Genomic DNA, 224,979 nt, shown 5'->3' on the forward strand with positions numbered 1-224,979 from the left:
CCGGTTCGCCTGCACCGCCGACCTCATCCCCGCCGTCCTCGGCGGACCCAGCCAACCACTCGACGTCGGCCGGCGAGAACGCCTCGCCACCAAAGCCATTAGGGCCGCGGTGATCCTGCGCGACGGCGGCTGCACCTTCCCAGGCTGCGACCGACCACCAGGATTCTGCGAAGTCCACCACGTCACACCCTGGTGGGCCGGCGGCGACACCTCCCTCGCCGATTCCGCGTTGCTGTGCGGCCGCCACCATCAGACCGTGCACCGGCAGGGCTACACCGCCCAAGTTCTCCCCGGCCGGGTCGAATGGGACCTGACACCGGGCCGCATGCCTGGCCACCACAACACCGCAGCCTGACACGATCCACGGGACCTCGAGACGGGCTTCCCCCGCTTCGCTCCTCCGCCCTCCTCGGCCACCTCTGAAACGCCTGCGCGGCTGCGCCCTTCCGGCTCCTCGGCCACCGCGGCCTTGCCAACGAACACGAACACCCGACGCCCAACGGGCGTCGGGTGCCTCGTCGGGCCGGGCCTATGCAGAGAGCGAAGCGCCAGCGCGCGAGGCGACGACCTTGACTGACGAGACGACCGAGCGAGCTTGCGAGCCGGTCGAATCGACCCTCAGGCGAGGAGCCGAGTCAACGACACAGCGAACGAAGTGAGACCGGCACGGCGGCGCAGCCGACGCCACCAAGGCGAGCACACGAAACGGGACCTCGAGACGCGGGACCTCAAGACGCGCCCCCCGCCGCGCTCCTTCGGGGCCTCGGCCACCTCTGAAGCGTCTGCGCGACTCCTCAACCCGCGAAACCCGCGCGACATACCGCCGCCTGGTTTCGAGACGTGGCTCGAGACGTGGCTCGTCCCTCACCACTCCTCAACCAGCGAAGCGGTCAGGAGTACTCGCGCTCGGGCGCCGCAGGATAGACGCCGAGAATCTTCACGTCGGTGGTGAAGAAGCGCAGCTCGTCCAGGGCCAGCTTCAGGCCCGGGTCCTCGGGGTGCCCGTCGACCTCGCTGAGGAACTGCGTGGCGGCGAATTTGCCGCCCACCATGTAGGACTCGAGCTTGGTCATGTTGATGCCATTGGTCGCGAACCCGCCGAGCGCCTTGTAGAGCGCCGCGGGAATGTTGCGCACATTGAAGATGAAACTGGTCACCATCGGCCCGCTATCCACCGGCGGCACAACGAAATCGCGGGAGAGCACGACGAAGCGGGTGGTGTTGTGGTCCTCGTCCTCGATGTCCTCGCGCAGCACCTCCAGCCCATAGATGCCGGCCGCCAGCGGCGGGCTGATCGCACCCATCGTCGGGTCGGCCGCCTCGGCGACCTCGCGCGCCGCGCCGGCCGTGTCACCGGAGATCACCGGCTCCAGGCCCAGCTCCCGTATGACGTTGCGGCACTGCCCGAGCGCGTGCACGTGACTGTGCACGGTGCGCAACTGCTCGATCGAGGTTCCCGGCACGCCCATCAGCGAGAAGCGGATCCGGTGGAAGTGCTCCGCGACGATGTGCAGCCGGCTGCGCGGCAGGAAGTGATGTATGTCGGCGACCCGGCCCGCCAGCGAATTGTCGATCGGGATCATCGCCAGGTCGGCAGTCGGGGCGGAACCATTACCGGGCTCCACCGCGGCGAAGACGTCCTCGAACGACGCACACGGCACGCCCTCCAGATCGGGGTACTCGCGTTCGCACACCGAGTGTGAGTTGGAGCCGAGTTCGCCCTGGTAGGCGATGCGTCGAGGTGGGATCACGTGCGAAGTTTACGAGCGATACATCCCACGGGTGTTGCCGCATCGTCATACGGACGTCGGGCGCGATACACCATGGGACTCAGGGGTTTGCTGGTTTCGTCCCGTACGATTTGCCCGGTGTTGCGACGGTGGCTTGTGTGCGTGGTGTGCATTGCCATCGTCGCAGTGGGCGGCTCGTACCTCATCTCCTATCTGACCCGCTGGCCCGCGTCCGAGAAGATCACCCAGCCCGGGCCGCTGATCGTGGTCAGTCAGCCCGCTCTCTCCTGGGACGACGTGAGCGCGACGAAGACGCCGAACCTCTGGAAACTGGCGCACGAGGGTGCGGTCGGATCGATGACCACCCGCGCGCTCAGCTCGCACAGCTGCGAGACCCAGTCGTGGCTGACGTTCGGCGCGGGCAAGCGCACGTCATACGGGACGCTGGTGCCGATGACGCCACCGGGCCAGAAGCCCGACCCGCCCTGCTACGTGTTCCCGGCGCCACATCGCCTGAGCAACTCGCCGCCGACCGGTGCCGGCGCGCCCGTGAAGTTCGACAACTGGGACAAGGTCCGAGCCAGGACGCTCAACCGGCCCGTCCCGGCCAACCCGTCGCACATCATGGATCTGATGACCCGGGCCGGCCAGTGCATCACCGCGGGCGGTCGCCTCGCCGCGATCGCGGCCGCCTCCGTCAACGGCGAGGTCGAGCACTACGTCTCCGACCCCGCCAAGGCCGACCTCACGTCGTGCCCGATCACCTTCCTGCGCTTCGCGCACCAGAACGACCGGCTGCTCGGCACCATCCTGGCGAAGGCACCCGCCAACGCCACCATCGTGGTCGCCGGCTTCTCCGACGACACCGGCCCGGAGATCCTGCACCCCGCCGTGGTCAAAGGCCCGGGCGTGCCGCACGGGCTGCTCACCTCCAACTCCAGCCGTCAGCGGGGCGTGATCCAGCTGACCGACCTGTCGGCGCTGGTCTTCTCCCGGCTCGGCAAGGCCGCGCCGCACCTGCCGGAGGGCCGGCGCCCGGTGGTCCAGCCGCGCCCCACCGGCACCAGCGCCATCACCGACGCCGGCATGATCGCCATGCAACTGCGCGTCGAACACGCCCTGTCGGCCGACTTCCTGACCCGCTTCTCGGTGGCGATGATCGTGCTGCTCGGCATCGGGTGCGGCTGGTGGTGGCGACGCCACAGCCGCGCCCGCCGTTCCAGCGAGCCGGCGCCGCCCAGTCCGGCTCTTCGCTGGTGGCTGAGCGGCTGTGCCGCGGTGACCGGATCGATGCCGGTCAGCACATGGCTGATCGGGCTGGTTCCGTGGTGGGATGCACCCGACCCGCGCTTGGCATTGGGTTGGGGCGTGGTCGGTTTCGCCATACTCATCGCCGCGCTCGCCCTGCTCGGACCATGGCGGAAGTACCCGATCGGGCCACCCCTGTTCATCGCCGTCATCACGTTGTCCACCCTGCTGTTGGACGTCATACATGGCACGCAGTTGCAGTTCGTGTCGATGATGGGCCTGCAGCCGGTGTATGGCGGCCGGTTCTACGGCATGGGGAACGTCGGCGACGCCCTGATCGCCACCGCGTCACTGTTCATCTGCGCGCTGCTCGCCGGCCAGCTGGTGCGTCGCGGCCAGCACCAGCTCGCGGCCGCGACCGTCATCCTCATCGGCCTGGTGACCCTGCTGATCGACGGCGCTCCGAACTGGGGCGCCGACGGCGCCGGACCGCTGGCGATGTTCCCCGCGTTCGCCTACCTCGCCCTCAACGCGGGCGGGCTGGCGCTGACCTGGCGGCGGGCCGCGCTGATCATCGGGTCCGCGGTCGCGATCGTCGGCACCATCGGCGTGCTGGACTACCTGCGGGCGCCGCAGGACCGCACGCACCTGGGTGATTTCGTCTCGCAGGTGCGCAACCACGGCGACTTCTCCGGCATCCAGCGGATCTTCCGCGCCAACTGGGTGATGCTGAGCAGCAACTGGCTCACCGCGCTGGTGCCGCTGATCCTGATCCTGGCGATCTGGGCGCTGCTCACCCCGTCGCGCTGGCCGGGCCGGCTGTTGATGCCGCTGGTCGACCGCGTCCCGATGCTCGGCGAGGGACTCGCCGCGATCGTCGTCTGCTGGATCCTGGGTTTCATCTCCAACGACTCCGGCGTGTCCATCCCGCCGACCGGGATGCTGCTGCTGGCGCCGTTCCTCATGCTGCTCGCCGCAGGACCCGCGGTGGACCCGTCGACCGATCGTGTGCGGGGCACACTGGCGCACCCCAAACGGGTCAATTCAGCACCGGTCAGCGAGTCCCCGGTCAGCGAATCGTGATCTGACGCGACACCAGCCCGGCACGAGCGCGTCGCTCCTCGTCGGTGAGCGCGTCACCACTGCGCGCCGACTCCAGCGCTTCGGTGAAGCGGCTGCTCAACTCCCCCATGCTGCCGTCGTATGACGCAGGCTCCGCCGCCGCATCGACCTCCCAGACGGGCACCAGGAGGCCGCAGGTGCGGAAGGCACCGAGCAACCGGCCATCCCCCAGTGCGTCGTTGCCGGCAGCGTGCAGCCGGGCCAGCGCGGCAGTCGCCTCGTCCTCGTTGTGCGGCAAAACCCAACGTACGTAAGTGCGTTCGCCGATCCGGCACCAGTAGGCCGACTGCGCGGCGGGCAACGGAACGGTCGGCGTGACCGCGGAGTTGGCCTGCTCCAACGACGCGGCGGCCGCCTCGTCCAGCTCGTCCTGCTCGATCCAGAAGTCGAAGCCGTCGTGCAGTTCGAGTTCGGGTGCGTCGCCGGTCAGCAGGTCCTGCAGCCGCGGTGTCTCGGCGGTCACCGCCGGCGTCTTCACGACCGGCTGTCCGGGCTCGGTGTCGACCGTGGCGATCAGTGCGGCCGCCAGGTCGCGGCTGAGGTCGCCCGACCCCGCACCGGACTGGGTGGCGATGAACCGCTCGCCGTCGGTGCGGTGCAGACCGGCCCAGGCCAGCGGCAGCACGGTCGCGACCGTGGCGGTGTGCTCGCTGCCGTCATACGAGAAGGTCAGCCGGGCAGTGGCGGCCGGCAGGATCTCGCGCATCGCGACCCAGCCGGTCTCGCCCGGAAGGCCCTCGAACGGCCTGGCCGCGAACGGAACTCGCGCCGCGCGTGCGGCCTTCTTGTCGGCGCCCTTGCGGCGCGATGCCTTACCCATGGCGCATCAGACTAGACGGCCCCGACCGAACGGATCGCATCGGTGACGGCGGCGAGCGCGAGCAGTCGTACGACGTCGACGTGCGCGTCGACCTGACCGGTCGCCGCAGCGACGAGCGCGTCGCCGTCGAAACGGGTGTGCGGCGGGTTGATCGCGCGGGCCAGGCCATCGTGTGCGCCTTGCGCCACGATGCGGCAACCCACCTTGTCCAGCGTGGCGTTGGTGACGACCGCGCCGATCGTCGTGTGCGTGCGGTCGAACTCGAAGGGTTGCTGCAATGCCTCGACCGGTGCCGTGTCGACCGTCGCCGAACCCGGGTCGATGTCGCCGAAAGCGTTGACCACCACCAGTGCCCACACCACGACGTGCTCGACTCGGCGCGTCGCGGTCACCACCCCACCGGGCAGCGCGCCCGCCGGACCGCGCCAGTGGCTCACCAGCGCACCGGTGCCCGCACCCACCTGACCGGTCGCCGGGTCGTCGGCGGTGGCGGCTGCCGCTGCGGCATACCCCTGCTCGGGGCCGGGCCGGACGGACGCGTCACCGACCGCGAGATCGAAGAGTGCCAGCGCTGGCACGATCGGCACGGCGCCGCCGGGAGTCGGCACACCGCGGCCGACCTCCTCCATGCGCCGCATCACGCCATCGGCCGCCGCGAGCCCGAAGGCCGAGCCACCGGTCAGCAGCAGGGCGTCGATGCTGGTGACCGACTTGTCCGGCTCCAGCAGCATCAGTTCACGGGAGGCGGGCGCACCGCCCCTGCATTCGTATGACGCAACCGTGCCGACCGGGAATTCGATTGCGGTGCAACCAGTTCGGGCCTCGGTGTTGGTCCAGTGCCCGACCTTCACCCCGTCGACCGGGATCACGATGCCTCAGATCCTTCGCCGCGACGCCCCGCCGAGCGCCGCCCAGACCATCGTGTGACCGTCGTCGTCGCTGACACCCCACTCGAAGGCCAGCGAGCGCACGATCCGCAGGCCGCGTCCGCTCGGCGCCCAGTCCGCCTGCGGCTTGGGCTTGGGCTGCTTGTCGGAGCCGCCGTCGGTGACCTCGATCTCGACCCGCGGCGGACGGGCCCGCCAGCGGACCCGCACCGTCCCGTCGGGCAGCGGCCGGCCGTGCAGGATCGCGTTGGCGACCAGCTCGGCGACGACCGTCTCGGCCTCCTCGACCACCTTGCCCGGCAACTTGCCGGCGCCCAGGTCGCCCACGATCTCCTCGCGCACCCGTGGCACGGAGTCGATGGTCCACGGCAGCCGCACCGTCCGCACCCAGGGCTCGGACTTGCGCTTCTCACTCACGTGGTGCCACCTCTCCTCGTCATCACCGGCCATGCCGGAGCCATCATGCCGGATCGGTGGCTCACCGTCCCGGGTAGGCCGCGTCGACCATCTCTCGCACGAGGCCCGGCCGGTTGGAGATGATCGCGTCCACGCCGATCCGCAGGCACAGCTCGATGTCCGGCTCCTTGTCGACGGTCCAGACATGGACTTGATGGCCGTAATGATGTTGCCGCGCAACGAATTCGGGGTTTCGTCGGATCATCCCCATCCGCGGACCGGCGATCGCGACGTTCGACGGCAAACCGTCGCGGAAGAACGGCGACGTGCCGACCTCGATCAGCTGCACACGTTGCAGGTGCGGCGCGAGCTTGGCCATGCGCTGAATCGCCAATGAAGAGAACGACATCACGCGCACCACCGGTTTGTCGGGCGCCGGCCGCAGCAGGTCGAACTCGCCGAGCAGACTCGCCAGACGGCGCTCGACCTCCCCGGCATACCGGGTCGGATGCTTGGTCTCGATGACCAGGTCCGGCTTGCGGTCGCTCGCGAGGACCGACCGGATCAGCTGTCGCAGGGTGAGGATCTTGGCGTGGTGCCGGTCGGGCATCTCGTCCTCACCGGCGTGCGCGTTCTTCCAGCTGCCCCAGTCCATGCCCTCCAGTTGCGCCAGTTCCAGGGCCGAGACGGTGCCGTGCCCGTCGGAGGTCCGGTTGACGCGGCGGTCGTGGACGCAGACCAGGTGCCGGTCGGCGGTGAGCCGCACGTCGCACTCGAGGCCGTCGGCCCCTTGGCTGATCGCGCGCTCGTAGGCGCCGAGAGTGTGTTCGGGGTTGTCATGGCTGGCTCCGCGGTGAGCAATCACCTTGGGCGGGCCGCCACCGAGCGGTGAGCCAACTGTGCGCACGGACCCATCGTTGCAAAGCCCGCGCCCGTCGTGTGACCGACCCACGGAACAGCGGGCTTCGGCGAACCCGACAGCCCCGCCGGTTGAGTCAGCGGGAGGAGAGCAGCTCCGTGACGACGGTCGTGTCGTGGAAGGGGACGTCGCCGGTGGCGAGGTGCTGCACCCGCTCGTGACCCTTGCCCGCGACGACGACCACGTCACCGGGGCGTGCTTCCCGCAGCGCCGCGTCGATCGCGGCCCGCCGGTCGATCACGATGGTGGTGTTGGCGGGGTCGGCGCCGGCCATCACCTCGTCGGCGATCTCCTGCGGGTCCTCGTGGTAGGCGTCGTCGGTGGTGATGATCGCGACGTCGGCCAGCTCGGAAGCGACGGCACCCATCTTCGGCCGCTTGTCGCGGTCGCGCGCACCGGCAGCGCCATACACACACAGCAGGCGGCCGTCGCCGGCGACCTCGCGCGCCACCTCGAGCACGGCACGCAGCCCGATGTCGGTGTGTGCGTAGTCGACGACGACCTCGAAGCCGCGGTCGACCGCAGCCGGCACGCGCTCGAATCGTCCTGGCACCTGGCCCATTTCGCTGACCGCCCGGGTGAGGATCTCCGGCGACATACCCATCTCGAGGGCGATGCCGGCGGCCCCGGCGACGTTGTGCACGTTGTAGTCGCCGAGCAGCGGAATGCTCAGCTCGAGCCTCCCGTGACGTGGCGTCACGAGCTCGAAGGCGGTGCGCACACCGTCGCGACGCTCGTCCTCGATGCGGTAGTCGGCGGTCAACGCGGACCCGAAGGTGAGCGTGCCGTCGATCTCGTGCGCCAGTCGCGCGCCCCACTCGTCGTCGGCGTTGGCCAGCTTGGGCCCCTCGGTCCACTCGAAGAGCTTGCGCTTGGTGAGGTAGTAGGCCTCCATCGTCCCGTGCAGGTCGAGGTGGTCTCGCGTGAGGTTGGTGAAGAGCGCTGCGGCATACCGGGTTCCGTCGACCCGATGCAGATGTATGCCGTGCGAGCTGGTCTCCAGGACCACGTGCTGCAGACCGGCATCGCGCATCCGGGCGAGGTTGGCCTGGACGTCGGTGGCTTCGCCGGTGGTGCGCACGGCCATCTCGTGGTGGGTGCCGACGATGATCTCGGCGGTGGTCATCAGGCCGGTGGTGGCTTCGCCATACGCACCGGTGAGGATCGCGTGCAGCACGTAGGAGCTGGTCGTCTTGCCGTTGGTGCCGGTGACGCCATACACCGTCAGATCGTGGGAAGGATGGCCGGCGAGCTCGGTCGCGAGCGCCGCGAGCGCGACCCGGTCGTCGGGCACCACGGCCGTCGGGATGCCGTCGATCGGCTCCTGCGCGACGACCAGCGCCGCACCGCGCTCCATCGCCTGCGGGGCGAAGTCCGCGCCACGGGTGGTGAACCCGTTGATCGCGACGAACGCGCCACCGGGCACGACCGCACGCGAGTCATGGGTCACCGCGACGATCGGCCCCGCGAGCGGGGGCACGTCGACTCCGAGTACGCGCGCAACGCTCTTCTGGTCCAACGACACCGTGGGAGCGTACCTGCCTGCGCGCGCCCGCACCGCCTGGGGAGGCCTCCACGGCCGGCCGGTCCCCTATCGGTTTCTAGCGATATCTACGATTTGTTTGAGACTGTGCTACACAGTCACATCGAGTCGCTGTCGCGGCCCAGGGTCGACTCCGGCCAAAGGTCACGAACAGATTTCGACGGCGGCGCGCTGTCGGAGGGCGGTGAAAGCCGTGCCAGACTCGTTCCGAAAGCGACCGCGAGCAGTCCGGAAGGTTGTCCCAACCCGCCGGTAATCTCCGGTCCGTTGCACAGCTTCCCCGCACACGAGTCGAAAGCGCCATGACTGAGCACGAACACGACGTTCCGCCGCGCCCGGCGTTCGTCCTGCGAGTGCGCAACGACGCGAACGGCGCACCGACGGCCTGGCTCGACGACCAGCAGATCACCGTGCCACCGGGCGTCGGCATCCACCGCGCACTGATCCGCGAGGCCCGCCGGCGCGCCGACCGCACACAGCCGGGCCGCACCATCCGTGTCGCCGGTATGACGCCGGACGGCGCCACCTTCCATCTGGGCATCGGACCCGATGGCGACGCGTGGGAGGTGCCGGCGCCCGACTCCGCCGACGCCGGAGCAACCGCTGCACCTGCGTCTGCACCTGCACCGGAGCAGGCCGCCGGCGCCGTCCCGGACGACGTCTCGCACGTCATCGAGCTGCAGGACCGCGACGAGCGGCTCATCGGCCTCGTCGACGACGAGGAGATTCCGCTGGTCGCGGGCGGTGACCCCTACGACCAGTTGCTGCGCGAAGCGCGGCGCCGCGCGGACGAGCACGCACCCGGGGAGACCGTGCGCGTGCTCGGCCGGACGCCGGGCGCGCGGGTCTGGCACATCGCGCTGACTCCGGACGGCACGCCGCAGGTCATCGCACCGGTGCAGGGCCGCCCGGAGGCCCCGACCGGTCGTGCGCAGCAGAACGGTCGGGCGCAACCGGCCGATGGTGCGGGGCCGGCCGACCGGGCGCAGCCCGCGGCACCGGTGAACGCCTTCCGCCCGGCCGCTGCGCCGACGAGGGCGGAGGAGCCGAGACCGCAACCGGCATACGCCCCGGAGGACGAGGCGACCGAGAGCCCGGCCCCGCCGACCGCGGCCCTCACGGACGATCACGGCCGGCCCATCCCGACCACCACGGCCCCGGCCTCGACGCCCCAAGGATTCAGCAGCGGATTCGGCAGCAGCACGCCGCCGTCCGATGACCCGGACGATGAGCTGGAGGCCGACCACTACGAGCCGGCGCCGGAGACGAGGAAGGACGGACCGTCCCGACGGGCCCTCTTCCTCGGCGGTGCGGGCGCGGTCGCCCTGGTCGCAGCGGGAACAGCCGGCTTCTTCGCGTTCCGCTCGGGCGACGACAGCACGAACCAGCCGACGCCCACGACCTCCGGCACACCGTTGCCGGACAGCATCACCCCGCCGGCGGGCCTGCCGGCCAGCTACCTGTGGTCGGTGGTGAAGCTCTCCGATGTCGCCCCGCGACTGGTGATGACCGACAAGCAACTCGTCGTCACCGTCGACAACGACACCACCGGTGGCACCGAGCTGGTCTCGCTCGACCCGGACAGCGGCAAGTCCCAGTGGAAGACCGACCTGCCCGTCGACGCGGTCGTTGCGGACGGCCCGGCCCTCGTCCCGATCGACGGGTCCGACGCGATCGTGCTGACCACGCAGACACAGATCATCGCCTACCCGCTCAGCGGCGGCGACCCCAAGACCTGGCCGCTGGAACCCAAGTGGAGCGTCGCACTCACCGACAGCGGCGTGATCGTCAGCAAGCCCGACGACACGGGACACGCCTTCGTCCTGCACGGCGACAAGCTCAGCAGTCGTGCCCTGCCCAAGGGCGCGAACCCGGTGGCGGTCCTCGCCGACGGCACGCTGGTGGCGACCGACGCCCATGGCAAGGTGTGGCTCAGCGCCGACGCCACCACGGCCCCGAAACCGAAGCAGCTCAAGGCTCCTCGGGGCACGACGCCCGGCACCTTCGTCGCCGCCACCCGCGACCAGATCATCACGGCTTTCGTGCCGAAGGACGACCCGCAGGCGTCGCGGCTGCGCGCCTTCTCGTTGCCGACGCTGAAGCCGCGGATGACGACCGCGCCGGTGAAACCCGCCGTCTTCCCGACGACCTTCATGCTCGCGCCCGACGAGAGCTGGGCGGTCGCCGGCAACGCCTGGGTCGATATGACGACCGGGGACAGTCATGTCATCACGGCACGGTGGTCGCCGATCGCGATCTCCCAGCACAACTCGTGGAGCAAGTCCGGCGACAACGTGCTGACGGCGACCAGTCGGGGCAAGTCACTCGGGGCCGCCAAGGGGTCCAACGGGCAGGTCGCCGTTCCCAAGGGCGGCACCGCCAAGGTCGTCTACTGCGTCGCCTCGATCGGCAGCGACACAACCCTGTATGCCGTGCCGCTCAAGGGCTGACAGCGCACACCGCTTCCCGGTTGGGACAATGACGCGGTGCTCACGACCGGACTGTTCGTGGTCGCGGTCCTGCTCACCTGGCCGGTCCCGCGACTGCTCCCCCGCCTGACCGCGCTCGAGCGGGTCCCAGGTCCGGGATTGCTGCTGTGGCAGGCGATTTCACTGTCCGCGATCTTTGCGTCCGTCTGCCTCGCACCGCTGGCGATCCTGCAGGTGGTGCGCGAGGGCCGGCAGATCCCGGCCCCCGCTGCGAACATCCCGTTGCTGCTCGTCGGACTGGTCATCTCCGGCCTGATCCTCGCCCGGCTGCTGCTGCAGGGCCACCGGATCGGCCGCAACCTGCGCGCGGCACGACGCGAGCACTCCGAGCTCGTCGACCTGTTGGGTGATCCGCCGGCGGCGGCGTCATACGACTCCATCACGGTGCTGGCCCATCCGACACCGACGGCCTACTGCATCCCCGGCAAGCGGCGTCGAGTCGTGTTGACCGACAGCACGATTCACGCCCTGCCGGCCGAGGAGCTGGCGGGCGTGCTGGCACACGAGCGTGCGCACCTGCGGTTGCGGCACGACCTGGTGCTGGAGTTCTTCACCGTGCTGCACACGGCGGTGCCCCGCGCCATACGCAGTGATCGCGGCATGCAGGAGGTGCGGTTGCTGATCGAGCTGCTCGCCGACCGTGCCGCGTGTCGCTCGGTCGGGCCGGTGGCGGTGGCGCGGGCACTGGTTCAGCTGTCCGGTGGGGCGCATCCGGACGCGACGCTCGGCGTGAGCGGTGCGCCGGCGGTGCGCCGGATGGAGTTGCTCGCCGACGACCGCACCCACCGGCTGCTGTCCACCGTGGTGCTCCTGACCGCCCTGCTGGTCGTGCTCGGCACCGGTGTCATCGCCTGGGGTGCGCTGCTCGGGGTCGGTTGAGCCGTCGCGTCAGCGCCGGTGCTTACGCTCTACCTCGGCGAGTCCGGCGCGCAGCACGTCGAGGTCGTCGGCGGAGGCGTTGTCGAGGAAGCTCAGCAGCGCCGCCTTGCGATCGTCCGGCGCCAGCGGCTCCAGGCTCGACTGCAGCACCTCTGCGGTGAGCTGGTCGCGGGTGGAGGCGGCGCGGTAGCGCCAGGCGCGCCCGGCGCGCTCGCGAGCGACCAGGTCCTTCTTGGCCAGCCGATCCAGCACGGTCATCACCGTGGTGTAGGCCAGCTCGCGGTCGATGAGCCGCTCGTGCACCTCGCGGACCGACAACCAGCCGTCCTCGGGAAGCGCCCACAGTTGCTCCATGACCGCGCTCTCCAGGTCACCGAGCCCGGACCGTCCCTGCTTCACCACGACGACACGGTAACCCTCGGCTGCTGCGCCCTCGGCACCCGTATGGCGAACTCCCGGTCCGGCGCGAGGTCCTCGATGCCCTGGTGCGACACCGCGACGACGGATGCACCGGCAGTCGCGGTGCGCAGGTCGTGCATGACGACGCGCGCGGTCGGCGAGTCCAGATGGGCCACGGGTTCGTCCAGCAGCAGGACGGGTCGCGCGGAGAGCAGGGCGCGCGCGATCGCCAGCCGGGTGCGCTCACCCCCGCTGAGGTCCCGCCCGTCACCGAGCTCGGTGTCCAGACCCTGCGGGAGCGCGGCGAGCCACCGGCCGAGGCCGGCATCGACGAGTGCCCGGGCGATCGCCGTGTCGCCGGCGTCCGGGCGGGCCAACAGCAGGTTGGCACGCACTGTGCCGGCGAAGACGTGGGGTTCGTCATCGACGATCGCGAGTCGTTCGCGCACGTCGGCGATCCTGTTGTCCCGGGTATCCGTGCCGGCGAATGTGTAGTCGCCGGAAGCGATCTCGAGGTGTCGGGCAAGCACGGCAAGCAGGGTCGACTTACCCGCGCCGTTGGGCCCGGTGATGTTGATCCGCTCGCCGGCTCCGACCCGGAAGTCGTCGACGGCCAGGTCGGTGGTGTCGCCGGTCCAGGAGGCGCGGACGTCGCGCAAGCACAGCTCCGGTGGTCCGGTGGGGATGTCGGCTGCGTGCTCCGGATCCCGCACCGCGGGCGGCTGCCCGGTGAGTCGGCCCAGCCGGTCGTGCGCCCGGCGCCCGCGGGCGGCCGCGCCGACCGCGTCGGGCAGCGTCGCGAGCACGTCGGTCAGCGCCAGTGGGCCGAGCACGACGAGGGCGGCGACCGGGGCGCTGAGCCGCCCGGCCGCCAGTCCGTTCTGCGCGACGATGGCGGTCAGGACGGTCGCGAGGCCGGCCAGCGCGGTGGTCATGGCGATGCCCGCAGCGCGGCCGCCGGCCTGTCGCACCGCGGCACGGGTGCCTTCGCGGGCGGCGTCGTCGAGTTTCTCGACCAACGGCGTTCCGGCTGTGATCGCCTGCACCGCAGGGAGATTGGTGGTGAGGAGTTGCGCGGCGTCATTGACGGCGGCGCGCGCTCGAAGGGTATGCCGCTGGCCGACGCTCTCCAGCCGGTAGTCCCACCAGGCGACCGCGGCGGCCGCACCGAGGACCGCCGCGAGGACGAGACCGCTCGCCGGGTGCAGTGCGGTGACGACCCCGAGGGTGAGCACGGCGGTCACGGCGCAGCCGAGGAGCGGCACCAGGGCCCGGACCTGCACATCGACCTCGTCGTCGAGATCGCTCACCGCGCCGGTCAGTACATCTGCGCGACGCCGGCGACCGAGTCGGGCCGGGGTGAGCGGGATCAATCCACTGAAGAGCGATGCGCGTCGCTCGACCAGGTCGCCGAGGGCGGCGTCGTGGGAGCGGAGTCGTTCGACATACCGCAGCACCGGCCGGCCGATGCCGAAGGCCCGCACGCAGACGATCGCCACGAGTAGGGTCAGCACCGGCGGCTGGGTGCTGGCCTGCACGATCAGCCATCCCGACGTTGCGGTCAGCGCCACGCCGCACGTCGAGGCCAGCGCGCCGATGATGGCGGCGCGCAGCACGCCAGGCGCCGGCCGCCACATCGAACCGCCGTCGCCGCGCAGCGGCGGTGCCGAGGTGGCCGGCGTCTTGAGGTCCCGCGTCCCCGCGGTCGCCGAGCGCGTCGAAGGGGAGCGCGGAGCGGGAGTCTCGCCGTCCCGTGCGGTCGGTTCGAGCCGAATCACCTTGTCCGCCAAGGACATCAGGCTCTCGCTGTGCGTGGCAACGACGACTGCGCGCGTCCGGGCGAGGTCGCGGATCATCGCTTCCGCCTGGCGGCGCATGGCCGGGTCCAGATGCGCCGTCGGCTCGTCGAGCAGCACGACCGACGCACCGGACAGCTTCGCCCGAGTGAGCGCGAGGAGCGCACGTTGCCCCGCGGACAGGCCGAAGCCGTCGTCACCGACGACCGTGTCGAGCCCGTCCGGCAGCGAACGCAGCGGGTCCGGAAGCCAGTCCGTTCCCGGCGGCAACTCCCCTGCCATTGCGAGGTTCTCGGCGAGGTTTCCCGGCACCAGGAACGGCCGCTGGGTCACGTAGTGCACGCCGCGAGGGCGGTCCACGGACCCGACGGTCGGAGTGCGCAGGCCGGCGAGCAGGTCCAGCACAGTGGTCTTACCGCAGCCCGACGGTCCGGTCAGCGCGGTCAGGCCGGGACGGCAGTCCAGGTCGAGGCCGCGGACGGTGAACTGCTGGGCACCCCGGTGGCGGTAGCCCAGGTCCCGCGCACGCAACGTTGCGCCGGATGCCGGCGTCCGCCGCTCCGCGTCACCGGCCAGCAGCTCGTCGATCGCCTGCGCACCGTCGGCGGCCGCGTGAAACTCCTGACCAACCCTACGGATCGGCCAATACGCCTCCGGCGCAAGGAGTATGGCTACCAGACCCACCTCGAGGCTCATCCCGCCGCTAACCAGCCGCAGCCCCACCGCGACGGCGACGATCGCCACGGAAATCGTCGCGAGCAGCTCCAGCGCGGCCGAACTGAGGAACGCCGTGCGCAGCGTCCGGACCGTCGCGACCCGCCACCGCTGACCGACGGCACGCACCAGACCGACCTGATGCTCCGCCCGCTGATAGTTGACCAGAGTCGGCAGCCCACGCATGACATCGAGGAAATGCCCTGTCAAACGGTCGGTTTCACGCCAGCGAGCAGCCGTCTCGTCGCGCGTGTGCATGCCGATGAGGGCGGCGAAGAGCGGCAGCAGCGGGAGTGTGAGCACCACGATGAGCGCGCTGATCCAGTCGGTGCACGCCAGCGCGACCAGCGCGAAGACGGGCACGACCGCCGCGCTGATCAGGGCAGGCAGGTAGCGGGCGACATACGGCTCGATCGCCTCGGCGCCCTTGGTGGCACGCGTCAGCATGATGGTTTCGCTCGGCCGGGTGTCGATCGTGCTGCCCAGCCAGCCGTCGACGGCGCGACGGCGGAGGAGGTTACCGACATACGAACCCGCCCAGGCCGCAACACGTTCCGCGGCTCCGCCGGCGATGGCTCGCAGGCCGAAGACGGTCAGCACGAGGGTCGCGGGAACGACCGGTGAGCGTTCCCGGACGACCGCGACGACCAGGGCGGCGACCACCACCGCCTGGGCGATCGCGAGCGCTCCCTGCACGACGCCGATCGCCCCGAGGGCAGCCAGCGGCCGGCGTACTCGGGGTTCGGCACGTAGTAGACGCGCGTCGAAGGGTCGCATCAGTGCGCCCCGGCTTCGACCTTGGCGAGCGGATCGGTCTGCGGCGCAATGTGATCGGTGGTGATCCGCTTGCGGAAGACCCAGTAGTTCCAGGCCGTGTAGAGCAGCATGATCGGGGTGAAGACGACCGCGGCGCCGGTCATGATCTGCAGCGTCAGGTGCGAGCTGGCAGCGTTGTGCACGGTCAGGCTGTATGCCGCGGAGATCGTGCTCGGCATGACGTCCGGGTAGGCCGCCAGGAAGTATGCCGCGACGGCCGCACCGATCGTGAGGAACGTGCCGCCGAAGGCCACGCCGTCCCGACCACGCCGGTCCGCGATCAGTGCGCCGACGAAGCAGAGCAGACCGACCACCGAGACCGCCCAGGACCAGACGGTGCCGGTGTGCACGTTGATCCAGACCAGCAGCGCGGCAGCCAGCAGCGCGGCAACAGGTGCGACCTGGCGGGCGACCCGGCGGGCGTCCTCACGGACCTCCCCGCCCGTCTTCAGCGCCAGGAAGAACGCCCCGTGCACCAGCGACAGCGCGACGAGCGTGACACCGCCGAGCAGGCTCATCGGGTTGAGCAGAGTGAAGAACGTGCCGGTGAAGTTGCCGCTCCGGTCGACCGGCACACCGTGGATCAGATTCGTGAGTGCGACACCGACGAGCAGCGGAGGCAGCACCGACCCACCGATGATCACCGCATCCCAGCCGGCGCGCCACCGGTCGCTGTCCCGCTTGTAGCGGTACTCGAAGCCCATGTTGCGCAGGATCAGCGCGACCAGGAGCAGCAGCATGGCGAGGTAGAACCCGCTGAACATCGTTGCGTACCAAGCGGGGAAGGCCGCGAACATCGCGCCGCCGGCGGTGATCAGCCACACCTCGTTGCCGTCCCAGAAGGGACCGATCGTGGTGAGCATCAGGCGCCGCTTGTCGTTCGTCTCGGCCTTCGTGCTGCCCCGGCCGATGACCGCGAGCAGCATCCCGACGCCGAAGTCGAAGCCCTCCAGGATCAGGTAGCCCGCCCAGAGCACACCGATGAGGATGAACCAGAACACTTCCAGAGACATCGCGATTCCTCAGTAGGAGAACGCCAGCGGCTCGTCGTCCGCGGACTGCTTCGTGGGTTTGTACGGATCGGCGCCGCGGCGGGTGTAGTCGAGCATCAGCTTGACCTCGACGACCGCGAGCCCGGCATACAGGAGGGTGAAGACCGTCATCGAGGTGATCACCGAGGCGACGCTGACGCTGGGCGAGACCCCCGAGGACGTGGTCATGACGCCATACACGAGCCATGGCTGGCGGCCGGTCTCGGTGAAGATCCAGCCGAAACTGTTGCCCAGCAAGGGAAGCAGCGGCGAGACGATCCCGGCGAGCACCAGCCAGCGCGGCACCGCCGACCGCCCCTTGCGGGTCAGCCAGAGCACGGCTACCGAGATGGCCGTGGCCGCCATACCGATGCCGATCATCAGGCGGAAGGACCAGTAGGCCAGCGGGATGTTCGGGGTGAAGACCGCGTCGGCCGGCTGGACGTAGCGCGCCGGCTCACCCCGCTGCTTCGCTGCCTTCGAAATCTGTTGCGGCAGCTCGCGTTTCAGATCGTTGACGCCTTGGACCCTGCCGTCGAACGACCCGGTGCCCAGGAAGCTGAGGACGCACGGGACGGTGATCGCGTATCTCTCGTGCTCACCGTCCAGGGACCCGATGGTGAAGATCGAGAATTCGGCGCAACTGTCGCGTGTCTCGTAAAGCGCTTCTGCCGCAGCCATTTTCATCGGCTGCACCTCGGTCATGACCTTGCCCTGCGTGTCACCGGTGATGGAGACACCGATGCCGGCGATCAGTGTGATGACGGCACCGACGCGCGCTGCCTTGCGATACATGTGCTTGTCGTGGTCGTGGCGGCGCATCGACCAGAGACCGACGCCCATCACCATCGCGCCACCGCAGAGGTATGCCGCGGCGAGCACGTGCGGGAAGGTCACCAGCTGCACCTTGTTGGTGAGCACGGCGATGAAGTCGGTCAGCTCCGCCCGGCCGGTGTCCGGATTGAACCGGTAGCCGACCGGGTGCTGCATGAAGGAGTTCGCGGCGAGGATGAAGTATGCCGACAGGACCGTGCCGATGTGCACGACCCACATGCAGCCGACGTGGATCTTCTCCGGGATGCGGCCCCAGCCGAAGATCCACAGGCCCAGGAAGGTCGACTCCATGAAGAACGCGAGCAGCGCCTCGAAGGCGAGCGGCGCCCCGAAGATGTCACCGACGAACTTGCTGTAGTCCGACCAGTTCATCCCGAACTGGAACTCCTGGACGATGCCGGTGACGAGCCCGAGCGCGAAGTTGATCGTGAAGAGCTTGCCGAAAAACTTTGCCAGCCGGAGCAGTTGGGGATCCCTGCGCCGTAGGTACCAGGTGTGGAAGCCCGCCACGATCGCCGACAGTCCGATCGTGATCGGCACGAACAGGAAGTGGTAGACCGTCGTGATGGCGAACTGCCACCGCGCCAGATCGAGGGCGTCCACGCCGTCTCCTCATCGACTACTACGTTTTGTCGTAGTCAACGTTACTACTACGCGTAGTAGTTCGCGAACGCGAGGCCGCCATACCCATGCCGCCCCCATGCCGAGAGGACACCCGTTCGCCGAGAGGACACGCGATTTCGGCGATTTCAGCCGGAATTGCGTGTCCTCTCGATGCGTTGGGTGTCCTCTCGGCAAGGAGGGCCGGGGTCAGAGCACGTCGTGACCGGGGTGCGGCTCGGCGGGGATGGTGCCCAGCCGGCCGGCCTGGAAGTCCTCGAACGCCGTGATCAGTTCTTCGCGGGTGTTCATGACGAACGGCCCGTATGCCGCGACGGGCTCGCGGATCGGCTGCCCACCCATGATGTAGAGCTCCAGGCTGGGGCTGCGCGACTCCTGGCTGTCGTCGGCCGCGACCTCGATGACGTCGCCGGGCCCGAAGACCGCGAGCTGGCCCATCTCGATCGGACGGCGTTCTGCACCAACGGATCCGCGACCGGCAAGCACGTAGACCAGGGCATTGAAGTCCTTGCGCCACGGCAGTTGCACGCGCGCACCAGGAGCAACCGTCGCATGGAGCACGGAGATCGGTGTGTGGGTGATGCCGGGACCTTCGTGACCGTCGAGCTCGCCGGCAATCACGCGCAGCAGCGCGCCGCCGTCGGGACTGGAGAGCAGGGACACCTCCTTGCCGCGGATGTCCTGGTAGCGCGGGTCGGTCATCTTCATCGTGCTCGGCAGGTTGACCCACAACTGCAGGCCGTGGAAGAGCCCGCCGGACACCACGAGCGACTCCGGCGGCTTCTCGATGTGCAGCAGGCCCGACCCGGCGGTCATCCACTGGGTGTCACCGTCGGTGATCCGGCCACCGCCACCGGCGCTGTCCTGGTGCTCGAAGATCCCGTCGATGATGTAGGTGACGGTCTCGAAGCCGCGGTGCGGGTGCCACGGCGTGCCCTTCGGCTCACCGGGTGCGTATTCGACCTCGCCCATCTGATCCATGTGGATGAACGGATCGAGATCCGCCATCGAGACCCCGGCGAACGCGCGGCGCACCGGGAAACCTTCACCCTCGAACCCCTGCGGGGCCGTGGTGACCGACCGGACCGGCCGCGGTTGTGCGCCCGGTTCGGGCACGGAGACTCGCGGGAGGGTCAGGATGTTCGACACTGTGACTGCAGGCATGTGCGGTCCAACTTACTTCAGATTTGAATTATTCCGGGGTGGCCTCGCGCAGGCGCGACTTCAATCGGGTGAAGACCGCATCAAGGGTGGCGACCTCGTCGGCGCTGAGGTCGTCCAGGAAGAGCTCGCGCACCGCCATCAGATGCGAACGGCTGGAGTTGTCGAACGCCTCGCGGCCGGCATCGGTGAGGCACGCATGTATGACGCGCGCGTCCCGCGCGTCCCGCTCACGGCATACGAGGCCACGACGCTCGAGCACACCGATCTGATAGCTCAGGCGGCTGCTGGAGAACACCATCGCGTGGGCGAGATCGCCCATCCGCAGCCGACCGTCCGGCGCCTCGCCGAGCAGCAGTAGGAGGTTGTACTCGGCCAGGGTCAGGTCCGAGGCCGCACGGAACCGGTCGTCGAGGGCCTGCTGGAGCAGCACGCTCGACTCGAAGTAGGAGCGCCACATGCCCACGCGCGAAGTCGTCGCCATCGAGACCACCCTAGTCTCAAATTTGAGCGATTTTCCGAGCGGTTATCGTGGGGCGGATGATGACCTTGCAGCGCTTGGAGCCTCGCGAAGTGCCGCTCGGCGGCCTGCGGGCCATGCTGGTCCGGCGCACCATCCCGCACCGCGACCGCACGCTCGTGGGCGCGTGGTGCTTCGCCGACCACTTCGGGCCGTCGACCACGCCGATGGATGTCGCGCCGCACCCGCACTGCGGGCTTCAGACGGTGACCTGGCTGTTCGACGGCGAGGTCGAGCACCGTGACAGCGCGGGCAATACCCAGCTGGTCCGCCCCGGCGAGGTCAATCTGATGACGGCGGGCAACGGCATCAGTCACTCCGAGGTGTCCCGCTCGGCGAACCTGCGCGGCGTGCAGCTGTGGGTCGCCCAGCCTGACGCAGATCGCAACGGCACCAACGGTTTCGACCACTTCGCCACGGCGGTGACGCAACTCCCGGTGATGTCCGGCGAGGCCACCGCCCGCGTCTTCGTGGGCGAGCTGGCGGGCGCCGCGTCGCCGGTCCGGACCTACAGCCCGCTGGTGGCCGCGCAGATCGAGCTCGCGCCGGGCACCGCCCTCGACATCGCGGTCGACCCGACGTTCGAGCACGCCGTCCTCCTCGACGACGGCGACCTGACGATCGCTCCCGGTGATGCCATGGAGGAGGAGGCGCTCGTGCTCCAGCACGCCGAACTGGGCCTGATCGACCTGGGTCGCGAGCATCTGCGCTTCACCTCGGGCGACGCACCCGCGCGCGCCATACTCATCGGCGGGGTGCCGCTCGCCGAGGACATCGTCATGTGGTGGAACTTCGTCGCCCGCACCCACGAGGAGATCGTCGCCGCACGCGACGAATGGCAAGCGGACTCAGGCAGATTCGGTCACGTCGAGGGGTATGTCGGTGCGATCGACCGCATTCCCGCTCCCGAGATGCCGCCCCTGCGCCTCAAGCCGAGGAAGCCCCGCCCCTGAGGTGGCCGAGGAGCGAGGAACGAGCGTCTCGAGGTCCCTCACGTCGGAGGGACCTCGAGACGAGCTCGGCTAGCGCCTCGCTCTCCTCGGCCACCTCTAGCGCCTCGGCCAGCTCTTACGCCACGCGGTGCTCCGGCGACCTGGTGAGTGACGGGTCACGCTGCGCCAGGCTTCCCAGCGCATCGTCGATCCGGCTCAGCACGTCGGCGTCCAGCTTCACACCGGAAGCCTTGACGTTCTCGGTGACCTGCTCGGGTCGCGAGGCACCGATGAGCGCGCTGGCGACGTTGTCGTTCTGCAGCACCCACGCGACGGCGAGCTGTGCCATGGTCAGCCCGAGGTCGGCAGCGATCGGCGCGAGTTTCTGCACGCCCGTGAGGGTTTCGTCATTCAGGAAGCGCGAGATCATGTCCGCGCCGCCCTTCTCGTCGGTGGCCCGGCTGCCGGCCGGCGGCTGCTCACCCGGCTTGTACTTCCCGGTCAGGATGCCTTGGGCCACGGGAGACCAGACGATCTGCGAGATGCCCAGCTCTGCGGACGTGGGCACCACCTTCTCCTCGATGACCCGCCACAGCATCGAATACTGCGGTTGGTTCGAAATCAGCTGGAAACCAAGCTCTTTCGCCAGAGCATGCCCGGAGCGCAACTGCTCTGCAGTCCACTCGCTGACCCCGATGTAGAGCGCCTTGCCCTGGCGCACGAGATCCGCGAACGCCTGCATGGTCTCCTCCAGCGGCGTCTCGTAGTCGTAGCGGTGCGCCTGATAGAGGTCGATGTGGTCGGTGCCGAGCCGCTGCAACGAGCCGTTGATCGACTCGGTGATGTGCTTGCGCGACAGACCGGTGTCGTTGTGCCCCTTGGGTCCGGTCGGGAAGTAGACCTTGGTGAAGATCTCCAGGCTCTCCCGACGCTGTCCCTTCAGGGCCTCGCCGAGGACCGTCTCCGCCGCGGTGTTTGCATAGACGTCAGCGGTGTCGAAGGTGGTGATGCCGGCATCGAGCGCGGCGCGAACACACGCGATCGCGGCGTCGTTCTCGACCTGCGACCCATGGGTCAGCCAGTTGCCGTAGGTGATCTCCGAGATCTTCAGGCCTGAATTGCCGAGGTAGCGAAACTCCATGTCCCCCACCGTACGACCGCTTCCCAGCGCCGCGTAGCGGGCCGTGGTCTGATGGTTCGATGACCCGCTTCGCGTATGCCGTGACAGACGTCGAGCTCGACGGCTTCTCGCCCGGGGCGAACTCGATGCGCTCGTTCGCATCGGTCGCCATCGACGCCACGGGCTCCGAACTCGGCCGATTCGAAGCGGTGCTCGAGCCGTTGCCCGGGTCAGTCCCCAACCCGGACACGCTGGCGTGGTTCCGCACCCAGCCGCCGGAGGTATGGCGCGCCGCGACCGAGAACCCACAACCACCGGCAAATGTCATGAGCGACTTCGCTGATTGGATCCGATCTCTCGCAATGCCAGTGCATTTCGCCGCTGCACCCGCGGCGTTCGACGGCGGCTGGATCGACTTCTACCTGCGACGCTTCACGCCATACGGGCTGGTCATGGGGCCCGACGCCAAGGATCCGCTCTTCACCGGAACCCTCTGCCTGCACTCCTTCGCCTGCGGAGTGACCGGCGCGGACCCGGCGACGTTCACCGTGCACGACCTTCCCAAGAGCTGGTTCGGCGACGTCACGCACACGCACCGTGCGATCGATGATGCGCTCGGTTACGCCAACCTGCTGGCGACGCTGTTCACGAAGCTGCGCTGACACCCGCCTCCTGCAACGCTCGCTGCAGCACGCCGCGAGCGGCCGCGAGACCCTCGGGGCGTATGCCGGTGTCGATGCCCTCGCCTTCGAGCAATCCGACCAGGTCAGCAGTGTCCAGATTGCCGTGCGCTCCCGGCGCGAAGGGACAGCCGCCGAGCCCACCGAGAGCGCTGTCGAACTGGTCGACTCCCGCGTCGACCGCCGCCGTGACCGTCGTCAGTGCCTGCCCCTCGCCATCGTGCAGGTGCAGTCCCAGCGGTAGGTCCGGAAACGCATTCCGGACCGCCGTGACAGTTTCCATCACCTGCGCTGTTGATGCCGTGCCGAGCGTGTCGGCCAGGGAAACCCTCGTTGCGCCGAGATCCACCAGTGCGGAGACGACCCCGACTGCCTGCGCCGCGCTGACAGGTCCGTCGAACGGGCAGTTGAACGCCACGGACACAGCGCCGGTCACGTCGAACGAGACTGGGGCAGAACGAAGTTCATCGGCATACTGCCCAAGCAACTGCTGCGGCGAACGGCCGGCATTGGCCTGGCTGTGGCCATTCGCCGCGGACACTACCAGGCGCAGTTCATCGAGGTGAGACTCACGCGCCCTCTGTATGCCGCGCCCGTTCAGCGCGATCGCGCAGATCCGGATGGAAGCCAGGTCCGCCAACCCCTCGAGCACTGCAGTGGCATCACCCATCTGGGGCACCCACTTCGGCGATACGAACGCCGCCACCTCCAGTTCGGCAACGCCTGCGGCGACGAGGGCGCGTGCCAGCGCCACTTTCGTACCCGTGGAGACCACGCCGTCGAGGTCCTGGAGCCCGTCTCGCAGAACCACATCGGTCAGCCGGACAACCATTCAGATCACTCCGTTCGCGTGCAATGCAGTCAGCTCTTCCGCGGTGACGCCGGCGAATTCACGCAATACCGCGTCAGTGTCTTCCCCGACCTCGGGGCCGACCCAGCGCGGTGCAGCCGGCACTCCTGCGATCTTGGGCACGACACCGGGAAAACGCACCTGTTCCACCGCGTCACCGATCTGCACCGCCATGGGCTGCAACATCCCCCTCGCCGCGTAGTGCGGATCCGCAGAGATCTGAGCGGCATTCATGACGCTCCCGGCCGGCACCCCGGCCCGCTGCAACAGCTCCAACGCGTCGGGCATGTCCGTCGCTGCCGCCCACTCGGTGATGATCTTGTCGAGTTCCTCCGCGCGCGCCGCACGCCCGGGCCCGTCCTGCAACGTGGGACACAGCGCCAGATCCGACCTGCCGATGGCGTGCATCATCCGAGTGAAGACACCGTTCGCGTTGCCACCGATGACGATCGATGACCCGTCCTTGCACTCATAGGCCCCCGACGGCACAACACCAGGCAGCTTGCCACCGCTCCGCTCGCGGACGACGCCGTAGGCGTCGTAGTCGGGCACCAACGAGTCGAGCACGCTGAAGACCGACTCGTAGAGCGCGACGTCGACCACGTCGAGATCCCGCGGTTCGTCGGGTTGCGACGCCGTGCGCGCTCGCCGCAGCAGCATCATGAGCGCACCCATGACGCCATACATGCCGGCGAGCACGTCGCCGAGGCTGGCGGCGGCACGACAGGACTCCTCGTCAGGGCGTCCCGTGATGTACCGAAGTCCGCCGAAAGCCTCTGCCACGCCACCGAATCCGGCAAGTTCGCGGTAGGGACCGGTCTGCCCGTATCCCGAGATGCGCACCATGATCAGCTCAGGATTGACGGCCTTCAGGTCCTCCGGTCCGAGATTCCACCGCTCCAGGGTGCCGGGGCGGAAGTTCTCCAGCACCACGTCACACTCGGCGGCCAGCCGGGTTGCGAGTGACTGCCCCTCCGCCGTACGCAGGTCGAGCGTCACCGACCGCTTGTTCCGTCCGATGGTGCGGAACATCATCGAGGTGCCCTCGCGCAGGGCGCGCCAGCCACGAAGCTCATCGCCGTCACCGGGCCGCTCCACCTTGATGACCTCCGCACCGAATTCGGCGAAGATCTTGCCGGCGAACGGAGCGGCGATGAAGCTGCCCAACTCGAGGATGCGCACGCCGGCGAGCGGGCCTTGTCCGTCGGGACGAATCGGTGCGGGTCCGGCCGCCATCAGCCGATCGCCTCCTTCGCGACCGACCCGGGTGCGACAGTGCGATCGCCCTGCACCAGATTGACGTCGGTGAGCGTGCGTCCGGTGGCCCGCGGCCCGAAGACGAGCACGTTGACGGCGACAACGACCATCGCTGCAGCAACTACCGTGAACAGCAATCCGGACCCATGGTGCTCCAGGAGTGGCAGCAGGATGAACGGCATCAGACCGCTCGACAGGCGAGACAGCGAATAGGTCCCACTGGCAGCGGTGGCGCGCAGGCGGGTGGGAAAGATCTCGGCCTGATAGACGTGATAGGCGTTGGAGAAGACGTTCGAGGCGGCGGTGTAGCAGAAGCCGAGGACCAGAATGGCGGCCTCCGATCCGGAGAGTCCGAACGCGATGCCGAACACCGCCATCGCGATTGCCCCTCCGCACACGAGTTGCTTCCGCTCGATGCGTTCGATGATCGGCAGCGAGATCAGCGAGCCGGCCGGGTATCCGATGAAGATCACCGACAGGAAGCCGAGACTGGTGACGATGTCGAAGCCCCGCGCGGCCAGCACCGAAGGCACCAGCGTGCCGAATCCGTAGTAACCCCAGGTCTGCAGGAACTGGAAGACGACCATCATCCAAGTCCTCCGCGCGTATGGCGCCTTGAACAGCTCCGACGCATCCGAGCCACCCGTGGTCGCGGGGGTCTCGGGTGAGGGCGGCGACAGCTCCAGCCCGCGCTCCTGCGCCGCGCGCTCGAACCGTTCCACGATGGCCTCGGCCTCCGCGTCACGCCCGGCGGACGCGAGCCAGCGAGGCGATTCCGGCAGCCCGGTCCGCAGCACGAAGATGATGAGCGCACCGAGCGCGCCGAACAGGAAGAGCCACCGCCAACCCTCGACCCCGAGCGGTTGCAACGGCACCAGCCAGTGCCCGAGGAACCCGACGACCGGCACACCGACGAAGGACACGGTGTAGGCGATGCTGGTGAAGAATCCACGCTTCTTCGGCGGCAGCAGATCGCCCAGATAGGCGTCCGACACCGGAGGCTCGGCACCGATGCCGAAGCCGGCGATGAACCGGCAGATGACCAGGAACGCCACATTGGGACTCAAGGCCGCCAGCACGGTGAATACCGAGTAGATCCCCAAGGACAGCAGGAAGGCACGGCGGCGTCCGAGGCGGTCGGCGATACGGCCGATCGTGACCGCCCCGAGGAACATTCCGAGGAATGACGAGGCCAGCAGCCAGGTGAGTCCCGTGCCGCCGAGGCCGAACTTCCCCTTGAGCACTGTGCTGAGCGTGCCCGACAGGAAGATCTCGTAAATGTCGAAGAACAGGCCGAGGCCGATGACGATCGTCGCCTTCACGTGCAACGGCGTGATCGGCAGACGGTCCATCCTCGCGGCGACCGATGGGACGGACGCTGCGCGTGGTGTAGCTTGATCCTGCTTCATGATGCCCTCCACACTCGAGTAACCATGCGGCAGAACGGTATTCATCACTAACCGGTCGAGATAGAGCTCACACCGAAGATCATCCGAAGGTGGAGCCTCCACCACCGATTCCGGGAGACGGCCTCCACCAAAGTGGAGGTGAGCGGCCGCAGGCCGGTAGGCCCCTTGTGCAATCCCTGCATCAGCGCAACACTCTGGGCGGTCTGTGGACGACGGAGGTCGGATGGTGCTGCGCAGCCGACCGGCTGAAAGAGATCGAGGTATGACGGCGCACGTCATACTCCTCGACGACGACCCGCTCTCCCGGCAGATGCTGCTCCACACCCTCAACCACCGCAGCGATCTGCGCGTGGAGGTGCCGACGGGCGCCGCCCTACCCGAACCCGGAGCGGGCCGGATCGTGCTGCTGGCCCACACACCCGAGCGGCCGGTGCGGGTCGACCAGATCCAAGCGCTCGTGGCGCGTGGCCACCGGGTGCTCGTCATCGGGGCGCGCTGGTCGGCCGATGTCATCCAGCGGACGTTGGAGGCGGGCTCCTCGGGCTGCATTCTCCGGAGCCCGGACGTCAACGGGCTGGCCATCGCGATCCATGCGGCGGCCGCCGGACATGTGATCGTCTCCCCCGAGCTGATCCCCACGTATCTGCACGCGTCCGAGGGCCCGCACACGGCGGAGGCGGTTCAGCCCACGGACCGTGCGCTGGAGCTACTGGACGCGCTCACCGCCCGGGAACTGCAGATCCTCGGCCTTCTCGGGGACGGCCTCGCCACGAGCGAGATCGCCGACCAGCTCTATGTCAGTGCGGCCACCGTGAAGAGCCACGTGTCGCACGCGTTGGCCAAGCTCGGCGTCAGGAACCGCGTGCAAGCCGTCCTACTGATCAAAGGAGCTGGGGCTCTTGGAGTTGTCCCGCACCAGTCCTCGGGGAACAGGGGTCCCCACCCACGACGGAGGCGATCGGCCATGACCCGGATGCAACACACCAACCCACGTGACGACGCCACCACCCTGGCGTTCGTTCCCATCTCCGCCCGCTTGGACCGGCTCCCCATCGTCCCGGCCCACGTGTGGGCCTGCCTCGCGATCGGCGTCGGTCTCTTCTTCGACTTCTACGACCTCTTCATCACCACGGTGCTGGTCACCGACCTCCCCCATCCGCGACACGGGAGCACCCTGGCCATGTCCGCGACCTTCGGCGGAATGTTCGTGGGCACAATGATTTTCAGCTCTGTCGCGGACCTCATCGGCCGGCGGCGGGCGTTCCTGGCGTCCATCGCCGTCTACTCGGTGGCCTCGCTCGCCTGTGCGATCAGCCCCAATCTCTGGGTGCTGCTCGCTGCGCGGGTGGTCGCCGGCATCGGTATCGGCGCGGAGCTGCCGGTGGCCGACACCTACCTCAGCGACCTGCTGCCCTCCCGCTACCGCGGTCGGCTCACGGCGCTCGCCTACACGGTCGGCTTCGTCGGCGTCCCGGTGGCCGGACTCATGGCACGGGTGTTGCTTCCCCAAGCGCCTGCCGGCATCTCCGGATGGCGCTGGATGTTCGTGATCGGCTCGCTCGGCGCGGTCGTCGCGCTGTTCCTGCGCAAGAGCCTGCCCGAATCGCCGCGGTGGCTCGAGGTCGTCGGACGGTCCGATGAGGCTGCCGCGATCGTCTCCCGGATGGAGCGTTCGGCGGCACAGCGTGGGCCGATCCCGCTTCCCCGTCTCCCCGAACGCTCAACGCCGCCAGTGTCTTTCGCAACCTCATGGACGCGGCCGGTGCCCAGGCGGCGGTGGTTGATGATGCTGATCTTCCAGCCGTTGCAGGGCGTCGGATACTACGGGTTCGGGACCCTGGCACTGCTCGTCTTCACGGACCGCGGTTACTCGATCGTGACGTCGCTGACCTTCGTGGCATTGACCTACATCGGTTACCCACTGGGCTCCCTGCTCTCGATGACCATCATCGATCGCATCGACCGGCGCTGGCTCACCGTCTGGTCAGGACTGGCGATGGCGATCTGCGGCGTACTGTTCGCGTTCAGCCATGCGCCGGGCGCCATCGTCGCCTTCGGGTTCTGCTACACGGCTGTCTCGAACGTATTCTCCAACTCGTTCCACGTCTATCAGGTGGAGCTCTTCCCCACCGAGGTCCGCGCTCGAGGCGGTGGGGTCCCGTATGCCGTCAGCCGTCTCACGATCGGGCTCATGCCCTTCCTGCTCGTCCCAGTGCTCGAACACCTCGGGAGCGCAGTCGCCTTCGGTGCGACCGGCGCGGCGATGATCGTCGCCGTCGGCGCGATCGCGCTCCTCGGGTCACCATCCACGGGACTTTCACTGGAGGAGATCAACGACCCCCGAGTGCGATGAGCGACGCCGCTCAGGACGCGGCGGGCACCGCCTCAACGGACTGAGTTCGGTCCGCCGGGGTGAGCCGGGCCGGGAGATTCTCCCAGCCGCGCAGGATGCGCGTGGGTCGGCGAGAGGCGCCAGGTAGGAGCTCGACCGAACCGAACCGGTCATAGAACGCCCGGAGTGCCACCTCACCCTCCATCCGCGCGAGCGCCGACCCGAGGCAGTAGTGCCGCCCGGCCGAGAACGACAGGTGATCACGCGCGTTCGTCCGCCGTACGTCGAAGCGGTTCGGGTCGGTGAAGACCTTGGGGTCGCGGTTCGCGCCCGCGAGCACGGTGATGACCAGCTCCGCCTCCTTGAGCTGCTGACCGACGATCTCGGTGTCCCTGCTGACCTGCCGCCCGGTGAGCAGGACCGGCGGGTCGAAGCGCAGGATCTCCTCGACCGCGTTGGGCCAGCCGGCCGGGTCGTCGCGGAGCTGTTGCAGCTGGTCCGGGTGCTCGTCGAGCAGCCGAATCCCGTTGCCCAGCAGGTTGACCGTTGTCTCGAAGCCGGCCGCGAGCACCAGACCCGCAGTCGCCTTCAGCTCACGTTCGGTCAGCTGCGCGCCGTCGTCACTGGCCCGGACGAGTTGGCTGAACAGGTCATCGCCCGGATGCTTGCGCAAGTGACCGAGGTGCTCACCGAGCCAGGTGTCGAACTCGTCGAGCGAGTCCTCGACCCGGCGGAAGTCGTGCCAGCTGAGTCCCATGTCGAGACTCGGCGCCGCGCCGCCGCCGAGTTCGAGCACCAGGCCGCGATCCTTCTCGGGCACACCGAGGATCTCGGAGATGACCTCGACCGGGAGCTTCGCGCAATAGGCCTCGACCAGATCAACCGGACGGTCCGCCGGTATGCCGGCCAGCAGCTCCGCGGCAATCTCCTCGGTGCGCAGGCGCAGCTTCGCCACGGCGCGTGCGGTGAACACGCGGGTCACCAGCTTCCGATAGCGGGTGTGATCCGGCGGCTCGACCGCCAGCAGGGACGGTGCCTCGACTGGGTTCAGACCGTCGCGTTTGGCCCAGCGCCCCAATCGCCCAAGGACGGTCCCGTCCTCGAAGACGAATCCGGCATGAACATCGTTGCTGCTCAACGTCTCTCGCACGGCTTCGTGGTCAACCGTGATGTGCCCGAGACGCCACTTCGCCATAGTCCCCGCACCGCGGATCTCCTCGATGAGGGGCAACAGTTCCTGCGTGCTGAGGCGCTCGGCCTCGGTCGACATACGGCCCTGGAAGTCGCCCTTCCGTGCCGCCATACGCATCAGGTTGCCGGGCAGCCCGTGGCCGAGGCTCCAGCGCACGCCGCGCTTCAGGTGGTCTGCTGGGTTCATCGCGCCTCCGCGTTTACGACAGGTGTAGTGACTCACTTCACACTAGGCTCGAATCCGCTACGGCGCCACCCATTGGCTCCGAAAATGCCCTCTTCAGCCGGTGACCGCCGCACGACGGAGCGCGTATTTTGCGAGCGCCTCATCGAGGTCGTGCTCGTCGAACGCGGGCCACATCTTGTCGCTGAATACGATCTCGGCGCGCTGGCTCTGCCAGGGGAAGAACCCGGAGATGCGCCGCTCCCCGCTGGTGCGGATCACCAGATCGATGTCCTTGACCGGGCCGCCGCGGCCTTCGCCCAGCGCCGGTTGCCGTCCATGATCACGCCGAGGTGCGTGGGCAGCCCGCCAGAGGTCACTGCTGCAGTCCTCATGCCGCGATTCTGGCAGCGCAACCTGATCGAGCGGCATACACGTGCATCGAGCGGCAGGGATGATCGGCCCGATTTCGTACGCCGGTCAATCCCTGTGTGTGCCGGTCGATCTACGGTGGCTTCATGTCCATCGATCGCGTTCGCTCCCGCGACCTCGGGGTCGCACCCGGCAATGGCACGCCTGGTCCGACGAACACGATCGTCGACGTTCCCGGCGTCCGCGTCGGGCAGGTGACGATCCTCGAAGGCACTCGCCTGCACACCGGCGTGACCGCGATCGTCCCCGACGCGGTGGACGTCCCCGGTGGTCGTATGCCGGCAGGGCTCTTCGTCGGCAACGGTTACGGAAAGCTTGTCGGTGCAACGCAATTGGTGGAGTTGGGCGAGATCGAGACGCCGATCCTGCTGACCGGGACATTGTCGGCCTTCCGGGCCGCGGACGCCCTGGTCAGCTACGTACTGAGCAACCCCGGCAACGAGTCCGTCGAGTCACTGAACCCGGTCGTCGGGGAGACCAACGACGGGTTCCTGTCCGACATACGCAGCCGGCCGATCACCGAGGCGCACGTCCTGGAGGCACTGCGCACCGCGAGCACCGACCCGGTCGAGCAGGGCTGTGTCGGAGCCGGCACCGGCACGGCCGCTCTCGGTTTCAAAGGCGGTATCGGCAGCGCCTCGCGCGTCGTCGATCTCGGCGAGCACGGCAGCTGCACTCTCGGGGTCCTCGCACAGACGAACTTCTCCGGCACGCTGACCGTGCACGGCGTGCCGATCACGCCGCAGGAGGGGCTGAGCACTCCACTAGCGAATGACGCAGTGCCCCAGGGCAACTCGTGCATGTTGATCGTCGCGATCGACGCTGGACTGGACGCCCGGCAGCTGACCAGGGTGGCCACCCGCGCGGTCTTCGGTATGGCGCAGGTCGGCTCCGACTTCGCCCAGGGCAGCGGCGACTACGCCATCGCCTTCGACACCGGGCCAACCGTGCCGGTCCCGGACGCGCAGCTCAATCCGGTGTTCGCGGCCGTGCAGGAAGCCGTCGCTGAAGCGGTGCTCGACTCGCTCTTCCTGGCGACGACCACCACAGGTTTCCACGGACACACGAAGCACGCCGTCCCGCTGGACTTCGTGCTCGAGAAGTGTGCAGCAGCAGGCGTACTCAATCGATAGGGACCTGGCACACGGCCCCGCCGATCAGCGGCGTGCCGAGAATTTCAGTCGGAGGTCGTTCCCGAGGTGGCGGTAGCCGAGCGCCCGGTAGATCTTGTTGGAGGTCGGGTTCGCGAGCTCGGTGTAGAGCATGCACGTGTGACCCTGCTCCTGTTGTTGCCGGCTGGCCGAATGCACAACCGCGCTGGCGTAGCCGTGGCCGCGCTCGGCCCGTGGTGTGTAGACGCCGGACACTCGCACGACACCGCCGAAAGCTGCACTGGCCCAACACATCGCGACGGGTCGATCGTGCACCGTCCACAGGCTCACGTTGCCGGCGGCGATCTGCCGGCGGGCCGTCGCCTCGGCATCGATCGCGCTGTCACCGATCTCCTCCATGAATGCCGAGACCCAGCCCGACACCAGCGGCAGGTGCGACGCGTCCGCCATACGGTGTTCGCCGCTGACCGGCCAAGGCAATTCAACCGGCACCGGCAAGTCATAAACGCCCATACCTTCGCGTCCGGAGATCTGCTTGCTGACGGCGGGCAGATACCCGTCGGCGAACTCCAGGGCGGCTTCCTGCGGTCCGTTGACACCATCCAGGTCGGCACCGGCGGCGAGGAGGTGTTCGGCGAGCGCGGTCACGGCCCCAGGCACTGACTCCGGCAGGTGCAACGGGTGCGGCGCCGTCTGCATCGAGACCAGTGCGGGCAGACCGTCACCGTCCGAGACGACGAACCACAGCGGGTCGGCATACCTGCCCGGTTCGCGGATCAGTGAGTCGGTGACGGTCGAAAAGACGGAGTAGGCAACGGGATTCGCCGCGACGAGAGCGTGCGCGGATTCCCGTGCCTCGGCCGGGTCGGTAACCGTCCGCACTCGCCACTGCCCGCCGTCCGCCATGTCATCGATGGTCGCAGACCGGCACCTTCGGTGGCCACCGACTTCTCGGGCGGTGGCGGGGAACGACGGGGAAGGGGCGCACACTGTCCGGCAGGGGGACAGTGTGCGCCGTTCGCTTGAGAAGACCGGCCGCGGGCGATCCGCCGGGCACCTCCGCGACGCTCGCCATCCCACACTGCAAGACTGGGTGGACCATGGAGGAAGGCGAGAGCGCAGTGTCGATCGAAGACGGCGAACGACGGATCGAAGAGGGCGTGCGCACCGACTTCCGGTCGCGGATGGACTACGGCGGCTACCTCGACCTCGACAAGCTGCTCGACTCGCAGCATCCGGTCAGCGCGCCGGTCCACCCCGACGAGTTGCTCTTCATCATCCAGCACCAGACGACCGAGTTGTGGTTCAAGCTCGTGCTGCACGAGCTCACGTCGGTGCGCACCTATCTGCAGGCCGACGACGTGAGCCGGGCCCGCAAGGCGCTCGCCCGGGTCAAGCACATCTTCCGCACCCTTGCCGAGCAATGGTCGGTGCTGGCGACGCTCACGCCGAGCGAATACGCAGAGTTTCGAGGCTTTCTCGGCTCCGCCTCCGGCTTCCAGTCCTACCAGTACCGCGCGGTGGAATTCATCCTCGGCAACAAGAACGCCGGCATGCTTCCCGTGTTCGCGGCCAAGCCCGAGCAGCAGGAGCGCCTGCGCGAGCTGCTCGACTCCCCCACTGTGTATGACGCCTTCCTCCGTTTCCTCGTCGCGCACGGCCACGATGTCCCGCAACAGATCCTGGACCGCGATGTCGCCCAGGCGTGGACCGAACAGCCCGAACTGATCCCGGTCTTCCAGCGCATCTACGACGATCCGAGCGCGCACTGGGCCGAGTACGCCATGTGCGAGGACCTGGTCGACCTCGAGGATGCCTTCCAGTTCTGGCGGTTCCGGCACCTGCGCACCGTGCAGCGCACCATCGGCTACAAGAAAGGCACCGGCGGCAGCTCCGGCGTCGGCTTCCTGAAGCGGGCTCTCGACCTCACCTTCTTCCCGGAGCTCTACTCCGTGCGCACCGAGATCGGCGGTTGATCATGGCAATCGACATACTCACGCACCTGCCGGATCACGTTGTCGCAGAGGCGAAGTCGCTGGATGCGGCAGATCCGCTCGCGGCATACCGCGAGCTGTTCGTGCTGCCGGACGACGTCGTCGCCTACCTGGACGGGAACTCGCTCGGCAGGCCGCTTCGGACGACCAGGCGCCGGCTCGCGGAGTTCGTCGACGACGAGTGGGGCGAGCGACTGATCCGTGCCTGGGACGAGTCGTGGATGGAGCTGCCGCTGCGACTGGGTGACCGCATCGGCCGGGTGGCCCTCGGCGCCGCCGCCGGGCAGACGACGGTCGCCGACTCGACGACGGTGTTGCTCTACAAGCTGACCCGTGCCGCCGTCGCCGCAAGGCCCGGCCGGACCCGGATCGTCGCCGACACGGAGAACTTCCCGACCGACCGCTATGTCGTGCAGGGCATCGCCGCCGAGCTGGGTATGACGATCGATTGGATCGAACCGTCCCCGGCGACCGGGGTCACGCCGGACGAAGTACGCGAAAAGGTCTCCGACGACACGGCTTTGGTGCTGCTCAGCCACATCGCCTACAAGTCGGCCTTCATCGCCGACCTGCCGGCCATCACCCGGGTCGCGCACGATGCCGGGGCGTTAGTGCTGTGGGACCTGTGCCACTCGGTGGGTCTCGTGCCGATCGAGCTCGATGCCGCCGGTGCCGACCTGGCGGTCGGCTGCACCTACAAGTACCTCAACGGTGGCCCCGGTGCGCCGGCGTTCGGGTATGTCGCAAAGGCGTTGCAGGACAGCCTTGTTCAACCGATCAGCGGCTGGATGGGCCATGCGGAGCCATTCACGATGGGTCCGTCATACACGCCGGCGAGCGGCATGCGGCGCTTCATCAGCGGCACCCCGCCGATCCTCGGGATGCTACCGATGCAGGACATGCTGGACATCGTCGCGCAGGCCGGCATCGAGGCGATCCGGGAGAAGTCGATCCGGTTGACGGAGTTCGTCGCCGACGTCGCCGACGAGGTCTTCGCGCCGCTCGGTGTCACCGTGGCGTCACCGCGTGACCCGGCGATGCGCGGCGGGCACGTCACCCTCGAACACGAGGCGATGGAGTCCGCAATCGCTCAGCTGTGGCAGCGTGGCGTCATACCGGACTTCCGGCGACCCCGCGGCCTGCGAGCCGGAATGTCCCCACTGTCAACGAGTTTCGTGGAAGTCGCCACCGCGCTGGCGCACCTGCACGAGATCCTGACCGACCCAAGCTAGTTGCTCGGCCTCAGTGACCGAATGCCTCCGACAGCCACCACGACGGCTCGTCGGCGACGACCTTGGCGTCGATCAGCAGCGGCTTGGACCGCGTGGCCACCCAATCAGCCACCGGCGCGAGGTCGTCACGGTTGCGCACCGTGATCGCGTCGTAGCCGTATCCCCTTCCGATTGCTGCGAAGTCGGTGTCGGGGAAAGTCACGCTGTCGAGTGGGCGGCCGCGGAAGTGGTGCACTTCCGCGCCATACGCCTGGTCGTTGAAGACCACCACGACCATGGGTATGCCGAGCCGCACGACCGTCTCGAGCTCGGCGGCGGACATCAGCGCACCGCCGTCGCCGAGGGCGGCGACCGGGAGTCGGTCCGGGCGAGCGAGAGCTGCCCCGATGGTGGTCGCCAGCCCCAGTCCGATCGACTGGAACGCCTGGGTGAAGCAGAAGCCGAACTCGTCCGGCACGCGCAGGAACATGCTCGGATACCCCATGAAATTGCCGGAATCCACGCCGACGACCCGCTCGGTGGGCAGCAACTCGTCGAGTGCAAGGCACAGCGTGCGGGGATCGATGCGCTCGTCGGTGCCGGCATCGTCATACGGCACGTCGCGCCAGAGGACATTGGCCGCGATGTCGTCGCGCAGTCGATCGGTCCGATAGCCGGGCAACCCATCGCCGCCGATTCGGCCCGACACCGCCTCGGCGGTCTGCCGGACGTCACCGACCACTCCGAAGGCGATGTCGCGGTGGGCGCCGAGCGCGTCGGCGTCGAGGTCGACCTGCACCACCGTGGCATCGTCGGCGATGAGCCGGCCGTGCCGCATCGTCCACATGTTGAGGGCGCAACCCCAGCCCACTATGAGGTCGGCTCCCTTGATCAGCTCGGCGGTCAGCGGAGACGCGAATCCGCCTGAGACGTCAAGGGACCAGGGGTTGCCGTTGAACAGGCCTTTGGCCACGGCGGAGGTCGCGAGCAGGGCACCGCACTGCTCGGCGAGCGCCTCGAGCGCTTCTCGGCACCCAGGACCGCGACTGCCTCGTCCCGCGACGAAGACCGGTCGCTGCGCTGTCTGCAGGACGTCCGCGAGTCGTCGCACGTCGGTCTCAGCCGGAGCGGATGAATCCCGCACTGTGGCAACGGATGCGGGCGTCTCGACCTGCTCGGGCGCGTCGCTCTCCTGCACCTCCAGCGGCAGGTTGAGCAGCACGACCCGGCGGTCCGCGAGCGCGTTATGCACCGCGATCCGAGCCGTATGACGCGCAGCCGCCGAGTCGTCCAACCGGATCGACACGGCGCCGACCGCTTCGGCCAACGCAGCTTGGTCCACGTAGAAGTTCGACAGTGGCTGGGTGGCTTCCGCGGCCAGCACGACCATCGGGGTGCGGCTCTTGGCAGCCTCGGTGATCCCGGTCATGGCGTTCGTGAGGCCGCAGCCCTGGTGCACCGTCAGCGCGGCGATGCCGCCCGACATACGGGCATAGGCGTCGGCCATGGTGGCAGCACCGCCCTCGTGCCGCGCCGCGACATACGTGGCTCCGGCACGGACCATCGCATCGGTGACGTCGAAGTTGCCGGACCCGACCACACCGAAGACATGGTCGATCCCGGCCTCGACGAGCGCTTGCCCGACCAGCTCTGCCGTCTTCATGAACTCATTGATGCATTCTCGATGAGCGCGAGGACCCGCGCGGGGCTGCCGGTGCCTCCGACGATCGGCAGCGGGGCGACCACGATCATCGCTCCGGTCGGCGGCAGCAGCGCGAGATTCTGCAGCGAGGTCAGGCCGTATTTGTCGTTGCCGAGCAAGTGATAGTGGGCGGCGAACGGCGGGTCCAGCTCGGCGCCGCGTCCGGCATCGATGCCGACGGTCTCGACGCCGAAGCCGGAGATCGGTCGCTGGGTGGCGAGCCACTGCGCTGCTTCCGCGGTGATGCCCGGGGTGTGCGAGCCGGTCTCGTCGGCGTTGAGGCAGGCCTCCTTGTCATCGGCGAACTTGTCCCATCCGGTGCGCATCAGCAGCCATCCGTTGTCCGGCAGCGTGCCGTGCTCGGCCTCCCACGCCTCGAGGTGCGAGACGTCCAGCAGGAAGTCGGGGTCCTTGGCGACCTCAGCACAGACGTCGATGACGACTGCCGGTCCGACCAGCCGAGCGGGTGGGATGGTCGAGACGTCGTGCCCGTCCTTGCCGCTGATCCAGTGCACCGGCGCATCGAGGTGGGTGCCGATGTGCTCTCCGGTGTGGATGTTGTGGTGCTTCCAGAACGGTCCGGGTTCGTTGTACGCGCTCACCTCCTCCAGGCTGAAGTCGATGAGGTTGGCGAAGGGCTCCGGGAGTCGCAGCGTCGGCGTGTCAGCGGAGAGCCGATTGGTGAGGTCGACCACGCGGACCGATCCGTTGGCGAGCGCTGCGGCGAATCCGGTGAGGACTGACATGGTGTGCTGCCTTTCGAAGGGCGGATTGGTCACGCGACCGGGGTGTTCTGCGTGGGGCTTCCCGCAGGAGTGAAGACTCCGAGCTCGACAAGAAGCTCTTCTCCCGAATTCTGCACGAGATGTGGTGTGCCGGCCGGCAAGTAGTAGCAACAGCCCGGCCCGACCTGGGTCTCCTGACCATCGATCTCGACGAGTCCGCTCCCGCGCACGATGCACAGCATCTCGGAGTACGGGTGGGTATGCCGCGGCGTGCGCACGGTCGGGACGTATCCCACGAACTGCGTCATGCCGGTGCATCCGGTCTCGGGGTGGAAGAGCAGCTGGAACTCGCGTTCACTGACCGCTGGGTGCCTCGACTGGTCCGCCAGGTCGAGACACACCGGACCCGGCGTCGCCGCCTCCGGGCCGGCCCGCCCGGAGACCAGAGCGATCTCGCAGGGACCCTCACCCCTACCGCGCAGGACGTATGCCGTGCCCCCCGGGACGCGCGCGGCACCGTCCTGGTCGAGGATGTAGGTCGCATCGTCGATCTGCAGCTCGGCGGTACCGGTCAGGACGTAGAGCACCTCGCCGCGACCGTTGGCAACCTCACGGGGTGCCTCGGAAGCCCCGGGCTCGAGTACCAGCACCCTCAGCTCGAGCCCCGAGCCATCAAGGTCCGAATGCGGCACAAACTCCTTCCTGCCGTCCGCTCCGACCGACGGGACGTCGCGGAAGTGAACCGGCTGGCGGCTCATCACACGATCTCCAGAGTCGCCGTGAGCCGGACGTCGGCGTTGAACAGCCGCGACACGGGGCAGCCGTCGTGGGCCTTCCGGGCGACGTCCTGGAAGTCCGATTCCGTGATGCCGGAGACCTGCGCCGTGACCGCTAGGTCGACTGTGGGAATTGAGAATCCGCTGTCTCCACCGACCAGATGCACCGTCGCAGTGGAGGTGATCAGCTCGGCACGGGTGCCGTGCGAGTCGAGTTCGCCCGCCAGAGACATCGAGTAGCAGCCGGCAAGTGCCGAGCCGAGGAGCTCCTCGGGATTGGTCGACGGGTCGGCGCCGATCCGGGTCTTGAGGCTGAAGGGAAGGACGACCTCAGACCGCCCTACGTTGATGCACCCGGAGCCCGACTCGATCCCACCGCTCCACGTTGCCGACGAAGTCCGCGTGATGGTGGTCATTCTTCCTCCAGTTCGAGGGCCTTGAGGGCCACGGGTGGTGAATCGATCTCAGCGCTGTCCGGGTTGTAGTCGGCGAGCGTGCTCGCCATCAGGTGGTCGCAGTGACCGGTTCTCTTCATGACGACGTAAATAACGATGAGGATGACAAAGAAGGGCAGGCCGAACTTCCACGCCGGGTCCAGTCCTTCGACCCAGGCTGTGGAGACCAGCACAGACGCCAGAAACAGAGCAACGATCCCCGAGGTGACCGGTGCCCCCCACAGCCGGACCGGCGAGTCGGGCAAGCCCCTCTGGCGACGCTTGACACGGAATGCCGTGTGGGTGGCGAGGATGAGGATCCAGACCACGAGGGCAGCGAAGACGGACACGCCGAAGAGCATCAGGTAGGCGTTCGAGTTCGAGTTCTTGGAAAAGATCGCCGCGAGCACCAGGCCGAGACCGGAAAGCACCAGTGCGTTGCGTGGCACGCCGGACGAGCTGAGGCGTCCGACCCAGCCGGGCGCCAGCCGGTGCGCCGACAACGAGTGCAGCATGCGAGTGGTCAGGTAGAGATTGGTGTTGGCACTCGACAGGGCCGCGGTCAACACGACGAAGTTCATGACGGTGGCCGCAGCGGGGATACCGGCCGAGGCGAAGACCTTCACGAAGGGGCTGGCCTCGATCGCGCCGCCCTGTGCCGTGACCGTCCATGGCACGATGATCACGACGATCAGGATCGCCGCGACATAGAAGAGCGCCAAGCGCAGGATCATCGCGCGGGCGGCCCGAGGGATGTCGCGCACCGGATCCTCGGACTCCGCGGCGGTGACGGACACGACCTCGGTGCCGATGTAGCTGAAGAGCACGAAAACCATCGCGAGCATCAGGCCTCGCAGTCCGTGCGGCAAGAACCCGCCATGCGAGGTCAACAGGTGGGTGCCGGTTGCCGGATGGTCCGGGAGCCCGAAGACGATCATGACGACTCCGAGCAGCACGAAAATCACGATGGCGGTGACCTTGATCATGGCGAACCAGTACTCGAACTCGCCGAAGAAGCTCACCGCCGCGGCGTTGACGATGAGGACGAAGGCCGCGAACACGGTGACCGGAATCCACAACGTGATCTGCGGCCACCAGTACTGCACGTAGACGCCGGCCGCGATGACCTCTCCGCCGATGGCGATGACCTGCATGGCCCAGTAGGTCCACCGCAGCACGAACCCGGTGCCCGCACCGAGATAGTGGTGCGCGATGGTGCCGAAGGCACCCGCGGTCGGGTGCACGACCACCATCTCGGCGAGCGCCCAGGCGATGACCAGGGCGACGAGCCCGCAGAGGATGTATGCGAGAACGACCGCCGGACCCGCCTGGGAGATGGCAAGACTCGACCCGAGGAACAGGCCCGTGCCGATGGCGCCGCCGATGCCGATCATGGTCAGCTGGCGCGATGTGAGGCGCCGCTGCAGCCCATCGGGGGATGCGGTCGAGGTGGTCATCCGAAGCTCCTCATGCCATGGCCCGGTAGGCGGCCATCGCACGCACAACTGCGGTGACGTCGGACTCGTCGTTGTAGTAGTGGAAGGACATACGGATGACATCCCCTCTGGGGCTCGCGAAGATCCGCTGCGCCTTGAGGTAGGCGTTGAGGTTGTCCGGGTCGGTGCACCGCAATGCCACCTGGGGGCCGCGCATCGAGTCGTCGGCGGGTGACCACAGCGTCTCCCCCGCCTCGGCCAGTTGACCGTGGAGACTTCGAGTCAGCTGCCTGATGTGATCTCGAATGACGTGGGGGTCGACCAGTTCGAGCATCTCCAGCCCGGCGACCGCGCCGTATGCGGAGGGGATCGATGGTGTACCCGTCTCGAACCGCCGGGCGTGGTCGGGATAGTCGATCGTGCGAGGGTCGAACGCGAACGGGTTGGACCGGCCGAACCAGCCCGTCATGGACGGTGCGATGTCGTCGCGCGTGCCGGCGCGCACATACAGGAAGGCAATGCCCGGGATCCCGAGCAGATACTTCAGGGAGCCGCAGGCGAGGTAATCGCAGCCGAGCTGATCGACGTCGACCGGCTCGACGCCCAGCCCCTGGTAGGCATCGACGAAGACCTTCGCCCCCTGGGCGTGCGCGTGGGCGGCGATCTCCTGAACCGGCAGCCGCAGACCGTTGCGATAGGAGATCAACGGGATGGACACCAGGCCGCTGCGCCCGTCGATCTCGGCGATGTAGTCATCGCTGTCGACGACGCCGTCATGATCGGCGACATACCCGACCTCGGCGCCACGGCTGCGCTGCGCGAGCCAGACGTGGGCAACGGAGGGGAACTCCATGTCCGTGGTCACGATCCGCGGACTTCGGGACCAGTCCTGCGTGGACGCGACCTGGTAGGCCGCCTCCGATGCCGACGAGACGACGGCGACCTCGTCCACGTCGGCGCCGATCAGCCGGGCGAATGCTGCGCGCGCCTGTGCGACCTTCGCCATCCAGACGTCCCAGGGGGCGCCGTGCTGCAGGATGCTGTGCTGGAAGTCCAGCATGGCCGACGCAAGCCGGTCGGACAGCGCTCCCTGGCTGCAGCTGGCGAGGTGCACCGTGTCGCGCAGTCCGGGGAACCTTGCGCGGAACTCGGCGGGGGTCGGTTGGTCTGTCATCGGGATCCTTCCGGCAGGTGTCGGTCAGTAGCTGGGCGGGGTGATCGCGAGCACGAAGCGAACCGGTTCGTCGGTGTCGTTGACGTATCGGTGCGGGTAACGCGAGTTGAAGTAGCAGGAGTCACCGGTCGCCAGGTACTGCGCGACACCGTCAACCTCGACCGTGAGCGATCCGGCCGTCACGACGACGCACTCCTCGGACGGGTGACTCCACGCGTCCTCGGAGGAGGCGCTGTGCGGTTCCAGCCGCCCCTCGAGCATCTCGAGGCTCCCCGATCCGGGTGAGATCCGCTCATACGTGAGGTCGCCGTGGGGTGACCTCAACGACATGCGGCGGTCGGCGCGCACGACGGCGAGTTCCGACCGATCCGGGTCCTGGAAGAAGTCGAACAGGGGCGTCTGCAGCGCCTTCGCGATTGCCCTGGCCGTCTGCAGGCTCGGGTCGTTGATCCCTCGCTCGACCTGGCTGATGAGTCCGGTGGAGACACCGGCGAGTGCTGCGAGTTCCCGGATCGACAGGTCGCGGGACTGGCGGATGGCTCGGATCCGGTCACCGATACCGGGCGTGACTTCCTCGCCGTCGGCGGCGGGGCGACCGGGTTCCCCGTCCGAGTGCTGATCTGCCACAAGCGAACACCTCGCGTGAACATGCGTTCAGTGGAACTGATGGCGGTCAGCGTACGGCGCCCTATGACGCAGTGTCAACGATCGTCAGAAACTGGCAATATCAGTCGGCGCGGACGAGGCGTTCGTCGGGCACCACTGCCACCCCGACGATCTCGATCATCGCCTCAGGCTGCCAGAGCGCGGTCGTGCCGATGCCGGCCATCGCGGGATAGACCGGACCGGCGAGCTCGCGCCATACCTTCCCGATCTCCCGGCCGTGGGCCTGGTAGTCGGGGATGTCGGTCAGATAGATGGTGATGCCGACGAGGTCCTCGGGGACACCGCCGACCGCGCGCAGCGTGGCGAGCACGTTGCCGAAGGCCTGCCGGAACTGCTCGACGATCCCGCCGGGGACGATCTGCATGTCGGCATCCAGGGCGGTCTGCCCGCCCAGGTACACCGTGTTCCCACTCAACGTCCCGTGCGAGTAACCGCTGGGTGTCGGTAGCTCCGGCGGGTTCACCGGTAGGGGCGTCAGGTCGATCGACATCGGGTCTCCTTCGTGGTTGTCCCTGCTGGTTCCAGGCTAACCATCTATTGACATTCCTGCAACGATCATGCAAATAATGAAATACGAAGCAGGACAGGAGAGGACGACCCGAAGATGCTGCCTGTGCCCACCCCGCAAAAGGTCATCTGCTGCGGCCTCAACTTCAGCGACCACATCCAGGAGATGGGCCGCGAATTGCCCCAGCACCCAACGCTTTTCGCGAAGTACCCGGACACCCTGATCGGCCCGTATGACGACATCGTCCTGCCGAGTGGCCATGACGTCGACTGGGAGGCCGAGCTGGCGGTCGTGGTCGGCAAGGAGTTGCGCGGCGCCACCCCGGACGAAGCACGGGATGCCATCGCGGGCTACACGGTGGCGAACGACATCTCGGTCCGCGACTGGCAGCGCCGCACCCTGCAGTGGTTCCAGGGCAAGGCGTGGGACGCGAGCACCCCGGTCGGGCCGACGGTCGTCACTCCGGACGAACTGGATCCCGTTGCCGGAGTGGACGTCGTATGCCGGGTGAACGGCGTCGAACGCCAGCGCGGCAACACCAGCCGGCTTGTCTTCGACTGCGCGACACTCCTCGCCTACGCCTCGACCTTCACCGTGCTGCGGCCCGGTGACCTGATCCTCACCGGCACGCCCGGAGGGGTCGGCCAGGGCATGACTCCCCCGACCTTCCTCGCCGACGGCGACGTCGTCGAAACCGAGATCACCGGCATCGGTTGCCTGCACAACGTCATTCGATTCCACGATTGAAAGGACCTGGCATGGATCCCAATGCCGACAACTACGAGCGACTCGACATGTCGATGTATCAGAACGAGGCGGGCCTGATCGTGCCCTTCGTGACCCGCGGCGGCCAGGAGCCGGATGCCGGACTCACCGGCCAATCCGAAGGCGCGACAAGGGTTTCCGGGGTCAGCCCGCAAAACACTCCGGCGACGCGAATCTGGTTCGGCAAGGTGCACAACCTCGCCGGCTACCGGTCGGTGCCGCATCACCACGGCGATGCCGAGACCGGTGGTTATGTGTTGTCCGGCCGGGCACGGATCTATTTCGGGCAGAAGTTCGAGGACTACATCGACATGTCCGAGGGCGACTGGGTCTTCGTCCCGCCGCACATGCCGCACGTCGAGTGCAACCTCGACCGCAACAACCCGCTGACCTGGATGACCACCCGCACCCCCGACAACATTGTCGTCAACCTGCCGCAGGTCGCGGATGACGAACTGCGCGATTGGACGAACCGCCCATGAGCCTTACCCCACGAAGTTCTCCTCCGCTTCGCTCCCCCGATACTTCGCGGGGACCCCGATCCTCGAACCGGTACGAGAACTCTTCGATCTTCACCGACGCGGTCACCCTCACCGAGACCGAGCCGGTGCACTTCGACCGCGCGTTCACGGCGGTCACCCAGCCGTGCCCGTGGCCCAAGGCGTATGGCGGGGACCTCGTGGCCCAAGCGGTCGTCGCGGCCATGCGCACGGTCGAGGGCAAGCACCTGCATTCGACGCACTCCTACTTCATGCGTCCGGCCGAGATCGGCGCCGAGGTTCGCTACGAGGTGGAGCTCCTGCGTGACGGCCGGGGTTACAGCACTCGTCAGGTACGCGGTTACCAGGGCGGCAAGCCGATCTTCGTCTGTATGGCGAACTTCGCGGCAGGCGGACCCGGCGGTGAGCTGCAGTCGGACATGCCTGTGAACATTGCCGATCCGGAGAGCCTGCCCAGCTCGGCCGACTACCTCGCCGGGCGCTCCGGCGGCACGATGACCGACACCTCGCAGGACTATTGGGCGCACGGCCGCAGCTTCGACATGCGCCATGTTCCCGGCCCCGTCTACCTCACCGTCGAGGGCGAGCAGGTCCCGCACCAGGCCGTCTGGGTCCGACCGTTCGACAGCCTCCGTGACGTCCCGGGGCTGGACGACTGGCAGCGGGACACTGCGGCGCTGAGCTACGTGTGCGACTACACGATCCTGGAGCCGACGCTGCGCGCGCTCGGCCTCGCCTGGGCGGACGAGGGCCTCGTCACCGCCAGTCTGGACCACTCGATGTGGTTCCACCGCAGCGCACCGATCGACGGCTGGCTGCTCTACGCCCAGGAAGCGGTCTCCGCCGGCGACGGCCGCGGTCTCAACCTCGGGCGCTTCTTCACCACTGACGGAACCCACCTGGCGACGGTCGTCCAGGAGGGCATGATCCGCACCACCTCTGGAGCCGCACGATGACATCCCTTGAACGCTCGGGCTATCAGGACACCTTTGCCCGCGACCACCTCCCACCCGAGGACCAGTGGCCGACTCTGGAGTTCACCACCGACCTCCTGCATTACCCAGCGCGGCTCAACGCCGCGGTCGAACTTCTCGACATACCAACGGAAAAATTCGGAGCGGATCGCCCGGCGATCAAGACTCCGGACGGTGCCGTGTGGACGTATGGCGAATTGCAGCAGCGCGTCAATCAGATCGCCCGCTACCTGACCGACGAGCTCGGGCTGGTCACCGGAAACCGGGTGCTGTTGCGCTCGCCCAACAATCCCTGGACGTTCGCAGCCTGGCTGGCCGTCCTGAAGGCCGGCGGCATCGTGGTCACCACCATGTCCGCGCTGCGTGCCCGCGAGGTCGCGCCGATCGTCGAAAAGACCTGTCCCGCCATCGCATTGGTCGATCATCGCTTCGCCGATGCCATCCACGAGGTGCGCGACACCGTCGCCCCCGACCTCAAGGTCGTCCTGTATGGCGGGGACGCGGCCGACGATCTCACGCGCGTCATCGCCGACCAGCCGACCGACTTCACCGCCGTCGACACCGCAGCCGACGACGTCGCGCTCTTCGGGCCGACCTCCGGCAGCACCGGCGTCCCGAAGATCACCACGCACTTCCACCGCGACATCCTGTCCATCGACAACACCTTCGGCCGGACCACGCTGCGGCTCGAGCCGGACGATCTGGTTGCGTGCACCGCGCCGTTCGCGTTCACCTTCGGCCTCGGGATGCTCGTCGTCTTCCCGCTGCGAGCCGGTGCCTGCGCGTTCCTCACCGAGAGCGCGACGCCCGCCCAACTCGCGGAAATGGTTGAGACATATGGGATCACGGCACTGGCGACGGCGCCCACGGCATACAAGCAGATCCTGAAGTCCGGCAATGCCACGAAGCTGAAGACTCTGCGCAAGGCGGTCAGCGCCGGTGAGCACATCCAGCTCGAGACCTGGCACGAGATGCATGAACAGCTCGGGCTGAAGATCATCGACGGCATCGGCGCGACCGAGATGCTGCACATCTTCATCACCGCCGCGGGCGACGACATCCGCGAGGGCTCCACGGGCAAACCGGTGCCCGGCTACCGGGCCACCATCCTGGATGCGGACGGCAACGAGGTGGGTCCCGGCGTCGCCGGACGACTCGCAGTCATCGGCCCGGTGGGGTGCCGCTACCTCGCCGATGATCGGCAGCGCAGCTACGTCGTCAACGGCTGGAACCTCACGGGTGACACCTTCAGTCGTGACGAAGACGGCTACTTCTGGTACGAAGCGCGCACCGACAACATGATCGTGTCCTCGGGCTACAACATCGGCGGGCCGGAGGTCGAGGCCGCACTCGAGGAGCACCCAGACGTCGTCGAGTCCGCGGTCGTCGCCAAGCCGGACACCGAGCGCGGCTCGATCGTCTGCGCGTTCGTGGTGCTGCGCGAGGGCACACCCTCGAATGCGGCCAAGGTCAAGGAGATCCAGGACTTCGTCAAGGGCCATATCGCGCCCTACAAGTACCCGCGCGAAGTGCGGTTCGTCGACTCCCTGCCGCGCAACGCCAGCGGCAAGCTGCAGCACTTCCGGCTGCGCGACATCGTCAATCAGGAGGCAGTCCGATGAAGATCGCCATCGTCGGTGGGGGCCCGGGTGGCCTCTACCTCGCCACCTTGATGAAGGACCTCGACGCCGGTCACGAGATCACGGTCTGGGAGCGCAATGCGCCCGACGACACGTTCGGTTTCGGTGTGGTCTTCTCCGACGAGACACTCGGCAGCATCGAAGGTGCCGACCCGGTCGTGCACGACGCGATGGAGGAGCGTTTCGCTCGCTGGACCGACATCGACGTGACCTTCGACGGGTACGAATTCACCGAAGTTCATTCAAAACAACCGCAGGAAGCTTGGGATGCGTTGGCGTTGCAGGGAGCTCGCGACCGCAACCGCCGACGCAGAGCAAGCTTCACTGTCGGTGGCCAGGGATTCGCGGCGATGTCGCGCAAGGAGCTGCTGCAGATCCTGCAGCGGCGGGTCGCCGACCTCGGGGTCACGGTGCACTACTGCACGCCGGCTCCCGACGTCGACGCGTTGCGCCGTGACCACGACCTGGTGGTCGCGGCGGACGGGCTCAACTCCGCCATCCGCACCAAGTACGCCGACGTGTTCAAGCCGAATCTGGACCGTCGGCACAACAAGTACATCTGGTTCGGCACCGACCTGGTCTTCGAAGCGTTCCAGTTCTTCGTCAAGCAGACCGAGTGGGGCACCATGCAGATCCATGGCTACCCGTTCTCCGACGGCGGGTCGACCTTCATCGTCGAGATGCACGAGGAAGTATGGCGCCGTGCGGGTTTCGACCGCACCGAGCACGACGACCTTCCGCCGGGTGTCTCCGACGACTACGCCGTGTCCCGCATCGGCGAGATCTTCGCCGACGAGTTGCAGGGTCACCGGATCCTGACCAACAACTCCAAATGGCTGAATTTCACCACCGTTCGCAACGATTCGTGGCACGACGGCAATGTGGTGCTCCTCGGTGATGCCGCGCACACGGCGCACTTCTCGATCGGTTCCGGCACCAAGCTGGCGATGGAGGATGCGCTAGCGCTCACCGCGTGCCTGCACGAGCACGCCGGCATCGAGGAAGCGCTGGCGGCATACCAGGAGGAGCGCAAGCCGGTGGTCGAGTCGACGCAGCGCGCCGCGCAGGCGTCGCTGGAGTGGTTCGAGAACATCGGCATGTATGCCGATCAAGAGCCGGCGCAGTTCGTCTTCAACCTGCTGACCCGGTCCCGCCGCATCACCTTCGACAACCTCAAGGAGCGCGACCACGACTTCGCCGACCGGATGGAGGCCGAATTCGCGCGCCACGCAGGCAATTCCGACGTCACACCCGCGATGTTCCAGCCAGTGGCGATCGGTGACCTGCAACTGCGCAACCGCGTCATCGTCTCCTCGATGGACATGTACTCAGCGACCGACGGGCTTGCGAACGACTTCCACCTGGTGCACCTGGGCTCGAAGGCGCTCGGCGGCGCCGGGCTGGTGATGACCGAGATGATCTGCACGTCTCCCGAGGGCCGAATCACGCCCGGCTGCACCGGGCTGTGGACCGACGAGCAGCGCGACGCGTGGCGGCACGTCACCGACTTCGTGCACGAGAGGTCGACCGCGAAGATCGGTGCGCAGATCGGGCACTCCGGACGCAAGGGCTCGACCAAGCTCATGTGGGAGGGCATCGACGAGCCACTGGACGAGGGCAACTGGGACGTCGTCGGACCGTCGGCACTGCCGTATGGCGCCGACTGCCACGTCCCACGTGAGGCGACGCGAGCCGAACTCGACCGGATACGAGACGAATTCGTCGCCGCTGCGAGACGTGCGGTCGATGCCGGCTTCGACCTGGTCGAGGTGCACGCGGCGCACGGCTACCTGCTCAGCTCTTTCTTGTCACCGATTTCCAATCAGCGCACCGACGAACTCGGCGGGTCGATGACGAACCGGCTGCGGTATCCGCTGGAGGTCTTCGACGCCGTCCGGGCGGCGGTGCCTGCCGCCATACCCGTGACCGTGCGCATCTCGGCCACGGACTGGCTGCCGGACGGCAACACCGAGGACGACGCGGTCGAGATCGCCCGGGCCTTCGTGGCGCACGGAGCCGCAGCCATCGACGTGTCGTCCGGACAGATCAGCAGGGACGAGAAGCCTGCGTTCGGCCGGTCCTACCAGACGCCATTCGCGGACAAGATCCGTCACGAGGTGGCTGCCGGCACGGACGTGAAAGTCATTGCGGTCGGCGCCATTTCGAGCTACGACGACGTCAACTCGATCCTGCTGGCAGGGCGCGCGGACCTGTGCGCCCTGGGCCGGCCGCACCTCTACGACCCGCAGTGGACCCTGCACGCCGCGGCGGAGCAGGAGTATGCCGGGCCGGCCGCACCCTGGCCGGACCAGTTCGCCGCCGGCAGCCGCCGGCCGCCGACCTCGCGCACCGACAAGATCCCGCCACGCCTGCAGTTGCTGCGCGACGGCGAGACCGAGGACGTGCACCTGCGGTGGAGGCCGGCAGCGGTGACGGTATGACCTCGAGCGGGATCCGGGCCGAGCACCAGACGCGGATCCAGTGGATCGATACCGATGCGGCGGGGATCTACCACAACAGCAACGTGATTCGCTTCGTGGAAGCCGCGGAGGCCGAGCTCGTCGCGGCGCACGGATTGTCCGGTTACTTCCCGTCCGTGCCGCGGGTCCGCTATGAGGTCGATTATGAGGCACCACTGTTCTTCGGGCAGGACGTGACGGCGATCGTCGAGATCTCCCGGATCGGCACGTCGTCGATGACGTTCCAGTTCGAGCTCTGGGGTGCACCGTTCGACGGGCGCGGGCGGGTCCGTGCCGCCCGCGGTCGCTACACCACCGTGCATGTCGCCGGCGCTCACGCCGGAGGCGCCGCCCGAGCCACACCGTGGCCCGCCGAGTGGCTGCGTGCGTTGGGCGCGGATTCGAACGCATCGGGGACTGTGGAGAATGTTCGCGATGACTGCTGACCGCCCCACTGCCACACAACGCACTCGCCGTACCCGCACCCTGATTGTTTCGTTCCTGGGTTCCGTGGTCCGGCAGCAGGGCGGGTGGTTGCCGATCGCCGGAACCATCGACCTGATGGGTCAACTCGGCGTCGATGCGCCGAGCGTTCGAACCGCTGTCTTCCGGCTCAAGCAGCGCGGCTGGCTGGAGGCGCAGACCCGTGACGGGGCACGCGGTTACTCATTGACCGATCAGGCCGTCGCGGTCCTCGCGCAGGGCGACGAGGTGATCTGGCACGCGCGGCGCCCCGCCGATCTCGCCGACGGCTGGTGCATCGTCAATTTCAGTGTGCCCGAGTCGGATCGGAGCAAGCGCTACAAGCTGCGCACGCACCTGAGTCATCTCGGGTTCGGCAACGTCGGCACCGCGACGTGGCTCGCGCCGGCCCGGATGCAGGCAGCTGCTGCCGAAGCGATCGCGGAGCTGGGACTCGACAAGTACGCAGCCGTCTTCGTCGGCAGCTATGTGGGAACGCAGGACCTGACCGCGCTGCTCTACGAGAGCTGGGACCTGGCCGGGATCGACCAGAGCTACCGCACCTTCATCCAGCAGTACGAGAAGGTGGCGACCGAGCTGGAGTCGCGCGCCACGGTCGATCCGCAGGAGGCCTTCACCACCTACCTCGGCGTGATCGACGCCTGGCGCCAACTGCCCTTCCGCGATCCGGGCCTGCCCCGCGAACTGCTCGCCGCCGACTGGAGCGCACCGGAAGCGGTCGCGCTCTTCGAGCAGCTGGTGCAACTGCTGGAGGAACGTGCGCTGGCACACGCCGCTACCTTCTGGGTCGGCCACGACTGAGGACGGGGCCGCCTTGCGGCATACCGCTGTTCACCTTGCGCATGGCCCGGATCGGATGGGACCTAGACCACGCGCAGATCCTGCGTACGGAGCCGAGCAGGATGAAGACAGCACAGGCGGACGAGAACCACCACATGGGGTCGTGCAGAGGGGTCACTGTCAGACCTCCGGCTCAGGCGCGACTACCGCGCTCTCCGGCTCCGGTGCCGCCTGCAACGCCCCGTGCAGCCTCGCGGCAGTGCGGTCGGGGTCGAGGAGCAACACTCCGGCCAATCCGGTGACGACGAGGTAGATCCCGATCATCCAGAAGGCACTGTTCATGCCGTGGCTGATGTGTGCGGCCATTCCCGCGACCGGTGCGCCCGGCCGGTACCCGGAGTTCTGCATGAGCCTGCCGACCATGTACGGCGCCACGACAGCGCCGATCGATGCCAGTCCTGTGACGGCGGCCATCAGCGCGCCTCGCTGTCGGTGGTTCGCGGCATACGCAACGGCCGACGGCGCCATGGGAAAGATCATCGCCAGTCCGTTCCCGAAGGCCAGGACGGCCACGACGGTGTAGCCACTGACGTGGGGAAGGACCAGGAAGCAGATGCCCGAGCAGAGCAACGCCGTCGAGTACGTCGCGCCGATGGCCCAGCGGACGGTGACGCCGGACCGCATGAGCCGCCTCGACACGTAGCCCAGGCCGAGGAGGGTGAGGGCACCGACGATCCAGGGCAGGGTGAAGATGACGCCGACCATCTCGGGCGACGTGTGCACGACGGTTTGGAGATACTTGGGTGCCCAGGTCGTCAGGAAGGCCATGGCCCAGAAGCAGCCGGCACCTGTCAGCACCGCAACGACGAACATCGGTGAGCAGAACAGACGTCCGATCGACACCTTTGCCAGCTGGTCGGACCGGCCGGCAACGCTGGACCCGGCCGACCGGACTGACGCCGATCCCGATGTGGCCGGCGGCTCGGTGCGACCAACCTCCGCGGACGCTGCCTCGCTCGCGCGATCGCCATTGTCCTGCGCGTGGCCGAACGGACCGTCCTTGCCGATGAATCTCCAGGCGACACCCCACAGGAGCGCGACGATCCCCAGCAGACCGAAGGCCCAACGCCACCCCAGAGCGGGCTCGGCAATCACCCACGCAAGCACCGGGGCCGCGACCACCGGGCCGAGGGTCGAACCGATCGCCACCAGGTTGCTCGGAAGTCCCCGCTCCCGGGGCGCGAACCAACCGTGCGCGTGCTGCAAGGAGATGGGCGTGGCCGGCCCTTCGGCCGCACCCAGCATGATGCGCGACGCCAACAATGTCGCCGCACCCGCCCCCAGCAGGATGGGAAACATCACCACGCCCCAGATCACCGCGAGAGTCAACAGGATTCGCTGCGTGGACACCCTGCCGGCGACGAAGCCGATCACGATCGAGGACACCGAGAACAGGAAGAAGAACGAGCTGCCGATGAAGCCGAACTGACTGGCGGAGAGGTGCAGCTCTTGCATGGCGGGGCCGGCAACCATCCCGATGACGGCCTTGTCCGCGAAGTTGATGATCTGAAATACGACAAGCATCCCGACCACGAACCACGCCCGATGCGACGTCCGTCCGCCGGTCATGGTGGTGCGCAGCGCGGTTGCTGAGCGCGGCCGGGATCTCTGCGAGAAGACCGTCATGCCGACGCCTCCTCGACCGCGGAGCCGACCACGAATGTCGCGTTGTCCTCCGCAATGGCTACCGGCCCACCGAAATCTCGCTGTGCCCGGCGGGTCATCTTGGCGAGGTCCGCCGCGCCGGGGGTGTTGGGAACGATGTGGTGCAGAACCAGCCGGCCGACCTCGGCCGCCCTGGCCAACAGCCCGACGTGTTCGTATGACGTGTGCGACTCTCGCAGGTGCGTCGCGATGCCCTCCCGGGTGGGTCCTTCCGGGAACGTCGCCAGGATGGCGTCGATGTCGATGACCTCGTGCAGCAGGAGATCCGCTCCGCGCGCGAGCCGGCGGCAGTTGTCCGAATAGGCGGTGTCCCCCGAGATGACCACTGAGCCGTACCGGGTCTCGAAGCGAAATCCGAAAGCCGGGGAGCAAAGTCGGTGATCGACGAGAATAGCTGAGACCGTTACGTTCTCGTCGCTGAAGACCTCGAACGGTGTCATGTCCGGCGGCCATGCCACATCGTGATCGTCACCACCGACCGCCGGTATGGCGATGTTTCGCGCCCGGATGTGGTGCCGTGGTTCCGAGCGGCCCTCGTCGGCCATCCGGATGGAGATGTCAGAGGCGTAGACCTGGTCCAACAACGCATCGACGATTTCCACCGTCGACGTCGTCCCTCGTTCCGACCGCGCTTCGGCCGATACCTCGCTGACTGCTCCAGGGTCGTCTGATCGCCCGGGCCCGACTACCGCGACGGGCCCCGAGAATGACTCTCCGGGCACCTGCCACCCGGTGACCAGGAACGCACCCAGGTCGTAGATGTGATCGGAGTGATGGTGAGTGAGGAAGATCGCTCGCAGGTCCTCCCACCGTGACGCCCCTCGGAAGTTGCGGACGCTTCCCATTCCGCAGTCGACCACGTAGGAGGCACCGTCGACGCGGATCAGGGTGCTGATGCCCGCCCGCGAACTCGAGACGATGGGACCGCCCCCGGTGCCGATGGTGTGCACGGACAGGCCGCGCCGTGCGAGGTGACGCTCAGAGCCGTTCATGGTGTGCCCCCTTGGGATGGGTCCGGACGAAGGTGCGCTCGGCGGGGCGGATCACCCCGGGTCGACGTCTTCCACGGCTGTGATGTGACTCACATGAGAGTTGGAATATATGTCGCTTTTTTGACGATCGCAAGATCTATTGCATATCGAGTTCGCGACTGCCATGCTGTGGCGATCGTCAGACACGAGAGGATCTGCCATGCAGGAACTGACATCGGAAGAGATCGTCGTCGGCGCTCTTCCCAAGGGAATCACCTTGGCCAACAAGGCTTTTGGCAACAAGACGTGGAACGTACTGGGCCACACGTACTTGTCGAAGGTGGAAAGTCCGACGAGTTTCGCCTGGCTCTCCCTGGACCCGACGGGCACCGGCGTACCCCCGCACATCCACCCCCGACAGGACGAGCACATCTTCGTGATGGAGGGCAGGTACACGCTCTATCTCGATGGTGAGTGGACGACTGCCGGACCGGGCGACACGGTGCGTATGCCGATGAATCTGCCGCACGCGTACTACATCCGCGACGAGTCACCCGGCAAGGCACTGTTCTGGGTGAGCCCGGCCGGAGAGCTAGCGAAGTTGTTCGACCAGTTGCACGACCTGACGGATCCCGCGGAGGTCGTGCGCCGGTCCGCTCTGCACGGCGTCGACTTCCTGCCGGAGGGGAGTGTGCCGGGCGCGTGAGCATCACGCTCTGGTACGGCCGGCACCCGGACCAGCACGCACGCTGCTTCGACCCGCCCACGGTTGGGTCGAAGGGCGTCGCGGTGCTCATCCATGGCGGCTACTGGCGGCCGCAGTTCGGCGCCGACCTGATGAATCCGCTGGCGAACTCGCTGATCGACCGGGGCTGGGCAGTGGCGAATGTCGAGTATCGACGCGTCGGTGGCGGCGGTGGCTGGCCGACCACGATCGACGACGCCCGAGCAGCGCTGGAGCGAGTCGCCACCTCGTCCTGGCGCCGCAGGCATGACGGCCCGCTGGTGGCCATCGGGCATTCCGTGGGAGGTCAACTTGCGCTGCTTGGCGGCACCGTCGCGGACCACATCGTGGCGCTTGCGCCGGTGACCGATTGCGTTCGCACGGACCGCGAAGGCTTGGGCGAGGATGCGGCATTCAGCTTCTTTGGCATGCACGCCGACCGGGCGCCGGCCGAATACGCGGCGGCTTCCCCGATCCGACAGCTTCCCGTGGGCGTGCCGACGCTGCTCGTTCACGGCACCGAAGACACGCGGGTGCCGCTCGATCACACTCGGACGTACGCCGACGCAGCACGGCGGGCCGGAGACCGCGTGGAGCTCCGGGTCCTGCCCGGCGTGGATCACTTTCAGCTGATCGATCCACGATCCGAGGCGTGGACCACGGTCTACCGATCGGTCGACGACAGTGCGGACGCCGGCTCGGAGCGCCGGTTCCCGACGAGCAGTTCGCGAACGAAAGCCTCGGACAGCTGAGCGAGCGACTCGTGCAGCGTGAGGAACACCTTCTTCGCCGCGGGCGCCTTCCAATCGTCGGGGAGATATTCCAGCGGAAGATTGGGATCCCGATAGGGGAACTCACGCCACCGGGTCAGCATCTGGATGTAGCTTCCGAATGCCTCTTCGGGCCCCATCTTCAGTGATCCGCGACGACAACTCGTCGCCAGCCCGGAGTAGTCCGCGAGAAATTCCGAGTATTGACGCTCGAGCAGTTCGAGATCCCACCACTCGGCGACCCGTGCTCTGATGTCGCCGGCTTTCAGATACTGCCCGGAGAAGTATTCGACGTAGTGGCCCAGGGACCGTTGCTCCAGCCGGGCGATCGCTTGGGGCAACACCGTGCTGGGTGCGATCGCGACGCCGGCCGCAACGAATCCGAAACCAAGACTGATCAGTTCGGTGCGGAGCTCGTACCGACGTGCCCGCTCCGCCTCTGGGACGGAGAAGATCACCACAGCCCATGGGTCATCGGGAGTCGAACGTTCCGGGGCGAAGATGCGCTTGTCGTCCGCCCGAAAGATGCCCAACGCGTCTTCCGACAACATGTAGCGCGTCGACCCGCTCGACGTGTCGCTGAGGAGCACCGATTTGGACTTCAGCCGGGAGATGGTCGATCGGGCTGCTGGCCCCTCGACGCCCAGTCGCCCCAGCATCGACACGAGCGTCGAGACGGGTAACGAGCCTCCCCAGAACTCGCCGTACAACCCGTAGAGCGTCACGATCAACTGCTGACGCTGCACCTTGGTCCGTTGCACGACACCGCCTCTCGATATCCCACAGCGTCTGGCCGAGTGGGACGGCCGGGCTCGAGCCGTCTCCCCGAGCTCGCCGCCGCCCACGATAGCGACCGAATCGCCGAGCACCTCCGATGCCCGGAGCGTGCACTGGCACACGCTGGGTTCAGACGACGAACGGCAGGGCCATGAGCGTCACGACGCCGGGTACGACGAAAGTGGTCGCGATCGAGTGCCACAGCAACGTCTTGAAAATCGTTGCCTCGTGGGACGGGCCGTCGCCGGCGAGGATCAGCGCCGCCGAGGTGGGCCGGGTTGAGCGCCGGGGCAGCCGCGCACACGGCAGCCACGACCAGCGAGGCCACCAAGCGACGCACTGCAGTGATCGTCAGCAACGATCGTGCGAATGCCGTTGCGACTCGGCTCGGCCGCGGGGTGCTCACCATCGTGCCGATCACCAGCAATACCGAGCGGATATTTCCGTTCCAAGCCTTGCTGCCCGCGTCGGAAACGGGCTTGCGCCAGGACTCCAAAGCTCGGGCTGAGCAGGTCCGCTCGATCGCCATCGAGCGAGTCGGCGCCGCCCTCGGCCGAGTGCCGGCCGACGTCATGACGAAACTGGACGACGCACTCCGGATTCACCTTCAGTTATAGGACCCCGCGGCCGCCGGCCAACTGCTGTTGCCCCTCGGACAAGTAACGAACAGGTATGCCGTGCTCGGCGGCATACGCGATCTCCGACGTCGTCGATTCACCGACATACCCATCGACATCGAGCACGTAGACGTAATCGGCCAGGTCGATCTTGCGCTTGTGCAACTCGTCAAGGACGACCTTCTCGACCGAGTCAGGTGCGACGCCCTCGCCATACCCGTGCCGGGCCGCGGCGTGCGGATAGAAACCGATGGAGAGCACGATCTCACCGGCCATCGTCAGCTCGTAGTTGGCCTGCTGGAACGCGTCGTAGAACCGGCTCGAACCGCACAGGCAGACGATGGTCGGCCGGGACTCCGCATCGAAGATTCGACGCAGTTCGGTCCTCATGGTGTCTCCCTCTCCTGGCGCACTTCGACTCGTCCTTCGGGCCTCACGATCAACCAATTCTCCGCGGTATAGCGTCAGGTCAAAGCAGCAACGTTAAGAGGAGGACACATGCAGCAGGTGAAGGCCGTTGTCGCGAAGGCGAAGGGTGAGCCGGTCAGCATCGAGACGATCAACATTCCCGATCCGGGCCCGGGCGAGGCAGTGGTCAAGATCCAGGCGTGCGGGGTGTGCCACACCGACCTGCACTACCGCGAGGGCGGCATCAACGACGACTTCCCGTTCCTGCTCGGCCACGAGGCCTCCGGCATCGTCGAGGCGGTAGGCGACGGCGTGACCGACGTGGCGCCCGGCGACTTCGTCATCCTCAACTGGCGCGCTGTCTGCGGTGAGTGCCGGGCCTGCAAGCGCGGCGAGCCGAAGTACTGCTTCGCCACTCACAACGCGAAGCAGAAGATGACGCTGGAGGACGGCACCGAGCTGTCGCCGGCGCTGGGCATCGGTGCGTTCGCGGAGAAGACACTCGTGGCCGCCGGCCAATGCACCAAGGTCGACCCGAAGGCGCGCCCCGCCGCGGCGGGCTTGCTCGGCTGCGGCGTGATGGCCGGGCTCGGCGCCGCGATCAACACCGGCGGCGCGACGCGCGGCCGGTCCGTCGCCGTCATCGGCTGCGGTGGTGTCGGTGTCGCGGCAGTCGCCGGCGCCGTACTCGCCGGCGCCTCACCGGTGATCGCGGTCGACATCGACCCGCGCAAGCTGGACGCTGCCAAGAAGGCCGGCGCCACCCACACCATCGACTCCTCGCAGGGCGACCCGGTCGAGCAGATCAAGGCCATCTGCGAGCAGGTCTACCCCGGTGCCGAGGGCGCCGACATCGTGGTCGAGGCGGTCGGCCGCCCGGAGACCTGGAAGCAGGGCTTCTACGCCCGCGACCTGGCCGGCACCCTGGTGCTCGTCGGCGTCCCCACCCCCGATCTGAAGCTGCCCGACCTGCCGCTCATCGACGTCTTCGGGCGCGGCGGGTCCCTCAAGTCCAGTTGGTATGGCGACTGCCTGCCCAGCCGCGACTTCCCGATGCTGATCGACCTCTACCAGCAGGGCCGGCTCGACCTCGACGCGTTCGTCAGCGAGGAGATCAACCTCGACGAGGTGGAGCAGGCCTTCACCAAGATGCACGACGGCAACGTGCTGCGGTCGGTGGTCGTGTTCTGATCGCCGGTTGCGGTCGCACCGATAGCGTTGCGACTGCAACCGTTCGCTCGGCAGGTAGGAGGACCACCGGATGCAGCAAGGTGGCCTGTCGGAGCTGTTCCGCATCCTCGACCTGACCGGAGTGTTCGCCAACGCGATCCTCGGCGGTCTCGTCGCGCGCCAGGAACGCCTGGACCCGATCGGGTTCCTGACCTTCGCGGTGCTGTCGGGGCTCGGTGGCGGCATCATCCGGGACGTGCTGCTGCAGCAGGGCCCGCCGGTCGCGCTGCGTGACTACGCCTACCTGCTCACCGCATTCGCCGGCGCCGCGATCACCTACCTGGCCAATGTGAGCGGTCCCGTGTGGGATCGCGTGTGGCCCGTGATCGATGCCATCGCACTCGGGACGTGGGCGGCGGCGGGTGCCCAGAAGAGCCTGTCGGTCGGCATCGGCTGGCTGCCGGCGATCCTGCTCGGCACCATCACCGCGGTCGGTGGCGGCGCCATACGCGACATCGTGACTCGGCGCGTCCCGACGGTGCTCGGTGGCAACACCCTCTACGCGTCATGTGCGATCGTGGCGAGCGGAGTGCTGGTCGTGTTCAGCGAGAACGCCCATCCCACAATGGGATTGGTCGCCTCCACGATCACCGGCGGTGGCCTGTGCCTGGTCGCGCGGTGGCGTGGCTGGATGCTGCCGGACGCCGACGCGTGGACGGTCACACCGCGTCGGGTCGCGGCCAAGGCGGGCCTGGACCGCGCTCGCCGGGAGAAGATCGCGCGCGCCGTGCGGGCCAGGAGACGTTCAGCCGGCCGTCGCACCGTTGACCAGGAATCACCCGGACATGAGGAGGAACCATGAGCACCGACGCCGCGCACACCGTTCTCGCCGGACTCGACGACGCTCGCGACGACCTCGAGAGCTTCTACCGCGACCTGCACGAGCATCCCGAGCTCTCTCACCAGGAAACCGAGACAGCCGGCAAGGTCGCCGACCGCCTCCGCTCGGCCGGGTATGACGTCACGACCGGCATCGGCGGGACAGGTGTCGTCGGGATCATCGAGAACGGCGACGGTCCACGGGTCCTGCTGCGCGCGGACATGGATGCTCTTCCGGTGCACGAGGCGACCGGACTCGACTACGCCAGCACGGTGACCACGAAGGACGCGGACGGCCAGCCCGTGCCGGTGATGCACGCATGCGGACACGACGTGCACGTCGCCTGCCTCGCAACCGCAGCAGCACTGTTGGCGGCGAAGAAGGACCAGTGGTCCGGCACGCTCATCGCCCTCTTCCAGCCGGCCGAGGAGGTCGGCGACGGCGCTCGCGGCATGCTCGACGACGATGTGCGCGACATCGTCGGCGCGGTCGACGTCGCCTTCGGCCAGCATGTGCTGCCGATGCCGGCCGGCGTCGTCGGCACCCGCGTCGGACCGGTGCTGTCGGCGGCGAACAGCATGCGGGTCATCGTCCACGGGCGGGGCGCGCACGGGTCCATGCCGCAGGCCGCGATCGACCCGGTCGTGCTGGCGGCGATGATCGTCATCCGGCTGCAGACGATCGTCGCCCGCGAGGTCGCCCCGACCGAACCCGCGGTGCTGACCGTCGGCAGCATCCACTCCGGCTCAAAGAGCAACGTGATCGGCGACAGTGCGGTGATCGAGCTCAATGTCCGCACCTACAACGACGAGACACGCAAGCACGTGCTCGACGCGATCCGCCGGATCGTTCGCGCGGAGTGCGCAGCCTCCGCGTCCCCCAAGGAGCCGGATTTCGAGCTGTATGACGAGTTCCCGCTCACCGTCAACGACGAGACCGTGACGCAGCGCGTGACCGCCGCATTCGCGGACTTCTTCGGCGACAAGGCGGGAGAGTTGCCGCTACAGAGCGCGAGTGAGGACTTCAGCGACATCCCATCAGCCCTGCGAACGCCTTACTCCTACTGGGGAATCGGCGGCATCGACCCCGACACGTATGCCGCCGCCGAGCAGGCGGGCAGGGTGTCCTCGGACATCCCGGTCAACCACTCGCCATACTTCGCGCCGGTCGTCCAGCCGACGCTCGATGTCGGCACCCAGGCCCTCGTCGTGGCGGCGCTTGCCTACTTGTCCTCCGACGCAGACGCCAGCGCATCGAGGTCGCGCACGGCGTAGCGGTGGTGCTCCCACTCCTCGTCGAGGATCGTGTGCAGGCACGACAGCACCGTCTCGTCATACTGCGGCGCGTGCGGGTTGCTGCGCTGCTCGGCGAGCACCTCGGGCGTGACCGTCGCCAGGAAGTCGCCCACCATCGCGACCCGGCTCGCCCGCGCCCCCAACACCTCGTCGTATGACGGCGACGTCGCCGAGAAGACCGAGGTGTCCTCGTATGCCGCGGTGCCACCGCCGTCATCGTCATTGGGCAGGCCCGCCGGGTGGTAGGGCTGCTCCTTGCGTTGTATGGCGCGCCCCAGCCACACGTCGGTCGCCATGACCAGGTGCCGCAGCGTTTGCGCGAACGACCACTCCCCGCCGACCGACTCGTCAACGGCGCCGGCGGGCAGCGCCGCCACCCGATCGAGGGTTGCCGCCCAGGTGCGCTGCAACACCTCCCAGGCGGCGCGCAGGCCCTCCGGTGTCTCGGCACCGCGCTGCTCCCGCCCTGGGAAGCGACGGTTCAGCTCGGCGTCGACGAAGGGCCGCACGTCGACGCCGTTGACCCGCAGGAAGTGATCACCGTCGAACAGCCACGGGCCGTCGATCTCGACGTCCGCCACGGCGACACCCCGCAACACCGCCCCGGACAGGTCGACTCCCGCGAAGCGTGCGTCGCGCAGGTCGACCTCTGTGAAGGTCGCACCGCGCAGGTCGTCAGAACTGGTGAACTCAGCCATGGAGCGACGCTACTCGCGCGCCCCGACATTCCAGGTCGAAAGAACGCCGCTCAGGCGTCCGACCGTCGTCCCAGCGTCATCAGCACCAGGCCGACGAGCAGCGCGGCCAGGGCGAGCGCAACGGGTATGTCGCCGACGCCCAGACCGTGCCCGAAGGACGGCGGCTTGGCGACGCCGTCCGCGATCGACGCGCCGAGCGGCCGGGTCAGCACGTAGGCACACCAGAACAACCCGACCTCGTGCCGTCCGGTGACCTTCCAGGCGATCGCAGGTATGGCGATCAGGATCGCGAAAAGCACGACGGATGGGCCAAATCCGAGACCCATCGTCGCCGCGGTCAGGTCGCCGACAGCCGTGCCCAGTGCGAACGTGCACATCACCGCAGCCCAGTAGAAGCGCTCGCGCCGCGGGTTGTTGATGTCGTGGATCGAGATGGTCCCCTCCGACCGGCGCCAGACGATGAAGACTGCCGCGGTGGCGGCGGCATACAGCACGCTGGTGACGGGGTAGGGCAACCCGAGCGCCACGTGTATGCCGTCGGCCAGCATCGTCCCGAAGACCGCGACGGCCGCGACCATCGACCAGTAACGCTCGGAGACGAACCCGTGCGTGCGCGTCTGCCAGCGGTATGCCGCGACCAGCCCGACCATCCCCACGAGCACCGCGAGCACCGGGCTGATGCCCGCCAGCCCGTCGGAGGCGGCCTCGCCGAAGGCGGTGGTCGTCAGCTTGAGGATCCAGAAGAGTGTCCCGACGGGCGCGACCCACGAGGTGGCTGTCGCCGCGCGGTCGGTGCGGGAGGAAACTGTCGTCACGAGCGCAGCCTGCCAACGCCCCGCTGAGGAGACGCTGAGTCGGGCGTCTCGCGTTGCCGCACCCGGGTGGCGCAGTATGGCGGGGTGACCCCGCTCAGGACCCGCGCCAACGGGCTGCGACCCCGCATGGCCGTCTTCACGGCCCTTGCCGTGATCGTGCCGGTCCTCGCCGGCATCTTCGTGCTCGCGACGCTGCAGCAGCGTTCCCTCACCGGGAGCCTGAGTTCGCGGGTGAAACAGCAGGCGGACATCGTCGCGAACACCGTGCGCGAGGACGGCCCGCACTCGATCCGCCTCGCCGACACGGACCATCCGTTCAAGGCCGTCGTGCTCGACACCCACGGCAGGGTGCTGGCCGCACAGCCGCCCAGCATCACCCACCCGCTCAGCGCGGATCGCCCGAAGACCAGCCACAAGGAGGTGCAGAACGCGCACTACTGGTGGCGGCCGGGCGATGTACGCACGCCTCTGGTGGTCAGTCGCGGTGTCACGACGTCCTCGGGGCGGTACATCGTGCAGGTCTCCTCACCACAGCAGCCCGAACACGAGGCGGTCAGCACCGTGGTCAAGCTGCTGTTGCTCGGCACACCGCTGCTGGCGCTGCTGGCCGCCGGCCTCGCCTGGCTGATCGCCGGGCGGACGCTCGCGCCGGTGGACCGCATGCGCTCCGACGTCGACGCGATCGAGAGCGGCCACCTCGACGCACGCGTCGTCGTGCCGGCACAGGACGACGAGATCGCCGCATTGGCAGTCACTTTGAACAGAATGCTGGACAGGCTGGAGTCCTCACACACTCGACAGCAACGATTCGTCGCGGACGCCAGCCACGAGCTGCGATCGCCGCTCACGACATTGCAGGCGGCGACCGACCTGGCGGCCGCGGACCCCGCCGAGGAGTGGCCGATCGTCGCGCCGACGGTGCGCATCGAGCTGGAGCGGATGGGTGCGCTCATCGACGACCTGCTGTTGCTCGCCCGTCTCGACGAGCAGCGCAGCGACGCACCGGACGACGCCGTCGACCTGGACGACGTCGCGCAGGCCGAGGTCGGCCGCTGGCGCAGCGACAACCGGGTGTCGGTGCGGTATGCCGGGACACCGACACGAGCGCAGGCTCCGGAGTCGACGGTCCAGCGTGTCGTCCGGAATCTCGTGGACAACGCCATACGCCATGCCGAACGGGACGTGCTCGTGGCGACATCGACCGACTCGTCGGGTGCCGCCCTGCTGACCGTCGACGATGACGGGTCCGGCATCGAGAAGGACGAGCGGGAGCGGGTCTTCGACCGCTTCGTGCGCCTCGACGAGGGCCGCAGCCGCGGTGAGGGCGGCTTCGGCCTCGGACTGGCGATCGTGCGCGAGCTCGCGCGCAGCGCCGGTGGCGATGTCGTCGTCGACGACTCCCCGCTCGGCGGCGCACGGTTCGCGGTGACCTTGCCGAAATCCGTGGATTCTCAGGAGCTTTCGAGTCGGTAGCCGACACCCCGCACCGTGGTGATGGTGTCGGTGCCGAACGGCCGATCGATCTTGCGGCGCAGGTAGCCGACGTAGACCTCGACCACGTTGTCATCGCCGTCGAACGCCGGATCCCAGACGTGTTGCAGGATCTCCGACTTGCTGATCGTCGTATCAGGACGGCGCATCAGGAAGTGCAGCAGGTTGAATTCCCTTGGCGTCAGGTCGATCTCGGTCTCGCCGCGCTGGACACGGGCCGCGGCCGGGTCCAGCTGCAGGCCACCGGCCTGGATCGTGACGGGCCGGGACACCGGCGTACGACGGGTCAGTGCGCGCAGGCGGGCGACGAGCACGGGGAAGCTGAAGGGTTTGGTCAGGTAGTCGTCGGCGCCGAGGTCGAGCGCGTCGACCTGGTCGAACTCGCCGTCCTTGGCGGTCAGCATCAGCACCGGTGCCCACACCTCACGCTCGCGCAGCTGTCGCAGCACGTCATACCCGTGCATGCCGGGCAGCATGATGTCGAGCACGATCACGTCGAAGGGTTCTTCCGAGGCGAGCCACAGGCCGTCGACCCCGTTGTGCACGGCCTCGACGACGTAGCCCTCCTTGCGCAACCCCCGCTGGAGGAGCTGCGCCAGGGGCACTTCGTCCTCGACCACCAAAACCCTCATGGACCAGGCATATCACCGCATGCGCTGCGGCGCGGTCACCGAGCGGCGCGGCGGGTGACGAGTCGGTGCCACCACTGCGGCAGGAATGTCGCACTGTCACGCTCCCCGAAGCCGAGAGCGACCGCGATCGCGATGGTGCCCCAGGCCAGCAACGGCGCGGCGACGACGTCCGCCAGGTAGTGGGCGCCGACGACCAGCCGGCTGCCCGCCACGACGACCACCAGCGGCAGGCCGACCAGCAGGGTGACCTTCCGCAGCGTCCGATGGCCGATCAGCGCAAGGAAGAGTCCGGCCACGAGTGAGGCGGTGAAAGCCGTGTGTCCGCTGGGGAAGCTGTCCGGCTGGGTCTCGACCACGAGCGCATGCACGACCGAGGTCGGCGGTCGATGCCGGTGGAAGAGCATCTTGAAGACCTCGATGGACAGCCACCCGCCGAGGGTCAACGCGCCGGCGCGCAACGCGACGACCCGGCCCAGGGTGCGCCAGAGCACAAGACACAGGACGAGGAGCAACAACGGACCGACGGCCGGCCCGAGAACGACGTTGATGATCCGGCCGAGATCGGCCAGCGGCGTGTCGCGATGCGCGGCGATCGTGCGGTCCAGCCGAAGTTCGCCGGTATGGCGAGCGCCGAGCGAGGTCGCGATGACGCCGACACCGATCCCGAGCGCGTAGAGCAGCACAGTCGCGCCGAGGGCGAGTGGGTGCGGCACCGGTCCGACACGCGGCGCTCGGCGCGGTGTGCGATCGGTGGTCGTCGGATCGCTCTGCAGCATGGGGCCTCTCAAAGGGTCTGGTGAGTCACGATCCAGAGTGCCACCGACCCCCTGAGACAACGCTGAGAAAGCGGGGTGGTCAGGAGTGGGCCTGTCCGCGGTAGACGACATGACCACCTGCCTGGGCGATGACACCGTCCTGCGCGAGTTCGGAGCGCACCTGGGGCAGGTATCGCCGGCCCTTCGGCTGCCACAGGATCGCCGCATCACCGGAGCGCAGGTACTGGGCCAGCACCCCCTCCCAGGTCCGGTGCTCGGCCTGCAGTGCACGCGGGTTGTCCGGGCCCATCAGCCTGCCCGACGAGTCGATCCAGTTCGGACAGCCGTCGGCGAGCCCGCGGCTGAGCGCGTCGACCCTGATCAGGACGGTCGGGCTGTTGGACATCACGCACCGTTCGCCACGCACCGCGCGGGTCAGGGTCCCCGCCCCGCCATACGGAAGGATCGCACGCAGACCGGTGACCGTCACCACGCCGGTCACCGCGAGTAGGGCGGCGGTGAACGCCACCGCGGGAGTGCGCACCATGTGCTCGCGCCGTACGGCGACCGCGGCGGCCCCGACCGTGACGGCCAGGCCGACCGCCAGGTAGTCGCAGTAGTACAGGAACCACGACGGTGCAGCCAGCAGCACGCCGAGCTGGACCATGGTGACCACGACCAGGAAACGTGCGCGGCGGGTGCCCTTCCATGCGAACGCGACTGTCGCACAGACGAATACGACGAAAAAGATCGCCGACATCTGCTGCTGGCGCGCAGTCACGTGTTTCAGCATCTCGGGCACCGTGCTCAACTCGGCGAGCCGGTCGACGATCGACACCTTGCGTTCGCGTCCGAGCTGTCCCGTGATCACCGACTGCCACATCCCGGAGGGGTCGGCGAGGAAGAACGGCAGGCAGACGGCGGTCACACCGGCAGCGGCGCCGAGAAGGGCTTGGCCCGCGGCGCGCACGCTGCGGCGGCACACGCCGTGCCAGGCGACGATCAGCAACACCGGCACGGCCCACCAGATCTTCACTGCCATCGGCAGCCCGACGACGGCACCCGCCAACACCGTCGACCACCGGGTCGCGCGCCGCTGGTCACGCAGCAGCGCGAGCAGCCCGCAGAGCAGAAGGAGATTGCCCAACGGCTCGAGCTTCACCTGGAACTCGGCCGAGATCGAGCCGAACCAGGCCGCGTAGCAGAGCCCGGCGAGGGCTGCGCCGCGCAACGCGATGCCGAGGCGACGACACACGAGCATGACCAGCACCGCGTTGACGGCGCCCATGAAACAGAACGCGAGCGTGGCGACCACAAAGGCATGCCAGTCGCTCATGACGTGGGTGAGGGCGGCGAAGGGCGTCAACGCGAGGGTGATGCCGGGCGGGTGCACCATCGTGAAGTCGCGATAGGGCAGCCTGCCGTGCAGCAGGGCATCGGCGCCGGCGAAGTAGACACCGCAGTCATATCCGAGGATGCCGTGGATGCCGCCCTTGCGCAGGATCACGCCGAGTCGCACCACCAGGGCGACCGCGAAGACGAGCGCGCCGGCGACCCGCAGTCGACGCCGCTGCCTGCCGGCGCGACGTGCGGACTCCGGGATGACGACATCGACGGCAGCCGGCTCGACGACCAAACCTGGTGGTTGCATGGGATCACGGTGCGTCCTCGGTCATGAAGGAACGATGTACGGCGGCGGGCCCGCCGTCGCGTCCAGATCTCTCTCAGCAGCCCCTCAGCGGCGGGATGGAAGATCTAGGAACCATGCATGTGTTGATCGTGGAGGACGAGGAGCGCCTTGCCGCCCTGTTGCAACGCGGCCTGACGGCGCAGAACTACGCGGTCACGGTGGCGTACAACGGGATCGACGGCCTGTGGCACGCGCAGGAAACGGCGTTCGACGCTGTGGTGCTCGACGTGATGCTGCCCGGGATGAACGGTCTCGAGGTGTGCCGGCGGATGCGCAAGGAGTCGATCTGGAGTCCGGTCCTGCTGCTGACGGCGCGCGGCAGCGTCGAGGATCGGGTCGACGGGCTGGACGCGGGAGCCGACGACTACCTGATGAAGCCCTTCGCGTTCGACGAGCTGACGGCTCGGCTGCGCGCGTTGCTGCGTCGCGGAGCGAGTGAACGACCCACCTCGCTGAGCGTTGGAAATCTCGTCGTCGACCCCGCATCGCGTGAAGTGACAACGCCTTTCGGCCGTGCCGACCTCACTGCGCGCGAGTTCGCGCTGATCGAGTTGTTCGCCCGGCGATCGGGCGAGGTCCTGCGCCGCGACCAGGTGTTCGAGCATGCCTGGGACTTCGCCAGCCTGCCCGCGAGCAACGTCATCGACCAGCACGTGGCCAGCCTGCGGCGCAAGCTCGACGACGTGGGGTCGACCGCCGAGATCGTGACGGTGCGCGGTGTCGGCTACCGGATGGTCGCCGCGAACTGACGCACTCGCCGGATGACGCTCTCCCGGCATACATCGGTGCTACACACACCCTGACGCACAGTGTTCGGATGATGCCGTTGTCCTGTCTTGCGAACCACCGGGTGATCGTCGTCGTCCCGACATACAACGAGCGCGATTCCCTGCCACAGCTCGTCACCAATCTGCTTGCCCTGCCGACCGATCGGCTGAGCGTGCTTGTCGTGGACGACAATTCTCCGGACGGCACGGGCGCGCTCGCCGACGAGTTGTCCCACAGCACGGCCGGGCGCGTGCAGGTGTTGCACCGGCAGGGCAAGGAGGGCCTCGGCCGCGCCTATGCAGCCGGTATGGCGGAGGCGCTCGCGGCCGGCGCCGAAGTGGTCGTGCAGATGGATGCCGACGGCTCGCACCCGGTCAGCGCGATCGATCCGATGGTGACCGCTCTCGCGATGAATTCCGCTGCTGTCGCTGTGGGTTCGCGGTATGTCGAGGGCGGCAGCATCGACGAGTTGTGGCCCTGGCACCGGCGCGTACTCTCCGCGGGCGCGAACGCCTATGTACGCCGTGTGCTCGACCTTCCGGTCCACGATGCGACCGCCGGTTTCAAGGCGTGGAAGGCCGAGGCGTTGCGGGTGATCGATCCCGGCTCGGTGATGAGCGGCGGTTACAGCTTCCAGGTCGAGATGGCGCACCGGGTGACCGTTGCGGGCCTGATCAGCGTGGAGGTGCCGATCCATTTCGTGGAGCGCACCGAGGGCACCTCGAAGATGTCGCTCGGCGTGCAGGCCGAGTCGCTGCTGATGCCGTGGCGGCTGCGCAGGTCGAAGTGGCGACCGCACTTCGCGCGCGAGCAGCTGCCCGCGCGCGGCTGAGCCCACCCCAGCCGGCTCAACCCGGCCCGCTCAACCCGGCCGGCTCATCCCTTGCTGTGTGCGCCGGTCATGAGTGCCGCCAGGTCCTCCGGATGGAGGAACGAGGGCGGCGGCTGCGGCCCCCAGTTGAACAGGCCCGCGGCGCCCTCGAGCACCTCCGGCTCCCAGATCTCGTCCTCCGGGATGACGTCCATGTCGGAGAAGTACTCGGAGAAGTTGCCGGCCGGATCCTTCAGGTACCAGAAGAAGTTCGAGCCGGCGTGGTGCCGGCCGAGGCCCCATACGTGGCGTTCCGGGCGTCCTTCCAGCATCGCGAACGCACCACGCCCGACATCGTCGATGTCATCGACCTGCCAGCTCGTGTGGTGCAGGTAGTTCACCGGGGACTGCAACGCCAGGAAGTTGTGGTGGTCCTCGGAGCAGCGCATGAACGCGCCCTTGTCGCCGATGTAATCGGAGACTTTGAACCCGAGCCCGTCGACGAAGAAGCGGATCGTCGTCTGCAGGTCCACCGTGCCGGCGACCGCGTGGCCGAGTCGCCGCGGCCGCACCGGCTCGGTGCGCAGGACACCGGGTGCACGCCCCGTGCGGTCCACCCGTCCGGGCCCGTTGTATGGCGTGGGCTCCTTCCGGTCCTGGTGCAACCGCGGCAGCACCGAGACCCGCACCCGGAACTCGGCCACCGGCTCGGTCGCGATCAGCGCATCGCCGTCGAGGTCGGACGCGATGCCGAGCTTGCCGAGATTGGTCGCGATCCGGGCCAGGTCGTCGGGACTGTCGGCGGCCAGCCCGAGTTCGACCAACTTCCTGCGCGGCGTCTCGACCACCCCGAGCTGGCGCCCCGCATCGCGAGTGCTGAAGACGCCGTCGTCACCCTTGGACAGGCCGAAATCGCTGTAGTAGGACTGGGTTTCGTCCACATTGGGCACGCCCATGACGACGTGGCTGAGTCGATGCAGCGACATGACTACCTACCTTCCCGAGGCTGCGACGAAGGTCTGCCGCAACTCGCCGACGCCCTCGATGGTGCTGACCAGAGTCTCCCCGGCCCGGATGAACCGCTGGGGCTTGCGGCCCAGGCCGACACCCTCCGGGGTGCCGGTGAAGAGGAGGTCACCCGGGTAGAGGGTCACCACCTTGGTCAGCTCCGCGATGAGGCGGGCGACCGGGACGATCAGGTTGCGGGTGCGGCCGTCCTGGACGGTGTCGCCGTCGAGCACCGCCGTCAGTCGCAGGTCGTCCTTGTCCGGCAGCTCATCGGGGGTGACGAGCCATGGCCCGGTCGGGGCGAAGCCCGGGTAGGACTTGCCGAGGCCGAATTGCGGTGCCGGCCCTGACAACTGGATCACCCGCTCCGAGATGTCCTGCCCGGCGGTGACACCTGCGAGGTAGCCCCAGGCTTCCTCCTCGCTGACGTGCGATGCCTCTCGCCCGATGACCGCGACGAGTTCGACCTCCCAGTCGGTGTTGCCGCCCTCGGGGAGCACGACCTCGGTCACCGGGCCGCTCAGGCTGGACAGGAACTTCGGGAAGACGGGCGGCAACGCGCTCGGCGCCTCGAAGCCGGATTCGGCTGCGTGTTCCCGGTAGTTCAGTCCGATGGCCAGGATCTGCCGCGGCGTCGGCGACGGTGCACCGAGATCCTCGGGGCTGAACGGCACCGCCGCATCGGTCGGCGCGTTCTGCGCCCAGTCGCGGAAGGCGGCCCAATCGTCATACACGGAGCCGAGATCCGGGCCGAAGCGGCCGTCGCTCGCCTTGTGGACGTCGACCGCGGTGCCGGCGGCCACGACCAGCGCAGCCCGCCCGTCGATGTTTGCGAGTTTCATGCTGTCTCCTCAGGGTTGGTCTTCGGTGCGAGGTCGAGCACGTGCCGCAGCGCACGCTCGAGAGTGTCTTTCGCGTCGGTCGCAGCGTGCTCGCTGCGCCAGGCGATGTGGTGGTCCGGGCGCACGAGCAGAGCGCCCCCGTCGGCGACCTCCCGTCGCGCCCGCCAGTCACCGAGCACGTCCTGGTGCTCGCGCCCCGGGCCGATCTCGTATGCCGCCAGCGGCAGGTCCAACTCCGCGGCGAGCTTCCCGGCTGCCTCGACCCACGCGTCGCCGCCGATGCCGGTGAGCAACATCAGCCCGTCGTGCCCGGCCAGGTCGAGCGTGGACACCGAGTCCTTCCCGTGCGTCAGCCAGGCGTGCGGGAGTCGGGCGCCGGGATGCGTCGTCGGATGGTGGTAGAGCTCCGGATCCCGTTGTGTGGCAGGCCAGTCCGACCAGTCGTCGACGACTGCATCCGAGGTGTAGTGCTGGTCGAGCTCCACACCGTGCGCGTTGAACTGGTAGTTCTGCAGCTGCACGGCATCGGCGAGTTCCTGGCGCCGCCGTTCGCCCAAGGCCGTGTCGGCCTTCAGCTCGTCGAGTGCCCGCTGACCCTCCTCTGCTGTCTGCCCCGGTTTGAATCCGAGCGCAGTGGAGATCGGAAGCATGTCGGCGACGCTCTTCATCGCCCGGTCGACCACCTGCACACCAACAGGCTGCCGCTCGTCGTGGTAACTGTCGAGCAACTGCGCACCGGCCCTGCCCTGCAGCACGTAGGCCAGCTTCCAGGCCAGGTTGAACGAGTCCTGGATGGAGGTGTTGGTGCCCAGCCCGTTGGCCGGCGGGTGCCGGTGCGCCGCGTCACCGACGAGGAAGGCTCGACCGCGTCGGTAGTCGTCGGCCACCAGGTGGTTGATCTGCCAGAGGCTCGTCGACTTGATCGTGATGTCGACGTTCGGGTCGCCGATCGTCGCGTGCGCACGAGCGATCACGGCCTCTTCGGACAGATCCGGGTCGCCCTCGGCCGGGTCGTACATGAACAGCAGGACCCACTCGGTCCACGGTTTCACGCAGATCCAGGTGCCGGACCCGACCCAGTAGTCGTTGCCCGGCTGGCACATCCAGTAGAGCGTCCCCGGCCGGTGCGCGGTGTATGCCGTGAGGTCTGCCTCGAGCCAGACGTTCGCGGCCGCGCCGAGACCGGACTCGCCGCGGAAGGTGAAGCCGAGTTGCGCTGCCACCGTGGAGTTTCCGCCGTCCGCGCCCACGACGTACCGGGCGCGGATCGTCTGCTCCTCGCCGTCCGGGCGGCTGCGGACGGTGGCGGTCACGCCGTCGTCGTCCTGCGTGATGTTGACCAGCTCGGTGTTGAAGCGGATGTCGGCGCCCTGGTCGAGCGCGCTCTGCAACAGGACCGGCTCCAGCACGTGCTGCGGGATGTTGCACATCGCGCTCGGGCTGGCCGACTCGTAATCGCCATGCCGGTCCGGGCCGCTGCCCCACGTGAGTAGCCGGGCGATCTCCTCGTCGGCGAAGCTGGTCGCCCAGACGTTGTTGCCCATCAGTTCGTTCGGGGTGGCGACCTGTCGGACGGCGTCCTCGATGCCGAGGTCGCGGAAGACCTCGACCGTGCGCTGGTTCGTGATGTGCGCACGCGGCGAGTGCGCGGTGCCCGGGTACTTCGTGACGGTGATCGCGTCGACCCCCTGGCGGGCGAGCAGGGCGGCCATCGTCAGCCCGGCCGGCCCGGCACCGACCACGAAGACATCGGTATCGAAACCGCTGCTGCCGGTCATGCGCTCAGCCATTCGTAGCGCGAGGTGTCGGACCCCGCATAGTCCGGGTCGAGGTAGACGAACAAGCGGTGGATCTTGCCGGCACGGATCTCGAAGACGTCGCACCAGCGACCTCCATGGGTGACGCCCGCGCGGAACTCGGTCCCGTCCGCGGCCCGCCCCGCCGACGTGCCTTCGACGACGACCGTGTCACCGGAGACGAGGTAGTTGAAGTAGGCGTAGTCGTGTTTGATGCCGGCCAGCAATGAGCCGATCTTGGCGAAGGCGTCCTTCAACGCGTCGATGCCGTCGGTGAGACCGACCTTCGGGAAGAAGAACTGCACGTGCTCGTCGAAGAGCTCGAAGAAGTCGTCCCCGCGGTCCAGCCGCTTGAGGTATTCCAGAGCAACGGCCTTGCGCTGCTCGGTCGTCATGTCGGCAGCGATTACGTCCATCGTCATCGCGCGGTTCCTTTCAGAAGGGGCGCTGAGGAGCACCAGTGGCTCGAGGGAGACATCGGGGGAAACATCCGGCCCACTCCTTCCCACGTGCGTTGTGAGCTGTCCCACAGTTCTACTCCGACAGATACGAAGAAACAAGCGATATTCGAATATTTCTCTTTATGCGCACGAGTCGGCGGAGCGCGCGCCGCCACCAAAGCCACGGCCCCGCCCGGCAAGCGGTCCTGACGACCCCTTCCGCGCCGGGTGACGGCGCGGGACCCTGGAGACATGGCCACCGGACTGGATGCTGTCGAGCACATCGTCGTGCTGATGCTGGAGAACCGGTCGTTCGACCACATGCTCGGCTGGCTGTATGCCGACGCAGGCAACGTCTCGCCGGCGGGCCAGCCGTTCGAGGGACTCACCGGACGGGAGTCCTGTCCGGGCAGCGACGGGACGCCGGTGGCGGCGTACCGACTCACGCCGGACACCGCGAACCTCTACTTCATGCCGGGCGCCGACCCCGGCGAGGGTTACGCGGCGACGAACGACCAGCTCTGGGGCACTACCTCCGCACCCGCCGAGGGGTCGACGGCGCCCATGCAGGGGTTCGTGACCGACTACGCGCAGGCGATCAAGGACAACAACCGCAAGGGCTGGTATGTCGTCCCGGGCACCACCGAGTCGATGATCATGGGCTGCCATACCCCCGCGACTCTGCCGGTGATTTCAGCATTGGCAACGGGATTCGCGGTCTGCGATCACTGGTTCGGCGCAGCGCCGACAATGACGATGCCGAACCGCGCGTTTGCCTGCGCCGGCACCAGCCAGGGACGGCTGGACGACCGGGTGAAGAAGTTCACCGTGCCGAGCATCTTCGGCGCGCTCGGCGACAAGGTCGTGCCGTGGAGGATCTACGGCGACACCAGGGCACCGTTGACGAAGCTGGACTTTCCTGACACCAGTGCTGCCCCGGCCGCGAATTTCGGTTTGCTCACGGACTTTCGGGCGGACGCGGCCGGCGGGAAGCTGCCGGCATACGCGTTTCTGGAGCCGTCGTGGGGTTCGACCGGCAACAGCGAGCATCCCAACTACGACGTGGCCCTCGGCGAGCAGCTCATCCTCGACGTCTACCGTGCGCTTCGCGACGGACCCGACTGGGCGTCAACGCTTTTCATCCTCACGTATGACGAGCACGGCGGCTGTTACGACCATGTCCCACCGCCGTGGGGTGTTGTTGCTCCGGACAGCTCGACGGGGCAGTTCGGCTTCGACTTCACCCGCCTCGGGCCACGCGTGCCGACGGTGCTGGTCAGCCCGCTCATCCCGGCCGGGACCGTCTTCCGGGTGCCGGCCGGCGACACACCGTTGGACCACACCAGCCTGCTTGCGACGGTCGAGAAGCGTTGGGGCATCACGCCATTGACCAAACGAGACATGGCCGCGCCGGACGTCGGCGCTGCGTTGTCGCTGGCCACGCCCCGGACCGATGACCCACTCGCGGGTGTGTCGGCACCGACGCCGCCGCCGACTCCGGCAACCCTTGCGGCACAGCCGTCGCACCTGCAGCAGGTGACCGCCGGGCTACTCGCGGACGAACAGCAGCGCCCCGCGGACGAATTGGCCGGGCTCACGACGGCCGAGGACTACGCGCGCTGGATCGAGGAGCACGCGTGACCGTGCGCCCGGCACTGATCCTCGCGTTGGTGGCGGGGACCTTGCTGGCCTTCGCGGCTCCGGCCCTGCGCCCGGTCTCCGTGCCGGCCGACGGAGTCCCCGAGCTGCAGACGGCCGTCAGCTCGGTGGGCAGGCCCACCGTAGGCCCGCTGTTCCACGGCACGTCGGTGCACGGCGTGCACAGCTGCACGGCCAGCGTGATCGACAGCCCCCGCCACGACCTGATCCTGACGGCCGCGCATTGTGTGCGTGGCACCGGCACGGACATCGTCTTCGCGCCGGGTTTCCGCGACGGACGCACCCCGTATGGCGTCTGGCGGGTCACCGAGTCGTACGCCGATCCGTCCTGGCTGAGCGACCAGGATCCGCACGACGACTACGCGGTCCTGCGGGTGAGCGCCGATGGGGCCGGCACGCCGCGGGCGCCCATCCAGTCGGTCACCGGTGGCACCCCGATCGGCCGCCACCCCGACACCCTCCCGCCGCCCGCGCCGAGCGGCTGCTGACCGGCGCCGGGAGGGGTTCGCGCAGTCCGCCACCGCGCTACGGCAGGTGCTTGCCGAGTCGACGCAGCATGCCGCCGACGAACTTGTTCCGATGCAGCCCCCGGCGCATCACCTCGGAGCGCAGGCCGCGGAGCCGGTCTCGCGCGAACGTGGCCGGCCCGTGCTTGTCGCCGTCCTCGATCCGCCACGCCTGCTGGTGCACGAAATGGGCGCAGCGCACGCAGAGATGCACCTCCGGGTGGTTGCCGAGTCGCACCATTCGGTCCGGCCGGTCGGTGCTGCCGCAACACCAGCATCGCTCGATGTCTTCGCCAACTTCGGTGCTCGGATCCGCGCTCATGGGTCCAGTGTGCGCCGCCCGGCTGGATACGCAGTCACAGCGTGCGGGCGATGAGTTCCTTCATGATCTCGTTGGTGCCGCCGTAGATCTTCTGCACGCGCGCCGCGGCATACGCCCGGGCGATCGGGTACTCGAGCATGTAGCCGTAGCCGCCGAAGATCTGTAGGCAGCGGTCGATGATCTCGCACTGCTTCTGCGTCGAATACCACTTGGCCATCGACGCGGTCGCGGCGTCGAGCTCACCGAGCAGGTGCTGTTGGATGCAGTGGTCGACGAGCGTGCGCACGGCGCGTGCCTCCGTCGCACACTCGGCGAGGACGAAGCGGGTGTTCTGGAATTTCAACAGTTCTCGGCCGAACGCCTGCCGCTCCTTGGCGTACGCCACGGTCTGGTCGATCGCGACCTCCATACCCTTCGCGGCAGCGACCGCGATGATCAGCCGCTCCTGCGGAAGCTGCTCCATCAGCTGCAGGAACCCCTGCCCCTCCTCGCCGCCCAGCAGGTTCTCGCGCGGGACCCGCATGTCGGAGAAGAAGAGCTCTCGGGTGTCCTGACCGGGCATGCCGATCTTCTCCAGCACCCGACCGCGCTCGAAGCCTGCCAACCCGTCGGTCTCGGCGACGATCAGCGACAAGCCCTTGCCGCCGTCCCCGCCCGTGCGCGCGACGATGATGATCAGATCGGCGTGAGAACCATTGGTGATGAACGTTTTCGAGCCGTTGATGACGTAGTGGTCGCCGTCCAACCGCGCGGTGGTCCGCAGGCTCTGCAGGTCCGAGCCGGCGCCGGGCTCGGTCATCGCTATCGCGCCGACGTGCTCGCCGCTGGCGAGCTTGGGCAGCCAGCGCCGCTTCTGTTCCTCGGTCCCGTAGTTGTTCACGTATGGCGCCACGATGGTGCTGTGCACGCTGTAGCCGAACGCGTCGTCCCCTGCAGCGGACTGCTCCTCCATCACGACTGCTTCGTGCGCGAAGGTGCCACCGCCCCCGCCATACTCCTCGGGCAGTCCGATGCAGAGCAGTCCGGCGGCTCCGGCAGCTGTCCAATAGCTGCGGTCGACCTGGTGCTGCTGCGCCCAGCGCTCCTGGTTGGGGATCGACTCCTTGGCGAAGAACGTCTTCGCCAGGGCGCGCAGGTCGTCGAGTTCCTCTGTCAGCCAAGGGGATCGGTAGGTGCTGGTGAGTTGCATGATCAGCTCCTCAGAGCGCCTCGCCGGACTCGGCCTTGGCCGCGAGCCAGTCGCTCGGCTGGAAGCGCGGACCGTAGGCAGCTGCCAATTCCCCTGCACGCGCGACGAATCCGGCAAGACCACCGTCATACCCCTGCATGAACTGAGCGGTGCCCCCGGTCAGTGGTGGGAAGCCGATGCCGAAGATCGAGCCGATGTTCGCCGCGGCGGATGAGTCCAGCACACCTTCCTCGAAGCACTTCGCAGTCTCCAGTGCCATGACGAAGAGATACCGATCCTGGATGTCGCGCAGCGGCACGTCGGTGTCCGGCGAGCTGAAGTGCTCCCGTATGCCGGGCCACAATTTCTTGCTCGAATCCGCCTGGTAGTCATAGAAACCCGCACCGGCGGCACGACCCTTGCGGTCGAACTCGCCGACCATCCGGTCGATAACGGCGGATCCCGGCGAGGCAGGCAGCTCAATGCCTTTCGCGGCGGCGTCCTTCTCGGCCTCTGCCCGGATGTGCTGCGTGAGCGTCAGCGACACCTCGTCGAGCATGGCCAGCGGAGGAGCCGGGAAGCCGGCCATAGTCGCAGCACGTTCGATCGTCGCCGGATCGACGCCCTCCTCGACCAGGGCGACCGCTTCGAGGATCAGCGTGCCGAAGACCCGGCTGGTGTAGAAGCCGCGACTGTCGTTCACGACGATCGGCAGCTTGCCGATCTGTTGCACCACGTCGATGGCGCGGGCCAGTGCCTCGTCGGACGTCTGCTCGCCCTTGATGATCTCGACGAGCTTCATCTTGTCGACCGGCGAGAAGAAGTGCAGCCCAATGAAGTCCGCTGGGCGGGTGACGTGCTCGGCGAGCGAGGTGATCGGCAGCGTGGAGGTGTTGGAGCACAGCAAAGTGTCTGTGTCGACGACGGATTCGGCCTCGGCGAACACCTTCGCCTTGAGTCCGCCGTCCTCGAAGACCGCCTCGATGACGGCGTCGACGCCCTTGAGATCAGCGGCGTCGGCAGTGGCCGTGATGCGGTCCAGGATCTCCTGGCGCGCCTCGGGCGTCATACGGCCCTTGTCGACCTTCTTGGTGAGCAGCGCCTCGGTGTGCGCCTTGCCCTTGGCTGCGTTGTCGACGGACACGTCCTTCAGGATGACGTCGATGCCACGGCTGGCACACGCGTACGCGATGCCGGCACCCATCATTCCGGCGCCGATAACACCGACGCGCGACACCTTGTGCTGCTCAATTCCCTTCGGGCGCAGCGCTCCCGAGGTGATCTGCTGCATGTCGAAGAAGAACGCCTGGATCATGTTCGTGGAAACCGGCCCCGTGGCCAGCCCCGTCATGTACCGCGACTCGATGCGGCTCGCAGTGTCGAAGTCGACCTGCGCGCCCTCGATTGCAGCCGACAGGATCGCGCGCGGCGCCGGATAGGCCGCACCCTTGAGCTGCTTGCGCAGGTTGGCCGGGAAGGCGGGCAGGAACTGCGCCAGCTTCGGGCTGCTCGGCGTGCCGCCCGGCATCCGGTAGCCGGCGCGGTCCCATGGCTGGGTCGCCACTTCCTCGTCATCTCGGTGCGAGAGGACCCACGCACGTGCTGCCGGGATCAGCTCGTCCTGGCTCGGGACCACGTCGTCGATGAGACCCTTTTCGTGCGTCGCAGTCGCTCCACGCTGCTGGCCCTGCAGCAGCCAATCCATCAGTGCCGCCTGGATTCCCAGCATGCGCACCGTGCGGGTCACGCCGCCACCGCCGGGCAGCAGGCCGAGGGTGACCTCCGGGAAGCCGAACTTCGCTTTCGGGTTGTCCACCGCGATGCGGTGGTGTGCGGCGAGCGCGATCTCGAAGCCGCCGCCGAGGGCGGCGCCGTTCAGCGCAGCGACGACCGGCTTGCCGATCAGCTCCAGCCGACGCAGCTGTGCCTTGACGGTCTCGACCTCGTCGAAGAAGCGGCCGGCGTCATCGGGCTTCGCGGCCTGCAGCATCTTCAGGTCGCCACCGGCGAAGAAGGTCTTCTTCGCGCTGGCGATGACGACGCCGGCAACCTCGCCCGTGGCGACATCGGCCTCGAGGCGGTCGATCGCGGCCGCCATACCCGCTGTGTAGCGGTCGTTCATCGTGTTGGCACTCGACTTGGGGTCGTCGAGGGTCAGGGTGACGATGCCGTCGGCATCCTTGTCGTAGCGCACGGCTGAGGACACTGCGGTCTCGGTGTTGGTCATCGGATTCCCTTGGATTCGTTCGTGTTTCAGACGAGCTCGACGATGGTGGCGATGCCCATGCCGCCGCCGACACACAGCGTGGCGAGGCCGCGTCGCAGGCCACGTCGCTCGAGCTCATCGACCAGCGTGCCGAGGATCATCGCCCCCGTCGCACCGAGCGGGTGGCCCATCGCGATCGCTCCGCCGTTGACATTGACCTTGTCGTGCGACAGCCCCAGGTCCTTCATGAAGCGCAGCGGTACCGCGGCGAACGCCTCGTTGATCTCGACGAGGTCGAGGTCCGAGGGTGTGAGCCCGGCGCGTTTCAGCGCCTTCAGGGCCGCAGGCGTGGGGCCGGTCAGCATGATCGTCGGGTCCGCGCCACTGACCGCCACGGAGGTGATGCGGGCGCGCGGGCGGAGTCCAAGCTCCCGGCCCACCGCATCCGTGCCGATCAGGACAAGTGCCGAACCATCAACGATTCCAGACGAATTGCCGGCATGATGCACGTGATCGATCTCGTCGATCCAGTGGTACTTCTCCAGCGCCACCGCGTCGAAACCGCCCAGGTCGCCGATGTCCTTGAACGACGGCTTCAGGCCGCCGAGCGACTCGACGGAGGTGCCGGGCCGGATGGTCTCGTCGTGGTCCAGCACCGTCAGGCCGTTGCGGTCGACGACGGGTATGACGGAGTCCTTGAACCAGCCCGCCTGTTGCGCGGCGTCGGCGCGGGCGTGTGACTCCGCGGCATACGCATCGACCTCGGCGCGGGAGAAGCCCTCGATGGTCGCGATCAGGTCGGCGCCGATCCCCTGCGGGACGAAGTCGGTGGCGAGCGCGGTCGCCGGATCCATCGCCCAGGCACCGCCGTCGGAGGCCATCGGCACGCGGGACATCGACTCGACACCACCGGCGACGATGAGGTCCTCGAAGCCGGATCGGACCCGGCTCGCCGCCTGGTTGACGGCCTCGAGCCCGGACGCGCAGAACCGGTTGAGCTGCACGCCGGCGACCGTCTCCGGCAGGCCGGCAGCGAGCGCGGCCGTCTTGGCGATGTCGGCGCCCTGGTCGCCGATCGGCGTGACGACACCGAGGACGAGGTCGTCGATGCGGGCCGGGTCGAGCTCCGGGTTGCGCTTGCGCAGCTCGTCGATGAGCCCGACCACGAGGTCGATCGGCTTCACCTCGTGCAGTGATCCGGTCTTCTTGCCGCGACCGCGCGGCGTGCGGATGGCGTCGTAGACGATCGCCTGCGGGGCATCAGCCATGGGGGAACTCCTGTGCGGCATACGAACGAGTCGATTCAACACTAACAGTGACACTGTCACTGTCGCAGACTGTCGGCGCTGTGCCAGGATGCTGCCCATGCCTGAGGGACCGCCGCGCGAGCTGACGCTCGACGAACTCGTCGCGCGGTCGGGCCTGGCGGTCCGCACGATCCGCTTCTACACCGGCCGCGGGATCCTGCCGGCTCCGGTACGGCGGGGGCGATCAGCCGTCTACACCAACGACCACCTGGCCCGACTGGAGCTGGTGCGCGAGTTGCAGGCTCACGGCTTCACCCTCGCCGCGATCGAGAGCTACATGGCTCGTCTTCCGAAGGACGCCACGCCCGAGACGATCGCTTTGCATCGGACGCTGCTCGCGCCATGGATGCCCGACCTGCCGGAGACATTGACGCGAGCGGAGCTCGAGGCGCGCGCCGGACGGCCGCTGAGCAACGACGACCTGGTGACGTTGGGGGCGTTGGGGACAGTGCAGCCCGATGGCAAGGACCGTTATCGCGTTGCGGTTGCTCACCTTTCGGTCAGCGTGTCGATCCTGGACCTCGGCCTGCCGTCTTCCGCCGCTGTCGCCGCCCAGTCGATCTTCACCGCTCACGGCAGGGCCATCGCGGAGGAGCTGACGGACGTGTTCCGTGAAATGGTCTGGCCGGCATACAAGGAGTCGGGGCTGCCCGCCGATCAGCTGCGCGAGACGGTCGAGCGCTTCAAGCCGCTGACGATCGCGGCACTCGTGGCGTCATACGAGAGCGCCGTGAACGAGACCAAGCGGGAAGCCGTGACGCGACGCACCTCGCGCGATCAGGATCGCTGACCTCTCCCCCGTCAGAGTGAGGTGATTCCTCCGTGCGAGGGTGCTGACGGCAGCCGCCGCGCGACATCGTCGAGGTATGACGGATTCCATTGCTGTTGTTGCGAACCGGGGGCGCGTGCGGATGGCGTGGGGCCGTGTCCACGAGCCGGGTGGCGGGCGTGCCCGGCTGGGCACGGAAGGCCGCGTTGGTGGTGCCGCTCGTCGTGCTCCCGTCGAGTCTCTGGCGGATCGCCGCGTTCACGCTGCACCTGCCGATCATCAAGGAGCGCACGGCGGACGACAGCGGGAACCTGCCCTGGTGGATGCCGCTCGAGCTGTATGTCGTGCTGCTGTCGGTGGTCTCGGAACTGTTGGCGTTCACCGCAATCGGGCTCGTGTCGACGTGGGGCGAGGTGTTCCCGCGGTGGGTGCCGTTCCTGCGCGGGCGGCGTGTGCCGACGCTTGCCGCCGTCATACCCGGCGCCCTCGGCGCAGCGGTCCTCACCACCCTGTGGACCTATTCGATCGGGATGCTCGCGCTCGGGCGCACCATGACCGGCGCCGATCTCCAGCCCGGTGGCGCACTCGACGTGCACACCTGGCAGGGCGTGCTCGCGGTGACGATGTACGCGCCGCTCGTCCTCTGGGGTCCGTTGCTGGCTGCCGTGACGATCGCCTACTACCGGCGGCGACGATGAACGAGGCGCACGGCGTGCGGGCCGCGCAGTAAAATCAGCCTCAATGGTCTCGGTCTGGATGGAGAGTGTCGGCCGCTGCCTCGATGAGTCCTTGGAGCTGTTGGCCGCCGCAGTGCGCGACTGCCCGGACGAACTGTGGCGGGCGCCGATGTGGCGTGTGCAGACCTCGGAGATTGCCGGCGAGGTCTACGACGTCGACGGCCGAACGGTCACTGATCCTGCCCAGCGCGAGCGCCTGGCCCAGCGGTGGTCGACGCCGTGGAGCGTGGCCTGGCATGCCCTGGAAGTTGCCGACTATGACCTCGCCGGCGAGTTGGGTGCGTGGGCGCCGCCGCCACCGTTTGCCGGCAAGCCGCACTGGCAGACGTTCACCAGCCTGCCCGTCCCGTGGTCCCAGTCGGAGATCGTCGGCTACGTCGACTACTGCCGACAACGGGTCCGAGACACGCTGGCGGGCATGACCGAGGACGAGGCCGCGACCCCACTGCCGCCGGCGCACCGTTACGAGGGCAGCCCGTACGCCTTGATCGTGACACGTCTGATCGGGCACACCACCGCGCACGCCATTCAGATCCGACAGTTCGTCACGCCCGCCTTCGACTCGCCAAACGCCTTCTGACTCAATGCCATTCGCGTCGCCGGCGCCGTCGTGTTCCGCATCGTGGGCTGGATCGTTCTGAGTGTCCGGCTGAGACGGCTGCGACTCTGACGACTCGTTGTCGTCACACCGGTCGAGGTGGCTCGTCGCCGCGCAGGGTCTGCTGACTACGTACGGCAGCATCGCGCAGCGCATCCAGCGTTGTCGCGATCTCCGGGTGGTGTGCGCTTCCGCGGCGGACGCTGGTGAGGATGTGCCGGGACGGGCTGGGATCACCGTGCAGTTGCACACGCGCCACGGCATACCCCGCAGGTAGCCGGGCGAGCCGAGGGATCATCGCGATGCCGAGTCCGGCGGCGACCAGGGCGGCGGCGGTCTCCCACTCGGTCGCCTGATGGGCGATCGCGGGCGCGAAGCCGGCGTCGGTGCAGGCCGCCAGGACGAGCTGGTGGTAGGGCCGCCCCGGCCGGTCGAGGATCCAGGGTTCGGCGGCGGTCTGGCTCAGTCGCACCGAGCTCCTGGTGGCGAGCGGATGATCCGTGGGTAGCAGCACGTCGAGCGGATCGTCGAGCAACGGCTCCTGATCGAAGCGGGGATCAACGGTCGGCGGAAGGGACGCAGTGGCGACCACGACCGCCACGTCGGCCTGATCGGCCAGCAGCAGGTCGTAGCACTCCTCCGGGTCGGCCTCGATGATCTGCACGACGGTGGCCGGATGGACCGTGCGCAGGTGCTTGGCGACCTGCGGAAGAAGGGTGGCTGCCGCGGTCGAGAACCCGCACAGCCGCAGGGTGCCCAGACCTCGGCCGCCCGTCGCGGCGAGGTCGGCGCGCATTTCCTCCCAGCGCGCATACAACTCGTCGGCGTGCGCGAGCAGCGTCCGGGCAGCCGGGGTCAGCCGGACCCCGCGTCCCTCCTGCACGAGCAGGGTCACCTCGAGCTCGCGGGCGAGGGAACGAAGCTGATGGGAGACCGCCGACGGCGTGTAGTTCAGCGCACGTGCGGCGGCGGTGACCGTGCCGTGCGAGGCGACCATGCGGAGCACATGGAGCCGATGATCGATCATGCAATCAGTTTGCACATTATCTTGCAGAATCGCTTGCTTTTCTTCACCAGTGCACCGCCCCACACTGGCCGTGTGCGAACCCTCGATCCGCTCCTCGAGCCATTCCGGCTACGGCAGCTGACTCTGCGCAACCGGGTGGTCAGCACCTCGCACGAGCCAGCGTATGGCGAGGGCGGTATGCCGACCGATCGCTACCGCGCCTACCACGTCGAAAAGGCCCGTGGCGGAGTCGGATTGACGATGATCGGCGGCTCTGCCGTCGTCGCGCCGGACAGTCCGCCGTCGTTCGGGAACCTGCTGCTCTACCGCGACGAGATCGTTCCCTGGATGCGGCGCCTGGCCGACGAGGTGCACGCCGAGGGTGCCGCGGTGATGTGCCAGGTCACCCACCTCGGCCGCCGGACGAGCAACTACAGCGGCGACTGGCTGCCGGTCGTCTACCCCTCCCGCAGCCGCGAGGCGCAGCATCGCGCCTTCCCGAAGGTCGCCGAGCCATGGGACCTGACCCGGATCATCAGGGCGTATGCCGCAGCGGCCGAGCGATGCCAGCAGGCGGGCCTGGACGGCATCGAGATCGAGTCCTACTCGCACCTGTTCGACTCGTTCCTGTCCCCGGCGACGAACGATCGCGACGACGAGTTCGGCGGTGACCCCGAACGCCGACTCGCCTTCCCCCGCAAGGTGATTCAGGCGATCCGCGACACCGTCGGACCCGACTTCGTCATCGGCCTGCGGATGGCGATGGACGAGGACCGGCCGGACGGGCTGCACGCCGCCGAATCGGTCGCGGCACTGCGCACCCTCGTCGCGGACGGCGTCGACTTCCTCAGCGTCATCAAGGGCACCCTCGACAGCGACGCCGCGCTGGCGAAGACGATTCCGTCGATGGGCACACCGTCGGCGCCCTTCCTGGAGTTCGCCGGAGAGATCCGGCAGGCGATCGACATACCCGTCATGCACGCGGCGCGGATCTCCGATGTCGCGACCGCGCGGCACGCCATACGGGAGGGACTGCTGGACCTGGTCGGTATGACCCGCGCGCAGCTCGCCGACCCGTACCTCGTCGCGAAGGTGCGTTCGGGCGACGAGGACCGCATCCGGCCCTGCGTCGGCGCGAGCTACTGCCTCGACTCGCTCTACGCGTCCGGCGATGCCAAGTGCATCCACAACCCGGCCACCGGCCGCGAGCTGACCCTCACCCATGTGATCGAGCCCAGCCCGAGGCAGCGCACCGCGGTCGTCGTCGGCGCGGGTCCGGCCGGCCTGGAAGCCGCCCGGGTGCTCGGCGAGCGCGGTCATCGGGTCGTCGTATTCGAGGCAGCGGACCGGCCCGGCGGCCAGATCCTGCTCGCCGCCGGCTCGCCGCGCCGCCGCGACCTCACCGGCATCGTCGACTGGCGGGTCGCCGAGGCGAAGCACTCCGGCGTCGAATTCCGGTATGGCGTCTACGCCCAGGCGGAGCAGGTGCTCGCCGAAGAACCCGATCTGGTGGTCGTCGCCACCGGCGGCATGCCGGACCGGTCCTTCCTGACCGAGGGACAGGACCTGGTGCTGGACACCTGGGACGTGATGAGCGGCACCGACCGGCCCACCGGCGATGTCCTCGTGTATGACGACAACGGCGCCGAGCCGGCCATGGACGCCGCCGAACTGCTGACCGCCCACGGTGCGAAGGTCGAGATCGCCACACCGGAGCGGACCCTGGCCATCGAGGTCGGCAGCATGAACTCCCCGGCATACCTGTCCGCGTTCGCGGCACACGACGTGCGCACCACACTCGGCTACCGGCTGCAATCCGTGCGTCGTGCCCCCGATGGCAGGCGAATCGCGTTGCTGCACAGCGACTATGCCGAGATCGACGTCGAGCGCACCGTCGACGCCGTGGTCGTCGAGCACGGCACCTTCCCCAACGACGAGCTCTACTTCGCCCTCGTCCCGGGCTCCACGAACCTGGGCGAGGTCGACCAGCAGGCGTTGCTGGACGTGCGGCCCCAGGCCGTGACGACCAACCCCGACGGCCGCTACCAGCTCTTCCGGATCGGCGACGCCGTCGCCAGCCGCAACATCCACGCCGCGATCTACGACGCGATCCGCCTCTGCCTGCCCACTTGACCCCGCCAGCCACCGATTCACCCCGAGGGAGCCACATGACCACGATCGCCGAAAGGCCCACTGCCCCAGCGGATCTCGGTGGACTCATCGCACAGCACCGGGACGGCTGTGCGCTCGAAGCACCGTTCTACGTCAGCCACGAGGTCTTCGATGCCGACATCCGCGGCGTCTTCGCCCGCTGCTGGATCTTCGTCGCGACCGAAGCGGAGATCCGCGAGCCGGGCGACTACGTCACCCTCGACATCGGCCCGTATTCGGTCATCGTGACGCGCAACCGCGAAGGGCAGGTCCGCGCGCTGCACAACGTGTGCCGCCACCGTGGCTCGCGCGTGCTGACCGATCCGAGCGGGTCGGTCGGCAACATCGTGTGCGGCTACCACCAGTGGACCTACGACGCCGACGGCAAACTGCTGCACGCAGGTACCCAGGCCCCCGGGTTCAACCCGAACTGCTTCGGCCTCAAGCAGATTCACGCCCGGTCCGTCGCCGGCCTGGTGTTCATCTGCCTGGCCGAGGAGCCTCCGGCCGACTTCGATGACATGGCGGAGCGGGTGGCGCCATACATCGAACCGCATGGGCTGGAACACACCAAGGTGGCCGCCCAGGAGGACCTGATCGAGACCGGCAACTGGAAGCTGGTGATGGAGAACAACCGGGAGTGCTACCACTGCGAGAACGGCCACCCGGAGCTGATCTGCACGTTCTTCCCGACCTACGGCTACACGCTCGAGGAGATCCCCGAGCGGCTCCTGCCGGCGCACGCCCGCTACCTGCGAGCCGACGCCGAACTGCAGCGCGCCTGCCAGGAGCGCGAGATGCCCTTCGCCGAGATCGAGGAGCTCAGCGGCCGCGTCTCCGGGTTCCGCATCCAGCGCGAGCCGCTGGACGGTGCCGGGGAGTCCTACACCCGGGACGGTACGTCGGCCTGCCGCAAGCTGCTCGCCGACTTCGACACTCCCCGGCTGGGCCGAATGTCCCTGCACCACCAACCGAATTCGTGGTTCCACCTGCTCGCCGACCATGCGGTCACCTTCACCGTGCTGCCGCTCGCGCCGGACCGGACGCTGGTGCGGACCACGTGGCTGGTGCACGAGGACGCCGTCGAAGGGGTCGACTACGACGTGGCGACGCTGACCGACGTGTGGCACCAGACCAATGCACAGGACGGGACGTTCGTGGGCCGAGCCCAGGCGGGAGTGTCCAGCCCGGCATACGAACCAGGCCCGTATGCACCCAACGAATACCAGGTGGCGGCGTTCGTCACCTGGTACCTCGAGCGTATGACGGAGGCGTTGCCACAATGACTCAGATCCTGACCCGACCGGAGGTCGCTCCGACCCGGACCGACGGCCTTGAGGAGGCACTGACCTGCGTCGACGTGCTGCCGGTCACCCATGACGTGAAGACGTTTCTGCTTGCGCGGCAACATGATTCGGCTCTGGTCTTCGACGCGGGGCAATACCTCACCCTGACCCTCGAGATCGATGGCGAGCGCGTCCAGCGGTGCTACACGATCAGCTCCGCACCCACCCGCCCCGGAACGCTGGCAATCACCGTGAAGCGGGTCCCGGGCGGACCGGTCTCGAACTGGCTGCACGACCACCTCGTGCCCGGAGGTGAAGTCTGGGCTACCGGACCCCACGGCGACTTCTGCCACGTCCGGCACCCCGCGGGCAAGTACCTCTTCCTGACGGCCGGCAGCGGCATCACGCCGGCGATGTCGATGCTGCGCACCCTGCAGGACGGTGGGCTCGCGGATGTCGTCTTCGTGCACAGCGCCCGCACCCCGGAGGACATCATCTTCCGTGACGAACTGGACGCGATCGCTGCCGTCGGGGGCGCCCTCGTCACCGTGATCTGCGAGGCCGACTCGCCCACGGAGAGCTGGCGGGGGCCGACCGGCCGGCTCGGGCTACGCAACCTGCTCGGTGTGCCCGACCTGCACGATCGAGAGGTGTTCACCTGCGGCCCCACGGGATACATGGCCGCGACCCGGCAGATCCTCGAGCAGGCCGGCGTCGACCCGGCGCGTTGTCACGAGGAGCTCTACGACCTCGCTGCGCGCGGCGCCGCACCATCGACCGGGGACGACGCGGAGCTGTCGGGCACCCGGTATGACGTGGAACTGCGACGCACCGGACGGCGAATCGACTGTGCCGACAACGAAACTCTGCTGCACGCCGCACACCGGGCGGGCCTCAACCCGCCGAGCATGTGTAGCGAGGGCATGTGCGGCACGTGCCGGCTGACCTTGCTCGCCGGTGCGGTCGACATGCAGCACCAGGGCGGCATCCGGCAGCGTGACATCGACCAGGGCGAGATCCTGATCTGCTGCTCCACGCCGACCGGCGATGTCGTGCTCGACGTGTGACGGGACTGGACTTGCGCGCGACCGTCAGCTGATGTCGATGCCGCCACCGACGACGATGTGCTGGCCGGTGACGTAGGAGGACTCGTCGGAGACGAGGTGGGCCACGGTGTGCGCCACATCCTCGGGGTCGCCGAGCCGGCCGAGCGGGACGCGCTCCACCATCGAGTCCAGCACCTGCTCGACCTGCTCCGCCGGCAAACCGGACTTGGTCCAGATCGGCGTCCGGATGACGCCCGGGCTGACGGCGTTGACGCGAATTCGCCTGGGCGCCAACTCGACTGCGAGGGACGGCACCATCGCGAGGAGTGCGCCCCGGCTGGCGCTCATCACGCTTCCGCCGGGCACTCCGCGCTTGACGCCGACACCGACGGTGAACACGATCGACGCGCCGTCTACGAGCAACGGCAGAGCGCTCTGCAGGGTGAAGAACTGGCCCTTGGCATTGGTGTCGAACGCTCGGTCCCAGTCGGCTTCGGTCACGGTGCCGAGGGGCGTCGATCCACTGATGCCGGCATTGAGGAACACCGCGTGCAGACTGCCGAACCGGTCGCGCACCTCATCGATGACTCGCTCGGTGTCGTCCCGGGATGCGGAGTCCGCGCGCAGCACCAGCGCCCGGTCGCCGAGTTCACGCTGAGCGTCGGCCACGCCATCTGCGCTGTGTCCCGTCACGACCACGGAATAGTCCCGGCTCGCAAGGACCTCGGCCGTTGCGCGGCCGATGCCGCTGGTTCCACCGGTGATGAGCACAGTCTTCTGCGTCGTCATACGTCCACCTTTCGTCGATCGGCGCATCGACGGAGGATCCGCCTGATGAGACCTTTGTCCCATCACAGTAACACGTGATGGGACAAAGGTCTCGTCATGAGTCCGGGTGGCCGTGCGTGCCGGGCTCGGAGGGCGTCAGCGATACCTGACCAACAGCGGCTTCCCGGTCGACTGCTTCGGTGCGTGCACCGTGACGGAGCGAGTGCTCGCGTCCCATGCCCACGCGCTGCGTCCGAGTGGTCGCCCGTTGATCGAAACGGCCTGTGGTTCGGTCGCATTCAGGAACTTCACGGTCCAGGTGCGTTCTTTGACCTGCTCCGTGAAGCCGCCGCGCGCCGGGTCGATGGTCACGATGTGGTTGGCTCCGGAGCGCCGGTAGTGGACCGCCGTCGTCGTGCGCTGCGAGGTGTCCGTCGTGGTGCCGTTGTCCTCGTAGAGCGACGTCGAGCCTGCCGCTCCCTCCGCGACGGTCACGGTCGCCTTCGTGAGCGGGTTCTGGTCGTCGTTCGTCACGTCGGACGTGCGGGTCGTGACCAGACCGCCGGACCGGATGAAGACCGGCATCGTGTCGAGCCCGGTGGTGATCTTCGCGGTCGTGCCACCGTCATACGTCTTGCCGGTGAAGTAGTCCGTCCAGCTGCTGCCGGCCGGGAACCACACGTTCGTCGTGGTCGTCGTGCCCGGGTCGGTGGCGGGTGCGACGAGAACGTCCGGCCCGTAGAGGTATTCGCCATCCGCGTTGGCGTAGGACTCCTGCTGCTCCGGGTAGGCCAGGTAGAGCGGCCGGACCATCGGCAGACCGGTGCGGTGTGCCGCCTCGGCCAGCGAGTAGGTGTAGGGCATGAGGTTCTCCCGCAGGTTGAGGAACTTCTCGGCCGACGCCTTCGCGGCCGGCCCGTACTGCCAGGGCAACCGGTCGCTGTGGTTGGAGTGCAGGCGATCGATCGGCTGGAAGGTGCCCAGCTGGACCCAGCGGGCGTAGAGGTCGTCGGGCAGCTTGGTGCTGCCCGGCTCGGTGCCCGGCTCCTGCAGGCCGCCGGTGTGGCCACCGATGTCGTGGCTCACGGCCGCAAGGCCCGTGGCGGCGGATTCGCCTCCGGTGTAACCGACTTCGAACTTCAGCGTCTCCCAGTTGGACGTCGTGTCGCCGGTGAAGTGCAGCGTCGTCCGCTTGTCCGCCCAGGGTCCGGTCGGGACCGCCACCGGGTTGCCGTATCCGCCAGCCTGCAGGGAGCCGTAGGCACGCGAGAACGCGAACCCGCGACCGACCCGCGGCGCGGTGTCGTCGGCGTACTGCTGGTTGATCCAGGCATCAGCGGTGACGCCGGCCAGGCTGGAGTTGGACGCGTCGCAGCACCAGTCGAGCCACCAGAAGTCGACGCCCTGCTGCTCCATCGTGCGATGCAGCCCGAGGTAGGCCTTGAGCTGGTCCGAGTCGCCGAAATCGAAGACGTAGCAATCCTTTCCACCGCCCGAGCAGCTGCCGGGCTGCAGCTTGCCCTTCGCGGTCTCCTGCGCCTTCGCGAACTGCGGGTCCGACGCCAGGATGCTCGGGTGGATGTTCAGGGAGCTGTGCAGCCCTTCCTTGTGCGCCCAGTCGAAGAACGCCTCCGGGTCGGGGAACTTGGACTTGTCGATCTCCCAGCCGTTCCACTGGTTGGGCACCTTGAAGTCGGTGTCCGTGACGAGGACGTCCAGCGGGACTCCCTCGCTGCGGAACTTCGGGATGATCGTCTGCTGGAAGTCGGCCGCGGTGCGGTCGTAGTACTCGGCATACCAGACGCCATACGTCCAGCGCGGCAGCAGTGCCGTCGGCCCGGTCAGCGTTGCGAGGTCGCGCAGCGCGCCGGGGTAGTCGTGGCCGTAGGCGAACACATAGCCGTCCTGGTATGCCGCATCACCGTGCGAGGGCCGCTGCGTCACCTTGTGCGTCGTCTCGTCGTAGATGGCCGAGGCCGTGTCGTCGAGCAGCGACCAACCGTCCTGATAGAGCAGCCCGGGCGCCGTGATCGCGCCACCGTTCACGCCGTCCAAGCCGCGCCGGTAGCCACCGAGGGCGGCGTGCGGCGCCAGCAGCTCGGCGTCGTGCCGAGTCACCGCGATCGTGTCGAGGTTGACGTTGCAACTCGACGCGTCCGGGCAGCCGAGGGTGAGAGTGCTGGTTCCGGCGGGCAGGCTGACCTCGGCGCTGACCGTCCGCCAGGTGTCCCAACTGCTGGTCGGCGCGAGCGAAACCGTCGACGGCGCAGCGTCATTCACCTGCACACTCATCGTGCGGGACTGCACGGCCTGGGCGCCCGCCTTCGCGTTGGCGTAGCGCAGCTGCACGTCATAGGTGCCCGCCTTCGGCACGTCGGTGACGGTGGCTGCGACCGAGGCGCTGGTCTTCTCCAGGCCGCCGACGAAGCCGGCGCCGGAGTAGCCGTTGTGGTCGCTCGCGAGCTTCGCACCGCCGGCGAGCGCGCTGGTCTCCGCCTCGCAGACCACGCCATACGCACAGGGCAACGGCTTCGGGGCGGTGGGCGCCGGGTATGCCGAGCCGGGCTTCACCAGTGCGAGGCTGTCGACGTTGACGTTGCCGGAGTCCGACGCGGTGCGCGCCAGGGTGATGGTGTGCTTGCCGGCCGGCAGCGACACCGACGCGGTAGCGACCTTCCAGGTGTCCCAGCTGCCGGTGGAGGGCAGGGTCAGCGTCTCGGCACTGCCCTGGTCGACGGTGACGCTGAGCGTGCGGGTGGTGTTCTGCCCGTCGCCACCCGTCGCGTTCGCGTAGCGGGCGTCGAAATCGTAGGTGCCCGCGTCGGCGACGGTGACGTCGAAGCTGAGCGAGTCACCGGAGTGCTCGAAGCCGGCGGCGAATCCACGGCCGGTGTAGCCGGAGTGGTCCGATGCCTGCGTCGGGCCGGCGAGGTGGGTCGTCTCGGCCTCGCAGAGGACGCCGATCTCACAGGTCGGGTTGGCTGTCGCGCTCCATGGCCGCGCGGTGACGTCCTGTTTCCCGGCGCGCAGGTCGACCTGCAGGTTGTCGGTGCTGAACCGCCCGGAGCCGACCTTGTAGCGCAACGTCACGGCACTCGTGGTGATCGTCAGCCAGCCGTCGACGGTCGAGGTCTCAAAGGGTGTCTTGGCGAACCCATCCCTGCCGATCGCGTTGAAAGTCGCTGCGTCGACGAAGGATTCGTCGCCGGCATACTCCGTGCGGATGAGGGTCGGGGACAGCACCTCGAAGCGCGCCTTGCCCGAGACGACCGCCGACTTCGTGGCCGGTGTTGCTGCGGTCACGGCCGACGGCGTGGCACCTGCGGGCGAGGGCAGCCCGGACAGCAGGGCGAGTGCCATCAACGCGGAGAGGACGAGTCCTCCGATCGTGAAGCGGTGCGCCGTATGGCGGTCGGGATGTTGCCGCGGTCTCATGTCGGACTTCCTTGCTCGGTGACGGGGGTGGACGGGGTGACGGGAAACAGCTCGGTGGGCCCGGGTGCGGGCGCGGCTCTCGGCTGATGCGGGGCGGGCCGGGCATCCGCCGGGCGGGCATCTGCCGGGCGAGGGGTGTTCCAGGACAGGTCGACGAAGCGGCCTGGCTCGGACAGGACGAGCACGAGGGCGCCCACGAGCGAGACCCGGGCGCCCAGGGTCGCGCTCGAGACCTCGACCGGCGCGGCGAACGGCAGTTTCGTGAGCTGTGCGCGCAGCGGATCGCCCAGTAGGTCGCCGAGAGCGGCCAGCTCACCACCGAGCACGATCGCGGACGGATTGAGCACCAGCGCGAGGTTGGCCAGGGTCCGGCCGAGCGCCTCGGCACCCTCGGTGACAACCTCCCGCACGTGGGCGTCGCCCGCCTCCGCGTGCTCGATGAGGTGCGGAATCGTCGTGATCTCAGGACGATTCAGCCGGTGGATCATGCCGTCACCGCCGGCGACGAGCTCGAGGCAGCCGCGGCGCCCGCACCAGCACTGCGGACCGGCAGGATCGATCGTCACGTGCCCGAGCTCCCCGGCATACCCCTCGCCGCCGCGATAGAGGTGGGCGCCGAGCGCGATGCCGAGCCCGACGCGGCTGGCGACCTTGACGTAGAGCAGTGCGCCGTGTGCTGCTCCGCCACGCGAGACGGACTCGGCGAGCGCGCCGAGGTTGGCGTCGTTCTCGACCACGACGGGGATGTCCCAGTGCTCGCCGAGGCGCTGCGCGAGCTCCGGTCCGTTCCAGCCGGGCAGCACGCCCGGCACGAGCAGCCGGCCGCTGCCGGGCGAGACCGGCGCGGCGATGCTGACCGCCGCGCCGACCACCTGCTCCAGGGTGACTTCCGCTTCGCGCAGCGCCTCATCGACGCTCGCGATCACCAGGGCCGTTCCCTCGTGGGCGCTGTGTCCGCGCGGCAACGTGGTCCACCGCTCGGTGAGCAGGCTGCGTGACAGGTCGCCGACGGCGACGGCGATGTGGCGCACGCCGATGTCGACCGCGATCGCGAGGCCGGCAGCACGGTTGAGCGAGACCTCGGCCGGTGGCCTACCGAACGTGTTGGGTGACGGATTCCGTTGCTCTGCAAGGAGTCCGCGGCCCTCGAGCTCGCCGATGACACTGGAAACCGTTGCCCGGGACAGGCCGGTCCGTGCGGTCAGCTCGGCTCGGGTGGCCGAGCCCGAGCGCCGCAGGACGTCGACGACGCGAGCGCGGTTGGCAGCACGGATCGCTCCTGCCGTCGGCTGCACTGCTCTGGTCACACGCCGTCCAATCGTCGAGATTGCTCGGCTCAGAGTTTTCTATGAAGCATCTTCTGTCAATACTTCGACAGAAGTCGCCACTTCCGTCCGCGGCGGAATGGCAGCCGTGAATCTCCGGCGATGCCAGCAGTGTTCGGGCGTCAGGGCTGGATGTTCTCCAGGTCGTCCAGCAGGCTCGGGTGCGTCGGCTCCCAGCCCAGCTCCTCGCGGGTGAGCGCGCTGGAGGCCGGCTGGTCCATCGCGAAGACGGAGCCCAGTGGGCCGTACGTCTCCGGCGCCACCGACTCGACCGGCAGGTTCAGCCGACGGCCGATGACGGTCGCGATGTCGCGCACGGCGTCGCCCTCATCCGCAACCGCGTGCCAGGCCGTCCCGGCGGGCGCGTGCTCCAGCACCAGGCGGAAGAGCACCGCCGCATCGAGCGCATGGACCGCGGGCCAGCGCTGGGTGCCGTCACCCGCGAAACCGGACACCCCGCTCTGCCGGGCGATGTTGGTGAGCAGCCCGGCGAAGCCGCCGGAGCCGTTGTTGTGGACGGTGCGCGGCAGGCGAACGCTCGCGCTGCGGACGTCCTGCGAGGAGAGGTCGAGGATCGCCGCAACCGACCGGCTGCGACCGGCGACCGGACCGTCGGTCGGCAGCGGGTCGGCCTCGGTCGAGGCGCGACCCGGCACGGCCGGGGTGCCGGAGACGGTCACGAGGGGACGGCCGGACCCGACGAGGGCTTCGCCGAGCGTTGCGAGGGCGGCGCCCTCCTCGGCGATGTTCGCTGCGAGCGCTTCCGGGCTGCTGAAGTCGTTGCCGAACGCGAGATGTATGACGCCGTCCGCCTGCGCTGCGCCGGCGCGCAGCGTGTCCAGATCGGTGAGGCCGCCGCGCAGCACTTCGGCACCAGCGCGGTCGAGAAGCGCTGCGGATGCTTCGGATCGGGCCAGGCCCAGGACGGTGTGCCCGCCCGCGAGCAATTCGGCGACGACCGTGCTGCCGATCAGGCCGGTGCCTCCGGTGATGAAAACGTGCATGATGCTCCCTCGAAGTGACGAGACTCTTGTCCCATCACTCTAGCGCGTGATGGGACTGTCGTCTCATCACCTAGTATGGCGGGATGCCACGTTGGGAACCGGGAGCGCGCGAGCGGCTGATACTGGCTGCCCTCGACCTCTTCACCGAGCAGGGGTATGACGCCACGACCGTCGCCCAGATCGCCGAACGCGCCGGGGTCGCCAAAAGCACGTTCTTCCGGCACTTCCCCGACAAGCGCGAGCTACTGGTCGCGGGTCAGGCGGCACTCAGCGAGCTCCTCACCGAGGGCATCACGCAGGCTCCGGCCGACGCGACACCGCTCGAAGCCGTGGGCGCGGGCCTGCAGCGCGCCGCATCGATGATGGGTCCGGTGAACCGCGAGATCGCTCCGCGCCTCAAGGCTGCGGTTGCGGCCAATGCCGAGCTCCAGGAACGCGATTCGCTCAAGAGCGTCGGTCTTGCCGCGGCGATGACCGATGCGCTGGCCGCACGGGGCGTCCCGGACCTGCAGGCCCATCTCGTCGCCGAGTTGGGGGTGCTTGCGTTCAAGCGGGGCTTCGACGAGTGGCTGACCGCCAAGGGGGAGCCACCGCTGGCGCCATACCTCTCGGATGCCCTGGAGGCGTTCCGCGCGGCGAGCGCCGCCCTCGGCTGATGCCCGCCCGGGCGACCTCGTTGCTCAAGCCCTTCCGGCCCGACGCTGCAGGATCGCGCGCTCGCTGTCGTTCTTGCTGAGTGCGGCCGCTTCGGTGAACGCCGCTCGTGCCTCTGTATGGCGCCCGGCCCGCTCGAGCAGGTCGCCGCGCACGCTCGGTACGAGTGGTGAGTCGCGCAGCGCTCCCGCAGGCAGCGCGTCCAGCACAGCCAGTCCGGCCTCCGGCCCGAGAGCGCGCCCGTGGGCGACCGCGCGGTTCACCTCGACGACCGGCCCGGGCGACACATTCGCCAGCACGTCATACAGCGCAGCGATGCGCCGCCAGTCGGTGTCCTCGGCTCGTGGGGCACGCGCGTGTTGCGCGGCGATCGACGCCTGGACCACGTAGCGGCCGATCGGCCGGCCCTGCGCGGCAAGCTGCTCCGCCTCGTGCAAGGCCGCCATACCCCGCCGAATCAGCAACTGGTCCCAGCGTTTTCGGTCCTGCGCCTCCAACAGGACCGGATTGCCGTCGTCATCGAGTCGCGCCGGCATCCGCGAACCCTGCAGCTCCAGCAGCGCCTGCAGCCCGAGCACCTCGGGCTCGGCGGGTGCGAGATCGGACAGCATGCGCGCGAGCCGCATCGCCTCGTTCGCCAGGTCGGGCCGCATCCAGTCCTGGCCGGCGGTGGCGGCATACCCCTCGTTGAAGATCAGGTAGATGACGGCCATGACGTCGTCGAGGCGGTCGGTCCGGTCCTGCCCGGTCGGCAGCTCGAACTCGGCATGCGTCTGCGCCAAGGTCTTCTTGGCTCGCGAAATCCGTTGTCCCATGGTGGATTCGGAGACGAGGAAGCCGCGGGCGATCTCGGCCGTGGTGAGCCCGCCGACCAGCCGCAGCGTGAGCGCGGCGCGCGACTCGGGCGTGAGCGACGGGTGCGCGGACAGGAAGATGAGGCGCAGCACGTCGTCCTCGATGTGGTCGAGCTGAGCGTCGAAGTCGGGCATCTGCGCCTCCTCTCCCCCACCGGCCTGCTCGAGCTCGGCCACCTTGCGACGGTGCACGTCAGCACGCCGAAAGTGGTCGATGGCGCGCCTTTTCGCGGTTGTCATCAACCACGCGCCGGGGGTGTCCGGTATGCCGGCGGTGGGCCACTGCTCGAGCGCAGCGACCAGCGCATCCTGTGCGAGATCCTCGGCGAGGGCGACGTCTCGCGTCATACGGGTGAGGGCGCCGACGAGGCGGGCCGATTCGGCCCGCCACGCGGCGACGATTGCGTCGTGCGGATCACCCGTCTGCGTCTCTGCCGGCACGAGTGCCAGCGTAGTGACGCAGTCCTTACTCGGCAGGAGCCTCCGGGCCGTCCGAGATCTGCCGCATGGTCGAGATGACGGTGACCTCGGGCCAGTGCTTGGCGTGCAGCTCGGCGAACTCCTGCTGGTCGGCGATGGCGGCCTCCAGGCTGTCGTACTGCATGATCGCCCACCCGCCGACGACTTCCTTGGCTTCGGCATACGGTCCGTCGACCCGGCTGACCTCACCCTTGTGCGAGATGAAGTTCACCGCGTCCTCGGTGCCGAACAGCCCTCCGCCATCAAGGAACACGCCCTTCTCGCTCTGCTTGGCGATGTAGCCGTCCATCGCCTCGAAGAGCTCCTTCGGCGGCATGCCGATGTTCTCTTCCATCCGCACGAATCCCATGAAACGCGGCATCTTGATCACTCCTACTGGTTGCTTCGGTCCTGCTTGTCACACGTACGTCGAACGGATCCTGGCTCCTTCGACATCGGCCGGCAAAGTTTTTCGAACTCGTATGCCGACCTCTGTGCTCAGCATGGTCGAGCCGGCAGGAGTCTGCCCGGGCTATCGTCGAGACGTGCAGGAACACACGCGATTCGACGACGAAGCAGCAACCTGGGATGCCGACGCCGGCCACGAGACGCGGCAGGTCGCGGTGGCCCGGGCCATCCAGGCGGCCGTGGACCTCGACCCGCGGATGCGCGCTCTCGACATCGGCAGCGGCACGGGTCGGCTGAGCATCCTGCTCGCCGACCGGGTGGGCTCGGTCGTCGTGACTGACCCCTCCGCCGGAATGGTGCAGGTCGCCCAGGAACGCATCGCGGCAGCCGGCCTCGACGACCGGCTGCGCGCCGTCCGCGCGGACCTGGTGACGGATCCGATCGAAGGAACGTATGACGTGGCGTGGAGCTCCATGGCCCTGCACCACGTGCGGGACGTGGATGCCCTGCTGCGGTCGATCGCCGGACTCCTGGTCGACGGCGGCCGGCTGGCCATCGCCGATCTCGATGCGGACCCGGACGGTGCCTTCCACGCCGACAAGCCCGACTTCCACGGGCACGACGGATTCGACAGGCAGGAGCTCACCGAGCGACTGACCCGCGCCGGTTTCACCGACGTCGCCTTCGTGGACGCCACGACCATCCCCAAGGGCGATCGCGAGTTCGGCCTGTTCCTCTGCACGGCGACCAGGTCGTAGCGAGCGATCAGAGCTCAGTCGTGAACAGCGGGCCCTCCCGGCGGTCCGTCGAGCAGGGCGTGCACGCTCGCCAGGTAGCGCCGGGGCGGCAGATCGCGCACGTTCAGCCGCATCAGCATGTAGCCGGGGACCATCGAGTGCAGCACCCAGCCGACGTCCGCGGGGCGCGCCGCCGGGTCGATGAGCCCGGCAGCTTGCCGACGCCGGACCACCTCGGTCCAGCCGTCGAGCAGCTTGCCGACGCGCTCGGCCACCAGGTCCCGCATGGGACCACCGAAGATCGCCTCGCCCCACGCCTGGACGATGACCACCGTCAGATCGCCGTCCGCGCCCGTCGCTCGCTTGCGCACGTGGTCGGTGAGCCTGCCCAGGATGTCCACCGGATCGGGCACCGCGCCGTCGGCCAGCGCGTCGGCCATCACCTCATCGAGGACTCCCAGCTGCGAATCAGCCACTGCTGCAAGGAGTTCCGCCTTGCTGGCGAAATAGCCATAGACGGCGCCGGCTGACAACCCGGACTCCTCGATGATGTCGGCCATGGTCGCGCCCTGATAGCCGGAGCGGACCACACAGCGCACGGCGGCCCGCAGGATCTCGTCACGGCGCGCCTGTCGTCGGGCTTCGGTGATGCGTGGCATGCACCCACCGTAGAAGAAGGCTCCTTCGGTTTGACAACGAATGCGGCACAGGAGCAAGCTCGTCGCGTAAAAAGAACGAGCGCTCGTTTTGAAGGAGACATTCGATGTCGGGTCCCACTGCGTATGTCGCCCGCCCGGAGACCAAGCGAGTCGTGGCCCTCGTGGTCGCACTGACCGGGCTGATCTGCACGATGCTGGTCCTCTTCGCGTGGCCGGCCGCGAACAGCGCGCCCCGCGACCTGCCGATCGTCATCGCCGGCCCGCGCGCCTCGACCGGTCCGCTGACCGAGCGGCTCGTCATACAACAGCCGAGTGCGTATGCCATCCACCTTGCGCCGACGCGCGCCGACGCGGTTCGCTCCATCACCGACCATGACGCGTATGGCGCACTGGTCACCTCACCCCACGGCGTCGAGGTGCTGACCGCGAGCGCCCGATCCAGCAGCGTCGCGCAGCTGCTCGACCAGGTCGGAGCTCGGGCCGCGGCCACCGCCCACCAGCCGCTGCGTATGACGGACGTGGTCCCCGCACCGGCCGATGACCCGCACGGCACCGGCATCACCTCGGCCGTGCTGCCCTCGGTTCTGGCCGGCCTCGCCTGCGCGTCACTGAGCACGGTGCTGATCCGCCGGCGCGGCGACCGCACACTCGTCGCCGCCGGCTTCTCGATCGTCGGCGGTCTCGCGATGGCCGCCGTCCTGCAGGGTTGGATCGGGACGCTGGAAGGCCCGTTCGTGGCCAACGCCGCAGTCCTCGCGCTCACCCTCGGCGCCATCTCGATGATTGTGCTCGGCCTGGAAAGCCTTTTCGGGACACGGGGACTGGGCGTCGGCGCGGTGCTGACGATGCTTGTCGGCAACGCCCTGTCAGCGGCAGCCTCCGCACCCGAGATGTTGCCGATCGGCTGGGGCGCGCTCGGCCAACTGCTACCCGCGGGCGCCGCCAACACGGCCCTCCGGTCGGTCGCCTTCTTCGGTGGCAACGGCTCCGCCCGGCCGCTCGCCGTACTCACCTGCTGGCTGGTCGTCGGCCTCGGGTTGCAAGTCGGCGCCGCGCAACGTCGTCGCCGGCCGGCCGAGAGCACGTCCTCCGAGCGTGACACCGAAGTGACCGAGCTGCAGCACGCGCACGCGGCGGTCTGAGGCGTCGCGCCGCACCGGGCAGGCACGCGACCGCGCGCAGCTCATCGTCATCGCCTACCGGTCGCAAAGGCGCCGTCTCGCGGATAGAGATACATGAATGCGGAGCATTTTCGTGATCCTCGGACGACCTTCTTCCGGAAATCTCGTGGAACGTCGCCGACAAGGATCCGATCGCCGGATAAATGACGTTCAGGTAAGTCCCGACGACACGACCCGGTGCCCTCAGAATCCGGCTCCATTCTGCGCAAACAGCCCTCGACCGACTGCACACCGGCTCATGGATAAGCCAGTCGTGAGTTGCCCGGAAACGGATACATTCTTGGCCATACGTCCATGTTCAATGGCGAGTTGGAATCAGCCTACACAGAACTCATGAGTACGAGTATTTGCCAAAGACTTACGGTAAATAGTTGAAGCAAATAATCTCGGCGCCCTAACGTTTGCGCCGTCCTCGGCGAAATGCCTGAGGGCCCGGTCTGCAGGGGACCGGCATCACGTAAAGATGGAGGAAGACGACTTATGTCTCATGCTAAAAAGGCTGGAGCCTTGGTGGCGGCAGCAGCGGCTGCGGTGTCAATTGCGGGAACCGCAGTTGTCATTGCACCGGCGGCCCATGCGCAGGTCCCCAACCCCGAGATCACCGTGTCGGCGCAGACCGGCGCGGGAGACCGGGCGTTCGTCGTGCGCAACGATGGGAACACGCCGATCCCCGCCGGGACACAGTTCACGTTCAACCAGAACATGCTCGCCGGCGTCGGCCTCGGTGGTGACGCATCGATCAACCAGGACTGGAGCATCGGCGCCCTGGGATCCGGCTTCACGAAGAACGCGCATCTGAAGGAAGCCGTTCTGCCCGGCCAGGAAGTCAAGTTCTACCTCGCCAGGGTCGACCTCGCGGCGTTCTACCGGGCCGAGTTCACACTCACCGATCCGAACACGGCGGCGATCGACACGAACTACCAGAACAACACGGCCGGCATCAACTGCTCCGCGAGCATTTTCGGCCTCGGTGCCTGCTCCACCAGCTGAGACACTGATGCGGTGAACCAATGCGCTAACTACAGCTGAACCGGTGGACACGCTGACGTTCGTGCCGAAGAAGACAAGTTCCTCTTCGCCACGAACGTCAGCTTTCTGCATGTGCGGAGTTTTGGGCGGCCCTCGCGAGGAGTGCTATCCGGGTACGCCAAATATCTCGACTTCATCGGGACCTGGCCATAATAACTGTGCCATGAAATGACAAGTGCTCTTGGAAAGATGACGATGCGACGTCGTTATCGTGAACACCCGGAATAGCGTTGCCCCCGAGCCAGCGGTCGCGCTCGCGTTGGGTCGTTCGTTCGTTTCCCACCTGCGACACAGCGCCATCAGCCAGACTCATGCTCCCAGCGCAAGCGACGAGAGTGGGTGCAGTGGACGAGCCGGTGAGGATGGTCCGGATGCGGGCGGCATCCCGCTGCGCCTGCGGAGAGGTTCTTCGTCCGGGCGATCGCGCCGGCCGCATCAGCGCAACCGGCGAGTTGCTGTGCCTGCGCTGCCTGGCCGACGTGCGGGCCGGTCGGCCACGCCGGCGGACGCGACGCAGCAGCCGACCAGCACCGGCGCGGACCCGGAAGCCTCGCCGGTGGACCGGCCTGATCGTGGCGGCCGTGGTGGTGCTGCTGGCCATGGGCGCGGTGTATGTCCGGTCGGCGGTCGTCAACGGATCCGGATCGTCCGCTGTGTCGGGAGGCAGCTCTCGCGACATACACACGGTGTGGCCGCCGGTGCCGACGGATGCACGGGCGAACCCGCTCGGCGCGCCCCCGCCCAAGGAGTCGTCGTCGACCGAGTACTCCTTCATCCGGACCGTGGACGGCCCGGACGGCGTACGCCCGGTCGCCTGGGATCCGTGCCGGCCCATCCACCTGGTGGTCAACGACGCCAAGGCGCCCACCGGCAGCGACAAGCTGCTGCAGGAGGCGACCGCGCAGATCACCGCGGCCACCGGGCTGCGGTTCATCGTCGACGGACCGACGACCGAGACGCCATCCGCGGACCGCGCGCCGGAGAACAAGGACCTGTATGGCGACACGTGGTCGCCGGTCCTGGTGTCCTGGACGGACCCGGCCACGGTCCCGCAGCTGAAGGGCACGGTCGCGGGCCTCGCCGGGCCGGACGGCGCGCCGTACTACGAACCCGACCAGGAGCACTGGGTCAGCGGCTCGGTCAACCTCGACGGCCCGCAACTGGCCACCGAGCTCCGAAGCCCCGGCGGCTGGGCGGCCGCCCGGGCGATCGTCATGCACGAGTTCGGCCACCTCGTCGGCCTGAAGCACGTTCCCGAGAGGACCGAGCTGATGTATGGCGAAACCACCGGCCGCACCACGTTCGGCCCCGGCGACCTGGAAGGCCTTCGGCAGCTCGGGCTCGGCCCGTGCTTCAGCAGTTGAGGCCTGGCCGTCCGGCGCTCAGATCGCTGGCGGCCGATAGTCAGTCAAGGTCGGGGCAATGCCGGCTGGTACGTCGTGCTCGTCCGGGCGCTTCCTGCAATTTCATCCCCTGATGCTGCGGCATCCGCCAGACTCTTGCTCCGGCGTGGCGAGAAGGGGTGGGGGATGCACGGACCGGTGGAAATCGTTCACGTACAACGCACGACGCGATGCGCCTGCGGCGAGGGTCTCGGCCCGGGCGACCGCGCCGGCCGAGTCGGCGGACGCGGCAGGTTGCTCTGTCTGTGGTGCCTGGCCGACCTGCGTGCGGGGCGGGCACGACCTCGGCGGCGTCCCGGGGCCAGCGAGTGGCCGGCGACGGCCACACCACACCGGTCCGAACGGAAGCGGCGGAACTCTCGGCCAACGGGCGCCGCGCGACGTCGCCCATGGACCGCCCTGATCGTGGCCTGCACGCTGGCGGTAGCCGTGGGCGCGCTCTACCTGCGGTCGGCAGTCCTGGACGACACCGGAACCTCGATGGCAGGCGGAGTCCACGTGCCGGGCACCGACGTCGTTGTCGGCGCCGGTTCCGCGTCGTTGTCGAAGGGCAACACCGGCGATACCCATGCCATCTGGCCCCCAGTCCCGCCGGACGCCGGCGAACGGCCGCTGGGTGCGCCGCCTGCCCAGAACTCCTCATCCGGCGGGTTCGCCTTCCTCAGGACAGTCGGCGACAGCGGTGGCAGCCGCCCCGTCGCCTGGGATCCGTGCCGGCCGATCCACCTCGTGGTCAACGGTGCGGCGGCACCGCGCGGCAGCGACCAGTTGCTGCGAGAGGCGACCGCACAGGTCAGCTCGGCGACGGGACTTCAGTTCGTCTTCGACGGACCGACGACGGAAGCACCGTCGCGGGACCGGGCGCCACAGGACAACGACCGGTACGGGAACAGATGGTCACCGGTGCTCGTGGCCTGGACTGACCCCGCCGTGGTCCCGGATCTTGCAGGCTCGGTCGCCGGGCTGGCCGGTCCGGAAGAAGCACCGTATTACGTTGCGTCACAAGAGCATTGGGTAAGTGGAAGGGTGAACCTGGACGGTCCCGATCTCGCAGAGGTCCTGAAGCGGCCGGGCGGTTGGGGAAGGGCCCGTGCGGTCGTCATGCACGAGCTCGGGCACCTCGTCGGCATGGCGCACGTTCACGAACCCACCGAGCTGATGTATCCAGAAGCCACCGCCCAGACCGCCTTCGGCCCCGGCGACCAGGAAGGCCTGCGGCAGCTCGGCCTCGGCCCTTGCTTCACCGACTAGGGCTTCAAATCGCAAGCACCTTCACGTCCGTGTCGCCGAGGAGCAGCTCGAGGTCGGCCACGTCCGAGGTGAGGACGACGACGGGTTCGACGAGCTCGAGCGCGGTGGCTGCAACGATCGCATCGATCGTCAAGTCGCGCGCCTTCTTACGCCGGGTCGTGGCGCCCGCGCGCAGCGCACCGGCGCGATATCCGATGGCGGCGTCGACCTCCACCAGCCGAACTACCTTGGCAGCCTGTCGAATTCGCGCATCCCTCGGTGTCCCGTCGGTGACTTCCGCGAGAGTGGCGGCAGAAGCATGGAAGATCGAGTCGGTGCGGCGAGCGACCTCGGCCCACGCCTGCATCCGGCGCTCGCTGAGAGCCAGCGCGGACAGCGCTTCCGCGTCGAGCAGGATCGACTGCGGACGGTGGATCACGCAGTCAGCCGGTCCATGATCGCGGCCACCTCGGCCTCGTCCACGGGACCGTGCTGCGCGGTCATCTCGGCCAGCAGGTCATCCAGTGCATCCCGCTCCAGCTGCCGAGCCACGGCCTCCGCGACGTATGCAGAGAAACCCCGAGCTCCCACCCGGGACCGCACCGCTTGGGACGTCTCGGCGGGCATGGTCACGGAGTGCTTCTCGGCTCCGGGTTGAGCGGACATGGCAATATCCTACTTGAAGTAGGATTCAGAGAACAGCCTTCAGATCGACCGAGATTCCGGAACCACAGGCCACCGCGCACGGGCTCCTATACGGTCAGCGCATGATCGACTTCAAGAACGCATCCGTCATGAAACTCGGCGAGATCGACCCCGGCGAAATCCTCGGTGACGTCAGTCCTATCCTCATCGAGTCGGAGCGAATTCTCCACGCGTTCAAGACTGTTCGTGACTATGTCGTGTTCACTGATCGTCGCTTGATCACCGTCAACGTCCAGGGAATTACGGGCAAGAAGCGGGATTACTCGTCGTTGCCATGGGCGCGGGTCCAGGCGTGGTCCGTCGAAACGGCTGGAAAGCTCGACCTGGACTCCGAGCTGGAGCTTTGGTTCAGCGGACTGGGGAAAGTGCGGCTGGAATTCAAGGGCAAGGTGGACATCCGGGCCATCGGGCAGCTGATCGGCGCGTTCGCGCTTCGCTGACTGAACGTCGGATACCGATAACGAGATTTCGCCAAGGAGAAGTAAGGGTGGGGCACTTGAGAGGAGCTCGACGGGTGATCGTCCGCCGACGAATCCAGGCATTGACTCTGTCAGCCATTGCCGCACTGGGCGTCGCCACCTTGCCCGGATGCGGCAGTGCTTCCGGAACTTCGTCGTCGACCGGCACCGCGTCGGCCTCGACCGCTCCCGCCACCAACGCGACCACGACATCTCACACGGCACCCGCATCATCGAAGAAGGCCCTGGCTCGCCAGCTCACCAAGGCCAATCTGATGTCCGCACTTCTCACCATTGACGACCTTCCACCCGGGTTCAGCCAGGACCCACCATCTACATTCACCGAAAAGACGTACTGCGATTACAAACAGGTTGCCCAGCCGAACACTGTCGTATATCGCGACTTCACGCAGGGTGCCGGCGTCTCTGCGCAACTGCTCAGCGCCACCCTCCGGCAGTACGCGTCGCCTCAGATGGCGTCCAAGATCCTTGCCCAGACCAAGAAGGTCCTCCAGACCTGCCACGGCGAGGAATACCAGGGGTCGCACGTCTCATACAGCCTGATGTCGGCTCCCAAGATCGGCGATGGCTCACTGGGAGTGAAGCTCGATGTCGGCGGGACGAGCCTCATGCAGAATTACGTCGTCGCTGGACCAGTGTTGATCTCCGTCAACGGCGGCGGGCTCACGTCCACCGATGCCAGCTCGCTGACCGCACTCACGAAGAAGCAGTTCCAGCGTTACCGCGCGGTCGCCGAGAAGTAGTCATCACACCAGGCGGACTTGGGACCACTCGTAAAGGACCGCAAGACGAGGTCGACGGGCATGAACTCGAAGCCGCGCCTCAGTGCCGAGCCCGTCTTATCCCTTGGCAGCCAGCACTGCGGCAAGCCCCTCCTGCACATCACGCACGAAGAACTCCGCCACCTCCAGCGACGGGAAGTGCCCGCCGCGCTCGGGTTCGGACCATCGGACGATCTGCCGGAAACGCTCCTGCGCCCAGGGACGCGGATACTTCTCAATGTCCTTGGGATACATGGTGATTGCCGCCGGAACGTCGACGCGAAGTTCCGGATCGAGCGAGTTGTGGCTCTCGTAGTAGATGCGCGCCGCCGAGGCACCGCTGCGCGTCAGCCAATAGAGCGTGACGTCGTCCAGGATGCGATCTCGGGAGATCGTCTCGAACGGGCTGTCCTCGGTGTCCGACCACTCGGCGAACTTGTCGAGGATCCAGGCGAGCAACCCGACCGGTGAGTCGACGAGCGAGTAGCCGATCGTCTGCGGCCGCGTCGCCTGCTGCTTCGCGTATGCCGCGCGGTGGTGCCAGAACTCGTGGGTCTCGTCGGCCCACCTGCGCTCGGTCGCAGTCAGACCGTCCGTCGTCAGATCGGGCAGACCCTCCGCGAACGTGGTGTGTATGCCGAGCACGTGGTCCGGGAACCTCCCGGCGAGCACCGTGGTGATGTTGCCGCCCCAATCACCGCCCTGCGCAAGGAAATTGGTGTAGCCGAGCGGTCCCATCAGCTCGACCCAGGAGGCGGCGATCTTCTCCGTGGCCCAGCCGGTGGTGACCGGCTTGTCGCTGTAGCCGAAGCCCGGTAGCGACGGGGCAACGACGTGGAAGGCCGGCGCGTGTGCGTCTTGCGGATCGGCCAATTCGTTGATCACGTCGACGAATTCGGCGATGCTGCCTGGCCAGCCGTGCGTCATGATCAGTGGAGTGGCGTCCGCCCGCGGGGACCGGCGGTGCAGGAAGTGGATGCCCAGGCCGTCGATGGTCGTGCGGTACTGGCCGATCTCGTTCAGTCGCCCCTCGAACGACCGCCAGTCGTAGTCGGTCCGCCAGTAGTTCACGACATCGACGAGGTCGGCGAGCGGAACGCCCTGGTCCCACCGCCCAGGTCCGGGCGGCGCGCCATACACCGTCTCGGCCTCGGGCAGCCGCGCCGCGGCCAATCGGGCTCGTAACTCGTCAAGTTCGGCGTCGGGAGCATGGGCTTCGAACTCTTCGATCTCTCCGGTAGGACGAGTCATGAGACCTCCTCATTTGCCTGCGGGTTGAGTGGCGGATTCAAGCGGGTTGAGTAGGTCGGGGGAGCGAAGCGGAGGAGACCGTATCGAAACCCAGACCCAAAGGAACCATCTAAGACGGTTCTACTCTGCTTCGCCGATACGCGCAACCGGCTAAGCTGGTTCCATGCCTTCAGAGTTCCCCGACTTCCGCCTCGGCACCGTGCTGGCCACGAGCTTCACGGCGACGCTGACCGAGCGTCAGGGTGAACCGCTGGAGCGCATCCCTACTCCCCAGCGACTCATCGACTGGCTGGCAGTGGAAGGGCTGGCCGTCGACTCCTGCAGCGCTGCGGAGCTCAAGCTCGCGCGCAAACTCCGCGAGGCGATCCACGTCGCCGCGACGGCGGCCGCGACCGGGGACTCACCCCCGGCATCCGCCATACGAATCATCAATGACCGCAGTGCTGCCGGCCGGGCGGCGGCCACGCTGACCCCGAATCTCGAGCGGGTATGGCGGCTCAACGACTCGTGCGTGGAAGACGCACTGAGCGTGATCGCCGCCGACGCAGTCAGCATCATCGCCGGCGAACGCGACGGAAGACTCGCGCTCTGCGCTTCACCCACCTGCCGGGCCGCGTTCTTCGACACCAGCCAGAGCCGCACTCGCAAGTGGTGCGACATGGGCACCTGTGGGAACCGTCAGAAGAAGGCGCGGTTCATGGCCAACCAGCACAAGAAGCCCGACGTCCACTGACGGGGACTTCCCGACTCCACCGGCGTATGGCGCCTACTGTCGACGACATGGACATTCCTCAGGTCACCCTCGGAGCAATCAACATCGAGGCCGATGACCCGCACACCCTGGCCGCCTTCTGGACAACGGTCACCGGCGGCACGCCCGCGCCCTCCGGCGACTTCGTCTACCTGCCGCCGGCGGGGCCCGGTGGATTCGCGATGTTCTTCCGGCCATTGTCCGGACCGCGCCCGGACCGTCAGGCGATCCACCTCGACCTGACGGTGCTGTGGGGAAGCCGCAGCCAAGAGGTCGACCGATTGTTGTCGGCAGGTGCGAAGTGGCAATGGGATGTCCTGGACGAGCACCCTCACGTGCAATGGACGACGCTGGCCGACCCCGAGGGCAACCTCTTCTGTGTGGCCGAGCACCCGCCGCAGGCCTGAGCGCCAGGCGGCGCTGTTCTCACCTCATCCGCTGGTCAGTCGGCGCGCTCCCACACCGGCGCGGCGCCGGGCTCGAGCACCCGGTAGTCCGGTGCGCCCTGCAGTGCCGCCTCGGCACCGCCCGGGCTGTAGATGGCGATCAGCCGCAGCTGCCGCCATCCGGTGTTGAAGGTGGAGTGCTCGGTGCCGCGCGGGATGTAAACGCTGTCGCCGGCCTTGACCGCGAATTGGCCTGATTCTCCTACGGTTTGCACGCCTTCACCCTCGATGACGTGCAGCACTTCGTCCGACTCCGGGTGCGTGTGTATGTCGTGGCCCTTGGTCGGGTTGATCACGACCTCGCCGACGGTGATCGGCGCACCGGGGAAACGGTCGGCCGTCACGCCCCATTTGATCGAGCCCCAGGAGAACGTCTCGGTGCTCAGGTCCTGCTGGCTGCTGTGCGTTATCGTCATACGCCTGCTCCTACTTCTCGCCGAAGGTGACGGCCTTGAACTTCTCGGTCTGTGCTCGTATGGCGATCTCGGTGGGCAGCCGTTCGATCGAACTGGCGCCGAAGAAGCCGACGACCCCCTCGGTGCGCTCGAGCACGTATTGCGCGTCCTCGGGTTCGGCGATCGGCCCGCCGTGGCAGAGCACCATCACATCCGGGTTCACCTCGACGGCCGCATCGCGCATGGCCTGCACGCGGTCGACGCACTCGTCCAGGGTCAGTGCCGTGCTGGCGCCGATGGAGCCCTTGGTGGTCAGTCCCATGTGCGGCACGAGCACGTCGGCGCCGGCCTCGGTCATCGCACGCGCCTGATCGACGTCGAAAACGTATGGCGTCGTGAGCAATTCGCGTTCGTGGGCGGCCCGGATCATGTCGACCTCGAGGTCGTAGCCCATGCCGGTCTCCTCGAGGTTCGAGCGGAAGACTCCGTCGATGAGGCCGACGGTCGGGAAGTTCTGCACGCCGGCGAATCCGGCAGCCTTGACGTCGTCGAGGAAGCGGCCCATCACCCGGAAGGGGTCGGTGCCGTTGACGCCGGCGAGCACGGGTGTGTCCTGCACAACCGGTAGCACCTCGTTGGCCATCTCCATCACGATGGCGTTCGCGTCGCCATACGCCAAAAGGCCTGCGAGAGAACCGCGTCCGGCCATCCGGTAGCGGCCGGAGTTGTAGATGATGATCAGGTCGATCCCGCCGGCCTCGGCGGATTTCGCCGAGATGCCGGTGCCGGCTCCCCCGCCGATGATCGGCCGGCCGGATGCTGCGGTTTCGCGCAGTCGGGTCAGCGCCGTGCTGCGGTCCATGTTCTGCTCCTTCTCACTGCGAGATGCGTGGTCAGTGCGCGTCGGTGATGAGGGCGTGCAGGCGGCGGGCCGCGTCGCGCCCGAAGCCTTCGTCATTGAGGTGCTGGTCGATCTCGACCACCTCGACATCGCCAGCCGCGGCACGGACAGCGTCGAAAAGCGCTGTGTCCGCTGCAGAATCGCGGAACGGACCGCCCTCGACATCGATCCCGCTCAACCCGCGCAGCGGAAGCAACAGCGTGGTCGGCCCGGTCGCGGCGGCGAGCTTTGCGCCGATCCGGCGGCCCAGCTCGGTGTTCTCCTCCGGCGTGGTGCGCATCAGCGTCACCGTCGGGTTGTGCACCACGAAGGTGCGGTCGTCGAAGCGCTCGGGGACGTGCTCGCGCGGTCCGAAGTTGACCATGTCGAGTGCGCCAAGGGAGACGACCTGCGGTATGCCGGCCGCACCCGCCGCCTCCAGGCGGTGCGGTCCGGCACTGAGCACGCCGCCGACCAGGTCGTCCGCGAGTTCCGTTGTGGTCAGGTCGAGTACGCCGGCCAACCGGCCGTCGGTGGCGAGTTTCTCCATCGCGCGCCCGCCGGCGCCGGTGGCATGGAAGACCAGCGGCTCGTAGCCGAGCTCCACCAACTCGGCGCGGGCCTCGTCGACTGCGGGCGTCGTCAGACCGAACATCGACAGCCCGATCAGCGGCTTGTGTTCGCCGTCGTCGGGTGCGTGCCGCCGCTTCTCCTCGGCTGTGGCCATCGCCGCGATGGCCGCGGCTGCATTGCCGAAGACCTGGGCGGAGACCGAGTTGATCCCGGCGACGTCGACCACCGAATACATCATGGTGACGTCGGATTCGCCCACGTATGGCGCAACGTCGCCCGCCGCCATGGTGGACACGAGCAGCTTCGGAACGCCGACCGGCAGCGCGCGCATCGCGCGGGAAGCGACTGAGGATCCGCCAGATCCGCCCAGCGCGAGCACGCCGTCGACCTTGCCCTCGTCGAAGAGTCGCAGCAGCACATTCGCCGCACCGTCGGCCATCGCGTCCATGGCCGCACCGCGGTCGCCGCTGTCGCGCAGCTGTTGGAGATCGTGTCCGGCAGCCGTTGCCACCTCAGCAGGCGGTATGTCGGACTCCGCCTCGGAGAAGGTGCCGACGTCCAGAAGCAGCGCCTTCGCGCCATACCCGCGAACCTGCTCGGCCAGCCACGCGTATTCAGCCCCTTTGGTGTCCATCGTGCCGATCAGGATGACGGTTGCCATGCCGGGCCCTCCTCGGAGTCAGTCACGTTCGTCACGCCAGTCTCGCAGTTGGCTCGTCATACGGCATCGGCCTCTGCATGATCAGCACCGCCGGCGTCGACGTCGTCAAGGAAGTCCAGGACGGCGCACGCGAGTTGCTCGGGAGCCTCCATCGCGACGTAGTGGCCGACGCCGGCGAGCTGGATGGAGCTGATCTCGGACGACGTGGCGTTGGCCATGGTGTTCGGCGTGAAGGAGCCGCCGGCGGCCCCGACCGCGAGCACTGGCACCGCCAGCCCGGGATGCGCCGCAAGCGCCTTGAGCTCTGCCCCCTCGCGGAGCATCGATCGGTAGAGGCCGATCGCGCCGCTCCAGCCGCCCTGCCGCGAATAGGTCCGAACGAAGTCGTCGAGATCGGCGTCGCTGACCGCACCGGCGACGGCCGTCATGGACGGAAACGCGTACTGCGCGATGAACTCACGCTCGCGACCGACCAACAGCATCTCGGGTATGCCGGGAGCGACGAGAACACCGAGGTGCCAGGCTCCGCCGCTGGTCACGTCGGCCAGACGCTCGACGCCGAAGCCGGCCAGACCGGTCTCGATGGCGCTGAGGCTGAGCACATCCTGCGGGTGAGTGACGGCCAGCCGGAAGACGGTGCCTCCGCTGACGTCCTGGCCGGTCACGTGCACCGGTCCCACGTCGAGATGCGCGATCAGCTGGTGCAGGTCCTCGGCCGCGATCTCGCTGTTGTGATCGGAGCCCGCGGCTTCGGAGTCGCCGAACCCGCGCAGGTCCACAGCGAACACCCGGTGGTTGGCGGCGAGCAGCGGGATGACCTTCCGGAATGCCCGCCAGGTCTCGGGGAAACCGTGCACCAACAGGATCGGGGATCCGGTATCTCCGGCGGCGACGTAATGCAGGTTCGTTCCATTGACGTGCGCGCGGTGGTGGGTGATCTCAGGGGCGGCAAGGCCCGCAGTGGTGGTTGTCATGGCTCTCCTGGATCGACAGTCTGGCTGTCCAATATTAGACAGCCAGGTTGTCGATTGTCGAGGAGTTAGCCTTCTCGTATGTCTCGCTCTGGCGCTGATCTTGCGCTGCTGCTGCTCGGGGGCTTCCGCTCACTGGTGGATGCCGCAGGCACCGAGTTGGCCGATCGCGGTTATGACGATGTGCGGCCGGTTCATGACTTCGCCATACGAGCCATCGCCGACGGCGCCGACAGTGCCTCCGAACTTGCCCGCCGGCTGTCGATCACCAAGCAGTCGGCAGCGAAAACCATTGGGGTGCTTCAGGAGCGCGGGTATGTCGCCCGCGACCCGGACCCGCATGACGCCCGCCGCAAGCGCCTGCAGGTGACCGAGCGCGGTTTCGAGCTGCTGCGCCAGGGCGAGGCGATCTTCGAGACGCTGCGCGATCAATGGGCCCAGCGCATCGGCGCTGACGAGCTGCAGGGGATCGAGGATCACCTCAGGACGCTCGTCGGCCCGCAGCCGGTGCGCTTCGACACACCGGCCTGGATCGCCCGCGACGTCGGTGACCCCGCCTGACCTTTGCCGTCGGCGGCGGCGCTTGCTCTAGCCGTGACTGCGAACCTGCTCGGCCGGCCACGCGCACTCTGCGCCTTTGGTGTCGCTCGACCCTGACGGGCTGCATCGGTATGGCGGCCACGAAATTGCTTGGCAACGTTCGCTTCTCAACCGAGTTGCGCGCTTTGGAGCCATGGTCCTAACGCTGCTTTGTTTCCTCTGTCCATCCGGATCCGTCCCAGCGTCTCCAGAGGGCTTGGTCGTCCGGCGATACGTACCACGCAGCCTTGGCTTCGGGATCACCGTCTGGTGGCGGTCCATCGAATCGGCTGGCGACTGCTGCCTTGACCGGTTCGGCAGTCGGAGTCCCGTTCAGTTCGGCTGCCATGACGGGAACGGGCTGATCAGACCTTGGTGGTGTGGCTCGCTGGACGCTGCCGGAGCCGTGCCATTCCAGTGCGTCCGGGACCTCTTTGTATTCGAGCAAGAAGGAGCCGGCGTACTTCTCGAGCAAGGTACGGACCTCGCTCGGCTTGGCGTAGAAGAACTCGCGCCTCGTGTTGATCTGGTTGACCTTGCGATGCTCAAGCGCCTGGTGCAAATGCGTTTCCAGCGCAACAGCGTCCTGATGGAAGACCAGTGCGTGGACGTCGAATCGGAATGGCACACTGGCGTCACCCAGCTCGATCACCCGGTCCATGGGCTCGAGGCGTCTCGTCATACCGATCTTGACCATGTCCGGCCCGAACGCTCCGATATTGGAGATCACGTACACATGGCCGGCTCGGGTGTTGGCAGCACGAGCTTCCACGCCTTCGATCGATTGCCCGATCTCGGCGAGCTTCTCACGTGCCACCGCAAGACCGTCCTCGTCGGACGGATCGAGGCGTTGCATCAGCTGTTGATAGTGCTGCTGTTCCTTACGGAGCTTCACCAGCGCAGCTTCCATCTCTGCGCGCGCCTTCGCTTCGTCACGCAGCTGCGCCCGCTGGTCTCGTTCGGCTTCCTTCTCCTGCTGCTTCTTGACCAAATAGTCTGCGGTCAGCTCGAGTTCGCGGAACCGTAGCCGGTGGTAGGCCGGCGAAATGCGGATACTCATCGACTTGCCCAACCGCTCGATCGCCGTGGCAGCCTTGTCGAGACGGCCTTTAGCGGAGTCCAGAGTGTGGGGCCGCAACGCTCGCACCAATGCGTCGGCCTCGCTGTTGTAGGCCCGCAAGAGCAGTTTGGAGAAGTCCCGCACCATCGCCGCGCCCTTGGACGATGAACCGTTGACCTGCCAATTGGTCGTTGCTTCGACGGCCCTCTTCGCCTTGATCAACTGCTTCATCTGAGTCTGGGTCTGCGTGAGCGCATCCTTGTAGGCGACAGCGTCTTGCAGTGGATGGTTGAACGTGTAGAAGCCGGCCTCTTGAACCTCGGCAGCCTCGAGGTCTTCGACCAGTTGCGCACGGGCCGCGCGCTCTTCGGCCTGTGCGGCATTAGCCGCCTGTTTCGCCGCAGCGGCCTCCGCCTGGAGAACCGCCAGGTCCTGCCGCATCTGCGCGATCTGCGACGCCAACGTCACCGCATCCATGCCCTGCAGCTGCGCAACCCACTGCCGAAGATTTGCCACCTCAGCCTCAAGCTGACCGACACGCTTACCGTCGCCCCACGCCATTGCCGCCCCTCCCCATCACAGGTCCTTCAGACGGAAGGTAGCCGCGAAAGCCGTTGACTGTCAGCCGTTTCCCAGATCCGCTCGAGCGATCGAGTTGCACGGGCCACTAGGTCAACGCGCGCATCCTGTTCACCTGCGGATCTGAGGACAACGCAAGACCACTCCGTAGCCTCAGCAGGATGGTTGACGAGCGGAGGCGTCCGTCAAACCGGCTCCCCTCTGTTGTCAACCGGCGCTTTTCAGATCCCGTTGGTGTTGAGGGTCCCTGCTTGAGCTGTGGCGGCGTAGCGTCGGGCCACCAGGTCCGGGAAGTGGCTGATCCGAAGTGTCGATGAGCGGGTGAGAGTCGGCCGCGCTGGATTCGGTTGTCGCCCCGCAGTGCCCTCCCGGACCCGCGGTATCGTCTGACCGCTGATTAGCTTGGGCGGTCCGCGCCGCGTCCGCGACGAGTTGCTTGTAGATCGCGTCAGAGATCCGGCGCTTCAAACAGCGCAGTGCCTCCTTGGGCTTCTTCCCATTCGCTCGCTTACGGCGATAGTAGGTGCGGCCGTCGGTCTCAAGCCACAGTTGAGTGATCGCAGCGATGTGGATGGCGTAGTTCATCCGCCGGTTTCCCGCGCGTGAAAGACGGTGACGGTTCTGCTCACCCGAGGAAGCATCGAGCGGAGCGGTGCCGGTCCACGATGCAAAGCGGTCGCGGTCAGCGCCCTGGCCACGTCTCCCACGTCGGCCAGGATTCGTGCCGCTACGACCGGGCCGATGCCGTGGATGTCCATCAGCCGCGATTCGCGCGCCAGCACCATCGTCTTCAACTCGGCGGTCGCGCGCTTCATCTTTGCCTCGACGGCGACGAGTTCGGCCAACTCCTCGGCCGCGATCCGGCGGCGGGTCTTGCCAGCGATTTCGCGGGGTCGCACGCTGGCCAGCATCTTCTTGGCCTGCATCGTGGTGATGTCACGCTTGACCTGGCCCGGTAACAAGTCCGCGAGCAGTGCTTGAAGTCGGCATACGGTCTGGACTCGTCGATGAGACAGCGCCTCGCGCCGGTCGGTCAGCATCCGCATGGCTTCGAGTTCCCCGTCGACCGCCAGCACCCGCAAGCCGGGAGTGCGAACCCCGACAGCTTCGACCGAGCGGGCGTCCAGGGCATCAGTCTTGCGGTTGTGGCCGGTATTGAACAACCGCACTCGCGCGGAGAGCTTGGCCGGCACGTCGACGACATGCTCACCGGACTCCAGGAGCCGCTGCGCCAGCCCACGACCGACACCATTGGCGCCCTCGACCGCCCAAACACGATCGGGCCACTCCCGCACGTAGCGCCGCATTGCCGCGTACCCGGCTTTGTCGGTCATGAACCGCCCTGGCCCGAGCATCTGCTCGTTCCGATCCACGACCTCGATCGTTGCTGACAGCTTGTGGGGATCGACCCCGATGATGACTTGCTCCATGCTCGGCTCCTACCTTTGCTCGCCTTGATCTGACGGCGAGGTGGGCATCGCTACTACGAGCTGGGCAGTCCCCTCTTGAGCCACGCCTCGTCACGGAGCTCGGCAGGCCGCAGACCGGAAAGATAGCCACACCAGCAACACACGGGTGGGCAGCCCAGAAGAGAGCCGCCCGCCGAGCACCTAGACCGAGTCTGGCCAGACCCGGCGCTAACGGAATCACCTAGTAGCCCAGAAAGAACTACGAGCCACGTGGCGACCTGTAGTTTCTGTCAACGTGAGGTAGGGAGTGTGCAGGGGGTCACACCATGTGCTCCGGCGCAAGCAGTCCTCTCGTGATCGTTCGGCCGCCCTGCCGTAACTCGCTTGGTGCGGCCGTGCGGGGACGCGACGATATGGACTTGTCTTCCGCCCCAGTCGGGGAGCCAGCGCATGACACCACATCTGGCCAAACGGGCCATTACCTGAACATCTCAACCGGCTCGGCCCTACATTATCCCTGTGGGGGATCTTGGCGGCAGCGGCGCTAAAGCGGCCGCCGATATTCTCGTTACGACAGTTCCGCCCGACGATGCGGGGGCTGCGACGCTCGACAGGTTCGAGTGGCAGTGTGCGATGGCCACTGCTGATGTCTTGGCGTTGTACGAGCAGAGCCTGAGTGACTCGTGCCACGACGAGCACGAGCTCATTTGTGAGCACCACGAAGACTGGTGTCTTCGAGATAGAACAGACGCCGAGATCGTTTCTGCGAAGCATCATGAACGCGAGTTCGGCACATACAGCACACTCAAACAGCTGTTGGACGACGGTGGAGTGCTCCATCTGTTTGACCGTTGGTTTGCCCTGCAGCGGTCTCCGCTGTGTCGGGTCGTGACAACTTCGGCTCTCAGCAGTGACGCAGAGAAGTTCGACACGGCGTGCGCGCACTTCAAGCGCCAGACCGGGGACGTCCTGGACTTCGGCCCGCATGCTGAACTGATGGCAAAACTGGTCATGGAGGTCAAAAAGCGACGTGCGACGAAGAAGACCAACAGCGCGACCGGAGCTGGGGCCGACCCAGCACAAGACCCCGCTACGTTTGCGGCGTTCATGCGCGTGCTGCGACTCGACCATAGCCAACCGTTCCGGGACGACCTCCGCTACTCGTCCGCTGAGCGGTACGCGGTGCCGTTAGCTCAACGCCTCGGCAAACCGAACGCGGCTGATGCGATTTGGACAGCTGTTCTCAGCGTGGTCCGAGAGCGGATGCGGGCAGCCGGTCCGACACCACGCGCAGCTCTGCCCTTGGTGCTTGGCGCCGCCGACGAAGATGGCTACGACGCACGGTCACTGACTCTGGGCGAGGTACGCGTAATTGTGGAGGTCGCAATCACCAACACAGCCGGTCTTGCGCCCCTTCCGAAGCCGGTACGAACAAGTCGAGTTGCGGTGAAGATGGCGGCTGGCGGCTGCTACGAGACGACGATTAGTCGAGCCGAGCGTCTGCGACTTCAGTTCAAGACGTACTGGCGGACCGTGGGTTCGGGGCCAGGTCGCGCTACACAACAACAGAGGATCGGCAACGTTCTTCACCAAATCGCGGAGGACGAAACCATTCGGGTCGCTACCGACGACGGGCCGTGGGGGCAGGCGCTGTGGTCTTCCGTGCAGAAGCGCATGGACGCACTGGAAACGACGCCAAAGGCACGGGGGCTGGACGCCGACTTGCTAATGGGAGGCGTTGCCGAACTGGCTAACAACTGCCTCGTCTGGTTCTCTGATGGTTTCAACGCCGATGAGGTTGCACAGCGTCTCGCTGAGGAGGCGTCTTCGTGAACGCATTGGTTGACGAGCTGCACCAGTTGAGGTGGGAGGTCGATGACCTGTCCTACCACCAGATGCGGGTCCTTCTCCTTGTTGCGGCTGTGTCAGCAGAACCGGGTCACAGTCGGAAACTGGATGGTCTGACGAAACTGGCGAAACTCGACTTCTTCGTTCGATACCCGGCGTTGGCGTCGATGCTGTTGGACGATCTGGGAGCTGACGACCGGATGCATATTGGCGAGGTGGATCGGTTGGCCCCGACGCTCGTCCAAGACCCGATGACGCGTTACAAATACGGTCCGTGGGATGACAGGTACTACCCCGTAATCGGCGCCTTGGTGTCGCGTGGCCTCCTTCGATATGCGAAGGGTAGGCGCGGCAGTGTCGCGCTGACACCAACTGCTGCAGGCAAAGCCTTAGCGGCCGACGTGGCAACCGATGAGGTATGGAGGAAGGTCGCGGACCGTTGCGAAGCTGTCGCGGGGGCGTCACGTGGGATGACGGGTAACGCTTTGAAGGAACTCATTTACGACAGGTTGGCGGACCTCATGGACCGGCCCCATCGGACGGTGATTTCGTGACTGCCCGTTTCCGAATTGACCAGTTCCGTCTTGAGACAAACAAGGGCCCGGTTACCTACGACTTTCCTGACGACCTGACGGTCCTCGCTGGTGACACCGGGGTGGGTAAGACCACGCTGTTCGAGCTGATCAAATTTGCACTCGGTGGCGACGGGTTGGTTGCACCGGTCGCGGCGGCAAGCATCTCTGAGGTTTCAGTCAGCATCCTGGCCGGTCGTGAACGTCTCGAACTGGCACGTGAGTTGGACAATGAACGCAACAAGAATGTGCGGATTACGGACCTCATCACGGGTGATGTTCGACCTCGGGTTCCACTGACCGGGTCCGAACCGACAGTAAGCGACACGCTCATGGCGGCGCTGGGCCTCCCGACCACGATGAGAGCTGCTGCCCGCTCCGCGGGCAGCAGCTCCAAGGGCAACCTCATTACGTTCAACGATGTCTTCAAGTACATGTACGTACCTCAGGCGGCAATCAACCAGGAAATTGCTGGCAGCAGAGACTCCTACTACGACCCCAAGCGGAAATCTGTCTTCGAGATTCTGTTTGGCCTGACCGACGCCGATGTTCTGGCCTGGCAATCCGAGGTAAACGTCCTCAACGGGCAGGTCAAGGACACGAAGCGAGAGGCTGACACGGTGGTTCAATTCCTCGTCGCGTCCGGGATGACACTCCGCACGGATACGGAGATAGCACTAGCGAACGCGATTGCGGAGCAACGTGAAGGTGAGCAGACTCTGGTCCGACTTACGACCGAGGTTGAGGACGCAGTTGACCGCGAGACTCAGGTTCTTCGTCAGATGCTTGCCGAGAGTGAACAGTCTCTGAACGAGGCCGAGGTGCTCGTTGCATCCCTGGAACGCGAGCGGGGTGACTACCGGTCCGAAAGACGACAACTGGAGCAAGACCTGGCCCGCTTGTCGCAACTGTCGAGTGCCGGTGCCCGCCTCGCGAACATCGAGTTCGCTGTTTGTCCCCGCTGCACCCAGTCGCTATCAAACCGCGTCGTAGAGCCGGGTGCGTGCCGTGTCTGCCTTCAACCCGACACGGTGAAAGACCTGCCGGACGGGCAGTACGAAACTGCGCAACTAACTGACCAGATAGACGAAGTCGACCGTCAGCTGGGTGTCATCGCACGGCAGTCGGATGAAGCGCGCAACGCGGTCGAGAGCCGCCGCAACCTTGTAGCGAGCCTCACGGACAAAGTAGAGGTACGAACCGCTAACCGGGTCACGCCCCGTCTTCAGGCCTACACCGACGCCGCAGCGACGGTAGCCCGAGCGAAGACGCAGCAGGAGCACTTGGAGTATGTGCTGCACCAGTGGGACCGTGCCGACGACATCGAGGAATACGCCCAGTCGCTGGAACGAAAGCGGTCTGAATTGAAGCAACGAATCGACAACGCGACGAAGAACCTCGCGGCACGGCGTGACTCCGTGATGGCCGAACTGAACGCCGAGTTCAAATCAACCGTTGCAGCGTTCCGTATTCCAGCTGGACAGGGCGCCTCCATCGACCCAAAGTCGTACCTGCCACTGCTGGACGGTCGCCCGTTCAACGAGGTCAGTTCCGCTGGCGGCATCGCGACCGCCACCCAGGTGGCGTACTGGATGTCGCTGCTTGCGGTGGCGGTCCGCATGAACGACACGCCGTACCCAGGGTTCTTGATGATCGACAGCCCGCGCCTGGCCGTCAACAGCAGTGAGGACATCTCTGGGCAGATGTACTCGCGGTTCGTCACCCAAGTCGGCGTCGTTGAAGGCCGTCTGCAGTTCGTGGTCGCCGACAACGAAATGCCGAGCACTTACGTTCGCGAGTTCACAGAGTTCAAGTTCTCATACGACAACCCGACCGTGAGCACGGTGCCGCATCCCGGTCCAGCAGCGGTGACACCCATCGTCGTCAGCGTCGAGAACGAGGACTAAACAAACCGCAGACGGGTCTCACCTGGCTGCCGGGGTCGCAACAGTGCGTCACTTCGCCGCGTGTGACGCGGGCTCGGTCAGGTCAACGACGGGTGAGCATGACGACCGGGATCACGCGGTCGGTCTTGGTCTCGTAGTCGGCGAAGCCGGGGTACTGGGCTTTCTGCGCCTCCCAGATCGGTTCTCGTTCCTCGGCGTCGAGCACACGCGCGGTCACGTCGATGGTCTCGGTGCCGACCTCGACGCGAGCCTCGGGATGAGCCTTGAGGTTGTGATACCAGTCGGGGTTGGTGTCAGCGCCGGCCTTGGACGCGAAGACTGCGAAGTCATCACCGACCGCTTGGTACATCACCGGGTTCACCCGCTCCTGACCGCTCTTGGCGCCGGTGCTGTGCAGCAGCAGTAGCGGTGCGCCCTCGAACTGGCCACCGACCCTGCCCTGGTTGGCACGGAATTCGGCAATGATGTTGTCGTTCCAGTCGCTCATATCTCGAATGTACGGCGACCTGACCCCAAGGACACTGAACTGTGTGCCCACTAGGCAAAACACCCTCGTGGCTCGAGCCGAATCGGATCACGAGCTGAGCCGGGACACAGTGGCCGACATCGACGCGCGCCACCCCGACATGCCGCGAAAGAAGGCGTGGTGTTCCAGCCCACGGGGAGTCAGACAGCGAAAAGCTGGGTGGGGTCTCGAAAGGCCTTGAACTCCAACGCATTTCCGGAGGGATCCAGGAAGAACATCGTCCACTGCTCCCCCGGCTCGCCTTCAAAGCGCAGATACGGCCCGATGATGAAATCGGTGCCCGCGGCGGTGAGCCGCCGTGCCAGCTCATGGAACCGGTCGACCTCCAGGACCAGACCGAAGTGCGGAACCGGCACATCGTGGCCGTCGACAGGGTTGGTGCCCGCAACAGCGGCTCTGTGATCGTCGACCTGGTGGGTGACTACCTGGTGACCTTCGACATTCCAATCGGTCCAGCGCTCCGCTGAACGCCCACGGCCGAAGCCGAGCACGTCGCCGTAGAACTGGCGCGCGGCATCAATGTCGTGGACGGGGATGGCCAGGTGGAACGGCGGAAGGCTGGCAGAGGCAGGCATTTAACAACGATATTGCTCAACAGATGAGCCGGTGCTCGGGGCCGGATGTATCCGGGCATTGGCCAAAGCTCTCAGGCGGGGAACACGCCACTGGAGAGGTACCGGTCGCCGCGGTCGCAGACCACGAAGACAATCGTCGCGCCCTCGACCTCTTGGGCCACCCGCAGGGCGGCCCAGCACGCGCCGGCCGCTGAGACGCCACCGAAGATGCCCTCCTCGCGGGCCAGCCGGCGGGCCATCTCCTCGGCGTCGGTTTGGGTGACCTCCACGGTCCGGTCCACCGCCGACGGGTCGAAGATCTTCGGCGTGTACTCCGGTGGCCAGGCGCGGATCCCGGGAATCTTCGAACCCTCCGCGGGCTGTGCCCCGACGATCCGAATGTCGGGGTTGCGCGACTTCAGGAACCGCGAGACCCCGGTGATGGTGCCGGTGGTGCCCATCGCGGACACGAAGTGCGTGATCCGTCCGTCGGTCTGGTGCCACAGCTCCGGGCCCGTCCCGTCCTCGTGAGCGCGGGGGTTGTCCGGGTTGCCGAACTGGTCCAGGACACGGCCGCGGCCCTCCCGCTCCATCCGCGTGACCACGTCGCGGGCCTCTTCCATGCCGCCATCTGCCGGGGTGAGGACCACGTCGGCGCCATACGCCTTCATCGTCTGGACCCGCTCGATGGAGGCGTCCTCGGGGATCACGATGACCAGTGGGTAGCCGCTGATCGCCGCCGCCATCGCCAAACCGATCCCGGTATTGCCCGAGGTGGCTTCCAGAAGAGTGTCGCCGGGGGCGATCTCCCCTCGCGCCTCAGCGCCCCGGATCATGGCGATCGCCGGCCGGTCCTTCACCGAGCCGGCCGGGTTGTTCCCCTCGAGCTTGGCGAGCAGCACGTTGCCACAGCGTTCGTTCTCCGGCCCGGGCAGGCGCTGCAAGCGCACCAGTGGGGTGTCGCCGATGACGTCCTCCATCGTGGGGTACGCCGGAGGGTTGCTCACACCCCGGAGTCTACGGCGGCGCACGCCGGCGGCACGCTCCCAAGCACTCGTACAGTTACCGCAGAATCACCCACAACGGAGGAACATCGTGACTGATCACCTCTTCGTGTACGGAACACTGGCACCCGGCCGGCCCAACGAGCACGTGTTGGCCAGTGTGCGCGGGACGTGGGAGCCCGCGACCGTCAGGGGCAGGCTGCTGCAACATGGTTGGGGAGCCGCCGTCGGCTTCCCCGGCATCGTGCTGGACGACGATGGGCCCGAGGTGGAAGGCATGCTGCTCAGCTCAGAGGACCTGAGCCACAGTTGGGAGCGCCTGGACCAGTTCGAGGGTGATGGCTATGCGCGGGTGCAGGCGTCGGTCAGGCGCCGAAACGGTGGGACCGCGGTTGCTCACATCTACGTGCTCAACGGCCAGTCCGAGGTGTCCGCACCCGATCCATCGGCCTCATAGAACGACACCAAAAACGCTATGCCAGAAGCGCTTTCGTCCGGTCGGCCCAGAGCGCCTCAGAACCCCGGGAAGACCTCACGCAGTTGATCGAGCGTGACGTTGCCGGTGACGGTCACGTCGTCGGGCGTGTATGCCGAGCCGAGCCGCCCGAAGATCAGCCGAAGCGCCGCTTCCGGCGCACCGGCGAACGTGGCCGTCGCACCGTCCACCTCCGACTGCAGGCTCACGCCGTCGTCGATCACCACGCTGTAACCGGTGTCGCCGACGGCCAGGACGACGCGCTCATCGATCGACTCGGCCTTGCCGGCGAACCCGACCAGCACGCCGAGGTCACCCGAGAGCTGCTCGAAGAGGGCCGTGGCGCTGGCCTCGCGAAGACCAGCCGCACTGTCGATGGCGACCCGGACGTCCCAGCTGTGGTTCGCAACCTCATTCAGTCGCAGACCGGCGAACGTCGCGGCCGTGGCCGGCGCGGGGAGGAACCCGATCGGCATGGTCAATGACTCCACCTGCTCCGGCGTCAGCGACTCCAACTTCTCCACCAACCGGCGATCGTGCTCGAGGAACCCGGCCCGTTGCTCCGCGGGCGCCATCGCGTCCCAGCGCGCCCAGACGGCGCGATTGAAATCACCGTCGGGCGCCTCCCCCTCACCCAGCGCGGCATTCAGGCTCGCGAGGGTGATCTCGCCGCCGCTGCCCAAGTGCGAAAACACTTGTGCCACAGACCATTCGCTCGCCCCCGACGGTCCGGACAGTCGGTCGTCGGTCAAGTCGTGGGCAACGTCCACGAGCGCGTCATGTTCCTGGCGAAGGGCCTCAATGGTGCGTATGGCGAGATCAGTCATGACGATGCCAACCGCGACCAGCCGCTCGATGTTCCCTCGCCGTCTCCCACGCCGAAATCGGATCCCCTTGGCTGCCAACGCGATCGGATCGGTCGATCCCAACGGTTGCGGGAATGAGGCGTAGGTCACATACTGAGTGCCGTAGGGCGAGACAAGAGACTTCCTGCAGGAGACTCTTGGCTTGCCCTCTCGCATGTCCGGGCCACTCTCTTGCAGGGTGACCGGAAGGACAATGGCGTGGCTTCACTCACCACGATCCGCGGCGTCAAGGACGTCACGGATTTCATCGATTCTCGGCCGGGTATTCGAGGGCACGCTCGCCTCGTCTGGTGGCTGTTGCTGGGCGGCTTGTTCCTGGAGGCGTTGTCGAACTCCGCGATGAGCGCGGGCCTCAACCCGATGACCGACGACCTCTCCCTCAGTGCCGGCGAGGTCTCCTTCCTCACGTCGTTGTCATCGTGGGTTGCGTTGGCATTCAACCCGATTGGCGGGTGGCTGGCAGACCGGTGGGGTCGGGTGGGCCTGCTGATCGTCGCCAAGGTGCTCTCCCTCGCGGGCGCGGTCGTGGCAGCGACCGCCGGCGGGCTGGTCGGGATCGCGGGTGGCCGAGTACTGGTGGGAATGGCCTACGGGATCGACTTCGCCATCGCGATGGCCCTGCTGGCCGAGTTCACCCCGAAGAAGTTCGCCGCGCGACTGAACACCTGGCAGGGCATCTGGTACGTCGCGGTGTCGACCAACCTGCTGCTGGCAATCCTGTTCTACGAGCTCGGCACCGGCCTGTCGATCTGGCGTTACCTGCTCGGGGTCTGCGGCCTGGTCGCGTTGGTCCTGTTGGTGCTGCAGCGGAAGTACCTCGTGGAGTCACCCACCTGGCTGGCGCGCAAGGGCCGGCTGGTGGAGTCCGCACGCTCGTTGACCGAGGTCTTCGGCGCCACAGTCGAAGCGGGCGAACCGGTGCAGGAGAACGTCGCACCGGTGGCCGACCGAGGCGTCGGAAACATTGTTCTGCTCTTCCGCGGGACCTACCTTCCCCGCACGATCGTGGCCACCACGGTGCAGCTGGTCCAGTCGATCCAGTACTTCGGTGTGGGCTGGTACCTACCGATCATCTCGGTCGCGTTGTTCGGCTCCGACTTCGTGTTCAACACGTTCGGCACCCTGATCTTCAACCTCTTCGGCATCCTCGGTGGGTTCTGCTCGGCGGCGATCGCGCACCGGTTCGGTCTGCGCATCGCGTCCAAGTGGGGCTTCGCGGTCGTCTTCGTGATGCTGGTGATCCTCGGCCTGTTCTATGAGGATCTCCCGCTGTGGCTCGGGTTCGTCGTGCCGTCCGCGTTCATCCTGGCGCAGTCGGCCGGTCCGGGTGGCAACGGAAAGTCATTGTCCTCATTGTCTTTTCGGTCGGAAGTGCGTGCGACCGCCAACGGTTTCATCGGCGCGATCGGCGCCGTCGGCGCCGCGGTCGGCCTGGTCGTGTTCCCGTTGTTGAAGAGCGACCTCGGCCTCGGAAACACGTTCCTGATCATCTCGATCGCCCCGTTGTTGGCGTTCGTTGTCTGCTCGGTCGTCCGGTGGGAGCCGACGCGAGCACCGTTGTCGCCGGATGAGGAGACCGACGCGCCACGGTTCGAGTCCTCCCCCGTCTCCCCGGTGCCGGAGAGTGTGCGTCCATGAGTGTGAAAGCAATCCTCGCCATCGACGAGGGCACGACCGGCACGCGTGCCGCGCTGGTCACCGACGCCGGTGAAGTACGCCATCTGACCTACCGATCGTTGGCGGTGCAGCACCCGGTCGCCGGCGTTGTCGAGCAGGACTTCGACGAAATCTGGACCGAGACCCTCGACGCTGCCCGTGCCGTGCTGGCGCAAGCCGCCGTCGACGGCGTCGAGGTCGTGGCAGCTGCTGTCGCCGTGCAGCGGTCCTCGGCCGTGCTGTGGAATGCGAAGTCCGGCAAGCCGATCGGTCCCGGCATGGTCTGGCAGGACACCCGCTACGCCGAAGAGCTGGCCGACCTCGGAACGGCCTGGAACCAGCGCCTGCGGTCGGTCACCGGTCGCGTCGCCGGGGTGCGGTCGCCATACCTGTGGGCCGCGCATCGAATTCGCGAGGACGCCGAGGTCCGCGCCGCACACCAACGGGGTGAGTTGCGGTTCGGCACGGTCGACACGTGGCTGACCTGGAAGCTGACCGGCGGCCGGCGAAACGTCACGTCGGCAACCAATGTGGTGGCCTGCGGCGGGTACGACCTGGCTGCAGGCACCTACTTCAAGGACTGGATCGACGCCACGGGTCTGCCGGCCGAACTACTGCCGGAGCTGGTCGATGACGGCGGCGACATCGCCTGCACCGATCCCACCGTGCTGGGACTCCAGGTACCGCTGCGCACGGTGATCGGCGACCAGCACGCGGCACTGTTGGGCCTCGGTTGTCTGGCCACCCGCGAAGGAACCTGCATCCACGGAACAGGCAGCTTCGTGGACCAGATCGTCAGCTCCGACAGCGTCATACCGAGGACGGCGCCCGACGCGGTCGTGCACCACGTGGCATGGAAGCGCGGTGATCCTGTTCTCGCACTGGAGAACTACACCGCCACCACCGGGTCGGCCCTGCAGTGGGCATGTGACGAACTGGACTGGTTCTCGTCCCCGCAGGAGATCTCCGCCCTGGCCGCCAAGCAGCCGCTGTGGTCGCGGCCGGTTCCGTTCTTCGCCCCCACGTTGACCGGAGTGCGCCTGCCTCGCGTGGAAACCCGGGTGCAGGGATCGCTGACCGGCTTGAACCTGGCGACGACCCGCGTCGACCTGGCGCACGGAATGCTCGAGGGAATCGCCCAATGCGTAGCTCGCAGTGTCGATGCCAACCGGTCCATCGCCGGAACGGCACCCGGCTCCGTACGAGTCGGCGGCGGTCTGTCGCTGTGTGATCCGCTGTTGCAACTGCAGGCAGACCTGACGGGCCTGCCGATGCTGCGCTACCGGGACACCGAGAAGACGACCGTACGCGGCGCGGCATTCCTGGCCGGTGTGGACGTGCTCTGGGCCTCATTGGCGGACGCGGTGGCAACCCTGCGAGCTCCGGAGACCTTTGAGCCACAGATCGGCGAGGACCAACGCTGCACTCGCATCCACGCCTGGCGCTCGGTGATCAACGCCGAGCTGGCCGAACTGGATCACACCGAACCTCTGTCAACGTCAGAAAGGTAATACCGAGATGGTGTCCCTACCCGCGCGCGCAATCAATCCGCAGCGCGCTGCGATGGTTCGCACCGAACCGTTGGACTTCACGCGCGCCACCATGGTGTCGCGATTGGAGTCCGAACACTTCGACGTCGTCATCATCGGAGGCGGCATCACCGGAAGTTATGCCGCCCTGGATGCCGCCCGACGCGGCCTGAACGTCGCCCTGATCGAGAAGGACGACTTCGCGTCCGGCACCTCGTCGAAGTCCTCGAAGATGGTCCACGGCGGCCTGCGGTACATCGAGCAGGGCAACCTGGGACTGGTCCGGCACTCGTTGCTGGAACGACAGCGCTTGCGCCGCAACGCATCCCACCTGGTCCACCGCCTGCCATTCCTCTTCCCGGTGCTGAGCCAGGACGGTGTGTTCGACCCACGGCTGGCGGCCGGTTTCGAGGCCCTGTTGTGGACCTACGATCTCGCCGGGGGCTGGCGGGAAGGGATCCTGCACCAGAAGTTGTCGGCTGCCGAAGTGCTCGCGCACTGTCCCACCTTCAAACAGGACCGGCTCAAGTACGGGTTGATGTACTTCGATGCTCGCGTCGACGACGCGCGCCTGACACTGACCGTCGCCCGCACTGCGGCACACCTGGGCGCGGTCGTGGCAAACCACGCCACCGTCACAGAACTGCGCCGCAACCACGGCCGAGTAGCCGGTGTCGAGGTCGACCTGGGCGACCGCTCGTTGTCGGTGCGCGCGCGGTCCGTCGTGATGGCGACAGGTTCCTGGCTGCGCGACTGGAACGGCGCCCTGCCCGACGCGGACGTGCCACCGATCAGACCGGCCAAGGGCGTCCACATCGCGGTTCCCTGGCAGAAGATCCGCAACGACTGCACGGTCACCATTCCGGTGCCGGGACGATCCCGGCGCGCGACGATCACCCGCTGGGGCGACTACGCGTTGCTGGGCACCACCGACGACGATTACACCGGCGACCTCGACGCGGTGTATTGCACCGCCGAGGAGCGCGACTTCCTGATCGACGGCACACGGACCGCATTGAACACGGACCTCGACGCCGACGACGTCGTCGGCGCGATCGGGGGCACCCGACCGCTCATCGCGGCGCCCGGAGGGAAAACCGTTGATGCCAAACGGAACCACGAGATCCGGGTGGACCGCGACGGGCTCGTCACGGTCGTCGGTGGCAAGTTGACGACCGCTCGTCACATGGGCGCGCAAACCATCGACGCGGTCCAGCGAGTGCTGGATGTGCGAGGTCGTTCGCAGACGGCCAAGCAGTACCTGCTCGGCGCGGCCGGGTATGACGCGGAGTCGACCACGGCCACCGGTGGCCTGGAAGCCCACTTGGGCGAGCGTTTCGGCAACGAAGCACATTTCGTGAGCGACATCATCGAGTCGGACCCGCGGCTGGCCGAACCACTCATCACCGGACTGCCCTACACCGCTGGAGAAGCGGTCTACGCCATCCGACACGAGATGGCCGGCACGGTCGCCGACGTCCTGGAGCGTCGCACCAGGTCCAGGTTGTTCGCCCGTGACGCGTCTCTGCAGGCAGCCGCCCAGATTGCCCGGATCCTGGTCATCGAGGGGGCCGCATCCGAGGCGCAGGCCGCCGAACAAGTGCGCCAATACAGCGATTCCGTGGCCACCGAAGTGGCCGCGCTCAACTCCGACATCAACCAGGAGGCATACGTCTGATGATCAGCAAGGAAGCCATCCGCCGGGGCTACAACCGAGGCGACTACAACGTCGGAGCACCGACGCAACCGAAGTTCGCCCGAGAGGGCGGGCCGACCCCGACCGGTCAGCGATTCCAGAACACGGTGCCCGTGCCCGCCGAGGTGGTCGAGAAGCTGCGCGCCGCCGGACTGGACGTCGTCACCGAAGCCTCGGAAGTGCGTGACGGTGTGCGGGACTGGTGGGCCGGCACGATGATCGCCGAAACTGACGGCCGTGGCGGCACCGACGGCGTGGTCATCGCCAAGGCAGCCACGGTCGAGGAGATCCAGGAGGCCGTGCGGATCACCCGTGGCGCCAAGATCCCGCTGACGGTCTCCGCGGCCCGCTCCAACGTGACGGGTGCGGCCCTGCCCGTCCACGGTGGCGTCGTGCTGGACGTGTGCGGCCTGGACCGCATCCTGGACCTGGACGAGACGAGTCAGATCGTGTCCGCCGAACCCGGTGTCTTCGGTGACATCTTCGAGCACTGGCTGCAGGAGCGCGGATTCACCACCGGGCACTGGCCGTCCTCCTTCGGCATCAGCACCGTCGGCGGCTGGGTCGCATGCCGCGGCGCCGGCCAGCTGTCCACGCGGTACGGAAAGATCGAGGACATGGTCGTCGGCCTGGACGTGGTGCTACCCGACGGCTCGTTGATCACCACCGGAGGCAATCCGCGTGCGGCGGCCGGCCCGGACCTGAACCAGGTCTTCGTCGGGTCCGAAGGTCTGTTGGGCGTCATCGTCGGCGTCCGGCTGCGGGTGCACCGCCTGCCGTCATACTCCCGCGCCCTGGCGTTCGGCTTCGACACTTTCGCAGCAGGGCTCGAGGCCTGCCGGCAGATCCTGCAGCGCGGCGCGAGCCCGGCCGTGCTGCGCCTGTACGACAACCTCGAATCGGGCGTGCAGTTCGGTCACGGGGAGACCAACGTGCTACTGATCGCCGACGAAGGCGACCAGCCCTTGGTGGACGCGGTGATGACCGTGACCGAGCAGGTCTGCGAAGGAGCGCAGCCGCTGGACCAGGCGGCCATTCTGGAGAAGTGGCTCGACACGCGATACCTGACCGGCAAGTCCGCCGAGGGCTTCACCCCCACCGAGGGGAAGGGCTTCGTGGCCGACACGCTCGAGATGGCCGCCCGATGGGCGGACCTGCCGCAGATGTATGACGAGGTCGTCGCGGCGATCAATTCCGTCGATGGCACGCTGGCGGGTTCCGCGCACCAGTCCCACGCCTACTTGGACGGAGCGTGCTTGTACTTCTCCTTGCGCGGGGAGGTGAATCTTGAGCAACGCCAGGCCTGGTACGACGAAGTGTGGCAGTCGGTCAACGAAATCCTCCTCACCAAGGGGTCGGCCATCAGCCACCACCACGGTGTCGGTCTGCTGCGTTCGCCGTATGTCGGCCGGGCACTCGGCGAGGGTCACCAGGTTCTCGCGGCCATCAAGGCGACACTGGACCCTGATGGTCTGTTCAACCCCGGGAAGTTCGAACTCTGAGCAGAAAGGAACCGCCCGCCATGTCTGTGGTCGACCGGCTACACGCCGCACCTGTCATCGCCACGTTGTTCGGGACGCATGACCTGGACACGTTCCTGCAGGCGCCGACCGCATTCTGCTTCGTGGCCAACCTGCCTCTGGTGGAGGTCGCCCCTGTGGTGCAGCAGCTGCAGGAAGCCGGCAGCTTCCCGATCCTGAACGTGGACACGGTCAAGGGCCTGAGCGCCAACCCCGACGGGCTGAACTACCTGCGGTCCGTCGGGGTGATGGGCATTGTGTCCACGCACGCCGCGATCGTGGCCAAGGCGGCGAACAGTGGCCTGCTCACCTTGCAGAAGGTCTTTGCGACCGACCGCTCCAACCTTCCCAGGATCCGCGCCTCGATCGCGCAGAGTCGGCCGCACCTCGTGCAACTGATGCCGTGGCCGGTGGTCCCCCGGCTCCGCGGCGAGTTCTTGGATGCGATGCCCAATTTCATCGTCAGTGGTTTTGTCCATGACCGGGCAGACGTCGACGACGCGTTGGAGTTGGGCGCCGTCGCCGTATCGACCAGTCAACAGGACCTGTGGGTTCCGATGGAGGACAGCAACCGTGACTGAGGCATCGCATCTGGTGCTGGCGCACTACCACCCTGCGCCCGGTCAGCACGCCGCAGTGCTGGCCCTGTTGGAGGAACTCGCGGTGGCCAGCCGGGCGGAGCCGGGGAACCGGGGATATGACTACTTCCTCTCCCCCGATGGCGCCGCCGAGATCCTGATCGTCGAGCGGTACGAACGCGCTGCGGACTTCGCGGCGCACCGGGAGACCGAGCACTTCCAGGATCTTGCGGTGCGGCAGATCATCCCGTTGCTGGCACGGCGCTGGATCGAGGAGATCCCGCTGGGCTAACGGCACGCAACGAGTCGGCTGCCCGGGCACGTCAGCACGGAGAAGCGTCAGCTCCAGCCGCCGTCGGCTCCGATGGTGGCGCCGGTGACGAAGGACGCGTCCGGGGAGACCAAAAACGCTACGACAGAAGCGATTTCGTCCGGTTGACCCAGTCGGCCCAGCGCGCTCATGGAACGCAGCAGCGCGTCGAACGGGACGTCGACCAGCGCGGGGTGGATGTAGTTCGGCGCGTACGCGGCCATCCGTGTCTCGGTCGCACCCGGCGCGATGGCGTTGATGGTGATGTTGCGCTCGGCGAGCTCGGGGGCCAGGTTGCGGACCAGCGCCGGGATCGCGGCCTTGCTCGCGGCATACAGGGCGTGGTGATGGACCGCCAGCCGCGCACTCACCGACGAGCTGAGCACGATCCGGCCGCCCTCGCTCATGACGGCCGCCGCGGCCTGGGTGACGAAGAGCTGCCCCGCGACATTGGTCCGGAAGAGCAGGTCGAAGTCGGCCTGGGTGATGGTCTCCAGTGCTCCGAAGTGCTCCACCCCGGCGTTGCTGACCAGGATGTCCAGCCCGCCGAACTCCGCGACCACCGCGTCCACCAGCTCGTATGCCGGCGCGGCGCCGCTGACGTCGCCGCGGAAGGCCGACGCGGTGAACCCCTCGCCGGTCAGCTCGTCGACCAGTGCTTCGGCGGTCTCCTGATCGGATCGGTAGTTCACCGCAACCGCGGCGCCTTGGGCGGCCAGCCGTCGCGCGACCGCGGCACCGATGCCGCGGCTGCCGCCGGTGATGAGCGCCCGCTTGCCCGCGAGGATCGGTGTGGGTGCCTGTGTCGATGCCGTGTGTCCCATGTGTGTCTCTTTCCGTGTCGTCGAGCTGCGTGGTGGGGCCTCGAGACGCCCGCGCCTTGCAATGACATTTAGTCAGCAAAATTGACCATACTCCCAATGAAGGCCGCCGCCGACACCAGCCGGAGGTGCCACCTGCCGGCGCGGCAGTGCCGTAGGGTGCGGCCCATGAACGAAGTGGCCGGTGGACCCGATGACGTCGCGGACGACGCGCAACACGTAGATCTCGGGTTGGGGTTGTTCATCCCGTACCGGTACATGGAGGACCGGATCTTTCGCACTCTGCAGGGGGCCGGCTTCGCCGACTGGACCCTGGCCCAAGTTCGGGTGTTCCAGCGGATCGCCCCGGACGGTTCGCGGCTCACCGAACTCGCCGCACAGGCGCAGATGAGCAAGCAGAGCGCGGGCGTATTCGTCGATCAACTCGAGGCTTTGGGCTATGTTCGCCGCATTCCGGACCCCAGCGATGGGCGAGCCCGGTTGATCGTGATCGAGGAGCGCGGACGCCGCGCCGCCGACCTGGCTCGCGCGACATCGCAGGAGATCCTCGCCGAGTGGTCGGCATACCTGGGCACGCGCAACTTCGAGCTGCTGAAGCAGATCCTGGATCAGCTCCGCGAGATCACCGACCCCTACGCCCGGTAGGTCCGCCGCAGCAGGGCCACGACTTCCCCTCTTCCCCCATCCCGAGCGGCCGGCATCGGCAGCAGTGCACGACGTTTTGACATTGGTCAGTTTTATTTACTATTTTGGTCAGGAGCGTTGACGAGTTCGCCACGCCCCACCTCTTCTGAAGGAAGTCACCATGTCCATCGTCATCACCGGCGCATCCGGTCATCTCGGTCGTCTCGTCGTCGATCAACTGCTCGCCACCGGCACACCCCCGGCGCAGATCGTCGCGACCGGCCGCGAGGTCGACAAGCTCGCCGACCTCGCCGCCAAGGGCGTCACCGTGCGCCGCGCGGACTTCGCCGACACGGCCACCCTCGACGACGCGTTCGCCGGCGCCGATGCCCTGCTGCTCGTCTCCACGACGACGGTCGGCGACCGGTTCGACAACGCTCGCACCGCGATCGACGCGGCCCAGCGCGCCGGCGTCGCCCGCATCGTCTACACCAGCATGCTCAACGCCTCGACCGCGCAGATGACGCTGGCCGACGCACACCGCCGCACCGAGGATCACCTGCGCGAGAGCGGCGCGGCATACGTCATCCTGCGCAACGGCTGGTACCTCGAGAACTACACCGACCAGCTGCCGATCATCAGCCAGTACCGCACCCTGATGGGCAGTGGGCAGGACGGTCGAGTCAGCGGAGCCGCCCGCCAGGACCTCGCGGCGGCCGCCGCCGTCGTGCTGACGCAGGACGGACACGACGGTGCGACATACGAACTCGGCGGCGCACCGTTCACCCTGACCGAGCTCGCGGTCACCATCAGTGACGTCCTCGGCGTCGAGATCACCTACCGGGACATGCCGGTGGCTGACTACGCGGGAGTGCTGGCCGGCGCCGGGCTCCCCACGGAGATGGCCGACGCCGTCGCCGACGCGGATGCCGGCCTGGCCCGTGGCGAGCTGTTCACCGCCAGCGACGACCTGGTCAAGCTGATCGGCCGTCCGGCGATCACCGCGCACGAGGCGTTCCAGCAGGCCGCCGCCACTCAGGACGCGCGATGACCGGCGTCGACACCCACGAGATGGTGTTGATCCACCGCGTCATACGACGTGAGATCGGCCGACTGCCAGCGCTTTTCCGCGGTGCGGCCAATGATCGGGCACGGTCGAAGGTCGTCGGCGCGCACGCGTACGAGATGTTGGACTTCCTGCACACGCATCATTCCGGTGAGGACGAGTTGCTCTTCCCGAAGCTGCGCGAGCGCGCGTCGCTCGACCCCGAGTTGATGGACCGGATGGACGCCCAGCACGCGCTGGTCGACCACGCCGTCACGTCCGTCGGCGCGGAGCTGCCCGCATGGACCGCGAGCGCGGACCCCGCCGCCGGCGAACGTATGGCGAAGCTCGTCGAGGACGCGATGCCGTCGCTGATCGAGCACCTGGCGGAGGAAGAGGAGAAGATCCTGCCCATCGTGTCGGTCACTGTGACGCAGCAGGAATGGAACGCGCTCGGCAAGCACGGCATGACCGCGATCCCGATCACGCGGCGACTGGTCATGCTCGGTCACATCACCGAGGAGTCCGACCCCGCTGAGCGCAAGACCTTCATGCAGGTCATCCCGGCGCCAGTTCGGTTGATCTACAAGCTGATCGGGCACCGCCAGTTCCGTCGGGACACCGCGGTGATCCGCGGCCCGCTGGCCGGCGGTATGCCGGGGGCGTGACTCAGGCCGAGCGCTCGATGAGGTCGATCACGGCATCAAGGCTCGCTTCCAGGGCCTTGGTGTCGCGCTCGACCTGAGTCAGCAGCAGGCCCCCCTGCAGCGCCGCAAGCAACGCGAGCGCGAGACGGTCGGGGTCGGCGTCCGCCGCGAGTCGGCCCTGCGCGGACATCTCACGCAACCCGCCTTGGATGGTGGTGGCCCATCGCTGGAAACCGGCCGCGACCAAATCCCTTCCGTCCGAGTCGGTTTCGGCGAGTTCGCTGCCGAGCGACCCGATCGGGCAACCACCGGTGTAGTTGAGCTCGACCTGGTGCTGCACGACCCAGTCACGCCATACACGCAGGCCGTCCAGGGTGCTCAGGTCGAAGGTCTGCTGTCCCTCGACGATCGTGTCGGTCTGGTGCTCGATGACCGCCCGCACCAGGGCCGGCTTGTCCTCGAAGTAGTGGTAGAGCTGCGAGCTCGACACTCCCGCGGCCGCCCGCACGTCCTCGGTCGTCGTGTGCGCGACGCCCCGCTCGAAGATCAGGTCCGCCGCCGCGGTGACGATCCGCTGACGGGTCTCCCTGCCCTTGCGCGTGAGTCGACACGGAGCCGTGGTGGTCATGGACGGAGTCTAGCCAAAGTGGAGTGCGCGATCCATTTGTGAGTAAAGTGGATCGCGCAATCCATTTTTGAAGCCTCACTGATCGGACGAAACCCATGACCCTGCACGGCAAGACAGCACTCATCACCGGCGCGACCTCGGGCATCGGCCAAGCCGTCGCGCAACGCCTCGCGAGCGACGGCGCCGCGGTGATCATCACCGGCCGCAACCAGGAGCGCGGCGACCAGGTCGTCGCGGACATCGAATCCGCAGGCGGCACAGCCAAATTCATCGCCGCCGACCTTGCTGACTTCGCGGACGTCCAACGGCTCGCCGAGGTCGCCGCCGACGTCGACGTGCTGGTGAACAACGCGGGGATCTTCCCGGGCGGCCCGACCGCGCAGACCACCGAGGAGTCGTTCGACTCGACCTTCGACATCAACGTCAAGGCACCGTTCTTCCTCACCGCAGCCATCGCTCCCCGTATGGCGGCCAGGGGCGGCGGCTCGATCATCAACATCTCCACCATGGCCGCGGCGGTCGGCATGAACGGCCTGGCCGCGTATGGCGCATCCAAGGCCGCGCTCGAGACCCTGACGAAGTCGTGGACCGCGGAGTACGCCCCGCACGTCCGGGTCAACGCCGTCGCTCCCGGCCCGACGCGCACCCCGGCGAGCGCGGCCATGGGCGACACGTTCGACGTCCTCGCCTCCAGCACGCCTGCCGGACAGGGCGCCAAGCCCGACGAGATCGCCGCTGCCGTCTGCTTCCTCGCCTCGGACGACGCCAGCTTCATCTACGGAGCGATCCTGCCGGCCGATGGCGGACGCGTCGCCGTCTGAATCCCGTTGCCACGGCCGACCACGTCGCGCGGAGTGTAGGAGGAAGCTGGCACGAACAGACCACCGCGAGAGGAGACCGAGCATGACCCGGGGCATGACGAAGGACTTCGAGGTGACTGACACCGACCTGACGGGAGCAGTCGATGCGCTGCACACCGCCGGTGTCGTCGGTCGCAAGGGTGCTTTCACAACCGAATTCGTGGATGAGCTGCGCGTCGACGTCGAGGCTGCGTTCGAGGAGGCTCGTGCGCGGGAGGACGGAGCCGTGGGCCGTGGGCCGAACCGTTGGTATGTCGAGGTCCACCCCGAGGCGCTGCGGGGATTCCAGGGTCTGGTCGACCACCCGTGGGTGCGAGCGGTGAGTTCCGCGGTCCTCGGGCCGGACTACAGCATCGTCGAGGTCGGTTTCGACATACCGTTCGCCGGCGCGGTGGATCAGCCCTGGCATCGGGACTTCCCGTCGCCCGTCGAGACCCGGGTCGACAAACGACTCACCAGCCTGGCGTTCAACGTGACTCTGGTTGACACCGAGGAGGACATGGGACCTTTCGAGATCGCGCCCGGCACGCAGTGGGAGACCGGCGAGGATTTCGCACACGAGATGTTCCCGGACCGGTCGACGTGGTCGCGCTACGAAGCGCTCGCGACCCGCAATTACCCGCGCAGGGGCGACATCTCGGCGCGCTCGGCACTGACGATTCACCGCGGAACGACGAACCATTCCGAGAAATCCCGGCCCGTGCTGGTCCTCGGCGTCGACTCGCCGGAAGCCAACAACGCCGACCATCACAGCTTGGCTGTCACGACGGACTACTGGGCCGAGTTGCCCGAGCGAGTCCGCGAACACCTGCACTGCCCGGTCGTCGAACGCCTGACGCCGATCACCCAGAAGCACACCATCGAGGGCCTGGTCATGGGTGCGGCCGAATAGCACCGGTGCCCGGTAGGTTCACTGCGAGGCGCATCAGGAGACAGGAAGCAGGCCGCAACGAGTCGCGGCCGTCACCGCCTCCAGTCGTCCGCGCACACCGAGCTTGCGATAGATCGCGACAGTGTGGTGCATGACGGTCTTGGGTGTGACCCGCAGCTCGGCCGCGATCTCCTTGTTGCGCAGACCCCTGCCGAGCAGACACAGAACCTGTAGCTCCCGGGCCGTGAGCACGCCGTGCGGTTCGGCCCGGGGACACGGTTGCGCCGCAGCGGGCGCCGCGTCGGCCACCTGGCGCAGGTAGCCGGTGACCTCGATGAGTGTCCGGTCTCGGTCCAGCAGCTGCCCGCGGGCTACCTGTGCGTCGAACTCGCTGTCCCCCAACGCTTTTCGCAAGATGTCGAGGCCAGCGCGATAGAGCTGCGCATGGACCGGCGCCATGATGGTGAGCAGTGGCTCGACATAGGAGGCCACCGACCCGTGTAGGTGAGCACCCGTCACGTGGTCACCGTGCATGCGGGTGATGTGGACTCCGAGCATGACGCAGATGGTCAGCCCGTGCAGCAGGTCCTCCTCCCCGAGTGTGCCCAGCCGCCGCAAGGTCCACTCGGCGGCGGCGACCGGGTCGCCCGCGTCGATCGCTTCCTGGGCGAGGGTGGCCAACGTGTGCGCCTGGTAGGTGACGTCGCGCTGGTTGCCGAAGATCTCGAGGACCGCCTCGAGCGGCGGCAGCTCGGCCCGGTTCTCGACATACTCGGGCGGCATCGCATGCAGCGACAGCGAGCCCAGTGCGATCCCCTCCTCGTCCCCTGACCGGATCGCGCGCGCCAGACCCGAGGCCCCCACCCGGGCCGCCTCGGCGTACTGGCGAATCACGGCTTGCGTTGCGCCCGAGGCGATTTCGAAGCGCCCCAACCAGCGGACGTGCCCGATCCTGGTCGCCACCTGGATGCCCTCGGCGCACGACGCGATCGCGCTGCCGATGTCTGCCAGGGCCATCGTGGTGACGAACTGGGTCCGCAAGGCCCGGAGCAGAGGTAACGGTTCGGCGAGTCGGCGAGCCAGCTCGACGCCTTCGGCGAGCTGACCGCGAATGAGTTCGGATCGGTCGGCGGCCAACGGCGACCAGCTGCCGATCGCCGCCGTCCACAGCAGAGCGTCCCGGCGTGGCCTCTGATCGCCCGCGAGCTCGACCCGGGTCAGATCCACCAGCACCTCCATGAGCCCGGCGCTACCCCCACGCCGGTCGGCCGCCCACCCGAGGTCGGCCGCAAGCCGAAGCGCGCGTCGTGGATCGTCCCCGCGCAGCCACCGCAGCGCGGCGAGCGCCTCCGCGAAGTCCTCGCCCAGGATCCGCTCGGCCTCATCCTCCTCGACGTCGTCGAATGCGGCCGAGGCACGCCGGGCCAGTTCGCAGTAATAGGTGGCTCGCCGGCCCTGCGCGGCCGGCCGCCCACCCGAGGCCGCAAGTCGCTCAGCAGCGAACCCGCGCACGAGGCGACTGAGCCGGTACCTACCTGCACCGGACGCCGAGTCGAGCTCGACCAGCCGCAGGTCGAGCAACTCACCCAGGGAGTCATAGCAATGCGTGAGCACTCCTGCGCTGACAGCTTCGACCGCCTCCAGCCCGAACGAACCCTCGAAGACGCTCAACACATCGAGGAGCCGCTGTGCAGCCGGCGATGTTGCCTCGTGCCCCTCGGCCAGGTCCGCGCGCACACCCCGAGCCGGTCCCGTCACGACCGTGGCCGGCCTCGACAGGATCGCCAGGGAATGCTCGGGGGACTCCAGAACGGTGGCCAGCGCGGCAAGCGACATCATCGACAGTCGCACCGCCGCCAGCTCGATCGCCAACGGGTTCGCGTCCACGACGGCACAGATCCGGCGGATGTATGCCGTGCTCGATTTGTCGCGGTCGAACCCGGCGGCGACCGACCCGGCCCTCCGGCGGAACAACTCCTCGGCGTCCGCCGCGTTCAGCGGTCCGACATACACGACGCCGACCCCGGGTGCGCGCATCCGGGGCACCGACTCCAGGACGATGACGATTCGGCCCCGCCCGGAGACCAGCTCGAACAGTTCACGGGCCGACCGGGTCAGCATGTCGGCTCGCTCGAGGTGGAGCACGGTTCGGTCCTCACCCTGCGCGTCGCCCCGGCGCACCGAAATGGGCATCCGGGACAGCCGATGCCGTAAACCGGCCAGCGCGCTCGTGACCGACTGGCCCGTCAGTTCCAGCCGCCGGACGTCGGCGAAGCCACTCGTCGCGTCGAGGGCAGCCCACACCAACGTCGACTTGCCTGCACCCCGGGCACCGGTCACATTGATGATCACCGGTCCGCCGGGTTCGAGCAGCCGTCGCATCGCTGCGAGTTCGAGTCCCCGGCCCAGAAGTGCGCCCGCCGGCAGAGCCGCAACCGCGGCGTCCGACGCCCGGTCTGATGCGGCAGGTTCGACCGTCACGCGAGCGACCTGTCCGATCCGTGGGACATCTCACGAGCTTAGCTGTGCGCCACCTGAACCGCCGCTGATCCGCGGATCCCCGCAGACGTATGAGGGGCATATGCCCGATGCACGCGCAGGACCGCCCTCCTAGCGTCGCAGGAGTGGCGCCCCGTCACTGTCCCACCACTTCCACGGAGGTCTCCCATGCGACGCAAGATCGCCGCTGCACTCATTGCAAGCGCACTACCACTCGTCCTGGCCGGCTCGGCATCCGCAGCCGGCACCAGCACCACCATCGGACAGACCGGACCACCGTCGACTGACCTCGGTTTCCGTGCCAACCTCGAGTTCGTCAGTTCCGCCGCGGCGATGCCTGCCGATGGCTTCGTGACGGACTTCCAGTTCGAATCCAGTTCCTGCCCGGTGAACGGCACTTTCGACTTCCAGGTGCTGCGACCAAGTTCCGCCGGATACACGGTGATCGGTCATACGGGGAACCAGACCGACCCCTGCGACAGCGCACTCCACAACTACCCCGTGAACATCCCGGTCCAACAAGGCGACGTCCTCGGCGTCTATGTGGTGAGCATCTGGGCGGGGATTCTTCCAGGCGGTGCGGACTCCCAGGTCCCTTACGCCGCGATCCCGCAGCCGGCCGTCGGCGATACTTTCGCCACGACATGGACGTCCTCCGCCTACCTGGTGGACGAGGCGGCCACCTTCACGCCGCTGGGCTTCCAGTCACTGATCGACGAATCCCGAGGCGCCGGGCCCGGCACCAGCCTTGCCGACAAGGCCTCCAACGCGCAGGCCTTCTACAACGCCGACGACACCGCACAAGCCTGCGGAACCCTCACGGCATACATCAACCAAGTCACTGCCCTCAAACCGCGAATCAGCAACGCCACCAACCTGATCCAGGACGCTCGCGACGTGCGGAACCAGATCGGCTGCACTGTCTGACCCTCAGCGGTCTCACCCGCAGTGGCGCCCGGTGTACGCGAGGAGTCGCTGCGCCGGGCGGGCGGCATACGACGTCGGGGCAGCGGGTGCGAAGCGTATGCCGCGGTCCGCGCCGGTCACGAGCAGCGGTGCCACTGCTAGGAGTTCGTCCGCCAGGTCGTCCGGCAACCCGAGCCCCAGGTGTGCGGCGCGGGCGAGGTCGGTGCCGTGAACGGCCACTTCGAGTGCGCCGACCGCGACGAGGGTCGCCGAGCACAACGAGGCGTCGGCGACGGTGACCCGCTCGTTGGTGTCGGTGACCCACGCGCCGAGCGCGGTGCTCGTGCGGCGCCGCACCCGGTCCACGAGTCCGAGACCGAGCCCGGGATCAACGGTGTCGTCATACTCCGCAGGGACCATGTCGACGTGCCCGTATGCCGCGGCGGCCTCGAGCGCCTGCAGCGAGTCGTCCAGGTGCTCCAGCAGGTCGCCGACCGTCCACCGGTGGCACGGGGTCGGCGCCGACAGGTCGAAGTCCGCGCCGAACGGCAGACCGGCCAGCACGCCGCGTGTGAAGGCGACGGACCGTTCGAACATCTCCACCCCGGCGGTCAGCGTCGGTGCGGCCGCGGTCATGACGGCTCCGCGCCGGTGCCTGCGGGCAGTCGGTCCGGCAGTCCGAAGATCGGGAAGAGGCTGCTGTCGAAGAACACCGCCGTATGCCGCACCGCCGCGCCCTCGAGTTGCAGCACCTGCAGCTGGAACGGCTCGAAGGATCCGTCCGCGGCCTTCAGGTAGAGCCCGAACGCCGGCTGACCGTTGGCCGAGGTCGGGATCATCGGCATGTCGTAGCGCTGCCCCGGGCATGCCGTGCCGATCAGCTCGGCGATGACGGCGGGCGTCTGGTACCAACCGGCGAACGGCGGCATCTCCCAGACGGCGTCGGCGGTGAAGAGTGCGGTCAGCGCCTCAACATCCTTCTCCCAGAACGCTTTCGTCCATCGCTCCAGGAGTTCGCGCTGCTCGGCGGTCAGGTCGACGACCACGGAACTCTCCGCCACACGCGCGGACGCCATCTGGGTCCTTGCGCGCTGCAGCGCACTGTTGACGCTCGCGACCGAGGTGTCGAGTGCGGTCGCCACTTCGGCCGCCTTCCACGCGAGCACGTCACGCAGCACGAGCACCGCGCGTTGCAGCGGCGGCAGGTTCTGCAACGCTGCGACGAAGGCGAGCCGCACGCTCTCCCGTGCGCTGATGATGGCGGCCGGGTCGCGGGTGTCGGTGTCGATGAGGGCGTCCGGCACCGGCTCTAGCCACGGCACTTCGAGTCGTTCCTCGAGGGGCTCGGCGGCCGTGGTGCTGGGTGCTCCCAGTCCGGTCGGCAGCGGACGACGCGCTCGGCCGTCGAGCGCGGTGAGGCACGCATTGGTCGCGATGCGGTAGAGCCAGGTCCGCATGGATGAGCGGTGCTCGAAGGCGTCATACGACCGCCACGCACGCAGGTAGGTCTCCTGCACCAGGTCCTCGGCGTCGTGCGTCGACCCCATCATCCGGTAGCAGTGCGCGAAGAGTTCGCGACGATATGCCTCGGTCTGCGCCGGGAAGTCGTCGGTCGCCGACGTGTCGGTCCCACTCACGCTCTCGAGTCTGGCAGCCGTGATCATCGCCCGGCCATCTTTTTCGTGGCCGCGTCGCTCAGCCGGCCGATCCGTTTGGCGTCTGAGCAGCCGGCCGACGTCGCGGGTGCCAAGCACGCTCGCCACCTGGGTACTCATAGCGATTCCTCTCGTATGACGCGCCGCGGCGGGCGCGGCTCACGAGGTACTGACCGGCGAGCGCGACAAAACTCATCGCTCGGGCCCGGATGAGTTTCGGTGAGGGGCCCGGTCTGTCTTTGGTGAACGGCGACCACCAGCGGTTGCCGGCCCGCGAGAGGACGGATGTCATGCCTGCAGTCGCCGAAGTTGCCGAACCGGCCACACCACCCGCGGAGCCCGTGCTGGTGGAGCCGCCGGCCCAGCCGCCCACGGCCCGATCGCCGCGCGTACGGTGGATCGCCCTGACCGTGCTGTGCACCGGGATGCTGATGATCGTCCTCGACGGCACGGTGGTGAACGTCGCGCTGCCGGCGATCCAGCACGACCTCGGATTCGCGCAAGGGGACCTGGCCTGGGTCGTGAACGCCTACCTGATCAGCTTCGCCGGGCTGCTGTTGCTCGCGGGCCGCCTGGGTGACCTGGTCTCGCGCCGTACCGTCTTTCTGACCGGCATCTCGGTCTTCACGGTCGCGTCGCTGCTGTGCGGCCTGTCCTGGACGAGCAGCATGCTGGTGGCCGCCCGCTTCCTGCAGGGCGTCGGCGGCGCGATGACGTCGGCGGTGATCCTCGGGATGATCTTCACGATGTTCCCCGAGCCGCGCGAACAGGCCCGCGCCATAGGGGTTTTCGCGTTCGTGGCATCGGCCGGCGGAGCGATCGGACTGCTCGCGGGTGGCGCACTGACGCAGCTGACCAGCTGGCACCTGGTCTTCCTGGTGAACCTGCCGATCGGCATCGTCACGCTTTTCGCAGCAGTCCGGTTCGTGCCGCGTGATCAGGGCACCGGATTCGGCGCCGGGCTGGACGTGCTCGGCGCGGGCCTGGTGACTGCAGCCCTGATGGCCGGTGTCTACACGATCGTGAAGCCTGCTGCCGAGCACGGTTGGACCGACGGCGCGACTCTCACCGGCGCGGCGGTGACCGCGCTCCTGCTGGCGGCGTTCGTATGGCGCCAGGCGAAGGCGACGACTCCGCTGCTGCCACTGCGAATCTTCCGCTCCCGCAACGTTGTTGGCGCGAATCTCATCCAATGCCTCATCGTTGCAGGGATGTTCGGCCTGTTCTTCCTGGGTGTGCTGTATCTGCAGCAGGTTCAGGGGTATGACGCGCTGCACACCGGCATCGCATTCCTGCCGCTCACCGCGCTGATGGCACTGGTCTCGGTGCGGTATGCCGAGCCGCTCACCACCCGCTTCGGCCCGCGCCCGATGCTGCTGGCCAGCATGACCGCCATCACGATCGGCCTGGCGCTGTGGACCCGGGTGCCGGTCGAGGCGTCATACCTGACGGACATCCTGCCCGCCGCGCTGGTGCTCGGCCTGGGCGCCGCGGCCGGTGCTCCGGCGGTGATGATGTACGCGATGTCCGGCTCGTCCGCGCAGGACGCCGGCGTCGCGTCGGGCCTGATCAACACCTCGATGCAGGTCGGCGGCGCCGTCGGCCTCGCCGTCCTCTCCTCCGCAGCGACCTCCCGCACCCGCGCACTGAGCCACGGCGGCGTACCGGATGCGGCCGCGCTCACTGCCGGTTACCACCTCGGGTTCATGATCGCGGCCGGCCTGGTGATCACCGGCATCGTGATCGCGCTGCTGCTGCTCCGTGATCCGGCCAAATCCGCGCCGTCCGCCTAGACCCGGGCGCGGCTGCGGCGTGCACATAATGGATCGCATGTCGAAGCAAACAGACATAGCAAGGGGATCGCGGGCGACTCACATCGTGCGGGCAGTCGGAGGTATGGCGGCGGTCGCCCTGCTCGCCGCAGGTTGCTCATCCTCGGGAGGGAGCTCGGCGCACTCGTCGTCGGCGAAGGTCGGCAAAGTCACGCAGGCGCAGATCAAGTCGGCAAGCAACTCGCCGAAGGTGCTGGTGCCGGCGGGCCGGTGGGCGCGGGTGGAGCGCGACGAGAGTGGGCTCGGGGCGCACACCTACCTGGTGCGCGTCGCCGGTGTCGTGGCGGGAAAGTCCGGTGGCCTCAAGGACATCAAGCTGATGGGCGACCCGAAGGATCGAACCGTATCGATGAAGACCGCGGTGCCGTACTACGTCGCCCTGCAGACGGCGACGATCAAGGGCGACCCCGTCACCGCGGATGGGGCGGGGGTGAAGACCCCGGTCAACAAGGCACACGACGCGAAAATCGGGACGCTGGAGTTCAACAGCCAACTCGACGACCACTGCCAGCCAGGACCCACCAGCTCCGAGGACGAGACCCACGCAAGGGTCAAGAACGGAATCTTGACTCAGTGCGTCATCGTCGTGGCGGCGCCCGGTGAGTCGCACGCGCCGACAGCGCTGCAGGTCGGGCTCTCCGAGCAGGGCGAAGGCCCCGCCGCGCGGCTGAAACTGCCCGCCGCTCCGTCGGCGACCTGACCGGCATACCCACGTCGCAGATCGAGTTCAAGAACGGATCCATCCTGTAACTCGGTGAATCGGTCCGGAGGAGCCTTCACCGCTGCGGCTTCGCTCCGGAATGACTCGGAGCGAATCCTGTACGCGTTCAAGACAGTTCGCGCCCACGTCCTCGTGACAAACCCCGGCACCCCCACGTCACACCGCCCAGTTTGACGCTGTTCCAGATCAACGAGGCCGGTCGAAGCGCGCTCCAGCCACCCAGACCAACTGAAGTCATCCGTACCTGCGTCAATTGGTGCCGGAACAGCGCAGTTCCGCCATGGCGGCCAGCGCAGCGAACGACAATTGTGTAACTCCGCCGTCTCGGTTCGACCGTCGCCGCGGAATCACCGAAATTGTCGGAGCGTTCCGAGATGATGAGGCGGAAGGTGCGAGCGACGAAAGGTCCAGCATGGAAACAGATGGCAAGCCCACTCCCGAACCGGACCAAGCATGGAAGGCGCTGTCGCTGGTCAACGACTGGATCCGACACGCCGAAACGAAAGTGGCTGCGACCCTCGCGGCGACGGGCGTCTCCGCCGGAGTTCTCTTCACGATCTGGAGAGACTGGAGTGATCCTTCCTGGCTTGCCGTCATCGTTGGATACTTGGACGCACTGGTTCTCCTGACAGCCGGGTGGGCATGCGCGATGGGGCTGCTTCCGCGGCGAACGGCGGGGTCCGAGAAGGACGCGTTCATCGATCATGCCGCAGCCGGCCTCAACTGGCTACGAGCCAAGGCTGGCTCCAAGTCAACGGAGCCACTGGACCCTACCGACGCCCCGGAAGACGTCGTGAACCTGCTGTTCTACTCTTCGATCACCAAGGTGTACGGAGACAAGGGGCCCGAGTACCGCGAGGTCTTTGCCGCACTGACAGCGGACCCAGCGGGCATGACAGAGCATGTCGGCCAGCAGGTTTGGGCAAACGCTTCTGTGGCCGATCGGAAGTTCACTTGGGCCAACCGGGCCATTGTTCGCCTCGTGGCTAGCTGGTCGCTGCTGGCCGTGCTCGGATACGTACGCGTCGTGGGGTGGTGATTCGGTGGACAGTAACCACAAGGCGTTCGACCTCACTGCGAGTTTCGCCCGAATCGATGGCTATCTGGCCGCGTCGAGCGGAAACTATGAAGAGGTTTCCGAACTCCCGGACCGAGACCGGTTGACATACGCCAACGGCTTCTACGCCATGTGCAGCGCGGTCTTCATCGACATCCGGGACTCCTCTGGACTTCCATCAAAATACAAGCGTCCCGCGCTTGCAAAGTTGTACCGCGCGTTCATCTCCGAGGCAGTCGCCATCCTTAACTCACACCAGAAAGCTCGCGAGATCAACATCGTGGGCGACTGCGTATGGGCCGTCTTTAACACGCCGTACAAGGCAGACATTGGGCGAGTTTTCGACAAAATCGCTCAACTCAGATCCATGATTAAAGTCCTCGACTACAAACTGAAGAAGGCTGCCTACGACGACGGGATCAGCATAGGAATCGGCGCCTCCTACGGTCGTGCGCTAATGATCAAGGCAGGCTATAACGGCAGCGGTCTCAGTGACGTCATCTATATGGGCGACGTCGTCAACCATGCAGCCAAGTTGGCATCTAAGGGGAACACCAGTGGCTGGTATGCCGAGCCGATCTACCTTGGAAATCTCTTCGCCGAGAACCTAACTGACGATGACGCGACTCTTGTCACTAAGGACTGGCAGAGCGACTGCTACACGGCCAACGTCGTAAACGTGGCGATGGAGGACTGGTATCAGCAGAACTGCACGTGATGTCCGTTGGCGGACTGCTGCAAGCTGTCCATCCTGCATAGGGAATTGATGCCCACTGCAAGCTGGAGTTGCCGCCACACCACCCTCTCTGGCAGTACGTAAGGAATAGGCGGCATGGCACTGAAGGACGAGTTAGAAACGTACGTCAACAACGTCTTCACGGAAACTTGGACGAGGAGAAGCGGCCAGAAGGTTCCCGAGACCGATGATCTCCCGCTGAAGAATGAGGCAGTGGAGCTTGACGCAACTGTCCTCTACGCAGACCTCGCAGGTTCCACCAAGGTGGTCGAGGAGAAACACGACTGGGTGGCAGCCAGCATCTACAAGTCGTACCTGTACTGCGCGGCGAAGATCATCCGCTCCAACGGCGGCGTGATTACCGCGTACGATGGCGACCGGGTAATGGCCGTTTTCATCGGTGGCACGAAGAACTCCAGCGCCGCAAAGACGGGCCTTCAAATCCATTGGACCGCCGACAACCTCGTGATGCCTCACTACAAGAAGAAGTTCCCCAGGACCACATACGAGTTGAAGCAGCGAGTCGGGGTGGATACCTCGAAGCTCTTCATTGTCCGCACTGGGATTCGGGGGAGCAACGATCTTGTGTGGGTCGGAAACGCGTCGAACCACGCAGCAAAGATGGCAGCGCTCGACCCGAGATTCCCGACCTACATCTCGGCCGACGTGTACAGCATGCTTAAGGACTGGGCAAAGTATGGGGGCGCAGAATCGAAGAAGAACATGTGGACCGACCTCGGCACCTCCGATCTTGGCTACCAGCTCTACGGATCGACCTGGCACTGGAAGATCTGAGGCTTGGACGAATCGCAGCAGGCGGGAGCGAAGTCCTAGTTCGACGGCCGCGCTCGCGACGTGGTCTCGGAAGGTAGATGCAGGCAAACTTCCGGATCTGCCAACGGGCGGATGCGTCTTACCGCCGCAAGCGCCCATTAGTCCAGCCACATGGGTCCTCGACGGCGTTACCAGCCCTTCTGAAACCGCTTGATCTCGCAGGTCGCGGCGGGGAGCATGTCTTCGTGCTGCACATCTACCTCGACCAGAACAAGTGGGTCGACCTTGCCCGCGCGGCGACAGGAAAGCCCCATGGTGCCCGGTTCGCCGACGCGCTCACCATGGCGAGTGCAGCAGTGGAATCGGGCGCAGTGTGCTTCCCGCTCGACATGTACAGGTACTGGGAGACCAGTAAGCGCGGCGACAACCGTTCCCGGAACGACGTCGTTGACATCATGCGCGAACTCTCCCGGGGCCAGACCATGGCGCTCCCGTTCGGACTGCTCGACCAAGAGCTCGACGAGGCACTGCTGCGGCGGTTTGGAAGGCCAACTCACCCACGGCAGCAGCAAGTGTTCGGATTGGGCATGCGGCACATCGCCGGGAAGCGTATGGACTGGCCCGGGCTCGACTTGTCGACGCTTCCCGACGGTGGCGCGTCCATGTCTCCGGCGATGCGCGCACAGCTTGAGGAGTCGTTGTACTCGACAATGGAGGAGGCGCTACATCGCGCCGGTCCGCAGGACCTCGCCGAGTCCGGATTCGATTTCGCGAACTCCGACCACGCGAAGCGCTTCGTCGAGTTCGAGAACATCCTTGCCGGCGAGATCGCGAAGAAGGGTCTCACCGGCGACCTCGTCGACCTGGCGGTCCGGGGCGCCGATCTCGGCGACATCAAGCCTCCGCTTACCGAGGCGCTTGAGCGCATCGGCACGACGTTCGAGCAGTTCGCAACGACCCTCGGCGAGCGAGGGCTCGTCCGGTTCATCGACGACCTTCCGACGCGGTATGTCACCAACGTGATGCGGTCCGCGAAACACCGCCAGAGCCAACAGCCGTGGGAGTTGAACGACTTCATCGACATTGTCGCTCTCCCGGTCGCCGCGGTGTACTGCGACATCGTCGTGACCGAGAAGCAGTGGGCTCATCGCCTCCGGCAGGGCAAGGTCGGCGAGCGCTACGGCACCGTCCTTATCAACGACGTCGCCGACCTCACCGACATCCTCGTCAACGCCGCGACCCCTTGATTCGGCTCCCTGCTCAGAACGCCGCAGCGGTGTCCCGACACCAGACTTGGTATCCGCAAATAGACGGCTGTCGACGGCCACACGACTTCACCCGTCGCCGGCAAGTCTGAGCGACCCAGTTGGAGCCGGGGCGAAGGCTGCGGCCAGCCGGGAGCTGCGGCGAACCGGGCAACTCGCCGACCCGCGCGTCACACCGCCGCGAGTGACACGCAGCAGCGAATGTGGCGGGGATCGATCAACTGACGCTACGCAGATACCTGCCGAAGTGCGGGACGGTGAACGCGATGCGGCCGCGTTCGCCGGAGTAGATGAGGCCCTTCTTCAGCAGTGCGTCGCGGGCCGGTGAGAGGGACTGCGGCTTGCGGCCCAGGACGGTGGCGACGGCGGAGGTGGGCACTGACTCGACGTCGTCACGTTCGTCGTCGGGTATGTCGCTCGCCGCGTCGGCCATGGCTCGCAGGTACTCACGTTCGCCGGGAGTCGCTCTCTCGTAACGCGATCCGAAGAACCCGACGGCCAACTCGGCCTCCGCGGCTGGCGCGGACACTGCTATGTCGGCAGCGCCGACGGGCGAGCCCGGCGCGACGTCCCACGCGACCTTGCCGTAGGCCTGGATGAAGTAGGGGTAGCCGCCGGTCGCGGCATACATCGCCTCGAGGGCGGCGTCGTCGAACTCGGCGTCCTCCTCCTGAGCGGGCGACTGGAGCGCCTTGTCGGCGGCTTCGCGCGGGAGGCGGTCGATGCGGGCGTAGCGAAAGAGCCTCTCGCTGTAGGACTTCGACGCCGAGAGCACCGCCGGCAGGTGCGGCAGGCCGGCACCGACGACGATGATCGGCAGCGATGCCTGGCTGATCTCGTGGCAGGCCGCGCACAGCGCGGACACGTCCTCGGGGTCGAGGTCCTGCATCTCGTCGATGAAGATAGCGATGCCGCGGCCCATGTCGGCGGCCAATCCGCCTGCGTCGGAAAGCAATTCGACCAGGTCGATCTCGATGTCGCCCGAGTCGGCACGGCCCGGGACGGCGGGTGCGTCGATGCCCGGGTTCCAGCGGTCGCGCAGCTTCGCGTTCGGTGGCGTGTCCCGCTGCGCGAAGGACTTGATGACGCCGAGCACCTGGTCGACGTCGTCCTGCTGTGAATGGCCGAGCTCCCGGACTGCCTGGTGCAGCGCCGACGAGAGCGGCCGGCGCAGGCGCTGGTCGGGTCGTGCTTCGAGCTTCCCCGTGCCCCACTTCGCGCGAACAGCCGCTGACCGCAACGCATTCAGCAGGACGGTCTTGCCGACCCCGCGCAGTCCGGTGAGGACGACCGAGCGCTCCGGGCGGCCCCGGGCGATGCGCTCGAGCACCACGTCGAAGGTGCGCAGCTCGTCGTCGCGGCCGGCCAGCTCGGGCGGGCGTTGCCCGGCACCGGGCGCGTAGGGGTTGCGTATCGGGTCCACGCGAGGACTGTATGGGGAAATCTAGGGTTTGGGTGATACATCGTTAGCGTGTCGCATCGAGCAGGCTCGAACCCGAACACTGCCGATCAGCGCAGCACTCGGTAGGTCACGTGGATGACCGAGCTCGCGGTACGCGCGTAGACCTGCTCAAGCTTCAGCGGCTGCACGCCGTCGAACAGGCGGGCGCCGCCACCAAGGGTGAAGGGGACGATGTGCAGTCGCAGCTCATCGACCAGTCCCGCTGCCAAGTACTGGTTGATGGTGTCCGCACCGCCCTGGATCGAGATGTCGCCGTCCCCTGCCGCCTCGCGAGCCCGGACGAGCGCCGCTTCGATTCCGTCGGTGACGAAGTGATAGGTGGTGCCGCCTGCCATCGGCTGTGGGTCGCGCGGGTGATGGGTGAGAACGAACACCGGGCCGTGGAAGGGCGGGTCGTCACCCCACCAGCCGTTCCACTCCCGGTCCCATTCGCCGCGCACAGGACCGAACATGTTCCTGCCCATGATGTGCACGCGCGCAGCGCCCAGCTGCTCGACCTCGTCCCGGTTCTCCTCCGCGTGGTCGAACATCCAGGCGTGCAGCCTGTCGCCCCATCCGTCGCCACCGTCCTCACCGAACGGACGCTCCTCCGACTGATTGATCCCGGCGGCGTAGCCGTCGGCGGTGATGGTCTGGTTGGCGATGACTCTGCTCACGGTGATCTCCCTCGGGCCCGGGGTCTCGATGCGCGGCTCGTCCCTCACCGCTACTCGACCAGCTTGCCTGACGCGACCAGCTTGCGCGGCGGCGATTTCGATACGTCTCCTCCGCTACGCTCCCCCGACTACTCAATCCACTGTTCGGCGAGGGCTCGCATGGCTTTGACTTCGCGGATGGTGATCCAGATCATCACGGCATACGCGAGGATCTGTATGGCGGCAGACGCGGCGACCGAGACATCGATCGACGTCGTGTAGATGATGACCAGCCGCAGGATCGACTCGAGCACCAGGCCGAAGCCCCAGAGAAGCGCCAGCTGGATGAAACCCGCTCGGAATTCAGCAGATTCGCGCCAGCCCTGCTCGAGCTCGGCCAGCGACTCCGGATCCTTCGCGGCGAGTCGCTTGCCCACGGTCAGGGTCAGCGGTCGCTTCAGGGCAGCGCTGCCGAGGAAGACGAGTCCCGCTATCGCCGTGACGACGCAGCCCTTCACCAGCAGCCACCGCGCGTCGCCTGTGACCGCGGACAGCACCATCCCGAGCGCGAAAAGCGTCATCATGAACGCCGAGAACGCGTCAATGCGCTTGTGCCGCCAGGCTCCCCACACGACCCGCAGGCCGGCGACGATCGTCGCGGCCATCAGCGACCAGAACGCGGTCTGCCCCGTAACGCGGGCGAGGTAGTACGCCGCGAGCGGCAGCCCCACGTCCCACGCGAGCATCGCCACCAGTCCGCTGAGCTTGATGCGTCCGCCGTAGGCTCCGGCCGGCGTTTCGGCCTCGGTCTCCGTCATTGGTTCACCCTAGGTGCGTCGCGGGTCTCCAGCCGCTGGTTTCGATACGGCTCCCCCGCTTCGCTCCTCCACCTACTCAACCCGCAGTCCTGCTCCGCCTACTCAACCCGCAGTGCTGCTCCGCCTACTCAACCCGCGGGAGGTGCGAAGGTGACGATTGCCGCGGCGCCGTGGGTGGCGTCGACTGTTGTGGATTCGTCGAGTTCGGCCAGGTCGAACGTGCCGAGCTCGGTCCCGCACGTCACCGTGCCGTCCATGCAGAAGACGAAGACCTGCCCGCCGGTCGGTACGTCGACCGGGGCGTCGGCGCCGATGACGGTCGCGACGTCCGCGACATACGCTCCCTGCCGGGTCATCACGTTGAAGTCCCGCGTCGGGCCGTCGGGGACGGTGCAGCTGACTTCACTCCCGCCGTCGAAGGCGTATGGCGAAAACCGTTGCAACTCCACCGGATCGGGGGTGTGCAGCGTCATCCGGCCGGGCGAGCACAGCACGATGACCCGATCGACACCGTCGAGGCGGGAGAACGCGCCGTCCTGCTGCACCTCCGCGACGCTCAGGCGCCAGGCGAAGTCACCGTCGGCCGGGTGACGCGCCAGCTCGTGGGTAATGCCACCTCCACCCAGCCAGGGCATGGTCGTCGCGTCTGCGAAGCGGGTGACCGCGCGTGGCATGCGGGCCTTCCTTCCGAGTGTCGAGTGATGTCGATGGAGATATCGCGTGTTCTTGGCTCGATCCTAGAGAGCGGTAGAGGCGGGCATCGAGGGCGTGGTTTCGATACGGCGCTCGTACCTCACGCCTACTCAACCCGCATCAGCCCTCGACCGGCAGGTGCTGATTTGCCAGACTCATCCGGTGGACGAAACCGAGACAGCTGCCGAGGAAACCGTCGACCAGCACGACTCGGTCGCGCTGCCCAGTAAGGACGTCGAACTGCCCGACGCGCGGCGCGACGCGTGGCGGGCCGGGCACCCCTACGACACGCGGATGACCCGCAAGGAGTACGAGCGGGTCAAGCGCACCCTGCAGATCGAGATGCTCAAGATGCAGGCGTGGGTGAAGGAGACCGGCCAACAGGTCGTCATCGCCTTCGAGGGCCGCGATGCCGCGGGCAAGGGTGGCGCGATCAAACGCTTCACCGAGCACCTCAACCCGCGTGGCGCCACCGTCGTCGCACTCGAAAAGCCCACGGAACGTGAGCAATCCGAGTGGTACTTCCAGCGGTATGTCGCTCACCTGCCCGCCGCCGGGGAGATCGTCTTCTTCGACCGCTCCTGGTACAACCGCGCCGGTGTCGAGCGCGTCATGGGCTACTGCACGAACAGCCAGTATGACGAGTTCATGCGGTCCTGCCCGCAGGTCGAGCAGATGTGGGTCAACTCCGGCATCCGGCTGATCAAGCTGTGGTTCTCGGTCGGCCGGCACGAGCAGATCAGGCGCTTCGAACGTCGCGCGACCGACCCGGTCAAGCAGTGGAAGCTCAGCCCGACCGACCTCGCCAGCCTGGACAAGTGGAACGCCTACACCGAGGCGAAGGAGGCGATGTTCGAGCACACCGACACCGAGTGGGCGCCGTGGACGGTCATCAAGTCCAACGACAAGAAGCGCGGCCGGCTCGAGGCCATGCGTTATGTGCTCGACGCAATGCCCTACCCCGACAAGGACCGCGACGTCATCGGCTACCCCGACCCCAAGATCGTCGGCTCCGCCAAGCAGATCCTCGACGAGGGCGAGGACGGATTCCAGGGCGGATACCGTTCCGGCCGTTAACGATCGGCGGCAGGACCAGCAGCATCCCGGCCGACCACACCACGTGCAGCACCACCGGCGCCACCACTGACCCGGTTCGTGCGCGCTCCAGGCCGGTCAGCGTGCTCAGCAGCCCCGAGGCGAGCACCAGCATCGGGTTGCCGGTCGCGGTGGTCACCGCCATGTGCAGCGCCGTCGTGGTCGCCAGGACCGGCAACCCGAGGTGCGCGGCGACGTCATACAGCGCTCCGCGGAAGAAGAGCTCCTCGGTCGCGCCGGTGAGCAGTGCCAGCCCCGCGACGGTCGGCAACGGGCCCTTGCGCGCGTGATCCAGCACGTCGGCCATCCGGTCGCGCACGAACGGCAGGCGCGAGCCGACGAGCGCGCCGGCGGTGAAGACCCCGACGGTCACCGCCCCCACGGCGGCCGGCTGCAGCACGACAGCACGCAGATCGGCCGGCAGCTCGAATCCCCGCCCGTCGATCAGGCGTATGGCGGCCGCCCCCGCCGTCCACACCGCCGCCAGCTCGACGGTGCGCCGCCGGAACGCCATACCGCCCCGCGGGCTGCGGATCGCCCGGCGCAGCATCGGCGTGCCGATCGCAAGAGTCGCGGCGGCAGCAGCCGTCGCGGTGTCGGGACGCAGGTTCGGCGCGCCCACTGTCAGCCCGCCCACTCCGGGTCCGCGCTGGTCAACCAGGCGGGATCCACGTCGCCCGGCTCCGGCAACTCACCGGATCGACGCGATGGTCCGCCCAGGGCGGCCGCCATGGCACGGTCCAGCGGCAGCGGATCGGCCACCCCGGCCAGCTGCCAGATGTCCCGCTCCGCGCAGACGACGTCGTGCACGAGGCTGCCCACCAGCGGCTTGGCGACACCGAGCGGCACGGGTGTCACGAGTCCGAGCCACTGACTGGCGAGCGATGGCGTGAGCACCGGGACGGTCACCACCAGTCGGCGGCGCAGCTGCGCGGACTCGGCGAAGCGGTCGATCAACGCGCGGTAGGTCAACACCTCGCCGGACCCGATGTCGAAGGTGCGGTTGCTGTCCGCCGGCAGATCGGCGGCCGCCACCAGCAGGTTCAGCACGTCGCGGACCGCGATGGGTTCGATGCGGGAATTCAGCCAGCGCGGCGCGATCATCGCCGGCAGCCGGTGCGTGAGGTGCCGCAGCATCTCGAACGACGCCGATCCCGACCCGATGATGATGGCGGCCTGCAGCACCGTGGCAGGGACCTCCCCGCCCAGGAAGATGTCACCGACCTCGACCCGGGACGCCAGGTGCGGGCTGAGCGACTCGCCTTCCGGGTGCAGGCCGGACAGGTAGACGATCCGCCGTGCGCCGGAATCCGCTGCAGCGTGGGCGAATCCGTCGGCCATCTGTCGATCGCGTCGCCGGAAATCGCCCTTGCCGTCCATCGAGTGCAGCAGGTAGTAGGCGACGTCGACCCCGTCGAACGCACGCTCCAGGTCCTCCGGGTCGGTCGCGTCACCGGCGACCACCCGGACCGACTCCTCGTCGCGAGCCCAGGGACGCTCGCGGATGGCGTCCGGTCGCCTGGCCAGCACGGTCAGCCGCCATCCCGCCGCAAGGAGTTGCGGCGCGAGCCGTGAGCCGATGTAGCCGCTGGCGCCCGTCAGCAGCACCCGTCCGGTCTGGTCCGCCATACACCCAACCTAACGGGGTTTCGGCAACCGCTCCCCGAGTACGCGCAGCAACTCCTGCACGGCTTCGCTGTCCCGTGCCTTCGGGGAGGACACCAGGCACAGCTGCCAGCGCAGCGGCTCCGCCAGCTCTCGTATGACGACACCGCGCGTCTCCACCGACGGCCGTGGCACCACTGCCACGCCGAGCCCCGCGCGCACGTAATCGGGCACGGTGGTCAGGTCCGGCACCTCGACGAGGACGGACCGACGCACCCCCTGAGTGGCCAGGAAGCGGTCGACCATGGTGCGGTTGCCGAATCCCGTTGGTACGTCGACGAATGCGTCACGTGCGAGCGAGCTGATCGAGACGATGCTGTCGGTGGTCGCCGGGTGCGCCGGCGGGAGCATCGCGACGAACGGCGTGTCCTGCAGCACGATCGGCGCGAGATCCTCCAGCTCCGTCGCGTCGAACCCGACCAGACCGACGTCCAACCGGCCGGCCCGCAGATCCCGCGCGATGTCACTCGATCCACGGGGGCGTTGGGCCAGCGACAGCTTCACGTCCGGGTGCCGCCGGTGGAACGCGCCGAGCCGGCCGGGCAGGTCCAGCCACTCCAGGCTGGTCAGCGTGCCGATCCGGATCCGGCCGCGCAGCGTCATACCCCGATCGCCACCGATCGAGCGAATCACCCTCTCATCAGCGAGGATTCGCTCGGCAACCGGCAACAGCGCGGCACCCTGCGGGGTCAGCTCCACGCGGCGGGTGGAGCGGGTGAGCACGGCATACCGCAGGTCCTTCTCCAGTGCGGCGACCCCGGCGCTGACGGTCGATTGCACGGCGTTGAGTCGTGCGGCGGCCTGGGTGAAGCTGCGTTCCTGCGCGACCGTGACGAAGTATTCGAGTTGCCGGGTGTCCATCCCGGCATACTAATCGGGTATGTCGATGAATCATCTGACGATTGTTCGTTGGACACGATCAGCCTGCAGGCGGACCATGGACGTATGACGACAACCACCTCGGACACCGCCGCCGTGCGGCCCGGCCACGCCGGGCACCGGCGCGCCTTCTGGCTGGTGGCCGCAGCGTTCGCCGCGACGATGGCGTTCACCACGGTCCCGACTCCGTTGTATGCGCTCTACCAGGCGCGCGACGGCTTCCCGACGCTGATGATCACGGTGATCTTCGCGGCATACGGCTTCGGCGTGATGGGTGGGCTCTTCATCGTCGGGCACGTGTCGGACTACCTCGGCCGGCGACCGGTCATCTTGGGTGCCGTCGTCGCCGAGCTGGTGTCATGTCTGATGTTCGTCTTCCTCAAGGACGTCACCAGCCTGCTCATCGCGCGCTTCATCTGCGGGGCCGGCATCGGCGCGCTGACGTCGACCGCGACGGCGCACCTGAGCGAACTGCGCTCGATCGGTGCGCCCGAGGAGGACGGGCGGCGCGGCAGTCTGGTCGCGAGCGCCGTCAACACCGGCGGCCTCGCCCTCGGGCCACTCGCCGGTGGCCTGCTCACCGAGTGGTGGCCGCACCCGCTGACGCTTCCCTTCCTCGTCTTCGTGGCGGCACTGCTGTTGGTGGGTGCCGTTGCGCTCCTGGCGCCGGAGACGGTTCAGGTGCCGGATGAGCGGCCGCCATACAAGCCACAGCGCGTGAGCGTATCCGCAGACGTGCGAGGCGAATTCATCGCTTCCGGGCTGGCTGCCGCCGGGTCGTTCGCGGTGCTCGGCTTCTTCACCTCACTGACCGGCAGTGTCCTCGGCGAGGTGATGCACGAGCACTCGAGGCTCGTGACCGGACTGGTCGTCTTCGGTGCCATGGGCGCCTCGTCGGCGTCCCAGGTCGTGCTGCACGGCCTGCGGCCGCGGCCCAAGCTGCAGGCCGGGATCGGCCTCATCGTCGCCGGACTGGTGCTGGTCTCGGTCGCGACGCTGATCGCGTCGTTGGTGCTCTTCGCGATCGGCGGTGTCATCGCCGGCGCGGGCATCGGGCTGATCTTCGCCTCGAGCATCGCCGCGGCCAACCGGATGGCCGACCCGGCCAAGCGCGGCGAGACCGTGGCCGGGATGTTCCTCGCGGCATACGCCGGGATCACCGTGCCGGTCATCGCGTGCGGTGTGCTGCTGACCTGGGTGCCGACGGTCACGCTCGTGGTGTGCTTCGCGGCGCTGATCATCGTGGTCGCCGCCGCGTCGACCTGGCAGATGCTGAAGTTCACCCACTGAGTGAACGGGTAGGTCAGCGCAGCCGGACGACCTCGAAGCGGCCCTGCGGATGGGCGATGGCGTCCTGGGACGGGATGAGCTGGATCTCCCGGGTGCCGGCGTCATGGGTGCGTTCCATGATCGAGAAGACCGAATCCGCCGTGTCCGCAAGGGCTTTCGCGGGTTCCACGGTCAGCCAGCGGGCCAGGAAGATCGCCGCTGTCGCGTCACCGGCACCGGAGACGTACATCGGCAGCAGCGGCGTCGTGACGAGCCACGCCCCATCGTCCGTCACGACCGCGAGTTGCACTGAGTCCGCTGGGGTTTCGTCGGTCTGCACGGACGTGACCAGCACCGTGCGCGGGCCACGCGCGCGCAGCGCATCGACCGCGACCAGCAGCCCGTCGACCGTGTGCACCTCACTCCCGGTGAGGAAGTCCAGTTCGAACTGGTTCGGCGTGACGATGTCCGCGGCGGGAATCACCTTGTCCCGCATGAACTCCGGTATGCCGGGCCGGACGAAGAAGCCCCGCTCGACATCGCCCATCACCGGGTCGGCGCAGTAGATCGCCTTCGGGTTCGCCGCCTTCACCCGAGCGACCGCATCGAGGATCACCGCGCCGACCTGCTCGCCGCCCTGGTAACCCGACAGCACCGCGTCGCACTCGCCGAGCACGCCGCGCTCCTCAATGCCGGTGATCACGTCGGCGACGGTCTCCGGCTCGAAGACGGGACCACGCCATTCGCCATACCCGGTGTGGTTGGAGAAGTGCACCGTGTAGACGGGCCACACCTCGAAACCGAGGCGCTGCAACGGAAACACCGCAGAGCTGTTGCCCGCGTGACCGTAGGCCACCGAGGACTGGATCGACAGGATGTTCACCGCGGCAGTGTATGGCGGGACGGTCAGATGACCTGCGGGTCGGCTCCCGAATCGGCGACGACCGGCTTGCCGGCATACGCCCACTGCTTCATGCCGCCCTCGACGTTGGCGGTGTCGAAGCCCTGTTGGTTGAGCCACTGGACCGCGCGTCCGGACCTGTTGCCGGAGCGGCAGATGATCGGCAGCGGGTCGCGCTCGTCGGCCTCGGGCAGCTCGCCGAGCCGAGCCGGCAGCTCACCCAGCGGGATGTGTATGGCGCCCGGCGCGTGCCCGGCGTCCCATTCGTTCTGCTCGCGCACATCGATGACGACGGCGTCGTCCGCCAATTGCTCGGGCGTCGTGTAATCAGTCATGGGTCAATCCTGACTCATGCCGCCCGCCAGGTGCGCAGCGGAGCACCGGCGAAACCGATGCCGGCCAGCACCAGCGTGCCGAGCGTGACGCCCAGCAGGCTCGGCGCCAGAGCCACCAGCATGAAGATCCAGTGGACGGTCGCTGCGCCGTCCCCGGCGAGAGTGTCGACGATGCCGATGACCTGGACCAGCAGCGCCAGGTAGGGCAGCACGAAACCGAACGGCGTGAACGCGAGCCCGCCCCACAGGAAGGCGTCGGCCGGCCCGGAGGTCCCACGTGTGCTGCGCCGGCGGAGCCGCAACTCGAGTCGCCGCGCCCCCGTCTCGTTCGGGTCGCGCTGCACCACCTGCCGCACCCACCCACGCAACTCGCGCCGGAACCGCAGGAATCGGTGCAGCATCCCGGCATACCCGATGGTGGCCAGCGCGGCGAGAATCCAGCCAATGGTCACGACGACCGGCCGCACGGTGTGTCCGTCCGCGCCCTGTGTCGCGCCGAAGTAGACCACGAACAACCCCGCGACCAGCAGATAGCCGAGGCCGCCGAACGCCATACCGCCCCGGAACGACAGGAAGCCCGACAGGTTCAGCTCCCGCCCCTGCTCCTCGAGGGCGTCCATCACTTCAGCAGGCGCGACATCCGGCGGTCGGCCAGCGGTTTCCCGCCCGTCTGGCAGGTCGCGCAATACTGCATCGACCGGTCGGCGAACGACACCTCCCGCACCACGTCACCGCACACCGGGCACTGCTCGCCGGTGCGGCCGTGCACGCGCATGCCGGCCCGCTTGGCGTCCTTCAGGTCCTTGGCCGGCTTGCCCGACGCGGCCGCGATCGCCTCGGTGAGGATGTCGCGCAGCGCGTCATACAGCCGGTCGACCGCCTCCTCGTCCAGCTTCCCGGCGACGGCGTATGGCGAGAGCTTCGCGGCGTGCAGCACCTCGTCCGAGTAGGCGTTGCCCACCCCGGCGATGACCGACTGGTCCCGAAGAACCCCCTTGATCTGTGACCGCGAACCGGCCAGCAGCCCCGCGAAGTCCGCCCGCGACAGGGAGAACGGGTCCGGCCCGAGCGAAGCGATGCCCGGCACCTCGGCGGGGTCGCGCACGACATAGACGGCCAGCCGCTTCTTGGTCCCGGCCTCGGTGAGATCGAAGCCCGACTCGTCGGCGAAGCGCATCCGCAGCGCGATCGGCGACTTGCCCGGACGGACCACGGTCTGCGGCAACGCGTCGGACCAGCGCAGCCAACCGCCGCGCGACAGGTGGAAGACCAGGTGGATGCCGTCGACGTCCAGATCGATCCATTTGCCGTGCCGCCGGACATCGGTGACCGTGAGGCCGCCGAGTGAATCCACCGGCGGATCATAGGTTTTCAGCACCGAGAAGGACCCGAGGTCGACGCGCGCGACCGGCAGGCCGACGACACGGGACGCCAGGAAGTCGACGAGGCCCTGGACCTCGGGCAGCTCAGGCATCGGCACCACTCCTCGTGTCGGAACCGTCCCCCGCACCCGCGAGCGCCTTGCGCACCAGCCGGTGCAGCGTGAAGCCGTCCGGCCCCTCGCAGACCATCATCCGCACCGGCCGGCCGCGCAGCTCATCGCGCACCAGCGGGTGGCCGTGCGAGAGCAACTGCTGGGTCGCGGTGAGCTGCCGGATCGCGATGGCCGCCACGTTGTCGGGGTGCTCGACGGCGAAATCCTCGTAGATCACCGGGTCGTGCTGCCCGTCGTCGCCGACCAGCAGCCACTGGATGTGCGGGAACTCGGCGGCCAGCCGCCGCAACGACGCCCGCTTGTGCGCCTGGCCGCTGCGGAAGATGCTGTCGTTGGTCGGGCCCCAGTCGGTCAGCAGCGCCGGGCCCGACGGGAAGCCGTGCCGCCGCAGGAAGCGGGTCAGGATCGGCTGGGTGTTCCAGGCGCCGGTCGACAGGTAGACGATCGGTGCGCCCGGGTGTGCCGCGAGCAGCGAGCGGTACATGGCGGGCATCCCCGGCACGACCTTGCGAGCGGTCTCCTCGAGCACGAAGCTGTTCCAGGCCGCGATCATCGGCCGCGGCAGCGCGGTCACCAGGCAGGTGTCGTCGACATCGCTGATGATGCCGAAGCGGGTCTCCGGCGAGATGACCTGGAGCGGCACCTCGACGTCCAGGTCGTCGACGCTGATCGTGGCGGTGTGCCAGCCGGGCTCCAGCCCGTGATCGCGCAGCTCGACATCGAGGTAGCCGCCGCGGTCGGTGGTGGCCACCGCCGTTGCAGCACCGCAGCGCAGTCGCACGTCGACGCCGGCCAGCGGCGCGGTGAAGAACACCTTGAAACCGCGCCGGATCGGCGCGTCCTCGGCGGTCGGCGCGGTCGCGGGCTGGCCATCGCGGGCCAGCACGACACGGGCCAGCAACCGGGCGAAGCCGGTGCCGGCATACCCGATGTAGGGCAGGACCTGCAGCTGCCACCCGCGCTTGCGGAGCCGCTTGGCCACGACGGCATTGACGGCGTCCTCGGCACGCGCTGCGGGGTGGTTTCTGGCCATACCGCTCAGATTACGGCCCCCGGCCGACTACTGGTCATCGTCACCCGGGTGAACGATCCGCAGGATGATCTCCGTGGCACTGCGCAGCGCCTGCCGCTCCTGATCACTCAGCCGAGCCACCTCGGGCGCCAGCGCCGCGGCACGGGACGCGCGCAGCTGCTCCAGCTTCGCCCGGCCCTCGTCGGTGAGGTCGATCAGCGCGACGCGCGCGTCGTGCGAATCGGTCGAGCGGGATGCCCAGCCCGCGGCCTCGAGCCGCTGCACCTGGGTGGTCATCGTGGGCTGGCTGCAGTGATCGGCGTTGGCGAGCTCACCGATCCGCGCCGGTCCCAGCTCGTCGATCAGCGACAGCAGCCGGGCCTGCGCGGGCGGGATCGGCAACTCGGCGTGCCGTGTCGCCCAGCGATTCAGCCGCGCGACCGCACTCAGCAGTCGGGCGCCTTCGAGATCGACAGTTGCGGGTTCCATGGCCGAATATTACATAGAATAACTATGCGTCGTCAACTCGGGATTTCACTTCGCCGGCTCGCGCAGCTCGCGCTTGAGGATCTTGCCGGTCGCGCCCTTGGGCAGCGCGTCGATGAACGTGATCGTGCGCGGATATTTGTATGCCGCCACGCGCTCCTTCACATAGGAGGTCAACGTCTCGGCATCCAGATCTGATCCCTCGCAGCGGACCACGTATGCCGCGACGTCCTCGCCATAGTGCGGGTGCGGGACTCCGATGACAGCGGCCTCCACGACATCCGGGTGCTCGTAGAGGACCTCCTCGACCTCGCGCGGATAGACGTTGTAGCCGCCGCGGATGATCATGTCCTTCGCGCGGTCGACGATGAAGAAGTAGCCGTCGTCGTCCATCGTGGCGAGGTCCCCGGAGTAGAACCACTTATCACGTACCGCCTCGGCGGTGGCGTCCGGCCGGCCCCAGTAGCCCTTCATGATCAGGTCGCCCTTGATGGCGATCTCACCGATCTCGCCCTTCGGGGCGTCGGAGCCGTCGGCCTGGGCCAGGCGCATCTGCACACCCTGCAGCGGCACGCCGATCGAGCCGACCTTGCGCTGCTTGTCCGGCAGGTTGAACGAGGCGACCGGAGAGGTCTCGGACAGGCCGTAACCCTCCAGGATCTTGGCGCCGAAGCGCTCCTCGAACTTGCGCATCACCTCGCCCGGCAGCGCCGCGCCGCCGGAGCAACAGGTCCGCAACGACGAGACATCGATGTCGTCCTGATCGGCGGCCGCGAGCAGCATCGCGTTGTACATCGTCGGGACGCCCTGGAAGATCGTCGCCTTGTCGCGCTGCATGATCTCCAGCACGCGGCCCGGCTCGAAGCGCGGGATCAGCGTGATCGTGGCGCCGCTGACGACCGCCGCGTTGAGCCCACACGTGAGGCCGAAGACGTGGAAGAGCGGCAGGCAGCCCATGATCACGTCGCCGGGACCGATGTGCACCAGCTGATCGACGACCATCCGGGCGTTGTCGTCCAGATTGTGATGTGTCAGCTCGGCGCCCTTGGGGCGGCCGGTCGTGCCGGACGTGTAGAGGATCACCGCGGTGTCGTCGTCGGCCCGCTCCACCGGCTCCGGGATCGGGTCGGCGTCGCCGAGCAGTCCGGCTTCCGCCTCGCTCCCTGAGCTTGTCGAAGGGTCGACCAGCTCGAAGTCGGTGCCGGCGTCCTGCGCACCCTGCGGGCCGTCGCCCGGCATACCGAACATCAGCGAAGCGCCGGAATCGCTGAGGTAGTAAGCGATTTCGCGTGGCTTGAAGAGCGGGTTCATCGGCACGACCGTCGCGCCCGCCCACAGCACGCCGTAGAAGATCACCGGGAAGGTCGGCAGGTTGGGTTGCGACAGCGCGACCCGGTCGCCGGGCCGTATGCCGCGCGCGGCCAGCTTGCCGGCGAACTTCGCTGCGGCATCACGGAGCTCCGCGTAGGTCAGCGTGAAGTCATCGAGCTTCACCGCCACGGCGTCCGGGTGCTGCTGCGCCGTACGGGCGAGATTTGCGGCGAGGTTCGTCATGACGACAACTGTAGAACGCCGACGTGTCGTGGATCACAGATTGTGCAAACAGCACGCCCGCGGATTGAGTAGGGCGAGGTACGAGCCCGTATCGAAATCGCGGTTTCGATACGCTCCTCCGCTTCGCTCCTCCGCTACCCTTCGAGACGCCCGCTCGTCCCTCACGGGCTCCTCAGGGCGCCAGCTCAACCCGCGGATATAGCAGTCGAGACGCTGCCGTTGCCCTTGTCGAGCAGTTCCTCCGCGTGCACGGCGTCGACGCCGGCCAGCAGCATCACGACTGCGACCTTGGTGCGGCCACCGGCCGCGGTGAGCGCGTCGGCGGCGGTCTGTTCGTCGGACTCGGTGGCCGCGGCGACGATCCGGCGGGCGCGGTCGACCAGCTTGTCGTTGGTGGGGCGCATGTCGACCATGAAATTGCCGTAGGTCTTGCCGATCCGCACCATCGCACCGGTGGACAGCATGTTGCAGACCATCTTCTGCGCGGTGCCGGCCTTCAGCCGCGTGGACCCGGTCAGCACCTCCGGCCCGGTCGCGACCTCGATCGCGACCTTCGCCTCGCGGCCGATCAGCGAGTCCTTGTTGCAGGCGAGGGCGACGGTCCGGGCACCCCGCTCCCGCGCCCGGCGCAGGCCCGCGATGACGTATGGCGTGCGGCCGCTGGCCGCGATTCCGACCACCGTGTCATGAGAGCCGACCGCGAGACCGTCGACGTCGGCTGCCGCGGCGTCCAGGTCGTCCTCCGCGCCCTCGACCGCCTGCACGAACGCCCACTGCCCGCCGGCGAGCAGGGCGGTCACCTGGTCGGCGTCGGTGTCGAAGGTCGGCGGGCACTCGACCGCATCGAGCAGCCCGAGCCGCCCGCTCGTGCCGGCACCGACATAGATGAGCCGGCCGCCCGAGCGCAGTGACTCGGCGATCAGGTCCACGGCCTCGGTGATCTCCGGGAGCGCGTCCCGGACGGCGAGTGCCACGGTCGCGTCCTCGTCGTTCATCAGCTCCAACAGCTGCCGGGTGTCCATCGAGTCCAGCCCGGCACTGCGCGGGTTGCGCGCTTCGGTGGTCAGTTCACCGAGATTCATGCCTTGGTGTTCCTTTTCGCCGCCTTGTTCGTCGCCTTCGTCGCCCTGGTCGCCTTGCCGCGTTTCATCGGGCGCGCGTCACGAACCGCCTCGTGGGTGCGCCGCAACGCCTCGGTGGTGGCCTCCAGCGAGCTGCGTGCGACACCGACGAAGAGGAAGTCGACCACGGCGAGCTGCGCGGTCCGGCTGGCCAGCGCACCCGAGCGGAACGTGGTCTCGCGGGCGGCGGTGGTCAGCACGATGTCGGCATACTCGACGATCGGGGCGCCGGAGAAGTTGGTGATGGCGATCGTGGTCGCGCCGGCCTGCTTGGCCGCCGCGAGCGCCTCGACGACGTCCTGCGTGCTGCCGGAGTGCGAGACGCCGATGGCGACATCCGAGGGACCGAGCAGCACCGCCGACGTCATCGCGGCGTGGAACTCCGTCCAGGCGAAGGCGATTCGGCCGGCTCGGATCAGTTTGTACTGCAGGTCGGTGGCGACCAGGCCACTCGCCTGCACTCCGAAGATCTCCACGCGCGGCGCCGCTGCGACGGCTGCGACGGCCGCGTCGAGCGCCGACAGGTCGAGGTGCTCGGCGGTCTCCTGCAGCGCCCGCACCTCGTGGTGCACGATCGCCGCGACGATGTCCTCGGTCGTCTGTGCTTCGTCCAGGTCCGCCGGGGGCTTGCGGGTCGCGCCGCCGAGCGCCGACTCGCGGGCCGCGGCACCGGCGAGGGCGAGGCGCAGCTGCGGGTAGCCGCCGAATCCGACGCTGTGGCTGAAGCGGGCGACCGTCGCGACAGAGGTCTCCGCGCGCTCGGCCAGCTCCGTGATGGACAGGTGCGCAGCGCCCGCCGGATCGCGCAACACGACGTCCGCGACACGGTGCTCGGCCGGCTGCAACTGCGGCAGGGCGGACCGCATGCGGACGAGAACGTCGCGCGTGGGGTCGCCCGTCGGGTCACCCGGTTCCTTCGTCATGACGTCCCTTTCCGACCTTCGGCGCGGGGCGTCGCAAGGCGTTCGTGTTGCGGTCGGTCGTTCCCCGGAACCACCTGTTCTTCCTGCCCGGTCACTGTAACCATCGAATGAAAATCAGGTGCCAGGACCGTCTCTCCATTTGGAAAAGATTGACATATCCTGACCCGGACATTGCGTGATTCATGGTGCACGGTCGCGAGCAATTCCGGCGCACAACGCCTGAACTCGCGAATTGTCTGTCAGTTCCCTGGGAAGCCGGCCCATATTGCAGGAGGTTCGCGGTGATCGTCGTCGGCTGCATCTCGGGCACGTCCGTCGACGGCATCGACGTCGCCGTGGCCGACCTCGCCGGAGCCGACAGCGGGCAGCTCACGTTGCGGCCGCTCGGCGCCCGGACCTACTCCTGGTCGTCGTCGACCCGGGCGAGCCTGCTCGCGCTACTGCCGCCCTCACCGACGAGCGCCGCGGATGTATGCCGCCTCGATGTGCTCGCCGGCCGGGAGATCGCCGCGGCGGTGCAGTCCGCGATCGACGAATTCGCCAGTGGCTCAGCCGATCTCGTGGTCAGCCATGGTCAGACCGTCTTCCACTGGGTCGAGGGCGACATCGCCCACGGCGGGCTGCAGCTGGGCCAGCCCGCGGAGATCGTCGAGCGCACCGGGCTGCCGGTGGTCAGCGACATCCGCAGTCGCGACATCGCCGCCGGAGGTCAGGGCGCGCCGCTCGCGGGCACGCTGGACACGCTGTTGCTGCACGGCATCTCACCACCGGCCTCACGCGCGCTGCTGAACCTCGGCGGCATCGCCAACGTCACCGTCGCATCGCCGCACGGCAGCGCCGCGTTCGACACCGGCCCGGCCAACTGCCTCATCGACGCCGCCGTGTCGGCCGCCACCTCCGGCGCCCAGTCGTATGACGCAGGCGGTCGTCTCGCCGCTTCCGGGCACGTCGATCAGGTGCTGCTCGAGCGGCTGCTCGCCGAGCCCTACTACGCACTACCGGCGCCGAAATCGACCGGGAGAGAGCTGTTCCGGGCGGATTACCTGGCGGCGTTCGATCTCGATGTGCGGGGTCTCGAGGCGCCTGGTCTCGATACGCCGCTCGTTCCTCACGGCTACTCGACCCGCGAAGGGCTCGCGGACCTGGTGGCGACGCTGACCGAGCTGACGGCGGTGACCGTGGCGAACGCGCTGGCGCCATACGACGTGACCGAGGTTCACGCCTCCGGCGGCGGTGTGCGCAATCCGGTGCTGATGGACCGGCTGGCCGTGCACCTCGCGCCGGCCCGGCTCGCCACCAGTGACGAGCTGGGGCTGCCGACCGACGACAAGGAGGGCTACCTCATGGCGCTGATCGGCTACCTGACCTGGCACGGCATACCGGGAGTGCTCGCCGGCGCCGACGGGCGGACCCTGACGGGGGCACGGACCCCGCGTGTGCTGGGCCGAATCAGCCCCGGTGACAAGCCATTACGGCTCCCGGAGCCCGGCGTGACACCGCGCAGCCTGCGCGTGGTGAACTGAACAGGTGACCGAGCTGTGACCGATCCATACCCCCTGCACCCGCTGCTCCGCGAGCGGTGGAGTCCGCAGGACTTCCGCACCGACCACGAGCTCGACGCGACGGACGTCGCCACGCTGCTGGAGGCGGCACGCTGGGCGCCGTCGGCCGGCAACTCGCAGCCATGGGCGTTCGTGGCGGCCCGGCGCGGTGACGAGATGCACCGCCGGCTCACACCGCACCTGCTCGGCGGCGCGCGCCGCTGGGGCCCACGGGCCAGCCTGCTGCTGGTCAACCTGTGCCACCTGCGGGTCGACGAAACCGACTATGAATACTCCGAATTCGCGATGTACGACCTCGGTCAGGCAGTCGCCCACCTGACCGTCCAGGCGCAGGCGCTCGACCTGTCGGTGCGGCAGTTCCGCAGCTTCGACCGCGACGCCGTCGAAGCACTGCTGACCGTCGCGCCGGGGTGGCAGGTCGCCACCATGGCGGCGATCGGTGTGCCGCCGCAGGCGCCCGCGCCATACGCCGTGCAGTTGCCGGACGGCCGCACACTGCCGCGAGAGCGCCGCCCGTTGCAGGAGATTCACGCCGAAGATCCGTGAGTTCACGGATCCGCCACCGCCACCGTCGTATGACGCTGGGGTGGTGCGCATCCAGATCTGGGTCGACGGCACCGACCCGCCGACCGGGCGCGTCGGGGACCACGGCGAGCCCGTGCCGTTCTGCGGCTGGATCGACCTGCTAGCCGTCCTGTCGGACGTCCTCGAGACGTCGCGCGACGAAGACGGCGACCTCGGTGCGAGAGCGCAACCCGAGCTTGGCGAGGACGTTTGAGACATGGCTCTCCACAGTCCGTCGCGACACGCACAGGCTCTCGGCGATCTCGGGATTGGTCTCGCCGGTGGCGAGGTGCCGGGCGATGCGCTCCTCGGTCCGGGTCAGCGATTCCCACCCGATCCTCGGGCGGTCCCTCGACGGGTTCGCCACCCGGATGCCGGCCCGGCGGAACGCCGTGCGGGCGCGGCTCACGTCGTGGTCGGCGCCGACCTCGGCATACCGGCGCAGCGCGGTCTCGGCCGGCCGTCGCGCCTGCAGGCCGTGCGTGCGCACCGTGAGGGCCGCGAGTTCGGCCATCCGCGCGTGATCGAGGTGCCGGACGGTCGTGCCCATCAGGGTTGCGGCCTCCACGAGCGTCGCCGGATCGTCCGTTGCCACACCCCGGACCGCGAGCGCCGTCGCGCGCAGGTGCGGCACCGGTGCGTTGCGTTCGGCGAGCTCGGCGAGCACCTCGACCACCTCGTGGGCGCGGTCCCGCGCCCTGGCGGGATCGCCCGTGCCCGCCAGGACGACGGCGCGTGCCAGGTCGACGAGTTCGAGCCCGAGTTCGGCGCAGTCCATCAGCATCTCGGTGGCACGGAACTCCTCCCAGCCGGCCCAGAGCACCTCGAACATCCCTGCGAGATCACCGCGGGCGAGCTCCAATTGGCTGCGCCCGCGCCAGATCCAGGCCCGGCCACGACCCGCCCACGTCATCCGGTCCGGGACCGGATCCAGCCCCGACGCCCACTCCTGTGCGGCGTCCGGTCCGAGCTGGTGCTGCAGCACGTGCGCCCACAGCCCGCGGACCGGCGGGTCGAGCCGCACCTCCATCGAACCCACGAGCGACCGGTGCGCGTCGAGTTCCGCGGCGATGTCGGACAGGCTGCCGCTGTGGCTGAGTGCCTGTGCGCCGAGCGAGTGGGCCGCGAGCACACCGGTGCGGTAGTCGAAGGCGGCCGAGACCTGCAGCCCGCGGTGCAACTGTGTGATGACCTCGTCCGTGCGATCGAGGTCGGCGAGCGCCACCGCGAGCTGGGCGTGCGGGAACGGCTCGATCGCGGTCAGGGTCGGGTGGCGATCGGCCTTCGCGACGGCGTCGGACAGCAACCGGACGGCTTCCTGCAGATCCCCGCGGCAGTTGGCCAGCAGACCCTGCAGGGTGAGCGCGTAGACCTCCGCGCCGCTGCTGCCCACCTCCGCGCCGAACGCCGCCGCCTGCTGCGCCACCCGCCGGGCGCCGTCGAGGTCACCGAGCAGGAGACGCGGCCAGCCCGCGAACGCGAGGTGCTCGGCACGGGCCGCCGGCTCGAGCACCTCCGCCGCCGCGAAGCCCTCGGCGGCGTCGCGGGCCTCGGCGTGCCGGTGCTGCAGCAGCAGGGTGTGGGTCCGGATCGTGGCCAGTGTCGTGAGGGTCGCGACGGGCACCTCGCGTTCGAGGGTGCGCTCGGCGATCTCGCCCGCCTCCACGACCCGGCCGGCGCGCAGCGCCGCGAACGCCAGCCCGGTGCTGGCGCGGGCATGCTGCTGGTCGTCCTCCGCCGTCACCGACTCGACCAGGTGCCACAGCTGGACCGCGGTGTCCGGTGCGGCGAGTGCGGTGCGGTCGGCGAGCCGCAGCATCCAGGGGACGTCATGTGCTGCGGCGGGGGCGCGCAGCAGGTGTTCGGCGACCGTCGCGGGGTCGACCTGCTCCGCCTCCAGGCGTATGGCGATCTCGCGGTGCAGCTCGGCGCGCACGATGCCGGGGAGGTCGTTGAGCAGCACCGACCGGATCAGCGCGTGCCGGAAGCCGAGCATCTCCTGTGGGGTCTCCTCGAGGATGCCCGCGGCAAGGGCCTCCCGCAGCATCGGTACGAGCGCACTCATCGGCCGGTCGGCGACGATCCGCAACTGCGCCACGGGGAAGCGGGTGCCGAGCAGCGCCGCCGACGCGAGCAGTTGCCGGGTCGCCGCACCGAGGTGGCTGAGGTAGCGCATGATCACCATCGACAGGGACGGCGACGGCCCCGCAGGCGCGTCCAGCAGCGCCTCACCGTGCGGTCCGATGGTGACCGCGCCGTCGCGCAGCAGTGCTCGCACCATCTCGGTGAGGAAGAGCGGGTTGCCGCCCGCCGCCACCAGGCGGCCCGCGAGCACGCCCTCGACCCGGCCGCCGGTCAGTTGTTCGGCGATCGCCACGCAGGTCGTGTCCGGCAGCGGCCCGAGCGTCAGCGTCTGCAGGAGTTCGCGCTCGCTCAGCACGCCGAGCAGGTGATCCAGCGCGGGTGGTGTCCGGTGCCGTGCCTGGGTCCGCAGGGACCCGATGATCAGCAGCGGGATCTGGTCGAGCGTCGCGCTCAGCCTGGCCAGCAGGCCGAGGGACGCGGGGTCCGCCCAGTGCAGGTCGTCCAGGACGAGCAGCGTCGGGGCTCTGGCCAGCCGGTCGATCACCGCGTGCAGACGCTCCCCCACGGCATACTCCGCCTGCCCGGCCATGGCACGCCGGTCCGCGTCGGTGAGCACCGGTGCGAAGGCGTCCAGCAACAACCGGTGGGTATGACGCCGGGCCATGGCATCACCGGCCGCCCGCAGGACGACGGTCGATGGCGGGACCCGGTCGAGGACCGCGTCGATGAGCGAGGTCTTGCCGATCCCGGTCTCGCCCAGCACCGCGATGAAGCGGCCGGTGGACGACGTGCCGGTGACCGCGGCGAGCAACGACGCGACCTCCTGCTCCCGGCCGAGGAAGACGTGTCCCGGCGGGTCGCGCGGGGCGGCCCGGCGGCTGGCTGGAGGCATGCTGATGACACCGCCTCCCAGGTCGCTCGATCCCCGAAGTTTAGTGAGGGGTGAGGAGCTGTGTCCTGCGAATCCGACCGGCCCGCAACGGCTCTGCAGCCGTTCGCGTCCCGGCTGGCGGCCGAGTGGCTCACCGATCACCCGGACCTGCGGCACCGCCGGTTGGACTGCACGATGGTCTTCGCCGACATCTCCGGCTTCACCGCGCTGACCGAGCGACTCGCTCGCCGGGGCAGGGTCGGCGCCGAGCTGATGAGCGACACGCTCGATCTCACCTTCGGCACCCTGCTCGCCCCGGCGTTCCGGGACGGCGCCGATCTGCTCAAGTGGGGCGGGGACGCGGTGCTGCTGCTCTTCCGGGGCGAGGGTCACGCGCGCTGGGCCGCGCACGCCGCGCACCGGATGCGCGCCGAGTTGCGCGGGCTCGTCCGCGGTCGCGGGCTTCCGGTGCCGGCGTCGTTGCGTATGTCGATCGGCGTGCACAGCGGCGGTTTCGACGTGTTCTTCGTGGGCGATCCGGGCAGTCACCGCGAGCTCCTGGTCGCCGGACCGGAGACCAGCCACCTGGCGGCCGTGGAGCAGGCCTGCGGCGCCGGCCAGATCCTGCTCAGCACCGAGGCGGCCGCACTGTTGCCGGCGACCGCGCTGGGTGAGGCCGTGCCGGTCGGGGACTCCGCCGCCTGGTTGCTGCGGTCGTGCCCACAGGTGCCGGGCACGCCACCCGACGTGCGCGCCGGTCCGAGCGCTGCGATCGCGGACACCCTGCCACCGCCCATTCGGGCGCACCTGCAGGAAGAGGCCATGCACCCCGAACACCGTTCGATAGCAGTGGGTTTCGTCCAGTTCCTCGGCTCCGATCAGCTGCTGCGCGACAGCGATCCGGAAGCTGCCGCGGAGGCCGTCCATCAGATCGTGGCGAGGGTGCAACGGTCCTGCCTCGAGCACGGCGTGACGTTCTTCGAATCCGACATCGCCGCGGACGGCGGCAAGATCATGCTGACCTCCGGGGCACCGCACAGCACCGGCCACCACGTCGAGCGGATGCTGCGCACCGCCACCCGGATCGCCGCACACGACGGAGCGCTCGGGGTACGGGTCGGCGTCAACACCGGGCACGTCTTCGCCGGGGACTTCGGTCCCGCCATACGCCGGACGTACTCGATCAAGGGTGATGCCGTGAACCTCGCGGCGCGGCTGCTCGGGCACGCCGAGCCGGGTCAGGTCGTGGCCACCGAGGCGGCCGCTGCCGCCTGTGATGCGGAGCTCGTCTCCACGGCCCTGGCGCCGTTCACCGTGAAGGGCAAGCGCGACCCGATCCACGCGGTCGTCGTGCACAGCGTGCTGGACCGGCACCTCGGCCGGGTGGAAACACCGTTCGTCGGCCGGGCGGACGAATTGGCAACGCTGAGTGGGGCACTCGCCGCCGCGATGCAGCAGTGCGGGTCGGTCGTCGACGTGGTCGGCGAACCGGGCATCGGCAAGTCGCGGCTGGTCGCCGAACTGCCCGTGCCGGAGGGTATGACGACCCACGTCACGACCGTCAGCAGCTACGACACCGGCATGCCCTACATCGCGGTGCGCAGCCTGCTGCGCTCGGTGCTCGGCATCCAGCCGCACGACACAGCCGAGGCGATCGCGCTCCGCCTCGCCGGGCGGGTCCAGCAGAAAGCGCCGGAGCTGCTGCCGTGGTTGCCGCTGCTCGGCATACCCCTCGACCTGGACCTGCGGCCGACGCGCGAGGTGCAGGAGCTGGATCCGAAGTTCCGGCGCGGCCGCATCGAGGAGGTGACGGTCGCGCTGCTCGCCGCCCTGCTGACCGACCCGACGCTGCTGCTCTTCGAGGACACCCACCTGATGGACGAGGCCTCGAGTGCGCTGCTGCACCGGTTGGCCGCGGAGAGCCACCGGCAGTCGTGGTGCCTCATGATCACCCGGCGGCACGTCCCGATCGGCTACGAGCCGGTCCTGTCGGCGCCGACCGATCTGCGCGTCACGCTGGCGGCGGTCTCACCGGAGGCCGCGCTCGAGTTGCTGGAGTCGGTGTCCGCCGCCCGCCGCCCGAGCCGGCGCCTGCTGGAGGCGATGGCGGAGCGCGCCGACGGCAACCCGCTCTTCCTCACCTCGCTGGGTTCGATGACCGACGCCCCGGCAGGGAGCGACGAGGAGTTGCCGGACTCGGTCGAGGCCGTCCTGATCGCCGACATCGACCGGCTCACGCCGGCGAACCGGACGCTGCTGCGGATCGCCGCGGTCGTGGGCTCGCGCTTCGACCCGGCGCTGGTGGCACAGTTGCGCCCCGGCCTGACCAGCGCAGCCGAATTGCCGCTCCGGCTGGCCGAATTCGTCCGCCCGGTCGAGTCCGGCATGGTGGAGTTCCGGCACGCGATGGTGCGGGACGTCGCGTATGCCGGGCTGCCGTTCCGGCTGCGTCGCGAGGCGCACGAGCAGGTGGCGGTCGCGCTCGAGCAGTCTCCCGATCGGACCACCGCCACGCCGGCGCTGCTGAGCATGCACTTCCACGCCGCCGGCCTGGCGGACAAGGCGTGGTCCTACTCATTGCGGGCCGGTGACGAGGCACGGGCGAAATACGCCTACGGTCAGGCGGCCGCCTTCTATGCGCGGGCACTCGACGCGGGCGCGAACCGGCCAGGGACGACCCCGGCGGCGCGCTCCGCGGCATACGTCTCCCTCGGCGAAAGTCTCGACATGGCCGGCGACTCGGCCGGCGCGCTGACCGCGTTCCGTCGCGCCCGCCGGGACCTGCGCACGGACGTGGTCGCGACCGCCGAGGTGCTCTACAAGGAAGCGCGAATCACCTTGCGGCTGGGGCGATATCAGCCGGCGCTGGCGCAGCTGACGCGCGCCCTGAGACTGCTCGAAGGAGTCGACGGGCCGGCCGCCGCGGCGGTCCGCGCGACGCTGGCCACCCGTTACGGCTTCTGCCGGCACCTGCAGCGGCGGGCGACCGACGCGCTGCGGTGGGGACGGCTCGGCGTCCAATGGGCGGAGGAGTCCGGGGACCGGACCGTGATCGCGCACGCCTACAACGCCCTCCATCTGGCGTATGGCGCCTCGACCGTCCCGGAGGACCGGCCCTACGGCCAGCTCGCGCTCGCGCTCTACGAGCAACTGGACGACCTGAGTGGGCAGGCCCTCACGGTCAACAATCTCGCGATCGACGCCTACAACAACGGACGCTGGGACGAAGCCGTCGACGGATTCGCCCGGGTGGCAGGCAGTTTCCGCCGCCTTGGCGACGACGCCAATGAGGCGACCGCCCTCTACAACCGCGCAGACGTGCTCGTCACCCAACACCGTCACGCGGACGCGCTGCCCGTCCTGGACGCGGCGCTGCGACTCGCGCTCGGGGTCGACGACGAGGAGCTGATCGGGCTGACCTACCGGGAGCAGGCGCGCGCCCGCGCCGGGGTCGGTGACCGGTCGGAGGCGTGGCGTCTCTTCGACGAGGCGCGGACCGTGCTCGACGGCCTGCACCTGACCACCGAGGTCATCCTGCTGGACGCAGCCCGGGCCGAGGCCCTGCTGGAGACGGGACGCCCCGCCGAGGCGCTGGCTCTGGTGGACGATGCGCTCAGCGCGGCGCGGGCTCGCGCCGCCGACACGCTCGCCAGGCTGCACCGGATCCGCGCGCACGCACTGGTGGCACAGGGCCTGCGGGATGAAGCTGCCGCTGCGGCACTTGCCGGATTGGACCAGGCCACAGGGGATTTCGGTGGTTTCGAACCCGCGCTGCTGCGGCTTGCGCTGGCCGACGCGACGCAGGACACCGACCTGCGCGATGCGTCCCACCGGGCCCTGTCCACCCTCGGGGTGTCGCCCCCGACAGGACCCGGCGCATCGGCGCCCACCTGATCGGTTGCTGCTCAGATCGTCCCGCGCACGTCCTTGACGAAGAGCACGACGAGGAGCAGATCGCCGGCGTTGTCGCGGGTGCTCGCGACGTAGTCGGTGCAGAAGTCCTGATCGGCACCGATGACGCCCTTGCTCGGGCAGGCCGGTGCGCTCGTCAGCGTGTCCGTCGCCGACTGCGCCCACAGCGCGGTGTAGTGCGGCACGCCGCCCTTCCCGCACAGCGACTTGTCGCAGACGAGCGTCATACTCGCCGGGTTGTCGCGGGTGTAGAGACCGGTCAGGCCGGCGATGAACTGAGTCACCGTGTTTCCGGTGTGGCAGTCCGCTGTCCCGGTGATGCACGGCCCGATGGTCATCACGGCGTTGGTGGTGGTGCCGTTCGGGAGGTTGACGATGCCGCAGATCGGGTCGGCCGCGCTGACCGTGGTGCACCCGGCGCCGTCGGCCCCGGCCGTGAGAGCGGAGCTTCCGCCGGTGAGGACACTGAGCGAGGACTCGACCCGGAAGGCGGCCGAATTGCCACTTGCGATCTTGTTGTTGTTGGTGGCGTCGGCGTGGAGCTGCAGTGCCGGCGTCGCAGTGTCGTAGGTCTCGTCCACGGTGACGCTGGTGGCGTTGGCGGGGATGACGACCTGGGTGGTGCTCAGCCGGCCGACACCGCTCTGCGGCGAGAGCGCGACGATCGTGTCCTTGTTCTGCGCGGCCGAGAGCGACACCGTGGCCTCGAACCGCACATTCGCTGCGGTGAGGACGGTCGGGATGGACGCGCCCGGTGCCCCGTTCAACGCAGCGAGGAGCGCCGGGTCGGTCGAGGCGCTCACGCTGAGTGTGGCGGTCGGGGTCGGGGCGGCGGAGGCGGGGGACGGCGCCGCGAGCAGGGCGCCGATGAGCGCGAGCGCCGAGAGTATGGCGAGGACGAGACGCGCCCGTAGAGCGCGACTCGGGAAGTGCTGGAACATCATGCGGCTCCTAGGGATCGGACAAGCATGCCTTCCAGCGTCCTAGTCCGCCGTCGGAAAAAGATCCGTGAACTCACGGAGGTTTCGCGCCCTCACCCCTGCGGCCGATCCTCCCGCTCCGCGGCGCGGTGTGGACTCAGCCGACCCGGGCGGGCGCGAAAGCCGCTGAGCTACGGGCATATCCGATCGCCAGCACGGCTGCTCCGGCGATCAGTGCGAAGTTCGTGGTGAGCGTGGCGGCGAAGCCACCGGCCAGCACCACGATGCCCGGGTGCATCGACCAGAGCACGCCGGCGCCGCGTCCGGGACCGGACATGAGCGCGCCCGGCGCGGGGCCCTTGTGCGCGTAGAGCAGTTGCCCGCCCGCGACGAGTGCGGCGATCGCGACGGCGTATGCCGCAGCGGAGCCACCGGACCCGGTGGCCAGACCGACGACGGTCGCGACGACGACCTGCACCACGACCAGCGGCGCCAGGTGCAGCACCGATTCGTGGATCCAGGTCAGGCCGAGCAGCGACTGATCACCCGCCGCCGCGGCCTGTCCCTGCAGCCCGCGGGTCAGGCCGGTCGCGCCGATGTGCGTGAGCAGCACCAGGATCGGCAGCAGCAGCGGGGAGTTCGCGTGCTGGATGGCGTGAAGGCCGGCCAGCGCCACGGCCACCACCTCGAGCAGCACCCAGCCGAGCGAGGACCAGCCGGTCCGCAGCAGGCCGGTCACGTCGGCGAGGACGACCGTCAGGTGCTGGCCGGCGACCCGGATCCGCTCCGGCTTGTGCCGCAGTTTCAGCGAGAACGCCTGGGCCCGTGCCCGCCGTGTGTCGGACACGACCAGCGACGACGTGACCGCCTCGGAGAGCAGCGACTGGGTCAGCAGCTTGTGTCCCGGCAGTGCCTCGACCAGCGGCCAGCTCGCCATACCCGTCAGCGGTGCGTGCCCACGCACCTGGCCACGCAGCCAGGCCTGGACGATCAGGATGCCGCCGAGCAGGCCGAGCACGACACCGACCGCGAGCGCCACCGGTGAACCGCCCGCCATCGTGAAGCCGATCGGGAGTGCGGCACCGAGGCACAGGCACGAGGTGATCACCATGAGCTGGCTGCCCCACCACGAGTCGCGCAGCGTCACCCGACGCGGCAGGTCGGTGGCGACGACGAACTCGATGTGGCCCGGCTCCGGCAGCACCGGCCCGCGAGCACCGCCGACCTTGAACGCGATGGCGGCGATGAGCAGGACGGCCACGACGGCGATGCCGGTGGCCGCGAACGGTTGCCGTTCGACCCAGCGGGTGATCTGCGGCCACTCCTCGAAGACGTAGTGCGCAAGGACCGACCCGTAGACGGTGCCGACGAGTGCCGCCAGATAGGCGCCGAAGAGCGCGGACGACAGCGGACCGCCGTCGCCGCGGTAGCGCAATTCGTAGGCGTCCGAGAGGCGTTCACGCTCCTCCGGGGTGCCGCCGCGAGCCATCAGGCGCCCTTCGGGAAGCTGACGGTCCGGGTCGCGGTCGACTTGGCGAGCTCCCTGTCGTGACAGACCCACACCACCGATCCGCCGTCGGCGACCCGCTCGCGCAGCACCTCACCGAGCAGCGCCCGGCGGTCCTCGTCGAGACGTTGCTCCGGCTCGTCGAGCACCAGCAGCGCGGAGGGGCGCAGCAGCACCATCGCGAGCTCGACGAGTTGCCTTTGGCCCGAGGAGAGTTCGGCCAGGAAGCGGTTGCCGAAGCGGAGTATGTCGAGCCGGTTCAGGATCGCCGCGATGCGCTCGCCGGCGCCGTCACGATCGCCGCCCCAGGTCTGGTCGATCAGGATCAGGTGATCGGCGACGGTCAGGTCGCGGTAGCCGGCGACCGGGCCGATCAGCGGCGCGATCACCCGGCGGGTCGCCTGATCGCGCTCGTCGATCGGTTGGCCGTCCATGACGACGCTGCCGCTGGTGGGCGCCAGGTTGCCGGTGAGCACGCGCAGGAAGGTGGTCTTGCCGGCGCCGTTCGGACCGAGGATGGCGATGTTCTCGCCGGCCTTCACGGTCATCGAGGTCGGCGGCAGCATGGTGACCTCACCCTGCACGCAGGTGACCTTGTCGACCTTGATCCGCTCGAACTTCGGTGCCAGCACTGTCCGCTCGCTCATGACAGCCACCCCACGTGGTTGTGCAGGAGCGCGTAGCCCACGAAGGCCACCGAATCCAGGATCGCGTGGGTGATGATCAACGGAAGAACTCTCCTGGTGCGTAGATAGACGGTGCCGAGGATCAGCCCCATCACGATGTTCCCGGCGAAACCGCCGAAGCCTTGGTAGAGGTGGTAGCTGCCGCGGATCAGCGCCGAGCAGACGATGACCACCGGCAACGGCCAGCCGGCCTGACTCCACCGGGTGAAGAGGTAACCGACCATGACCACCTCTTCGACGATCGCGTTCTGGGCGGCCGAGAGCAACAGGATCGGTGCGACCCACCAGTGGCTGCCGAGGTCGGCGGCGATCACGGTCGTGTTGAAGCCGAGGTCGCGCGCCACGACATACAGCACGAGGCCGGGTATGCCGATCAGCGCCGACAGGCCGAGGCCCCACAGGAGGTCGCGGCCGGGGCGCGCCCGATCGATGCCGAGGTAGGTGGTGGAGCGGCGCATCTCACGCCCGAGCAGGTGTATGGCGAGCAGCGCCGGCACGACGCCGAGCGCGATGCCGACCAGTTGGTAGGTCAGGTCCAGCCACGACTGGGTGGCCTGCGAGTTGTTCAGTGACGAGGTCTGCTGATTGAGCGCGACGTTCGACTGCAGGTCCCGGATGATCGACAGGATCGAGTAGATCGCCGAGGCGCCGAGGCTGAGCAGCAGGACCAGGCCGGTCTCGGTGACCAGGGTGCGCGGCGCGAGTCTGCTGTCGGGCACCGTGAGCGGCCCGCGCCACAGCGTGCGGAGGTCGCGCGTCAGGGCCGTCACCGGGCCATATAACCACCCGAGCCTGGGTCGACGCAGGGTGCGTCGCCCAGGCTCGGGTCTTGCCGATGAGGCCAGATCAGCGCTTGCGGTGGTCCCAGTGCTTGAAACCGGCCGCCTTCGCCGCCTCTTCGTCGGTGAACCACACCTCGGCGTCGGTCCGCTCGTAGTGCGGGCTGTCCTCGGTGTGGAAGAGCATCGAGTCGGCGTTGCCCTTGATCCGGTGGCGCTCGGACGGTGCGCTCCCGTCTTCGCGGGGCGATGCCGCGCCCGCACCGAACTGCTCCTGCATCGGGTCGCGTTCGGCATCGTGCGCCGGTGCGGCCGTGGCGCCCGCCGAGCCGGTGCTGCCCGCTGCCGAGCCGGTGCCGGCCACTGGCGAACCGGTGCTGCCCGCCGCCGGTGCCGCGTCGCTCGACGTGGTGGTGCCACCCGCCAGCGGTGCGGCGCCGGACGCAGTGGTGCCCGACGCAGTGCCGCTCGTCGACGTGGTGCCGCTTTCCGACGCGGCAGTGTCGGCCGAATGACCCGTCGTCGAGGTCCCGGTCAGTCCCGTGACCGCAGGGCCGGTGTGACTCGTGCCCACGGTGTATGACGAACCACCGGAGGCCGCTGTCGACCCGGAAGAGGCAGATCCGCTCGGAGCCGACCCCGTGGGAGCTGCTCCGGTCGAACCCGAATCGCTCGGCGCTCCGCCAGCGGCTGTGTCGGAGCCGCTCGTGGTCCCGGTCGGGGTGGCTGCCGCTGCTGCGGAAGCTCCCGCCGCACCAGCACCAGCGCCAGCGCCGCCTCCGCTTCCAGCGCCAGCGCCGGTTCCTGCGCCGGCGCCCGAAGCAGAGCCCGTGCCGGCACCGGAGCCGGACGCCGGTGACCCGGACGGTGCCTTACCGCGCTTCTCGCGGTCCCAGTGGGCGAAACCGGCGGCGGTCGCCGCCGCCTCGTCACGGAACCAGACCTCGGGCTGCGTCGCGGCATACCGCGGGCTGTCCTCGGTGTGGAAGAGCATCGAGTCGGCGTTGCCCTTGATCGGGTATCCGGCCGGTGCGGAGCCGTCCGGCCTCGCCGACGCGGCACCGTCACCGAAGCGCTCGGCCATCGGGTCCTTGCCCGAGGCCGAGGCGGTGTCGGCCGTCCCGCCGGATGCCTGGTCGACGGAGTACCCGACGCTCTGACCAGCGCTCGCCGACTGCGGCGCATCGCCGGCCGCGGCCTCGGTGCCCGCGGGTGCGGTCTCCGAGGAACCGGCCACCGGCGCAGCGGCCGATGTGCCCGGCGTACCACCGGCCAGCGGTGCTGCGCCGGTCCCGGTCGCGCCGCCCACGGTCTGGGCGTCGCCGGTGCCGGCCTTGTCCGACGTCGTCTGCGACAGCGAATCCGCCTGGCCCGCAGTCGAATCCGCGGACCCGGCCTGACTGTCGCCGAGCGGCAACTTGTCGTCGTCGGCGGTCGACGCGGCGTCGCTGCCGGTCGCCTTGTCGTCATCGTGGTGCGACGCGGCAACTGCTGCAGCGCCACCACCGACTACAGCAGCGCCGCCGGCGGCTGCGGCATATCCGGCCCCGTGCCCGCCGGACGAGTCGTCACTGCTCGAGGTGGCGGTGGAGTCGGTCACCGACGAATCGGCTGCCGACGAATCGGTGTCCGTCGAGCCGGTGTCCGTCGAGCCGGTGTCCGTCGAGCCGGTGACAGTCGAGTCGGTCGCGGTTGAGCCGGTGGCAGTGGAGCCGGCGTCGCCGGCGCTGCCGTCGAGGTTGCCGGTGGCGCGCTCCGGGTCGTGGCCGTCGCTCCAGACGTGCCCGGCACCCTCACCGGCATCGTCACCGACGGCCGTGCCGGCTGTGTCGGTGCCGGCTCCGGTCGTGCCCGCACCAGCCGCGCCCGCACCAGCCGCGCCCGCACCAGCCGTGCCCGCGCCTGCCGTGTCGGCCACGCCAGTTCCGGTCGTGTCAGCACCGGTCGTGCCGGCGGAGCCCTCCGGGCTGATGGTGCCGGCCGTCGGGTGCTGGACCTGGGTGCCCTGGATCTCGTTGTCGCTGTGCCTGGTCGCCTCAGCCGGAGTCTGCGCCGGTGTGTCAGCGTGCCGCGGCGTCGCGTCGTCGTTCTCGCCGGCGATCCGGTCGTCAGTGCCCGCAGCGGTTTCGCCGGTGGGCGAGTGCGCCGTGTCGACGGCGTCGTGCACGTCGTTGAACTCGCCGGCTCCGTCGGCGGGCAGCGCCGTACCCTGCTGACCGCGCTCGTCCTGTGAGACCACCGGAATCGCGCTCGTCGGCGCGTCGGGACCGGTTGCGTCGCCGCCGGCGCCGGCCTCGGCACCACGGCCGGCCGGTTCGTCGGTGGGCAGAGCGGACGCCGATTGCGGGTTGGGGTCGGCGGCCGACCCGTAGTTGGTCGTGGTGTGAGCAACGCTGCCGTTCGAAGCGTCGGTCCCGTCCACGTCGGCAGCGCTGGAAGTGCCGCCGGCGCCGGCGCCGGCGGTGCCGGGCTCACGACCCTGCGAGGTTCCATCCGTGGCGGCCGCCCCGGTGTCGGCCGAATCGTCGGAACGATCGTGACCCTTCGCAGCTGCTACACCTGCAGCACCAACTCCGGCCACACCCGCGGCACCTGCTGCAGCCGCACCCTTCGTGCTCGACCGGGCGCCCGCGGCTCCCGTGTCGGACGCTCCGGACCCGGTGCTTCCGGTGTCCGATCGGCCCTCGGCAGACGCGTGGCGTCCGCCCTGTCCTTGCCGCTCCGCTGAGGCACCCTTCGAGGCCCTGGCTCGCATCAAGAACCAAATGATCAGCGCGATGATGATGATCGCGACAATGATCCATACCCACACCATTTTGACCGACTCCTTTCATGGAGAACGTCGACGGATGTCGGCGCCCGGACACGGGCACCGATCACCATTCCTCTTCTATCCCTCCCTAAGCTGGCCGCCGTGTCAATACTCTTCCGTCACTCGCGTATCTTCACCGGCGACGCAAACCAGCCGCTCGTGACCGGAATTCTGGTCGAAAACGGCCGAATCGCGGCGATCGGCGACGGTGCCGAGCTCAGCGCGGCATACGCTCCGAACGAAATCATCGAGTTGCCCGGAAAACTCGTATTACCGGGCATGCACGACGCCCACATCCACACCGCGGGTATCGCCCGATCACTCGTGGCGGTCGACCTGCGCGATGCACGCTCCCTGCAGGAGGCGCTCGAGCGGGTGCGCGAGCACGCCGAGTTGCTGCCCGCGGGCAGCTGGATCTTCGGCGGTCGCTGGGACAGCAACAAGTGGGAGAAACCGGTGCAGCCGACCGCCGCGGATCTCGACGGTGTCAGCGGTGACCACCCGATCGCGCTGTCCAGCATCGACGGCCACACTATGTGGGCCAACTCCGCCGCCCTGCGGCAGGCCGGCATCGACGCGCAGTGGCCGGACCCGCCCGGCGGTATGGCGGTGCGCGACCAGCACGGCAACCCGACCGGCATCCTGCGCGAGTCGGCGCAGGACCCGATCGGCGAGATCGCGGCCGGCCCCGACGCGGGCAACCTGGCCGAGATGCTGCTCGCGGCGCAGACGCTCCTGCTGTCGGTGGGACTGACCACCGTGACCGACCTCAACGGCGAGGAGGCACGGGCGGCATACCTCGAACTCCACCGCGCCGGCGAACTCGCGATCCGGGTCGTCAAGGGCATCCCGATCGAGGCGCTGCAGACGGCGATCGCCGAGGGACGGCATACGGGCGACGGCGACGACTGGCTGCGAACCGGCCCGGTCAAGCTCTTCAGCGACGGCGCCCTGGGTTCGCGCACGTGTCATATGAGTCGCGGCTTCGCCGACGACACCACCAACCTCGGTATGGCGGTCATGACCCCCCAGCACCTGTATGACGCCGCACACGCGGCCGTCAGTGCCGGCATCGCCGTGGCGACGCACGCCATCGGCGACCAGGCCAACCATGTCGTGCTGGACGTTTACGAGCGGATCCGCCGCGACACCGGCACCACGTTGCCGCTGAGCATCGAGCACACGCAGTTCCTGCAGCCCGGTGATGTCGCGCGGCTGCGGCAGTGGGACGTCACGGCGTCGATGCAGCCCACCCACTGCACCAGCGACATCGACCTGGTGCGGACGCTGCTGCCGGACCACGACCTGGTCGCCTACGGCTGGCGCACCGTGCTGGACTCCGGCGCGGATCTGGCGTTCGGCTCCGATGCCCCGGTGGAGGAGGCGAATCCGTTCCACGGCATACACGCCGCGGTGACCCGGCAGCGCGGCGACAACACGCCCGAGGGTGGCTTCCAGCCCGGCGAGCGCGTCACCGTGGCCGAGGCGATCGCGGCATACACGACCGGCCCGGCGAAGCTCACCGGCACTGCCGATCACAAGGGCACCCTGGCGCCCGGCATGCTCGCCGACTTCATCGCCGTCGACACCGACATCACCGACCCGCAGATCCTGGCCGACGAACCCCTGCGCATCCGTGACACGCAGGTGCTGCAGACCGTCGTCGGTGGCGAAACCCGCTGGCAGCGCGACTGATTCAGGCGACGCCATCCTGGTCGGGTGGCGTTGTGTGATGCGCCCACATCACGTCGATGAGGGTGCGTTCGACGTATGACGTGGTGGGTGGTGGCATTCCTGGTGGCGCGGGTGGCCGACTGGTGGCTGTGAGGCTGCCGAGGGTGGTGGTGGTTTCGCCGGCGTGACCGGTGACGTGGTGGTCGGGGTGTTCTTTGGCGTAGTTGCACCATTCGCAGAGGCCGTCGCCGTTGCGTTCGCTGGTTGGCCCGCCTTCGGCGTGGGGTCGGATGTGGTCGGTATGTCGGATCGGTGCCGTGCAGTAGGGGGTGCGGCAGGTCTGGTCGCGCAGTCTGATGAACTCGGCCAACAGTCCGGGGTAGGTGCGGGCTCGGGAGTCCATGCCGACCAGGTCGCCGGTGTCGGGGAAGGCGAAGATGCGCCGGATCTGGACCGCCAGCTCGGGGTCGGTCAACCACTCCCGCGCCAGGTCGGCCGGTATCGGGCCGTAGCCGGGAAGGTAGGCCGGTACGTCACCGGTCAGGGTGTCGATCGGCATCAGCAGGTTGATCCGGATCTGTGGCTTCGGTGAGCTTTGGGGGCTCCAGCTCCGGGGGCTCCGCGCGGGTTGTGGGTTGTCGGCAGCGGCCGACTCGGGTCCGCTTCGGTCGGGCTGCCCCGTTGTGTTCGGTGAAGCGGTTGCGGTTGGCGCTCCCGACCGCTCGGGCGATGCAGGTGCGCCGGCCGCGTTCGGCGATCCGGACCCCTCGGGGGATCCAGGTCCGTCGGCCGGTTCGGCAGTAGCGGACGGATCGTCGTTGTTCACAGTTGGTTCGGAGGCTGCGGACGGATCCGCATCGTCCACGGGCTGTTTCGCGCCCATGGGGAAGCGTCCGGTGACACGCCCGACCAGGGTGTCGGCCATCACGTGCCCGCGCGGGTGGTCCGGGGTTGCAGCGGCGTCGGCGAACGCGGACAGTGCCGCGAAGCAGGCGATGCCGTCCTTGACCGGTAGCAGTGCGCTGAACCGGGTCATGCAGTCCGGCGCCGGCCGCAGGGTGACGCGGCGTTCGGTCTCGGCCCGTGCTCGCCGCGCGGTCACGGCAGCCGGGTCAACCCGGTAGGCATGGTTCTTGGCCTCGGCCTCAAGCCGTTGGTGACTGACCGTGCCAAACAGTTCGGCGACTGCTGTGTCCACCTCGGCGCGATCGTCTCGCGCCAAACATGCGGTTTCCCGGCACAACACGGTGGCGTCCCATTCGGTGATCACCCCGGCCGCCAGCGCCGCCCCTGTGTGGGGCATCTCCTCGACCACGGCGTGCGCGAGACCGAGCAACCGGGATCCCAGATGCGGCGCGCAGCGCCGGGCGAGTGCGACCTGTGAGCCGGCCTCTCGGGCGGTGTCGGCCGGGGAGATGCCGCGCGGCACATCTCGCGCCGACTGGTTCTCGTGCACGGCCACCGCGAGACGCGCCTGCCGCGCGGCCAGAGCGTTCTTCAGCTCCTCGCACGCCCGCAACTCGGCCAGCACGTCATCACCGGCAACCGGACCGTCGAGCCGGTCGTGGAACGCACGCACCGCAGCCGCATCGAGGACGCTCGCTGCACCCTCGATGTCGTCTGTCACTACGTCGCTCATGTGTTCGAGTCTATCGCGAATTGCATTGAGCTGCAAGCACTTTCGGTTGGCCTTGTTATCCACATCCCCTTTCTGCGACGAGGTCTGTCCACAGCGTCGGCGCACGGCGACGTGGGTCGGTGGCTTGTCAGTGACACGTCGGTTGCTTGTCGATGGCTTGTCGGTGGCCGGTGCTGTACTACGGCGATGGAAGAGGTAGTCGCGGACGTCGTGCTGGGCGCGCTCGTTGAGGACGGTCGGGTTCTTCTCGCGCACCGCAGCCCCACCAAGCGAGCGCACCCGGACGTGTGGGATCTGCCCGGCGGCTGCGTCGAGGAGGGGGAGTCGGAGCTCGGCGCGCTGGCGCGAGAGCTGCACGAGGAGCTCGCCATACACATGGACCCTGATGCGGTGTCGCACCTCTACCGGCTGACCGCAGGACCGGCGGAGGAGCCCGCGCTGGTGAGCGCCTGGCTGGTCCACCGCTGGGAAGGCACCCCGCTGAACAACGCGCCGGAGGAGCACGTGGACATCGGCTGGTTCCGGCTGGACGCCCTGCCGTCACCCGCCCACCCGGCCATGCGCGCCGCACTGCTGACCGCACTCGGCAACACCCGGCCTCAGCCGGGCGACCTCAGCCGGGCGACCGATCACCCGGCCGCTGCTCACCCGGCCGCACCAGCCCCGCTTCGTACGCCGCGATCACCGCCTGCGCCCGGTCACGAGCGCCCAGCTTCGCAAGGATCCGGTTGAGGTGCGTCTTGACGGTGCCCTCGGACACGAAGAGCAGCTGTGCGATCTGCACGTTGGACCGGCCGTGCGCCACTTCGCGCAGCACCTCGCGCTCGCGTGCGGTCAGGGTTGCGATCGCCCCGGTGGTCGGCTCGGCGCCGGGCGGAGGACGGCGGGTGAAGTCCTCGATCAGCCGCCGCGTGATGCTCGGCGCGAGCAGCGCGTCGCCCGCCGCCACCTGCCGCACCGCATCGACCAGCCGGTCCGGCGGCGCGGTCTTCAGCAGGAAACCGGCGGCCCCGGCGCGCAGCGCGGCATACACATAGCGATCCGTGTCGAAGGTCGTCAGCGCCAGCACCTTGACCGGCGAACCGGCATCGTGCAGCGTCCGGATCGCCGCCACGCCGTCCATCCCGGGCATCCGCAGATCCATCAACACGACATCGGGGCCGTGCTGCGCGCACGCCGCCACCGCCTCGCTGCCGTCCTCCGCCTCGGCGACGACCTCGAGGCCCGGCTCGCTCTGCAGGATCATCCGGAAACCGGCCCGCACCAGCGCGTGGTCGTCCGCGATGACGACGCGCAGCCGCTCGTTCATTCCAGCTCCTCCACCGGTATGGCGGCCCGCACGCTGAACCCACCGCCGGGCGTGTGACCGGCGTCGATCGTGCCGCCATACACCTTGGCGCGCTCGCGCGCTCCCCGCAGGCCGAGCCCGCCACCGGGTGCCGCAGGCCCCTCCTCACGCGCCGGGCCGTCATCCTCGACGGTGAGCTGCAGGGCACCGCCGTCCAGCAGCACGCCCACCCGGGCCGACGTCGCCGCCGAGTGCTTGCGCACATTGGTGAGCGCCTCCTGCAGGATCCGGAAGCTTGCCAGCTGCGGTCCGGCCGGCACCTGTCGGGCGAGTTCGGGCGCAAGACACGCCTCGACCGTCACACCCGCGGCAGCCGACCGGTCGAAGAGTTCCGGCAGCGCGTCCAGTCCCGGCTGCGGCCCGAGGCCGATGGATTCATCGCCGTCCCGCAGCACCCCCAGCAGGCCGGACAGCTCACCGAGCGCCTGCCGCCCCACCTGCTGGATCGTGCGCATCGCCTCCTGCGCCGGCGGATTCGCCATACTCACGCGCTCGGCGGCACCGGCCTGCACGACCATGACCGAAACCGAGTGCGAGATCACGTCATGCAGCTCGCGGGCGATACGCGCCCGCTCCCGGTCGGCGGCGTCCCGCGCGCGCAACTCCAGTTGTGTCTCGTGCCGCACCGCCGCCTCCCGCAGTCGCTCCGCCTCGCGCGTGCGGGCCTGGATGGTGAAGCCGGCGATGAGCGTCGCGATGACGAATACCGCTCCGAACAGCCAGTTTCCGATCCCGTTGCCGAACGACCAGGTCTGTATGGCGAACGCCACCAGGAAGATCGCCGCCGCGACCAGTGCCGTGCGCATCGACGCCCAGGTGCACACGGTGAAGACGGCGATGACCGGCGCGACGAGCACCATCGTGCCCTGGTTCAGCGGTACGCCCGAAAGCGTTTCGAGGGTCCCCGCCACCGCGACCACCACGACCACCGGCAGCGGCCGAACCCGACGGAAGGCCAGCGCCAGCGCCATGGCCACCTCAGTCACCAGCGCGGCCGCCCTCGGCGCGAGAGCGGGGGTGGCGAGCACCTCGGCGACCGCGGCGACCGTGAGCAACCCACTGAGCGCCAGGTCGAAGCGCGAGGGGCGGACGGGTCGATCCATTCCGCCATGGTGACGCCGTTGCGCGCGCCGCGCGTCCACTTCAGGGTGAATGCGCCTCCACCCACGGTTGCAGGCCCTCGGTGTATGGCGTCATACCGCGGCGCCCGCCTTTTCCGACCACGGGCGGACGCGCCGATCGGTATGCCGGGCCAGCGTGGTGACAGCCGGCGAATCGCCCGGCTCCGAGCCGTCCACGAACGGGCCCGCTCGGCTTCAGGGAAGAGGGAAGAGACCATGCGCACACTGACCCGCACCACGGTGACCGCGACGACGCTCGCCGGGCTGCTGATGACCTTCGGCGCCGCCGGAGCCGCCCACGCAGCCTCGTCGGAAGGAGCACAGAACTTCCAATTGCACTACAACTCAAGTGTTTCCGACCAGGTCAGCCAGGTGATCGGGCACGGACCGATCAGCGGTGTCGGCACCGATGTCGAGAATTTCGGCGACGACGGCGGCCAAGCCGTCTTCACCTTCCGGGACGGCACCGTGGTCGTCGATGTCACCTCCGACAACGAGTCGATGGACCTGAATCTCGCCGCCTGCCACGCCGTGGTGACACTCAGCGGGGACTGGCACATCGATCACGGGACGGGGGCGTACGCCGGCGCCACCGGCAACGGCACCTACAGCGGCACCCGCACGATCTTCGGCGCCCGGATCAAGGGCGTCTGCCAGGGCCCGGAGTCCGGCGTCGAACCACGGATGCAGACCAGCGACGTCATGCTCACCGGCGCCGTCTCCGTCGACTGAGCGTCACCGGCCGGTCGATCAGGCGCCAGGGGTCAGTCCTGGATCCGCTTCCAGGGCTGCGCCTGCTCGATCTGCAGCGCGAGCCGCAGCAGCAGCGACTCGGTGCCGTGGTTGGCGGAGAGCATCGCGCCGATCGGCAGGCCCTCAGCGGTCCGGCCGGACGGCACCGAGATCGCCGGACCGCCTGTGGCGTTGTGCAGCGGCGTGAATCCGGTGTAGTCGACCAGCCGGCGGAAGTGCTCCTCCGCGGACAGGTCGGCGGAGAAGTAGCCGAGCTTCGGCGTGGCGTGTGCCAGCACCGGGCTGAGCACGACATCCGGACCCTTCGCGAATGCCATCCGAGAAGCCGCCGACGACGCCAGCAACCGACTGATGAAGACCGGTGCCTTCCACAAGCGCGACCTGCCCTGTGCCGCGAGACCACGGGTCAGCGGCTCGAGCTTGTCGCGGTCGAAACCGGCACCGAACATCCGGGCGCCGGAACTCTCCACCGCCAGCGCCAGGAAGCGCCAGTAGTCGATGAAGTCGCTCTTGAAGAAGTCGGGCACCGGCAGCGTGTAGGGCTCGACCCGGTGACCGAGGGTCTCCAGCAAGCGGCCGAGCGCCTCCACCGAAGCCCGGCTGGCAGCGTCCGTGGGAGGCGCGACCGGCGAGTCCAGCAGCAGGCCGATACGCAGCGGCCGGTCGATCGGCCGGTCGACGCCCTCGATCGGGGGCAGCAGCCGATTGCGGTGCACCCGCTGGGCGGCGAGATAGAAGTTCGCGACGTCGCGCACCGACCGGGCCAGCACCGAGTCGGTGACGATCCGGACCGGCATCGCCTCTCCGCCGTCGGTCAACCGCAGCCGGCCGCGCGTCGGCTTCAGCCCGACCAGTCCGCAGACCGCGGCCGGAATGCGGATCGAGCCGCCACCGTCGTTGCCGTGCGCGATCGGCACGACGCCGGAGGCGACCCAGGCGGCGGAACCGCCCGAGCTGCCACCGCTGGAGTAGTCCAGGTGCCACGGGTTCTGGGTCTGCCGGCTGAGCGTCTCGGTGGTCGCCGTCCACCCGAACTCGGGCATCGTCGTGGTGCCGATCGGGATGATGCCGGTCTGCCGGAACTGTGCCGCGATCCGGCCGTCCTTGCGCTGCGGAGTGCGCGGCAGCGCCTGCGAGCCCTCCGTCATCGGCATACCGCCGACCTTGATGTTGTCCTTGAATGCCGCTGGTACGCCGGCGAATTCGGCACTCCCCGGGTCCTGGGCGCGCTCGCGGGCACGGTCGAAGTCGGGGTGCTGGAGCGCCTGCAGCGACTCCTCCACCCGTCGACTGCGCTCGATGGCCGCCTCGACCGCCTCCGCGGCGCTGATCTCGCGACTGCGGATGCGCTCGGCCACCCCGGTGGCGTCGAGGTCCCCCAGCGCGTCATCGGTGAATGCGTGGACTCTGGTGTCGGTGTCCTGTGTGGTCACACGACCAAGTTACTAGCCGGTCAGTCGCTTCGGGCGCGGCTGCGGACCCGGATCGGCGCTGGCTCACCGGATCCACAGCCGCACGGGGCCATCACCAAGGGAGAGAGTGGTGACCCGACGGGTGGCCGGGAGCGTCACCGCTCCCGGCCACCCCGCCTTGTGGGGTGTCGCTTCGTCAGGCCCTCACTTCACCCACAGCTGCGACAGGTTCGGCATGCTGATCAACGGGTCCATCTCCACGTTCTTGACGTTGGTCCCGAAGGTTGCCGTGTTCATCGAGTAGTAGTCGGGCAGCGACGGCAGGTACTTCGTCATCAGCTCCTTGTCGAGGGCAGCCCACTTCGGCGCCGCGGCAGCCGGCGACAGCTGCTGGATGGCGGCCATCTGCTTGTTGACGGCGGCGTTCTTGAACTGCCCGACGGACAGTCCGTTGGGTATGCCGGCGCCGTTGAACAGCACCGGGTAGACCGAGTCACCGGTCGGCCAGTCGTAGCACCAGCCGGGTGTGCCCTGGCCCATGTTGACCGGGGCGCTCGGGTCGGCGATCTTCTTCTCGACCTCGGCCGTGGACACCGGAATGTCCTTGACCTTGAAGCCCGCCGCCTTCAGCGCTGCCTTCAGGGCGTTGTTCGCGGCCACCTTCGTCGGCTTGTCGCTCTGGTAGTAGTACGAGAGCTGGAAGCCGAGCTTGCCCGCGCTCTTCAGGATCGCCTTCGCCTTGGCCGGGTTGCCGTTGCCCTGCCCGGTCGCATACGGAAGCGGCGGATACTTCTTGAACCCCTGCAGGCTGGGCGCCGCGAAGGTCGTGGCCGGCTGGTAGTTCAGCTTGGACAGACCTGCCGCCTTGCGAATCTCGTTGTACGGCCAGGCATAGCCGATCGCCTTGCGGATGTTCAGTGGGATCTTCCGCGAGTCCAGCTCGTCGAAGTACTCACACGAGGAGGAACCGATCGCGAACTGGTTCCGCTGCGCACCGGTCACCTTGTTGGTCAGCGAGGAGTCGATCGCGTCGATATTGATGGTGTTGGTGCCGTTGCCGCTGTTGGCCAGGATCCGCTGCTGCGACGGCAGGTCGACGATCGAGAAGTTGATCTGGATCTGGTTCGGGTAGGCGTTGCGCACCGGGTCCGTCTTCGGGTCCCAGTTGGGGTTGCGCGTCAGCACCATCTTCTGACCGATGTTGTAGCTCGCCACCTTGTAGGGGCCGGTCGTCACGGGGTGCTTCTGGTAGTTGCCCTTGGTGTCCGCGCTCTGCGGGATCGGACTGAACTCGGGGAAGGACGCGAAGTAGTTGAACGACGGGAGCTTCTTGGTCAGGTGAAAGACCAGGGTGTCGGTGCCCTTTGTCGTGACGCCCGGGAAACTCGCCTTCGGCTGCTTGAACGGTCCCTTGTAGGTGCTGCCGCCCTTCAGATATTGCATCTGATAGTTGGTGCCGTTGGCGGCGACGCTTTCGGTCGCGAACGACCGCTTGATGGCATAGACGAAGTCCGCCAGCTTGACCGGCTGACCATTGGAGTACTTCAGTCCCGGCTTGATCTTGAAGGTCCAGGTGAGGCCGTCGGCCGAGGGCGTGCCCACGTTGGTCGCCATGTCGGGCACCAGCACCGGCTTGCCGTTGACCAGCTTGTACTGCGTGAGCGTGCGGTACAGGTACTGCGTCGCGTAGGCGTTCGAATCGATGTAGTAGATGCCCGAGGGATCCATCGTCGGCGGGTTCGAACCGTCGTCGATGTAGAGCGTGCCGCCCTTCTTGGCGCCGGCAACAGCGGGAGCCGGGCCCTTCAGGTTCGGGTTGGTCGCCGCTTGGGCAGCCTGGGTCTGAGCAGCCGCCGCGGAGTTGTTGCCGCCGCCGCTGCCACTGCTGTTGCCCGATGGTGAGCCGCTGCCGCAGGCTGCCAGGGACACGGAAGTGGCGCCCGCGGCCGCCAACACGACCAATTTCGTCCAGCGCATGGTGATTCTCCTTCATTCGTCACGTCCTGGGGTTGCCAGGAAGAGCCGGTTCATCACTCCACTGCACTGCTGTGCCCCCGGGGAATTCCGTTCAGCAGCACGCCTCGGCGCGTTGGACTGGTGTCAGTCGCGCGATCAGGAGGTGTGAACCAACTTCTGCGAAAAATATCCCCGCTGAATGAGGGCTTTCGGAGTGTTTCCTGAGCGCTGCCGGTTCGATGCCAAGTCGTGACGTCACCGAGCTTGCGCGCGGGGGCGCAAGGGTTTAACGACCGTCCAGTTCGCCCTCGACTCAGGCGGTGCCGGTGTCGGCTTCCTCATCGAGCTCCGCACGCACCGCTTCCCATACGCGGACCCGGTCCTCGTATGCCGGGACACGCGCGAGCCCGTCGTGCTCGACGGCCGCCGAGAGCCATCCGAGCAGCGTCGGCTCCGCACGCTCCACGAAGTCGCGCAACTCGTCCACCGGCAGTGCAAGGACCCGTCGGCACAGCCGGGCGTTGGGCACGAACCGCCGGCCTGCGGCGATGTCGAGCAACTCCGCCGCACCGCCCATGGCCGCTTCATTGAGCACCGACTCGATCTGCGGGCACTCCGCGAATGCGGCCGCGTCCACGACATACAGGTGACGAACCTCGGCGACGCCGGCCTTGGTGAGGCAGCGATCCATCGCGCGCTCGTGGTTTCCGGTCACCCGGATGTCGTCGAGCGCCAGCACGACGGCACCGGTCACGTCGCGGCCGGGTGTCAGGTCGCCGGCGCCGATCGACGCGCGCCGGTCCTCGCGCGTCATGCGTGAATAGTCGCCGTTGCTGACGCCGCGCCGGGTGATCCGGAAGGTGCCGACCTGCAGGTCGGGACGCAGCAGCCGCAGGTGCTGCACGAACGGGATGAGCAGGCTGTATGCCGCGGGCGGCACCTGCGCGAACGCCGAGGTGGTGACCAGCACCGGCCGCTCGTCGAGCCGCCGCGCAGCGAGCGCCGCCAGCGCCACGGCGAAGCGGCGGGCGACGGCGGCGTCACCGTGCTTGAACCGCGAATAGCTCCTGGCGTCGACCAGCGCCGCGTCCGGCAGTCCGTGCTCGGACGCCAGCTTGGTCAGGCAGATCCGCTTCTTGCTCATGGCGTCGCTTCTTCCGGTGTGGTGTGGGACCGGAGGTCGGACTCGCCGAGGAGTGCAGCGGTTCCCGCTGGATAACCGGCCAGGAACTGCGCCCCGGTGGCCTCGGCATCGGCGCGGAAACGCTGCACCAGGCCGGTCGGACAGGCAGCGAGGAATCCGGCCACGTCCGGGTCGGCGAGCAGCCGCTTGAGGAAGCGAATCGTCGGCACGAAGTCGCCGCGCCGCACACTGGGCAGCATGTCGTGGATCGACCCGATCTCGGCGTGGTTGAGGGCCGACTCGACGCTCGGGTCCCTGGCCAGTTGCTCGTCGCAGGTCGCGACGTATGCCGTGACGATCTGCCCAATCCCGTTGTCCTGCAACAAATCCAGCATCACCTGCTCGGCAAGGCCGGTCACGCGCACGTCGTCCACGACGATCGCGATCGCGTCGCGCACCGGCTCGGTGAGCCGGAAACCGATGCTTGCCAGGTCGTTTCGGCGATCCTGCGCGGACGACGCGGCGTAGTCGATGTGGGTGACCGAGTCCTTGTGCACGTGCATCACCCGGACGGCGGGCGCGGTGGTGCGCAGTGCGTTGAGCCGACCGGCGATGCGGTCCGCGAGATAGCGGCACGCCGGCGGCGCCACCAGGTAGGCGACCGGCAGGACGACCGGCCGCGGGTCGGTCAACAGCGACGGACGCTCTGCCACGAGGACGTCCGCCAGTTCGTCGGCGAGCCGGTGCATCGCGGGCCGGTCGCCGTGCTTCATCAGCGAGTAGGTCCGGGTGTCGAACGGTTCGCCGGTCCTCGCGTCGACCGGTCGCTCCGCGGTGCCGGTCAGCGGATGCGCCACCACCTGGGTGACGGGTGCGCTCATGACAGCTGCTCGAGGACGGCGAGCGTCGACGCACCGTCCGGTTGCACCAGAACCGCCGTCATACCGGCGGCTTGTGCGCCGGCGACGTCGGCGTCCGGGTTGTCACCGACATGCAACACGTCCGCAGCGGGTATGACGAGCAGGTCGCACGCCGCCTCGAACATCCGTGGGTGCGGCTTGGCGACGCCGAGCTCGTTGGAGAAGACGCCGGGGACCGCGCCGAAACCGGCCAGTGCCAACAGTTTTCGCATCAACTCACCGGGCAGCATGCCGGTGTTGCTGGTCAGCACGACCGGCAACGGGAGCGCGGAGACCGCCGCCGGAAGTTCCACGTGCAACGGCCGCGGCGGATGCGCCAGGGCCAGCGCCTCCTGCGCGGCATACAGCTCGGGCAGCCGGCCGGCGACCCCGTCGACGGGCAGGTCGAGCGCGAGAAGGGTGGCCTCGATCCGGCCGCCGAAGCCGATGTCGATCCCGTCGCGCACGCAGACGTCGTCGACGTCGCGGTCGGCCTGGCGCATCGCGGCGTCGAACCGGTCGCCGGGAACGTCCGGCGCCACCGCGTCGCGCAGCAGGGTGTTGCGGGCCGGCTTGAAGGCCGGGTCACTGCCGAGCAGGGTGCCCCAGATGTCGAGGCTGACCCCGCCCGGCCGTGTCTGCCGTGTCATACCAGTTGGAGCGTGGTGCGTCAGAGCACGCTCAGGGCGAGCGGCTCGAGGTCGCGTGCGGTGCGACCGTTCCCGGGTGCGCCGATCGCGGTGAAGTTCCAGCCGGCCGGGGTGCGGGACACGCGCGCCATCACCAGCGCGGTGTGCGTGCCCGAGCCGGTCAGCTGGAAGCGGGCGAGCTCGGTGTCGCCGGCCATCGAGTCGACGACCCGCACGAAGGCGTTGTCGATCTCGGTGAAGTTCTCGCCGCTGTAGGAGTTGACCACGAAGACGATGTGCTCGACCGAGCCGTGCACCGCTGAGAGGTCGACGTTGATCGACTCGTCGTCGCCCTCGCCCTCACCGGTGAGGTTGTCGCCGGTGTGCTGGATCGCGCCGTCGCTGGAGCGCAGCTTGCCGAAGTAGACGGTGTCGAGCACGCGTCCGCCGCTGATCACGATGGCCGAGGCGTCCAGGTCGATGTCGCGCTGGACCTGCTTGCTGCCGCCGAACATCTTCTTCTTGGTGACCACCTTGGCGTCCCAGCCCAGCCCCATGCGGACCCGGCTGAGGTTGCCGCCGTCCTGCTTGCGCAGGTCGACCGTCTGCCCCTTGGAAAGACTGATGCTCATACCTTGGCTCCTTGTTCCGTTGTGTCAGCGGCCCCCTCGGCCACCGCATCTCGTTTGTTGGCCATCACCGAGCTGGCCCACGCGGCCAGGATGAAGGCGATACCGACGCCGCCGATCACGAACTCGCCCAGGTCGTAGCGGATGCTGATGACGAGCATCACGGCGAGCGCGCCGATCGCCCAGTGGGCGCCGTTCTCCAGGAAGCGGTATTCGGCGAGCGTTCCGTTGCGGACCAGGAAGATGGTCATCGACCGGACGTACATCGCACCGACGCCCAGGCCGAGCATGATGATGATCGGGTCGGGGGTGATGGCGAAGGCGCCGATGACGCCGTCGAAGGAGAACGTCGCGTCGAGAACCTCGAGGAAGATGAACATCGAGAACGCTGCCTTGCCCGCCAGCAGGACCTTCTGCCCGGTCGAGGAGTGTGCGTCGGCCTCCTCGAACTCGTGGTCCTTGGCCGCTTCGCGCTCCTCCATCATCGTCGAGAGGCCATTGACGGCCAGGTAGAGGATGATGCCGAGCAGGCCCGAGAAGAGCACGATCGAGCGCATCTGCACCTCGGTGTGCACATGCGTCTGGTGCACCAGCGTCTCGCTGGCGACCAGCAGGAACAGGCCCGCGATGATGACCGACAACACGTCGAGCTTGCCGAGCTTCTGCAGCGGCTTCTCGATCCAGGTCAGCCAGCTGATCTCACGCTCGGGGTCGAACATGAAGTCCAGGAACAGCAGCAGCAGGAACATGCCGCCGAAGGCGGCGATGGCCGGGTGTGCCTCGGTGAGGATGTAGCCGTAGGTGCCCGGTGTGTGCGGGTCACCCTTCTCCAGCGCGAGTTCCAGCGCCCGCCACGGGCTGATCGAGCCGGACAGGCAGACGATGACGAACGGGAACACCAGCCGCATACCGAAGACCGCGACGATGACGCCGACGGTCAGGAACATGGTCTGCCAGAAGTGGTTCAGCCGGTCGAGGTATTTGGCGTTGACCGCCGCGTTGTCGAACGAGAAGACGATCTCGACCACGATCAGGATCGCGGTCAGACCGACCCCGGCCCAGTTGTCGTAGAGGAATGCGACCACGAGCACGGCCGCCGTGATGACGAAGTCGATTCGGAAATGCTTCAGGGCTTGCAACAGGGGCTCTTCTCGGCGTGACGGTGACGAACGGGGTGCCAGTATGACGACCGCTCACCGGTGAGCGGTTTCACGATCGCTGCTCCGGTCTGGCCAACGCTGGGCCACGACCAAGGGTTCCCGGTCGTGGCCCAGCGTTCGTCCAGAGCGTCGTGGGGTTCGTTCAGCCCACCTGGAGGCCGAACTGGGTGATGACGCTTGCGAGGCCACCGGCGAAGCCCTGCGCGATGGCGCGGAACTTCCACTCGCCGCCGTGGCGGTAGAGCTCGCCGAAGATCAACGCGGTCTCGGTCGAGGCGTCCTCACCGAGGTCGAAGCGCACACCCTTGTCGGTGTTGTGCGGGTCGTCGGCGTCGTAGACACGGATGTAGGCGTCGGCCACCTGGCCGAAGTTCTGCCCGCGCTGGTCCGCCTGATCGATCGACGCGACCACGACGATGCGCTGCACGTCGGGTGACACCTGGTTGAGCGAGACGATGATCTGCTCGTCATCGCCCTCACCCTCACCGGTGCGGTTGTCGCCCTGGTGCTGTACGGCGCCGTTGTCGCCGGTCAGGTTGTTGTAGAAGACGAAGTCGGCGTCACCGCGGACCTTGCCGGTGTCGGCCAGCAGCAGCACCGACGCGTCGAGGTCGAACGGTGCGCCGTCGGTGGTCCGCGGGTCCCAACCCAGACCCACCACGGCGTTCGTCATACCCGGCGCGGCCTTCGCCAACGAGATGTTGCCGCCCTTGCTGAGGCTCACAGCCATCGTGAGGTTCCTTTCTTGTCGTACTTCTGGTCTTGGCTCGTCATACGAGCGGGGTGTAGGGGTCGCGCCAGGAGATCTCTCGATAACCGTATGCCGAACAGACCTGCTGCAAGGTGCCCGAGTAGGGATCGTGCTCGGCCCGCAACACGAGCCGGCCCTCGACGACGTGGCCGGTCATCAGCGCCTGGGCGCCGAGCGTCGGCCCGGCGACCAGCGGCACCTCCAGGCGGGAGTCGCCATACGTCGTGATCGTGATCGTGCCACCCGGCAACTGCTTGGACGGACGGGTCGGCACCGCGAAGAGCAACCACCGGTGCACTCCGGTGATGCGGCGCAGGTTGACCGCGACGCCACTGGACGTGGCCCGGAAGATCGGCCGGCGTGGGTCCGGACCCTGTTGGGAAAGACCTGGCAGCACGAGGGATTCGCGGGTGTCGCTGGTTTCGAAGACCAGCCCGAGGACCACTTCGGACGGGTTGGGTACGGCGACCTTGGCCTCCAGCCCACCGGCGGCGGACTGCATCCGGGTGAGCTCGACGACCGGCTCGTGCTCGGTCATCAGCCGACGCTCGCCGGCCGTGATCGTCGGCAGCCCGAGGTCGTGTGCCTCAGGACGGATGTGTCCCCTCGCGGATCGAGCGACGGAGGGAGACGCCTGAGAGGGCGCAGTGAGATCGAGCGACAATGACGTACCGCCCGACGGCGTGGAGGGAGCCGGTTCGCTGCTGCCCAGGTCCAACGACGAACTCGTCGACGGCCCGCTCTCGGAAGCGGGTTGAGTGCCCGGGGAGCGCAGCGGAGGAGGTGTATCGAAACCGCCCAGGTCGAGAGAAGAACTGGTCGAGAGGTCCGGGGATGGTGCACTCAGGTCGAGCGACGACGCGGCCGCGGGCGGTGCAGCGGGTGCCGGCGACGGCGCATTCCGGCGGCGGGCGCGCAGGAAGGGAAGGTCGGTTCGCTGCGTCATAGCGGAACGCCATACTCCTTGGCGACGCCGGCCAGTCCGGAGGAGTACCCCATGCCGAGCACGCGCAGCTTCCACTGGCCGCTGTGCCGGTAGAGCTCGGCGAGCTTCAACGCGCTCTCACTGGTCAGGTCACCGGCCAGGTCGACCGAGGAGATGATCGATGCGCCGCCATCCAGGTTGAGCAACCGCACGACGAGAGTGCGCAGCTGACCCATGTGGCGGCTGCTGCCGCTGCCCTCGGACAGGTAGAGGACGAAGACGATCTTGGCGACATCGTCGGGGACCTCGGTGAGCTCGACCTCGACCTGGGCGTCGTCGGTGCCGAGCGCCTCCTCGAGCTGGGCGGTCGACAGGTCGGCCGAGACCAGCTGGTTGAAGTAGACGACGTGCTGTGGTGAGAGGGCCTGGCCGTTCGCGCCGACCAGCACCGTGAGCAGCGTGAGGTTGTCGTCGAGCACCCGCTCGCCGCCGGAGTCCCAGTCGACTCCGAACACCACACCCGTCAGGTTGGGCAACTCACGCTGCAGCGCGATGTTGGCACCCTTGGCCATCGGGCTCACGATCTGCACCTCTCCATCTCGAGAATCCGCCCTGCTGCGTACTTTTCTCGCGACCGTCGCGAGAAAATCACCGTTTCGGGCCGGATCCGCGTATTTTTCTGGCGACCGTCGTCACTAAATCACCCCTTCGAGCCGAGCAGCGATGATCCCCGGGCGGCGGTCGCTCCCAGTCTCACAGGTCCAGGTCGGACTCGCCGAACTTGTCCTCCAGGAACCGGCCGTGAACCTGCAACGCCTGCATGTCGCGCGACCGGCTCGCCTCGGCGAGTTGCTCGACACTGCGCCGCAACGTCGTCAGCTGCTCCACCAGCGCGTCGGTCGCGGTCTCGATACGCGCTCCTCCGCTCCGCTCCTCCGCGCTACTCGACCCGCGATGAGCCGGCGCGGCGGCGCGCACGGCTCCGACATACGCCCGGATCGACCCCGGCAGGTAGTCGGTCAGCGTGCCGTTGATCGCGACTCGCACCCCGATGTCGAGGCGGTCCGCCTCACCGGAGGTGAGCACTTCGCGCACGGTGTCGGTGACCGCCCGCGCGAGCACCACCCCGATCGTCGGCAGCTCGCCGGCGCTGCTGTTGATCTCCAGGATCAGCGCTTGGTTCTTGCGCAGCAGCGCCTGCACGGAGTCACCGGAGGAGTCGGTCACCGCCTGCGAGGCAGACTGCAATCGACTCTCGGCCTGCGCGCGCAGGCGGCCGGACGATCCCTCCGGATCGAACAGGCGCGACAGCAATCCCACGGCTCGGGACCTTACTGGTTACCGCCCGGCAGCTGCTGGTTGCCGCCGGTCGGCTGGAACGACGCAGCCGTTTTGGCGTCGAGCCCCTGCGCGCGCATCGACCGCTCGAGGTAGGGCTTGGCGCGCTGCACCTGCCCCTCCAGGGCGCCGATCGTCTGCGACATCGACACCGTCGCGTCGGACCGGAACTTGTCGATCGCATCCATGGTGGCGAAGACGTTGTCGAACGCCGCCTGGAGCTTGTCGATCTCGATCGTGCTGCTGGCCGCCTGCTGGTTGATGTCGGCGCCCTGGGTGCGCAGCTGCTGAGACGTCTGCTCGATGAGGTTGGACGTCGTGCTGTTCAGGGCGGTGATCTGGTCGAGCACGATCTTCTGCTGGGCGAGCGCCTGGCTGACGATGACGGCGGTGCGCAGTGCGGCGACGGTGGTCGTCTGTGCGCGGTCGACGCCGCGGATGAGCTCCTGGTTGTTCTTGCGGACCAGGTCGAGGGCGAGGTAGCCCTGCACCGACACCGCCATCTGGGTCATGATGTCCTGCCGCCGCTGGCGCACCGCGAAAAGCACGTCGGACTTCATGATGTCGGAGTCCTCGGTGCGGCCCGCAGCCGACAGCTCGGCGATCTTCCCCTCGACCGCGGTGTCCAATGCCGTTGCCAGCTGGTTGTATTCGCCCAGCTTCTGCATCGCCTGCCACATGTTGTTGCGCTCGACCTCGATGGAGGCGTTGTCCTTGCGCAACTCGTCCTGACCGGCGGCCAGCGAGCGGATGATGGCGTCCAGGTGGCTCTGCGCCGACTGGTACTTCATGAAGTAGTTCTCGATCTTGTTACCGCCGGGCAGCCACTTCAGGATCTTCTTGGCGCCCTTGAGGTCGGCCCGGTTGGGGTCCAGGTCGGTGATCGTGCGGCGCAGGTCGACAAGCGTGCCGCCGACCTTGGACTGTGCGGAGTCCTTGCCCGCCTGAGCGGCCGGGCGCTGCAGCATGCGGTTGGACACGTCGGACGTACGCCGGATCTCGCTGTCGCCCATGTTGACGATGGAGTTGACCTTGTCGGTGAAGGCCGGAGCCTTCATGTCCATCGAGGTCAGCTCGTTGACGAAGGCCTGGGCCTTCTTGTCCAGCTCGGTCTGTGCCTCGGCGGCGACCGGCACCGCCTGCACGGCTTGCTGCTCCTGGATCATCGGCACGGCCTCCGGTGCCTGCAGCACCAAGCCGGTCGACGTCGGGGCAGGGGCCGGCGGCAGGTTCTGGGCCGGTGGCTGCGCGGTCTGCTGCTGGGGGGCTGCCGGCTGCTGTTGCGGCGCAGCCTGCTGCGGTGCCGGCGGCTGTTGCTGGCCGCCGTTGTTCTGCTGGAACTGGTCACCGAGCCCACCGCTCAGATCGAGGTTGGACATGTTGTGAGCCTCCTAGCTGCCGCGGTCGTTCCGCGGACCCCCGAGTTGTTCCTCATACCTTATGTATCAGCGCGGGACATCGACACCCCGCACACGTCATACGACCGCGCGAAGGTGCCCCGCGTTCCATGTCGTGCCCAACGAACGAACCGGCGGCACGATTCCGGGACCATAGAGTGCGCAGGTGACTTCTCTGCGGATCGCGATCATCATCGGCAGCACCCGACCCGACCGGGTCGGGCCCACGATCGCCGAGTGGGCGTTCAACCATGCGCGGGAGCGCGGCGACGCGTCATACGACCTGATCGACCTGGCGCATGTCGGACTGCCGCTGCTCGACGAGCCGGAGCCGGCGGCCGCCCACCACTACCGGCACGACCACACGAAGCGGTGGTCCCGGCTGATCGACTCGTATGACGGCTTCGTCTTCGTCGCACCGGAGTACAACCGCGGGGTCTCGGCGGCGCTGAAGAACTCGATCGACTACCTCTACTCGGAGTGGAACGACAAGGCTGCCGGGCTGATCTGCTACGGCTCCAGCGGTGGGCTGCGGGCCGGCGAACAGCTGAAGTCGACGCTCGGCGAGGTGCAGATCGCGACCGTGCGCGCGCAGGTGTCGCTGTCGATCTACGACGACATGACCGACTTCGTGCAGCTCACCCCGCGGGACTATCAGGTCGGCAACCTGGACGCGATGCTCGACGCGTTGCTGCGTTGGGCGGCCGCGATGCGTGCGCTGCGAGCAGGACTGGTCAACCCCTGAGTCATCCGCTGAGGACGTCGTTCGCGAAGCCCGGGCTGCGATGACCGTCGCGGCCGATCATCGTGTCGGCAGCGACCAATGCGTTGACCACCGCTTCCTCGGTTGCCTGGACCACTGCGGAATACAGGGGATTGATCGTCGGCCACGGCAGAAAGTCCAGGCGCCGTATCCCGGCCGGCGCAGCGCCGATGCCGCTGTCCAGAGCACCCGGGTTGGCCGTCGAGAAGGCCAGGAAGACATCACCGGAGAAGTGACTGCCGGTCGTGCCGGTGCGGGCCAGCCCGAGTGAGACGCGCCGGGCGAGCGCCTTGCACTGTAGGGGCAGCAGCGGCGCGTCGGTCGCCACGACCGTGATGCACGAGCCCGAACCGGGCGGCGCGCTCCGGGCGGCGTCCTCCATCGGGTTGTCGTCGAGCAGCTGCGGGCCGAGATGCCGGCCGCGGATGGTCAGCTCGTGACGGGCACCGAAGTTGGCCTGGGTGAGGACGCCGACGACATACGAGTCCTCGCCGATGGCCACACGTCGCGACGAGGTGCCGGTGCCGCCCTTGAAGCCGTAGCAGTTCATGCCGGTGCCGCCGCCGACGCTGCCCTCCACGAGTGGCCCGGACGCAGCGGCGTCGAGTGCGGCCATCGCACTCTCCTCGCGCACGTGCCGGCCGTTGATGTCGTTGAGGTATCCGTCGAAGGTCTCGCCGACCACCGGTAGGTGCCAGCCCTGCTGCAGTGCGGGGTTCCGCGCCAACGACCACTCGAGCACGCCGCGGTGCACCGGACCGACCGCGTGGGTGTTGGTGATCGTGATGGGTAGCGCGAGCGACCCGGTCTCCTCAATCCAGTGGCTGCCGGTGAGTTCGCCGTTGCCGTTGAAGGAGAACATGCCCGCCGCGACGGAAGTGCCGACCCGCTCACGGCCCAACGGGAGGATGCCGGTGACACCGGTGCGGACCGGCCCCGTCCCCGGAACGAGCGGCCCGTCGCCGTCGATCAGCGTCGTGTAGCCGACCTCAACCCCGGGGACGTCGGTGATGGCGTTCCAGGTGCCGGGTGCGCCGTCGAAGTCGACGTAGTCACGGGCCCGGCGCTGATCGGCACTCATGTGGTCACTCAACCAGACCCTGTCGCGTTGAGGCGCACAGTTGGCGCCGAATCGCACACCTGCAGGTGTGCGACTCGCCGTTAAGTGTGCGGGTCGGCCCGACTCAGGCCGCGCGGTGCGCCCGGGCGAGCAGTGCGGCGACGACCAGGGTCGCCGCGCCGGCGATCATCGCGGCCACCAGCAGGATCGTGTGGATCCCGTATGCCGTGCTGTCGACGGCCGCATGTGTCAGCTGCGCCCGGACGTGCGCCGGCGCGTGACCGGCGACCAGGCGTCCGGCGCCCGAGGCGATCGCGTCCTGCAACTGCCCGAGCTGTGCCGCCGGCAGGTGCGCGGGGGCCACGTCGCTCGCCATACGAGAGCCGGTGCGACCGGCGAAAAGCGCTCCCAATGCTGCGACTCCGGCTGCGGTGCCGATCTGCCGCATGGTGTTGACGACACCGGTCGCCATACCGGCGCGGTCCGGCTCGACACTCGCCAACGCCGCACTGGAGAGTATGGCGCTGGAGGCGCCGAGGCCGATGCCCGCGAGGATGAAACCGGGCGCGAGCGCGGTCCAGTCGGAGTTCGCATTGACCTGCGAGGCCCACCAGAGACCGCCGGTCACGACCACCAGGCTGCCGGTGATCGTGATGATCGTCGGGACGCGGTGGCTGAGTTGCGCGAAGACGGGGGCGGCGATGAACGAGGTCACGGTCAGCGGCAGGAAGCGCAGGCCGGCTTCGAAAGGTGTGTAGTCGAGGGTGTTGACGAAGTAGAGACCGACGTAATTGGTTGCGGCGACGAGGGTTCCGGCCACCACGAAGCCGGTGACGCCGATGGCGACGAAGCCCGGGCGGCGGAAGAGTTCGAGATCGACCATCGGCTCGTCGGTGCGTGCGGCGCGCACCAGGAACACGACCAACGCCACCGCTGCGAGGACGAAGGAGCCGACGATGAGTGCCGAGCCCCAGCCCTCCGACTGACCACGGATCAGCCCGAACACCAACGCTGCCAACGAAATCGTGAGCAGTGCCGTGCCGGCTGCGTCGACCCGACGGGCCTTCTCGGCCCTGGACTCCGGCAGTCCCACGCGTGCTGCGATGAAGGCCAGGACACCGATCGGCACGTTGATCGCGAAGATCCACTGCCAGCCGGCGTTGTCCACGATGAGACCGCCGAGCAACGGGCCGACCGCCGTCGCACCGGCAAGCGTCGCGCCGAACGCACCGATCGCCTTCGCGCGTGCCTTCACGTCCGGATAGGCATGGCCGAGGATCGGCATCGCGGTGCCGAAGAGCATCGCGGCGCCGACACCCTGGACCGCGCGCATCGTGTTGAGCATCAACGGGTTTGCCGCCAGCGCGCAGGCGAGTGAGCCGATCGTGAAGATCGCCATACCCGCGCAGAAGAGGCGGCGGCGACCGAAACGGTCCCCGAGGGTCGCGGCCGTCAGCAGCAGCGCGGCGAGCGGCAGCGTGTAGGCGTCGACCACCCACTGCAGGTCGCCGAGGTTGGCGTGCAGGTCGGCCTGTATGTCGGGCAGCGCGACCGCGACGATCGTCATGTCCAGCATCAGCATGAACATCGCGACGCAGACCAGGGCGAGCGCCAGGCCCGGCCTCGGGGGTGCGGCAATGCTGCCCCCGTCGGGCTTCTGGAGGGTGGTCGTCGTCATCGTCTCCGCCTTGGTCTCGGACAGGTCGTACTTTGGGCTATAGGTGTTCGGTGCGATTAGTGAACACCTGTAGCGCTACACTCGTCAACTGAAATGTCTGACAAGATCGCGCCATGACGCAGAACCGGTCCCGACGTCGCGCCGTCGCGCCCCGTGGCGAAGGCACCCGGCTACGCGAGGAGATCCTCGACGCGACGATCGCCCTCGTGGAGGAACTCGACGATCCGTGGCAGCTGTCCCTGCGGGCGGTCGCCCGGAAGGTGGGTATCACCGCGACCTCGATCTACCTGCACTTCGAGTCGCTCGAGGCTTTGCTGCTGGCCGCGAAACATCAGATGTGGCAACAGTTCGGCGCGCAGATGGTCAGCGCGGCCGAGACGTCCGGAGGTCAGCCGTACGACAAGGTCCTCGCGTTCGGGCGTGCCTACGTCACCTTCGCCCACGAGAACCCGGGTGTGTTCCGGACCCTCTTCACCAAGGCGTGGAAACTGCCGGTTGACGACGGCATGACCTTCGCCGGCGAGTCACAGTTCTCGCTGATCTCCGACGTGCTGCGTGACGTCTCGTCCTCCGCGGAGGAGGCACACCTGCGCGCCGTGCAGCTGTGGTGCGGCGTCCACGGGCTGGTGGTGCTGCGGCAGCCGATGAGCCTCTTCCCGTGGCCGGATCTCGACGAGCAGCTCGAGTCGCTCGCGCGGGCCTGGGCGACGCCCTGATCGAGCGGCATACCAGTGCATTCAGCGGCGTACGAAATCGGCCCGATTTGATATGCCGGTCAATACGGGTCTACGCCGGTCAATCTGAGGTTCAGCTGTAGCCGGCGGCCTGGAGCCCGTAGAGCTCGGCGTAGTGGCCACCCGCTGCCATCAGCTCCTCGTGGGTGCCCTGCTCGGCGACGGCGCCGTCAGCCAGCACGATGACGCGATCAGCGGAAGCGACCGTTGAGAACCGGTGCGTCACGATCAGTGTGACGCCGCCGGCCCGCGAGGTCTTCTTCGCAGCGGCCGCATAGCGGTCGAAGAGCGCGTGCTCGGTCGCCGGGTCCAAGGCAGAGGTCGGCTCGTCGAGCACCAGCAACAGCGGGGACCGGCGCACCATCGCGCGGCCGATCGCCAGCCGCTGCCACTGCCCGCCCGACAGATCGACCCCGCCCGGCCACGACGGACCGAGGCGGGTCTCGAGACCGTCCGGGAGCGCGGCGAGGACCTCGGATGCGGCTGCGTCGTCCAGCGCATCGAGCAGCCGTATGTCGTCAGGGATCTCGTCGTCGGCGTCGAGTCCTCCGATGCCGATGGCTTCCCGAGCGGAGAGTTCGAGCTTGAGGTGATCCTGAAACGCCCCGGCACACTGGCGGCGCCAGTCGTCCAACGAAAGGTCCTGCAGATCAACGGAATCCACCAGCACCTTGCCGCCGCTGACGTCATACATGCCGGTGAGCAGCCCGATGAGGGTGGACTTGCCGGCGCCGTTCTCACCGACGACGGCCACGACCTCGCCCGCGGGCAGGTGCAGATCGATGTGCCGCAGCGCGTCGCGGCCGGCGCCCGGGTAGCGGAAGCTGACGTCCTGCAGGGTGAGGCCGTCCCGCAGTGCGTCCGGCGCCCGCCGCGTGCCCGGATGTGCCGCTCGCGCGGTCGCGCCATACTCCTCGAGCCAGCGGTAGCGCTTGACGGTGCGCAGCATCTGGCCGAGGAAGTGCACCGTGCTCTGCAGGCTGCCGACGACGTCGCGCAGCTGGCCGACCACCAGGATCCCGGTCGCGAACTGTCCGGAAGACACCGTTCCGCGCAGGGTGTCGTGCGCCATCCAGACGAGGATGCCCATCGCTGCGGCGACATACAGAACGGTGACGACGCTGGAGAACACGGCGCCGCGAGTTTCCGCACGGGCGAACGGCATTCGCCACTCGTAGGCCTCCCGACCGAGCAGTCGCAGCAACGCGTTCCGGGCCCCGAAGACACGCAGCTCGGACGCCGCGACCGGATCCGTCGTCAGCTCCGCGAAGTGCTTGCTGCGGCGGCCCGCGGTGGCCGACTCGTCCTCCGCCTCCTGCTCCCACCGCATCGTCGACCTGGCCCACCACGACGCAGGTGCGCCGATCAGCAGCAGCAGGAGGAGCCTCAGGTCCGCGCCGACCGCCACAGCGATCGTGGTGATCGGCGCGACCAGATTGTTGACCGCGTTGATGAGCGAGTTGTACGCCATACCAAGGGCGCCCATGCGTTCGCGGAGGACATGCATCTGGTCTCGGTACTGCGGATCCTGCAGGTGATCGAGCGTCGGTGTGGTGCCGCTGATCCGGGCGACCTCCGCATCGAAATGCTGCCCGATGCGTTCATTGAGGCCGATCCGCGCCTGCACGCCACAGATGCCGAGGATGAAGCCGAACGCCTCGGTGAAGATCATCCCGCCGATCCCGAGAACGAGGGGCGTGAGCCGGTGCGCGGCCAGGCCGGTGACGACGAGCCCCAGGAAGAGCGGCCGGAGGTACTGGAAGATGCGGCCGGTCGCCTCCAGGAAGGCGATGACGGTGGCGCTTCGGCTGATCCGCCAGGAGGTTCGCAGGATCAGCACGACGGACTGCCAGTGATAGCGAATCATGAGGGTTCACCGGACATTTCGTCGATCGGGGTAGGCCCCGGCGGCCGCGAAACGGGCGGCCTGCAAGCGGAACATGTCGGCATACGGGCCGCCGCCGGCCAGCAGTTCGTCGTGCGAGCCGTCCTGGAGGACGCCGTCCGGACCGAGCACGATGATCCGCTCGGCATGTCGGACGCTGGACAACCGATGGCTGACCAGGATCGTGGTGACGCCGCGGGTGACCTCGAGGAAGCGGCTGAAGATCTGCGCCTCCGCACGCACGTCCAGCGCGGCGGTCGGCTCATCGAGCACGAGCACACCTGCTCCCGTCGCGACCGCCGCGAGTGCCCGGGCGAGTGCGACACGTTGCCACTGACCGCCGGAAAGGTCTGTGCCGCCTGCATATCCGGGCTCGAGGATCGTGTCCCAGTCATTGTCGACGCGAGACAGGACGTCCGCGCCGGCGGCGTCATACAGCGCTCGATCGGCGGTATGGCGACGTGCGTCCGCGTCGGCGCCGTCCGCCAGCAGCGGCAGGGCCACATTGGCTTCGAGGCTGAGGTGGTAGCGGGTGAAGTCCTGGAAGATCGTGGCCACTCTGCGTCGGGACGCGTCGTCGGCCGCCGGGTCCTCGCCGTCCACCCGGACGGTGCCGGTGTCCGGGCGGTAGAGACCACAGAGCAGTTTGATGAGCGTGGACTTGCCGACGCCGTTGACGCCGACGATCGCGACCGCCTGGCCGGCCGGGATGTGCAGGTCGAGGTGTCGGAAGACGGGCTCGGCGCGGGATGCGTAGGTGAAGGTCACGTCGGTGAAGTCGACGCTCGCAGCACCTGCGGGTTGAGTAGCGGGGGAGCGCAGCGGAGGAGGGTATCGAAACCCTCCGGCGGAGTCCGTGGGTTTCGATACGGGCTCGTTCCTCGCCCTACTCAAGCCGCCGGGGAGGCCGAAGCGTGCCCGCAACTCGCGGATCTCGTTCTCGTAGAACCGTGCTCGGATCGCCTGGACATTGATGTCGCCGAGTGCGCCGAGAGCGGCCATCTGCATCACGCCCTGCAACACGGTGACCGCCCCGCCGACCGCGAGACTTCCGGTCCAGGCGGCATGGCCGACCCACACGTAGGTGCCGATGATCATCAGCGCCGTGACGAACGCACCCACGATGGCGCCGCGCACCGCGCGGTTGCGTCGCTGCCAGATGCCGGTGAACGCGAGCGTCCAGACGTCGGCGTAGCGGCGGAGCACCCACGGCGTCATACCGAAGAGGCGCAGTTCCTTGCCTGCACCACGCTCCAGCGGCAGTGCTCGGAGGTAATCGGCCTCTCGCCGCTCCACGCTGCCCTCCTCGACGAGATCCCGCAGCAACACGTCGAGGTAGCCGGTCCAGGTCGCGTGCAGGATCCGGAACGCGATGAGTGTCCACAGCGCCCCGAGCCACGACCACTGCGCGACGGCGACAAGGCCGCCGATGCCGACGGCGGCATACCCGAGCACCATCCAGACGGAGGACATCGCGTTGACACCGAACATGCCCCGCAGGTAGTTCTCGATCTCGTTGAATCGTGCTCTGGTCTGCGGAGTTTCGAGGTGCTCGATGCCCTGCGGTGCGTTGGCGGCCTCGGCCAGCAGGACGACCTGCTGACGAGTGAAGGACCGCTGCAACGCGGCGGCTCCGGCCGCCTGCCAGGACTCGGCCAACGGTTCGAGACCGACTCCGATCCCGGTCATCGCCAGCCAGAACCAGACCCGATCGTCGTGCTGGGTCAGCGCGTCGAGCGCCTGCCCACTGGCGTGGACCATCAGCCAGATGCTGAAGCCGCGCACGGCGATGACGACGAGGAGGGTGAGCACGAGCGGCGGACTGGAGCGCCACATCATCCGCCAGAAATGTCGCTCGACACCCACCCAGCGCCACATCCATCTCGTGAGACGCGATATATCGAGAGTTTGCACAACGAGGAATGTAAACACAGAGCTACTTCGATTACTACTGCCTATTCTGAGTAGGTGCAGATCACCGATCCGGCAATGGTCCGCTCCCTGGTGCGCGACGAGGCTGCGACCTATCTCGCGCCGTTCCTGCACGGCGACCACTCGGTCGCCGAAGCCGCGGCGCTGTTGCACCTCCCTCTGGCGAAGGTCCACTACTGGGTGCGCAGCCTGTATGACGTGGGCCTCCTCGAAGTGGTGGCGGAGACGCCACGCAAGGGCCGCGCGATCAAGCGATATCGAGCAATTGCAACGGAATTCGTGGTTCCTGCTGAAGTGCTCCCGAGCGGGCATTTCGAACGGGTGATGCGGCGGTCCAACGACGAGATGACCGAGGCGCTCGTCGCGGCAGCCCCGGAGTGGGTGCTTGCCGGGGACTTCCGAATCCACGCCTCGTCACCGACCCGCAGCAGTCAGGACCGGATGCTCCGCGGGGGTGGGCATCGCGGTGAGGTGACCCATCAGAGCATGTGGAGGGTCCGCATCACCGAGGATGAGGCCCGCGAGCTCGCGCAGGAGCTGAACGCCCTTCGCGACCGATGGATCGCGCGCAGCCGGGACGAGTCGGACCTGACGCCGTACCAACTGAGCATCGCGCTGGCACCGATGCCCGACTAGCGCGCGACCAGAGGATCAGACCGGCGGCACCGGCCACCGTGAACCACACGTCCGCGCCGAAACTCACCACGTCGTAGGTCCCGCCGATCACGTCGAACACGAGCGCGGGCGCACCGCGCAGCAGGGCACCGATGGCGGCGACCTGCGTGACGCGCAACAGGGCCGGCGTCGCGCGACCACCGGCGAGGCGGAGCGCGCCGGCCGCGGCGGCATACATCAGCAGGCCGGCGAGGACGTCATACGCGAGGAACCATGGGCGTTCGAAGATCGGGCCGAAGGAGTCGTCCAGTCCGCCACGCCAGCCGGCGGCCCACGCGAGATGCACGCAGGCGAAGCCGAAGGACCACACTGCCAGGAAGATGCCGAGGGATCGGGTGCGTCGTGTCATGCCGACGAACGTATGGCGGCACACGACCCGGCCGACATGCTCGCGCGGGTGAAACGGCTCCCCCGAGCGAGGGGCGCGGGTCTCGATACGGGCTCGTCCCTCGCCCTACTCGACCGGCTTGCTTACGGAAGGCGCTGGCGGAGCGCTTCGTGCAGGACGATCGAGCCGGCGATCGCGGCGTTCAGGGAACTGGCGGAGCCGATCATCGGGATGCTGAGCAGCTGGTCGCAGGCTTCCCGCCAGGCCTGGCTCATGCCGCGCGTCTCGTTGCCGATGACCAGCATCGCCGGGCCGGCCAGATCCACTGATCGCAGGTCGGCCTCGCCGGTCTCGTCGGTGCCGAGAACCGTGAACCCGACACCGGATTCGCGCTGCGCCGCGATCCAATCGATGACTTCGGCCGCGGCGGAGACGCGCACGGTGGGCACCGCGAAGAGCGACCCGGTGGAGGCGCGCACCGCGCGTGGGTCATAGGGATCGGCCGCATGACCGGCCACGATCAGGCCGGTCCCGCCGAACGCGTCGAGCGACCGGATCAGCGTGCCGATGTTGCCCGGGCCGGACGGACGGTCGAAGACCGCGATCAGCGGAGGCTTGCCGGGAGTCACGAGCCGATCGAGGTCATCGGCCGGCATACGCACGACCGCCACCAGCTCGGGAGGCTCCTCGGCGTCCCGCTCCGCCAGCTCGGCGAGCAGCTCGTCGGCGAGCTCGAACCGTTGCCCGGGCGCGGTGCGCCATACCTCCTCGGCCCAGCGGGTCGGGCGCGCGTTGACCGGCCGCAGCAGCGCCGCGAAGTCCCAATGATGTTCCAGCGCAAGCGAAATCGGGCGCACGCCCTGCACGATGAACTCGCCGGCACGGTGGCGCTTGGTCCGGTTGCCCAGGAGCGCCTGCCACTGCTGGAAGGTGGCGTTGCGGTTCGTCACGCGCCGGATCGAGGAGGTCACGGGGGCATTCTGGCAGGGTGAACCGTATGAGCCAGACATCCTCAGCCGACGAACACGCCCAGGACCTGGCCGCCGAGTCCCTCGCGTCCGGCAGCCCCACGGCATGGTTCGAGTCGTTGTATGACGCGGCCGGTCGCGGCGAGGCGGAGATCCCGTGGGACCGCGGCACGCCGCATCCGCTGCTGAGCGCGTGGTTCGCGCAGCATCCCGAGGAGGCAACAGGTGACGGGCGGACCGCGATCGTGCCGGGCATGGGTCCGGGCCACGACTCGGAATTGCTGGCGTCATTGGGCTTTCGCACTTCTGCCTTCGACATCGCGCCCACCGCGGTGGCGCAGGTGCGCAGCGCACATCCGGACAGCGCTGTCGACTACCGGGTGGCCGACCTCTTCGAGTTGCCGGAGGAGTGGCGCGGAAACTTCGACCTGGTCCTCGAGTCGATGACCGTGCAGTCGATGCCGCGCGACGTGCGCGCCCGGGCAACGGCTGCGATCCGGTCGCTCGTTGCGCCCGGTGGCGTGCTGCTCCTGATCGGGGGAGTGCTGCCCGCGGAGGTCGATCCCGCGGAGGGCCCGCCGTGGCGGCTCACGCGCTCCGAGATCGAGGCGTTCGGCGCGGACGGGCTGGCGTTGCAGGGGATCGAGCAGGATGCGGACGGCATCCGGTATCGCGCGGAGTTCCGGAGTCGCTGACGGGTTGCGGGGTTTCGATACGGGCTCGCCTAGCGGCTCGCCCTACTCAACCCGCGTGTGTGGCGGTTTCGATACGCTCCTCCGCTTCGCTCCTCCGCTACTCAACCCGCGAGGTTGCCCGCTACTCAACCCGCTTGTGCTGGCCAGACGCTGATCGCCGCGGGGTCGATGTGCACGCGGGTGGTGTCGCCGGGGCGCGGTCGCTTGCCGTTCGAAATCAATTGGTGCGCTTGCAGATCCAGTCCTGCCGACCATTGCAGCTCGAGCAGCAACTGGCTGCCGAGGTCGACGACGTCGGTGACGGTGGCCTCGTGACCGCCGGTGTCGCCGACCACGACGCGCTCCGGCCGCACGCACCAGGTGACCGGCGTGCCCGCCGGCAGCGTCGAGTCCGTCAGCACACGTACGCCGCAGGCCTCCAGCGCACCACCGGCCGCCATGACCCCGGTGCGGACATTCATCAGTCCGACCAGCCGCGCCACGGCCGGACTCGCCGGTGCGTCGAACACCTCTCGCACGGTGCCGGCCTGGGCGACCCGGCCGTCGACGATCACCACCAGCTCGTCGGCGAGCATCGCCGCCTCGGTCGGGTCGTGCGTGACCAGAACCGTTGCGAGAGAGTCCCGTTGCTGCAGCCGGCGCAGTAGTCCGGTCAGCTCCTGCCGCACCGGGTAGTCGAGTGCGGAGAACGGCTCGTCCAGCAACAGCAGTCGTGGCGACCCGGCGAGTGCCGCCGCGAGCACCACCCGCTGCCGCTGCCCGCCGGACAATTGCTGCGGCAGCCGGTCCTGCAGCCCGTCCAGCTGCAGGCGGTGCAACCACCAGGCAGCCAGCCCCGGCTCGCTGTGGACGCCGAAAGTCGCTTGTTCCCAGGCGGTTCGGTCCGGGAAGAGACCGTGCTGCTGCGGCACGTAGCCCAGTCGCCGGTCCTCCACGGCGGTGCCGTTCAACTCCGTGTCACCCAATCGCACCGAGCCGACACCGGATCCCAACAGGCCGGCCAGGGATCGCAGCAGCACCGACTTGCCCGCGCCGGATGCACCCAGCACCGCGATCCGGGGACTGCGTGCGGTGTGCGCGACCTGCAGGTGGAAGCTGCCCACGCGCGTGTCGATGTCGAACGCGACCGGGCGCGCGTCGACCGCCTTCGGCCGGGTCGGCTCGATCGATGGCGCCGGCCGCCGCATCCGGTCACGCAACGCCCGTGGCACGCGAAAACCGGCCAGCAGCAGCACGATTGCCGCTACGGCGAGGGCGATGGCCGTCGGCGCCTGCGTCGTCGGTATGCCGGTCGAGGAGAACTGCACGTAGGTGAAGACCGGCAGCGTGTAGGGGTGATAGGCGAGCAGCACCGTGGCGCCATACTCACCGAGCGCACGCAGCCAGGTCAGCAGCAGCCCGGCCCGTATGGCGGGGGCGGCGATCCGCAGATCGACCCGGACGAAACGCGCCAGCGGCCGGTGCCCGAGGGTCGCGGCAACGTCCTCCAGTTGCGGGTCGATCGCCTCGAACGCCGACCGCGCCGCGATGATCAGGAACGGTGCCGCAACGAAGGTCTGCGCGATCACCACTCCGGCGATCGACTCCGTGAGCCGGCCGCCGAAGCGCTCGCCCAGCCACGTATAGGGGCCGACGACGTAGACCAGCACGATGCCGCTCATCACCGGCGGCAGCGCGAGCGGCAACTGGACGAGCACGCCGACCACACGGCGCAGCGGCCCGGTGGAGTGCGCCATCCAGTGCGCCAGGGGTATGCCGAGCAGGGTGACGATCGATGCGCTGATGGTGGCGCTGATCGCCGAGGTGCGCGCGGCGTCATACAGGCCGGACTCGCCGAAGCCGCGGTTGTCCGAGCCCGCGAGCCGGATCAGGAAGGCGACGAGCGGGACCGCGAGGTAGAGGGCGAGCAAGGCCCCCAACAACGGGAGCGGCCCGCTTCGCCGACGACTCACCTGCCGGGCAAGACCTTGCGGACCGCGGCCGGCACTCCGGAGCCGGTCACCGTGGGCGGGGACGCCACCTCGAAGCCGTCCTTCTGCAGGACGGCCCGGCCCTTGGGCCCGAGCAGGTGGGCGACGAACGCCTCCGCGCCGGCTCGGTTGGGAGCATCCTTGACCACAGTCGCAGTGTAGGTCGCCTCGAGCGACTGCCCGGTCAGCTGCACGGTCGGTATGCCGGCGATCTTCGCCTCGCTGGAGTAGAAGAACCCCGCGTCCAGCTGCCCCGACTGCAGGTCGGCGACCAGCGCCTCCTCGGGGAAGACCGTCTTCTCGTTCGTGGCGATGTCGAGCAGCGCGGGGTGCTCCTTGCCGGCGGCGAGCAGCGCCTTGTGCGCGAGCTTGCCCTTGGGGTCGGCCTTCGGATCCGTGCTGCCGATCCGGAAGCCGGGCAGGCCGATCACGTCATACCAGGGGCCGGTCTTGATCTTGGCCGCGAACCTGCTCTTCGCGTTGTAGCCGAGCACGAGCGGCGAGGTCGCGTAGGTGACGAACCACTGCACCCAGTCGCCGTTCTTCGCGCCCATCAGCTCCGCGTCGGCGTCGGGGCTGGCGCTGACGAAGACGTCGGCCCTGCGCACCTTGCCCTTGATCTGCGCCGCGAGCGCCGTCGAGCCCGCGCTGAAACCGGCGAAGGTGTAGCCGGTCTCCTTCTCGTATGCCGGGCCCAGCTGCTTCTCCATCAGGGTGACCAGCGAGCCGGCGTAGAGCACGTTGACGCTGCCCGACCCGGACGAACCGGAGCCGCCGCCGGAGGAGCCACAGCCCGTGATCGCCGCCAGGCCGCCGGCGAGGCCGAGGCCGAGGGCACCGCGACGCGAAAGAGTGCTCATGGTGTCCGAAGCTAGCAGGCAGCTAGTGACAGTGTGACTAGTCGTCGATACCGGGCGCTCGGTTTCGATACGCTCCCGCCTGCTCCTCCGCTACTCAACCCGCTTCGGTCGGTTTCGATACGCTCCCCCGCTTTGGTCCTCCGCTACTCAGCTCGCAAGCCTGGCGAGGAAGTCGAGCACTGCCTGGGTGGAACTGACCCTCCAGTGCGCGAGAGTCTGCTCGAAACTCCCCGCCTCCGCCGCCGCAGCGTCGGCGCGCAACCGCTCCACCCGTGCCGTGAAGACCTCGCGCTGGGCGGCGATCAACGCGCTCGGATCGCGACCGCTGCGATCCAGCAACGCGAGCTTCAGCAGCAGCGCGGAGCGGGCATCGCGCGGACGCGACACCGGTTCGTCGAGCCAGGCATGCAGCCGACGGCGGCCGGCAGCGGTGAGCTGCACGACGGTCCGGTCCGGCCCCGGCCCGTCGGTCTCGACGCCGACGGGGCGGACCAGGCCGGCGTCCTCCAGCCGGCCGAGTTCCCGATAGACGACGGCACGCGGGATGCGCCATACGCGACCCAACTCGCCGTCGGCGGCGAAGAGCGCGGCCACGGCGAAACCGTGCGTCCGCCCCTCTGCGACGGCTCCGAGGACACCGTGACCAGCGGTGCTGACAACGGTGCCGGCGGTGGTGCCGGCGGTGGCGCTGACAGGGGCGGATGCCGCACCGTTCCGGGGTCTGCTCGGCATACCGGTCAGCGTACGTCCGCGCCCCGCACCCGCGCCTTTTGCCACGTTTCGAGCTTGACCCGTCATATACCAAAACTTGGGCATTTCAATACCTGTCAAATTCGATCACATTCCCCCACGATGGGACAATGAATCGGTGACCCAACTCGCCCGCGCCGGATCCGCCAACCGATCCGAAGACGACGTACACGAAGGTCGTCGACACGACCTGGCTGTTGCCGCTCTGCACACGTGGAGTGAATACGGCTACTCCCAGGTCTCCGTGCGCAACGTCGCCCGCCGCACTCGGTTCTCGCACGGCATGGTCCATTACTACTTCCAGAGCAAGGATGCCCTCGTCGCCGAATGCGTGCGAATCATCCGTGATTCGCAGATCTTCAGCGCCGGCGAAGGGAAGGTCGGCGACATCACGTCATACTCGCAACTCGTCGCCGACACGATCTGCGAGAGCTTCCGCAAGAACCGTCGCCTGCACCGGATCCGCTTCGACCTGCGCAACCAGAGCCAGTTCGAGCCGGCCCTGCGGGTCTACGCGGACGAGATCGAAGAGGCCTACACCGCGGCCAAGGACGCCGTGAGGGAGCGCTATGAGTCGCTCGGCTGGACCTTCGACCCGCCCTTCGAGTTGCTGGCCGCACAGGTCGACGCGCTCCGGGAGCGTGCCGTTCGGGCCGAGCTGCTCGGCGAGGACCTGGAGGACGTCGTCCGCACGATGCACGACGACCTCCTCCAGGTGCTGCCGAAGAATCCCTGACCAGACCCCTGAGTCCGGTCAGCTCGTCGGGATCGTGCCGACCAGCTTGTCGCGGTCGAGCTTGCCGTCGCGCGACTTCGCGATGACGTCGCGGGCCTTGTCCGAGGAGTCCCAGACGTTCCACAACAGCACGCCGCGCACCATGTCGTCGCCCAGGTAGTAGACGACCGCCGCCGTGTGGTCGTCGTTCCAGTCCTCGACGGTGTCGAGCCGGGAGTCGAGGTCGCCGACGGCCTCATAGCCGTTGTCGAACAGGTCGGACCAGAAGATGGGCGTGTAGTCGTAGACCTCGTCCGCGCCGGCCAGGTTGCGGCCGGCCTTCTTGCCCATCGCCTCGGCGTTGTCGACGTGCTCCACGCGACGCCGGCCGAGCAGCGCGTCCTCGTAGCTGGCGACATCGCCCGCGGCATACACATCGGGCGCGGAGGTGCGCAGGTGGTCGTCGACGACGATGCCGTTGTCGGTGTCGATGCCGGCGGCCTCGGCGAGCTCCACCCGCGGGGTGACGCCGATGCCGACGACGACCACGCCCGCCTCCACGGACGTGCCGTCACCGACCTGTATGGCGACCGTGTCGTCGGCCAGCGAGCCGGCGGCGACCTGCTTCTTGGCGATCAGCCGCACGCCGCGGTCGGTGAAGTCCTTGGTGATCAGCTCGGCGATCGACGACGGGAAGATGCGCTGCTGCACCAGCTCCTCGTCGAAGATCATCGTCACCTTCGCGTCGTTCTGGGTGAGGGCGGACGCGATCTCGGCGCCGATGTAACCCGCGCCGACAGCGGTGACCTCGGTGTCCTTCCCGGCGAGGTCGCGCAGGCGCCGGTAGTCGGCGGCGGTCCGGTAGTAGATGACCCGGTCGGAGTCGGGCAGGTCGAGCGTCCGAGGCGTCGAACCGGTCGCGAGCAGCAGCTTGCCGTAGGTGACCGTGTCGCCACCCTGCACCTGGACCGTGTGCGCGCCCGGGTCGATCGCGGCGACGGGACTGCTGGTCTCCAGCTGCGCCTGCTTGCCGTCGAGCAGCTGGGTCTTCTCCAGGCTGGCGTCCTTGTCGAGCCAGAGCTTCTTGGACAGGTCGGGCCGGTAGACGGGGCCGTCGGGTTCGGCACCGAGCACGAGGATCGAGCCGCTCTCGTCGACCTCGCGAATGCCACCCACCGCTGCGGCGGCAGCGACACCGCCACCGACGATCACGTAGTCGTACTTCTTACCGTCGAGATCTGACATTGGCTCTCCTGAAGATTGCTTTCCTGCGCACCACTGCACAGGCACGACTTCGATCGTATGACGGTGCGCTCGCCGCGCGACAGACCTGTCTCATGCGAGAAGTATTCCCTGTTAATGGTGTGAATTTTCTTATCCGCCAAGGCATTCCAACCGTTTGGACGCGTCGGCCAACCGGTCTATCGTTTTGCTATGCCAACAACAACACCCGCACTGTCCGTCTCCGCGGCCGGTGAGCGCTTCGCTCCGATCAACCTCGAGCGCCGCGACCTGCGCGACAACGACATCCGCATCGACATCCAATGGGCAGGCATCTGCCACAGCGACATACACACCATCCGCGAGGAGTGGGGCACCGCCAACTTCCCGCTCGTGACCGGCCACGAGATCGCCGGCGTCGTCAGCGAGGTCGGCTCCGGCGTCACCCGGCACAAGGTCGGCGACCGCGTGGGCGTCGGTTGTCTGGTCGACTCCTGCGGCGAGTGCGAGCAGTGCAAGAACGGTTTCGAGCAGTTCTGCGAGCGCGGCTCGGTCGGCACCTACAACAGCAAGGGGTATGACGGCGAGATCACCCAGGGCGGCTACGCCCAGCAGGTCGTCGTCTCCGAGCGTTTCGTGGTCAGCATTCCCGAGGGCATCGACCTGGACGTCGCGGCGCCGCTGCTGTGCGCGGGCATCACGACGTACTCCCCGCTGAAGCGCTGGGGCGCCCGTCCCGGTGCGAGCGTCGCCGTGGTCGGCATGGGTGGCCTCGGCCACCTGGGCGTCAAGATCGCCGCCGCACTCGGTGCCGACGTGACCGTGCTGTCCCGGACCACCGCGAAGTCGGCGGACGCCAAGGAGTTCGGCGCGGTCGAGCACCTGGCAACCTCCGACCCGCAGGTCTTCAAGGACAACGCCGGCCGCTTCGACCTGATCCTCAACACGGTCAGCGCGGACCTGCCGATGGAGGACTACGTGCGGCTGCTGAAGCCGAACGGCGCGCTCGTCTCGGTCGGTCTGCCCAACGAGCCCTACGTGATCGCCCCGGGCAAGCTGATCGGCGGCAACAAGGTCGTCGCCGGCTCGATGATCGGTGGAATCCCGGAGACCCAGGAGATGCTCGACTTCTGCGCCGAGCACGGCATCGGTGCCACCGTCGAGCGTATCGACGCCTCGCAGGTCGACGACGCCTACGACAAGGTCGTCGCCGGGGACGTGCGCTACCGCTACGTGATCGACACCTCCACGATCAAGCCGTAGCCGGCGACAGGCCCGGGTCGATGATCGTCATACCGGCGGGTGTGGCGGTCTCCATCGCGGGCAACAACGCAGCAGCCTCATCGAGCCCGACCAGGCGCTCGATGAGGCTTTGCGGGCTCAGGGCACCGGACTCGATGCCCGATTGGATGAGAGCCAGCATCTCGGGATAGTCGGCGGCGGCCATGCCGTGGCTGCCGAGCAGGTCCAGCTCCCAGGCGATCGCCCGCGCCATCGGCACCCGCGGGTGACCCTCGACCGGCGGCAGCAGGCCGACCTGCACGTGCCGACCGCGCCGTCGGAGGCTGAGGATCGAGTCGGCGCAGGTCTGCTCGGTGCCCACCGCGTCGACCGCCACGTGGGTGCCGCCGGTGAGTTCGTGCACCTGCGCGGGTATGTCGGACCCGTCCGCCACCAGCACGTGATCGGCGCCGAACTCGGTTGCCTTGGCGAGCGCACCTTGGTTGCGGTCGACCGCAATCACTTGCGCGCCAAGGGCTTTCGCGATCATGACGGTGGACAGGCCGACACCGCCGGCGCCGACCACGGTGACCTGTTCGCCGGGCTGCAGGTGTGCCCGGCCGACGAGCGCGCGATATGCCGTGGCGAAGCGACACCCCAGACTCGCCGCGGCCTCGAAGGTCACCGTGTCAGGGACCGCGACGAGGTTGGTGTCGGCCGCGTGCAGGGCGACATACTCCGCGAACGAACCCCAGTGGGTGAAACCCGGTTGCTGCTGGTCGGGACAGACCTGGGCATTGCCCGCCATACACCACTCACAGTGGCCGCAGCCCTCGACGAACGGCACCGTGACACGGTCGCCGACCCGCCAATTGCGCACTCCTGCACCGACTTCGGCGATGACACCCGCGAGTTCGTGACCCGGCACGTGCGGCAGGGTGATGTCGTCGTGACCGGCCCAGGCGTGCCAGTCGCTGCGGCACAGGCCGGTCGCGCGCACCTGCACCACGACGCCGCCGGCCGGTGCGGACGGCACCGGCACCTCGCGCACCGCGAGCGGTTCGGCGATCGCGTCCATGACAACGGCTCGCATCATGTCGCCCATCACCGGTGCGGGTGCTCGTGGGAGTGGCCGTGCGGACCGTCCTGGCCGGCATGGGAGTGCGGCGCCATCGGACCGGGATCGGTGGGGATGTGGGTGCCCTGCAGGTGTGCCGCGTGCAGTTGCCGCACCCAGTCACAGAGCTGGTCGATCGTCTCCGGGTGCTTCTTCGACAGGGCGAGCACGGGTGCTCCGTGCCGCGCGGCCGCGGCGTCGGCGACCATCTGCTCGACGTCGACGTCGACGTACTCGGCGAGGTCGATCTTGTTGATCACCAACAGATCCGCGCGGGCGATGCCCGGGCCGCCCTTGCGGGCGACGTCTCCGCCGCCGGCGACGTCGAGCACGAAGAGCTGGGCGTCGACCAGGGCCGGCGAGAACGTCGCGGTCAGGTTGTCGCCGCCGCTCTCGACGAGGGTGATGTCGAGCGGTGCGAAGTCGCGCTCGAGGTCCTCGACGGCGATGAGGTTCATCGTGATGTCGTCACGGATCGCCGTGTGCGGGCAGGCTCCGGTCTCGACGGCGCGGATGCGCTCGGCGGGCAGCACACCGGTGGAGCGCAGGAAGCGGGCGTCCTCATCGGTGTAGATGTCGTTGGTGATGACGCCGAGGTTGAACTCCTCGCCGAGGTGCCGGCAGAGGAGGGCGATCGTCGAGCTCTTGCCGGTGCCCACGGGGCCGGCCACCCCGATGCGCAATGAGCGCGATCCCGGACCGTCCTGCTGATCTACCATTCTCGTTCTCCTTCGGTGCTGTCGCTCGAACCCGCTGTGCCCTCGGTCCAGGGCTCGCCGAGCAACTCGATGCCTTCCTCGAGCCGCCGGCGCAACCGGACAGTGTCGTCCGCCATGGCGCTCACCACCACACCCGACCCGCTCAGCGGCAGCAGCGCCGCCGCATCGCCGATCAGCTGCGGCTGCCGGGTGCCCGTCGCGAGGTCCGGTGCGACGGCGAGCACGGTGCCGACACATTTGTGGCCGCCCAGCACGGCGGGACTCCGCCATCCTCGTGCCCCGGCGCCCAGGTCGAGCCGCTGCTGGAAGATCGAGCGGCCCTCGCACGCGACGCGCAGCCGCTGGCTCAGCCGGCCGGGCTCCTCGCCATACCGGCCCAACACCAGCTCGTCGCGCAGCAGCATCGTCGCGTCCGGTGCGACCTCGACCTCGATCTCGTGCACGTGATGACAGCCGCGCGCGGCCACCAGCGGCTCGGGCAACCAGCAGAAGGTCGCACCGCTCTCGACGGTGATCGAGATGCGCATGTGGGAGCGCCCGCCGCGCGCGCCCGGCAGCAGCAGGGTCGAGGAGACCTCGGACAGCAGGAGCGTGGACCCGGCGCCGACGGTCACCGAAAGAGTGAATTCGTCCCCGCCGAGCGGGCCGGCTGCACCCGATGCCAGCGCCACGCGTGCCGCGCGTAAATCCTTTCGTAGCAACGGTTCCGGCCGGTTCGCGATCGTCGGGCGCAGCACGAGCGGACCTTCGGAACGAAGGTCGTCGACCCGCGAGAACGCCACACCGTCGGGGCCGATGGCCACGGACGTCGACACGCGCGCGTGCGCGGTCATGGCACTCGAGCCACCGGACCTGCAGGCTTCAGGAGGCAAAGAGGCGTGCCTCCAGACCGCGGTGTTGCTCGGCCGCGATGTCCAGCAGCGGCGAACTGAGCGACGGAAGCTCGTCGGCCGGCGCCTCGGCGAGGGCGGCCGCGTCGGCGGCGAGTTCATCGAGCAGTGGGGCCAATTCGGCCACCGCGCCCTGCACCGTGAAGGGGTCGGTGCTGAGCACCTTCATGGCCGCGGCGGCGGGCCCGGCCACCGACTCGTAAACCGTCACTGCGGCGGCATCGTGTGGCGTCAACTCGAAGGCGGCCGCTCCGACTCCGTAGGCGACCGGCTGGTGGATCGGACCGGTGATCGTCTCCAGCAGTGGATGCGCGTGGATGCTCGACAACGCACGCAGCAGCTGTCGGCCGAGCGACCGGGACACCTCCCGCGTCGTCGGTGACGGCATCCGGGCGTCGAGTTCCTTGTCCAGCAAGGAGATCCGGCCCTGCCGGGTGGCAGCGGCCCCGCTCGCGGCCGCACAGGCGGCCGCCGCGAAACACGCCCCGACATACCCGGCGGTCGCCGCGCGGCCCTCCAGGAACGACCTCAGGCCGGCGACGTCGGTGACTCCGGCGCTGCGGACCACGGCTTCCAACCCGCCCGAATGGGCGTAGCCGCCGGAGGGCAGCCGCCCATCGCCCAGCAGCAACAGCGCCGCGAGGGAGCTTCTCGCCGCCGGCATCAGAAGAGGAAGTACCGCTGTGCCATCGGCACCTCGTCGGCGGGCTCGTGGTCGATCAGCTCGCCGTCGACGCGCACGGCATACGTGTCCGGATCGACCTCGATGCGCGGCATCGCGGTGTTCTCCGGCAGGTCGACCTTGCCGCGGCCACGGACGTTCTCGACGGGCACGAGCCGCCGGTCGACGTTCAGCCGGTCGGCGAGACCGTCCTCGATCGCAACCGGGGCCACGAACGCGACCGAGGTCTCCGCGGCCGCCCGGGTGTGCGCGTTGAACCCGAGCCGCTCGAGCACCGGCTGCGGCGTCGGGATCGACGCGTTCGGGTCGCCCAGCGCGGCGACCGCCGCGACACCGCCCTTGAAGACGACCGACGGCCGGACCCCGAAGGTGGCCGGCTGCCACAGCACGAAGTCGGCCAGCTTGCCGACCTCGATCGAGCCGATCTCGCGCTCCAGTCCGTGCGTGACCGCCGGACAGATCGTGTATTTCGCGACGTACCGGCGCGCGCGATGGTTGTCGGCACGAGTGTCGCCCGGCAGCGACCCCCGCAGCTTCTTCATCTGGTGCGCGGTCTGCCAGGTGCGGATGATGACCTCACCGATGCGGCCCATCGCCTGCGCGTCCGACGACATGATCGACAGTGCGCCCATGTCCTGCAGCACGTCCTCCGCGGCGATCGTCGCCGCACGCACGCGGCTCTCGGCGAACGCGAGATCGTTGGGCACCTGCGGGTTGAGGTGGTGCGCGACCATCACCATGTCGAGGTGCTCGTCGACGGTGTTGACCGTGAACGGCCGGGTCGGGTTGGTCGACGCGGGCATGACGTTGGGCTCGCCGGCGATCCGGATGATGTCCGGCGCGTGACCGCCGCCGGCACCCTCGGTGTGGAAGGCGTGGAACGGCCGCCCCTTCACCGCGCGCAGCAGGTCCTCGACGAAGCCGGCTTCGTTCAGCGTGTCGCTGTGTATGGCGACCTGGACGCCCGACGCATCGGCGACCTCCAGCGCGGCGTTGACGACGGCCGGGGTGGCGCCCCAGTCCTCGTGCACCTTGAATCCGCCGACGCCACCGCGCAATTGCTCCCACATCGCCTCGTGGGACACGGTGTTGCCGCGGCCGAGCAGCAGGAAGTTCAGCGGCCAGGGGTCCATGCCCTCGAACATCCGCGCGGTCCACCAGGATCCGGGCGTCGCCAGGGTCGCCTTCGACCCCTCACTGGGTCCGGTGCCGCCGCCGGTCACGGTGGTGATGCCAGACTCCAGGGCGACCTTGAACATGTCGGGGCCGACGAAATGGACGTGGGTGTCGATCGCACCGGCGGTCATGATCAGCCCGTTGCCCGCCAGGATCTCGGTGGACGGGCCGATCACCAGGTCGGGGTGGACGCCGTCCATGGTGTCCGGGTTGCCGGACTTGCCGATCGCGACGAACCGTCCGTCGCGCACACCCACATCGGCCTTGATGATGCCCCAGTGGTCCAGGATCACCACTCCGGTGATCACCAGGTCCGGGGTGCCCTCGGCCCGGGTCATGGCGGACTGGCCCATCGACTCGCGGATCGACTTGCCACCGCCGAAGACCATCTCGTCGCCGCCGACCGTGCGGTCCTCCTCGACCTCGATCAGCAGATCGGTGTCGGCCAACCGGATCCGGTCGCCCGTCGTCGGGCCGAACGAGGCGACATACTCCCTGCGATCAACGGCTCCCATCGAGCTGCCCTCCTACTTCGCCCCGCAGGCCGCGCACGATGCGGCGTCCGCGGATCGGGATGAGTCCGACTTCGATCGTGACGCCCGGCTCGAACCGCATCGACCCGCCGGACAACACGTCCAGGCGCTGCCCCCATGCCTTCTCGCGGTCGAACTGCAGCCCGGGATTGACCTCCGCGAAGTGGTAGTGCGAGCCGACCTGGATCGGCCGGTCCGCGGTGTTGACGACGGTCAGCGTCGTCACCGGCGCACCCTCGTTGATGATCACGTCCTGCGCGGCATACAGGATCTCGCCCGGTATGACGGGATCGGAGACGCGCAGCTTCCGGGATGTCTTGCGGCGTGGCGCCTGCCGCACGCCGCCGCCGGGATGTCGCGGCGGGCTCGGCACGCCCTCGCCGGAGGAGGGGTGGCGTTCCTGTGCGTCGGCGACGACGACCTCCTCGATCCCGGGGTCGTCCGTCACGTGCACCGGCTGCGGGGCGTCGGGATTGTCGTTGCCGGTCATTGGATCGGCCCCGTCACCGTCACGAGCTTGGTGCCGTCGGGGAAGGTGGCCTCGACCTGCACCTGCCCGAGCATCTCGGGCACGCCCTCCATCACGTCATCGCGGGTCAGCACCGTGCGGCCCGCATCCATCAGGTCGGCAACCGACGCGCCGTCCCGTGCACCTTCCAGCAGGAACGAGGTCACCATCGCGGTGGCCTCCGGGAGGTTCAGTTTGAGGCCGCGATCCTTGCGCTCCTGGGCGAGCTTCGCGGACAGATAGATCATCAGCCGTTCTTGTTCGTGCGTCGACAACAGCATGGGTGGTCTCCTCCATCGTCGTGTCCCCCAAAGCTACTAGTCGATGCCCGGGTCAGTCCTCGTCGTCGTCCTCGATCATTTCCTCGTGGCCACGACGGCCGCGGGTCAGGACGATGAGGGCGGCGCCCCCGACACCGATGACCACGATCGCGACGACCGCGACGATGGCGGCGGTCGGCGTGCCGCCGCCGGACGACGTGTCCGCGGGTGCGGCCGCGCTGCCCGTGCTCGCCGCCTTGGCGGTGCACTGCTTCTGCGACCTGATCCCCTGCGCACCCGTGACGCCGGCTTTCGGGCGATAGGTGAAGGAGATGCTGTCGGACACCGGGTGGCCGTCGGCGGAGACGACCCGCCAGGTCACGGTGTATTTGCCGGCGCCACCGAGCGCCACCGGCACCTTCACGGTGGTGTCGGTGACCGTGGCGCACCCGGTCTCGTAGTAGCGGCCGTCCGGACCGCGCACGGTCAGCTGTGGCGGCGCCGGGCGGGTGAGCACGATGTCGTTGAACTCCAGGGACACCTGCTTTGGCGCCGTGGTGACGGTGCTGTTGAGCTTGGGCGTACTGCCCACCAGGTAGTCGTGCGCCTGCGCAGCAGGTATGACGCCGAGGACCGCCAGCACCAGCGCGACCGCCCCGATCACCAGGCGGCGCAACGTCATTCGAGCCGGTATGGCGCTCACCGGGATCGCCGGGTCACGGCATACAGGGCGACGAGCAGGGCGATCACGGCCACGGCCAGGCCGCCGACGCCGAACCAGACCCCACTGCCCGAGTCGGCGCTGTCATTGGAGGACTGCGGGGCGGCCGCGACCGACGGCGCAGTGCTCGGTGCCCCTGACGATGCCGCCGACGGAGCCGCGGACGATGGCGCGGCGGCGCCGATGGTCAGCACGGGTGCCGGGTGCTCCGGCTCCGCCTTGCCGGCTTTGGTCGGCTCGTCCCACTTCACGACCGATCCGTCGGAGTAGGTCTGGATGGCGGTGAAGCTGACGGAGGGGACGTCGGGCACGACGCCCACGGACACCGGAAACTGTTGGAACTGGCCGGGTTTGATCGCGGCGCCCTTGGAAGCGGTCCAGACGATCTTGGTCGGCGCCTTGGTGATCGTGCCGTCCTCGGTCTTCACCGGTTTGGGCAGCGCGGAGGTCGTGACCTTCGCGGTCCAGCCGGGCACCGGCTGGTAGGCGGCATAGGTGAAGGGGTGCTCGGTCGGCAGGTCGACCTCGACCCTGGTGGTCGAGGCGTTCGCCTTCTCGGTCGGCACCCGGAAGTTCAGCGTGGCGTAGGACCCGGCCGCTGCCGTGTCCGGGCTGATCTTGACGTGCGCCTGCGCAGCGACCGGGACCGCCAGCAGCAGGCCGGCGGTCGCGATGGTGGCGGCAGCGCGCCGGGACAGGGCAGGCAATTTCGACGTCACGCCGCAGACTCTACATGTTGTAGAACCATCACCGGAACGCGGACTGCCCCGTCAGCGCCTGGCCGATGATCAGCTGGTGCACCTCGCTGGTGCCCTCGTAGGTCAGCACCGACTCCAGGTTGTTGGCGTGCCGCATGATCGGGAACTCCAGGGTGATTCCCGCCGCGCCGAGGATGGTGCGGCACTCCCGGGCGATCGCGATCGACTCGCGGACGTTGTTCAGCTTGCCGAGCGAGATCTGTTCGGGGCGAAGGGTTCCCGCGTCCTTGAGCTTGCCGAGCTGCAGGGCGAGCAACATCCCCTTGCCGAGCTCCAGCGACATGTCGGCGAGCTTCGCCTGGGTGAGTTGGTATGACGCAAGGGACTTGTCGTAGATCTGCCGGTCCGCGGCATACGCGATCGTCGCCTCGAGGCAGTCACGCGCGGCACCGAGTGCACCGAAGACGATGCCGTAACGGGCCTCGTTGAGGCAGGTCAGCGGGCCCTTCAGGCCTTTGACCTCCGGGAAGACCGCGTCAGCGGGCAGTCGCACGTCGTCCAGCACCAGCTCGCTGGTGACCGAGGCACGCAGTGACACCTTGTGCTTGATCTTCGGCGCGGAGAAGCCGGGCGTGTCCGTCGGAACGACGAATCCCCTGATGCCACGGCCGTTTTCACCCTCATCGGTCTGCGCCCAGACCACCGCGACGTCGGCGATCGAACCGTTGGTGATCCACAGCTTGTTGCCGGTCAGCACCCAGTCGTCGCCGTCGCGGCGGGCCCTAGTGCGCATGCCGGCGGGGTTGGAGCCGAAATCCGGCTCGGTCAGCCCGAAGCAGCCGATCGCCTCGCCGGTCGCCATACGAGGCAGCCACTGCTGCTTCTGCTCCTCGCTGCCCCAGTGGTGGATCGCGAACATCGCCAGCGACCCCTGGACGGACACCAGGGACCGGACGCCGGAGTCGGCCGCCTCCAGCTCCATGCAGGCCAGCCCGTATGCCGTCGCCGACGTCCCGGCACAGCCGTAGCCCTCCAGGTGCATGCCCAGGACCCCGAGTTCGCCCAGCTCACGGGCCAATTCGCGCGCCGGGAGGTCTCCTGCGTCATACCAGTCGGCGATGTGGGGCTTGATCCGGTCGCCGACGAACGACCGCACCGCGTCACGCAGCTCGCGGTCGTCATCGCCGATCAGCTGGTCGGTGGAGAAGAGCTCGAGCGGTGTCTGCGTCATGCGACCCGATTATGCCTGCGTCGCCCCGAGCTGCTGAGTGCCCACCACCGCGAGCAGGTCGAGCTTCTCCCGGCAGTCGCTGCCGGGGCGCGGGTGCAGCAGCACCAGGGTGGAGCCGTCGACGCCACTGGTCAGGTGCTCGCACAGCAGGTCGAGCAGGCCGACCTCCGGGTGGATCATCCGCTTCTCGTCCGCCCGCCGGACGGCAACCTCGTGCTCGGCCCACAGTGTCGCGAACTCCTCGCTCGCCTCGAGCAGGTCGGTCAGCAGCGAGGCCACCTCCGGGTCGTCGCCGCGTCGGCCGACGGTCGCCCGCAGGTCGGCGACGTGGATGCGCGAGTGCGACTCCCAGTCCTGTGGCGGCACGCGATCGCGCGACGACGGGTCGGTGAACCAGCGCCATACGTGGGAGCGCTCGCGGCCGGTCAGCTGCTCCTGGTCACCGGAGACCAGCTTGGACATCCTGTTCTGGATCACGACGCGGCTCAGGTCGTCGATGACGAATGCCGGTGTGTCGTCGAGGCGGTCGAGCAGGTAGAGCACGCCCGGACTGACGTGCGCGCCGGTGGCGTGCCGCGCGGGCGGCGTCTGGTCGGCGAGGTGGAAGAGGTGGTCGCGCTCGTCCTCCGTCATACGCAGGGCACGCGCGAGCGCACTGAGCACACTCGGGGACGGGTGCGGTCCGCGCCGCTGCTCCAGGCGTGCGTAGTAGTCGGTCGAGATCGAGGCGAGCGCCGCGACTTCGTCCCGGCGCAGTCCCGGGGTACGGCGACGGCGACCGGCCGGCAGTCCGACGTCGGCCGGATCCAGCCGTTCGCGGCGACTGCGCAGCAGATCGGCGAGGGCAACACGGTCCATGCCCTCCACGATGCCTCAGTCCCGTCCGATCAACCAGGGACTGGCAGTCCCTCGGAGCAGCCGTGCCTAGCTGACCGAGCGCCGGCGGCGCACCGTGGATGGCATGACACTCACTACGAAGATTCTCGGCAAGACCGGACCCACCGTCAGCGCCGTCGGCCTCGGCGCCATGGGCATGTCGGGTGCGTATGGCGCCTCGGACGACGCGGAGAGCATCCGGACCGTGCACGCGGCGCTCGATGCCGGTGTCACGCTCATCGACACGGGCGACTTCTACGGCTTCGGGCACAACGAGATGCTGCTCGGCCGTGCGTTGCGCGACCGGGACCGCGACGATTACGTGCTCAGCGTGAAGTTCGGCGGAATGCGTGAGCCGGCAGGCGGATTCACCGGATTCGACGGCCGGCCGGCCGCGGTCGCGAACTCGCTCGGCTACACCCTCACCCGGCTGGGCGTTTCGCACGTCGACATCTACCGGCCCGGCCGGCTCGATCCGGCGGTGCCGATCGAAGAGACGGTCGGAGCGATCGCCGAGCAGGTGGAGCAGGGGTATGTCCGGCACATCGGCCTGTCCGAGGTCGGCTCGGAGACGATCCGGCGGGCGGCGGCCGTGCACCCGATCAGCGACCTGCAGATCGAATACTCCGTGCTCAGCCGGGGCATCGAGGGGGACATCCTCGACACCTGCCGCGAGCTGGGCATCGGCATCACAGCGTATGGCGTGCTATCCCGCGGCCTGATCGGGACCTCACCGGCGAATCACATTGCGGACGAACAGCATTCGGCGTGGCCGCGCTTCCAGGGGGCGAACCTGGAACACAACCTGGACCTGATCGGAAGGCTGCAGCCGATCGCCGACCGGCACGGGCTCACGGTCGCGCAGCTCGCGATCGCCTGGGTGGGCGCGCAGGGGGAGGACATCGTGCCGTTGGTCGGGATGAAGCGGGTCTCGCGTGTGCAGCCGGCGATCGACGCGGTCGCTCCGACGTTGAGCGCGCAGGATCTGGACGACATCTCTCGCGCCATACCTGCTGATGCCGTGGCGGGAACCCGCTATCCCGAGGCGTTGATGGGCAACCTCGACAGCGAGCGCTGAGCGCCATACAGCGGCGGGCGGCGGCGAAAACCCTCTTGCCGCCGCCCGGCGAGGGCGGTTGACTTGCCTGTATGACGAACTCCACCGGGTATGACGGCATGTGGCTTCCCACCGCGGAAGACCCACGGACACAAGGGAATCCGCAGGGCGAGCTGGCAACATACAAGGAGTATCTGAGCAACTACCGGACCACGCTGCGGCTGAAGTGCGAGGGCCTGACGCCCGAGCAGCTGGCGACCCAGAGCGTGCCGCCGAGCAACCTGAGCCTGCTCGGCCTGATCCGGCACATGGCGCGCGTGGAGAACTCATGGTTCATGTGGTTCCTGCAGGGCAAGTGGGACGAGCCGCGGCTCTACAAGACGCCGGAGGAGCCGGACCTCGACTTCACCGGGGTGGTCGGCACGCAGGACTGTGTCGACGACGCGTTCGCGAGCTGGGAGCGGGAGATCGCGGCGGCCGACAAGTGGCTCGACGCGCTGGATGAGGAGCGACTCGGCGAGGAGATCGGTTTTCCCGAGGAGGCCGCGGACTACGAGGACGAGCGGGCCAGTATCCGCGACGTGCTCGTGCACCTGATCGAGGAGTACGCCCGGCACGCCGGCCATGCCGACCTGCTGCGGGAGACCATCGACGGTCGCACGGGGCAGTAGCGTGCAGCTGATCTAATCAGCCGTATGAGCTTCTCCGACATACCACGTGATGACCGTCGTCTTGAGGACTACGTGGTCGGCAATACGGCCACGTATGGGCCCATTTCGGCCACTGGTGACGAAATCCTCGACTTCGCAACGAAATTCGATCCTCAGCCGATCCATATCGATGAGGCGGCCGCTGCAGCCGGACCGTTCGGCGGGGTCATCGCCAGCGGCTGGCACAGCGCGTCGCTGATGATGCGGCTGTATGTCGACCACTACATGTCGCACACCGCGAGTCTCGGCGGCCCCGGGATCGACGAGTTGCGGTGGACCGCGCCGGTCCGGCCCGACGACCGGCTGACGCTGCGCACGACGGTGCTCGAGACGCGTCCGAGCCGTAGCAAGCCGGACCGCGGGCTGCTGCGTACGCAGTGCGAGGTCACCAATCAGGATGGCGTCGTCGTGATGACCTGCACGCTGATGAACATCGTCACGCGCCGCGACGGCTGATCGGCGGGCTCGGGGACTGTTGACCGAGTTCTTCGCGATTGACGGTTCAAACAGCGGTTGACGCCACTGCAGCGGCGTCAACCGCTGTTTGGGGCGTCAGTCGGCGCCGGCCGCGCGGACCAGCGCTTCGATCGGTGCGTGATCCGGACCCATCTCGGGGTGCCACTGGACGCCGACGCAGAAGCGGCTCGGATGCGGATCATCCTCTGCGGCAACGCGTTCCATCGCCTCGACGGTGCCGTCCGCCGAGCGTCCGGTCGCGACGAACCCGGGGTGCGTTGCCACCGACTGGTGATGATGACACGGACCGGACACCTGGCCACCCTGCACGTCGGCGAGCTGCGAAGTGGTCTCCAACTGCACCTCCGTGGTGCCGAAGACATCACCGCCGGGCGAGTGCCCGGTGTGGCCGACATCGTCGGGCGTGTGCTGCACCAACGTCCCGCCGGCGTGCACTGCCATCAGTTGCATCCCGCGGCAGATGCCCAGTGTCGGCAGGCCGCGCGCGTCGGCAGCGTCGAGCAGGGCCAGTTCCCAGGCGTCCCGATCCGGTCGTATGCCGCTGGTCTCGGGGTGCGGCGTCGCGTCATACCGAGCAGGATCGATGTCGGCGCCGCCGGCGATGATCAGCCCGTCCAGGCGCGCGACGACGGCGGCGGCCGACCCGGGGAGGTCGGCCCCACCGGCCGGTGCGGGCGTGAGCAGCACTGGTACGGCGTCGAATTCGACGACCGCATCGGCATACTGCGCGAACTGCAGGTCGGCGACCTGATGCCAGACTCCCCAGGACGCCGACTCACGGTAGGTGCTGATGCCGATCACCGACAGCTTGTTCATACCGGCGTCACATAGGCACCGGAGATGCCACCGTCCACCAGGAACGTGTTGGCGGTGATGAAGCTCGCGTCGTCCGAGGCGAGGAAGAGCACCGCACTGGCCATCTCCTCCGGCTCGCCGAAGCGGCCCATCGGCACGTGCACCAGTCGGCGCGCG

Annotated in this window: 212 protein-coding genes and 1 pseudogene; 84 read left to right on the forward strand and 129 right to left on the reverse strand. The window is 68.1% G+C overall.

Annotated elements, in window-relative coordinates; genetic code table 11:
* Positions 1–355 (forward strand): HNH endonuclease signature motif containing protein (locus VG502_RS19790; RefSeq protein ID WP_325551912.1); only part of this gene is annotated, 355 nt, incomplete at its 5' end.
* Between the two features lie 535 nt (positions 356–890).
* Here the strand turns inward: VG502_RS19790 and VG502_RS19795 are convergent.
* Positions 891–1,751 (reverse strand): prephenate dehydratase, encoded by an 861-nt coding sequence (locus VG502_RS19795; protein WP_325551914.1) that lies wholly within the window; start codon positions 1,749–1,751, stop codon positions 891–893.
* Between the two features lie 141 nt (positions 1,752–1,892).
* Here VG502_RS19795 and VG502_RS19800 point away from each other — a divergent pair, with 141 nt between their 5' ends.
* Complete coding sequence (locus tag VG502_RS19800) at positions 1,893–4,061, forward strand: hypothetical protein (protein ID WP_325551915.1); 2,169 nt, start codon at positions 1,893–1,895, stop codon at positions 4,059–4,061.
* On the opposite strand, the gene VG502_RS19805 is transcribed toward VG502_RS19800, so the two are convergent.
* The 5 genes from VG502_RS19805 to VG502_RS19825 form a co-directional block, all read right to left on the reverse strand.
* Positions 4,048–4,920, reverse strand: coding sequence for a DUF5926 family protein (locus VG502_RS19805; RefSeq protein WP_325551917.1), 873 nt, complete (start codon positions 4,918–4,920; stop codon positions 4,048–4,050). The two genes, VG502_RS19800 and VG502_RS19805, sit on opposite strands and share 14 nt — an antisense overlap.
* A gap of 11 nt (positions 4,921–4,931) precedes the next feature.
* Positions 4,932–5,789, reverse strand: coding sequence for a P1 family peptidase (locus VG502_RS19810; protein ID WP_325551919.1), 858 nt, complete (start codon positions 5,787–5,789; stop codon positions 4,932–4,934).
* 6 nt (positions 5,790–5,795) lie between these two features.
* Entirely contained in the window at positions 5,796–6,224 is a 429-nt protein-coding gene (locus VG502_RS19815; RefSeq protein ID WP_325551920.1) for an ATP-binding protein, read from the reverse strand.
* A gap of 61 nt (positions 6,225–6,285) precedes the next feature.
* A complete protein-coding gene (locus VG502_RS19820) occupies positions 6,286–7,110 on the reverse strand; it encodes a glycerophosphodiester phosphodiesterase (protein WP_325551921.1) in 825 nt (274 codons plus the stop codon).
* Between the two features lie 88 nt (positions 7,111–7,198).
* A complete protein-coding gene (locus tag VG502_RS19825; RefSeq protein WP_325551922.1) occupies positions 7,199–8,647 on the reverse strand; it encodes a UDP-N-acetylmuramoyl-L-alanyl-D-glutamate--2,6-diaminopimelate ligase in 1,449 nt (482 codons plus the stop codon).
* Positions 8,648–8,967: 320 nt separating this feature from the next.
* On the opposite strand from VG502_RS19825, the gene VG502_RS19830 reads away from it, so the two are divergent.
* The gene (locus VG502_RS19830) at positions 8,968–11,115 is read left to right on the forward strand and encodes a hypothetical protein (protein ID WP_325551923.1); all 2,148 of its coding nucleotides are present in this window, start codon (positions 8,968–8,970) and stop codon (positions 11,113–11,115) included.
* Positions 11,116–11,151: 36 nt separating this feature from the next.
* Complete coding sequence (locus VG502_RS19835; RefSeq protein WP_325551925.1) at positions 11,152–12,033, forward strand: M56 family metallopeptidase; 882 nt, start codon at positions 11,152–11,154, stop codon at positions 12,031–12,033.
* A gap of 9 nt (positions 12,034–12,042) precedes the next feature.
* Here VG502_RS19835 and VG502_RS19840 read toward each other — a convergent pair whose 3' ends face one another.
* From VG502_RS19840 to VG502_RS19865, 6 genes are all read right to left on the reverse strand, one after another.
* A complete protein-coding gene (locus VG502_RS19840) occupies positions 12,043–12,435 on the reverse strand; it encodes a BlaI/MecI/CopY family transcriptional regulator (RefSeq protein ID WP_325551926.1) in 393 nt (130 codons plus the stop codon).
* On the reverse strand, positions 12,429–15,719 hold the full coding sequence (cydC, locus tag VG502_RS19845; RefSeq protein WP_325551928.1) for a thiol reductant ABC exporter subunit CydC: 3,291 nt from the start codon (positions 15,717–15,719) through the stop codon (positions 12,429–12,431). Before cydC ends, VG502_RS19840 begins: the two co-directional genes overlap by 7 nt.
* Positions 15,719–16,771, reverse strand: a complete 1,053-nt coding sequence (cydB, locus tag VG502_RS19850; RefSeq protein WP_325551929.1) for a cytochrome d ubiquinol oxidase subunit II — start codon at positions 16,769–16,771, stop codon at positions 15,719–15,721. The genes cydC and cydB overlap by 1 nt, the downstream gene beginning before the upstream one ends.
* Positions 16,772–16,780: 9 nt before the next feature.
* Positions 16,781–18,226, reverse strand: a complete 1,446-nt coding sequence (locus VG502_RS19855) for a cytochrome ubiquinol oxidase subunit I (protein WP_325551930.1) — start codon at positions 18,224–18,226, stop codon at positions 16,781–16,783.
* A 207-nt stretch (positions 18,227–18,433) separates the two neighbouring features.
* Positions 18,434–19,408 carry a pirin family protein gene (locus tag VG502_RS19860; RefSeq protein WP_325551931.1) on the reverse strand — a complete coding sequence of 325 codons (975 nt, stop codon included), beginning with the start codon at positions 19,406–19,408 and terminating at the stop codon, positions 18,434–18,436.
* A gap of 28 nt (positions 19,409–19,436) precedes the next feature.
* Positions 19,437–19,889, reverse strand: coding sequence for a MarR family winged helix-turn-helix transcriptional regulator (locus VG502_RS19865; protein ID WP_325551932.1), 453 nt, complete (start codon positions 19,887–19,889; stop codon positions 19,437–19,439).
* Positions 19,890–19,945: 56 nt separating this feature from the next.
* Here VG502_RS19865 and VG502_RS19870 point away from each other — a divergent pair, with 56 nt between their 5' ends.
* Positions 19,946–20,878 carry a pirin family protein gene (locus VG502_RS19870; protein WP_325551933.1) on the forward strand — a complete coding sequence of 311 codons (933 nt, stop codon included), beginning with the start codon at positions 19,946–19,948 and terminating at the stop codon, positions 20,876–20,878.
* A gap of 115 nt (positions 20,879–20,993) precedes the next feature.
* On the opposite strand, the gene VG502_RS19875 is transcribed toward VG502_RS19870, so the two are convergent.
* On the reverse strand, positions 20,994–21,998 hold the full coding sequence (locus tag VG502_RS19875; RefSeq protein ID WP_325551934.1) for an aldo/keto reductase family protein: 1,005 nt from the start codon (positions 21,996–21,998) through the stop codon (positions 20,994–20,996).
* 59 nt (positions 21,999–22,057) lie between these two features.
* Between VG502_RS19875 and VG502_RS19880 the strand changes: the two genes are divergently transcribed.
* Positions 22,058–22,639 (forward strand): 3'-5' exonuclease family protein, encoded by a 582-nt coding sequence (locus VG502_RS19880; RefSeq protein WP_325551935.1) that lies wholly within the window; start codon positions 22,058–22,060, stop codon positions 22,637–22,639.
* Here VG502_RS19880 and VG502_RS19885 read toward each other — a convergent pair.
* From VG502_RS19885 to VG502_RS19895, 3 genes are read right to left on the reverse strand one after another with little or no spacing between them, the layout of a single operon-like run.
* Positions 22,623–23,489 carry a hydroxymethylglutaryl-CoA lyase gene (locus VG502_RS19885; RefSeq protein WP_325551937.1) on the reverse strand — a complete coding sequence of 289 codons (867 nt, stop codon included), beginning with the start codon at positions 23,487–23,489 and terminating at the stop codon, positions 22,623–22,625. The genes VG502_RS19880 and VG502_RS19885 overlap by 17 nt on opposite strands.
* Positions 23,490–24,743: a CaiB/BaiF CoA transferase family protein gene (locus VG502_RS19890; RefSeq protein WP_325551939.1), complete on the reverse strand. Its 1,254-nt coding sequence runs from the start codon at positions 24,741–24,743 to the stop codon at positions 23,490–23,492.
* Positions 24,743–26,173, reverse strand: coding sequence for an MFS transporter (locus VG502_RS19895; protein WP_325551941.1), 1,431 nt, complete (start codon positions 26,171–26,173; stop codon positions 24,743–24,745). The genes VG502_RS19890 and VG502_RS19895 overlap by 1 nt, the downstream gene beginning before the upstream one ends.
* Positions 26,174–26,435: 262 nt before the next feature.
* Between VG502_RS19895 and VG502_RS19900 the strand changes: the two genes are divergently transcribed.
* Positions 26,436–28,526, forward strand: a complete 2,091-nt coding sequence (locus VG502_RS19900) for an MFS transporter (RefSeq protein WP_325551943.1) — start codon at positions 26,436–26,438, stop codon at positions 28,524–28,526.
* A 10-nt stretch (positions 28,527–28,536) separates the two neighbouring features.
* Here the strand turns inward: VG502_RS19900 and VG502_RS19905 are convergent, their stop codons facing one another.
* Both VG502_RS19905 and VG502_RS19910 read right to left on the reverse strand, forming a co-directional pair.
* Positions 28,537–29,883 carry a cytochrome P450 gene (locus VG502_RS19905; protein ID WP_325551945.1) on the reverse strand — a complete coding sequence of 449 codons (1,347 nt, stop codon included), beginning with the start codon at positions 29,881–29,883 and terminating at the stop codon, positions 28,537–28,539.
* 93 nt (positions 29,884–29,976) lie between these two features.
* Positions 29,977–30,291, reverse strand: coding sequence for an undecaprenyl diphosphate synthase family protein (locus VG502_RS19910; protein WP_325551946.1), 315 nt, complete (start codon positions 30,289–30,291; stop codon positions 29,977–29,979).
* An 86-nt stretch (positions 30,292–30,377) separates the two neighbouring features.
* Between VG502_RS19910 and VG502_RS19915 the strand changes: the two genes are divergently transcribed.
* A complete protein-coding gene (locus VG502_RS19915; RefSeq protein ID WP_325551948.1) occupies positions 30,378–31,424 on the forward strand; it encodes a P1 family peptidase in 1,047 nt (348 codons plus the stop codon).
* A gap of 24 nt (positions 31,425–31,448) precedes the next feature.
* Here VG502_RS19915 and VG502_RS19920 read toward each other — a convergent pair whose 3' ends face one another.
* Positions 31,449–32,309, reverse strand: coding sequence for a GNAT family N-acetyltransferase (locus VG502_RS19920; RefSeq protein ID WP_325551949.1), 861 nt, complete (start codon positions 32,307–32,309; stop codon positions 31,449–31,451).
* Positions 32,310–32,503: 194 nt separating this feature from the next.
* On the opposite strand from VG502_RS19920, the gene VG502_RS19925 reads away from it, so the two are divergent.
* Both VG502_RS19925 and kynU read left to right on the forward strand, forming a co-directional pair.
* A complete protein-coding gene (locus VG502_RS19925) occupies positions 32,504–33,379 on the forward strand; it encodes a tryptophan 2,3-dioxygenase (protein ID WP_325551951.1) in 876 nt (291 codons plus the stop codon).
* A 2-nt stretch (positions 33,380–33,381) separates the two neighbouring features.
* Positions 33,382–34,629 carry a kynureninase gene (gene kynU, locus VG502_RS19930; protein WP_325551952.1) on the forward strand — a complete coding sequence of 416 codons (1,248 nt, stop codon included), beginning with the start codon at positions 33,382–33,384 and terminating at the stop codon, positions 34,627–34,629.
* A 10-nt stretch (positions 34,630–34,639) separates the two neighbouring features.
* Here kynU and VG502_RS19935 read toward each other — a convergent pair whose 3' ends face one another.
* The 8 genes from VG502_RS19935 to VG502_RS19970 form a co-directional block, all read right to left on the reverse strand.
* Positions 34,640–36,271, reverse strand: a complete 1,632-nt coding sequence (locus VG502_RS19935; protein WP_325551953.1) for a thiamine pyrophosphate-binding protein — start codon at positions 36,269–36,271, stop codon at positions 34,640–34,642.
* Positions 36,268–37,056 (reverse strand): cyclase family protein, encoded by a 789-nt coding sequence (locus VG502_RS19940; protein ID WP_325551954.1) that lies wholly within the window; start codon positions 37,054–37,056, stop codon positions 36,268–36,270. The genes VG502_RS19935 and VG502_RS19940 overlap by 4 nt, the downstream gene beginning before the upstream one ends.
* Before the next feature lie 29 nt (positions 37,057–37,085).
* Positions 37,086–37,793 carry a cupin domain-containing protein gene (locus VG502_RS19945; protein WP_325551955.1) on the reverse strand — a complete coding sequence of 236 codons (708 nt, stop codon included), beginning with the start codon at positions 37,791–37,793 and terminating at the stop codon, positions 37,086–37,088.
* Positions 37,793–38,227, reverse strand: a complete 435-nt coding sequence (locus VG502_RS19950) for an OsmC family peroxiredoxin (RefSeq protein WP_325551956.1) — start codon at positions 38,225–38,227, stop codon at positions 37,793–37,795. The genes VG502_RS19945 and VG502_RS19950 overlap by 1 nt, the downstream gene beginning before the upstream one ends.
* Positions 38,224–39,702 carry an amino acid permease gene (locus VG502_RS19955; protein WP_325551958.1) on the reverse strand — a complete coding sequence of 493 codons (1,479 nt, stop codon included), beginning with the start codon at positions 39,700–39,702 and terminating at the stop codon, positions 38,224–38,226. Before VG502_RS19955 ends, VG502_RS19950 begins: the two co-directional genes overlap by 4 nt.
* Positions 39,703–39,712: 10 nt before the next feature.
* On the reverse strand, positions 39,713–40,855 hold the full coding sequence (locus VG502_RS19960) for an aminotransferase class V-fold PLP-dependent enzyme (RefSeq protein WP_325551960.1): 1,143 nt from the start codon (positions 40,853–40,855) through the stop codon (positions 39,713–39,715).
* A gap of 24 nt (positions 40,856–40,879) precedes the next feature.
* Positions 40,880–41,482 (reverse strand): helix-turn-helix domain-containing protein, encoded by a 603-nt coding sequence (locus VG502_RS19965; protein WP_325551961.1) that lies wholly within the window; start codon positions 41,480–41,482, stop codon positions 40,880–40,882.
* A gap of 100 nt (positions 41,483–41,582) precedes the next feature.
* Positions 41,583–42,011, reverse strand: a complete 429-nt coding sequence (locus VG502_RS19970) for a RidA family protein (RefSeq protein ID WP_325551963.1) — start codon at positions 42,009–42,011, stop codon at positions 41,583–41,585.
* 123 nt (positions 42,012–42,134) lie between these two features.
* Here VG502_RS19970 and VG502_RS19975 point away from each other — a divergent pair, with 123 nt between their 5' ends.
* From VG502_RS19975 to VG502_RS20005, 7 genes are all read left to right on the forward strand, one after another.
* Positions 42,135–42,776 carry a fumarylacetoacetate hydrolase family protein gene (locus tag VG502_RS19975; protein WP_325551964.1) on the forward strand — a complete coding sequence of 214 codons (642 nt, stop codon included), beginning with the start codon at positions 42,135–42,137 and terminating at the stop codon, positions 42,774–42,776.
* An 11-nt stretch (positions 42,777–42,787) separates the two neighbouring features.
* On the forward strand, positions 42,788–43,276 hold the full coding sequence (locus tag VG502_RS19980; protein WP_325551965.1) for a cupin domain-containing protein: 489 nt from the start codon (positions 42,788–42,790) through the stop codon (positions 43,274–43,276).
* A gap of 125 nt (positions 43,277–43,401) precedes the next feature.
* Entirely contained in the window at positions 43,402–44,250 is an 849-nt protein-coding gene (locus VG502_RS19985; protein ID WP_325551967.1) for an acyl-CoA thioesterase, read from the forward strand.
* Complete coding sequence (locus VG502_RS19990; RefSeq protein ID WP_325551968.1) at positions 44,247–45,890, forward strand: AMP-binding protein; 1,644 nt, start codon at positions 44,247–44,249, stop codon at positions 45,888–45,890. The genes VG502_RS19985 and VG502_RS19990 overlap by 4 nt, the downstream gene beginning before the upstream one ends.
* The gene (locus VG502_RS19995; protein WP_325551969.1) at positions 45,887–48,349 is read left to right on the forward strand and encodes an oxidoreductase; all 2,463 of its coding nucleotides are present in this window, start codon (positions 45,887–45,889) and stop codon (positions 48,347–48,349) included. Before VG502_RS19990 ends, VG502_RS19995 begins: the two co-directional genes overlap by 4 nt.
* On the forward strand, positions 48,346–48,813 hold the full coding sequence (locus VG502_RS20000) for an acyl-CoA thioesterase (RefSeq protein ID WP_325551970.1): 468 nt from the start codon (positions 48,346–48,348) through the stop codon (positions 48,811–48,813). The genes VG502_RS19995 and VG502_RS20000 overlap by 4 nt, the downstream gene beginning before the upstream one ends.
* Positions 48,803–49,651, forward strand: coding sequence for a PaaX family transcriptional regulator (locus VG502_RS20005; protein ID WP_325551971.1), 849 nt, complete (start codon positions 48,803–48,805; stop codon positions 49,649–49,651). Before VG502_RS20000 ends, VG502_RS20005 begins: the two co-directional genes overlap by 11 nt.
* 159 nt (positions 49,652–49,810) lie before the next feature.
* On the opposite strand, the gene VG502_RS20010 is transcribed toward VG502_RS20005, so the two are convergent.
* Positions 49,811–51,316, reverse strand: a complete 1,506-nt coding sequence (locus VG502_RS20010) for an MFS transporter (protein WP_325551972.1) — start codon at positions 51,314–51,316, stop codon at positions 49,811–49,813.
* Positions 51,313–52,347 carry an MBL fold metallo-hydrolase gene (locus tag VG502_RS20015; RefSeq protein ID WP_325551974.1) on the reverse strand — a complete coding sequence of 345 codons (1,035 nt, stop codon included), beginning with the start codon at positions 52,345–52,347 and terminating at the stop codon, positions 51,313–51,315. Before VG502_RS20015 ends, VG502_RS20010 begins: the two co-directional genes overlap by 4 nt.
* Before the next feature lie 199 nt (positions 52,348–52,546).
* Here VG502_RS20015 and VG502_RS20020 point away from each other — a divergent pair, with 199 nt between their 5' ends.
* Both VG502_RS20020 and VG502_RS20025 read left to right on the forward strand, forming a co-directional pair.
* Positions 52,547–53,032 carry a cupin domain-containing protein gene (locus VG502_RS20020; protein ID WP_325551976.1) on the forward strand — a complete coding sequence of 162 codons (486 nt, stop codon included), beginning with the start codon at positions 52,547–52,549 and terminating at the stop codon, positions 53,030–53,032.
* A complete protein-coding gene (locus VG502_RS20025) occupies positions 53,029–53,802 on the forward strand; it encodes an alpha/beta hydrolase family protein (protein WP_325551977.1) in 774 nt (257 codons plus the stop codon). The genes VG502_RS20020 and VG502_RS20025 overlap by 4 nt, the downstream gene beginning before the upstream one ends.
* Here the strand turns inward: VG502_RS20025 and VG502_RS20030 are convergent.
* On the reverse strand, positions 53,715–54,581 hold the full coding sequence (locus tag VG502_RS20030) for a PaaX family transcriptional regulator (protein WP_325551978.1): 867 nt from the start codon (positions 54,579–54,581) through the stop codon (positions 53,715–53,717). The two genes, VG502_RS20025 and VG502_RS20030, sit on opposite strands and share 88 nt — an antisense overlap.
* Positions 54,582–54,875: 294 nt before the next feature.
* On the opposite strand from VG502_RS20030, the gene VG502_RS20035 reads away from it, so the two are divergent.
* Entirely contained in the window at positions 54,876–55,214 is a 339-nt protein-coding gene (locus tag VG502_RS20035) for a type II toxin-antitoxin system PemK/MazF family toxin (protein ID WP_325551979.1), read from the forward strand.
* On the opposite strand, the gene VG502_RS20040 is transcribed toward VG502_RS20035, so the two are convergent.
* A complete protein-coding gene (locus VG502_RS20040) occupies positions 55,209–55,604 on the reverse strand; it encodes a hypothetical protein (protein WP_325551981.1) in 396 nt (131 codons plus the stop codon). The two genes, VG502_RS20035 and VG502_RS20040, sit on opposite strands and share 6 nt — an antisense overlap.
* Positions 55,605–55,712: 108 nt before the next feature.
* On the opposite strand from VG502_RS20040, the gene VG502_RS20045 reads away from it, so the two are divergent.
* The 3 genes from VG502_RS20045 to VG502_RS20055 all read left to right on the forward strand — a co-directional run bounded on the left by VG502_RS20045 (position 55,713) and on the right by VG502_RS20055 (position 58,946).
* Positions 55,713–56,813 (forward strand): S-(hydroxymethyl)mycothiol dehydrogenase, encoded by a 1,101-nt coding sequence (locus tag VG502_RS20045; protein WP_325551982.1) that lies wholly within the window; start codon positions 55,713–55,715, stop codon positions 56,811–56,813.
* 70 nt (positions 56,814–56,883) lie between these two features.
* Entirely contained in the window at positions 56,884–57,654 is a 771-nt protein-coding gene (locus VG502_RS20050; protein ID WP_325551984.1) for a trimeric intracellular cation channel family protein, read from the forward strand.
* The gene (locus VG502_RS20055; protein ID WP_325551986.1) at positions 57,651–58,946 is read left to right on the forward strand and encodes an amidohydrolase; all 1,296 of its coding nucleotides are present in this window, start codon (positions 57,651–57,653) and stop codon (positions 58,944–58,946) included. The genes VG502_RS20050 and VG502_RS20055 overlap by 4 nt, the downstream gene beginning before the upstream one ends.
* Here VG502_RS20055 and VG502_RS20060 read toward each other — a convergent pair.
* Both VG502_RS20060 and VG502_RS20065 read right to left on the reverse strand, forming a co-directional pair.
* Positions 58,895–59,665: a DinB family protein gene (locus VG502_RS20060; protein ID WP_325551987.1), complete on the reverse strand. Its 771-nt coding sequence runs from the start codon at positions 59,663–59,665 to the stop codon at positions 58,895–58,897. The genes VG502_RS20055 and VG502_RS20060 overlap by 52 nt on opposite strands.
* Positions 59,666–59,715: 50 nt before the next feature.
* Positions 59,716–60,480 carry a COG4705 family protein gene (locus tag VG502_RS20065; protein ID WP_325551988.1) on the reverse strand — a complete coding sequence of 255 codons (765 nt, stop codon included), beginning with the start codon at positions 60,478–60,480 and terminating at the stop codon, positions 59,716–59,718.
* Positions 60,481–60,564: 84 nt separating this feature from the next.
* On the opposite strand from VG502_RS20065, the gene VG502_RS20070 reads away from it, so the two are divergent.
* Positions 60,565–61,953 carry a sensor histidine kinase gene (locus tag VG502_RS20070; protein ID WP_325551990.1) on the forward strand — a complete coding sequence of 463 codons (1,389 nt, stop codon included), beginning with the start codon at positions 60,565–60,567 and terminating at the stop codon, positions 61,951–61,953.
* Here the strand turns inward: VG502_RS20070 and VG502_RS20075 are convergent.
* The 3 genes from VG502_RS20075 to VG502_RS20085 all read right to left on the reverse strand — a co-directional run bounded on the left by VG502_RS20075 (position 61,932) and on the right by VG502_RS20085 (position 65,009).
* Positions 61,932–62,603: a response regulator transcription factor gene (locus VG502_RS20075; RefSeq protein ID WP_325551991.1), complete on the reverse strand. Its 672-nt coding sequence runs from the start codon at positions 62,601–62,603 to the stop codon at positions 61,932–61,934. The two genes, VG502_RS20070 and VG502_RS20075, sit on opposite strands and share 22 nt — an antisense overlap.
* 35 nt (positions 62,604–62,638) lie before the next feature.
* A complete protein-coding gene (locus VG502_RS20080) occupies positions 62,639–63,379 on the reverse strand; it encodes a phosphatase PAP2 family protein (RefSeq protein WP_325551993.1) in 741 nt (246 codons plus the stop codon).
* Between the two features lie 79 nt (positions 63,380–63,458).
* The gene (locus VG502_RS20085; protein WP_325551995.1) at positions 63,459–65,009 is read right to left on the reverse strand and encodes a glycosyltransferase 87 family protein; all 1,551 of its coding nucleotides are present in this window, start codon (positions 65,007–65,009) and stop codon (positions 63,459–63,461) included.
* A 113-nt stretch (positions 65,010–65,122) separates the two neighbouring features.
* Between VG502_RS20085 and VG502_RS20090 the strand changes: the two genes are divergently transcribed.
* Positions 65,123–65,797: a response regulator transcription factor gene (locus tag VG502_RS20090; protein ID WP_325551997.1), complete on the forward strand. Its 675-nt coding sequence runs from the start codon at positions 65,123–65,125 to the stop codon at positions 65,795–65,797.
* A 68-nt stretch (positions 65,798–65,865) separates the two neighbouring features.
* Positions 65,866–66,648: a polyprenol monophosphomannose synthase gene (locus VG502_RS20095; protein WP_325551998.1), complete on the forward strand. Its 783-nt coding sequence runs from the start codon at positions 65,866–65,868 to the stop codon at positions 66,646–66,648.
* Positions 66,649–66,692: 44 nt separating this feature from the next.
* Here VG502_RS20095 and VG502_RS20100 read toward each other — a convergent pair whose 3' ends face one another.
* The 4 genes from VG502_RS20100 to VG502_RS20115 are packed head-to-tail and all read right to left on the reverse strand — an operon-like array spanning position 66,693 to position 70,695.
* Positions 66,693–67,613 (reverse strand): VOC family protein, encoded by a 921-nt coding sequence (locus VG502_RS20100; RefSeq protein WP_325552000.1) that lies wholly within the window; start codon positions 67,611–67,613, stop codon positions 66,693–66,695.
* 6 nt (positions 67,614–67,619) lie between these two features.
* Complete coding sequence (locus tag VG502_RS20105; protein ID WP_325552001.1) at positions 67,620–68,477, reverse strand: fumarylacetoacetate hydrolase family protein; 858 nt, start codon at positions 68,475–68,477, stop codon at positions 67,620–67,622.
* Complete coding sequence (locus VG502_RS20110; protein ID WP_325552002.1) at positions 68,474–70,255, reverse strand: FAD-dependent monooxygenase; 1,782 nt, start codon at positions 70,253–70,255, stop codon at positions 68,474–68,476. The genes VG502_RS20105 and VG502_RS20110 overlap by 4 nt, the downstream gene beginning before the upstream one ends.
* Positions 70,252–70,695 carry a nuclear transport factor 2 family protein gene (locus VG502_RS20115; protein ID WP_325552003.1) on the reverse strand — a complete coding sequence of 148 codons (444 nt, stop codon included), beginning with the start codon at positions 70,693–70,695 and terminating at the stop codon, positions 70,252–70,254. Before VG502_RS20115 ends, VG502_RS20110 begins: the two co-directional genes overlap by 4 nt.
* 270 nt (positions 70,696–70,965) lie before the next feature.
* Between VG502_RS20115 and VG502_RS20120 the strand changes: the two genes are divergently transcribed.
* Together VG502_RS20120 and VG502_RS20125 are read left to right on the forward strand one after the other, a co-directional pair.
* Entirely contained in the window at positions 70,966–72,354 is a 1,389-nt protein-coding gene (locus VG502_RS20120; protein ID WP_325552005.1) for an alkaline phosphatase family protein, read from the forward strand.
* Positions 72,351–72,860: a trypsin-like serine peptidase gene (locus VG502_RS20125; RefSeq protein WP_325552007.1), complete on the forward strand. Its 510-nt coding sequence runs from the start codon at positions 72,351–72,353 to the stop codon at positions 72,858–72,860. The genes VG502_RS20120 and VG502_RS20125 overlap by 4 nt, the downstream gene beginning before the upstream one ends.
* Before the next feature lie 37 nt (positions 72,861–72,897).
* On the opposite strand, the gene VG502_RS20130 is transcribed toward VG502_RS20125, so the two are convergent.
* The 4 genes from VG502_RS20130 to VG502_RS20145 are packed head-to-tail and all read right to left on the reverse strand — an operon-like array spanning position 72,898 to position 77,842.
* Positions 72,898–73,200, reverse strand: a complete 303-nt coding sequence (locus tag VG502_RS20130; RefSeq protein ID WP_325552008.1) for a hypothetical protein — start codon at positions 73,198–73,200, stop codon at positions 72,898–72,900.
* 34 nt (positions 73,201–73,234) lie between these two features.
* Positions 73,235–74,389, reverse strand: coding sequence for an acyl-CoA dehydrogenase family protein (locus VG502_RS20135; RefSeq protein ID WP_325552010.1), 1,155 nt, complete (start codon positions 74,387–74,389; stop codon positions 73,235–73,237).
* Between the two features lie 10 nt (positions 74,390–74,399).
* The gene (locus VG502_RS20140; RefSeq protein ID WP_325552011.1) at positions 74,400–76,595 is read right to left on the reverse strand and encodes a 3-hydroxyacyl-CoA dehydrogenase NAD-binding domain-containing protein; all 2,196 of its coding nucleotides are present in this window, start codon (positions 76,593–76,595) and stop codon (positions 74,400–74,402) included.
* Positions 76,596–76,621: 26 nt separating this feature from the next.
* Positions 76,622–77,842 carry an acetyl-CoA C-acetyltransferase gene (locus VG502_RS20145; protein WP_325552013.1) on the reverse strand — a complete coding sequence of 407 codons (1,221 nt, stop codon included), beginning with the start codon at positions 77,840–77,842 and terminating at the stop codon, positions 76,622–76,624.
* Positions 77,843–77,939: 97 nt separating this feature from the next.
* Between VG502_RS20145 and VG502_RS20150 the strand changes: the two genes are divergently transcribed.
* The 3 genes from VG502_RS20150 to VG502_RS20160 all read left to right on the forward strand — a co-directional run bounded on the left by VG502_RS20150 (position 77,940) and on the right by VG502_RS20160 (position 79,967).
* Complete coding sequence (locus tag VG502_RS20150) at positions 77,940–78,671, forward strand: MerR family transcriptional regulator (protein ID WP_325552015.1); 732 nt, start codon at positions 77,940–77,942, stop codon at positions 78,669–78,671.
* A 134-nt stretch (positions 78,672–78,805) separates the two neighbouring features.
* Positions 78,806–79,348: a hypothetical protein gene (locus tag VG502_RS20155; RefSeq protein WP_325552017.1), complete on the forward strand. Its 543-nt coding sequence runs from the start codon at positions 78,806–78,808 to the stop codon at positions 79,346–79,348.
* 43 nt (positions 79,349–79,391) lie between these two features.
* Positions 79,392–79,967: a DinB family protein gene (locus VG502_RS20160; RefSeq protein ID WP_325552019.1), complete on the forward strand. Its 576-nt coding sequence runs from the start codon at positions 79,392–79,394 to the stop codon at positions 79,965–79,967.
* Positions 79,968–80,070: 103 nt separating this feature from the next.
* Here VG502_RS20160 and VG502_RS20165 read toward each other — a convergent pair whose 3' ends face one another.
* Positions 80,071–81,012 carry a LysR family transcriptional regulator gene (locus tag VG502_RS20165; protein WP_325552021.1) on the reverse strand — a complete coding sequence of 314 codons (942 nt, stop codon included), beginning with the start codon at positions 81,010–81,012 and terminating at the stop codon, positions 80,071–80,073.
* 72 nt (positions 81,013–81,084) lie between these two features.
* Between VG502_RS20165 and VG502_RS20170 the strand changes: the two genes are divergently transcribed.
* Genes VG502_RS20170 through VG502_RS20180 form a run of 3 tightly spaced genes read left to right on the forward strand, consistent with a single transcriptional unit; the run spans position 81,085 to position 85,495 of the window.
* Positions 81,085–83,124: an oxidoreductase gene (locus VG502_RS20170; protein ID WP_325552023.1), complete on the forward strand. Its 2,040-nt coding sequence runs from the start codon at positions 81,085–81,087 to the stop codon at positions 83,122–83,124.
* A gap of 35 nt (positions 83,125–83,159) precedes the next feature.
* Positions 83,160–84,428, forward strand: a complete 1,269-nt coding sequence (locus VG502_RS20175) for an aromatic ring-hydroxylating oxygenase subunit alpha (RefSeq protein ID WP_325552024.1) — start codon at positions 83,160–83,162, stop codon at positions 84,426–84,428.
* The gene (locus VG502_RS20180; protein WP_325552025.1) at positions 84,425–85,495 is read left to right on the forward strand and encodes an FAD-binding oxidoreductase; all 1,071 of its coding nucleotides are present in this window, start codon (positions 84,425–84,427) and stop codon (positions 85,493–85,495) included. The genes VG502_RS20175 and VG502_RS20180 overlap by 4 nt, the downstream gene beginning before the upstream one ends.
* A gap of 24 nt (positions 85,496–85,519) precedes the next feature.
* Here the strand turns inward: VG502_RS20180 and VG502_RS20185 are convergent, their stop codons facing one another.
* The 4 genes from VG502_RS20185 to VG502_RS20200 form a co-directional block, all read right to left on the reverse strand.
* The gene (locus tag VG502_RS20185; RefSeq protein WP_325552027.1) at positions 85,520–86,263 is read right to left on the reverse strand and encodes an SDR family oxidoreductase; all 744 of its coding nucleotides are present in this window, start codon (positions 86,261–86,263) and stop codon (positions 85,520–85,522) included.
* A gap of 135 nt (positions 86,264–86,398) precedes the next feature.
* On the reverse strand, positions 86,399–89,677 hold the full coding sequence (locus VG502_RS20190; RefSeq protein ID WP_325552029.1) for a TIM-barrel domain-containing protein: 3,279 nt from the start codon (positions 89,675–89,677) through the stop codon (positions 86,399–86,401).
* Entirely contained in the window at positions 89,674–90,984 is a 1,311-nt protein-coding gene (locus VG502_RS20195; RefSeq protein ID WP_325552031.1) for an ROK family transcriptional regulator, read from the reverse strand. Before VG502_RS20195 ends, VG502_RS20190 begins: the two co-directional genes overlap by 4 nt.
* A 140-nt stretch (positions 90,985–91,124) precedes the next feature.
* A complete protein-coding gene (locus VG502_RS20200) occupies positions 91,125–92,006 on the reverse strand; it encodes an SDR family oxidoreductase (RefSeq protein ID WP_325552032.1) in 882 nt (293 codons plus the stop codon).
* 83 nt (positions 92,007–92,089) lie between these two features.
* Between VG502_RS20200 and VG502_RS20205 the strand changes: the two genes are divergently transcribed.
* Entirely contained in the window at positions 92,090–92,662 is a 573-nt protein-coding gene (locus VG502_RS20205) for a TetR/AcrR family transcriptional regulator (RefSeq protein ID WP_325552034.1), read from the forward strand.
* Between the two features lie 24 nt (positions 92,663–92,686).
* On the opposite strand, the gene VG502_RS20210 is transcribed toward VG502_RS20205, so the two are convergent.
* Together VG502_RS20210 and VG502_RS20215 are read right to left on the reverse strand one after the other, a co-directional pair.
* On the reverse strand, positions 92,687–93,955 hold the full coding sequence (locus VG502_RS20210) for an RNA polymerase sigma factor (RefSeq protein ID WP_325552036.1): 1,269 nt from the start codon (positions 93,953–93,955) through the stop codon (positions 92,687–92,689).
* 25 nt (positions 93,956–93,980) lie between these two features.
* Positions 93,981–94,355 (reverse strand): YciI family protein, encoded by a 375-nt coding sequence (locus VG502_RS20215; RefSeq protein WP_325552038.1) that lies wholly within the window; start codon positions 94,353–94,355, stop codon positions 93,981–93,983.
* A gap of 163 nt (positions 94,356–94,518) precedes the next feature.
* Between VG502_RS20215 and VG502_RS20220 the strand changes: the two genes are divergently transcribed.
* On the forward strand, positions 94,519–95,139 hold the full coding sequence (locus tag VG502_RS20220; RefSeq protein WP_325552040.1) for a class I SAM-dependent methyltransferase: 621 nt from the start codon (positions 94,519–94,521) through the stop codon (positions 95,137–95,139).
* 14 nt (positions 95,140–95,153) lie between these two features.
* On the opposite strand, the gene VG502_RS20225 is transcribed toward VG502_RS20220, so the two are convergent.
* Complete coding sequence (locus VG502_RS20225; RefSeq protein ID WP_325552041.1) at positions 95,154–95,777, reverse strand: TetR/AcrR family transcriptional regulator; 624 nt, start codon at positions 95,775–95,777, stop codon at positions 95,154–95,156.
* 104 nt (positions 95,778–95,881) lie between these two features.
* On the opposite strand from VG502_RS20225, the gene VG502_RS20230 reads away from it, so the two are divergent.
* From VG502_RS20230 to VG502_RS20245, 4 genes are all read left to right on the forward strand, one after another.
* Entirely contained in the window at positions 95,882–96,919 is a 1,038-nt protein-coding gene (locus VG502_RS20230; protein WP_325552042.1) for an ABC transporter permease, read from the forward strand.
* 570 nt (positions 96,920–97,489) lie between these two features.
* Complete coding sequence (locus tag VG502_RS20235; RefSeq protein ID WP_325552044.1) at positions 97,490–97,948, forward strand: hypothetical protein; 459 nt, start codon at positions 97,490–97,492, stop codon at positions 97,946–97,948.
* Positions 97,949–98,331: 383 nt separating this feature from the next.
* Positions 98,332–99,351, forward strand: coding sequence for a M10 family metallopeptidase domain-containing protein (locus VG502_RS20240; RefSeq protein WP_325552046.1), 1,020 nt, complete (start codon positions 98,332–98,334; stop codon positions 99,349–99,351).
* Positions 99,352–99,795: 444 nt separating this feature from the next.
* On the forward strand, positions 99,796–100,641 hold the full coding sequence (locus VG502_RS20245) for a matrixin family metalloprotease (protein WP_325552048.1): 846 nt from the start codon (positions 99,796–99,798) through the stop codon (positions 100,639–100,641).
* Between the two features lie 4 nt (positions 100,642–100,645).
* Here the strand turns inward: VG502_RS20245 and VG502_RS20250 are convergent, their stop codons facing one another.
* Both VG502_RS20250 and VG502_RS20255 read right to left on the reverse strand, forming a co-directional pair.
* Positions 100,646–101,059, reverse strand: coding sequence for a type II toxin-antitoxin system VapC family toxin (locus VG502_RS20250; protein WP_325552049.1), 414 nt, complete (start codon positions 101,057–101,059; stop codon positions 100,646–100,648).
* Complete coding sequence (locus VG502_RS20255; RefSeq protein WP_325552051.1) at positions 101,056–101,286, reverse strand: CopG family transcriptional regulator; 231 nt, start codon at positions 101,284–101,286, stop codon at positions 101,056–101,058. Before VG502_RS20255 ends, VG502_RS20250 begins: the two co-directional genes overlap by 4 nt.
* A 101-nt stretch (positions 101,287–101,387) precedes the next feature.
* Between VG502_RS20255 and VG502_RS20260 the strand changes: the two genes are divergently transcribed.
* Both VG502_RS20260 and VG502_RS20265 read left to right on the forward strand, forming a co-directional pair.
* Positions 101,388–101,765, forward strand: coding sequence for a PH domain-containing protein (locus VG502_RS20260; RefSeq protein ID WP_325552053.1), 378 nt, complete (start codon positions 101,388–101,390; stop codon positions 101,763–101,765).
* Positions 101,766–101,839: 74 nt separating this feature from the next.
* Positions 101,840–102,547 carry a hypothetical protein gene (locus VG502_RS20265; protein WP_325552054.1) on the forward strand — a complete coding sequence of 236 codons (708 nt, stop codon included), beginning with the start codon at positions 101,840–101,842 and terminating at the stop codon, positions 102,545–102,547.
* Between the two features lie 96 nt (positions 102,548–102,643).
* On the opposite strand, the gene VG502_RS20270 is transcribed toward VG502_RS20265, so the two are convergent.
* Positions 102,644–103,816, reverse strand: coding sequence for an epoxide hydrolase family protein (locus tag VG502_RS20270; RefSeq protein WP_325552055.1), 1,173 nt, complete (start codon positions 103,814–103,816; stop codon positions 102,644–102,646).
* Positions 103,817–103,979: 163 nt separating this feature from the next.
* Here VG502_RS20270 and VG502_RS20275 point away from each other — a divergent pair, with 163 nt between their 5' ends.
* Complete coding sequence (locus VG502_RS20275; RefSeq protein WP_325552056.1) at positions 103,980–104,549, forward strand: CGNR zinc finger domain-containing protein; 570 nt, start codon at positions 103,980–103,982, stop codon at positions 104,547–104,549.
* 47 nt (positions 104,550–104,596) lie between these two features.
* Positions 104,597–104,974, forward strand: a complete 378-nt coding sequence (locus tag VG502_RS20280; RefSeq protein WP_325552057.1) for a VOC family protein — start codon at positions 104,597–104,599, stop codon at positions 104,972–104,974.
* Between the two features lie 35 nt (positions 104,975–105,009).
* On the opposite strand, the gene VG502_RS20285 is transcribed toward VG502_RS20280, so the two are convergent.
* The 4 genes from VG502_RS20285 to VG502_RS20300 are packed head-to-tail and all read right to left on the reverse strand — an operon-like array spanning position 105,010 to position 108,496.
* The gene (locus VG502_RS20285; protein ID WP_325552059.1) at positions 105,010–105,429 is read right to left on the reverse strand and encodes a cupin domain-containing protein; all 420 of its coding nucleotides are present in this window, start codon (positions 105,427–105,429) and stop codon (positions 105,010–105,012) included.
* A gap of 10 nt (positions 105,430–105,439) precedes the next feature.
* Positions 105,440–106,270 (reverse strand): phosphoenolpyruvate hydrolase family protein, encoded by an 831-nt coding sequence (locus VG502_RS20290; protein WP_325552061.1) that lies wholly within the window; start codon positions 106,268–106,270, stop codon positions 105,440–105,442.
* 31 nt (positions 106,271–106,301) lie between these two features.
* Positions 106,302–107,522: a Tm-1-like ATP-binding domain-containing protein gene (locus tag VG502_RS20295; protein ID WP_325552062.1), complete on the reverse strand. Its 1,221-nt coding sequence runs from the start codon at positions 107,520–107,522 to the stop codon at positions 106,302–106,304.
* A 56-nt stretch (positions 107,523–107,578) separates the two neighbouring features.
* Complete coding sequence (locus tag VG502_RS20300; protein WP_325552064.1) at positions 107,579–108,496, reverse strand: alpha/beta fold hydrolase; 918 nt, start codon at positions 108,494–108,496, stop codon at positions 107,579–107,581.
* Positions 108,497–108,574: 78 nt separating this feature from the next.
* On the opposite strand from VG502_RS20300, the gene VG502_RS20305 reads away from it, so the two are divergent.
* Positions 108,575–109,054, forward strand: a complete 480-nt coding sequence (locus tag VG502_RS20305; RefSeq protein WP_325552065.1) for a MarR family winged helix-turn-helix transcriptional regulator — start codon at positions 108,575–108,577, stop codon at positions 109,052–109,054.
* A gap of 178 nt (positions 109,055–109,232) precedes the next feature.
* Here VG502_RS20305 and VG502_RS20310 read toward each other — a convergent pair whose 3' ends face one another.
* Positions 109,233–110,693, reverse strand: a complete 1,461-nt coding sequence (locus VG502_RS20310) for an SNIPE associated domain-containing protein (protein ID WP_325552066.1) — start codon at positions 110,691–110,693, stop codon at positions 109,233–109,235.
* Between the two features lie 225 nt (positions 110,694–110,918).
* Positions 110,919–112,066: pseudogene (locus VG502_RS21865) on the reverse strand (IS110 family RNA-guided transposase).
* A 573-nt stretch (positions 112,067–112,639) separates the two neighbouring features.
* On the opposite strand from VG502_RS21865, the gene VG502_RS20325 reads away from it, so the two are divergent.
* Genes VG502_RS20325 through VG502_RS20335 form a run of 3 tightly spaced genes read left to right on the forward strand, consistent with a single transcriptional unit; the run spans position 112,640 to position 116,447 of the window.
* A complete protein-coding gene (locus VG502_RS20325; RefSeq protein ID WP_325552068.1) occupies positions 112,640–113,953 on the forward strand; it encodes a hypothetical protein in 1,314 nt (437 codons plus the stop codon).
* Positions 113,950–114,522: a hypothetical protein gene (locus VG502_RS20330; protein WP_325552069.1), complete on the forward strand. Its 573-nt coding sequence runs from the start codon at positions 113,950–113,952 to the stop codon at positions 114,520–114,522. Before VG502_RS20325 ends, VG502_RS20330 begins: the two co-directional genes overlap by 4 nt.
* Positions 114,519–116,447 carry an AAA family ATPase gene (locus tag VG502_RS20335; protein WP_325552070.1) on the forward strand — a complete coding sequence of 643 codons (1,929 nt, stop codon included), beginning with the start codon at positions 114,519–114,521 and terminating at the stop codon, positions 116,445–116,447. The genes VG502_RS20330 and VG502_RS20335 overlap by 4 nt, the downstream gene beginning before the upstream one ends.
* A gap of 82 nt (positions 116,448–116,529) precedes the next feature.
* On the opposite strand, the gene VG502_RS20340 is transcribed toward VG502_RS20335, so the two are convergent.
* From VG502_RS20340 to cysM, 3 genes are all read right to left on the reverse strand, one after another.
* The gene (locus VG502_RS20340; protein WP_325552071.1) at positions 116,530–116,934 is read right to left on the reverse strand and encodes a nitroreductase family deazaflavin-dependent oxidoreductase; all 405 of its coding nucleotides are present in this window, start codon (positions 116,932–116,934) and stop codon (positions 116,530–116,532) included.
* Between the two features lie 179 nt (positions 116,935–117,113).
* Positions 117,114–117,548 (reverse strand): VOC family protein, encoded by a 435-nt coding sequence (locus VG502_RS20345; RefSeq protein ID WP_325552072.1) that lies wholly within the window; start codon positions 117,546–117,548, stop codon positions 117,114–117,116.
* Between the two features lie 71 nt (positions 117,549–117,619).
* Positions 117,620–118,534: a cysteine synthase CysM gene (gene cysM / locus VG502_RS20350; protein ID WP_325552073.1), complete on the reverse strand. Its 915-nt coding sequence runs from the start codon at positions 118,532–118,534 to the stop codon at positions 117,620–117,622.
* A gap of 88 nt (positions 118,535–118,622) precedes the next feature.
* Between cysM and VG502_RS20355 the strand changes: the two genes are divergently transcribed.
* Positions 118,623–118,988 carry a gamma-glutamylcyclotransferase family protein gene (locus VG502_RS20355; protein ID WP_325552074.1) on the forward strand — a complete coding sequence of 122 codons (366 nt, stop codon included), beginning with the start codon at positions 118,623–118,625 and terminating at the stop codon, positions 118,986–118,988.
* A 56-nt stretch (positions 118,989–119,044) separates the two neighbouring features.
* On the opposite strand, the gene VG502_RS20360 is transcribed toward VG502_RS20355, so the two are convergent.
* Positions 119,045–120,028 carry a maleylpyruvate isomerase family mycothiol-dependent enzyme gene (locus VG502_RS20360; protein WP_325552075.1) on the reverse strand — a complete coding sequence of 328 codons (984 nt, stop codon included), beginning with the start codon at positions 120,026–120,028 and terminating at the stop codon, positions 119,045–119,047.
* 42 nt (positions 120,029–120,070) lie between these two features.
* Here VG502_RS20360 and VG502_RS20365 point away from each other — a divergent pair, with 42 nt between their 5' ends.
* From VG502_RS20365 to VG502_RS20390, 6 genes are read left to right on the forward strand one after another with little or no spacing between them, the layout of a single operon-like run.
* The gene (locus VG502_RS20365) at positions 120,071–121,510 is read left to right on the forward strand and encodes an MFS transporter (RefSeq protein WP_325552076.1); all 1,440 of its coding nucleotides are present in this window, start codon (positions 120,071–120,073) and stop codon (positions 121,508–121,510) included.
* Positions 121,507–123,039: an FGGY family carbohydrate kinase gene (locus VG502_RS20370; protein WP_325552077.1), complete on the forward strand. Its 1,533-nt coding sequence runs from the start codon at positions 121,507–121,509 to the stop codon at positions 123,037–123,039. The genes VG502_RS20365 and VG502_RS20370 overlap by 4 nt, the downstream gene beginning before the upstream one ends.
* A gap of 7 nt (positions 123,040–123,046) precedes the next feature.
* Positions 123,047–124,735 carry a glycerol-3-phosphate dehydrogenase/oxidase gene (locus VG502_RS20375; RefSeq protein ID WP_325552079.1) on the forward strand — a complete coding sequence of 563 codons (1,689 nt, stop codon included), beginning with the start codon at positions 123,047–123,049 and terminating at the stop codon, positions 124,733–124,735.
* On the forward strand, positions 124,735–126,255 hold the full coding sequence (locus VG502_RS20380; RefSeq protein WP_325552080.1) for an FAD-binding oxidoreductase: 1,521 nt from the start codon (positions 124,735–124,737) through the stop codon (positions 126,253–126,255). Before VG502_RS20375 ends, VG502_RS20380 begins: the two co-directional genes overlap by 1 nt.
* A gap of 20 nt (positions 126,256–126,275) precedes the next feature.
* Positions 126,276–126,854 (forward strand): glycerol-3-phosphate responsive antiterminator, encoded by a 579-nt coding sequence (locus VG502_RS20385; protein ID WP_325552081.1) that lies wholly within the window; start codon positions 126,276–126,278, stop codon positions 126,852–126,854.
* Positions 126,847–127,143 (forward strand): putative quinol monooxygenase, encoded by a 297-nt coding sequence (locus tag VG502_RS20390; RefSeq protein ID WP_325552082.1) that lies wholly within the window; start codon positions 126,847–126,849, stop codon positions 127,141–127,143. The genes VG502_RS20385 and VG502_RS20390 overlap by 8 nt, the downstream gene beginning before the upstream one ends.
* A 47-nt stretch (positions 127,144–127,190) precedes the next feature.
* Here VG502_RS20390 and VG502_RS20395 read toward each other — a convergent pair whose 3' ends face one another.
* Complete coding sequence (locus VG502_RS20395) at positions 127,191–127,985, reverse strand: SDR family NAD(P)-dependent oxidoreductase (protein ID WP_325552084.1); 795 nt, start codon at positions 127,983–127,985, stop codon at positions 127,191–127,193.
* 165 nt (positions 127,986–128,150) lie between these two features.
* On the opposite strand from VG502_RS20395, the gene VG502_RS20400 reads away from it, so the two are divergent.
* From VG502_RS20400 to VG502_RS20410, 3 genes are all read left to right on the forward strand, one after another.
* Positions 128,151–128,627 (forward strand): MarR family winged helix-turn-helix transcriptional regulator, encoded by a 477-nt coding sequence (locus VG502_RS20400; RefSeq protein ID WP_325552086.1) that lies wholly within the window; start codon positions 128,151–128,153, stop codon positions 128,625–128,627.
* Positions 128,628–128,787: 160 nt separating this feature from the next.
* Entirely contained in the window at positions 128,788–129,657 is an 870-nt protein-coding gene (locus tag VG502_RS20405) for an NAD(P)H-binding protein (protein ID WP_325552088.1), read from the forward strand.
* Positions 129,654–130,319 carry a hemerythrin domain-containing protein gene (locus VG502_RS20410; RefSeq protein WP_325552090.1) on the forward strand — a complete coding sequence of 222 codons (666 nt, stop codon included), beginning with the start codon at positions 129,654–129,656 and terminating at the stop codon, positions 130,317–130,319. Before VG502_RS20405 ends, VG502_RS20410 begins: the two co-directional genes overlap by 4 nt.
* 1 nt (position 130,320) lies before the next feature.
* Here VG502_RS20410 and VG502_RS20415 read toward each other — a convergent pair whose 3' ends face one another.
* On the reverse strand, positions 130,321–130,926 hold the full coding sequence (locus VG502_RS20415) for a TetR/AcrR family transcriptional regulator (protein WP_325552091.1): 606 nt from the start codon (positions 130,924–130,926) through the stop codon (positions 130,321–130,323).
* 95 nt (positions 130,927–131,021) lie between these two features.
* Here VG502_RS20415 and VG502_RS20420 point away from each other — a divergent pair, with 95 nt between their 5' ends.
* Positions 131,022–131,747 (forward strand): SDR family NAD(P)-dependent oxidoreductase, encoded by a 726-nt coding sequence (locus tag VG502_RS20420; RefSeq protein WP_325552092.1) that lies wholly within the window; start codon positions 131,022–131,024, stop codon positions 131,745–131,747.
* An 82-nt stretch (positions 131,748–131,829) separates the two neighbouring features.
* Positions 131,830–132,678, forward strand: coding sequence for a phytanoyl-CoA dioxygenase family protein (locus VG502_RS20425; protein ID WP_325552093.1), 849 nt, complete (start codon positions 131,830–131,832; stop codon positions 132,676–132,678).
* A gap of 33 nt (positions 132,679–132,711) precedes the next feature.
* Here VG502_RS20425 and VG502_RS20430 read toward each other — a convergent pair whose 3' ends face one another.
* Positions 132,712–135,138 (reverse strand): LuxR C-terminal-related transcriptional regulator, encoded by a 2,427-nt coding sequence (locus tag VG502_RS20430; RefSeq protein ID WP_325552095.1) that lies wholly within the window; start codon positions 135,136–135,138, stop codon positions 132,712–132,714.
* 186 nt (positions 135,139–135,324) lie between these two features.
* Here VG502_RS20430 and VG502_RS20435 point away from each other — a divergent pair, with 186 nt between their 5' ends.
* Positions 135,325–136,083, forward strand: a complete 759-nt coding sequence (locus VG502_RS20435) for a hypothetical protein (protein ID WP_325552096.1) — start codon at positions 135,325–135,327, stop codon at positions 136,081–136,083.
* A gap of 12 nt (positions 136,084–136,095) precedes the next feature.
* On the opposite strand, the gene VG502_RS20440 is transcribed toward VG502_RS20435, so the two are convergent.
* The gene (locus VG502_RS20440; RefSeq protein ID WP_325552097.1) at positions 136,096–136,698 is read right to left on the reverse strand and encodes a TIGR03086 family metal-binding protein; all 603 of its coding nucleotides are present in this window, start codon (positions 136,696–136,698) and stop codon (positions 136,096–136,098) included.
* The gene (locus tag VG502_RS20445; protein ID WP_325552099.1) at positions 136,695–137,699 is read right to left on the reverse strand and encodes a sigma-70 family RNA polymerase sigma factor; all 1,005 of its coding nucleotides are present in this window, start codon (positions 137,697–137,699) and stop codon (positions 136,695–136,697) included. The genes VG502_RS20440 and VG502_RS20445 overlap by 4 nt, the downstream gene beginning before the upstream one ends.
* A gap of 308 nt (positions 137,700–138,007) precedes the next feature.
* Between VG502_RS20445 and VG502_RS20450 the strand changes: the two genes are divergently transcribed.
* The 6 genes from VG502_RS20450 to VG502_RS20475 all read left to right on the forward strand — a co-directional run bounded on the left by VG502_RS20450 (position 138,008) and on the right by VG502_RS20475 (position 144,084).
* Positions 138,008–139,510, forward strand: a complete 1,503-nt coding sequence (locus VG502_RS20450; protein WP_325552100.1) for an MFS transporter — start codon at positions 138,008–138,010, stop codon at positions 139,508–139,510.
* 37 nt (positions 139,511–139,547) lie between these two features.
* Complete coding sequence (locus VG502_RS20455) at positions 139,548–140,249, forward strand: hypothetical protein (RefSeq protein WP_325552101.1); 702 nt, start codon at positions 139,548–139,550, stop codon at positions 140,247–140,249.
* Positions 140,250–140,682: 433 nt separating this feature from the next.
* Positions 140,683–141,309 (forward strand): Pycsar system effector family protein, encoded by a 627-nt coding sequence (locus tag VG502_RS20460; RefSeq protein ID WP_325552102.1) that lies wholly within the window; start codon positions 140,683–140,685, stop codon positions 141,307–141,309.
* Positions 141,310–141,313: 4 nt separating this feature from the next.
* Positions 141,314–142,045: an adenylate/guanylate cyclase domain-containing protein gene (locus tag VG502_RS20465; RefSeq protein ID WP_325552104.1), complete on the forward strand. Its 732-nt coding sequence runs from the start codon at positions 141,314–141,316 to the stop codon at positions 142,043–142,045.
* A gap of 114 nt (positions 142,046–142,159) precedes the next feature.
* Positions 142,160–142,858: an adenylate/guanylate cyclase domain-containing protein gene (locus VG502_RS20470; RefSeq protein WP_325552105.1), complete on the forward strand. Its 699-nt coding sequence runs from the start codon at positions 142,160–142,162 to the stop codon at positions 142,856–142,858.
* Positions 142,859–143,082: 224 nt separating this feature from the next.
* Positions 143,083–144,084, forward strand: coding sequence for a hypothetical protein (locus VG502_RS20475; RefSeq protein ID WP_325552106.1), 1,002 nt, complete (start codon positions 143,083–143,085; stop codon positions 144,082–144,084).
* 235 nt (positions 144,085–144,319) lie between these two features.
* On the opposite strand, the gene VG502_RS20480 is transcribed toward VG502_RS20475, so the two are convergent.
* The 4 genes from VG502_RS20480 to VG502_RS20495 form a co-directional block, all read right to left on the reverse strand.
* Positions 144,320–145,525 (reverse strand): ATP-binding protein, encoded by a 1,206-nt coding sequence (locus VG502_RS20480; RefSeq protein ID WP_325552107.1) that lies wholly within the window; start codon positions 145,523–145,525, stop codon positions 144,320–144,322.
* A gap of 86 nt (positions 145,526–145,611) precedes the next feature.
* Positions 145,612–146,220: a dihydrofolate reductase family protein gene (locus VG502_RS20485; RefSeq protein WP_325552108.1), complete on the reverse strand. Its 609-nt coding sequence runs from the start codon at positions 146,218–146,220 to the stop codon at positions 145,612–145,614.
* 128 nt (positions 146,221–146,348) lie between these two features.
* Positions 146,349–147,017 (reverse strand): VC0807 family protein, encoded by a 669-nt coding sequence (locus tag VG502_RS20490; RefSeq protein ID WP_325552109.1) that lies wholly within the window; start codon positions 147,015–147,017, stop codon positions 146,349–146,351.
* A 128-nt stretch (positions 147,018–147,145) separates the two neighbouring features.
* On the reverse strand, positions 147,146–147,691 hold the full coding sequence (locus VG502_RS20495) for a HutD/Ves family protein (protein WP_325552110.1): 546 nt from the start codon (positions 147,689–147,691) through the stop codon (positions 147,146–147,148).
* Between the two features lie 157 nt (positions 147,692–147,848).
* Between VG502_RS20495 and ppk2 the strand changes: the two genes are divergently transcribed.
* Positions 147,849–148,787, forward strand: coding sequence for a polyphosphate kinase 2 (gene ppk2, locus VG502_RS20500; RefSeq protein WP_414655763.1), 939 nt, complete (start codon positions 147,849–147,851; stop codon positions 148,785–148,787).
* On the opposite strand, the gene VG502_RS20505 is transcribed toward ppk2, so the two are convergent.
* Genes VG502_RS20505 through VG502_RS20515 form a run of 3 tightly spaced genes read right to left on the reverse strand, consistent with a single transcriptional unit; the run spans position 148,690 to position 151,331 of the window.
* Positions 148,690–149,442 carry a CPBP family intramembrane glutamic endopeptidase gene (locus tag VG502_RS20505; protein WP_325552112.1) on the reverse strand — a complete coding sequence of 251 codons (753 nt, stop codon included), beginning with the start codon at positions 149,440–149,442 and terminating at the stop codon, positions 148,690–148,692. The two genes, ppk2 and VG502_RS20505, sit on opposite strands and share 98 nt — an antisense overlap.
* A complete protein-coding gene (locus VG502_RS20510) occupies positions 149,430–150,434 on the reverse strand; it encodes an NAD(P)H-binding protein (RefSeq protein WP_325552113.1) in 1,005 nt (334 codons plus the stop codon). Before VG502_RS20510 ends, VG502_RS20505 begins: the two co-directional genes overlap by 13 nt.
* A 9-nt stretch (positions 150,435–150,443) precedes the next feature.
* A complete protein-coding gene (locus tag VG502_RS20515; RefSeq protein ID WP_325552114.1) occupies positions 150,444–151,331 on the reverse strand; it encodes a LysR family transcriptional regulator in 888 nt (295 codons plus the stop codon).
* Between the two features lie 84 nt (positions 151,332–151,415).
* Here VG502_RS20515 and VG502_RS20520 point away from each other — a divergent pair, with 84 nt between their 5' ends.
* On the forward strand, positions 151,416–152,639 hold the full coding sequence (locus tag VG502_RS20520; protein ID WP_325552115.1) for an MFS transporter: 1,224 nt from the start codon (positions 151,416–151,418) through the stop codon (positions 152,637–152,639).
* 13 nt (positions 152,640–152,652) lie between these two features.
* Here the strand turns inward: VG502_RS20520 and pdxY are convergent, their stop codons facing one another.
* From pdxY to VG502_RS20565, 9 genes are all read right to left on the reverse strand, one after another.
* Positions 152,653–153,501 (reverse strand): pyridoxal kinase PdxY, encoded by an 849-nt coding sequence (pdxY, locus tag VG502_RS20525; protein ID WP_325552116.1) that lies wholly within the window; start codon positions 153,499–153,501, stop codon positions 152,653–152,655.
* A gap of 23 nt (positions 153,502–153,524) precedes the next feature.
* The gene (locus VG502_RS20530; RefSeq protein ID WP_325552118.1) at positions 153,525–153,854 is read right to left on the reverse strand and encodes a rhodanese-like domain-containing protein; all 330 of its coding nucleotides are present in this window, start codon (positions 153,852–153,854) and stop codon (positions 153,525–153,527) included.
* Between the two features lie 14 nt (positions 153,855–153,868).
* Positions 153,869–154,474, reverse strand: a complete 606-nt coding sequence (locus VG502_RS20535) for a hypothetical protein (RefSeq protein WP_325552119.1) — start codon at positions 154,472–154,474, stop codon at positions 153,869–153,871.
* A complete protein-coding gene (locus VG502_RS20540; protein ID WP_325552120.1) occupies positions 154,474–155,328 on the reverse strand; it encodes an Fpg/Nei family DNA glycosylase in 855 nt (284 codons plus the stop codon). The genes VG502_RS20535 and VG502_RS20540 overlap by 1 nt, the downstream gene beginning before the upstream one ends.
* Positions 155,321–156,382 carry an App1 family protein gene (locus tag VG502_RS20545; protein ID WP_325552121.1) on the reverse strand — a complete coding sequence of 354 codons (1,062 nt, stop codon included), beginning with the start codon at positions 156,380–156,382 and terminating at the stop codon, positions 155,321–155,323. The genes VG502_RS20540 and VG502_RS20545 overlap by 8 nt, the downstream gene beginning before the upstream one ends.
* 27 nt (positions 156,383–156,409) lie before the next feature.
* Entirely contained in the window at positions 156,410–156,850 is a 441-nt protein-coding gene (locus VG502_RS20550) for a MarR family winged helix-turn-helix transcriptional regulator (RefSeq protein ID WP_325552123.1), read from the reverse strand.
* Positions 156,851–156,895: 45 nt separating this feature from the next.
* Positions 156,896–158,401: a long-chain-fatty-acid--CoA ligase gene (locus VG502_RS20555; RefSeq protein ID WP_325552124.1), complete on the reverse strand. Its 1,506-nt coding sequence runs from the start codon at positions 158,399–158,401 to the stop codon at positions 156,896–156,898.
* Between the two features lie 185 nt (positions 158,402–158,586).
* On the reverse strand, positions 158,587–159,483 hold the full coding sequence (gene murQ, locus VG502_RS20560; RefSeq protein WP_325552125.1) for an N-acetylmuramic acid 6-phosphate etherase: 897 nt from the start codon (positions 159,481–159,483) through the stop codon (positions 158,587–158,589).
* On the reverse strand, positions 159,480–160,445 hold the full coding sequence (locus tag VG502_RS20565; protein ID WP_325552126.1) for a MurR/RpiR family transcriptional regulator: 966 nt from the start codon (positions 160,443–160,445) through the stop codon (positions 159,480–159,482). The genes murQ and VG502_RS20565 overlap by 4 nt, the downstream gene beginning before the upstream one ends.
* A 281-nt stretch (positions 160,446–160,726) precedes the next feature.
* Here VG502_RS20565 and VG502_RS20570 point away from each other — a divergent pair, with 281 nt between their 5' ends.
* Complete coding sequence (locus VG502_RS20570; protein WP_325552128.1) at positions 160,727–161,968, forward strand: anhydro-N-acetylmuramic acid kinase; 1,242 nt, start codon at positions 160,727–160,729, stop codon at positions 161,966–161,968.
* Positions 161,969–161,983: 15 nt separating this feature from the next.
* A complete protein-coding gene (locus VG502_RS20575) occupies positions 161,984–162,553 on the forward strand; it encodes a nitroreductase family protein (RefSeq protein WP_325552129.1) in 570 nt (189 codons plus the stop codon).
* Positions 162,554–162,692: 139 nt separating this feature from the next.
* On the opposite strand, the gene VG502_RS20580 is transcribed toward VG502_RS20575, so the two are convergent.
* Positions 162,693–165,548 (reverse strand): helix-turn-helix transcriptional regulator, encoded by a 2,856-nt coding sequence (locus VG502_RS20580; protein ID WP_325552130.1) that lies wholly within the window; start codon positions 165,546–165,548, stop codon positions 162,693–162,695.
* A gap of 60 nt (positions 165,549–165,608) precedes the next feature.
* On the opposite strand from VG502_RS20580, the gene VG502_RS20585 reads away from it, so the two are divergent.
* Positions 165,609–169,421, forward strand: a complete 3,813-nt coding sequence (locus tag VG502_RS20585; RefSeq protein ID WP_325552131.1) for an adenylate/guanylate cyclase domain-containing protein — start codon at positions 165,609–165,611, stop codon at positions 169,419–169,421.
* An 11-nt stretch (positions 169,422–169,432) separates the two neighbouring features.
* On the opposite strand, the gene VG502_RS20590 is transcribed toward VG502_RS20585, so the two are convergent.
* The 5 genes from VG502_RS20590 to VG502_RS20610 all read right to left on the reverse strand — a co-directional run bounded on the left by VG502_RS20590 (position 169,433) and on the right by VG502_RS20610 (position 176,146).
* On the reverse strand, positions 169,433–170,383 hold the full coding sequence (locus tag VG502_RS20590; RefSeq protein ID WP_325552132.1) for a hypothetical protein: 951 nt from the start codon (positions 170,381–170,383) through the stop codon (positions 169,433–169,435).
* A gap of 133 nt (positions 170,384–170,516) precedes the next feature.
* Entirely contained in the window at positions 170,517–171,848 is a 1,332-nt protein-coding gene (locus VG502_RS20595; protein WP_325552133.1) for a hypothetical protein, read from the reverse strand.
* Complete coding sequence (locus VG502_RS20600) at positions 171,848–172,513, reverse strand: ABC transporter ATP-binding protein (RefSeq protein WP_325552134.1); 666 nt, start codon at positions 172,511–172,513, stop codon at positions 171,848–171,850. Before VG502_RS20600 ends, VG502_RS20595 begins: the two co-directional genes overlap by 1 nt.
* Positions 172,510–173,322 carry a CPBP family intramembrane glutamic endopeptidase gene (locus VG502_RS20605; protein WP_325552135.1) on the reverse strand — a complete coding sequence of 271 codons (813 nt, stop codon included), beginning with the start codon at positions 173,320–173,322 and terminating at the stop codon, positions 172,510–172,512. Before VG502_RS20605 ends, VG502_RS20600 begins: the two co-directional genes overlap by 4 nt.
* A gap of 76 nt (positions 173,323–173,398) precedes the next feature.
* Positions 173,399–176,146: a sunset domain-containing protein gene (locus VG502_RS20610; protein WP_325552136.1), complete on the reverse strand. Its 2,748-nt coding sequence runs from the start codon at positions 176,144–176,146 to the stop codon at positions 173,399–173,401.
* A 156-nt stretch (positions 176,147–176,302) separates the two neighbouring features.
* On the opposite strand from VG502_RS20610, the gene VG502_RS20615 reads away from it, so the two are divergent.
* Positions 176,303–177,838, forward strand: a complete 1,536-nt coding sequence (locus VG502_RS20615; protein WP_325552137.1) for an amidohydrolase — start codon at positions 176,303–176,305, stop codon at positions 177,836–177,838.
* A gap of 1 nt (position 177,839) precedes the next feature.
* On the opposite strand, the gene VG502_RS20620 is transcribed toward VG502_RS20615, so the two are convergent.
* On the reverse strand, positions 177,840–179,456 hold the full coding sequence (locus tag VG502_RS20620) for a DUF222 domain-containing protein (protein WP_325552138.1): 1,617 nt from the start codon (positions 179,454–179,456) through the stop codon (positions 177,840–177,842).
* Between the two features lie 186 nt (positions 179,457–179,642).
* On the opposite strand from VG502_RS20620, the gene VG502_RS20625 reads away from it, so the two are divergent.
* On the forward strand, positions 179,643–180,188 hold the full coding sequence (locus VG502_RS20625; protein WP_325552140.1) for an NUDIX hydrolase: 546 nt from the start codon (positions 179,643–179,645) through the stop codon (positions 180,186–180,188).
* Here VG502_RS20625 and VG502_RS20630 read toward each other — a convergent pair.
* Positions 180,070–180,765 carry a response regulator transcription factor gene (locus VG502_RS20630; protein WP_325552141.1) on the reverse strand — a complete coding sequence of 232 codons (696 nt, stop codon included), beginning with the start codon at positions 180,763–180,765 and terminating at the stop codon, positions 180,070–180,072. The genes VG502_RS20625 and VG502_RS20630 overlap by 119 nt on opposite strands.
* Complete coding sequence (locus VG502_RS20635; RefSeq protein WP_325552143.1) at positions 180,762–181,907, reverse strand: sensor histidine kinase; 1,146 nt, start codon at positions 181,905–181,907, stop codon at positions 180,762–180,764. Before VG502_RS20635 ends, VG502_RS20630 begins: the two co-directional genes overlap by 4 nt.
* Positions 181,908–182,141: 234 nt before the next feature.
* Between VG502_RS20635 and VG502_RS20640 the strand changes: the two genes are divergently transcribed.
* On the forward strand, positions 182,142–182,657 hold the full coding sequence (locus tag VG502_RS20640; protein WP_325552145.1) for a hypothetical protein: 516 nt from the start codon (positions 182,142–182,144) through the stop codon (positions 182,655–182,657).
* 32 nt (positions 182,658–182,689) lie between these two features.
* Here VG502_RS20640 and VG502_RS20645 read toward each other — a convergent pair whose 3' ends face one another.
* The 12 genes from VG502_RS20645 to VG502_RS20700 all read right to left on the reverse strand — a co-directional run bounded on the left by VG502_RS20645 (position 182,690) and on the right by VG502_RS20700 (position 194,879).
* Positions 182,690–184,111 carry an amidase gene (locus VG502_RS20645; RefSeq protein WP_325552146.1) on the reverse strand — a complete coding sequence of 474 codons (1,422 nt, stop codon included), beginning with the start codon at positions 184,109–184,111 and terminating at the stop codon, positions 182,690–182,692.
* Positions 184,112–184,294: 183 nt separating this feature from the next.
* A complete protein-coding gene (locus tag VG502_RS20650; protein WP_325552148.1) occupies positions 184,295–186,067 on the reverse strand; it encodes an ABC transporter substrate-binding protein in 1,773 nt (590 codons plus the stop codon).
* A 292-nt stretch (positions 186,068–186,359) separates the two neighbouring features.
* Positions 186,360–187,190 (reverse strand): phosphoribosyltransferase family protein, encoded by an 831-nt coding sequence (locus VG502_RS20655; RefSeq protein ID WP_325552149.1) that lies wholly within the window; start codon positions 187,188–187,190, stop codon positions 186,360–186,362.
* Positions 187,187–188,050, reverse strand: a complete 864-nt coding sequence (locus tag VG502_RS20660; RefSeq protein WP_325552150.1) for a phosphoribosyltransferase family protein — start codon at positions 188,048–188,050, stop codon at positions 187,187–187,189. Before VG502_RS20660 ends, VG502_RS20655 begins: the two co-directional genes overlap by 4 nt.
* The gene (locus VG502_RS20665; RefSeq protein WP_325552152.1) at positions 188,047–188,718 is read right to left on the reverse strand and encodes an HAD family hydrolase; all 672 of its coding nucleotides are present in this window, start codon (positions 188,716–188,718) and stop codon (positions 188,047–188,049) included. Before VG502_RS20665 ends, VG502_RS20660 begins: the two co-directional genes overlap by 4 nt.
* Positions 188,719–188,738: 20 nt before the next feature.
* On the reverse strand, positions 188,739–189,329 hold the full coding sequence (locus tag VG502_RS20670) for a TerD family protein (RefSeq protein WP_325552153.1): 591 nt from the start codon (positions 189,327–189,329) through the stop codon (positions 188,739–188,741).
* Entirely contained in the window at positions 189,326–190,465 is a 1,140-nt protein-coding gene (locus tag VG502_RS20675) for a DUF475 domain-containing protein (protein WP_325552154.1), read from the reverse strand. The genes VG502_RS20670 and VG502_RS20675 overlap by 4 nt, the downstream gene beginning before the upstream one ends.
* Positions 190,466–190,628: 163 nt before the next feature.
* Positions 190,629–191,216 (reverse strand): TerD family protein, encoded by a 588-nt coding sequence (locus tag VG502_RS20680; protein ID WP_325552156.1) that lies wholly within the window; start codon positions 191,214–191,216, stop codon positions 190,629–190,631.
* A 40-nt stretch (positions 191,217–191,256) separates the two neighbouring features.
* Entirely contained in the window at positions 191,257–191,775 is a 519-nt protein-coding gene (locus VG502_RS20685) for a hypothetical protein (protein ID WP_325552158.1), read from the reverse strand.
* A gap of 404 nt (positions 191,776–192,179) precedes the next feature.
* Positions 192,180–192,752 carry a TerD family protein gene (locus tag VG502_RS20690; protein WP_325552159.1) on the reverse strand — a complete coding sequence of 191 codons (573 nt, stop codon included), beginning with the start codon at positions 192,750–192,752 and terminating at the stop codon, positions 192,180–192,182.
* Positions 192,753–192,915: 163 nt separating this feature from the next.
* On the reverse strand, positions 192,916–193,482 hold the full coding sequence (locus VG502_RS20695; protein ID WP_325552160.1) for a hypothetical protein: 567 nt from the start codon (positions 193,480–193,482) through the stop codon (positions 192,916–192,918).
* Positions 193,483–193,493: 11 nt separating this feature from the next.
* Positions 193,494–194,879: a toxic anion resistance protein gene (locus tag VG502_RS20700; RefSeq protein ID WP_325552161.1), complete on the reverse strand. Its 1,386-nt coding sequence runs from the start codon at positions 194,877–194,879 to the stop codon at positions 193,494–193,496.
* Between the two features lie 184 nt (positions 194,880–195,063).
* Here VG502_RS20700 and VG502_RS20705 point away from each other — a divergent pair, with 184 nt between their 5' ends.
* Positions 195,064–195,642 (forward strand): NADPH-dependent FMN reductase, encoded by a 579-nt coding sequence (locus tag VG502_RS20705; protein ID WP_325552163.1) that lies wholly within the window; start codon positions 195,064–195,066, stop codon positions 195,640–195,642.
* Position 195,643: 1 nt separating this feature from the next.
* Here the strand turns inward: VG502_RS20705 and VG502_RS20710 are convergent, their stop codons facing one another.
* Positions 195,644–196,741: a DmpA family aminopeptidase gene (locus tag VG502_RS20710; RefSeq protein WP_325552164.1), complete on the reverse strand. Its 1,098-nt coding sequence runs from the start codon at positions 196,739–196,741 to the stop codon at positions 195,644–195,646.
* Positions 196,742–196,844: 103 nt separating this feature from the next.
* Entirely contained in the window at positions 196,845–198,398 is a 1,554-nt protein-coding gene (locus VG502_RS20715; RefSeq protein ID WP_325552165.1) for a DHA2 family efflux MFS transporter permease subunit, read from the reverse strand.
* A gap of 113 nt (positions 198,399–198,511) precedes the next feature.
* Between VG502_RS20715 and VG502_RS20720 the strand changes: the two genes are divergently transcribed.
* Positions 198,512–199,114, forward strand: a complete 603-nt coding sequence (locus VG502_RS20720; protein ID WP_325552166.1) for a TetR/AcrR family transcriptional regulator — start codon at positions 198,512–198,514, stop codon at positions 199,112–199,114.
* Between the two features lie 91 nt (positions 199,115–199,205).
* Here VG502_RS20720 and VG502_RS20725 read toward each other — a convergent pair whose 3' ends face one another.
* Both VG502_RS20725 and VG502_RS20730 read right to left on the reverse strand, forming a co-directional pair.
* Positions 199,206–200,999 carry an ABC transporter ATP-binding protein gene (locus VG502_RS20725; RefSeq protein ID WP_325552168.1) on the reverse strand — a complete coding sequence of 598 codons (1,794 nt, stop codon included), beginning with the start codon at positions 200,997–200,999 and terminating at the stop codon, positions 199,206–199,208.
* A gap of 6 nt (positions 201,000–201,005) precedes the next feature.
* Positions 201,006–202,856 (reverse strand): ABC transporter ATP-binding protein, encoded by a 1,851-nt coding sequence (locus tag VG502_RS20730; RefSeq protein WP_325552170.1) that lies wholly within the window; start codon positions 202,854–202,856, stop codon positions 201,006–201,008.
* Positions 202,857–202,985: 129 nt separating this feature from the next.
* On the opposite strand from VG502_RS20730, the gene VG502_RS20735 reads away from it, so the two are divergent.
* Positions 202,986–203,585, forward strand: coding sequence for a hypothetical protein (locus VG502_RS20735; RefSeq protein ID WP_325552172.1), 600 nt, complete (start codon positions 202,986–202,988; stop codon positions 203,583–203,585).
* A 510-nt stretch (positions 203,586–204,095) separates the two neighbouring features.
* Here the strand turns inward: VG502_RS20735 and VG502_RS20740 are convergent.
* Positions 204,096–204,923, reverse strand: a complete 828-nt coding sequence (locus tag VG502_RS20740) for a TrmH family RNA methyltransferase (RefSeq protein WP_325552174.1) — start codon at positions 204,921–204,923, stop codon at positions 204,096–204,098.
* Positions 204,924–204,949: 26 nt separating this feature from the next.
* On the opposite strand from VG502_RS20740, the gene VG502_RS20745 reads away from it, so the two are divergent.
* The gene (locus VG502_RS20745) at positions 204,950–205,615 is read left to right on the forward strand and encodes a class I SAM-dependent methyltransferase (protein WP_325552175.1); all 666 of its coding nucleotides are present in this window, start codon (positions 204,950–204,952) and stop codon (positions 205,613–205,615) included.
* A 125-nt stretch (positions 205,616–205,740) separates the two neighbouring features.
* Here VG502_RS20745 and VG502_RS20750 read toward each other — a convergent pair whose 3' ends face one another.
* From VG502_RS20750 to VG502_RS20760, 3 genes are all read right to left on the reverse strand, one after another.
* The gene (locus VG502_RS20750; RefSeq protein WP_325552176.1) at positions 205,741–207,567 is read right to left on the reverse strand and encodes an ABC transporter ATP-binding protein/permease; all 1,827 of its coding nucleotides are present in this window, start codon (positions 207,565–207,567) and stop codon (positions 205,741–205,743) included.
* Positions 207,564–208,445 carry an extracellular solute-binding protein gene (locus VG502_RS20755; RefSeq protein WP_325552177.1) on the reverse strand — a complete coding sequence of 294 codons (882 nt, stop codon included), beginning with the start codon at positions 208,443–208,445 and terminating at the stop codon, positions 207,564–207,566. The genes VG502_RS20750 and VG502_RS20755 overlap by 4 nt, the downstream gene beginning before the upstream one ends.
* A 147-nt stretch (positions 208,446–208,592) precedes the next feature.
* The gene (locus VG502_RS20760) at positions 208,593–209,177 is read right to left on the reverse strand and encodes a PadR family transcriptional regulator (RefSeq protein WP_325552178.1); all 585 of its coding nucleotides are present in this window, start codon (positions 209,175–209,177) and stop codon (positions 208,593–208,595) included.
* A gap of 136 nt (positions 209,178–209,313) precedes the next feature.
* Between VG502_RS20760 and VG502_RS20765 the strand changes: the two genes are divergently transcribed.
* Positions 209,314–209,931: a TetR/AcrR family transcriptional regulator gene (locus VG502_RS20765; RefSeq protein WP_325552179.1), complete on the forward strand. Its 618-nt coding sequence runs from the start codon at positions 209,314–209,316 to the stop codon at positions 209,929–209,931.
* 18 nt (positions 209,932–209,949) lie between these two features.
* Here VG502_RS20765 and VG502_RS20770 read toward each other — a convergent pair whose 3' ends face one another.
* Positions 209,950–211,155, reverse strand: a complete 1,206-nt coding sequence (locus tag VG502_RS20770) for an NAD(P)/FAD-dependent oxidoreductase (RefSeq protein WP_325552181.1) — start codon at positions 211,153–211,155, stop codon at positions 209,950–209,952.
* 189 nt (positions 211,156–211,344) lie between these two features.
* On the opposite strand from VG502_RS20770, the gene VG502_RS20775 reads away from it, so the two are divergent.
* Positions 211,345–212,394, forward strand: coding sequence for an NAD(P)-dependent alcohol dehydrogenase (locus VG502_RS20775; protein ID WP_325552183.1), 1,050 nt, complete (start codon positions 211,345–211,347; stop codon positions 212,392–212,394).
* Here the strand turns inward: VG502_RS20775 and VG502_RS20780 are convergent.
* Genes VG502_RS20780 through VG502_RS20830 form a run of 11 tightly spaced genes read right to left on the reverse strand, consistent with a single transcriptional unit; the run spans position 212,384 to position 221,745 of the window.
* Positions 212,384–213,445, reverse strand: a complete 1,062-nt coding sequence (locus VG502_RS20780) for a zinc-binding dehydrogenase (RefSeq protein WP_325552209.1) — start codon at positions 213,443–213,445, stop codon at positions 212,384–212,386. The two genes, VG502_RS20775 and VG502_RS20780, sit on opposite strands and share 11 nt — an antisense overlap.
* An 11-nt stretch (positions 213,446–213,456) precedes the next feature.
* Positions 213,457–214,188, reverse strand: a complete 732-nt coding sequence (gene ureG, locus VG502_RS20785) for an urease accessory protein UreG (RefSeq protein WP_325552184.1) — start codon at positions 214,186–214,188, stop codon at positions 213,457–213,459.
* Positions 214,182–215,021, reverse strand: coding sequence for an urease accessory protein UreD (locus VG502_RS20790; RefSeq protein WP_325552185.1), 840 nt, complete (start codon positions 215,019–215,021; stop codon positions 214,182–214,184). Before VG502_RS20790 ends, ureG begins: the two co-directional genes overlap by 7 nt.
* A 28-nt stretch (positions 215,022–215,049) precedes the next feature.
* The gene (locus VG502_RS20795) at positions 215,050–215,742 is read right to left on the reverse strand and encodes an urease accessory protein UreF (protein WP_325552186.1); all 693 of its coding nucleotides are present in this window, start codon (positions 215,740–215,742) and stop codon (positions 215,050–215,052) included.
* A complete protein-coding gene (locus tag VG502_RS20800; RefSeq protein WP_325552188.1) occupies positions 215,742–217,451 on the reverse strand; it encodes an urease subunit alpha in 1,710 nt (569 codons plus the stop codon). Before VG502_RS20800 ends, VG502_RS20795 begins: the two co-directional genes overlap by 1 nt.
* Entirely contained in the window at positions 217,438–217,959 is a 522-nt protein-coding gene (locus VG502_RS20805; protein WP_325552189.1) for an urease subunit beta, read from the reverse strand. Before VG502_RS20805 ends, VG502_RS20800 begins: the two co-directional genes overlap by 14 nt.
* Positions 217,956–218,258, reverse strand: coding sequence for an urease subunit gamma (locus VG502_RS20810; protein WP_325552191.1), 303 nt, complete (start codon positions 218,256–218,258; stop codon positions 217,956–217,958). Before VG502_RS20810 ends, VG502_RS20805 begins: the two co-directional genes overlap by 4 nt.
* Before the next feature lie 52 nt (positions 218,259–218,310).
* Positions 218,311–218,919 carry a copper resistance CopC family protein gene (locus VG502_RS20815; protein ID WP_325552193.1) on the reverse strand — a complete coding sequence of 203 codons (609 nt, stop codon included), beginning with the start codon at positions 218,917–218,919 and terminating at the stop codon, positions 218,311–218,313.
* 17 nt (positions 218,920–218,936) lie between these two features.
* Positions 218,937–219,677, reverse strand: coding sequence for a YcnI family copper-binding membrane protein (locus VG502_RS20820; protein WP_325552195.1), 741 nt, complete (start codon positions 219,675–219,677; stop codon positions 218,937–218,939).
* Between the two features lie 28 nt (positions 219,678–219,705).
* Entirely contained in the window at positions 219,706–220,887 is a 1,182-nt protein-coding gene (locus tag VG502_RS20825) for an acyl-CoA dehydrogenase family protein (RefSeq protein WP_325552196.1), read from the reverse strand.
* A gap of 9 nt (positions 220,888–220,896) precedes the next feature.
* Positions 220,897–221,745, reverse strand: a complete 849-nt coding sequence (locus VG502_RS20830; RefSeq protein ID WP_325552198.1) for a helix-turn-helix transcriptional regulator — start codon at positions 221,743–221,745, stop codon at positions 220,897–220,899.
* A 103-nt stretch (positions 221,746–221,848) separates the two neighbouring features.
* Between VG502_RS20830 and VG502_RS20835 the strand changes: the two genes are divergently transcribed.
* The 3 genes from VG502_RS20835 (at position 221,849) to VG502_RS20845 (ending at position 223,986) form a co-directional block, all read left to right on the forward strand.
* Complete coding sequence (locus tag VG502_RS20835) at positions 221,849–222,841, forward strand: aldo/keto reductase (protein WP_325552199.1); 993 nt, start codon at positions 221,849–221,851, stop codon at positions 222,839–222,841.
* A 71-nt stretch (positions 222,842–222,912) separates the two neighbouring features.
* A complete protein-coding gene (locus VG502_RS20840) occupies positions 222,913–223,491 on the forward strand; it encodes a DinB family protein (RefSeq protein WP_325552200.1) in 579 nt (192 codons plus the stop codon).
* A gap of 24 nt (positions 223,492–223,515) precedes the next feature.
* A complete protein-coding gene (locus VG502_RS20845; RefSeq protein WP_325552204.1) occupies positions 223,516–223,986 on the forward strand; it encodes a MaoC family dehydratase in 471 nt (156 codons plus the stop codon).
* Positions 223,987–224,082: 96 nt separating this feature from the next.
* Here VG502_RS20845 and VG502_RS20850 read toward each other — a convergent pair whose 3' ends face one another.
* Together VG502_RS20850 and VG502_RS20855 are read right to left on the reverse strand one after the other, a co-directional pair.
* Positions 224,083–224,823 carry a gamma-glutamyl-gamma-aminobutyrate hydrolase family protein gene (locus tag VG502_RS20850; RefSeq protein WP_325552206.1) on the reverse strand — a complete coding sequence of 247 codons (741 nt, stop codon included), beginning with the start codon at positions 224,821–224,823 and terminating at the stop codon, positions 224,083–224,085.
* Positions 224,820–224,979: SDR family oxidoreductase (locus tag VG502_RS20855; protein WP_325552210.1), on the reverse strand; the 160-nt coding region annotated here is incomplete at its 5' end. The genes VG502_RS20855 and VG502_RS20850, both read right to left, overlap by 4 nt.

Origin of the sequence: Flexivirga sp. (assembly GCF_035551235.1) — a bacterium.
GTDB lineage: Bacteria > Actinomycetota > Actinomycetes > Actinomycetales > Dermatophilaceae > Flexivirga.

What these genes read in the sequence shown, in the direction of transcription:
- VG502_RS19805 (WP_325551917.1), bottom strand. Translation starts at nt 4,920, where the DNA reads ATGGGTAAGGCATCGCGCCGCAAGGGCGCCGACAAGAAGGCCGCACGC.
- VG502_RS19830 (WP_325551923.1), top strand. Translation starts at nt 8,968, where the DNA reads ATGACTGAGCACGAACACGACGTTCCGCCGCGCCCGGCGTTCGTCCTG.
- cydC (WP_325551928.1), bottom strand. Translation starts at nt 15,719, where the DNA reads ATGCGACCCTTCGACGCGCGTCTACTACGTGCCGAACCCCGAGTACGC.
- cydB (WP_325551929.1), bottom strand. Translation starts at nt 16,771, where the DNA reads ATGTCTCTGGAAGTGTTCTGGTTCATCCTCATCGGTGTGCTCTGGGCG.
- VG502_RS19860 (WP_325551931.1), bottom strand. Translation starts at nt 19,408, where the DNA reads ATGCCTGCAGTCACAGTGTCGAACATCCTGACCCTCCCGCGAGTCTCC.
- VG502_RS19865 (WP_325551932.1), bottom strand. Translation starts at nt 19,889, where the DNA reads ATGGCGACGACTTCGCGCGTGGGCATGTGGCGCTCCTACTTCGAGTCG.
- VG502_RS19870 (WP_325551933.1), top strand. Translation starts at nt 19,946, where the DNA reads ATGATGACCTTGCAGCGCTTGGAGCCTCGCGAAGTGCCGCTCGGCGGC.
- VG502_RS19875 (WP_325551934.1), bottom strand. Translation starts at nt 21,998, where the DNA reads ATGGAGTTTCGCTACCTCGGCAATTCAGGCCTGAAGATCTCGGAGATC.
- VG502_RS19880 (WP_325551935.1), top strand. Translation starts at nt 22,058, where the DNA reads ATGACCCGCTTCGCGTATGCCGTGACAGACGTCGAGCTCGACGGCTTC.
- VG502_RS19885 (WP_325551937.1), bottom strand. Translation starts at nt 23,489, where the DNA reads ATGGTTGTCCGGCTGACCGATGTGGTTCTGCGAGACGGGCTCCAGGAC.
- VG502_RS19890 (WP_325551939.1), bottom strand. Translation starts at nt 24,743, where the DNA reads ATGGCGGCCGGACCCGCACCGATTCGTCCCGACGGACAAGGCCCGCTC.
- VG502_RS19895 (WP_325551941.1), bottom strand. Translation starts at nt 26,173, where the DNA reads ATGAAGCAGGATCAAGCTACACCACGCGCAGCGTCCGTCCCATCGGTC.
- VG502_RS19900 (WP_325551943.1), top strand. Translation starts at nt 26,436, where the DNA reads ATGACGGCGCACGTCATACTCCTCGACGACGACCCGCTCTCCCGGCAG.
- VG502_RS19905 (WP_325551945.1), bottom strand. Translation starts at nt 29,883, where the DNA reads ATGAACCCAGCAGACCACCTGAAGCGCGGCGTGCGCTGGAGCCTCGGC.
- VG502_RS19910 (WP_325551946.1), bottom strand. Translation starts at nt 30,291, where the DNA reads ATGCCGCTCGATCAGGTTGCGCTGCCAGAATCGCGGCATGAGGACTGC.
- VG502_RS19915 (WP_325551948.1), top strand. Translation starts at nt 30,378, where the DNA reads ATGTCCATCGATCGCGTTCGCTCCCGCGACCTCGGGGTCGCACCCGGC.
- VG502_RS19920 (WP_325551949.1), bottom strand. Translation starts at nt 32,309, where the DNA reads ATGGCGGACGGCGGGCAGTGGCGAGTGCGGACGGTTACCGACCCGGCC.
- VG502_RS19925 (WP_325551951.1), top strand. Translation starts at nt 32,504, where the DNA reads ATGGAGGAAGGCGAGAGCGCAGTGTCGATCGAAGACGGCGAACGACGG.
- kynU (WP_325551952.1), top strand. Translation starts at nt 33,382, where the DNA reads ATGGCAATCGACATACTCACGCACCTGCCGGATCACGTTGTCGCAGAG.
- VG502_RS19935 (WP_325551953.1), bottom strand. Translation starts at nt 36,271, where the DNA reads ATGAAGACGGCAGAGCTGGTCGGGCAAGCGCTCGTCGAGGCCGGGATC.
- VG502_RS19940 (WP_325551954.1), bottom strand. Translation starts at nt 37,056, where the DNA reads ATGTCAGTCCTCACCGGATTCGCCGCAGCGCTCGCCAACGGATCGGTC.
- VG502_RS19945 (WP_325551955.1), bottom strand. Translation starts at nt 37,793, where the DNA reads ATGAGCCGCCAGCCGGTTCACTTCCGCGACGTCCCGTCGGTCGGAGCG.
- VG502_RS19950 (WP_325551956.1), bottom strand. Translation starts at nt 38,227, where the DNA reads ATGACCACCATCACGCGGACTTCGTCGGCAACGTGGAGCGGTGGGATC.
- VG502_RS19955 (WP_325551958.1), bottom strand. Translation starts at nt 39,702, where the DNA reads ATGACCACCTCGACCGCATCCCCCGATGGGCTGCAGCGGCGCCTCACA.
- VG502_RS19960 (WP_325551960.1), bottom strand. Translation starts at nt 40,855, where the DNA reads ATGACAGACCAACCGACCCCCGCCGAGTTCCGCGCAAGGTTCCCCGGA.
- VG502_RS19970 (WP_325551963.1), bottom strand. Translation starts at nt 42,011, where the DNA reads ATGTCGATCGACCTGACGCCCCTACCGGTGAACCCGCCGGAGCTACCG.
- VG502_RS19980 (WP_325551965.1), top strand. Translation starts at nt 42,788, where the DNA reads ATGGATCCCAATGCCGACAACTACGAGCGACTCGACATGTCGATGTAT.
- VG502_RS19990 (WP_325551968.1), top strand. Translation starts at nt 44,247, where the DNA reads ATGACATCCCTTGAACGCTCGGGCTATCAGGACACCTTTGCCCGCGAC.
- VG502_RS19995 (WP_325551969.1), top strand. Translation starts at nt 45,887, where the DNA reads ATGAAGATCGCCATCGTCGGTGGGGGCCCGGGTGGCCTCTACCTCGCC.
- VG502_RS20000 (WP_325551970.1), top strand. Translation starts at nt 48,346, where the DNA reads ATGACCTCGAGCGGGATCCGGGCCGAGCACCAGACGCGGATCCAGTGG.
- VG502_RS20005 (WP_325551971.1), top strand. Translation starts at nt 48,803, where the DNA reads ATGACTGCTGACCGCCCCACTGCCACACAACGCACTCGCCGTACCCGC.
- VG502_RS20010 (WP_325551972.1), bottom strand. Translation starts at nt 51,316, where the DNA reads ATGACGGTCTTCTCGCAGAGATCCCGGCCGCGCTCAGCAACCGCGCTG.
- VG502_RS20015 (WP_325551974.1), bottom strand. Translation starts at nt 52,347, where the DNA reads ATGAACGGCTCTGAGCGTCACCTCGCACGGCGCGGCCTGTCCGTGCAC.
- VG502_RS20020 (WP_325551976.1), top strand. Translation starts at nt 52,547, where the DNA reads ATGCAGGAACTGACATCGGAAGAGATCGTCGTCGGCGCTCTTCCCAAG.
- VG502_RS20040 (WP_325551981.1), bottom strand. Translation starts at nt 55,604, where the DNA reads ATGAGGACCGAACTGCGTCGAATCTTCGATGCGGAGTCCCGGCCGACC.
- VG502_RS20045 (WP_325551982.1), top strand. Translation starts at nt 55,713, where the DNA reads ATGCAGCAGGTGAAGGCCGTTGTCGCGAAGGCGAAGGGTGAGCCGGTC.
- VG502_RS20050 (WP_325551984.1), top strand. Translation starts at nt 56,884, where the DNA reads ATGCAGCAAGGTGGCCTGTCGGAGCTGTTCCGCATCCTCGACCTGACC.
- VG502_RS20055 (WP_325551986.1), top strand. Translation starts at nt 57,651, where the DNA reads ATGAGCACCGACGCCGCGCACACCGTTCTCGCCGGACTCGACGACGCT.
- VG502_RS20060 (WP_325551987.1), bottom strand. Translation starts at nt 59,665, where the DNA reads ATGGCTGAGTTCACCAGTTCTGACGACCTGCGCGGTGCGACCTTCACA.
- VG502_RS20075 (WP_325551991.1), bottom strand. Translation starts at nt 62,603, where the DNA reads ATGAGGGTTTTGGTGGTCGAGGACGAAGTGCCCCTGGCGCAGCTCCTC.
- VG502_RS20080 (WP_325551993.1), bottom strand. Translation starts at nt 63,379, where the DNA reads ATGCTGCAGAGCGATCCGACGACCACCGATCGCACACCGCGCCGAGCG.
- VG502_RS20085 (WP_325551995.1), bottom strand. Translation starts at nt 65,009, where the DNA reads ATGCAACCACCAGGTTTGGTCGTCGAGCCGGCTGCCGTCGATGTCGTC.
- VG502_RS20090 (WP_325551997.1), top strand. Translation starts at nt 65,123, where the DNA reads ATGCATGTGTTGATCGTGGAGGACGAGGAGCGCCTTGCCGCCCTGTTG.
- VG502_RS20095 (WP_325551998.1), top strand. Translation starts at nt 65,866, where the DNA reads ATGATGCCGTTGTCCTGTCTTGCGAACCACCGGGTGATCGTCGTCGTC.
- VG502_RS20100 (WP_325552000.1), bottom strand. Translation starts at nt 67,613, where the DNA reads ATGTCGCTGCATCGACTCAGCCACGTCGTCATGGGCGTGCCCAATGTG.
- VG502_RS20105 (WP_325552001.1), bottom strand. Translation starts at nt 68,477, where the DNA reads ATGAAACTCGCAAACATCGACGGGCGGGCTGCGCTGGTCGTGGCCGCC.
- VG502_RS20110 (WP_325552002.1), bottom strand. Translation starts at nt 70,255, where the DNA reads ATGACCGGCAGCAGCGGTTTCGATACCGATGTCTTCGTGGTCGGTGCC.
- VG502_RS20115 (WP_325552003.1), bottom strand. Translation starts at nt 70,695, where the DNA reads ATGACGATGGACGTAATCGCTGCCGACATGACGACCGAGCAGCGCAAG.
- VG502_RS20120 (WP_325552005.1), top strand. Translation starts at nt 70,966, where the DNA reads ATGGCCACCGGACTGGATGCTGTCGAGCACATCGTCGTGCTGATGCTG.
- VG502_RS20130 (WP_325552008.1), bottom strand. Translation starts at nt 73,200, where the DNA reads ATGAGCGCGGATCCGAGCACCGAAGTTGGCGAAGACATCGAGCGATGC.
- VG502_RS20135 (WP_325552010.1), bottom strand. Translation starts at nt 74,389, where the DNA reads ATGCAACTCACCAGCACCTACCGATCCCCTTGGCTGACAGAGGAACTC.
- VG502_RS20140 (WP_325552011.1), bottom strand. Translation starts at nt 76,595, where the DNA reads ATGACCAACACCGAGACCGCAGTGTCCTCAGCCGTGCGCTACGACAAG.
- VG502_RS20145 (WP_325552013.1), bottom strand. Translation starts at nt 77,842, where the DNA reads ATGGCTGATGCCCCGCAGGCGATCGTCTACGACGCCATCCGCACGCCG.
- VG502_RS20150 (WP_325552015.1), top strand. Translation starts at nt 77,940, where the DNA reads ATGCCTGAGGGACCGCCGCGCGAGCTGACGCTCGACGAACTCGTCGCG.
- VG502_RS20160 (WP_325552019.1), top strand. Translation starts at nt 79,392, where the DNA reads ATGGTCTCGGTCTGGATGGAGAGTGTCGGCCGCTGCCTCGATGAGTCC.
- VG502_RS20165 (WP_325552021.1), bottom strand. Translation starts at nt 81,012, where the DNA reads ATGATCGATCATCGGCTCCATGTGCTCCGCATGGTCGCCTCGCACGGC.
- VG502_RS20175 (WP_325552024.1), top strand. Translation starts at nt 83,160, where the DNA reads ATGACCACGATCGCCGAAAGGCCCACTGCCCCAGCGGATCTCGGTGGA.
- VG502_RS20180 (WP_325552025.1), top strand. Translation starts at nt 84,425, where the DNA reads ATGACTCAGATCCTGACCCGACCGGAGGTCGCTCCGACCCGGACCGAC.
- VG502_RS20185 (WP_325552027.1), bottom strand. Translation starts at nt 86,263, where the DNA reads ATGACGACGCAGAAGACTGTGCTCATCACCGGTGGAACCAGCGGCATC.
- VG502_RS20190 (WP_325552029.1), bottom strand. Translation starts at nt 89,677, where the DNA reads ATGAGACCGCGGCAACATCCCGACCGCCATACGGCGCACCGCTTCACG.
- VG502_RS20200 (WP_325552032.1), bottom strand. Translation starts at nt 92,006, where the DNA reads ATGCACGTTTTCATCACCGGAGGCACCGGCCTGATCGGCAGCACGGTC.
- VG502_RS20205 (WP_325552034.1), top strand. Translation starts at nt 92,090, where the DNA reads ATGCCACGTTGGGAACCGGGAGCGCGCGAGCGGCTGATACTGGCTGCC.
- VG502_RS20215 (WP_325552038.1), bottom strand. Translation starts at nt 94,355, where the DNA reads ATGCCGCGTTTCATGGGATTCGTGCGGATGGAAGAGAACATCGGCATG.
- VG502_RS20225 (WP_325552041.1), bottom strand. Translation starts at nt 95,777, where the DNA reads ATGCCACGCATCACCGAAGCCCGACGACAGGCGCGCCGTGACGAGATC.
- VG502_RS20230 (WP_325552042.1), top strand. Translation starts at nt 95,882, where the DNA reads ATGTCGGGTCCCACTGCGTATGTCGCCCGCCCGGAGACCAAGCGAGTC.
- VG502_RS20255 (WP_325552051.1), bottom strand. Translation starts at nt 101,286, where the DNA reads ATGTCCGCTCAACCCGGAGCCGAGAAGCACTCCGTGACCATGCCCGCC.
- VG502_RS20260 (WP_325552053.1), top strand. Translation starts at nt 101,388, where the DNA reads ATGATCGACTTCAAGAACGCATCCGTCATGAAACTCGGCGAGATCGAC.
- VG502_RS20270 (WP_325552055.1), bottom strand. Translation starts at nt 103,816, where the DNA reads ATGACTCGTCCTACCGGAGAGATCGAAGAGTTCGAAGCCCATGCTCCC.
- VG502_RS20275 (WP_325552056.1), top strand. Translation starts at nt 103,980, where the DNA reads ATGCCTTCAGAGTTCCCCGACTTCCGCCTCGGCACCGTGCTGGCCACG.
- VG502_RS20280 (WP_325552057.1), top strand. Translation starts at nt 104,597, where the DNA reads ATGGACATTCCTCAGGTCACCCTCGGAGCAATCAACATCGAGGCCGAT.
- VG502_RS20285 (WP_325552059.1), bottom strand. Translation starts at nt 105,429, where the DNA reads ATGACGATAACGCACAGCAGCCAGCAGGACCTGAGCACCGAGACGTTC.
- VG502_RS20290 (WP_325552061.1), bottom strand. Translation starts at nt 106,270, where the DNA reads ATGGACCGCAGCACGGCGCTGACCCGACTGCGCGAAACCGCAGCATCC.
- VG502_RS20295 (WP_325552062.1), bottom strand. Translation starts at nt 107,522, where the DNA reads ATGGCAACCGTCATCCTGATCGGCACGATGGACACCAAAGGGGCTGAA.
- VG502_RS20300 (WP_325552064.1), bottom strand. Translation starts at nt 108,496, where the DNA reads ATGACAACCACCACTGCGGGCCTTGCCGCCCCTGAGATCACCCACCAC.
- VG502_RS20305 (WP_325552065.1), top strand. Translation starts at nt 108,575, where the DNA reads ATGTCTCGCTCTGGCGCTGATCTTGCGCTGCTGCTGCTCGGGGGCTTC.
- VG502_RS20310 (WP_325552066.1), bottom strand. Translation starts at nt 110,693, where the DNA reads ATGGCGTGGGGCGACGGTAAGCGTGTCGGTCAGCTTGAGGCTGAGGTG.
- VG502_RS20340 (WP_325552071.1), bottom strand. Translation starts at nt 116,934, where the DNA reads ATGAGCGACTGGAACGACAACATCATTGCCGAATTCCGTGCCAACCAG.
- VG502_RS20345 (WP_325552072.1), bottom strand. Translation starts at nt 117,548, where the DNA reads ATGCCTGCCTCTGCCAGCCTTCCGCCGTTCCACCTGGCCATCCCCGTC.
- VG502_RS20360 (WP_325552075.1), bottom strand. Translation starts at nt 120,028, where the DNA reads ATGCGAGAGGGCAAGCCAAGAGTCTCCTGCAGGAAGTCTCTTGTCTCG.
- VG502_RS20370 (WP_325552077.1), top strand. Translation starts at nt 121,507, where the DNA reads ATGAGTGTGAAAGCAATCCTCGCCATCGACGAGGGCACGACCGGCACG.
- VG502_RS20375 (WP_325552079.1), top strand. Translation starts at nt 123,047, where the DNA reads ATGGTGTCCCTACCCGCGCGCGCAATCAATCCGCAGCGCGCTGCGATG.
- VG502_RS20380 (WP_325552080.1), top strand. Translation starts at nt 124,735, where the DNA reads ATGATCAGCAAGGAAGCCATCCGCCGGGGCTACAACCGAGGCGACTAC.
- VG502_RS20385 (WP_325552081.1), top strand. Translation starts at nt 126,276, where the DNA reads ATGTCTGTGGTCGACCGGCTACACGCCGCACCTGTCATCGCCACGTTG.
- VG502_RS20395 (WP_325552084.1), bottom strand. Translation starts at nt 127,985, where the DNA reads ATGGGACACACGGCATCGACACAGGCACCCACACCGATCCTCGCGGGC.
- VG502_RS20400 (WP_325552086.1), top strand. Translation starts at nt 128,151, where the DNA reads ATGAACGAAGTGGCCGGTGGACCCGATGACGTCGCGGACGACGCGCAA.
- VG502_RS20405 (WP_325552088.1), top strand. Translation starts at nt 128,788, where the DNA reads ATGTCCATCGTCATCACCGGCGCATCCGGTCATCTCGGTCGTCTCGTC.
- VG502_RS20410 (WP_325552090.1), top strand. Translation starts at nt 129,654, where the DNA reads ATGACCGGCGTCGACACCCACGAGATGGTGTTGATCCACCGCGTCATA.
- VG502_RS20415 (WP_325552091.1), bottom strand. Translation starts at nt 130,926, where the DNA reads ATGACCACCACGGCTCCGTGTCGACTCACGCGCAAGGGCAGGGAGACC.
- VG502_RS20420 (WP_325552092.1), top strand. Translation starts at nt 131,022, where the DNA reads ATGACCCTGCACGGCAAGACAGCACTCATCACCGGCGCGACCTCGGGC.
- VG502_RS20425 (WP_325552093.1), top strand. Translation starts at nt 131,830, where the DNA reads ATGACCCGGGGCATGACGAAGGACTTCGAGGTGACTGACACCGACCTG.
- VG502_RS20435 (WP_325552096.1), top strand. Translation starts at nt 135,325, where the DNA reads ATGCGACGCAAGATCGCCGCTGCACTCATTGCAAGCGCACTACCACTC.
- VG502_RS20440 (WP_325552097.1), bottom strand. Translation starts at nt 136,698, where the DNA reads ATGACCGCGGCCGCACCGACGCTGACCGCCGGGGTGGAGATGTTCGAA.
- VG502_RS20450 (WP_325552100.1), top strand. Translation starts at nt 138,008, where the DNA reads ATGCCTGCAGTCGCCGAAGTTGCCGAACCGGCCACACCACCCGCGGAG.
- VG502_RS20455 (WP_325552101.1), top strand. Translation starts at nt 139,548, where the DNA reads ATGTCGAAGCAAACAGACATAGCAAGGGGATCGCGGGCGACTCACATC.
- VG502_RS20460 (WP_325552102.1), top strand. Translation starts at nt 140,683, where the DNA reads ATGGAAACAGATGGCAAGCCCACTCCCGAACCGGACCAAGCATGGAAG.
- VG502_RS20470 (WP_325552105.1), top strand. Translation starts at nt 142,160, where the DNA reads ATGGCACTGAAGGACGAGTTAGAAACGTACGTCAACAACGTCTTCACG.
- VG502_RS20490 (WP_325552109.1), bottom strand. Translation starts at nt 147,017, where the DNA reads ATGACGGAGACCGAGGCCGAAACGCCGGCCGGAGCCTACGGCGGACGC.
- VG502_RS20495 (WP_325552110.1), bottom strand. Translation starts at nt 147,691, where the DNA reads ATGCCACGCGCGGTCACCCGCTTCGCAGACGCGACGACCATGCCCTGG.
- VG502_RS20510 (WP_325552113.1), bottom strand. Translation starts at nt 150,434, where the DNA reads ATGGCGGACCAGACCGGACGGGTGCTGCTGACGGGCGCCAGCGGCTAC.
- VG502_RS20515 (WP_325552114.1), bottom strand. Translation starts at nt 151,331, where the DNA reads ATGGACACCCGGCAACTCGAATACTTCGTCACGGTCGCGCAGGAACGC.
- VG502_RS20520 (WP_325552115.1), top strand. Translation starts at nt 151,416, where the DNA reads ATGACGACAACCACCTCGGACACCGCCGCCGTGCGGCCCGGCCACGCC.
- VG502_RS20530 (WP_325552118.1), bottom strand. Translation starts at nt 153,854, where the DNA reads ATGACTGATTACACGACGCCCGAGCAATTGGCGGACGACGCCGTCGTC.
- VG502_RS20535 (WP_325552119.1), bottom strand. Translation starts at nt 154,474, where the DNA reads ATGGACGCCCTCGAGGAGCAGGGGCGGGAGCTGAACCTGTCGGGCTTC.
- VG502_RS20540 (WP_325552120.1), bottom strand. Translation starts at nt 155,328, where the DNA reads ATGCCTGAGCTGCCCGAGGTCCAGGGCCTCGTCGACTTCCTGGCGTCC.
- VG502_RS20545 (WP_325552121.1), bottom strand. Translation starts at nt 156,382, where the DNA reads ATGGCCAGAAACCACCCCGCAGCGCGTGCCGAGGACGCCGTCAATGCC.
- VG502_RS20550 (WP_325552123.1), bottom strand. Translation starts at nt 156,850, where the DNA reads ATGGAACCCGCAACTGTCGATCTCGAAGGCGCCCGACTGCTGAGTGCG.
- VG502_RS20555 (WP_325552124.1), bottom strand. Translation starts at nt 158,401, where the DNA reads ATGACGAACCTCGCCGCAAATCTCGCCCGTACGGCGCAGCAGCACCCG.
- murQ (WP_325552125.1), bottom strand. Translation starts at nt 159,483, where the DNA reads ATGAATCTCGGTGAACTGACCACCGAAGCGCGCAACCCGCGCAGTGCC.
- VG502_RS20565 (WP_325552126.1), bottom strand. Translation starts at nt 160,445, where the DNA reads ATGACGAAGGAACCGGGTGACCCGACGGGCGACCCCACGCGCGACGTT.
- VG502_RS20580 (WP_325552130.1), bottom strand. Translation starts at nt 165,548, where the DNA reads ATGCCTCCAGCCAGCCGCCGGGCCGCCCCGCGCGACCCGCCGGGACAC.
- VG502_RS20590 (WP_325552132.1), bottom strand. Translation starts at nt 170,383, where the DNA reads ATGATGTTCCAGCACTTCCCGAGTCGCGCTCTACGGGCGCGTCTCGTC.
- VG502_RS20595 (WP_325552133.1), bottom strand. Translation starts at nt 171,848, where the DNA reads ATGGCTCGCGGCGGCACCCCGGAGGAGCGTGAACGCCTCTCGGACGCC.
- VG502_RS20600 (WP_325552134.1), bottom strand. Translation starts at nt 172,513, where the DNA reads ATGAGCGAGCGGACAGTGCTGGCACCGAAGTTCGAGCGGATCAAGGTC.
- VG502_RS20610 (WP_325552136.1), bottom strand. Translation starts at nt 176,146, where the DNA reads ATGGTGTGGGTATGGATCATTGTCGCGATCATCATCATCGCGCTGATC.
- VG502_RS20620 (WP_325552138.1), bottom strand. Translation starts at nt 179,456, where the DNA reads ATGAGCGACGTAGTGACAGACGACATCGAGGGTGCAGCGAGCGTCCTC.
- VG502_RS20625 (WP_325552140.1), top strand. Translation starts at nt 179,643, where the DNA reads ATGGAAGAGGTAGTCGCGGACGTCGTGCTGGGCGCGCTCGTTGAGGAC.
- VG502_RS20630 (WP_325552141.1), bottom strand. Translation starts at nt 180,765, where the DNA reads ATGAACGAGCGGCTGCGCGTCGTCATCGCGGACGACCACGCGCTGGTG.
- VG502_RS20635 (WP_325552143.1), bottom strand. Translation starts at nt 181,907, where the DNA reads ATGGATCGACCCGTCCGCCCCTCGCGCTTCGACCTGGCGCTCAGTGGG.
- VG502_RS20640 (WP_325552145.1), top strand. Translation starts at nt 182,142, where the DNA reads ATGCGCACACTGACCCGCACCACGGTGACCGCGACGACGCTCGCCGGG.
- VG502_RS20650 (WP_325552148.1), bottom strand. Translation starts at nt 186,067, where the DNA reads ATGCGCTGGACGAAATTGGTCGTGTTGGCGGCCGCGGGCGCCACTTCC.
- VG502_RS20655 (WP_325552149.1), bottom strand. Translation starts at nt 187,190, where the DNA reads ATGAGCAAGAAGCGGATCTGCCTGACCAAGCTGGCGTCCGAGCACGGA.
- VG502_RS20660 (WP_325552150.1), bottom strand. Translation starts at nt 188,050, where the DNA reads ATGAGCGCACCCGTCACCCAGGTGGTGGCGCATCCGCTGACCGGCACC.
- VG502_RS20665 (WP_325552152.1), bottom strand. Translation starts at nt 188,718, where the DNA reads ATGACACGGCAGACACGGCCGGGCGGGGTCAGCCTCGACATCTGGGGC.
- VG502_RS20670 (WP_325552153.1), bottom strand. Translation starts at nt 189,329, where the DNA reads ATGAGCATCAGTCTTTCCAAGGGGCAGACGGTCGACCTGCGCAAGCAG.
- VG502_RS20680 (WP_325552156.1), bottom strand. Translation starts at nt 191,216, where the DNA reads ATGGCTGTGAGCCTCAGCAAGGGCGGCAACATCTCGTTGGCGAAGGCC.
- VG502_RS20685 (WP_325552158.1), bottom strand. Translation starts at nt 191,775, where the DNA reads ATGACCGAGCACGAGCCGGTCGTCGAGCTCACCCGGATGCAGTCCGCC.
- VG502_RS20700 (WP_325552161.1), bottom strand. Translation starts at nt 194,879, where the DNA reads ATGTCCAACCTCGATCTGAGCGGTGGGCTCGGTGACCAGTTCCAGCAG.
- VG502_RS20710 (WP_325552164.1), bottom strand. Translation starts at nt 196,741, where the DNA reads ATGAGTGCCGATCAGCGCCGGGCCCGTGACTACGTCGACTTCGACGGC.
- VG502_RS20715 (WP_325552165.1), bottom strand. Translation starts at nt 198,398, where the DNA reads ATGACGACGACCACCCTCCAGAAGCCCGACGGGGGCAGCATTGCCGCA.
- VG502_RS20720 (WP_325552166.1), top strand. Translation starts at nt 198,512, where the DNA reads ATGACGCAGAACCGGTCCCGACGTCGCGCCGTCGCGCCCCGTGGCGAA.
- VG502_RS20725 (WP_325552168.1), bottom strand. Translation starts at nt 200,999, where the DNA reads ATGATTCGCTATCACTGGCAGTCCGTCGTGCTGATCCTGCGAACCTCC.
- VG502_RS20730 (WP_325552170.1), bottom strand. Translation starts at nt 202,856, where the DNA reads ATGATGTGGCGCTCCAGTCCGCCGCTCGTGCTCACCCTCCTCGTCGTC.
- VG502_RS20745 (WP_325552175.1), top strand. Translation starts at nt 204,950, where the DNA reads ATGAGCCAGACATCCTCAGCCGACGAACACGCCCAGGACCTGGCCGCC.
- VG502_RS20755 (WP_325552177.1), bottom strand. Translation starts at nt 208,445, where the DNA reads ATGAGCACTCTTTCGCGTCGCGGTGCCCTCGGCCTCGGCCTCGCCGGC.
- VG502_RS20760 (WP_325552178.1), bottom strand. Translation starts at nt 209,177, where the DNA reads ATGCCGAGCAGACCCCGGAACGGTGCGGCATCCGCCCCTGTCAGCGCC.
- VG502_RS20770 (WP_325552181.1), bottom strand. Translation starts at nt 211,155, where the DNA reads ATGTCAGATCTCGACGGTAAGAAGTACGACTACGTGATCGTCGGTGGC.
- VG502_RS20775 (WP_325552183.1), top strand. Translation starts at nt 211,345, where the DNA reads ATGCCAACAACAACACCCGCACTGTCCGTCTCCGCGGCCGGTGAGCGC.
- VG502_RS20780 (WP_325552209.1), bottom strand. Translation starts at nt 213,445, where the DNA reads ATGCGAGCCGTTGTCATGGACGCGATCGCCGAACCGCTCGCGGTGCGC.
- ureG (WP_325552184.1), bottom strand. Translation starts at nt 214,188, where the DNA reads ATGGTAGATCAGCAGGACGGTCCGGGATCGCGCTCATTGCGCATCGGG.
- VG502_RS20790 (WP_325552185.1), bottom strand. Translation starts at nt 215,021, where the DNA reads ATGACCGCGCACGCGCGCGTGTCGACGTCCGTGGCCATCGGCCCCGAC.
- VG502_RS20795 (WP_325552186.1), bottom strand. Translation starts at nt 215,742, where the DNA reads ATGCCGGCGGCGAGAAGCTCCCTCGCGGCGCTGTTGCTGCTGGGCGAT.
- VG502_RS20800 (WP_325552188.1), bottom strand. Translation starts at nt 217,451, where the DNA reads ATGGGAGCCGTTGATCGCAGGGAGTATGTCGCCTCGTTCGGCCCGACG.
- VG502_RS20805 (WP_325552189.1), bottom strand. Translation starts at nt 217,959, where the DNA reads ATGACCGGCAACGACAATCCCGACGCCCCGCAGCCGGTGCACGTGACG.
- VG502_RS20810 (WP_325552191.1), bottom strand. Translation starts at nt 218,258, where the DNA reads ATGCTGTTGTCGACGCACGAACAAGAACGGCTGATGATCTATCTGTCC.
- VG502_RS20815 (WP_325552193.1), bottom strand. Translation starts at nt 218,919, where the DNA reads ATGACGTTGCGCCGCCTGGTGATCGGGGCGGTCGCGCTGGTGCTGGCG.
- VG502_RS20825 (WP_325552196.1), bottom strand. Translation starts at nt 220,887, where the DNA reads ATGACGCAGACACCGCTCGAGCTCTTCTCCACCGACCAGCTGATCGGC.
- VG502_RS20830 (WP_325552198.1), bottom strand. Translation starts at nt 221,745, where the DNA reads ATGGACCGTGTTGCCCTCGCCGATCTGCTGCGCAGTCGCCGCGAACGG.
- VG502_RS20835 (WP_325552199.1), top strand. Translation starts at nt 221,849, where the DNA reads ATGACACTCACTACGAAGATTCTCGGCAAGACCGGACCCACCGTCAGC.
- VG502_RS20840 (WP_325552200.1), top strand. Translation starts at nt 222,913, where the DNA reads ATGACGAACTCCACCGGGTATGACGGCATGTGGCTTCCCACCGCGGAA.
- VG502_RS20845 (WP_325552204.1), top strand. Translation starts at nt 223,516, where the DNA reads ATGAGCTTCTCCGACATACCACGTGATGACCGTCGTCTTGAGGACTAC.
- VG502_RS20850 (WP_325552206.1), bottom strand. Translation starts at nt 224,823, where the DNA reads ATGAACAAGCTGTCGGTGATCGGCATCAGCACCTACCGTGAGTCGGCG.